The following is a 163,858-nucleotide window of genomic DNA, read 5'->3' as shown; positions in this document are numbered from 1 at the left end:
AAGACGCTCGACTGGGATAACCCAGCCGAGCGCCTACGTGATCTACTGACCGCCTGAATCTGGATCGGTGTTGCGACGATCACTAGAACCCAAGCTCCCGGGGGCCCTTCCACGCGAGCGATCGGACGGCCCCGATCAGACCTCCCTGATCAGACCGCCGCGATCAGACCTCCCCGATCAGACCGCCGCGATCCGGCGCAGCGTATCCGCGATGGTGTCGCGGGACGGCAGCCACACCCGCTCCAGCGAGGGTGCGTACGGAGCCGGAACCGGGGGCGGTGCCACGCGGGTGACCGGCGCGTCCAGGTGCCAGAACCCCTCATCGACGGCCAGGGCGGACAGTTCGGCCCCCACCCCGAAGTCCCGTACCGCCTCATGCGCGATGACCAGCCGGTTCGTCTTCGCGAGGGAGGCGAGGACGGTCGCGCGGTCCAGCGGGGCGACCGTACGCAGATCGATCACCTCGACGTCCGTGCCCTCGACGGCCAGCAACTCCGCGGCGGCCAGGCAGTCCTGGACCATACGTGACCACGAGACGAGCGTGATGTCGTCGCCCTCACGGACCACCTTGGCCTTGCCGAGCGGGACGAGGTGATCGGCCGGGGGTCGGGGGCCCTTGAAGCCGTACTGGAGCCGGTTCTCCACGAAGACCACCGGATTGGGGTCCTGAATCGCGGCGCGCAGCAGACCGTAGGTGTCCGCCGGGTTCGACGGCATCACCACCGTCAGTCCTGGCACATGCGCGAGCAGCGCCTCCAGGCTCTGCGAGTGCTGGCTGCCAGAGGACCGTCCGGCGCCGAACTGGGTGCGCACCACGAGCGGCATGGACGCCCGGCCACCGGTCATGAAGCGCAGCTTGGCCGCCTGATTGAGCAGCATGTCGAGGCAGACGCCGATGAAGTCCATGTACATGATCTCCACGACCGGCTTCATCCCGGCCATGGCGGCGCCGACCGCGGTTCCCACGACGGCGCTCTCACTGATCGGGGTGTCACGGATCCGGCCGGGGAACGCCTGCGCCAGGCCCCGGGTGAGCCCGAACACATTGCCGCCTTCGGCGACATCGATCCCCGCCACGAACACATCCGGATCGGCCGCGAGTTCGTGTTCCAGCGCGAGCCGGACCGCGTCCATGGTGCGGAAGACCTCTCCGCCGGCCGGGAGCGGGGCGGGCTCCGGCACGTCGGGGCGCGGGGCCAGGACATAGTCGTACAGGGTCTCGGGCGCCGGCTCGGGCAGACTCCGCGCCCATGCGACCGCCGCCTCGATCTCCTTGTCGATCTCCTCGTCGATCGCGTCGGCCGCTGCGGCCCCGACACCGGCCGTCTCCAGGTGCCGGCGGGCCACCAGCAGCGGGTCGCGCTCCCTGGCGGCGGCGACCTCCTCCGGGGTGCGGTAGCGCTGCGGATCACCCTCGTAGTGTCCGTGCCAGCGGTAGGTCTCGGCCTCCACCAGGACCGGGCCGGCCCCCTGCCGCAGCCGTCCCACCACCTCGGTCATCGTCCGCGCCACCGCGACGACGTCGTTGCCGTCGACGTGTTCGTACGTGATGCCGTACCCGGCGGCGCGGGCCGAGAGCGGGGCGCGGTGCTGCTCGGCGGCCGGCGAGAACTCGGAGTAGTGGTTGTTCTCGCAGAGGAAGACGACGGGCAGGTCCCATACCGCCGCCAGGTTCACGGCCTCGTGGAACATGCCCTGTGCGACCGCGCCGTCGCCGAAGAACGCCACCACCACATCGCCGGCGCCCCGGAGCTTGGCCGCGGTGGCGACCCCGCCGGCGATGGGCAGTCCGGCGCCGACGATGCCGTTGGCACCGAAGATGCCGATCCCGGGATCAGCGATGTGCATCGAACCGCCACGGCCGTGACAGGTCCCCGCGTCCTTGCCCATCAGCTCCGCCATCATCGACGCGGAGTCCAGCCCCTTGGCCAGGACATGGCCATGGCCACGATGAGTCGAGGTGATGCCGTCCCGCTCACCGAGAGGCCAGCAGGCGCCGACGGCACTGGCCTCCTGGCCGATCGACAGATGCAGAAAGCCGGGGATCTCCGTCGCCTTGTAGAGGTCGGACGCTCGCTCCTCGAAGCGCCGGATGCGGCGCATCCTGCGGTACATCTCCAGAAGCTGCCCGGCGTCCACGGAACCGGTGCCGGTCGGGTGCGGTGCTTGAGTCGTCATACGCGTCCTCGCAAGGCCGGCGCGGGACGGCGCGCCCGCGCACCGTCCGGCTCATCTTTTAATGTACCGTTTGGTCTAGCGAACTGAAGCCAACAGAATCGACCGAGGTCCCGGAACCGCTTCCCCCCAGATGCGCCCCAGGCCGTCCGGAGCGGGTCCGGAGTGACACCACCGATCCGGCGGTGTCACCACCGACGTGTCGACCCATCAGGCGGGGAGAGAACCGATGCCACGACCACCGGGCCACGGACCAGACTTCGAGGTCAGGCGCCAGAAGATCATCGACACGGCCGCATCCCTCTTCGCCCGCCAGGGCTACGCGGCGACCTCCATCAACGACCTGGGCCGCGCGGTCGGACTCGCCAAGGGAGCGCTGTACTACTACATCGGCTCCAAGGAGAACCTGCTCATCGAGATCCAGTCCCGCGTGATGGAGCCGCTGCTGGCCCGCGCACGGCAGATCGCGGCGCTCGACGAGGACCCGCTGCTGCGGCTGCGCCTGCTGTCCGAGTCGCTGCTGACGATCATCTTCCGCCGGCTCGACCACATCTGGGTCTACGAGCACGACTACCGCAGCCTCACCGGCGACTACCTCAAGACCCTGCTCGGCGAACGCTCCGAATTCGAGCGGCTCGTCCGAGGTCTGCTCGCCGACGCCGTCGAACAGGGCAGCTTCCGCGCCGTCGAACCGCGCCTGGCCACCTTGCAGTTCCTCAATCTCCACAACCACACCTATCAGTGGGTGAAGCCGGACGGACCGTGGGACGCCGTGTTCCTGTCCCGCGAGTACTGCGACACCCTGTTCCGGGGATTCGCCGCGCCCGGCGCCGTACTGCCGGACATCGAGGAGCAGGCCGCCGCCTTCAAGCGCGCCCGGCCCGATCTGCCGCTCGACCCCGAGGCCGACTGGCAGCCCGCCGCCGTCGCGAGCTGACCGGGGCCCGCGGCGCGCCGCGGGCCCCCTGTGCGTCACGGCTGCTTCACCAGTGCCCTGGCGATGACATCGCGCTGGATCTCATTCGTCCCCTCGCCGATTTCGAGGATCTTCGCGTCGGCGTAGAAGCGGGAGATCTCCGACTCCCGTACGTAGCCGTACCCGCCGTGGATCTGCACCGCCTGGGACGCCGCACGGTTGGCCACCTCGGAGGCGTACAGCTTGGCCATGGCGGCGGCCGTGCCGTACGAGCGGCCCTGGTCGGCGAGCCAGGCGGCCCGGTACACCATGCAGCGCGCCGCCTCGACCTCGGTGCCGATGTCGGCGACCTTGTGCGCGACCGCCTGGAAGGCGGACAGCGGCCGGCCGAACTGGTGCCGCTCCGTGGCATGTTTCACGGCGAGCGCCAGCGCCGCCTGGGCCAGGGACAGACCGAGGGCCGCGACGCTGATGCGCCCCTTGTCCAGGACGGACAGGAACTGACGCAGCCCGCCGCCCTCCTCGCCGATCAGATGGTCCTCGGGGATCCAGCAGTCGGAGAAGACGAGTTCCCGGGTGTCCATGGCGTGCCAGCCGAGTTTCTTGATCTTGTGGCCGTAGGTGTAGCCCGGGGTGCCGGTCGGGACGTAGAAGGTCGCGTACCGCTTGCGCGCTTCGCCGTCACGGCCGGTCACCGCCAGCAGCGTGACGCCCTGGCTGATGTCGGTGCCGGCGTTGGTGATGAACATCTTGGTGCCGTTGATCAGCCAACCGCCGTCCGCCCGGCGGGCGGTGGTCGCGATACCGGCCGCGTCGGACCCGGCGTCCGGTTCGGTCAGCCCGAACGCCCCGATGGCCTCGCCCGTGGCCAGAGGCGTCAGCCAGCGCCGCTTCTGCTCCTCGGTGCCGTAGGCCAGCAGCGGCAGCGAGCCGATCGTGGAGTGGGCGTTCCAGGACGAGGCGACCGACTGGTCCGCGGTGCCCAACTCCTCCATCACCGCGACATAAGTGACGGTGTCCGATCCCGCGCCGCCGTACTCCTCCGGCACGAGCATCCCCATCAGACCGAGTTCACCGAGCCGCGTGAAGACCTTGGTCGGAAACGTCTCCTGCTCGGACCAGCGCGCCGCATGCGGAGTGATCTCCTTCGCCGCGAAGTCACGGACCATCGCCTGCAACGCCCGAGTCTCCTCCGGCAGATCGAAATTCATGTCACAGATCCTTCGGGGTCAGCAGAACCTTGAGGTGCGATGCGCGGTCGGCGGCCAGGGCCTCGAAGACCCCGGCACCGTCCGAGAGGGAGAAGCGCCCGGTGATCAGGGAGGAGGCGTCCAGGCGCCCGGCGCTCATCAGGCCGATCACGCGAGGAATGTCGTGGTGGTAGCCGAGCGTGCCGAGCACGGCCCGCTCGTAGAAGACGAGTTGACCCATGTCGAACGCGACGGTTCCGTGGCCGACGCCCGCGAGGACGACCCGACCACCGCGGCGCACGGTGGCCACGGCCTGCGCGGCGAGCCGGGGCACACCGGTGGCGTCGATCACGACGTCCGGGCCGACGCGCCCGGTCCGTACGAACACCTCACGCCGTACGTCGCTCTCGCCGGGGTCGAACGCCTCGGTGACTCCGAAGTCCCGGAGCATCGCGCGGCGTTCGGCCAGCGGTTCACTGACGTAGAGCCCGGCCGCTCCGGCCAGGCGGGCCGCGAGGACGACGGCGACACCGATGGGGCCGCCCCCGACCACCAGGACGTTGTCTCCCGGCCGGACCTCCGCGCGGGACACGGCATGCAGACCGACGGCCAGCGGTTCGGCCAGGGCCGCCATCTCGTCGCCGACGTGGTCGGGAAGGCGTACCAGCCCGGCCAGCGGAACGGTGACCCGCTCGGCGAAGGCGCCGGGCGACGCCAGGCCCACGGAACCGCCCCGGGGACACAGGTGATACTCGCCGCGAACGCACCAGTAGCACACGCCGCAGCGCCAGCACGGGTCCGCGGCCACCCGGTCGCCGACCGCGATGCCGGGCACCTCCGCGCCCAGGGCGACCACGGTGCCGCTCAGTTCATGGCCGAGCGCGAGCGGGGGAGCGGCGCCGGTGAGCGGGTGCGGTCCCTCGCGGATCATGTGCGGGCCTTCGAGGAACTCGTGCAGGTCGGTGCCGCACACCCCGCACCACGACACCTCGACCACCGCCTCGTGCGGCCGTGGCCCGGCAGGCTCGGGCACCTCCTCCCACCGCAGATCACGAGCCGCGTACCAGCGCAGCGCCTTCATCCTCCGCCCCTTTCGTGTCGTGCCGGTGCCACCTCATGACGTCGGACTCCCGCCGGGCGCCGGGTCGTCCCGCGCGGCACCGAACCGGGCGCGGCCGGGGCCGTGCTCGACGAAGGAGCGCATCCCCGCGGCGGCGTCCGGGGTGCCGAAGACACCGGCGAACAGCGCCCGCTCCAGGGCGAGTCCGGCGGGGACACCGACATCGCCGCCGTGGTCCACCGCCTCCTTGATGGCCTCCAGGGCCACCGCGGGCCCGGCCGCGAGACGCCGGGCGTAGGCGAGCGCGACCTCGTACACGGAGTGCTCGGACTCCTTCGGTACGATCTCGTCCACCAGGCCGAGCCGCAGTGCCTCGTCGGCACCCACCCGGCGTCCGGTCATCAGCAGATTCTTCGCGCGCGAAGGCCCGATCAGCCGGGTGAGCCGCTGGGTGCCGCCCGAACCCGGCATGATGCCGAGCCGTACCTCCGGCTGGCCGAGGACAGCGTCGTCCGCGGCCACCCGGTAGTCGGCGCACAGCGCCAACTCCATGCCTCCGCCCAGCGCGTACCCGGTGACCGCCGCGACGACCGGCATCGGCAGCCGCGCCACCTCGTCGAACGTCCGCTGCAACGCGCGATTCCAGACCCTCGCCTCCTCGGGCCCCATCGCGGCCAGCGCCTTGATGTCCGCCCCCGCGGCGAAGAGCCGCTCGCCGCCGTGGAGCACCACGGCCCGCACCTCGCGGGCGTCGGCCAGCTCCCGCGCGCAGGCGGACAGCTCGTCCCGCTGCGTCGAGTCGAAGGCGTTCATCGGCGGATGGTCGAGGCGGACCGTGACGACGGGTCCGTCGGTGTCGAGGCGAATGCGTGACACAGAGGCTCTCCTCGTCCGTGGAATTGATTCACGTGTGCACGGATGGTTGTCGACGGGTGCGTGCCGTCGTAAAGTGCGGCACACGTTTTATAGACCAATGGGTACACTAAATATCTGAGGCGGGCAACCAGCCCGGTCGGTATTCGGCTTGGTCCTGCTTCCAGGGAGAACGGAAAACCAGCACGGCACCCCACCGCACCCGCACCGCATCGCACCCGCATCCGTATCCGCACCGTGACCGCGAGAGCCGCGGCAGGCAGCGTTCGTCGTCGAACACGACCTAGCGAGAGAGTCCTGTGCACAACTTCGCGAGCATCCTCGATTACCACCTGACCCAGCGGCCCGAAGCCGTGGCCGTCGCGCAGGAAGGACGAAGGCTGACGGTCCGCGCCCTGCACGACCGGGTGAACCGGCTGGCCGCCGGCCTGTCCGCGCTGGGCGTCCGGCGCGGCGACGTCGTCGGTCTGCTGCTCCACAACCGGCCCGAGTTCCTGGAGCTGGTCTACGCGACCAACCGCCTGGGCGCGGTCTTCCTGCCGCTCAACTACCGGCTCTCGGAGGAGGAGTGGCAGTACGTCCTCGGCCACGCGCAGGCGAAGGCCGTGGTCACAGAGCCGGAGTTCGCCCCCGCCGTCGAGCGCGCCACGGGCTGCCTCACCGACCTGGAGCACCGCCTCCAGGTCGGCGACGACACCCCGGCGGAGCCGTGGATCGGTTACGAAGACTTGCTCACCCGCCACCAGGGCGCCCGCGTGGAGCCCGTGGACGTCGGGCCGGACGACCTCCAGCGCCTGATGTACACCTCCGGCACCACCTCACGCCCCAAAGGCGTGTGCATCACCTACGGAAACGTCCAGGCCAAGAACATCGCGGACATCGTCCACTTCGGTCTCACCGCGGCCGACACCACCCTGGTCTGCGGCCCGCTCTACCACGTCGGAGGATTGGACATGCCCGCCCTCGCGACCCTCTACGCGGGCGGTGGCGTCGTCCTCCAGCGGAAGTTCGACGCTCCGGGCGCGCTCCGCGCGATCCAGGAACACCGCGTCACCAACGTGTGGCTGGCGCCCGCGATGGTCAGCGCGGTCCTGGAGGTCCCCGGCCGCGAGGCGTACGACACCACCTCCGTCCGCTTCGTCGTCGGCGGTGGCGAGAAGACCCCCGAGCCCGTGCTCCGGCGCGTCATGACCGCGTTCCCGAACGCCTGGTTCGCCGACGCGTACGGCCTGACCGAGACCGTCTCGGGGGACACCTTCCTCGACCGTGACCACGCGCTGTCCAAACTGGGCTCCGTGGGGCGTCCCGTACCGCACACCCGGGTCAGGATCGTCGACGACACGGGGAAGGAGGTCCCGGCCGGTGAGATCGGTGAGGTCGCGCTGCGCGGTCCGAAGGTGTTCGCGGGGTACTGGCGCGACGAGCAGGCCACCGCCGCCGCCATCCGGGACGGCTGGTTCCACACCGGCGACATCGGCCATCTCGACGAGGACGGCTTTCTCTACATCGACGACCGGAAGAAGGACATGATCGTCTCGGGCGGCGAGAACATCGCCACACCCGAGGTGGAACGGGTCCTGTACGAACACCCCGCCGTCCGCGAGGCGGCCGTGGTCGGCCTGCGCCATCCGCGGTGGGGTGAGGTCCCGCGCGCCTTCGTGGTGTTCCGGCCGGGAGCCGGCGCGGGGACCGATGAGCTACGGGAGTTCTGCCGGGCGCGCCTGGCACGGTTCAAAGTGCCGGCCCGCTTCGACATCGTCACCGAACTGCCCCGTACGCCCTCCGGAAAGGTCCTCAAGCGGGACCTGCGCGACCGCCCGGCGGAGGACTGAACCATGACGGACGCACAGGGCGACCCGCGCCTCGACAACGGAAACGACCTGCGCCCCGACGGCGGAGGCGACCTGCGGCTCGACGGTAGAACGGCATGGGTGACCGGGGCCGGAAAGGGTATCGGTCGGGCCATCGCGGTGGCCCTGTCCCGGGCCGGAGCGGCCGTGGCGGTGACCGCCCGTACCGTGCCGGACCTCGAACGGCTGGAGTCCGACATCGCCCGGCACGGCGGCAAGATCCTCGTGCTGCCCGGATCCGTCACCGACTCCGCTGCGGTACGGGCCATGGTCGAGCGGATCACCGGGTGGACGGGCACGCTGGACGTGGCGGTCAACTGCGCCGGCACCAGCCCGCACTTCACCCGCAGCGAGCGGGTCACCGACGACGACTGGCAGCAGGTCCTCGACGTCAATCTGCGCGGAACCTTCTTCTGCTGTCGCGAGGCCGGCAAGGTGATGCTGGAGCAGCGCTCCGGATCGATCGTCAACATCTCGTCGGTGCACGCACGCACCGGCTTCGAGCGGATCGCCGCGTATGCCGCGAGCAAGGGGGGAGTCGAGGCACTGACCAGGGCACTCGCCGTCGAATGGGCAGACCGCCAGGTCCGGGTCAACACCCTCGCGCCGGGCTACTTCCATACCGACCTCAGCTCCGGGCTCCTGGCCAGCCGCTGGGGTGAGCGGATCGTCGGCGGCACCCCGATGGGCCGCGTGGGAGACCCGGAGGAACTGGGAGGTGCCGCGGTGTTCCTCGCCTCCGACGCATCCCGCTTCGTCACCGGGACGACGCTGACGGTGGACGGCGGGTGGACCGCCTGGTGACGACCGGCGAAGAAGGCGGGTGGCCGGGTCCGGGGCGAACTCCGGGGCGCGCGTTGGGGGTTGCTTTCGGCGCGTTCCGCGGGTTGTGGCACCGGCAAGACCCCCGCCGACACATGTAGGCGGGGGCGCGCCGCCATCCGCTCGGAAGCCGGTGACGCGGACGGGGTCTCATCCTTTCGGCTGATGCCGTCATCCTCCTCGAATGTCGCCGTTCGGTCGATGCCCGGCGTCGAACGGATGCCGGAGCATCCTGGCCAGCAGATGTCGGAAGGAGACATCATGGCCGCTTCGCCGCCCCCTCTCAGAATCACCGGAACCGACGATCCGAATGTGCTGAAAGAAGCCGCGCAAGAGGATTTCTCGCAGCATGTCGCACCGCATACCTGGCGCAGTTCCCGGCTTTCGCTCAGCATGGCCTGGATGGCCCTGTTCAGCTCGATGTTCTGGTTCGTGCTGGCAGGCAGCCTCACCCTGGCCGTCGGAACCGTGAACACGCTGATCGCGCTCGTCCTCTCCGTCGTCGTCTTCGGCGGGATCAACTACCTGATCACCCGGCAGGCCGCGGCGAGCGGGCTGACCGTGGTCGCGTACTCCCGGGTCGTGTTCGGGAACGTCGGATCGAGAATCGCCGCCGCCGTCTACGCGGCCACCGCGATCTATTTCACGGTTTTCGAGGGATCCGTCATCGCGATCGGATTCCGTGAGTACTTCCAGGCTCTTCCGCTCAATTTCTGGTACGCGGTGGTGATCCTGTACAGCGTTCCGCTCATCTTCGGCGGGGTACAGCGCTGGCTGGACCGTTTCAACGGTGTACTGCTGCCCTTCTATCTCGTCGGGATCGTCGCGGCGATCGTCTGGACGATCACCGAGTACGGATTCCACACCGACTGGCTCACCTACGCACCCGCCCATCCCGCGGCGATCTCGGGCCCCGGCTGGTGGTACGCCTTCACGGCCTTCATGGGCATCTGGGTGATCATGCTCTACACGTGGGACTACGCCCGGCTGTCCCGGCCGAAGGACGTCAAGTTCCACGGCACGGTCACCTTCGGCCCGGTGTTCTACTTCGCCACCGTCTTCCTCAACGGTGTGATCGGGATCTTCCTCGCCCACACCATCCCGACCCCGGGCGGCCTGAGCGAGGCGAGCGTCGTGACCGGCCTTGTCTCCCTGATGGGGATCGCGGGACTCGTCCTGGTGTGGATCAGCCAGACCCGGATCAACACCGTGAACTTCTATGTCGCATCGGCCACGGTCCAGTCCCTGGCCAACCGGGTCCTGCGCAGGCACGTTCCGCGCATGCTCACCACCGCCCTCGTGGGAGTCGTCGTCTATCTGTGCATGCTCGCGGACGTCTTCTCCTTCCTCAACGACGCGCTCAGATACCAGGGCGTCGTCGTGGTGAGCTGGGTCTGCGTCCTGCTCGTACACGGCTTCTCGCCCACGCGCCGCGCGTTGGGCCGGGCGGGCCAGGAGTTCCGGGTCGGACGCATCCCCAGGTTCAACGGGCCCGGGACGCTGGTGTGGGTCGTGTCCTCCGCCACCGGGCTGCTGATCCTGGTCGAGGGGGGCGCCTTCGGCACTACCTGGGCGGCTCCCATCACGGCGGTGACCGCCGCCGTTCTGTACCAGGTCGCGCTCCTCGTCAGCCGTGACCGCCCGCACTGGTACGCCCTGCGCCGTCCGCACGACCCCCGGGACGAAGTCACCGATGTCTGGGAGGACCGGGTCGAGTGCGCGGGCTGCGGGCGGTCCTATCTGGCCCTGGAGATGGACCGGGATCCGGGCCGCGGGCATGAACCCGTGTGCACCGCCTGCGCCGAGTCCCGCCCCGGTCACTACCGGGCGGCCCTCGACGAGGCACGGCACACCGCCCCCGCGTCACCACCCCCGCCACCCCCTGGCCGTACCGGGCCCACGGTCCTGATCGCCTCCACCGAGGAGAACCCGCAATGAGTTACCGCATATCCGTCGACACCGGTGGGACCTTCACCGACGTCGTCATCGTCGACGACGACGGAGCCCTGCACGTCGGCAAGGCGCTGACCACCTACACCCGGGCGTTCGACGGCATCCGGCAGGCCCTGGAACAGGTGGCCGCCACCCTGGGCACCGATGTGGCCGGGCTGCTGCGGCGGACGTCGCACTTCGGCTACGGCACCACCCGCTCGACCAACGCCATCGTCGAGGCGAAGACCGCGCGGACGGCCTTCCTCACCACGGACGGCTTCCCCGACACGCTGCTGCTGCGCGAGGGCGGCAAGCTCGGCGGCCCGTTCTCGCCCCGGCCCTTCTCGCCGCCCTACGTACCCCGCCATCTCACCTTCGAGATCGAGGAGCGGATCGACAGCGACGGAGCGATCTGGCGCCCGCTGGCCGAGCGCAGCGTGGCCGACGCCGCCGAGCGGTGCCGGGAGCACGGCGTCGAGGCGGTCGGGGTGTGCCTGCTGTGGTCCACCGTCAACCCGGCGCACGAACTGCGGGTCGGGGAACTGCTGGCCGAACGGCTTCCCGGGGTCCCGGTGACGCTCTCGCATCAGCTCAACCCCGTCCTGCGCGAGTACCGCAGGGCGTCGTCCACAGTGATCGACGCCTCGCTCAAGCCACTCATGCAGGACTTCCTCGGCACGCTCTCCGACGATCTGCGCGGTGCGGGCTTCGCGGGCAAGCTGCTCATCTCCACCAGCTTCGGCGGGTCCTGGCCGGTGGACCGGATGATCGAGCGCCCGATCTACAGCGTCGGTTCGGGGCCTTCCATGGCGCCGGTCGCCGCGCTGGAGGCCGGGCGGTCCACTCTGGAGTCCACCACGCCCGACCTGCTCGTATGCGACACCGGAGGCACGACCTTCGACGTCGGCCTGATCAGCTCGGGCGCCGTCCACTACAGCGCCGACACCTGGCTCGGCGAGAAGTGGACCGGGCACATCACCGGTACCAAGGCCGTGGACGTACGCAGCATCGGCGCGGGCGGTGGCTCCGTGATCTCGGTCGACGACGCCGGTCTGGTGCGTGTGGGCCCGGAGAGCGCGGGCGCCGACCCCGGCCCCGCCTGCTACGGCCGTGGCGGCACCCTGCCCACCGTCACCGACGCCGCCGTGGTCCTCGGCTATCTCGATCCGTCCTGGTTCCTCGGCGGACGGCTGCGGCTGGACGTGGACGCGGCCCACACCGCGCTGCGGCCGGTGGCGCGGCGTCTCGGAGTCTCCGTCGAGGAGGCGGCGCGCGGCGCCCTGGTGATCACGACGCAGAACATCGTCTCGGCCATCCGCGAGATGACGATCTCCCAGGGCATCGACCCCCGCGATCTGACCGTGGTGGCCGGCGGGGGCGCGAGCGGGCTGAACATCGTGCAGATCGCCCGCGAACTCGGCTGCGGGAAGGTCATCCTGCCGCGCACGGCCGGCGCGCTGTCGGCCGCGGGGGCGCTGTACGCCGACGTCATCTCCGACTTCACCGTGAGCCGCTTCACCGAGACCCGCGACTTCGACTACGCGCGGGTCGGCGAGGCCCTCGCCGAGGCGGAGCGCCAGGCCGACGAGTTCATCGAGGGGATACGGTCGCTGGGCCCCGTCGCCGTCCGCAAGGACGCCTCCGTCGACGCCCGTTACCCGGGGCAGGTGTGGGAGTTGGAGACCGCCCTCCCGGCCACCAGGGTCCGGGGCGAGGAGGACGTCGCCGCGCTCACCGAGTCGTTCCACGCCCTGCACCGCAGGGTCTTCGCGGTCGACGACCCCGGACAGTACGCCGAGTGCCTGACCTGGAAGCTGACGGTCACCGCCGAGTTGGACAAGCCTCGGGCGAAGACCCCGGGTGTCGCGTCGGGACCGGCCGAGCCGGTACGCCACCGCACGGTCAGTTTCGCCCGGAGCGACGAGGAACGCACCCCCGTCCACCTGGGCGAAAACCTCCTCGTAGGGGCCAGGGTCAGCGGCCCGGCCATCGTGCTTGAAGCCACCACGACGCTCGTCGTCGACCCGGGCGCCGAAGTCCGGGTCGCGCCGAGCGGTGACTACGTCATCACCACCGGCGCCCACCCCCTGCCCGAGGGCGGGGCGGGCGCCGCCCGCACCGAGGAGGTCGCAGCGGTATGAAGACGGATCCGATTCTCATGGCGGTGCTCGCCAACCGTATGGACAGCATCGTGCGCGAGATGGAGAACACCCTGCTGCGCACCGGCCGCAGTGGCGTGCTGAACATGGCCAGGGACTTCTCCTGCGCGGTGGTGACCGGCGAGAACGAGCTGCTGTCCTCGGCGGAGGGGCTGCCCTGTCACATCTTCGGCGCCCACCTGCTGGCGAACGCCATGACCGACCACCATGACGACATCACGGAAGGCGATGCCTTCCTCCACAACGACCCGTACCTCGGCAATTCGCACCCCGCCGACCACACGATCCTCGTGCCGGTCTTCCACGAGGGCGTGCACATGTTCACCACGGTCGCCAAGGCCCACCAGGCCGACATCGGCAACGCGGAACCGACCACCTATGTGCCGTTCGCCCAGGACGTGTACGCGGAGGGGGCGCTGATCTTCCCCTGCGTACGCATCCAGCGGGACCGCCGTGACATCGACGACCTGATCCGCATGTGCCGCGCCCGGATCCGCGTACCCGACCAGTGGTACGGCGACTATCTGGCGATGGTCGGCGCCGCGCGGATCGGCGAGGCGCGGCTGAAGGAACTCTGTGCGCGCTACGGCAACGACACCGTGCGGGACTTCATCCGCGACTGGCTGGACTACTCCGAGACGAAGATGGCGCAGGCCGTCTCCCGGCTGCCGGCCGGGACCGTCACCGGGCACGGGACCCACGATCCGGTCGGCGATGTCGTACCCGAGGGGATCCCCATCAACGTCACCGTGCACGTCGATCCCGCCGAGGGGAGGATCGGGCTCGACCTCACGGACAACATCGACTGCATCCCGGCGGGGTTGAACGAGTCGGAGGCGTGCACGGTCAGCAATGTGATGACCGGGGTCTTCAACTCCCTGGAGCCCGGCATCCCGGCGAACTCCGGTTCCTTCCGGCGGATCGACCTCGCGCTGCGGGACGGCTGTATCGTCGGCCGTCCGACGTTCCCGCACTCCACGTCGGTGGCCACCACCAATGTCGGCGACCGTCTGACCGTCACCACGCAGAAAGCCATCGCGGACGCCTGGGCCGGATTCGGCGCCGCCGAGGGCGCCACCGGGCTCGGCCCCGGCTTCGCCGTCGTGTCGGGCACCGACCGGCGACGCGGCGGCGAGCCCTTCGTCAACCAGTACTTCCTGGGCTCCCAAGGCGGTCCCGCGCATCCGGAGGTGGACGGCTGGGTGACGTACGGCCTCGCTGTGGCGGCGGGGCTGATGTTCCGGGACAGCGTCGAGATCTCGGAGCTGAAGTACCCGGTGCGGGTCGGTGAACTCCGGATCCGGCAGGACTCGGAGGGCGCCGGGCGCCGCAGAGGAGCCCCTGGGGCGACGGTCCGGTTCGGCCCGAAGTGGGATGCCATGACAGCGTCGTACGTGACCGACTGTGTCACCTTCCCGCCCCGAGGCACCCAGGGCGGCGGCGACGCCGCCCGGAACATCCCCTTCCACCGCGACCTCGACGGCAAGGAGAGCGAGATCGCGCCGCTGGGTGCGCTGGTGCTTCAGCCGGGCGAGGAGATCGGCCAGCACCACACCGGGGGCGGGGGCTACGGGGATCCGCTGGAGCGGGAACCGGAGCGGGTGCGGGACGACGTGCTCGCGGGCTTCGTCTCGTTCGCGCGGGCCCGTGAGGTCTACGGCGTGGAGTTCACACACGACGTACTGGCCGACACGCTCACCGTGGATCTGACGGGGACCGAACGGCGCCGCTCGGCGCTCCGTCCGGTTGTCTGAGCGGGTCGCCCGAGCAGGTCGCCGAGGACGGGCCCCGGTGCGGCGCCGCACGTGCCACCGCACACGCCGCCGCACCGGGAGCCCTCTCGTACGTGTGTGTTACAACAGAGGTCAGCGGCTGTTTTCACTCGGGATTTCACTCCGGATCGAAGTGATGGGTTGCGTCAGTGATCAGTGAACGATCATCGAACGGTCACCGACCGAGGGTCGGCGAACCGCACGGCACACTGGGGCTGCTCGCGTTCCGGTACTCCCCGGTCCCCAGCGTCGTGGTCCGCCCTGAGCGGGACGGGCACGCCAGGATCGTCGCGGCGAGCGAGACATTCGAGACCCTGGTCCGCGCCGAACCGGACAGCCTGACCGGCCGGCGCCCGGGTGAACTGCCCCTCACCCTCGACGGCGGCGGCGATCTCGAACGCGCGCTGACGACCTGCGGCGACGACGCCGACAGGGCCCGCGTGATCACCGCCGACCGGCAGACCATGCGGCTGCGCACCCGAGCGCTGCCCGCCACGGACGGCGACGACGGCGCCGAGTACGTGATCGCGCAGCTGGAGCGCCTGAGCGACCGGGACTGGCGCGAACAGGAGCTGCGCAGCGCGGTCCGCCAGCTCCAGGACCTTGTCGACAACTCGACGGCGCTGATGTACGTCAAGGCGCTCGACGGGCAGTATCTGATGGTCAACCGCTACTTCACCCGGCACTTCGGGATCTCCGGCGAGGCCGCGGTGGGCCGCACCGACCACGATCTGTTCCCTGCGCACATAGCCGAGATCTACCGGGCGCACGACCGCCAGGTCATCTCCACCTGCCGCTCCATCGAGGTCGAGGAGCCGTTCGGCGACATCGGCCCGCCCGGACCCGGCAGTGCCGCGGCGGACGGGAGCTGGCTGTCCATCAAGTTCCCGCTCCTCGACGAACTCGGGCGACCGTACGCACTCGGCGCCATCTCCACCGACATCACCGACCGCAAGCGGGCGGAGGCATCGGCCCGCCAGGCCCGCGACGAGGCGGAGCGCGCCAACCGGGCCAAGAGCGAGTTCCTGTCCCGGATGAGCCACGAGCTGCGCACTCCGCTGAACGCCATCATCGGCTTCGGCCAACTCCTCCGCTTGGACGAACTGGCCCCGGACGCGACCGAGAGCGTCGAGCACATCCTCGACGCCGGGCAACACCTTCTGGCCCTGGTCAACGATGTCCTCGACCTGACCTGGATCGAGGCGGGAGCCCCCGGTCTGTCCACCGTCGAAGTGCACGCCTGCGCGCCGCTCCAGGAGGCGCTTGAGTTGATGCGCCCGCTCGCGCGGGAGCGCGGCGTCGAACTCGCCAGCGATCTGCACAAGGCCCTGCACCGATATGTCATGGCCGACCCGCACCGGCTGAAGCAGGTCTTCCTCAACCTGATCGCCAACGCGATCAAGTACAACCGGCCCGACGGAGTGGTCCGCGTCTGGTGCCGGATCCACGGCGACAGGCTCCGCTTCCTGTTCACCGACACCGGCTCGGGGATCGTGGAGAGCGATGTGGCCCGGCTGTTCACCCCGTTCGTACGGCTGTCCCAGCAGCTTTCGGAGACCGAAGGCACCGGGCTCGGCCTCGCCCTGTCCCGCAGGCTGATCGAGGAGATGGGGGGCGGGATCGGCATCCAGCACACCGCCCCGGGCGAGGGGTCGACGTTCTTCGTTGAACTGCCCCTGGTGGACCGGCCGGGACACGAACCCGACCTCCCGGCCCCGGCGACCGGCGTCCTGCCCCGTAGCACCCGCCGGGAACCCGGCGCCAAGGCCGCGAAGGTGCTCTACATCGAGGACACCCACGCGAATCTGCGGCTGGTGGAGAACATCGTCGCCCGCATGGGCGACCTGGAACTCATCACCTCGACGCAGGGCACCCTGGGTCTTGAGCTGGCCGTCCGGCACCGCCCCGCGCTCGTCCTGCTCGACCTGCACCTCGCCGACATCTCCGGCGAAGAGGTTCTGCGACGCCTCACGGCCGACGAGCGGACCCGAGACATCCCGGTCATCGTCGTCTCCGCCGACGCCACGCCCGCGCGGATCATCGAACTGGAAAGGGCCGGCATCGTCGACTACCTCACCAAACCCCTGGACGTGCACCGGTTCGCCCGAGCGGTCCGCACCGCGCTGGAGCCCCGGCCATGAGCGGCGTGCGCGTGGTCGTCGCGGACGACCATCCGGTGTACCGGGACGGTCTCGTCCGAGCTTGGGAGGACCACCCCGGCATCGAGGTGGTCGCGGCCGTCGGCGACGGGCGTGCGGCGCTCGCCGCCATCCACCGCGAGGCACCCGACGTCGCCGTCATCGACCTGCGGCTCCCCGAGATCGACGGCCTCCAGGTCCTGGAGACCCTCCAGCAGGAGGACCTGCCGACCCGGGCGGTCGTGCTGACCGCCTACGTCGACAGCGCCTCCGTCTACCGTGCCATCGCGGGCGGGGCCAGGGCCTATCTGGAGAAGGCGGCGTCCTCGGAGACGATCAGCGAAGCCGTCCTGCTGGTCGCCGGAGGCGGAACCCTGATCTCGCCGCTGGTGCAGGACGGGCTGGCCAACGAGATCCGCAACCGCCGCCTCGCGGTACCCCGGCCCACCCTGACCTTGCGCGAGACCGACATCCTCAAACTCGCCGCCGACGGCTGCCCGGCCCAGGAGATCGCCGACCGCCTCCACATCAGCATCGCCACGGTCAAGACCCACCTCCAGCACGTCTACGAGAAGCTGGAGGTCTCCGACCGAGCGGCGGCAGTGGCCCAGGCCATCAGACGCGGGCTCCTTCAATGAGGGTTGCTTGAGCTGCTGTGGGGTGACCCGCCTGCGACGGGGGCGCGATATCGCCGTAGTGGTGGGCGAGTTGATGCGGTCCACGGGCGCGACGCCCTGACCTGTCCACATGTGCTGGCCCCATGTGCCTGTCTGGGTGAAGAGGTCGATGAAACGTGTTCACCAGCTGATCCCGGCCGCCACCGGCAGGTGGTCGCTGCCGGTGGCCGGCAGCACCCAGGAGCTGTGCGGCTCCACGCCACGGACCAGGATCTGGTCGATCCGCGCCACCGGGAACTTCGCCGGCCAGCTGAAGCCGAAGCCGTCCCCGGCCGCGTCCTGGGCCGAGCGCAGGTGCGAGGTGATGCCGGCGAACGCGCGGTCGTCCGTGGTGCCGTTCAGGTCGCCGAGCAGCACCACCCGCTCGTTGTGCTCGGCGGCGATGGCCTTGGCGAGCGCCTGCGCTCCGCGGTCCCGGCTGCCCGTCCAAAAGCCGTTCCTGGGAAACACCCGCACGGACCCCAGGTGGGCCACATACACCGCCAGCGGACCCTGGTCCGTGGCCACCGTGGTGCGCAGCGCCCGGTTGTAGGCCATCGTGACGTCGACCGGCTTGGTCTCCGCCAGCGGCCCGTAGTCCATCCCGATGTCGACCGGCCGGGTGTCCGACAGCGGCAGCTTGCTCCACAACCCGACCGTGCCCTGCACCGAGTGGTACGGATACGCCTTCGCCAACTCCTCCTCGTACGTGCCCCTGGCCTGCTGGGTCAGCTCCTCCAGTGCCAGCACGTCCGCCCCGGAGCCGGCCAGGTCGCGGGCGGTGCCGACCGGGTCGGAGTTGTCCGCGCTCACGTTGTGGCTGGCGACGGTGAGATCGCCGCCCTGCTGGGACTTGTCGCTGAGCAGCCCGCCGAAGAGACTCAGCCACACCACGACCGGCAGCAGCAGCGCGACCACCGCCGACGCGGAGCGGCGCCAGAGCGCCCCGGCCAGCAGCAACGGGATGAACACGCCGAACCACGGCAGGAAGGTCTCCACCAGGCTCCCGAGCCCCCCGATCCGGTTCGGGATCCTCGCGTGCAGCAGCATGAGCAGGCCGAGCAGCAACGCCGACGCCGCGAGCACCAAGCCGCGCTTCCAGGACTCCGGCCGGGAACCGAGGCGAGTCAACCGGCGGATGCGCGTGCGCCAGATCCCGGCGCCGGTATCCCGGCGGCCGGCTCCGCCCTGTCCGACCTCCGCCGTGTCCACCCACGCGATCGTCTGTCCTCGCTCACCGCCGGTCACCGCCGCGTCCTCGGGACCGCCGTCGCATCGGAGTGCCCGATGTCGATCGCGTCCGGCGAAGTGGGGCCGGCGACAAGGAGTCGTCGAATCAGGCGGGTCGTTGTGCGTGCTGATGGTGGGGTGCGAGTGCGAGTCATACCGCAAGTCAAGGCAGTGCGGTGTTGCCGGCACGTATGTGGTTTTCGATACGCCGCCAATATGCGTCGGCTCGTAGCATCAAAGCCATGCGCGTGTTGATCGTTGAGGACGAGCCCTATATGGCCGAAGCCATCCGCGATGGCCTACGCCTGGAAGCGATCGCGGCCGACATCGCAGGTGATGGCGACACCGCTCTGGAACTGCTGAGCATCAACGCCTACGACATCGCCGTCCTCGACCGTGACATCCCCGGGCCTTCCGGTGACGAGATCGCCCAACGCATCGTCGCCTCCGGCAGCGGCATGCCGATCCTCATGCTCACCGCGGCCGACCGTCTCGACGACAAGACCTCCGGGTTCGGACTCGGCGCCGACGACTACCTCACGAAACCTTTCGAACTCCGAGAACTCGCGCTCAGACTCAGAGCACTTGACCGCAGACGTGCCCAACACAGGCCCCCCGTACGAGAGATCGCAGGTCTGCGGCTGGACCCGTTCCGCAGAGAGGTGTACAGGGACGGCCGCTATGTCGCGCTGACCAGGAAGCAGTTCGCCGTGCTCGAAGTCCTTGTCGCTGCCGAAGGCGGTGTCGTCAGCGCCGAAGAACTCCTGCAACGGGCGTGGGACGAGAACGCCGACCCGTTCACCAATGCCGTACGCATCACCGTCTCGGCACTGCGCAAGCGTCTCGGCGAACCCTGGATCATCGCCACGGTGCCAGGCGTCGGCTACCGCATCGACACGCGACCGGAGGTCGAACACAAGGGAGAAGAGCGTGGATAGAGAGCATGGGTTGAGCGTTCGCCTCAAACTCACCCTCAGCTACGCCGGATTCCTCATGCTCGCCGGTGTTCTGCTGCTCGCGGCGGTGTGGGTGTTCCTCCTGCGGTACGTCCCCGAGCGTGCGCTCATCGTCCCCGGCTCCACCGGCAACCCCACCCATGGTGTTTTTCCCGTCCGGTCGAACCTCCTGCACGTTTTCGCTCCGAGGGCAGCCGCGGTGTTGGCGTTCCTTCTGGTGCTCGGCCTCGTGGGAGGGTGGATCCTCGCCGGCCGGATGCTCGCCCCGCTGACCCGCATCACGGCCGCCACCCGCCTGGCCTCGACCGGATCACTCTCCCACCGCATCCGGCTACCGGGCCGCAAAGATGAGTTCCGCGAACTCGCCGACGTCTTCGACACCATGCTTGCCCGGCTCGAAGCGCACGTCGCCGAACAGCGGAGATTCGCAGCCAACGCCTCTCACGAGCTGCGCACCCCGCTGGCCATCTCGAAGACACTTCTCGACGTGGCCCGCACCGACCCGAACCACGACACCGGCGCAATCCTCGACCGGCTCCACGCCGTCAACACCCGAGCGATCGACCTCACCGAGGCACTGCTCCTACTCAGCCGCGCCGACCAGCGGTCCTTCACCCGAGAACATGTCGACCTGTCCCTCATCGCGGAAGAAGCCACCGAAACACTCCTCCCCCTCGCGGAAGAGCACGGCGTCACCATCGAGACCAGCGGCGACATCGCCTCCACGCTCGGATCGCCTGCGCTCCTGCTGCAACTGACGACGAACCTCGTGCACAACGCGATCGTCCACAACCTGCCCGAACAGGGCACCGTGTGGGTCCAGACCAGCGTCCGCCCCAAGACTGTGCTGCTCACCGTCGAAAACACCGGCGAGCAGGTCACCCCGGAGCTGGCCTCGACACTCACCGAACCGTTCAAGCGAGGCACCGAACGCCTACACACCGACCACGCAGGCGTCGGCCTCGGCCTGGCCATCGTCAAAACCATCACCCACGCACACGACGGCACCCTCACCCTCACCCCGCGCTCTACGGGAGGGATGCGCCTCACTGTGGAACTGCCCGCGATAGCGGTCTGCGGGAGAAACTCCCCCGACTGGCTGAGGTGTTGGAGGCCGTCGGGAGTATGTCATCTCGCTGCTGACGCGCCGGAGGCGTTACGTGGTGGAGTTCGTGGGCAGTACTCGGGCCAGCCAGTCGGTGCGGGTTCTGCGGGCCGTGGCCGAGATGTGTGCCTGCGGGTACAGGGCGTCGAATCCGTGGAAGCCGCCTGCCCAGACGTGGAGTTCGGCCTGGCCGCCGGCCGCCCAGATGCGGGTGGCGTAGTCGGCGTCCTCGTCGCGGAAGACTTCGGCGGAGCCGGTGTCGATGTAGGTGGTCGGCAGGCCCGAGAGGTCGTCGGCGAGGGCGGGTGAGACGTATGCGGGTACCTCGTCGTCGGTGAGGTCGCCGAGGACGCAGCGCCATCCGAACTCGTTCATCTCGCGGGTCCAGACCCCGGGCCCGTTCGCGTACTGGCGGCTGGAAGTGGTGGTGTTGCGGTGGTCGAGCATGGGGCAGATCAGGATCTGCGCGGCGATCGCCGGGGTGCCGAGGTCGCGGGCCATCAGCGTGACGCCGGCGGCGAGGCCGCCGCCCGCGCTGGCGCCCGCGACGACGATCCGGGCGGGATCGATGCCCAGTTCGGCGGCGTGGTCGGCGATCCAGAGCAGTCCCTGGTAGCAGTCCTCGACCAGGGTCGTACCGGTGGCCTCGGGCGCGAGCCTGTAGTCGACGGAGACCACGACGGCACCGAACCTGTCGAGCCACTCCAGCGGGATGTCGATCTGTGAGAAGCGGTCGCCCATGACCATCCCGCCGCCGTGCATCCAGTAGACGCAGGGTGCGGCGGCGGTGGTGCGATCGGTGTTCGCGGGGCTGAAGACCGACAAGGGGATCGGGGTGCCGTCCGGACTCGGGACGGTGACCTCGCGTCGGTCGATCGCGCGACCTTCGAGGAGGGGTTCGACGGGCATTGACGAGAAGGGGCGTACCTGTGCCAGTACTTCCGGGCTGAGCTGGGACATCAGCGGCATGTCGGCGAGCAGCTCGCGCAGTTCGGGGTCGAGGGCGGGGCGTGTTGTGGTCATGGGCGTTGCCTTTCGTGGGTGGCGATGGCGATGGCGATGGCGATGGCGGTGGCGGCGGTGGTGGGGGCGGACGGTCGGGGGCGGAGGGTGCCGCCTCGGCAGGCGCCGAGGCGGCGGGGGCTGGGGCGTGGGGTGTTCGGCGGGTCAGAAGGCGGCCTTGCCCCGGACCGGGACGTAGTCGGTGTACTCGGAGTCCTTGGCGAGCAGCGGGTCGATCCGCGCCACGATGGCCTGGGCGGTCTCGCCGGCGAAGACGCGGTGGTGGTCCTCCTCGCTGGTCCAGCCTTCGGTGACGTGGACGACGTCGGGGTCGGACGCGGAGCGGGAGACGAGGTAGACGAGGCAGTGTTCGCTCGCGCCGGGGCTGCCCTCGTTCAGTCCGGTCAGCAGCAGGTCGACGAGCTGGTCACCCATTCCGGGCTTGGCGGTCAGGGAGGCGTTGAAGCCGTACGCGGCGATCACGGTTACCTTCTTCTTCGGTGGTGGAGTGCGGTGATTCCATTCAACCGACGTGACCTGCGGAAACGTAGACCGATGCTCGCTCGTACTTGCACGATCCTCGCGGACCTGGGAACCATGGCGCGGAATGGTGCTGCAATGGACACATGCACCCACACATGCACCTCGAAGAACTCCGCACCCTGCTGGCCCGCCACGCGCGGCCCGACTGGACCACCGCCGTCGACGGCGTCCTCATCTCGAAGGTCGACCGCCCTGACCCACCGGCGCCCTCGATGTCCGGCACGGTCCTGGCGGTCATCGCCCAGGGCGCCAAACGCCTCGCCCTGGGCGACAGGGTGTACGAGTACGGGCCTGGGCAGTACCTGGTCGCATCCGTCGACCTGCCCGTCACCGGGCAGTTCACCCAGGCCGAACCCAAGCAGCCGGCGCTGGGGTTCGGCCTCATCCTGGAACCGTCCGCCATTGCCGAGCTGCTGCTTGATGCCGGGCCCGGAGACACCCCCCGCAGCAGCGGGGGCGCGCCGTCCGGGATCGCCGTCAGTGACGCTCCGGCCGCGCTGCTGGACGCGGTGGTCCGGATGCTGCGCCTGCTGGACGAGCCCCGCGACCGGGCCGTGCTCGCCCCGCTGGTCAAGCGCGAGATCCTGTGGCGTCTGATCACCGGCGAGCAGGGTGCGACGGTTCGCCAACTCGGCCTGGCCGACAGCAGCCTCAGCCACATCTCGCGGGCCGTGCGCTGGATCCGCGAGCACTACGCGCAGCCCTTCCGGGTCGAGGACGTGGCACGGCAGTCCGGCATGGGCGTCTCCGCCTTCTACCGCAACTTCCAGGCGGTGACCGCGATGAGCCCCATCCAGTTCCAGAAGCAGATCCGGCTCCAGGAGGCCCGGCTGCTGCTCGCCACCCACCCGGGAGACGTCACCGGAGTCGGCCACCGCGTCGGCTACGACAACCCGTCACAGTTCAGCCGGGAATACCGCCGCCAGTTCGGCGCACCGCCGAGCCAGGACGCCGTCCGTCTGCGTCAGACCGTGCGTGCACCGGCAGGTGTCCTGTCCTGAGCCTCCCGGGTCGCGCAGGAGGATCGTGCAAGGAGTAGCGAGAATAGGTCTACTGTTTCCGCAGGTCAGAGCGATTCAATGGGATCACTGGTTCTCCCGTGGAACAGGAAAATGCCTGTTCATCCGCACGGATCCCACCACATCGCAAGGAGCACACCATGAAGACGGTTCTGATCACCGGTACCTCATCCGGGTACGGGCGGGCGACCGCCCTCCACTTCCACTCGCAGGGGTGGAACGTCATCGCCACGATGCGGACGCCGCGTCCGGGCGTCCTTCCTGAGTCGGACCGGCTCCGCGTCGTCGCGCTCGACGTGACCAGGCCCGAGAGCATCACCGCCGCGTTCGAGGCAGCGGGACCCGTCGACGCCCTGGTCAACAACGCGGGCGTTCCCTCGATCGGCGTGTTCGAAGGCACCCCCATGGCCCGAGTACGGGAGGTTTTCGAGACCAACACGTTCGGCGTGATGGCGATGACGCAGGCGGCGCTGCCCCAGTTCCGCGAGCGTGGCTCCGGCGTGGTGGTCAACGTGACCTCCAGCGTGGTGCTGGGACACATGCCGCTCTCGGCCGTCTACAAGGCGAGCAAGATGGCCATCGAGGGGTTCACCGCATCCCTCGCGCTTGAGCTCGCGCCGTTCGGTGTGCGGGCGAAGACGGTCGAGCCGGGCGCCTGCCTGACGACGAACTTCGCAGCCAGGGCAACGAACGGTGGGTCCCTCGACACACTGGTCCCTGCGCCCTATGCGGCGTTCGCCAAGAAGGCCATGGACGACTTCACGGGCCAGGACGTGTTCACCCAGGAGAGCGACGTCGCCGAGACGGTATGGCGAGCCGTGCACGACACGACCGGCCAACTGCGCTTCCCGGCCGGTCCCGACGCGGTCTGGCTCGCCCAGGCGAAGTGATCGACCGGCGGGCACGAGGACGCCGCACCCCAAACTCTGGCCGGCGTCCGCCAGAGCCCCGTTTCGTCGACTCGTCCCTCGAAGGGCTCCCCGCGCAGTACCTCACTGAGCCCGCGGTCGGTCGAGGCCCACCTCGGGGTCTCAAAGCTCGGCGTGGTCGACGCGTACGGTGATTCCGGAAGGGTGGGTCGCATGCCCGTAGTGGATGGTCTGCTGGGCCGTCGTCATGGCGGTTGCGTGGGGTAGGTCCTCGCCGGTGCCGAGGTTGCGGGTGTAGAACGGGTGGGCCCCGCCGGCGATCTGTAGGCGCAGGCGATGGGCTTGTGCCAGACGGTGGGCGACGGGTCCGAGGTCCAAGGTGATGTGCAGCGGCGTGCTCGGATCGGTCAGCTGGTCAGTGCTGAGACGTTGCAGGGTCTGAGCGATGGCCAGGGAGCGGCCGTCGGGGTGAACGTCGGTGATGCGGGCGTAGAAGTCTGTATGGGGGGTTGATGAGGTGACCCAGAGATCCGCAGTGACCTGACCGACGAGGGTCAGCGGCTTTTCGAACTCATCGCTGGTGTAGGTCAGTACGTCCTCACGTGCCTCCCACTCCCGGTTGTCGGTCTCGGTCAGAGCATCGACAGGGGCGAAGCTGGCCAGGGCGACGGCCGGCGTCGGGTCCGCGGGGTCGTAGGTGTACCGGTCGGTGAATCGCTCCGGTGAGTCCGTCGGCCCGGTGTGCTGCAGCGTGCCGCCGGGAGCCAGATACCAGCGTTGGATCGTGGTGCCAGGAGCGGGCCACGTGCGCAGTTCTCGCCAGCCGGCGTCGGGGTTGATGTGAACGGAAACCGGAGCCGGAGCTGGGCCCACGTGATCGCTGGCGGGGCGCAGGTGGCGCTCGAACCACGAGAGCGTTTCGAGGTTGCTGCGGATCGGGCCGATGTGGTGGCTCCACGGTCCGGCCACGATCCGGTCGCACTGGCGGCGCGCGTGCAACCGTAGAAAGTCCGCCCACAAGTAGGGGCGGTGGTAGTCGTGCCAGCCGTCCATCAGCAGGGTGGGCGGGAGGCTGTCCTCGGAAAGCAGGTGGCTGAAGTCGAGCGGTGCCCAGTGAGGGTCGTCTCCACCGAAGCGCAACCGCTCCTGGTAGAAGGGGAGTTTCTGAGCGCAGTAAGCCTCGTCGGCGGCCGACAACGGCAGGGTGAGGAACGCCGAGTCGCTTGGCGCGGGGCTGTCACGAGGTGGGGTGGTGTCGGGCCCGGCTTGCGCTGCCGCCCAGGGGAGCGCCAGGTCGAGGCCGAAGGAGCCACCCGGATACCAGGCGGAGACCCGGTCCGTGCTGTAGGCACTCACGGCCAACGCACGTAGCCCCGCAGGTCGAGTCGCAGCCGTGGCGTAGGCGGTGAAACCCATGTAGCTGGTACCGAAGAGTCCGAGGTTGCCGTCGTACCAAGGCTGGTACGCGAGCCATGCCGCAGCCGCGCGCCCGTCGGACTTCTCATGGAAGTAGGAGGAGGTGCCGCGCGTGTCCTGAAGAACGCAGTGGTATCCGTGTGAAGCGAAGTAGACGCCCTGGGTGCTGAACCCGCCTCGGCCGTAGGCGGTGCGCATCAGCAACACCGGCCCCTGCCGGCTGTCGGCCGGATGGAACACATCTGCGCCGAGCGGGCCGCCGTCACCGGAGGGGATCTCGGTGCTCTCATGCGTGACCCCGTGCGGGCCGAGGGTGCCACAGGCCGTGGCAGCGGCGCCCGATTCCTCGGTACTGACAGCCTTGAGGCTGATGGACATGCGATCTCCGCCTGTGAAGGGATCGATTCTGATGCCAACCCCGACCGGTGCTGCGGTGCTGCGGTGTGAACAGTGGGTAGCCCCCTGCCTGTTCGCGGCCCGTCGTAATCGCTCGCTGCCCGCCGTCGCCGACAGGTCCCCGGTCGTACATGGACCACCGTAACATCGAGGGGCGCTATAAGCGTACAGTTGAACGCCAACAGGGATCAGGTGCTCAGGTAGCGAGGATGAGTGAATGCGGACGACATCGCTGATGGTGCGGGTCTGACCGAGGAAGCCGCTGACGCGGCGGCCTGCGGATTCGCCGGAAAAGCCTGTATCCACCCGCACCAGGTGCCACTTGTGCGCACGGCTTTCCGTCCCGAAGCTGCCCAGTGCGCATGGGCGAGCGCCGTGCTGGAAGCGGCTGAACGTGAAGGCACGGGAGGCGCATTCGCCTTCCGTGGACAGATGGTGGACGAACCCGTGCTGCGGCGCGCCCGCGCCATCCTCTCCCGCGCCGGCGCACACGCAAACCGACCCGGCTAATACCCTGGCCGCGAACAATGGCCCGGTTGGGGAAGGCACGCGCCGGAGATGGGCCGGGTATCGAGAGCAGAGGGGCTGGACCACATGGGCGAGCAGCATTCGACAGCGAAACGCGAGCGCAATCCCATGCGCGCCCTGACGCGGGTGCTCGCTGTCCTTGCCGAGATGGACGAGCCCTCCGTCGGTATGCGCGAACTGGCTCGACGGCTCGATACACCGCCCAGCTCCCTGCAGCGGACTCTCGACTCCGCCTTCGAGACCAGCCTGGTCGCCCTCGCAGCCCCCGGCCAGTGGGAACTGGGCTGGGAATTCCACCGACTTGCCGCGCTGGCCCAGCGCAAGCAGCCCTTTCGTGCCGCCACCGACATCCTCGAAGAGCTGCGCGACGCCACGGGTGAGACCGCGCTGCTCACGGTCTACGATCCCTACCGCAAGACCCGGATGTTCGTCGCCGCCGCCGAGTCCCACCACGCCGTACGGTTCGTTCCGAACCTCTTCTCGTGGATGCCCGCCCACGCAGGCGCCAGCGCCCTGGCGATTCTCGCCTTCCGCCCGGAAGACGAGCGCCGGGCCCTGTATGCGGAGGGTCTCGCGGCGCTGACGACGACGACCGCCACCAGCGCTGAGGATCTGGAAAGTCGTCTGGCCAAGATCCGACACGATGGCTATGCGTTCAGCTACGACGAGGTCAACCTCGCAGCTGCCGCAGCGGCTGCGCCGGTACTTCTCAGCGATGTCACCAGCAGCGTTGCCGTTATCGCTCCTCGACAGCGCCTCGATGAGGTGCCTCATGTGGAACTGGCCGGCTTGACAGTCCGAGCCGCCCGCCGCCTCGCCCAGCGCCTGGGTGACCCCAGTGCTGCTCTTGCGGCCAGCGCCAAGACCTGACCTCCGGCGGTACCTCATGGTCGCAGGGCGCTGAAGTGGGGCCTCGCTGCCAGGGCAACCCTTTGTGCCCTTGACCGACGTGGAGTGCGCGGCCGTGCGCAGAGGACTGGTCAATCACATTCGGAGTGCGTACGCTTATGGAGTCAATCTGAACGCTTATAGGTGAATCTCTGGAAGCGCCGCGAGAGGACCGACATGCCCGGACCGTTGGCGGGGCTGCGCGTACTCGACATCACCTCGGTGATCATGGGCCCCTATGCCACCTCGCTCCTCGGAGACCTCGGCGCTGATGTGATCAAACTGGAGACAGCGGAAGGCGACGTCGGGCGCAAACTCGGCCCGTCCCGCCACGTCGGCATGAGCGCCCTCGCGCTCGCCTTGCACCGCAACAAGTCCAGCGTCACCTTCGACCCCAAGACCCCCGTAGGCCGCGAGCGATTGGGTGACCTCATTCGTGAGTGCGATGCGGTGGTGACCAACCTGCGCCCGGCATCGAGGGAACGGCTGGGCTTGACCTACGAACAGGTGCGTAAGCTCAACGATTCGGTCGTCCTGTGCACGGCCCAGGCGTTCGGCTCGAACTCCGCGCTGCGAGACGCACCCGCCTACGACGACATCGTCCAGGCAGCCTCAGGGCTCTGCGACATCTACCGGCGCGCCGACGGAGAACCACGTTTCGCGCCCTACGTGGTGGCGGACAAGGTCTGCGGGCTCACGATGGTCTACTCCCTCCTGGCCGCATTGCTGCACAGGGAGAAAACCGGCGAGGGCCAGTGGGTTGATGTCCCGATGGTCGACACGATGCTCTCGTTCAATCTCGTCGAACACCTGGCGGGGCACACCTTCGTGCCGCCGGAATCGCCCCTGGGCTGGAGCCGCACACTGGTGCGGGAGCGCCGACCGCACCGTGCACAGGACGGTTGGATCTGCGTCATGCCGTACTCCGACCGTAACTGGCGGGACTTCTTCGTCCTCGTGGGACGGGAAGAACTGATCCGGGACGAGCGGTTCGCGACGAACAGCGCACGGCACAACCACGCGGGCGAACTCCAGCAACTTCTGGCGCACTTCGTCTCCTCCCGCACCGTCGCGGAGTGGAAGGAGATGTGCGGGCGGCACGAGATCCCAGTGCAGGAGGTACTGGACCTGGACGAACTCGACACCTCCGCATATCTCGCCGAACGCGGATTCCTCCAGCGACAAATCCACCCGTCCGAAGGCGAGTACCAGAGTGTCCGGTTTCCAGTGGACTTCTCATTGACCCCTGCGGCAGAGCCACGACCGGCGCCCCGTCTGGGTGAACACGACACCAAGACCTGGACAGGAGAAGCACAATGACCGCGGTCGTCCGTCGGTTCGCCTCCATGGAACCGTACTCCCCGCCCCACCACTCCCGAACGACCAACCGGCGGATCTTCGGCCCGGACGACGGTGCCGGCGATCTCGTCCTGGTGCGCGGCACGCTTGAACCCGGCGGACGCGCAGACCCGCACTACCACAAACACTGCGATCAACTGCTCTTCGTCATCGCCGGAAGCTGTCGAGTGCGCGTCGGGGAGACCGACGAAGTGCTGGGCGCGAACGACACCGCTTTCTTGCCGAGGGAAGTCCCGCATGTCGTAGATGTGCTCGGAGAGGCGACGCTCGAACTCCTGATCACCTACCTGCCGGCACTCCGGCCTGGCGACACCCATCCAGTGGACCAGCCGATGTGACGAGGAATAGCCAAGACCTGTGGACCAGGGTGCTTGTCACGAGTGCCACGCACTCTGAGGTTTCGGTCTTGTGGGGGGGCGTCATCCGTTGACGTTGGAAGGCGCGGCCTTCGGGGGATGACGCCCCGCCCGACTCACCAGGTCTTGCCGGCCTGCTCCCGGACCGTGCGGTTGAGCCGGTTGAAGAAGTTGGTCATCGAGATCTCCAGGATGATCGCGCCCAGTTGCTCCTCGCTGAAGTGGTCGGCGGCGGTGTCCCAGATCTCGTCGGTCACGCCCGGTGCGCCGTCCTGGAGCCGGGTGGCGGCCTCAGTCAGGGCGAGGGCCGCCCGCTCTTCCTCGGTGTAGAAGGGCGTCTCGCGCCACGCGACCACGTGGTGCAAGCGCTCGTCCGTCTCACCGTCCTTCCGCGCCGACTCGATCGAGGCGAAAACGCATGGGCTGCAGCCGTTGATCTGGCTGGTACGCAGATGGACCAGCGACAGCAGGCGCTTGTCGACGCCCCCCGCGTGAACCGCCTTGTAGAGATGCTGAATCGCTGTGATCACGTCGGGATTGGCCGGGCTTGTCATACGTGCTTCCACCGGTGTTGCTCCTTCATCGGTTACCTGAGCCCCTCCGGGCACGTCATCACCCATGACGGAGCAGAGCCGAGGAAGGTAACAACATGTCCGACACCATCCCGGCGGACCCGGTCGCCGAGGCGTTCGAGGCCCAGCGGGACCGACTGCGCGCGGTCGCCCACCGCATGCTCGGATCGCACGCCGACGCCGAGGACGTGGTCCAGGAGGCATGGCTGCGTCTCTCCCGCCAGGACGCGGCGACCATCCACAAGCTTGCCGGCTGGCTGACCACGGTGGTCGGCCGGATCAGCCTCGATGTCCTGCGATCGCGCCAGACCCGCCCCGAGGCGTCCTACGACGACCGCCTGTCCGAACTCGTGGTGACGCTCGACGACGGTCCTGCTCCCGAGGACGACGCGGTGCTCGCCGACTCGGTAGGGCTCGCGCTGCTCGTCGTCCTGGAGTCGCTCGGGCCGAGCGAGCGGCTGGCGTTCGTGCTGCACGACCTGTTCGCGGTGCCGTTCGACGAGATCGGCCAGATCCTCGGCAGGTCCACCGCCGCCACTAAAATGCTCGCCAGCCGTGCCCGCAGGAAGGTACGGGCGACTGAGCGGCCGACCGGCACCGGACGGGACCAGCGAGAGGTGGTCCAGGCTTTCCTGGCGGCGGCTCGCCGCGGCGACTTCGAGGAGTTGCTGCGGGTACTCGACCCCGAGGTGAAACTGACCGTCGACACCCCGTCCGGCGTCGTCGTCACCCTCGGCGCCACCAAGGTCGCAGCCGGCGCACAACTGTCCGCCGGCGCAGCCGCCGTGGGTCGGGCGGCGCTCGTCAACGGCCTCCCAGGGATCATTTCCTGGCGCGAGGACGGCACCCCGCTCTCGCTCCTCACGTTCACCGTCACCGACGGCCGGATCACCGACATCACGGCCGTAATCGACCCGACCAAGCTCGCGCTGATGGCCCTGCCGGATCATCGATGAGCGAGGAACCCTCGCTGAGCATGGGAGTACTTTCCAGACCGGCGTTCGAAGCACCGGCATCCGGCGCGGGGGACAGGGGGACAGGCACCGGGTACCCCGCTACGACGTCGGCAAGACCGTGCGCCGGGAGAGGACGCTCATCGCACCGCAACGGTTGAAGTCTTAGCAGAGCAAGCCCAGCTTGTTCTTCAACCTTTGGCGGGGCCTCAGTGACACCGGTAGATTCTTCGCGGTGACTGTGATGGAGACGCAGGGCCTCGTGTCGATGACCGACGAGGCGCAGTTGCGCTGGATGGCGACGGGGGACACGACTCGACAGTCGGCCGTGATCCTGCTCCATGGGGGGCCGGGGCTGCCGGACTATCTGGGCGATGTCGCCCCCATGGTCGCGGACCTCGCGCCTGTGTACCGGTACGACCAGCGTGGCACGGGCCAGTCCCCGTGGCGGGGCTCCCATTCCCTCGCCCGGCATGTCGATGATCTCGCTGAGCTGCTCGACGCATGGGACGTGCCCAGAGCCGTGTTGATCGGGCACTCCTACGGCACCGATCTGGCGAGCCGTTTCTGCCTGAGACACCCGGACCGGGTTGCCGCAATGCTGCTGATGTGCGGCCCATTCGTCGGTGATTGGCGTACCGGGTACGGGGCGGAGCGCGGTCGGCGCATGTCTGCGGTACAGGAGGAGCGGCTCCGTGAATTGGAGGAGTTGCCGCATCGCACGGAGGAGCAGGAAGTCGAGCTGCTCACGCTGGCCTGGTTCACCGACCACGCCGACCACGAATGCGGGTGGCTCTGGGCAGCCCAGGGTGCCCGGCGGCGCCGCCCGGTCAACTGGTCCATGAACGCCGAACTCGGCAGGGAAGGACGCGCAGACCCGCTCGATGAGCACCTTGCCGAGCTGCGCGCGTGCCTGCCCGCGCGAGCGGAACTCCTCGCCGGGGTCGACGATCCACGTCCTGTGGCGGCGCTTGATTCACTCGCACTCCGGCTCGCTCTTCCCCTGACCAGGATCGAGCGGGCAGGGCACGAGCCCTGGTTGGAGCAGCCCGACGTTGTGCGTACACACCTTCGGCGCTTCGTGCAAGACGCCGTGGGCACGTAGGGCTTTGACGGGTTCGCCGATCGGTCTCAGCCTCGGCGCTGACGCTCTTGCCTGAGCACCGCCGTCGACACGGTGCGTTGCATGACGGCCTCAATCAGGGCCGGATCGTCACCGGCCAGTCCGAGGATCACCCCTGAAGCGTCACGCGCGGTGATGACAAGGTGAGAGTTCATCAGACCATGACACAGCCTGTCGACGTCATTGGTGCAGCCCTCCCAACCCACCCACTCATAAAGACTCAGCTCAGCATCTCCTCAGCGTCGAAGACCCCTTCTCTGGCTCTGGCTATAGACACACCAAACCTCCGTACGACTGTGCCAGCCCCCGGCTCCGTGTGCCCGACAACTCGGGCCAGGGGCCGGGGGCTCCGCTCTGTCTTCACCTGCGTTGCTATGCCGCCGGGCCTTCGGGCCTCTGGTCTTCGGGTCCATGCGATGCACCTTGCGTCACTGCTTCGTCATCAACTCGTCCGGTGAACTCACCTTCTTGTAGAACGCCATGGCCAGATCGTCTGGTTTGACGGTGACAACCGCCTGAGGGCGCGGCGCGCGTGAGGTGAGCCGGATCCCGGGCCAGACCTGGAGGATCGTCGCGAGGATGATCGTCAGCTCGGCCCAGGCGAAGTTCTCGCCGATGCACTTGCGCCTTCCGTCCCCGAATGCCAGGAAGGAACCGCGTGTGGCCGCGGCGCGTTCGGGCGTCCACCGGTCCGGGTCGAACGACTTCGGATCGGGGAACACCTGGGGATCGTGCTGGTGGAGGTAGGGGCTCCAGACAACGTCGGCACCGGCGGGGATGACGTGCCCGCCGAGGTCGACGTCCCGGGTCGCGGTCCGGGTGACCATCCAGGCAGGCCCGTACTTACGGATGGTTTCCTGCAGTACCTGGCGGATGTACGGCAGTTGGTCGAGGTCTTCGTAGCGCAGCGGCCGATCGCCGCACACGGAGTCGAGTTCCTGGCGCAGGCGCGCGGCGATGTCGGGATGCTGGGTGATTTCGTACAGCGCCCAGGCCAGCGTGGTGCCCGTGGTCTCGATCGCGCCGGTCAGCAGGGTGATGACTTCGTCCTGGAGTTGCTGACGCTCCAGGGGCTCCTCGGCGGTGAGCAGGGTGTCGAACAGCCCGGCCGTTTCCTCTTGCCGGGCGGCGGCGGCGTGCGGGCACGGCGCGTCCCCGGCCGGCGCTGAGGCGCCTTCGGGTTGCGGGCCACTCGACGTGCCGCCGCGGTGGTCGATGGCCTGATCGATGAGCGTGCGTAGCTGCGAGACCCGCTGCGCGTGGGCGCGGTTGGCGGGCAGCGGAAGTCGGGTCACCCAGCCGGGGAGGATCGTCTGCCGGATGGTTCCCTTCATGATTTGGGGCAGCAGCGAGCTGAACTCGCGCTCCAGGTGTCCGGGGAGGTCCGACCCGAACAGCGCGGTGAGGAACGCGGCGAGGGTGACGTTGTTCATGTCCGCGTACACGTCGCGGCGCTCAGCCTCGACCCATGCACTGACCATGTCCCGGACCTGGTCGATCATGAGGTCGCCGCGAGCGGCGATGTGGGCCTTGTTGAACATGGGCTGCATCAGGCGCCGGTGCCGGAGGTGCGTGTCCCCGTCGGCCACGGTGGCGAGGCCGTCGCCGAAGAAGACCCGGAGCGCGTCAATGATCTTGCCGCCTTTGGCGAAGGACGCGGCATCTGTCACCAGGACCCTGCGGGTAAGGACCGGGTCGGTGACGACGTAGGCGGGGGTGGGGCCGATGCGTATGCGTACGACGTTGCCGTGCTCGCGTAGGGACGTGATGAACGGCAGTGGGTCCCGGGCGAGCCGGTGCCCGTGCCCGATCAACGGTAGACGTCCGGGGGCGTTCGGTGTGGGGGTTGGCGTCGTCGGGGCACTCATGGTGCGCATCACTCCTTGTGGGGCGTCAGCATGGCGCCCGATGCATGCCCACCCGGCGGTCACGGAATGCCGCGCGGGAGTGATCAGTCCGTCACAGGAGCGGCGATGGCCAACTCCTGTGGAACGGCGGAGTGTTCATAACCCGGGTGGTGGCGGAGTTTTCACCCGCGACGACTCGATCACGGCGCACCCGGCGACGAACCTGCAGCGGCGGCCGGACGTCGCGTTCAAGGCGATGAGCGACGACGAACTGCATAGGGTTCGGTCATGACCAGGGCAAAGGGGCAGTGGCCAAAGCGAGACCCGGACCAGGGTGTCGAGGACGCGACGCTGCTCATTCCGGAATGGCTCGGTGAGCAGGGAGTGGGAGCCATGATCCGGGTCGACGCGGAGCGACTGCGGGAGGGTCGGCCGGCGTGGACCCTTGCCGCCGGTGGTGGACCGCTGTCCGAAGGGATAAGAGCGGACGGAGTCTCAGTCGCCGAGTGCATGGGTAGGGCACTGCTCAAGCTGCGCGGGGCGCGTGATCAGCAGCGCGGGACGAGTGCGGCCGACGGCGTAGCACCACGAGCGCAGGATGTCGGGCATCCCGAAGTACGTGACCATGGGGTGGACCGCCAGTACCCCGCCGAGAGTGGCGATCGCGCACAGTGAGAGCCGTACCGCCTGAGCGGCCCGGTGGCTCTGCTCGATGGTTGACCGGCAGTTGATGCGCGACACTCTGTATGACGTGACAGCACCGGCGTTGCTCCTGTGAAGACTTACCCTGGCCGCGTGATCAATGGTGCACACGTCATCATCTACAGCCGTGATGCGGAAGCGGACCGGGCCTTCTTCAGGGATGTGCTGAGGTATCCGCATGCGGACGCGGGAGGCGGCTGGCTGATCTTCAAGCTTCCGCCGACCGAGGTCGCCGTTCATCCCACGGATGGCCCGGAGACGCAGGAGCTCTATCTGATGTGCGACGACGTCGACGCGACCGTGACGGACCTGACCGCGAAGGGCGTCGAGTTCACGCAGCCGGTGACCGATGCGCGCTGGGGACGGCTGACCCGGTTCCGTTTGCCGGGTGGCGGCGAAGTGGGCCTGTACGAGCCCCGCCATGAGCGGGCCACCGACCTGTGAACCGTTCTGGGCCGGAAGACGTACCGCTCCCGCTCCGGGCTGCCGGGGCCGGAGGCCAGGGCTGCCCGGAACCAGGCGTGCTGGTCGGAGCCGTGGTTCGGGACGATGTCGGGGATGACGCGGGGCTGTGCCGGTGTGCCTCAGCGATGAGCTGTTCGGCCTCGGACACGGTGCCGAACAGCTCATCGATCGCGCGGTGGTCGGCTACGTCGGCACCGTGATCGACGCGAGGGTGTCGGGCGGCATGCCTGGCGCGGTGAGCGGGACGGTCATCTCGCGGAACGCTTCCCGGACGGTCGGGGCGACGGCCGGCCGCCGGGCCTGTGCTGGCGGCAGCCCGCCAGCGTGTTGGCGCCGGGCCCGGCCAGCGGTGTCAGGCCGTAGAGGACGCGTGGTGAGCCGTCGAGCGTGAGTGTCACCCGGCCCTGGGCCGATGGCAGCTGTCGGCTGCGGCCGACGGCGTCCAGCTCGCGTACGGCGCTGCCGGCGGTGATCGTGAGGAGAGTCTTCGTCGGCCAGGGGTCGACCCAGACCTCGGGGGCGGGGAAGTGCCAGTCGGTGCGCGGCCCTGAGGTGTTCAGCACGTAGCCGTCGGCCCGGTTCCACAGGACGACCGCCGGGCCGTCGGGTGTGTCGAACCACAGGCCGAAGGTCTGCGGGTCGGGGAAGGTCAGTCGGCCCCGGAAGGTGGCCTGGTCGAGCACGCGGGCCGCGGTCGCGTACGCCAGGAGCGACGGCTTCGGGCTGAGGTCGCGGTTCATCAGTCCGTAGTGGTACTCGACGTTGTCCGGATCGGCGACCTGCGGCATGCCCAGCACACTGTCGTGGAACTGGTACCAGCACACACAGGTGATGCCTTCGGCTTTTGCCAGTGCCAGGCTGAGCAGGACGTTCTCGGCGGCGTGCCGGTAGGTGTCGTGCCACCAGCTGTTCGGTTTGGTCGGCGCGTACGCCTCGGTCAGCCAGATCTCCTTCTCGCCGTGCCGCGCCATCAGCGCCTTGAGCTGCTTCAGTCCGCCGTAGAAGTTCCAGTACGTGCCTTCGGCGCCGGTACTCCAGTCGTCGCCCGGCGGTATGTAGTCCGGGGTGAAGTTGCCGCGGCCGGGGTGATAGGCGAACGCGTCGATGAGGTCCCAGCCGCCGGCGGCGATGAAGTTCTCCACCCAGGGCCTGTCCATCCCGGCGAGTCCGTTGTTCATCAGCTTGACGGCGGCGCCGGTCGCGGCCCGCCGGTCGAAGACCGGGCGCAGTGCCTTGTCCAGGTAGGTCTGGGCGGCCACTCCGGTGTTGAACGGCCGGTTCAGTTCGTTGCCGACCTCGAAGTAGCCGGCTCCGGCCCCTTGCGCCACGGCCAGTTTGTCGGCCGCCCAGGCCGCGGCCTCGGTGTCGGTCGCGTCGAGCGACGGTTGCAGCTCGATGTTGTGGCGGATGCCGCGTGCGTCGAACGCCGAGGGCGGCAGGCCAGGGCCGCCGTCGTAGGCGATGCGGACGAGCGAGATGCCGACCCGCTGCCAGAGGTCGAGTACGGCGTCATCGCTCGGCCGCCGCAGCCACGGGTAGTTGGCGATCCCGAACATGCTGTCCGTACCGGCCTGGTAGGTGAACGGCGGCAGGGTCGCGAGGTTGGTCCGGGCGAAGGCATTGTCGCCCGCGGACCGTACGACGACCTCGGCGAGCGCGATGCCGGCGGCCGGCGCGGGCACGGTGAAGGTGTGCTGCCAGGTGCCCGCCGCGGGGATGCTGCCGGACACGGTGGTGGCGGCCAGCTGCGCGCCGTCGAAGTCGCGTACCGACAGCTCCAGTTCGGCCGTGCGTGCGGCGCCGCCGTTCGCGACCAGGGCGGTGAGCCGCATCGGTTCGCCGGGGACCTGGTAGACGTTGAAGTCGCGGTCGGTGGTCAGTTCGAGGCCGAGTTCGCGGCCACGGCCGATGGTGGCGGTGGCCGACGGCCTGGTCTCGGAGAAGAAGAAGTCGGCCCGGCTGGTCCACCCGCCGGCCGGGTCGGCCGTTCCCGGCGCGTGGATCCAGGTCGCGTTCGTCCATGCCTGGCGTGAGCGGTCCAGCAGGAACAGTCCGTGCAGGCTGCCCCAGGTCGAAGTGTGTGCGGCGCCGGCGGTTTCCTCGTAGGGGATGCCGCCGCCGGTGTCACGGACCCATTCGGTGATCGCGATGTAGTCGTCGGGCGCGGTCGGCGCCTGGATCGCCCGGCTGAACAGGAAGCCGTCCGGCACCAGGGTGTCCGCGCCGGTGATCCGCCACTCCAGCCGGGCATGCCCGGTCGTGACACTGAACCAGCCGGTGACGGTGGTCGGCCCGGCGGCCGTGGCGAAGGTGTAGTCCATCCGGATCGCCGGTGTTCCGTCCGGCAGGGTGGCCTGTGCGGGGGTGGCGCCGGTCGACAGATGGATGCCGGTGAGCCGGTCCTTGATCTGGAACTTCGACCCGGCGCTGCGCGTGACACCGGCCGCGTCGCGGATGGCGAGCCGGCCGCCGATGCTCGCCAGCAGGCTGATCCCGCCGGCGGTCAGGGTGACATCGCCGTCCGCGGCGTGCGCCGTCACGGCGGTGGGCTCGGCGATCAGTACGACGCCGGCCGCGAGGGCCGCGCCGAGAAGACCGCGACGGCTGAGGCGGGCGCCTTCGGCAGGTGGAGTGGTCATCGTCTGCTCCTGTCTGGCCACGCACGGTGTGATAATGCCTATCTTCAATGTCGTGGCACGGACGGTCTCAACCAGACAGACCGTTGGTCAAGGGGTATTGCGCTTTTGTTTCGAGCGGTTTAACGTCACCGACGTCCGCTGAAGTTACGCATTATCACCGGAGGATCGATGCCAACGAAGCCGCGCCGCGTCACCCAGCGCGAGATCGCCGAGATCGCGGGGGTCAGCCAGACCACCGTCTCGGTGGTGCTGAACGACCGTGACGGCACGAACGTGCGCATCCCGGAAGAGACCCGGGCGCGGGTCAAGCTGGCGCTTGAGCAGGCCACCTACGTCGCCGATCCGGCTGCCCGTCGGCTGGCCGGTATGGACAACCAGATCATCGGCGTCTTCACCTACGAGGAAGCCCTGTCGCCGGAGAGCCTGGACTTCTACGGCCCACTGCTGAACGGGATCGAACGTGCGGCCGAGGAGATCGGCTGGGACCTGCTGCTCTTCACGTCCTCGCCGGTCGAGAACGGTGCCCGCAGTCTGTTCCATCGCAAGACCCGGCTGCGGCTCACCGACGGCTGCGTCCTGCTCGGCCAGCAGATGGTCGGGTCCGAGTTGGAACGGCTGGTCGCCGAGCAGTTCCCGTTCGTCGCGGTCGGCCGCAGGGACGAGACGGCCGCGGCCGTGCCGTACGTCGGCATCGACTACGTCACTCCGGCGGACGCCGTGATCGACCTGGCCGCGGACCGTGGACACCGCCAGGCCCTGTATGTGCACCGAGGCCGCGACACCGCCACCGCACGGGACCGGCGCGGCGCGGTCGAAGCCGCATCCGCGGCGGGCCGCATGGCGTTCATGCTGGTGGGTGAGGAGCGCGTCGCCGAACTGCCCCGACTGGCTCGGGCCACGGAGGCCACGCTGATCATCGCCGAGGACGCCTTCCTCACAGAGGACGTCGTCCTCTCGCTCGTCGGTGCCGGGGTGGACGTGCCCGGCGAGATCTCGGTCGCCGCGTTCGGCGAGGTCCGCGGTCATCGCACCGACGGACGGGCATTGACGGGCTTTCGCGTGCCGCGCAAACAGGTCGCCGCCGAAGCACTCGGTCTGCTGCAGCAGTTGGTGACCACCGACCCGCAGGAGTGGGCCGAGTTGGACACCCAGCGGCTCCTGGTGGCCGAGGTCGAAGCGGGCGACACCATTGCCGTCCGGCCGGCAGGGCTGTCGTGAAGAAGATCGCCACAGAGGTGGCGATCATAGGCGGCGGTCTCGGATCGGTGGCAGCCGCTCTCGCGCTGCTCCAGCGCGGACACCGGGTGGTGATGACCGAGGAGTACCCGTGGCTGGGCGGTCAGCTGACGTCGCAGGCAGTGCCGCCGGACGAGCACATCTGGGTCGAGCAGTTCGGCGTGACCGCCCGCTACCGGACGCTGCGGGAGAACATCCGCCGCTACTACCGGGACCACTATCCGCTGTCGGCGCAGGCTCGCGCGGACCGTGAACTCAACCCGGGGCGTGGCCGGGTGAGCCGGCTGTGCCACGAGCCGCGGGTGGCGCTCGCGGTGATCGACGCGCTCCTCGCGCCGTACCGGTCGAGTGGCCGGCTGACCGTCCTGCAGCCCGCGGTCCCGGTCGGGGCCGAGGTCGTGGACGGAGTGGTCCGCACGGTCACGGTCGCGGATCCGGGGACCGGGGCACAGAGCGTGATCACGGCGGAGTTCGTGCTGGACGGCACCGAGACCGGTGACCTGCTGCCGCTGACGGGCACCGAGTACGTCGTCGGCGCGGAGGCGCGGTCCGACACCGGTGAGCCGAGCGCTCCCGACGTCGCCGACCCGGCCAACGTGCAGTCGATCGCGTGGTGTTTCGTCTTCGACCACGCCGCCGGGGACCATACGATCGCCCGGCCCGACGACTACGACGACTGGCGCTCGTTCGAACTGCCCTACTGGGGCGCGCCGATGCTGTCGTTCACCGCGCCCAACCCGCGCACCCTGGTGCCGGAGCAGCGCACGATGGTGGTGAATCCGCAGCAGGACGTCTCCGGCGATCCGCGGTTCGACGCCGGCGATCAGGACCTGTGGCAGTTCCGGCGGATCGCGGCTCGGCAGACCTTCACCGACGGTCTGTACGACAGCGACATCGTGCTCGCCAACTGGCCCCAGCTGGACTACGTCGGCGGTTCGATCATCGACACCGACGAACGATCGCGGCACCTGGCCGCGGCGAAGGCGCAGTCCCGGGCCTACGTCTACTGGCTCCAGACCGAGGCGCCCCGGCCCGACGGGGGCCGTGGGTGGCCGGGACTGCGGCTGCGCGGGGACCTGGTGGGAACGAGCGACGGCTTCGCGCAGGCGCCGTACATCCGGGAGTCCCGCCGGATCAGGGCGCTGACCACCGTCCGCGAACAGGACATCTCGATCGCGTCCCGAGGGTCCGGCGGCCCGGCCCGGTTCGACGCGTCCGTCGGCGTGGGGATGTACCGGATCGATCTGCACCCCTCGACCGGCGGCGACAACTACATCGACATCGAGTCGGCGCCGTTCGAGATCCCGCTGGGCGTCCTGGTCCCGGTCCGGACCCAGAACCTGATCCCCGCCGCCAAGAACATCGGCACCACCCACATCACCAACGGCGCCTACCGCCTCCACCCGGTCGAATGGAACATCGGCGAGTCCGCGGGCGAACTCGCCGCGTTCTGCCTCGACCACGGAATGAGCCCGCAGCAGGTCGCTGCCGAACCCGAACTCGTAGAACAGCTCCAACGCCGCCTGGTCGAGGCCGGCGTCGAACTCCACTGGCCCGAGGTCGTCGGCTACTGAGCCGGACCGGCCACCCCGCACGTCGAAGGGAACCCACCCATGATCAGAACCAGAGCCAGCAAGGTGCCGAGCGCTGTCGCCCTGACGACGGTCCTCGCACTGAGCGCGGCCTGCGCCGGGCCGGCGGCCGACACATCGGACCGGCCGACAGAGCTGCGGATGACGGTTTGGACCGCGGACGAAGCCCAGCTGAAGCTGCTCGACAGCATGGCCGACGCCTACCGGGCCGACCATCCCGACATCGCGAAGATCACCTTCGAGAGCCTGCCGTTCGCCGACTACAACACGACGCTCACCACACAGATCGCCGGCGGCAACGCCCCGGATCTCGCCTGGATGGGCGACCTGTCACGGGATCTCATCGCCTCCGACGCACTCGTCGGGCTGACCGACAAGCTCAAGGACACCCCGGGCTGGAAGTACGACGACCTCCTCGACAGCGCGACGGCGGAGTTCAGCCACGACGGCACGATGTACGCCTACCCGTTCTCCAACTCGCCGTACGCCCTCTACGTGAACACCGACCTGCTCGCCAAAGCCGGACAGAAGATCGATCCGGCCACACTGACCTGGGACCAGGTCGCGACCGCCGGAGCGGCCGTCCACGCCAAGACCGGCAAGGCCGGCTTCGTCGTCCGCGACTTCGACTACAAGGCGTGGAACACGCTGGCCACCGTGTGGACCGGCTGGGGCGCCTCGGCGTGGAGTCCGGACGGCAAGACCTGCACCTTCGACAGCCCCGAAATGCAGCAGGCATTCACCTTCCTGCACGACGCGGCCTTCAAGACCAAGGCGATGCCCGGACCGGGCACCACCGCCGACTTCTTCGCCGGTGACGCCGCCTTCACCGTCGCCCAGGTCTCCCGCGCCTCGCTGCTGACCGGCTCGTTCGACTTCGGGCTCCACCCGCTGCCCGCGGGCCCCCGCGGGGAGTACTCCGTCCTCGGTCAGGCAGGGATGGGTGTACTGGCCTCCAGCAAGCATCCGGACCAGGCGGTGGACTTCCTCGCGTACCTGACGAATCCGGAGAACGCCGCCAAACTGGCCCAGTACTTCCCGCCGCCCCGGAAGTCGCTGCTGACCGGTGACAAGCTCGCCGCGAACAACAAGGTCCTCAGCGCCGCCCAGTTGAACGACGCGGTGGTCGACCAGCTCCCGGACGCCGTCACGCTGCCCAACCACACCAGCCCGGCGGAGATAGCCCAGAAGGGCAAGACGGCGCTCGACGCGATGTGGCGCCCGAACGCCGACATCCCGGCCGTACTGCGCTCGGTCTGCACCGCGATCAAGCCGATTCTGGCCAAATGACCAGGGCACGGTTGGCTGAACGGGCCACCCCGCGGACCGCCGGGCAGGCGCCCGCGCCACCCGCCGCCAAGGCCGCACGCGCATCCCGGCCGGCCTTCTGGACGACCCGCCGGCGGGACGTGCTGACCGGCTACCTGTTCATCCTGCCGCAGCTCGCCGGGGTGGCGGTGTTCGTTCTGCTGCCGGTCGGCATGGCGGTCTGGTACAGCCTGAACGACCGGAACCTCTTCACCGGCGAGCAGACCTTCGTCGGCGGCGAGAACTACGCGGCCCTGGCCAACGATCCGCAGTTGCCCAAGGTGCTGCTGGCAACAGCGCTCTTCTGCGGCGGGGTGGTGATCGTCAACATCACGCTCGGGCTGCTGATCGCCATCCTGCTGAACCGGAAGTTCCGCGGTGTCACGGTGTTCCGGATGCTGTTCTTCTCCCCGGTGGTGGTCTCCGTGGTCGCCTGGACCCTGGTCTGGGGCTTCCTGCTCCAGGACAACGGCGGCATCAACGGCCTCCTTGCCACCGTCGGGATCGACGGGCCGAACTGGCTTCAGGAGGGCGACACCGCGATGCTGTCGGTGATCCTCACCCAGGTGGTGCGCAGCGTCGGGGTCAACATGGTGCTGTTCCTGGCCGCCCTGCAAGGCGTCCCGCGGGAGCTGTACGAGGCCGCCCGCATCGACGGCGCGAACAGCCGCACGGTCTTCGCCCGGATCACCTTGCCGATGATCTCGCCGACGGTGCTGCTGACCGTCATCGTCACGATCGTCGGGGCGTTGCAGTCCTTCGCCCAGATCGCGGTCCTGACCGGTGGCGGGCCGGAGCTGTCCACCACGGTCCTCGTGTACTACGTGTTCCAGCAGACCTTCGAGTTCAACGACATCGGCTACGGCTCGACGCTGGCCCTCATGCTGCTGTCCTTCGTCATGCTGCTCACCGTGCTGCAATGGCAACTGCGTCGTAAGTGGGTGTTCTATGAGGACTGACAGAGTCCGGTCGGTACTGCTGGTGATCGCTCTGGGCGTGCTGGCGATCCCGTTCGTGGTGCCGACGGTGTGGATGGTTGCCGCGTCGGTCAAACCACTGGCGGAGATCTTCGAGGCTCCGCCGTCGCTGTGGACCGACTCGCCGACACTGTCCGCGTACGCCGAGGCGTTCAGCTTCCAGCCCTTCGCCCGGCAGTACCTGAACAGCCTCTACATCGCCGTACTGGTCACACTGATCACCCTGTCGGTGTCCAGTCTGGCCGGGTACGCCTTCGCCCGGATCCGGTTTCCCGGCGCGAACGCGCTGTTCCTGGTGGTGCTGACCGGGATGCTGGTGCCGAGTGAAGTGACGATCGTGCCGCTGTTCCAACTGTTCAAAACGGCCGGCCTCATCAACACGCACTGGCCGCTGATCCTGGTGACCGCACTGGCCGCACCGTGTGTGCTGGCCACGTTCATCATGCGGCAGTTCTTCATCGCCCTCCCCGTCGAACTGGAGGAGGCCGCCCGCATCGACGGCCTCGGCCGCCCCGCGATCTGGTGGCGAATCTGCCTGCCCCTGGCCAAACCGGCCCTCTCGGCGGTGGCAATCCTGACGTTCCTGGCCTCCTGGAACCTCTATCTGGAGCCCACGGTGTACCTCACCTCACCAGAACTGTTCACCCTGCCACAGGCCCTGACCCGCTTCGCCGACGCCTACGGCGGCCAGATGTGGAACACCCAACTCGCCGCCGCCACCATGACCGTCCTACCGATGCTGATCGTCTTCGTCCTGGCCCAACGCCATTTCGTCGAGGGACTGTCCCACTCCGGCCTCAAATGAACACCGGCTCGCCGACCGCCGACAGCCACCCTCCGGCGGGGAAAGCGGGTGCCCCATGGCGGCTCGGGTGAACCCGGAGCCGTCACGGGGCGGGTCGTGCGGGTCGTCACCGGATCGGTGCGGTCCCCGGCCTGCGCGACGGGGGGCGGCCGGAGAGCGGTGCTCAGTTGAGGACCAATCTGGAGGTTGAACGTCCCGTTCCCCGGGGTCCACGTCCGCGCGTGATCGCTGGGGTGATGGCGGCTTCGGCGGGCTGCACTGGTTCTTAGGAGCGACCGCCCTGTGGCCATCCCTGTGCGTCGAACACGGCGAGGGGGTCCAGGTAGTCGCGCCAGTGCGTCACCCTGCGGTCCTTGATGGTCACGACGGAGACGAAGCGGTTGTCATAGGGCCGCCCCGTCCGGGCCGACGTGCCGTGGACTTCGTACTCCAGGACGACCACCGAGGTCTCGGGGTCCCGGTGCACGCGGAGGTTGTCCGTGCTGTGCAGCTTCACGTAGTCGCCGTAGTCGCTGTACACGCCGACGATCCCCTGCCGTCCCTCGACCCGCCGGGGATACCCCGGCACGGTGATCACGTACTCGAAGACCACGTCCTCGGCCAGCAGGTCGTAGTAGTCCTCGCCGTCGACCAGGCCGTCCAACCCCTCCTTGATGATGCGGAAGAACGGGCTGTTCGCCCCGACCAGGGGAGTGTCGTCGCTGACGGTCCTGGTCACTTCGCCTCCGAGGTCCAGGCGTGGGCGTTGCGCTCGGCGAACTCGCGAAAGGTGGTGGCCGGTCGGCCGGTGACCTTCTCGATGTCGCCGGTGGGTGTGGAGCCGTTGCCGGTGATGATGGCGCCGGTGAGCCAGCGCAGCATCACCGCGTAGTCGGCGGGGACGCCCGCGGCGAGTGCGCCGCTGATCCACGTCTCCTGGTCGATGTCGTTGTACAAGACGGGACGGCCGCTCACGGAGGCGATGATGTCCGCGACCTCGCGGAAGGTGAGGGCCTGCGGGCCGGTGAGCGCATAGGTGGCGCCGGCGTGGGATTCGGGGTCCAGCAGCGTCTCGGCCGCGACCGCCGCGATATCGGCCGCGTCGACGAATGCCTCCCTGCCGCCGCTGCTCGGGTTCGTGATCACTCCGTCGATGACCGGGATGTGGCCGTCGGCGAAGTTCTGCATCACCCACGCGGGGCGCTGGATCGAGTGCGTGATGCCATGCCGGGAGGCGAGATCGGCCTCGACAGCCGCGATGTCGACCTCCGTCGGCGCCTGGTCGGTGTTGTAGACGCTCAGGTAGGTGACATGGCGCACGCCGGCCGCCTCGGCGAGGAAATCGGACACGAACCGGGCGTCGAATGCCTGGAACCAGAGGAGTTCCGGGCACGCCACGCCCATGCGGGTCCCGCCGACAACCCGCGGGCCACGGTGTTCCTGTGCGGCGCCTACCGGTTCTCCGGCGACGTCGGCAGCGGACTGCTCGACGCACTGCCCCAGGTCATGACCCTCTCGGCGGCCGACGACGACCCCCTACGGGAGGTGATCACCCTGCTGTCGCGCGAGTTGGTCCGTGCCGAGCCCGCCCAGCAGATTGTGCTGGACCGCCTCCTGGACCTGCTCCTCGTGCTGGCCATCCGTAGCGATTTCCGCCGCAGCGCGACCGCGCCACGCTGGTACCGGGCATCCGCGGACCCGCGTCTCGGCGCCGCGCTGCAAGCCATGCACGAGAACGCGGCCCACCCGTGGACGGTCCCCGAACTCGCCGAGATCAGCGGTCTGTCCCGGGCCGCCTTCGCGCGGGTGTTCCGGGAGGTACTCGGGCAGGCTCCCATGCAGTACCTGACCGCATGGCGAATGACGCTCTCCCGCGACCGCCTCCGCGCCGACGATCTCAGCCTGGCCCAGATCGCCGACACCGTCGGCTACGGCTCGCCCTTCGCATTCGCCGCGGCTTTCCGCCGGCACCACGGAATTCCCCCCGGAACCTGGCGGCAGAGGGAACGGGCGACCGCAGACACGTCACCGCTCACCAACACACACCCCGGCTCGTGAGCAGTGCCATGCCCTGGTCCGGGCGTCCCGTCTCGCACAAGCGTGACGTTCGGAGCGGTGTGGGTGTGGCTCGTAGTCGCGGGCCGAACGACGGTGGTGCATCAGCCGGCCGAGGGTCCGCTCGACGACCCGGCGCCGGGGAATGACTTTGAATCCTTCGACGCCAGGGGCGCGTTGGACGACCTCGACCTCGGCGTCCATTCTCGCGGCGCGAAGTCATGGGGCAGGTAGCGCCAGGGGATACCGGTGCGGTCGACGTAGGGGACGGTGTCCATGATGCCGCGCAGGTCGTGCTCGGGCGGGCGGTCGATATCCAGACACTTGCCTCTCCGCTCGGCCCGCCAGGTGGTGAGGGTGCACTGGTGTTGCTGTGCCCTGGCACCGGCCGCTGAGGGTGGGTACTGGAGGTCAGGTCCCAAACCGTTGCTTGTCCGGCACGGTCCGTCGTGATGGCGAGGGTCCGCCCGTCAGGCGAGCAATAGTCAATACCTGCGGATCACGGCTGTCCGTTGAGGCCGAGCTTTCTCTTGCCGTAAGGGGAGAAGATCGACGCCCAACCGGTCCAGCCGGCGTGGACCTGGGCGATCTGGGAGGGCAGGGGCATCACGGGGAGCAGGTTTCTGCCCTTGGCCCAGTTGGTGAGCAGACCCTCGGTAGTGTCCACGGCGGACACGACCATGGTGACTTTCGCGTTGCCGTCGATCCAGGTGTCCCACAGTGCCCACCCCTCGGGTCGTGCTTCCACCCCCAGTCGAGCACAGGCGTGTGGGTAGGTCTCGTCGATGCCGATGGGCATAGCGTCGGGGCGGATGATGGCCACGGCCGCGAGAGGGACTTGTGGACGCTCTGCCTCGTCTTCCAGACACCCGTCGAGGGGGAAGTGGTAGTGCAGCAGCGCCCGTCCCAGTGCATTGACACTGCGTTGGAGCGGCCCTTCACCTCCGGTGCTGTCGGCGTACCACTGCTCACCGGCGGCTGCGGAGGTGACTGCTTTGGCGAGCCTTTCGACCTCCCGCAGATAGTCGAGTTCGGAGAGCTCTGGCCTGGTCATGGGGGCAGTGTCGCATCGCATCGCCGGATCTGTGCACGCGTTTTTCGCGCGGTCAGGCGTGGTTGTCTCCGCGGGTGAGGGTGGTTCGGACCCGTCTGGTGCGGCCAGTCTTGGCCAGGACGGCGAGGGCGTCGGTGGTGTCCAGGCTCCCGACGATCTTCCGTTGCTGCCTGTCCGATGAGTCGGTCAGCGAACCGGGAAGCCACGGCTGCGCCAAGGCGACCGCCCTGAACAGCGACAACTCGTAGAGCCGCTGGACCAGGAAGGGGTGCGATTCGAGAACCCTGGCCATGGCCTGTGCCCAGGTGACGTATTCCGGGCTTCTGAGCAGATCGGTAGCCCGACTGCGAGGTGGCGGACAACCGCGGACTGGGCCATTGCCGGGTCCGGGTCCGGGTCCGTGAGAGCCTCGGTCATCAGGCCGCGTTCTCCCTGATTCCGCGCCTGCCCGAGTGCTTGCAGGTATGCGGCGAACCGGACGTGCTCCAGCGGCTCGTCCCGGTCCGGATTGGTCGTGGCGCGGGTATCGGTCTATCGCTACGAGGAAATCGGCGGGAGCCTGCACCGGGAGGTGGAGGGCTGGTTCGACCGTGAGTAGGTCGGTGATTCTTTCCCGGAGGCGGGTCGCGAGGTCGGAATCCGGCGTTGGCTGCCCGGACTGCGGGATGAACGAGGACCGGGCCGCCCGCCGATCGGCGGGCGGGTCCAGGGTCGGCTCGGTGAACTCCTCGCGGGTGTCGATCGGTTCGCCGGCGAGAACGGCTACTCCCGCGCCGAAGCGGTGCGGGCCCTGGTGGCGATCGGCCTGCGCAAACCCGAGGACCATCCGCGCCCGATCTGAAGCGCGCACGCTGCCAGTGCCGCCAGAGCCAGCCACCGCCACCGCCGCACGGCAGCCTCCCATCCGGGACCGGCCGGGTCGGCGTAGAAGGTCGCGGTGTCGGGCAGCGAGACGAGGACGACGACGAGGATGATCAACCCCGGTGCGGCGAGTACGCTGCCCGTCACGCCCGCCGAGAGCCTCAACCCGAGGAGAATGAAGGCGTAGCACACGAGAGTCAGTGTGCCGCCCTCTGCCGCGAGGTCCATGAGGGGCAGGACGTCGGCGCCGCCGGGTACGGCATGGGCCAAGGCGGTGGCGCAGACGCCCCAGACGGGCAGCAGGACCGCGAGTCCGGCGGCTGCGCGGGCCAGGTGTCGCATCCATCGCGGCACCGGGTTCACCTCGGTGCTGTGGGCTGCGGGATCGTCGAGGAGGAATGCCAGACCGGCGACGCCGAGCACGGTCGCGATACGCATCAACGCGATGCCGGCTCCTGCCTCCAGCCGCACGGAAAAGGCAGCCGGAGCACCCGCGATGACCAGGGCCGCGGCGCCGGCGACATAGAGAGGACCGGTTCGGGCAGCCCGGAACTCATGAGGCAGAACGGCTCGCAGGAGTCTGATCTGATTCAGCACGCCGCTTCGTCCTCTGTACCCGCGGCCGGCGCCCGCACGCCCAACAGCTCGGCTGCCCGGTCGAGAGTGGTGGTGGGGCTGGTGAGTTCGGCCCACGACTCCTTGACCTTGGGGCCGACTTCGGTCGCAGGCCGGTCCAGGAGGGAGAGTGCCGTCTCCACACTGCGGCGTTCGATACGCAGCCCGGCCGGCGCGTCGAGCGGACGGAAGCTGATTCCCGTACCGCCGAAGGTCGAGGACAACTGCTCACGCAAAGCATCCTCTGTCTCCGCAGTGGCCTGGGCCGCGAGCCAGGTCACCACGAGGGCGCGCGCGTCGCAGAGACGGGTCATGGCGGGAGTCGTCCCGGACGGTTCGACGGTGACACGGTGGGCAAAGGAGGCCGCGAAGCCGATCGTTGCCGAGCTGTCGCTCTGACTTCCCCCGCCCCAGCGGGTTCCCACGGTCACCGCATCGGGGGTTCCGGCCTTCCGGTCGTCCTCGGCCCAGCGATCAACCGGTGGCGGGCCGAGGACTCCGCTGCCTCCATTGATCTGGTACACGCGCTGCCGTACGAAGAAGGGGCCGGAGCGGCCCCCGTCCGGAACCCAACGGAGGATGCCGTCCGTGACCTCGCCCCACTGCCGGTGGCGGTCCTTGAACCCGCGAAAGGCGCAGTAAGTGACGGGGTCTTCGGTCACGCACTCCTGCCTCGGGGCGGGGGCTGTTGTCGCCTCCGCGCGTGCCGTGACCACGGAATCCGGCATCGGGCGCAGTTGCGCTGCGGCGGTCACCGCCACCGCTGCCGACATCAGCACCGCGATGCCTTTCGCCGTCCGGCCTCGCTGGCCGTTGCGGATGAGTACCAAAGCCGCGATCAGCACGGCCAGGAAGAGGAGATACAGGGCGTGGAGCCCTGCCGGCCGGTTCATCAGGTCGGTGGGCAGCGGCGGGACGGACTCGTCCTCGGCGGCCATGAGTGTGAGCCAGCGCCAGGACGAGGTCCCCGCCAGCGCGCCGGTGACAGTAACCACACCGAGCACGGCCAGTGTGAGAGGCCCGGCCGCCGTCGAGCGGGACAGCGAACCCACGAGTACCGCGAGGGTACCGGCGAGCAGTACGACGGCGGGGCCTGTCAGCAGCTCGGTGAGCACGGGAGATCCGACGGCCGCGGGGCGGGTGGCCAGATAGGTGATGCGGGCGAGGACCAGAATCGTGGAGAGCCCCACGACGACCAGTACGGACAGCAGATGGGCTGCGGCCCGCCGCCAGGGTTCGAGCACGGTGGTCTCGTACAGGTCGGTCATCGCGTCCCGGGCCGGCCGCAGGACGGCCAGATGCACCGCGAGGAATGTCCCGGCGGCCAGGAACAGCAGGGTGACCTGGGTGAAGCGGGATTCGTCATGGAGCACGGGATACCGGTCGCCGTCACTCCACCAGGCGGAGTACAGCCACTGTGTGAAGTAGGCCGCCAGAGCGACCAGCAGAGCCGGATGCTTCAGCAGCCGACGGCTCTCCGCCCTGGCGAGCGCGAGCAGGGCCCGCCCGGACGGCGGGGCCGGCGCCGCGCCGCTGTCATCGACGGGCGGCATGGCCCTTGGAACAGTGGGAGTCCTTGTCATGCGACCGCCACCTCCTCGCCGGGCACGGCACCGTTCAGCAGGAGGTATCCGTCCTCCAGGGTCGGGGCCACCAGCCGCGCCCCCTCGGGAGGGCTGCCGATGTTGCGGTACTCGCCCTGGGCCGTGCGCCAGCCGGCGAGTGCGGCAGCGTCCCGCTCGCTGCTGAGCCAGACCCTGTCCTGCGCCATCTGGCTCAGCCCTTCGGGAGTGCCGTCGTAGCGGATACGGCCGTGGTCCATCACGAGGACGCGGTGGCACAGGGCCGCGACGTCCTCGGTCTGGTGGGTGGACAGCAGAACGGTCCGGCCCACGCCCAGGTCGGCGACCAGTTCCCGGAACCTGAGCCTCTGCTCGGGGTCGAGACCAACCGTCGGCTCGTCCAGGATCAGGAATGCCGGGTCGCCCACCAGGGCGGCGGCCAGGGCGACCCGCTGGCGCATGCCGCCCGAGAGCGCCTTCATCTTCTTGTTCCGCTGGTCCGTCAGACCGACGGCCTCCAGAACACGCCGCGCTTCGGCATGGCGTCGCTCCCGATCGGTCAGCTCCTTGAGGATGGCGACGTAGTCGACGAACTCGAAGGCCGTGAAACCAGGATGGAACCCCGGGGCCTGCGGCTGGAATCCCAGGTGGCGCCGGATCTCCCGCCGCTGTCGCGCGTGACGCGGATCCAGGCCGAGCACCCGAAGGTCACCTGTCTCGGGCAGATGCGCTGTGGCCAGTGCACGGAGCAAGGTGGTCTTCCCCGCACCGTTAGGGCCCAGAAGCCCTGTGACACCTTCATGGAGCGTGAGCGACACGTCGTTCACGGCGATCGTCCTCCGGTAGCGCACGGAGACACCCGTCGCGGTCACCGTGGTAGTGCCTGAAGTCATGAGAAGTAGACCTTCCTCTCGATGTCGAACGCGGAGCGGAACACAACGAGCAGAAGCAGAAGTGCCGTGAACGTCGAGGCCGTCGCCAACTGCCCGCCCACGGAAGCAAGCCATGAGGAATGCCGGGTGAGGAGGACCAGCACTGCCCAACCCCCGCCCACGACCGCGCATACGGCCGCCGGGGTCAGCCGTGTCGACAGCAGCAGGCTGAGGGCCGTGAGAGCACAGGACGGCAACAACCATCCGAAGATCTCCCACCCGAACCCTGGCAGAGTCAGGGCTGCCGCCGACGACAGCGCCACGCAGGTGCCCAACACCACGGCCGTCCGCAGGAGAACGAGACGGAACGTGCCCAGCGGCGCCACCAGCGCCACATCCCGGACCGGATCCCATCGGTGGTCGAAGCTCGCCGCCACTCCGGCGACCGGCAGCAGCGGCACCAGCGCGATGTACACATCCGCCGCACCGTCAGGCTGGAACAGCCGGGCAGCCAACGCGGCGAACACCAGGAGCAGCCCGGACGCACCCAGCCACGACGCCCGCAGCGCAGGCACCGCGGTCACCAACCGCGCCACATGGTCAGGAACCCGCAGGCGCAGCAACCATCGTTCGGTCATGGACGGCGGGGCGATGTCGATGGCCTCCGAAAGCCGGTCCCAGACCCTGTCCACCGCAGCGGGCACTCCACCGTGCGCCAGACGCTCACGACAGAGCTGACATCTGTCGAGATGAGGCTCGACCAGTTCCCGCTCAGGCGGTGCCAGGCCGCCGAGCACGTAGAGGCGGAGCAGGTGTTCCGCCGGATGCGCACCGACCTCGTTCGTCATGGCTCCTGTCTCCTTGCCCTCTCGACATCCCTGCGAAGCCGCTGCCGTGCCCGCATGGCCCTGGTCTTCACCGTCCCCGGAGGGATCCGTAACCGCTCCGCCGCCTCTCCTGTCGACAAGCCGTCCAGGACCGTTGCCTGCAGCACGTCCCGGAGATCCGGCGGCAGCCCGGCCAACGCCCCCTGCATGTCGCCGAACTCGACCCCCGTCAAGACCTGCTCCTCGGCCGATGGCTCCAGCCGGATACGCAACCGGTGCAGCGCCAGCTGTATACGGCTGCGCGCGCTGTCCTTGCGGGCGATGTCCACCAGCCGCCGGGAGGCTATGCGCCACAACCAGCCGGCCACGTCGTCGACCTCGGGCTGCCGCCCTTCCGCGCAGTTGCGCCAGACGGACAGGAAGGCTTCCTGCACTACGTCATCGAGCTGCGCGGGGTCAGCACACCGGTACCTCATGCGTGCCACCAGCCATGGCGCGTATCGGCGGTACAGCACCTCGAAGGCACGCCGGTCCCCCTCGGCGATGGCGGCCATGAGGTCCGACGCCGAGGGATCCTCCTCGCCCAACAACTCCGTCACATCCCCTTCGTCGGATGCACCCCGCCCAACGGTTCGCATTCGGCGGCCAAGATTTCCCCAAACCCACGAATAGCCCACAAATGATCTAGGCATGACAATGCGGAGAGGAGGGTTCCCTCTCCGCATTGTCATGTCGCAGTGGGCTCAGCCCGGCGGGACTAACAAGCCACGACGCCGTCGAACTTACGGGGCGTGATCGGCACCTTGTGCGTGAAGACGTAGTTGGGCCGCAGCGAGGTGCACTCGCTGTCTGCTCCCCAGGCCCAGATGACCTTCACGCGGTAGGTGCTGCTGCACCAGTTGTACACGTAGGCGGTCTGCGTGATGGTGCCCTTGTTGACGAACGCTTCGATACAGGTGGGCAGGGCGAGCGGCTTGACGTCCGACGGCGCGGGGGCCGCGGCGTGCGCGGTGGCGCCGCTGAGAGCGATCAGGCCCAGGGAGGCTACTCCCAGGGCGAGTCCTCTTTTCGCTGTACGAGTCTTGCTCATCTGCTGGTTCTCCTTGTCGCAGTCGATGCGAATCGATGTGCCATCGCGCAGAGAGTGACCTGAGCATGCCAAGGGAACGGCGAACACCCGCAGGACCCGTGATGCCCGTGTGTCCCGCCCGTCACTGCCCTGTGCGCCGCAACCGTAGGCCGGTACCAGCAGAGCACCACAAGCAACTCCCGAACCTCCCGTACGGGCCATGGCTGAAAGTAGACGCAAAGTGGAGGCGGCGCGGGGAGCGTCAGCTTCGAGAGGGAACCGGGAAGTGGAGAGGTGGAGTTCAAGATTCCGGAAAGGATCGATAAAAACTCCTGCTCGACTACCGCAAGCAACTCACGGACCTCCCGCACGGACCACGTCGAAAAGCGGACACGAAGTGGAGGCGACGCGTAGCGCGTCAGCGTCCAAATGGCACCGGAAAGTGAGGGATGGAGTTCAAGACTCCGGAAAGATCGACAACGTCTCCTTTCCGACTTCGCGAACAAGGCGCGACCCAGCGGCAATCGAGGTGAGCCCGTCGATGAACCGCCGTACGACGAATGCCGTCACGTCCGCTCCCTCGCCCGGCTGATTCGGGGTGCCGAGGGCTTCGGCGCTCCGGTCGGGGAAGCGGGGCTGTGTCTACGCACTGGACCGGCAGGGCCGCCACCGCCGACAGTACGGGCCGCCCATCTACGTCCGCCGCGAGATCGTGCACAACAAACACGTCGTGCGGACCCTTCAGAACAAGGGCGCCGTCTTCGTCGAACGCACGGACGAGGTACCCCAGGGAGCCATCGTTGTGCTGTCCGCCCACGGCGTCGCCCCATCCGTCCACGCCGAAGCCGCCGCGCGCAGCCTCGCGACCATCGACGCGACCTGCCCGCTGGTCACCAAGGTCCACAGGGAAGCCGTCCGGTACGCACGGGAGGACTACGACATCCTCCTGATCGGCCACGAAGGACACGAAGAGGTCATCGGCACCAGCGGCGAAGCCCCCGACCACATCACCCTGGTCGACGGCCCCCACAACGTCGCAAACCTCTCGGTACGCGACGAATCCAAAGTCGTCTGGCTCTCCCAGACCACCCTCTCCGTCGACGAGACCATGGAAACCGTCGACGCGCTCAAGACACGCTTCCCGAACCTGACCTCCCCGCCCAGCGACGACATCTGCTACGCCACGCAGAACCGCCAGACCGCGGTGAAGAAGCTCGCCGAGGACGCCGAACTCGTCATCGTCGTCGGCTCCAGGAACTCCTCCAACTCCGTCCGCATGGTCGAGGTCGCTCTCGACGCCGGCGCGCCCGCCGCCCATCTGGTCGACTTCGCCGACGAGATCGACGAAGCCTGGCTGGAGGGCGTCACCACTGTGGGTCTCACCTCCGGCGCCTCCGCCCCCGACGTCCTGGTCGACGGCGTACTGCAATGGCTCGCCGAGCGCGGCTACGACGATGTCGAGACGGTGACGACCGGCGACGAGACCATCACCTTCGCCCTCCCACACGAGTTGCGCCGCAATCTGCGATGACACCACAACCACCTCGGGAGAATGGACTTCGCCGCAGCAAGCGCCGCGGTGTTGGTGCGAGGCTTCTTCACGTCCCCCCGTTCGGGATGCTTCAGCACCGCGACTGCGGGCGCACCGGGCGTGGGCGTAACCAGCCCAGGTCCGCGCGTCCTACGCTCGCCGTGCGCCACACCGGCGGGCGGCTCGGTAAAGGCATCGCACACCAGGGGTCGCGGCTGAAGCAGGACGTGGACTCGCTCGTCGACGCGCAAAGCCGTGTCCGACATGCGTAAGCCGGCCCTGCAACAACCCGACTGGGACGACCCGTTACAGGTGCGGCGCATCCGGGAAGCACTGGCCGCACGCCTGCCGCTGGTCAAGGCGGAGGACGTACGCGTGCTGCGGACGCGGCTGGTCCAGGTGGCCCGGCGCGAAGCCCTGGTGGTGCAGGCCGGGGACTGCGCCGAGAACCCGGGGGAGTGCGACGCCGCATACGTGTCGCGCAAATCCGCGCTGCTCGACCTGCTCGCCACGACGCTGAAGACGGCCACCCACAAGCCGGTCGTACGGGTCGGACGCATCGCGGGCCAGTTCGCCAAGCCGCGGTCCAGGTCTTTCGAACGGATCGGGGATCTGGAACTGCCGGTCTACCGGGGCCACATGGTCAACGGCCCGGAACACGACCCGGAAAGCCGTCGGCACGATCCGCGGCGCCTGCTGACCTCGTACATGACGGCCTGCGACGTCATGGAGCACCTGGGCTGGCGCGGGCCCGCGGCCCTGGGGCACCAGCCCCTGATCGAGCCCCGGCTGTGGACGAGCCATGAGGCCCTCGTCCTTGACTACGAAGTGCCCATGATCCGTGAGCTGGGTGACGGGCGCCGCTGGCTCGGCTCCACGCACTGGCCGTGGATCGGCGAGCGGACCCGCCAGCTGGACGGCGCTCACCTGGACCTTGTCGCCGGCATCGTCAACCCGGTCGCCGTGAAGGTGGGTCCGACCACCACCCTGGAGGAGATCACCGGCCTGTGCGAACGGCTCGATCCGCTGCGGGAACCGGGTCGGCTCACTCTCATCGCGCGGATGGGAGCCGAGACGGTCGCCGACCGGCTGCCCGCGCTCGTGGAGGCGGTGCGGGTGGCCGGCCATCCGGTGATCTGGCTCAGCGACCCCATGCACGGCAACACAGTGGTGGGCCCGGACGGATACAAGACCCGCCTGTTGGGGACCATGGCGCGGGAGATCCGGGGATTTCTCCGGGCTGTGACCGACGTCGGCGGCACGGGGGGCGGACTGCACCTGGAGACCACCCCCGACGACGTCCTCGAATGTGCCGTGGACGTCTCCGTGTACGAGGAGAAGACTGTCCGCCGTACCAGCCTGTGCGACCCCCGGCTCAATCCGGAACAGGCTGTTTCCCTGGTCTCCGTCTGGCTCGACGGGGACGTCCGACCCACCGCGCCGGGAGACGGGTCACGGATGGATCGGGAAGCGCAGACGATCCCGGGCGGACGACCGCTGCCTCCCGGACCGGAGTACCAGGAGTTCGAGCCCCGGAACCACTTCGCGTTACGACTCAACCAGACCTGATAGTCACCCGTGTTCGGGCGAAGTGGACGTTCCATTTGGTGCATTGACATGCGTCTGGCCGTGTTGGTGATGGAGGTGAGTCACTGAGAGCACGCAAGTAGGGGGTTTGCTGCTGGTGAGGCCGGCTGACGAGCTAGCCTCCGAGGGTGGGGATGACGATGCGCTTGGCGGCTCGGGTGAGCGGTCTGAGGAAAGGGAAGTCCAAGGTCGTCCTGGTGTTGTCCGGGGACAGCCGGGCCCCGTTCGAGGGGGAGCGAATCCGGCGAACGGTGCGTCGAGCTGTGCGCATCGCACAAGCCCTGGATTCGAGCCTGCCGGACGTCTGGATCTATGGGGCTGACTGCCACCGCCTCCCCGCGATCCAGCGTGGCTCCCCCGAGACGTGGATCGCGGACTGGGCGGTCTTGGCGAAGAGACCCGTATTCGACGAATCTCCCGGGAACGACAATCCGCTGGCCTGTTCGGTGCGGGAGTACGGGTTGTTCAAAGGCGGCAGTGTCGCCGGTGCGATGGAGGTGTTGCAGAAGGAGTATGGGACCTCCCGCAGACCAGTCCTTGTGCTCTTCCACGTGGAGTCGATGGAGGTTGAGGACAGGCGCGTCGCCAGACAGTTGGAGAAGGCGTCGGGGAAACCGCTGTTCTGGCAGTTCCTCGCCCAGCTGGACGAGATGTCCTTTTCGGTGCTGGACCGCTTGGACGACGTGCGCCGGGAACGCCCGAGGATCACGAACGCGCACTACAACAACTCGTGGAACATGGACATATCAGTCGGACTGGACGTGTTCCAGCAGTACGCGATGATCAAGCCCTACGCGCGCTGGGTGAGAGAGTCTCATCGGCAGGCGCCGGGGTGAGCAGTGCTCTCCACCATGACCCTGCGGTAGCAGATCAGGGTTACGGCGATGCCGACGAAGGCGAGGAAGTGCTCGGCCCTGCGCGATTCCTGGATGCATGAGCCCATCCTGCGCGCGGCCCGGTGTACCGACAGTGCGTCACGCAGTGCGATTTCTCATCGCAGCCGTACATCCGTGGAGATGCCCTACGTGCTCACCGCGACGGGCATCATGCGGCGACCCTCAACATCTGGAGGGACAACCGCACGCAACTGGCCGAACCGGCTCTCCGAGAGCATCCCGACGCGGTCGAGTACAAAGGGGTCTGATTCGGCTGAACCACGTGGCCCTGAGAACCGTTTGGTATACGTATCCGCCCGTTCCGGAGGAGGCCCCACGTGCCGAAGTACACCGACGCCACTTACGCAGCCGCGCTGGAAGCCCGGGAACCAGGCGGCCTAGGCGGAAAAGATGACAGGCAGCCGATGATGGTGGACGGAGTTCGGGAAGAGGTTCCCATTGGCAGGCTCCTGAACACGTTGCGGAGCAAGAAGGGGCGCACCACCGCACCTGAGCCGGTACTGGTTGCCGCGCTGGAACGCCACGGCGAGCACATCCACCAGGACAGGAATGGAACATGGCGGCTGGAGCCCACCGGAAAGAAGCTGAAATGGCGTGATGCCGACTACGCCGCCGCGCTGAACATGCGGGAACCGGGCGACCTCCCCGGAAGGGACTACAAGGAGCCGATGGTGATGGACGGGGTACAGGTCGCGGTCCCCATCGGTGATTTCTTGGGTACCTTGCGGAACAAGGGGCGCAGCACGGCACCTGAGCCGGTACTGGTTGCCGCGCTGGAACGCCACGGCGAGCACTTCTACCTCGACAAGAGCGGAAGGTCGCGGCTGGAGCCCACCGGCACCAAGGTGAATTGGCGTGACGCCGACTATGCCGCCGCACTGAACACGCGGGAACGGGGCGACCTGCCCGGACAGAAACACCCGGTGCCGATGGTGGTGGACGGGATATCCGTCAAGGTCCCTGTCGGTGAATTCATCCATACCATGCAGCAGCGGGGGCGCAAGACCGAACTCGAAACGGAACTGATTGCCGCGCTGGCAAGGCACGATCTGTTCGTGGAGAAGCACGGTGACATGTCGAAGGTGTCCGGTCTGCGGGAGCCGCAGGCATCGTCAGCGCCCGGCTACGGCTACGGAGATTCCGCGGCGCAGAGTAGTTACCGGCAGGACGCGCCCCTTGCCGGGGGCCACGACGCCTATGCCGGACCCTCGTCCTCGTATGCGGGCCAACTCGGATCCCCCGCACCGGTGTTCGCCCACCTCAACACGGACGAACTGATGCACGGCATGGACCTCGACGCGGTCATGAACCCCGAGTTCGCCACCCACTCCGACCCCAGCGCGGCGTACGGGGCATCCGGCTCCGGGGCCAACCCGTACGCGACCTACGCCCAGGAAGATGCGTATCCCGACGCAACAGCGAACGCCCAGCCCCCCGGCGTGGATGAAGTGTCCCAGGGCATACACCAGTTGACGGTCGCAGCCCCCGCGAACCCCCAGGGCGGGGCGTACGGGAACGTGGCGTATTCAGGGTGGGACACCTCCGCCTACGCCTCGACCATGCAGAACCCGGCCGCGCAGTACACGCAGCCGGACACCACCTCGTCCCAGCAGCCCGCCAACCGGGACGCCCGGACACGCGAGTACGGCGGCCAAGCGATCCCACAGACGACAACACACCGCACACATCGCTCCCGCCGCCGAGGCTGAGCACCGGCACGCCGCCACGCCATGTCCGGCGACCGCCGCGGCCCGCGGGATCCAGGGTCGACGCTACGAGTGTCCGCAGATTCCGTTGACGTACCGTCCTGACCGCCGCGCTTGCGGGACAAGCCGCCCCGTTCCATCGTTGGCCCTCGGAGTCTGACCCGGATCACCTGTGGGAAGACTCTCTCCTGCTCCCACCACCCACCATCACGTCGCAGCACGGGAGTTCGTAGAGTCGCCGCATGAATGGTGATGAAGGTGGCCCTGACATTCCTGACCACGACCTACCCATGCTCACCGCTGCGCAGGCGGCACACCTGCGGGCACTTGTCGCCCCCTACTACACCCAGGACGATGGCAACCTCTCCCTCAGCAACCTGGCGGACCGTTGCCGTCACCTGTCGGCGGATCGCTGGCCCGATGCGGTCGCGTCGCACTTTGCCAGTCTTCGGTCTGTCGGCCGAGCAGGCGAGGGCGCCGGGGAACTCCTGGACGGTGTGCACGCGCGGCTGCTGCCCTCCGAGGCCATGACGCCAGAACTCGTCGGCGCCATGCGCTATGCGCGCGAGGTGGCCGAGGGGCTCGTCTTCGCCTATGCCCTCGACGGGCCCACCGCCGTGCGGATCGTCACCGACGCCGACGTGGCGCGTGCCGGGGCGGAGAAGCTGGGTGAGGCGGCGTACACGAACCTGATGCTGGTGCCGGTCCAGCACGAGGACGTCCGCATCGAAGGACGGGCCACGCTCCACTCCGTCTACGGGGACTCGCCGTTCATCGCGAGCAATGCGCTGTTCCTGTCGGAGCTGGCCCGGCGGGTCACCGGCGTGCCGCTCCCCGACGCCGGGGCTCTGGTCGTCGTGCCGACCCGGCACCTGCTGGCCTTCCACCCCATCGCGGACGGGTCGGTGGTCGATGCCGTCAATGATCTCGCCGCGTACGCGCTTGGTGCCTATGAGGACGGTCCGGGCGCGCTGTCCCCGCGGGTCTACTGGTGGCACCAGGGCGGCCTGACGTCATTGAGCCGGTTCGATCCGAGCACACGCACCTTCTCGATACAGCCACCTTCGGAACTGCTCGGCCTGATGAAGGGCCTGGTCCGCCTCGCCGGTGCCGGCCGGATCACCAGCCGTGCCGCAGGCAAGACCGCGGACGTCAGCGACCTCACGCGTACGACAGCCGAGTCGATATCCCACCTCGCGAAGGATCCGGCAGGGCTGGGGGCTGCGTTCACCTCGGCTGTGGAACTGGCGCACACCCATTGCGTCGATGACCCCCATGTGGCGCGGGTCGATGCCTGGGACGCGTGGGCCACGGCCGTGCAGCTCGGCTCCGCGCTGTTCACCGGCGCAGAACCGCAGGAATACCACCTGGGTGAGAGCTTCGTGCAGCAGCTTCCCGCTGTCGCGGCCAACCCGCCGGCGGATGCACGGGCTTGGCTCGACGCGTTCTATCTCGCTGTCGTGTGCCGCCAGCAGGTCCGGCTCGACCAGCTGTGCCAGGTGCCGCTGGAGGTACTGCGTCAGGACGACTCCGTCGACACCTATGTTCTGCATTGGATCGACACGCTGCAGACACATTGGCTCCAGCGCCCTGGCATCGTCGAGAAGCTGATCACCACGATGGAGACGTCCGATCGCGGTGCCGTGAACCAGGCACCGAGGGACTTCGTCGACCTCATCGACTACCAACCGATCGCACTCTTCCACCGCGTGGTCACCCGCGACCACGATGCCTTCAGCGTGGCCCTCGACGAGGCACTGGGCCATCACGCCAGGTTCTGGGGCGACTCGACAGCACCGCGCGCCCGGGTGGCGCTGGGAGTGCTGGCGATGGCGAGCCTGGCCTTCGACTACGGGTTCCCCTTCAGCGTGGAGCAGCCCTACCTCCCCCGGTATCTGCTCAACCGCCAACGCATCGAGGTGATCCCCGGCTGACCGGGGGTGGTTGCCGACCGCTCCGTTCCCCGCCGGTCACATACTCACGAGGCCCGGGGCACCTGGCCCGAGTGAACGCGATCGCAGCCCACGACCGCGGCGACGTCGAGAACCAAGACCACACCGCGGGAGCGGCAGCCGAGTGCTGGCGCGACCGGTGGCTCCCGGTGGCTCACGGGGCTTCGATCGCGTGGGGGCGCGGCGGTCAGGAACGCTTTCGGGTCTTCGTAGACCTGGAGGCGGGAGTCGGAGACCAGTGCGCGCAGTTCGCGTGTGCCGAGGTAGGTCCCGGCGTAGCGGTTGGAGAACTCGGCGGCTGCGGCGCGGTACGCCTCCGAGGGGTGGTGCTGACGCCACCCCAGGTCCCGGTCCCAGACCTCTCCTGCCCCAGAGCTGTCACCGGGAAGGATCTGGCCCTGAGGGAGCCCGGGGGCGATCGCGGGACGGATCGGCGTACGCGCCGACGGACAGGGAGTCATGATGACCGGTCAGACACGACGGAGGGTTTTGCAGGGGGCGGCGCTCGCGGCGGCGGGCAGCGTGGTCGGCGGCTTCTCGGGCGGGCACCACGCCGTCGCCGCGCACGCCGCGACGCCCCGTGACCTGGACGGCCGCCATCTGCGAATCGGCACAGGACTTCACCGGGCAAGCGCCGGCCCGCGTCCACTTGCCCGGACGCGTCCCGCTGGGCTTCCACGGCAGTTGGGTCGCGGACGCGTAGGTCGTGACCGCGAAGTCTTGGCCGGCGTTCGCCCGGAGCGCGAGCCTTGTGATCGCACGCACCGGACGCCGCGAGGCGTGTGCGCCCGCCAGTTCACCGTACGCCCCCCGACACGCGCTTCCCGTGCCGTTGCAGCGGGAAGGAGCCACCCGGCACGGCGGCCCACCACACCGCCCCGTGATCGGCGGGAGTGTGCCGTCGGCCAGGACGAGGAGTCCGGGTGCGCAGATGCTCGGCATGGTCATGAGAGAGAGGGAGGTGCCGCTCGTGGGCGGAGAGCCAGGTACGCAAGACGGGTCGGAGGAGGGGTTCGGGTTCCGCAGGATCGACCGTGGCGGGACGGCGTCGGAGTGTCCTGTCGCTCGGGGTGGTGACGGGGTGTGGGAGGTGCGCGGATACGACGAGGCGCGTGCCGTGCTGCGCAGTACGTCGACCGTGCAGGCCGGGCTCGGGATCGAGACGGTGTCGAAGCTGCCGAAGCACATCCGGCGGCCCGTGCTCTACCGGGACGGTCCCGAGCACCGTGAACACCGCCGCCAGACCGCGCGGTTCTTCACCCCGCGCCGCGTCGACGAGCACTACCGCGATGTCATGGTCCGCGTCGCGCAGGCTCAGATCGACCGGCTCCGGGCCGACGGCCGGGCCCGGCTGTCCGACCTCAGCTTCGATCTCGCGATCGAGGTGGCCTGCGCGGTCATCGGCCTGACGGACAGCAGGCCCGGCATCAAGGAACGGCTGGAGCGCTTCTTCCCGGAGCGGTTCGGCACGCCGGGGCTGACGAGTCTGCACGGCATCTACTGGACACTGCGGCAGAACACCGACTGGTTAGGATTTTACGTCGGCGATGTGCGCCCCGCCGTCCGGGCCCGCCGCCGCACCCGGCGGGACGATCTCATCTCCCACCTCATCGACGACGGCTGTTCGGCCACGGAGATCCTCGGAGAGTGCCTCACTTTCGCGGCGGCGGGCATGGTCACCACCCGTGAATTCATCAGCGCGGCGGCCTGGCATCTGTTCTCCGACGCCGATCTGCTGGCGCACTACCGGGCGGCGGACGAGCCGGGCAGGCTCGCGGTCCTCGGCGAGATCCTGCGGCTCGAACCGGTCGTGGGCCGCCTCAGCCGCCGTACCACCGAACCGCTCGACCTGCCCGGCGCCGACGGAGGCAATCTCACCGTCCCGGTCGGCGACCGGATCGACATCCTGGTCGACCACACCAACGTCGACGAACGCACCGTCGGGGCACGGCCGAGCTGTCTGCGCCCGGGGCGCACCATGAAGGACGCCGGGACGCCAGGGCTGTCCTTCGGCGACGGCCCCCACAAGTGCCCGGGGCTCCACGTCGCGCTCCTGGAGACGGACGTCTTCCTCAGTCTGCTGTTCGCCCTGCCAGGAGTGCGGATGGCGAGCCCGCCGACGATCGGCTTCATCGAGCACATCGAGAGTTACCAACTGCGGCACTGCGTGGTGGAGGTGGACACCGGGGGCGGCGGCTGAGCGCAACTCCTTCTACCCCTCGGTTGCCGGAAGGTGCGGCCAGACCAGACCAGTCCGCCGCGCAGTGAGAGGCCATGGCCGGCCGTGAAGCTCACCACTACCCCCGTTCCTCACGGCGGCGCACGTCCGCCTTGGCGGGGAGGGTGTTGCGGTGCGCCCCGGTCGGCCAGGCAGGCGGCGTGCGGCGGACGGCGACGGTGGAAGTGAACCGGTCGAGGGGTTCGCCGGCACGACCGGGCACCCGGCCACCGGCAGTCGATCCACGGTTGGCCCGCGCGTGGCCTCGATCGTCATCGGCACATTTGGATATCCGTCCGTGCGGAAGAGGGCCTCTGGCAACTCCGAACCACGGGGAACGGGCCCATGATGCCGCTCGACCGCCCGCGGCACGGCCCGGCTCGTCCGTCTCCCTCACCCGCCCCTTCGCCTACGTAGCCGTGGTCGGCGGCATCGTCCTGGTCTCCGCGTCCTTTCTGTTCATGGCCCGCGCGATCATCAGCACCGGCGTGCAAGTCCTCGTCGGAATGGTCCTGGTGCTCGTGGCCGTCATCGGAATACACGACGCAGCCCGCAAAGCGCATCCACAGCCCGCCCCGACCTCTCCCTCCATCAACCCGGGCCCGCTGTGCCGGTCCTGCGGCGACAACAGCGAAGAGGTCAGCCGAGTCGGGTGATTACGTAACGTGAAATGGTGCTTACCGCTCAAACCACCTGAAGGGGTGAGGTCGCAGGTCGAGCGTGGCGCTTCGAGCCGAGGCGCGCGCAACCGGTGGTGCGAGCGGAAACTGCGCCAACTCATAACGAAGCAGGGGATGTTCCAGACGTCGAATCCGGTGCCGCTGTCGGCCGAGCCTGGCAAGGGTCAGCCCCGGCTCGACATGAGGGTTTAGGACGAGGGTCGGGTGCGACATCGATGGTGTCGCTCAAGGCACGCCCAACGGCGTGTGGCTGGCGACACCCGGTCTCGTGACCGGCGGTGACGGCCTCGCGTACCGCGTCTCCCACGGCCTCGACGTACTCGCGTGGGCCGACATCGTCTTCGGCGTGTGTCTGCGCGTCGGCAGGTGTGAACATGCGTACGGAGGGTCCGGCATGCCTTGTGGTGGGCGTTCCGGACACGGGGGTTCCCGGGAACCGGAAGTGAGCGCGGTGCCCGGGCCGGGCCGGCCGCGGAGTGGCGCACCTGGGACTCAAGACTTCTGGCTCTGCAGGGTCAGCGCGATGTCGATGAGCATGTCTTCCTGCCCGCCCACGAGCTTGCGGCGGCCCGCCTCGACGAGGATGTCCCGGGTGTCGAGTCCGTAGCGGCGTGCCGCGTTCTCGGCATGCCTGAGGAAACTGCCGTAGACGCCGGCGTAGCCGATCGTGAGGGTTTCCCGGTCGACGCGGACCGGGCGGTCCTGGAGGGGGCGTACGAGGTCGTCGGCCGCGTCCTCCAGCGGGAACAGGTCGCAGCCGGTCTTCCATCCCTTGAGGTTGGCCACGGCCACGAACGGTTCGATGGGGGTGTTGCCGGCCGCCGCTCCCTGCCCGGCCAGCGAGGCGTCGACCCGGTACACGCCCTCTTCCACGGCGGCGACGGAGTTGGCGACGCCGAGCGAGAGGTTCTCGTGGGCATGGATACCGATCTGGGTCTCGGCGTCGAGCACGTCACGGTAGGCGCGGACTCGTTCCCGGACGTCGTCCGAGGTGAGCCGGCCGGCCGAGTCGGTGACGTAGACGCAGCGCGCCCCGTAGGACTCCATCAGTCGGGCCTGGACGGCGAGTTCCACCGGGGGCAGCATGTGGCTCATCATCAGGAAGCCCGAGACGTCCATGCCGAGTTCGCGCGCCTCGGCGATGTGCTGGGCGGCCACGTCCGCCTCCGTGCAGTGGGTGGCGATCCGCACCGAGCGTACTCCGAGCTCGTAGGCGCGGCGCAGTTCCGCCACAGTCCCCACACCGGGCAGCAGCAGTGTGGTGATCACCGCTCGTGAGGCGTTGGCGACGGCGGCTTCGATCCACTGCCAGTCGGTGTGGCTGCCCGGACCGTAGTTGAGGCTCGCGCCGGCCAGTCCGTCGCCGTGGGCGATTTCGATCGCGGCGACACCGGCCCTGTCGAGCGCGGCGACGATCCTGCCGACCAGCTCAGGATCGATCCGGTGCCGGATGGCGTGCATACCGTCCCGGAGCGTCACGTCCTGCACGTAGATCTCGGTCATCGGGCCACCGCCTCGGAACGTTCGGCGATCCGTTCGGCGACGCGCATGGCGGCCGATGTCATGATGTCGAGATTGCCCGCGTAGGCCGGCAGGTAGTGGGCGGCGCCCTCGACCTCAAGGAACACCGACACCTTGGTGTCGACCGGCCCGGATCCCGCAGGCATGAGGGTGCTCACCTCGTCCGGGTCGATCTCGGTGAACTGCACCTTCTGCACCAGGCGGTAGCCGGGCACATACGTGGCCACCTCCGTCACCATCCGCTCGACGGAGTGGCGGATCTCGTCGTGATCCGCGTTCCCCACGAGGCAGAAGACGGTGTCGCGCATGATGAGCGGTGGTTCGGCCGGGTTGAGGACGATGATCGCCTTGCCCTTGCGGGCTCCGCCCACCGTCTGCACGGCGCGCGCCGTGGTCTCGGTGAACTCGTCGATGTTCGCCCGGGTGCCAGGTCCCGCGGACCGCGAGGCGACGGAGGCGACGATCTCCGCGTACGGCACCTCGGTCACCCGGGACACGGCGGCGACGATCGGGATCGTGGCCTGTCCGCCACAGGTCACCATGTTGATGTTCGGTGCGTCGAGGTGCTCGTCGAGGTTGACCGGCGGGATCACGAAGGGGCCGAGCGCCGCAGGGGTGAGGTCGACCAGTCGCCGCCCGTGTCCTTCCAGCAGCCGGGCGTTGGCCACGTGAGCGGCGGCGCTGGTGGCGTCGAGCACGATCCGTACATTCTCGAACTCCGGCATGCCCAGCAAGCCCCTGACTCCGTCGGAGGTGGTGGCCACGCCCATGCGGGCGGCGCGGGCGAGTCCGTCCGAGGCCGGGACGATACCCGCCATGGCGAGTACCTCCAGTCGTGCCGAGGCACGTTTGATCTTGATCATCAGATCGGTTCCGATGTTTCCCGATCCGACGATCGCCACGCCCGTGGGCTGCGTCATCACTCTCCCTTTCCTGAGAAGCGCGCGGTGATGGTGCCGAGGGGTTCGATCCGCACCTCGAAGACGTCGCCGGGCCGCACGGGGACCATCGGCCCCAGCGCCCCCGACAGGACGAGGTCGCCCGCGCGCAACGGCGTGCCGAAGTCGATCGCGGTGGCCGCCAGCCAGCGCAGGGCGTTGAGCGGGTCGCCGAGGCATGCTCGACCGGTCCCACTGGAGACCACCTCGCCGTCGCGGCGCATCGTCATGACGGCGTCGGCGGGCTCGAACGCCTCAAGCGGCAGACCCTGTTCACCCATGACGAAGACTCCGGAGGAGGCGTTGTCGGCGACCGTGTCGGTGATGCAGATCTTCCAGTCGGTGATCCGGCTGTCCACGATCTCCACGGCCGGGTACGCCAGTTCTACCGCTTGGCGCAGGCCGGCGAGGTCGGCCTCGGCCGTCAGGTCGCGGCCCAGCAGGAAGGCCACCTCGGCCTCCGCCTGCGGCTGGAGCAGTCGTGCCATCGGGACCTCTTCGTGGTCCGCGTAGCGCATGTCTGCGAACAGGACACCGAAGTCCGGTCGGTCGACGCCCACTTGGGACTGCACCGCTTCGGAGGTCAGGCCGATCTTCCGGCCGATGAGCCGGGCACCCGCGGCCAGTCGGCGTTCGGTCACCGCCTGCTGGACCCGATAGGCGAGAGCGATGTCGGTACGGCCGATGAGGTCCGTGAGCGGTTCGCATGACCGTCCGGTCGCACTGGCCCGTTCCAGGCGCGCAATCGCCGCCTGCACGTCTGCTGTGGTCGACGTCATGGGCATCCTCCGGCAGAGTCGGGCCTCGTCCGCCTCTGTTGCTCCGGCCCGGGAAAGGGCAGGAGCCACACGGGCGAGCGGACGGGCCGTCGTGGGATCGCGGCCACTTTTCCTGGCCGGTCACGCGTTCATCGTGCCGAGCCCGCCGCCCCTGCGGACGTCAGATTTCCACTGAGCGGGACAGCGTTGACCAGCCTCCGCCTGACGCCGGGGCGGTTCGTCGTCGACAGACACCGTCAGATCTCGGCGGCGATCCACTTCACCCGGAACTCCAGCTCATCGACGCGGATCCGGTCGCACGGGCCGCACGCAGAGAGCCCCGCCACCACCGTGTCGAAGAGCGGTACGGGTGCGGCGACGCAGGACACTCCGGCCGCGGACTCGCCGGTCTCGGTCGCACAGCCGATGCTGCGGATCCTCGTCGGGCTGTCCCTCAGCGCTGATACCGCGGTCCGTTCGCCTGCGCGGTCCGAGGCGGCATTCGTTGACTTAGCGGCTGAGCAGGTGACCGGCGGTGTCCGACCCGCGGTGTCAGACCGGCGGTTCGCGGTACGGACCGGCGAGATGTCCGCCGTCCACGGTGAACTGAGCACCGGTGCAGTCCGGCGAGACGAAACTCGTGGTCATGCTCGGCGGCTCGACCGAGCCGCCGCTGGCATCAAGCCCGTACTCGGCTGTGGTGTCCGCAGGACAGCGTCACGGCCTGTCCACCCTGATCCGTCGGACAGGCCCTGAGCGCCGCCGGGGCGTTGCGCCCGGCCTTGTGCCGCATGTTCCGGCGCTTCGGCGATCCAGTCGCCGACCACCAGCCGTCGGTGACTTGGCCGACCGTGCCATCATACGGAATTACCGCTGCCGACTCGGTTTCCTCCCGCCTTAGAGTCCTCGCACGGCGGTGCCACCCACGCTGCCGATGCCGCACGAGGCAGGTAGCCAGGTCCCGGTCGTCGGTCTCGGGACCACCACCCTTCTTGCGCGACCGTTACGCCCTTGACGTGGGCGACCGGACGCTCAGATCTCGTTCCGGCAGGCACAAAGTGGCGGCGTCGCACCTCAGCGCCGCTTTGGGCAGGTGAGCCGACATCCCCAATCCACGCAGCGGCTGCGCGCGGCGCTCAGGCGACGCGACCCGCCCATTCCCGTCGGAGGGCTCCCATGACGGAATCACCCCACACAGCACCGAGGGCAACTTCCACCGCGGACCGGGGCTGGACCCCCCGGCTCGTCTGGTCGACGATCTTCATGGCCCTGGTCCTGGAGGCGCTGGGTCTCGGCGCGACCATGGTCTCCATCGGACTCCCGAGCATCCTCAAGGAGTTCCCGACGACCCAAGGCGGCTGGCTGACCACGGCCTACTTCCTGGCGGGGGCCGTCTCCGCCCCGCTGCTCGGGAAAGCCGCCGACCTGTACGGCAAGAGACGGATCCTGCTGCTCACCATGCTGGTCTCGGGTGTCGGGGCCATGCTGTGCGCACTGGCGCCGAGCTTCGGGGTCCTGCTGGTGGGGCGGGCGTTGCAAGGACCCATCCTGGCAACGCTCTCGCTGGTCCCCTCCCTCATTCGGGACACCTACCCGCCGAAGCGCGCCGTCGTCGCCTCCGCTGTCACGATCACCGGGTTGGGCTTCTTCTCGGTTTTCACACCTCTGCTCGTCGGCAAGCTCATCGAGACCACGGGCTTTCGGGGGATGTTCTGGTTCGACGCTGTCTGGACATTCGCACTGTGCGTGGCGATCTGGCTGGTCGCCCCCGAGTCGCCCTTGCGGCGCAGCACCCACTTGGACATCCTCGGCGGCACCCTGCTCAGCGCCGGTGTTCTCGCGGTGCTGCTCTACGTGAGCATGGGCCACGCATGGGGCTGGACGTCAACAGCCGGCCTGCTCCTGGTACTGGGCGGCGCCATATTGCTGGTGCTCTTCTACCACCGTGCGCACCGCACGGAGGAGCCGATCGTGAATCTCGCCCTGTTCCGCCGCAGGCCGCTGCTGTTCGTCGCGATCGGTGGCGCGACCGGCTACGGCATCTCGATCACGATCAGCCAGGTCGTCCCGATGCTCGCGATGACCCCGCGGGCGGCCGGGGAGACCTACGGGCTCGGCTACAGCACGTACCGGTACGCCACCCTCGGAACTCCGCAGGCCATCGCGACCGTCGCGGCCGGTATGGTTGTCGGTCTCCTGGTCGCCCGTGGCAGGCACCCGCGGTTGTTCCTGACCATCGGCCTGCTCGCGTGGCCGGTCGCCACCATGCTGCTCGCCTACCGCAACGACAGCTTCCTCGAACTCGCGGTCGCCGCCTTGGTGGTCGGCGTCGCCGGCGGGTTGGTCACCGCGTCGGTTCCGAATCTGGTGATGCGGGCGACGCCGGCCGACGATCAGGGCTCGACCGCCGGTACCGTCCAGCTCTGCCAGACCGGGTTCTCGGCCGTCACGCCCGTCGTGATGTTCGCGGTGCTCGCCCCGCACGCCAAGGTCTTTCCGGGCGGAGGCGTGGTGTACGGGGAGACGGGCTTCCGCACCTGGCTGTTGGTCACGGCCGTGCTGGCGATCGTCATCGCCGCGATCGGGGCGACGCTGCTGCGTGAGCGTCCCGACCAGGACGTGCAGGAGTTCGCTCTCGACGCGGCGTCTCCGCTCTCCGAGCGCGCCGGAAAAGCCGCCCCTTCCGTGGGGCCTTTGGAGTCCCCGAACGGATGAGCGCCAACCATCGGTATGGGCTCCCCGCCCAGGCAGGGGGGCAAAACCTGCACACTTCACCGTTCCTTGGAGGTCGGCCCGTGGCCGAGACAGTGATCACAGACATCCTCGTCGTCGGTGCCGGACCCGTCGGACTCTACGGCGCCTATTGCGCTGGTTTCCGGGGGCTCCGGACCGTCGTGGTCGACGAGTTGCCGCAGTGCGGTGGCCAGATCACCGCGCTCTATCCGGAGAAGGAGATCCGTGACATCGCGGCCGTCCCCGGAGCCCGTGGTCGCGACGTCGTCGCCGATCTCAAGGAGCAGGCCGACGCGTTCAGCCCGACCTACCTGCTCGGCCGTCAGGCGACCGGTCTCACCCACTCACCTGACGGGCGCCCGCAGGTGACCCTCTCCGACGGTGGCGTCGTCGACGCCGGCGCGGTTGTGCTGACCGCCGGGATGGGCACGTTCACCCCGCGGGCGCTACCGGCCGGAGAGGAGTTCCTCGGCCGTGGGCTGAGCTACTTCGTCCCCGACCCGACGGTGTACGCGGACCGCGACGTCCTGGTTGTCGGTGGCGGGGACAGCGCGGTCGACTGGTCGCTCGCTCTGTGCCCGATCGCCCGCTCGGTCACGCTCGTGCACCGTCGCAGCGCGTTCCGGGCGCATGCGGCGAGTGTGCGGGAGGTGCGCGGATGCGGCGCCGAGATCGTGACCGGTGCCCAGGTGGAGGCGCTGTACGGCGACGACCGGGTACGCGAGGCACACCTTCGGATCGACGGCGAGGAGGAGGTCCGAGTGCTGAAGGTCGACGCGGTTGTGGCCGCGCTCGGCTTCCTCAGCAACCTCGGGCCGCTCGCCGAGTGGGGGCTGCGGCTGGAGCGGCGGACGATCGTCGTCGACACCCGGATGCGCACCACGGTCAACCGCGTGTACGCCGCTGGCGACGTCACCGCATACCCCGGCAAGGTCCGTCTGATGTCCGTTGGCTTCGGAGAGGTCGCTACCGCCGTCAACAACGCCGCGGTCGCCCTGGATCCCACACTCTCCCTGTTCCCCGGCCACTCAAGCGAGTCCGCCTGAACGCCCGGGTCTTCCCGGAAGCTCAGCGGGAAGGCCCGGCCCGGCGAGCGATGCCGGAACGGGAAGCACTCCGGAGCTCACTCGCCCACAGCCACCCAGCAGTTGTGTCAGGCACGACTCTTGACAGCCCACAGAGCGAGTGTGAGCCTGCTTACATCGTACTGATTTCCAGGAGATTTCAGACTCGGCGCCCCGATGGGAGCAGGTTTCCTGGCAAAACAGCAACGAGGGATAGGGAATAGTGTCCTGATCTGGAGGGCGGCAGCCGTGTTGATTGACTCGGTAAACGTTGCATCGGTCAAGCCGGCGACTCCGGTGGACGAAGCTCCGCACGAAGGTGTCCTCGGGCCCGCTGAAGACACGCAGCCCCGGGTGGTGCGAGCGAGCTCACCTCGGCGGACGCACACCGAAGCCGTGGGAAATGACCGCGGCGGCCCGGAGCGCACCGTTCTCGGCCGGATCGCGGCCGTCCTGGAGGCGTTCGACGAGAGTCACGAGGTACTGAAACTCAGCGAGCTGCACCAACGCACCCACCTGCCCAAGTCGACCCTGCACCGGCTGGCGGAGCAGCTCTGCAAGGTCGGCTGGATCGAGCGCCATCTCGACGGCTATCGCGTAGGAATGCGGCTGTTCGAGCTCGGTAACCTCGCGGTCGAGGGAAAGGCGCTACAGGAGGCGGCGTTCGCACACCTGCAGGCGCTCGCGGCGAAGACCGGGATGGCCGCACAGCTCGCCATCCTCGACCAGGCCGAGATCGTGTACCTCGAACGCATCGGCGGAGCGTCGATCCGGCTACCGACCCGGCGCGGCGGTCGCCAGCCCGCCTACTGCACCGCGCTGGGCAAGGCGATGATCGCGTTCGACGAAGAGGCGGTCCGGTCCGTGCTCGCCGCGGGAATGCCGAAGAAGACGGCGAACACCATCACCGATCCCGCCGCTCTGCGCAGAGAACTCAGCAAGGTCCGCCGGGACGGCGTCGCATTCGACCGGGGCGAGGCATACAAGGAGTTCGTCTGCGTCGCCACGCCGATCCGCCGATCAGGACGCACGATCGGAGCTGTCTCGGTCACCGGGCCGGCCGGCCAGATGCGGTGGGGCATGGCGAGTGAAGCCGTGCGCAACACCGCGACCGCGATCTGGAATGCCAACCTCGTCCTCAAGTTCGGGGCCTTGGGCGCCACCCGTTCATAGGCGCATCCCACCGAGCGGAATCTCGCCACGACACGGCCGCCACGAACCGGGAGTGTCAACTCCGTAGGAAGGGCACGCTCAGTCCGGACAGGAGACGGTCGCTGATGACAGAACTGACGCATGACGGCACCAGCAGGACGCTGGAGACTCCGCGGGGAACCCTGCATTACCACGAGGCCGGTGACGGGCCGCCGCTGCTCCTGCTCCACGGTTCCGGTCCGGGAGTCAGCGGTTGGGCGAACTTCGGAAACAATCTGCCCGTGTTCGCCCAGCACTTCAGGACGTTGGTCCTCGATCTTCCGGGCTTCGGCAAAAGCTATTCGTCTGACAGTGACCCCATGTCCGCCGCGTTGCCCGCGGTCCTCGACTTCCTCGACGGCCTGCGGGTCGGCCAACTCCCGGTCCTGGGAAATTCGATGGGCGGGGCCATCGCCGCCCGCCTGGCGGCCGGCTATCCCGACCGAGTGAGCAGGCTCATCACGATCGGGGGCATCGGGCTGCCGCTCTTCAGCCCGTCACCACCGGAGGGAATCAAGCTGCTCGTACAGTTCGTCGAAGACCCCACCCGTGAGCGGCTCGTAGCCTGGATGGAATCCATGGTCTACGACACCAATATCCTGACTGACGAATTCGTCGATATGCGTTGGCAGACGGCGAAGAGGCCGGAAGCGCTCGCCGACGTCAGGAAGCTGTTCAATCTCCGGTCGCTGGCCGCCATGGGAAAGCCGGCCGCCAGGGCAGCCGAGGCGATCGGGATGCTGACACAGATCCAGACGCCGACGCTGGTCACCTTCGGGCGCGACGACCGGGTGACGCCACTCGACAGTTCGCTCGTCGCGATGCGCTACATCAAACGGTGTGAGCTGCACGTCTTCTACGACTGCGGGCACTGGGCGATGATCGAGCGCAAGGACGAGTTCGAGAACGTCGCCCTCTCCTACCTCCTTCGCGACACCAAGCCTGTGGTCGGCCTTTAGCCCCGCCCCACTGAGGACTCCCAGCCGCTCCAGGAGCCAAAGTAGACTGTTTTCTCCTCAAACCCCGTCCTGAGAGAAGGGATACGACCGATCTGATGATCATCGCCAAGGGCGGGCAGCGGGAATCGGTGGCGCCGGAGACCCTCGCGCCACAGGTCGCGAGGAAGCTTGAGAACGAGATCATCCAGCAGGGCTGGCCGGTCGGGCAGCTCCTCGGCTCGGAGACCGAACTGCGGGAGAGGTTCGGGGTCTCGCGCTCGGTGCTGCGCGAGGCGATCCGGCTGCTGGAACACCAACTGGTCGCACAGATGCGGCACGGTCCGGGCGGCGGGCTCGTGGTGTGCGCGCCGGACTCGTCTCCGGCGACCCGTGCGCTGGTCATCTACCTGGAGTACGTCGGAACCAGCGTCGGGGACCTCCACCACGCCCGCCTCCTGCTCGAACCGCTCGCGGCCCGGCTGGCCACGCAGTCGGTGACCGAAGAGGAGATCGCCCGGCTGCGCGCGACCGCCGGTCCCTGTCAGCCCGTCGACGCCGATTTCCACGTGCTGGTAGGGCAACTGTCGGGCAACAAGGTGCTACAGCTGTTCACCGAGGTGCTGGCTCGGCTGAGCGGCCAGTATGTTCTGACGTACCAAGACGCGCCGTCGACTGGGGTCGCGGCACCGTGGGTGCACGCGCCGGCCCGGCACGTCGAGGTGGTCGACGCGATGCTCGCCGGCGACGACGCCTCCGCGCAGGTCCGCATGGTCGCGCACCTCACGGAGATCGAGGACTGGCTGCTCACCCACAGCCGTAGCTGGTCATCGGAGCGCATGCTGACTCGCCCCGTCGATCCGCAGCCGGGCCGCGACCCCGCACGCAAGGGAGCAGAGCTTCTCGCGGGCCGCATCCACGACGACATCGTCGGCGAGGGCCACCGGGTCGGCGAAGTCTTCGGATCGGAGTCCGTCCTCCTGGCCCGTTACCAGGTCGGCCGCGCCATGCTCCGAGAGGCCGTGCGGATCCTGGAGCACCACAGCGTCGCGCAGATGCGCCGGGGCCACGGCGGCGGACTGGTCGTCCTGGCGCCCGACCCCACAGCGAGCATCCACACGATCGGTCTTTACCTCAACTACCAGGGCCTGCGCCCCGAGCATCTACTCGTCGTCCGTGAAGCCCTTGAGCTGGGATGCGTCCAGGCCGCCACCGCAGCAGCACGCGGTCCCGCAGCCGCCGCCCGGCTCCGTGCCATGCTCGCGCGCGAAGACATCGGCGAAGGATTCCACTCCCAGCTCGCGGAGATCGCCGGCAACACCGTACTGACCCTGTTCCTGAGCATCGTCACCAGGCTTTGGGCCAGTCAGGGCTTCGGCGAGAGGTCACCGGAAACAACCGGCGATGGTGATGTCCACAAGGCGATCCTTGAGGCCGTCTTGGCCGGAGACGAAGGTCTCGCGCAGCACCGCATGCGTCGCCACCTGCGGACTTTTACCTCTCGGTGGCACTGAGCCCTGTCCGGCTGATCGTGGTCACCGGCCTGGCCCCGTCGATGCGGGGCCGGGCCGGTAGCCACGATCAGCCAAGGTCATGAGGCTCCCGGCCGGCGAGGTGGCGGCCGGCGCGATACCCCATCGTCACGCTGGAACCGATGCACGCGCCCCCGCCGGGATACGTCGCGCCCAGGACCGCGGCGGACGTATTACCCACCGCGTAGAGTCCGTCGATCACCGGGACACGGTTGCCCAGGACACGCGCATCGGCGTCGATCCGGCAGCCGCCATTGGTGCCGAGCGTCCCCGGCCACTGCTGGATCGCCCCGTACGGCGGCCCGACGATGGGCTTGATGGTCACGGTGTCGGGCCCGGTGAGGACGTGGGTCTGGAGCGGATCGGCCCAGTCCGGGTCCTCGCCCTTTTCGGCGTACTCGTTGTAGCGGTCCACCGTTTCCCGTAGCGCGGAAGGTTCGATGCCGAGTTTCTCGGCCAGCTCGCCGATGGAGTCGGCCACCGCCAGCCAGTCCGGCGCCGGCTGGCCTTCCGGACCGGTCAGGCTCATCTCGATTCCGGGTTTGGCACCCATGATTCCCTCGGCGAGGTGCTGGGCGCCGAAAATCACCCAGGCCGGAGGCTTGTTCGCGAATCCGGGGAGCCGCTGGTCGTAGAAGCCGAAAGGGTGTGAGAAGTCGTTGTAGGTAAAGCCGCCGTGCATGAAACGGCGGCCGGATTTGTTGACGATGATCGAGCCGGCACCCAGCCCCATGATCATCTGCGGCAACGGATTCCCGTCCCTGCCCTTCTCCCACGGGTCGTACACGACTCCATAGGAGAAGAAGGTGGTCATCGAGCCCAGCTTGGCTCCGGCCTCCATCGCCATCAGGTGACCGTCGCCGGTATTCGACCATGGGGTCATGGGCTTGACCTCATACCCGATGAAGGTTCTGACCATCTCCGGGTTCCACTCGAAACCGCCGCAGGCCAGGACGACCCCCCTGCGTGCGCCGATCCGGCGTCGACCGCCGTCGCTGTCGCCGACGACTACGCCCACCACCGCCGAGTCGTCGTTGGTGACCAGTTGGAGCGCCGGGGTTCGTGTCCGCACCTGGACACCTCGGTCCACCAGCGCCTTCAGCAGTGGGGCGATCAGACCACCGCCCTTGGCCCGCCAGCCCTCGCGCTGCCGCCTGGCCAGTTCCTCCGGGCCGACCTCGCCGCGGTGCATCTCCGGGAAACTGACCTCGGCAGGCGGCACCCAGGGACCCCGGTTGATCAGCTTCGCCAACTCGCCCAGCTCGGCGCCGGCCGGATAGGGCTTGACCGATACCGACCGCGGAAAGTGCCGCACACCGGGAATCCGATCCCCGATCACGGAGTAATAGTCGTCCAGCGTCAGGTGCGGCTCGCATTCGTACCCGGTGTGGGTCTCCAGGTAGTCCAGCGCCACCGGGGCGGTGTCGACGTAAACCTCGACCAGCGACGGATCGGCCTCCCGTCCGTCGGAGAGGCGATGGATGTACGCGATCGCGTCCTCGCGGGAGTCCTTGTCCGCGATGTGGCGGTTGTTCGGGATCCACATGTCCCCGCCGGAGACCGCGGTGGTACCGCCGATGTATTCGTCCTTCTCGACGACCACGACGCTCGCGCCGCCGTCCCGCGCGAGCAACGCCGAGGTGAGCGCTCCGCCCCCGCTCCCCACCACAACGACGTCGAAGATCTCGTCCCATTGCTGATCTTGACTTCCAGGCACAGCGAACTCCCCAATGCGGTAGGCAAAGGTCGATGAAAGGCAGGTCATGGCGGGGAGGTCTCCGGACGAGGTGCGGCGTCGCACTTCGTCCGGAGATCCCAGGAAGCGATCGTCGAGAAGTGATTCCGGATCAGCCGTTCCAGATGAACCGGTCCGCGACCCGGTGGTGGTTGTAGATCGTCATCTCCTGGTCCTCGCTGAGCCGGTGCCCGTCGAAGCTCGGAGAGTGCATGCCGACCGTGACCTCCTTGGCGTTGGACAGATCCTGGTTGAAGACCTCACCAAGGTCGGCGTCGCGCCAGTTCTCGAAGTACTCCGGCTGGAACTGCCGTTTCTTGTCGTAGTCGGCCATCGGGATCAGGTCGAGGCTGCCGATCTCGAAGAGACAACTGTCCGGGTCGAAGCCGTTGGGTCGGGCCCGGTACATGAACATCGAGCCCTGGTTGGGCAGCAGGATGGTGTTCGGGAAGACGTTCCAGGCGGTGCCGGCCTCGGCCCACTGCTGGGGGGTGATCTCCTTCCAGTCGTAGCCCTCCGCGAGCGACAGGTTTTTGTAGAGCTCAAGGAAGTACTGACCGGCGCTCACGTCCTTCGGAACGTCCGCGGTCTTGAGCGCCTCGGCCGCACGCCAGCTCCGCTCGTTCTCCAGGCCACGCATGTCGTCGGCGATGTACTGCACGCTCAGGGCCACCGCGAGGCGCTCGTCGGTGACGTTGTCGGTGCCCCGCTGGGCCGGGTCCTTACCGGCGTCGTCGGTGATGGTTTGCTTCTTGCGTCCCACAGACGCGTAGTACGCGTGCCGCTCGTAGGCCGTCGTCGGCGCCCACACCCGACTTTCCAGCTCCTGCATCGAGGCGATGTTCGTGTTCGACTTGTCGAACCGGTGCAGTTGCGGGTGTGTCCCGAGGACGTGGTACGCCTCCAGGAATCCGTCGAGCGCGGTCTTCCAGTTGCAGGGCAGGATCACGCCCTTCAGCCACCGATACCGCATGTTCTCCATCTGGAACGGCTCGAAGATCCTCGGAATCGGGTCGAGGTACTCCAGCAGTGGCGCGGCGTCGGGATCCATATTGATGAAGACGAATCCGCCCCATGTCTCCGCCCGCACCCCGACCAGGCCCAGGTCGTCGTCCGACCTCGGCACGAACTCCTCGCGGTCGAGCACCAGCCGGATCGAGCCGTCGAGGTTCCACCGCCAGCCGTGGAACGGGCAGATGAGCGAGCCCACCCGGCCCCGGCCACGGGCCAGTCGTGTGCCACGGTGCCGGCAGGCGTTGTGGTACGCGCGGACCGACGCCCGGGACTCCCGCACGATCAGGATCGAGTGCGAGCCGATCTCGTACTCGACGAAGTTGCCGACACCCGGAAGCTCCTCCAGACGGCAGGCCATGAGCCAGGTCCGCCTGAACATCTTGTCGAGTTCGAGCCGTAGGAACTCGGGGTCGAGATAGCGCGCCTTTGGTACGAACGCGCGGTCGAGCCTGTACTTCTCGGGGACCAGATCAGCGGGGACATCCCCCTGGAACCAGGGCGTCTTGCCACGTAGCCTGGGTTCAAGCACCACAGACACCGAAAATCACTCCTCCACCATTCGTTCTTCTGCGAACGTGCTTCAGCCCGCGTCCGGGCCGGCTATCTCGGCCCCGTCCAGGCGCCGCACCACGTGGATACAATTGCCGGGGCACTCGTCGGCGGCGTCGATCACGTCGAGGCGCAACCGGTTCGAGACGTCGGCCTGGGCCCCCTCCGCCATCAGCAAGTCCCCCTCGTTTCCTTCCTTCACATAGGCCAACCCGTCGCGGCCGAATTCGAAGACGTCAGGCGCTACCTGCACACACAAGCCGTCACCGGTGCAGAGTTTCTGATCGATCCACACCCGCACTTCTTCCTCGTCACTCATCGACCTTGCCTCTCGCCATTCGGGATTGCGCGGCGGTCAGTGTCAGCTAAGACTTTCCCTGGGCGGTCTGGGCCGTCCACCGGGTATTCCACTAAACGGAATCAGCCGTCCTCGGCCATGGTCACGGCGGCGAGGTGCATTTCCCGCTGAGTGTGGGCCGTTCAGCCCCGGCTCGCGTTCGACGCCGCGTGGAGATACGCGAACGGCGACGTGCCTTCCCCTGAGTACTCCATGATCTCGACGAAGTGGCCCAGCTCAGCCGTGAGGTCCACGTAGCCGAAGCGAATGGGGCCACTGCGCCCGTACTGTGCCCAGGACTTGCCGGCACCGGTGACAAGCGCCGATGCCTCGTCGAAGTCCTCGACGCGGAACGCCACGTGATGCAGCGTCGCCGGCATTTCGGGCCGGACGCCGCGATGGTAGAGAGCGACCGCTCCCTCGACCGGGCGGATGATTTCGATGTTGGTCGCTCCCGCGTTGACCAGGGCCACGTCGATGACCCATTCGTCGGCCGGGACACCGTCCACCACCACGAAATCGGAGGACCCCGGTTCGTCGCCGGCCGGGGGGCGCCCGCCGCCCAGTGACGACTTGTAGTGCCTGACGCACTCCACCGTCCCCAGGCTCGACTCCAGGTACGACGTCGCGGCGTCGATGTCGTCAGTCACGTACCCGAGCTGAATGAAATTGCGGAAGAGGTCGCTGAATGATCGCATCTCGTGATCCTTTTCCCGGCGGCGGCGCCGCGCGTCATTTGCTGTTCGTCACCACGACGGATCGCAACAACTCTCCCGTCCGGCGTCAGCGGGTTCCACCGGCCGTCCCGCCAGGCGGAATACAGGGAGGAATTCGGGGGAAGCTGTGCCAGGATGCCGAGGTGACCACATCGAAAAGTGTCGCCTTGGACAAAGACGTGATCGAGCATCGGCTCATCACGATGCGAAAATCGATCGGGCAACTGGAATCGGCCGGGCGGCTCAGCGTCGCTCGCCTGGACGAGAACCCGGCGACCGGGGCAGCGGTCGAACGGTTGCTGGCGATCCTTGACGAACTGGCGTTCGCGATCAACCGGCACGTCGCGTCGGTGATTCTGGGGCAGGTGCCGCAGACCTCCGCAGCTTCGTTCGGCGCGGCCCGAGAAGCGGGACTGCTCGACGAGCGGCTCGCGACCGCGCTTGTGCCGGAGGAAGGTCCGCACAATGTTCTCGTGCAACTTCACCTGGACAGCGAGCCGGAGGCGATCGAGGCCATCATGTCCGACGCGATTTCCGGGTACCGCGAGTATGCGCGGCAGGTCACCGAGTGGGCGGGCTCGCGTTCCTGACCGCTGACGAGGCGTCGGCACATGGCGGTGCGGGCGAAGTCGCGCGTACCGCTCGACGCCTCGCCCGCGCGACCCGCACCGCGGATCTCCGACACGCCCTGGAGACGCAGCAGGAAGGGTTTCCTCTCACGGCCGACCGGTGAGGAAACCCTTCCTTTCTCGCGTCCGGATCAGGCCGGCGGAGGGGTGAACTTGTGTCCCCAGAAAGCACCTTCGGTGATCTCGTAGGTCGGCTGCTCGCCTTCGACACGGAGGCCGTCGAAGCCGAACTCGATCGCGTACCGCTCCGGCGAGTACACATAGAACGAGACCATGTGGTCGTTCGTGTGCTTGCCGAGAGTGTTCATCAGCGGGATGCCGAGCTTCTCGGCCCGGTCCAGCGCGAGCCCGACGTCATCCAGGCTGGCCCCCTCAAGCATGAGGTGGATCAGCCGACCCGGTCCGGGTGCCGACGTCACACCGATGGTGTGGTGTCGGTCGTTGGAGCTGAGGAACCACACCGTGCGATCACGGCCACCCATGGTGTTGCGCTCGTAGAAGCCGAGCACATCGGTGTAGAACTCCTTCAGCGCCCGGCCGTTCTCGCCGGTGACGATGACGTGGCCCATGCCCATGTCGCCGGTCACGAACGCGCTCACGGTGGGTAGCCGGACCGGGACGTGGTCCAGGATCGGGCCGTAGAAGAGCTCGATCGGGTTGCCACCAGGATCGTCGAAGCGGACGAAGCCGGTGACCCGCCGCTGGTCGCTCTCCGCGTCCGTCCCCTCGACCACCTTGATGCCGGTGCTCGCCACCTCGCTCGCGATCCGGCGCATGTCGCGCTCGTTGAGGACCTCCAGACCCAGTGCGGTCATCTTGCTCTCGGAGCCCCTGGAGACGACCAGCCTGGCCGGATAGTCGTCCATCCGGTACCGCAGCGACTCATCTTCCTCATCGGCCACCGGCATCAGGCCGAGGAAGTCACCCGCGAAGGTCTTCCAAGCTTCGAGGTCGGTCGAGTCCAGCCGCACATAGCCGAGCGAATGAATGGGCATTCATGAACTCCTTTCAGTACCAAGGAACTGATCAACGCGATCTGGCCGTGATCTCATCGGCGGGCCCAGTGCGAGTCGTCATGCCACGTGGTTTCGACCAGCGACATGGGCTCGTCCCAGCATTCCGTGTACGTCGCGCCTCGGAGACCCGCGGTGAGGACATAGGGCGTGCCCGCCTCAACGGTGAAGAATCCGCCGGCACTCACGCCATCGGTCCGTTTGCCGTCCTCGGTCTCGACCGTGAGCTCCCCGTCTATGACGATGATGAGCTGCGGCAGATTGTGGTGTCGTTTGGGCAGGGTGAAGCCGGGTCGAATACGCCGTCCCCGCCATTTGAAGGCGGGTTCGATCCGCGCCGAAGCCCACATCGCCCCGTCGAAGGTCCTGGCGATGTCGACCGGCGCGGCTTCGAACTTGCCGCCGTCGTTCCAGTAGAAGCTCGGATCAGCCTGGTCGAAGTGGAGTGTCTCCCACCCGTCGTCATCGGCGAGATCGGTGAAGAATATAGGCACGAGCACAGGATTCGCCGTCTGCTCGACCAGAGGCAACACGCGATCCCGCTGGGCGGAACGGCGCCGGATTGAACGAGAGCGTTCCATTCACCGGGATGGTGCGGCGACAGATCCCAGAGGGCTCACCATATCCTCCGTGCATGTCGATTTCCCTGGATAGCCTGGTAGACGCCGACGGGTGGATCCCGATGCCGTTGGACCAGCAGAACAACCCGTCTTACCTGTGGGAGGACGGCCGGCCACTTGCCGACGCACCGGTGGACTTTGCGGCGACGTTCGGCGAGTCGATGTGGGTCACCACCAAACCGATCGATCTTCCCGTTTTCAACCGCAATCCCCTGCGGGTCGTGCCGGGTTTCATGGTTCCGCGGCACAGTCACAACATCGACGAGACCGTGCTCATTCTCAAAGGCGAATACCTCATAGAATTCGGCGGCCCGGAGAAGCCGGAGAGCGTGCGCGTCGGGGCCGGCAGCTTCTTCACCAGCCGGGCAGGCACGCCTTACACGATGACGGCCGGCCCTGAGGGCGTCACCTACATCGAGACGTGGGGTGTGCCGGTCAGCAAGCTCAAGACCTTCTGGTGCGACTACGGCTGGGTCCACCGCTGATGCCCCGACATGGCGGTGGGTGAGAACTCGGTTCCACCGTCCATTCCAAGGGCAGACACCGGGCGAAGTACACCTTTGCCCGGGCCACCCTGCCCCCTCCTGGGCCGCCGTGGCGCCCTCTTTCGCCTTGCGATTCACGGCGCCCGACCCCGCTCACTGATCCAGCCCAATCCAAACGAAAGACCTTAGTCGTAGACGGTGGTCTCGCCGAAGACCGCCGCGTGCTCCAGCACATCCTCCAAGGGGTCGTCGATCTGGCCGATCGAGACCAGGGCGACACCGTTGTGCGAGTCCTTGTGGGTTTCGTCGGCGGCGGCGGTGGAGGCAGGAAGTACGGCCGCCAGCCCCGCCGCGCCAAGAAGTGTCAGGGTGATTTTGGCCTTCATGTCGTTTCGCCCATCTGCTCATCGCTACCGCCGTCGTATACCTGTCGGCCGGTGCAACTATCCGATCGGCTCCCAGGTCACGGGTGCACACCACATCCGTGTACGTTCACCCGTGCGGCCTTCGTGCCGTGAGCCTCGCCGACCGTAACGACCTCGCCGTGCCCTTGGCCGCTGTCGCTTTTCAGTAAACAGTTGGCCAGAGCGAAGGCATCCTCGGTTTTGGGGTGGGTCGTGCCCAGCCGGGTGTTTAGGATCAGCGCGCCCCTGCGCGCGAGGTTCGCCGCGGTCGGGTCGTTCAACGCGTGCACGGCTCGGGCCTTGAGCAGCAGGGCGTACCCGACGTACAGGTGGTCCGGCGCGTAACTGGCCTCGCGGATCCGTAGCGCCCGGGAAATCAGTGGCACGGCAACGGCGTGGTCGTCCATGTCGAGGTGGATACTCGCCAGCGCAATCAAGTCGAAGCTCACGTAAGGGTCGTCCGGTCCGTACGCCGCCTCGTCGATCCGCAGCGCCCGCTCGGCCAAGGGCACCGCCGCCTCATGATCACCGAGAAGGTGTCGGATGCGCGCCAGGGTGGCCAAGTCCGTCGCGATGGCGGGACTGTCCGCCGACAGACAGGACTCGTGCAGGCTCAGAGCACGTTCCGCCATCGGACGCGCTCGCTCCGGCGCGCCGCGGTCCCGGTGGATCTGCGCCAAAGTGATCAGGTCGAAGCCGATTTCCGCGTCTCTCTGTTCGAGCGATTCGTCGATCGCGAGGGCACGCTCACACAGGGGCAGTGCCACCTGGTGGTCCCCGATCGAAAGGAGGAACACCGACGCCAGCCTCAGCAGCGTCGCCGTCTCCGCAGCACACTCGGTCGGCGGCTCGTCCTTGGCCACCACGAGTGCGTGCGGGAGCAGTGCCTGCCATCGCGATCGCGCATCCGGGTCACCGTGGATGTCGTGTGGCACTGCCGCGAGCAGCGCCCGGCACAGTCGCCCCCGAGCGTCGGTGCGCACGTCGTCCGGCATCGCGGCGCGGATGGCGGCCTGCACCAGTCGGTGCAGCACCAGGGAGGAGGCACCGCGCCTCGCGAGTCCCAGGCCGGCCAGAGCACCGACCGTCGTGTCCCACGCCACCGGGTCGGCCGCCGCCGCAATCAGTGTTTCCGTGCTGCCGCTGAACAGGTCCAGTGGGATCGGCTCCGGTGCCAGCAGGGCACACAGCTCCAGCAGCCGCATCGCTTGCGGCTGTCTGATCTCCAGCTTTCGCACGCTGAGCTGCCACAGGGTCGCGACCACTACCGTCGGCCGGTCCGCCAACTCGCCCAGCGCGATCATGTCCTCCAGCCGCGACGTCAGCAGAGTCAGGTACTCCTCAGGCGCGGTCTGGTTGTAGTCCATGTACCCGGCCGCCTGTTCCAGCGCCAGCGGCAGGTCCCCCAGGTGCTCAGTGATCCGGTCCGCCACCACCGTGGTCATGCCGCACACCCGCCGGGCTAGCAGCTCCACCGCCTCCGGCCTGGTGAACACGTCCAGGTCGATGACGCCGGCTCTGCTCGACCAGCCGCGCAACCTGGTCGTGACGATGACGTGACCGTTGCTCCCCAGGTCACCCGACGGCAGGGCGTGCATGAGCGTGCCCGGTCTCTCCCCGTTGTCGAAGATGATCAGCCAGGGCCCGTGGTCCACCAAAGTGCCGTACACCCGTGGGATGACCTGTTCGGAACTCACGTCCGCCAGTCCCAGTTCCCTGGCCAGCGACGCGAACTGTGACGCCACCAGATCGGGATCCTCGGCGTCCACGAACGCCACGAACCGGTAGGCCGACCGGTAGAGGTAGGCGTACTCGACGGCGAGCTGTGTCTTGCCGACACCACCCAGCCCGTGCACGACCTGCATCGCGCCATCGTCACCCGAGGTGAGGCGCTGCCGTAACTCCCGCAATGTGGCGTCGCGGCCGGTGAAGTGGGTGTTGCGCGGCGGCAGCCGATAGGTCGCCGGACGGGGCCGCGAGCCCGATGAACGCGCCGCCGGTACGCGGACCTCCTTGACAGCGGTCTCGAACAGGTCGGTGAGCGTGGCATGGTCACTCCGCAGCCGCGCGAGTTCCTCCTCGGAGGAGAGGTTGATCCGACCGGCGTGCGCGGCGCTGACGCAGGCGGTCACGTAGGCCGCGACCCGCTCCCACGGGGGCGGCTTGGTGAACTTGCCTGCCAGCAGATCCGACAGCGACGACCGAGTGAGGACCTTGTTCCCGTCGTGGGCCAGCAGTTGCGCCTGGGTGGGTGACCCCGAGGACGTACGCAACCGCTGCAACCGGTTGACGAACCAGCTTTGGGGTGAGGTCGGTCCCCTCATATGCGCCGCTTTCCCTCGTCTCGCTCTCCGGAGTCGTCCGGACTTCGAAGCCCAGAAATGTATCTCATCCAGCGGGGGAGCCCAGCGGATCCGGACTCCTCCGAGACCGCCGTACCAAAGCGGCGCCACCCCTCAACGTAGACGGCGGCACAGGTGCCGCAGCAGCCGTCCGTGGTTCGTCGGCTCCGGCTGCTGGTTCCGCACAACCGGGCGGCGCCACGGGCGGCGTGCCAAGAATCTGAACTCCGAGGGGATCAATCATGGAACTCAAGGGAAACGTCATTCGAATCGCCGGCGCAGGCGCGGCGATCGCATTCAGCTCGACGCTGCTGGTAGGCACCGCAACCTCGGCGCAGGCGGCGCCGGTGTACTACCAGGTGATCAACGGCAACAGCAGCAACTCCTGCCTCCAGGTGAACATCTCGGGAGGCAAGGGCAACCTCGTCCTCGGCAACTGTGACCGCAGCGCGAAGCAGGTGTGGACGATCATCGGCGGCATTTTCAGGAACCCGACTTCAGGCCACTGCCTCGACGGAAACGGCGCGGACGTCTACACGTTCCCGTGCAACGGCGGCGGGTTTCAGAAGTGGACGACCACGTCCGGCAGCCCGAAGTCCATCAAGCACAACCAGAGCGGCAAGTACTTGGACGCGAACGGAAAGGTCGGGGCCGAGGTCGTCTTCAAACCCACCATCGCGACGGCGTCCCGCTGGGTGATCGACCAGGTGTGAACCGGCTGACCCCGTGAGCGCGGCGGGCCGTCCCCACGGGCGGCCCGCCGTCCCGGAAGGCACCGGTGTCTTTGCCGCTTGTCGGTAACCACGTGTGCCAGGCACAACCCCAGGGCGTCGGCGTAGTCGCTTGACGCGAGGATCGTGATGGTCCTTCAGTTCGACTGGTTCCGGCGGGATGCGGACTTCGCGCGGCCGTGGGTGCGCAGAACAGCCGCACCGCTCCGCCGAGCAGGGTGCGTTGGAGCGCAGCCACAGCGACACGTCGACCGCAAGGACCAGTTGACCGTCGGGAAAGCACGGCAAGGGTCTCCAGGTCCTGACGCGGTGAGGGTGTCATGCTGCCGGTGCTCGGGTTCCGGCGCTCGGGAGGGCAACGACCGTCTCCGCCCATCACGGCCGTCCTTTTCGATGGGTGGATTCCCGGTCCTGCTCCGGGAGAGCACGGGCGGAGTTCGCGTACCGGATCGCGGTCTTCTCACTGAGGCCGAAGACCTCGGCGAGGTGGAGCGGGCCGGGGCCGTGAGCGAGGGCTTCTTCCCTCTGGCGGTCCACGCGGAGTCGTTCCAGGGTGGTGGCGGTCTGGCGGTCTGGCGGTGCAGTGCCGGTCCGGCGACCGGGCGGTCGTCGTCCTTGGCGAACACCGTGACCGCCACGAGCCGGTCACCAGGTCGGAGGCGACCTCCTCGGTGGCGACCTTCTCGCGGAAGTCTGGAACCCGGCCGGGAGCGATCACGTGCTACAGGGTGAGGGTGTCTGCGTCAGGGGGAGTTCACGCGGACGCCGCCCGAGGTACGTACGTCACCGACCGCCGGTCCGGGCCGGAGACAGGAGAGAGACACCATGCCCGGTACGCTCCCGAACGCCGGCCGTGCTCCGGCCGGTCCGGATCGGCGCCGGCTGCTCCTCGGGCTTGTCCCGGCCGCCGTCGCACTGGCCGGCTGCGGCAGTTCGGGTGACGGCGGACGGAGCGACCGGCCGCCCCTCGCGCTGGTCTACGGCGGCCCCCAGGGCTGCCCCGACTGCCCATCGGCGATCGCCGCCCTGCTGCGCCGGGCGCCACAGTCCTTCCGGGTCAGATACGTGGGCCCCGGCACCGGGGTCCCCCTGACCGCCGACGCGCTGGCCGGGGCACGGTTGTACGTCCAGCCCGGCGGCGGCTCCGACCTCGACGGAGCCTGGCGGGACCTGCGCGGTTCGGCGAAGGTGCTGCGCGACTGGGTCCGGGAGGGCGGCAGCTACCTGGGCCTGTGCTTCGGCGCCTACCTCGCCGGACGCGACCCCGGTTTCGGCCTGCTGCCCGGCGACACCGATGGATACATCGACCTCCCGGACACCACGGTCCACGACCAGCGGGACACCGTGGTGCCGGTGAACTGGCGTGGCAGACGGCGGCACATGTACTTCCAGGACGGGCCGGCCTTCCTCCTCGACAAGGGCGCCGACGTCGACGTCCTCGCGACCTACGCCAACGGGGCCGCCGCCGTTGTCGTCGCCCCGTACGGCAAGGGCCGGGTCGGGGTCAGCGGCCCCCACCCGGAAGCCGACCGCTCCTGGTACGAGGACGCGGGGCTGAAGAATCCCGACGGCATCCGTTTCGACCTGGCCGACGAACTGATCGACAGGACCATCGGACCACGCTGAGACCCCGCATGACCCGGCAGCGGCGGCACGGCGCAACAGGACGCAGCGCTGAAACAGCCGGCCACGGGCGGCACACGGGCTCATCGGGACGGTGGTGAGCAGTCGCTACGTCAGGGCGCGCACACCACCCCCGAGCACTGCGCCGCCTCGGCGTTCCCGCTCGCTCGGATGCCGCCCGCGTCCGTGTTGCCCTGGTCGGCGTAGATGCCCCAGGCGCGGTTGTCACTGGCGGAGTTGGACTGGAGGGTGTGGGCCGACTTGGAGACGTGGATGCCGTCGGAGGAGTTGGTGTTCGCGGTGTTGTGCAGGAGGCGGTTTCCGGCGCCGGGTGACGCGTCGCCGACGACGTGGATGCCCCGCGAGTCGTTGCGGTTGGCCTGGTTGAGTTCGACGGTGTTGTTGAGGGACTGCTCCAGGCTGATGCCGTCGCCCGTGGTGTCGTTGGCGATGTTGGAACGGATCAGGTTGTTGTCGGAGTAGATCAGCTCGATGCCGCCGGGGTTCGCGCTGACGTCGTTGCCGGTGAGGGTGGAGCCGTGGGCGGAGCGCAGGGCGATGCCGCTGTCGCCGCCGTGAGTGAGAGTGTTGGACAGCAGCCGGTTGCCGGTGGAGTCGGAGACGGACAGACCGGCGTCCGAGTTCTGGGTCGAGGTGTTGCCCTGCACGAGATTGTCGTTCGAGCCGAGTTGCAGCACGATCGCGCCGTCGCTGCTGCCAGTGACGGTATTGGTGAGCAGGGTGTTGTCGCTGGAACCGGTGAGGATCAGACCGCCGTCACCGCTGTCGTTGATCTCATTGCCCTCCAGGTGGTTGCCGGTCGAGTCCTCGAACAGGATGCCCTCACCCTGGTTCGAGGTGACCGTGTTGTCGGTGACGCTGTTGCCGCTGGAGCCGCCCGTGAAGGCGATGCCTCTCCGGGACTGCCACTCCACGGCGTTGGCCCGGATCCGGTTGTTCGTGTCGGCGTTGTTGAGTTCGATGCCCGCCAGTTCGTTGTACTGGAGGGTGAGGCGCTCCACGACGCTGCCCGAGGTGCCCGGGTTCAGCAGGACGCCGTGGTCGAACTCCTGCACCCGGGCAGGGGTGCCGGCGCTGTTGGTGAGGGTCGTGTTGTCGAAGCCGTTGTTGCGGATCCCGACGCCCAGTCCGACGCCGTCGACGGTGTGCCCGTTGAGGTCGACGGTGATGCCCTCACTGCCGATGACCAGGCCGTCTCCGGGGCAGTTGAGCAGGTCGGCGTCGAGGATGACGCCGGCCGTGATGGTCTGACCGCAGGAGAGCCGCTGAGCGGCGTGGGCTGTCGGCGCGGAGGTCAGGGTGCCGAACAGTACGGTGGTGCCCACCGCGACCAGCCACCCCGAGCACAGCGTCCTGGAAAGGCGCATCATGCCGGACTCCTTCTGTCATGGCATCGCGCACCGGTCGCGCGGGCGAGGTGCGAGCCCGTCCGGGGCGCGACAAGGCGGACCGCCCGCCTCCCGCTCAGAGTCAAGCGAAAGTATGTCGACTGCCATGGATCGGCAAAGAATGACTCAAGACGGGTGAAGGATGACGTCAAACGCCCCTCCGGGGCGGGGGCCTGGCTACGGCGAGTTGCTCGGGTCGTCACCGTCGACAGCATCCTGATCCAAAGCACCCCCTACGCCGGGCGGCGGCGACAGGTGAGCAGCCAGGGGGATGCTGCGTCCGACAAGTACCACCCTCGAACGCGCCCCGGCTCGTAGGGCCGCCGTGCCCGTGGCACCCCGGCGGCAGGGTGACGCGGGGCCCACCCGGCGCTCGAAGAACTCGTCCGGGAAGTCCCCTGCCTCGGCCTGGACGTCGTCCTCGGGCAGGACGAACACGTTGCGGGTCCGGAAGCTGTGGCCCAGTTCCGGCGACGGCGCGGGGGCTGTGGTGGCGGCTATTGGGGAGGCGGCGGAACGGCGTCCGCGAGGATCGCGCGGCGGGTGCTGAGGGCGGCGGCCAGAAGGCTTTCGTCCAGTCTCATCTCGGCGTCGCGGGTGGAGTCGTTGACGGGGATGCGGGTACGCCTGTCGATCAGCGCCGTCACGGCCGGCAGCGCGGGGCGCGCGTGACCGCCCATCCGGGCGAGACCCGCCAGGTAGTACTCGCCGACCGCGTAGTCGGCCAGGTGGGGTGTCATGAGGGCGAGCAGCCGGGACAGTGCGGAAGGACCGGCGTGCCGCAGCCACAGCGGGGCGCACTCCGCCTGTGAGCGGCCGGGCCGGCGGAAGGTCAGGTTGTACAGCTGGGCCGCCTGTCGGAAGGTCAGCGGGCCGGCGTCCAGCAAGGCATCGAAGATCTCGGAGGCGTGAGCGAGGCGGGCGATGCCCACAGGCTTGGCGGCGAGGAGCGCGGAGGCGGATGCGCTGTCGTACGCCGTCACGGTGGTCGGGATCCGGCGGGCCCTCGGGGACGGTGTGAAGGGGACTTCGGCGAGGAGAACTCCGTGCGTCCGCATCGCCGCCTCGGAGATCGAGGCTGTCGTCAGGGCCGCACCAAGAGCCGGGGTGACCCTCTGGCCGCAGTGCTGGACGAGCAGCGGCAACAGCCTGACCGGGGCCGCCCGCCAGTCGTGGCACGCCTCGCGGGCCAGGTCGGCGCCGATGTCCCGGGTGGCGGGGTCCGCGAGGAGGCGGGCCACGAAGGCATACGTGTCGTGCTCGCGCCTCAGTCCGTACAGGGCCTGGCCCCAGATGCGCCCGATGCCCTCCAGGTGGTGCGCGGCCTCCCGGACGTCGTCGAGGAGTGCGGCGTCCAGGGAACGCCATCGCGTGGGTGGCGCTGCCCGCAGCGTCTCCAGGTGGGCGAGGAAGCGGACTGACGCGAGGTCATCATTCGTCAGGTGGGCGGCGGTCGGGCCAAGCGCCTTGGCCAGGATGGTGCGCACGACAGGATCGGCGAGTTCGCCGAGGGCCGCGAGAACCTGGCCGGGCTGCCCGCAGTAGCCGAGTAGGCACGCGGCTCGGCGCCGTACCTCCTCGTCGGGGTCACTGAGCCGGGCCACTGCGGCGTTGACGGCCTCTGGCCATGGCCGTTCGCGGGCCAGGCTATGGAGGAGGTCCAACGCCTCTCGGCGTACGAAGGGGGTGTCGGCGTCGGCGAGCCGGAGTAGCCGGGTGGCGACGGGGCCGGTGCGGTCGGCGCGTATCGCCTCGAAGAGCGCGATACGGGAAGGGTGCGCGGGTGTCGTGGCGGTGCCGTCGGCCACGTCATCGTCCGGCCACGTCATCGGGCGGGGCGGAGGCCGCCCTTCCGTACCGGAGCTTCGATCATGCGGCCGATCATCCCACACGACACAACGGCTCGGGCAGGGCGTTGCGGCCTGAGCACAGTACGTGGCGAAACTCGCCAACTGAAGTGAGTCACACCCGGACCGCGTCGGTCCGGGGCTCGCCCGCGTATCCGCAGAAGCCCTTCATCGGGCCGTGGCAGTTGAACCCCAGCGGCGTGGGGATGCCGTTGCCGTCGGGGGAGAGGGTGAAGCCGAGCCCGGCGTAGAAGTCCATCAGCTCCGGTTCGTGCGTGACGTACAGGACGGCGCTTGTGCGTCATGCTCCCTCTTAACGGCACGGCCGTGCGGCCGTGCCGTTTCAGGAGCTGGTTGTAGTAGGCCGCCGACGGCAGTGGCCGGGCGTCGGGCGGGAGGTGGGCCGGCTTCCGGTCGGGCAGGGAGGTGACCGTGTCGCCGGGCTCATCCTGCGGCTGGACGGGTCGGGTGGGAGTGGGCTTCACGGGCTCGGTGACGCTCTCGTCTTCGGCGGCCTCGCGGGCCCCAAGCGCGACCGGGTCCGCGGTCAGGGCGCCGGCCCGGTGGGCCCCGGCGAGTCCGGCGACGACGTGCTCGTGTTCCATGTGGCGGCTCATCAGCAGCACCTCGATCCCTGGCTTCCGGACCGCCTCGGCCTCCGCCGGGCGCATCGCCCCCTGCTTCCGGGCGGCACACGTCCAGGGCCCACACCAGCCCCTTCGTCCCTGAGGCAGGGACGCGAGCGCATCCGTGCACGAACAACGCTCGCGTCGTCCGTGCACGGATTTCTTGGTGTGGGCCCGTGCCTTCAGCGGGTTCCCGAACGGGCCGGACAGGAAGACCCCGTGCGCCCCGTGTGTCCTACTTGTTGTCGACCTCGTACTGGCCGACCTCAAGGAAGTAGCGCAGTGCTTCCGGCCTGTTGTCGTCCAGGGCCGCGTTCGCCGCCGCACGCAGGGCGTCGCTGATGCCGGGGTCGGCGAGGAGCCTGGCGATGGCGACGCGGTCGTCCTCGGCCTGGGCGAGGCGGTATCCGGTTTCGAGCCAGGCGCGCATCTCGTCGGCGGTGCCGTTGTCGAGAAGCTGGTTGGCCTCGCGGGTCACGCGCTTTCCGCTGTCGGGGTCGGCCAGGATGCGGAGGATCGCGATGCGCAGGTCGTCCGGATCCGTGTCGTCGTAGGGGGAGTTCGCGGCCGACGCCGCGGTAGCCGTCGACGCGGGCGCGGCGGCGGCGAGGGACGGGGTGGAGAGCAGCAGGGCCGGGGCGAGGGCGCCGGCGGCCACGGCGAGAGTCGCGCGGGTCAGTCTCAACGAATCAACCACCTTGGTGTCGGAGCGCTGCGGAGTGCAGCGGGGACACCGTCCCAGGGGCAGGCAGGCCGAGGTACTGCCTGGATCCCGCAGTCTTCAGATGTTCATGACTGCCGATGTGGTGGTTGGACGACGGCTGGGCCATCAAGCCGGTTCACCGCCGTGTGTCCCGAGTGGGGGAGGGCCGCCGCGTTCCTCGTGCGGAGGGTCATGCGCCACAGACGTGAGAGTTGACTCTCACACATTATGAGAGGAAGCTCTCACGTCATGGACTCCATTAATCGCCTGGGTGATATCGAGATCACCGACCCGCAGGCCATGCGGGCGTTGGCGCATCCGGTTCGGCTGGCGATCCTTGACCGTCTCCGGCGGCACGGGCCGGCGACCGCGACGCAACTCGCGCCCGACGTGGGAGCGACGCCGTCGGTGACCAGTTGGCATCTGCGTCACTTGGCCAGCTTCGGACTGGTCCGGGACAGCGAACCCGGCCCGGACCGACGCCAACGACGGTGGGAGGCAGTGGCACGCGGCTTCCGATTCGAGGCACCGCAGGACCCGGCCGACGAGGAAGGCCAGTCGGCCGCACGGGTGCTGTCGCAGCAGATGTTCCTGCGTTACGCGGCTCTCCCGAGCCAATGGGTTGCCGAGGTCGAGCCCGAACTCGATCCGGTGTGGCGCAGAGTGGCCGGGCTGGCTCACACCCGCCTGGTCGTTTCCGCTGAGGAACTCGCCGCCATCGAGGAGGGGATCGAGCGCGTCCTCGCGCCGTACGTGACCCGTGACCCGGCCGAGCGGCCCGCCGACGGCCGTGGTGTCACGCTGATGCGCTACGCCCTCCCGGAAGGTGCCGAGGAGCAGACCGGGCAGACGCCGTGACCGGCCCGGATCAGACCGCTGCACGGTCGCTGTGGCGAGATCGGCGGTTCCGTCGCTTCTGGGCCGGCCAGTCGGTCTCCCAGTTCGGCGACCGGATCACCGAACTGGCGCTGCCCCTGATCGCCATCAGCGCCCTGAACGCCTCGGCCAACCAGGTCGCGTGGCTGACCGCGCTGATCTGGACCCCGAACCTGCTCGCGATCTTTCTCGGGGCATGGGTTGACCACCGGCCCCACAAGCGCCGTCTGATGATTCTTGCCGACCTCGTGCGCGCCGCCGTGCTGCTCAGTGTTCCGGTGGCCTATCTGGCAGGGGCGGTGACGCTCGGGCAGTTGTATGCGGTGGCGTTACTGATGGGCGCTGCCGGAGTGCTGTTCAACACCGCCTATCCGCCGTTCTTCGTGCGCCTCGTGCCGCGCGCGTCCTACGTCGACGCGAACAGCAAGCTCAGCGCCAGCCGGTCGGCATCGCACGTCGCCGGCCCGGCCATCGGCGGCATCCTTGTCCAGGCGCTGACCGCACCCGTCACCGTCCTCCTGGATGCCCTGACCTTCCTGATGTCAGCGGTCCTGATCGGTCGGGTCCGGGTCGACGAACCGCCTCCCGCCTCCGGCGACGCGGCGGCGTCCTCGCTGCTGCAACGTGCCCGGGAGGGCCTGTCGTTCGTCGTCCGTCACCCGGTGCTGCGCGCGGGCCTCGGATGCGCGGCGACCGTCAACTTCTTCACGTTCGTCGCGGGCAGCGGGCTGATCGTGCTGTTCGCCAGCCGCAGCCTCGGACTGTCGGCGGCTGCGATCGGCATCGCGTTCGGGATCGGCGCGACCGGTTCCCTCCTCGGCGCGGTCTTGGCGCCCAGGATCTCGCGACGGTTCGGCGTGGGCCGCAGCATCGTCGTGGGTGCGGTGCTGTTCCCGGCGCCGATCGCCCTTGCCGCTGTCGCGGACGGCCCGCTCTGGCTCCGTGCCGGAGCCCTGTCCGCAGCCGAGTTCCTTTCCGGCTTCGGCGTCATGCTGTTCGACGTCAACCTCAACTCTCTCCAGGCCGCTGTGATCCCCGACGGCATGCGCAGCCGCGTGGCCGGTGCGTACAGCACGATCAATTACGGCATACGCCCCGTCGGCGCCGTCGTCGGAGGGCTGCTCGCCACCCTCATAGGTCTGAGGGCAACCCTCCTCATCGCCGCTGTCGGCGGGGCCTTGTCGCTGCTGTGGCTGCTGCCTTCACCGATACCCCGCATCCGCTCTCTGGCTCCGCACGGCACCGTGGGTACGACTGCTGACGCGGGCGACGACGACAAGCGGCCGGTATCACGTTGATCTGCCGTCGGCCGGCGGGCCTTGTGGTCTCGCCGCCATGCTGCGGATGGTTCGGCCCCGGAGACATGACCGAGGTGAGACGGCGCGGAGCGGAGCGCGGAGCGCGGGGACGGGCGACGGCCGGGTGCACGGCGGCGGTTCGGCGCCGGGGGAGTGGCGGGCCTTCGCGTCCTTGGATGCCGTCCGGCGACCTGCTGAGTGCGGCAAGCGCGACCTCAAGGCCCTTGCCTCCAGGTCGGGGAGGTCCGCATCGTGAGTGGCGACCGTCTCGGGACGCGGTTGTGCACCAGATCTCGGCGGCGTAGGTCCTCAGTACGCTCCGAACGACCAGAAGACGCCGACCTCGTCGTCGGTCACCGCGATCAGGCCCAAGTCCTCGATCAAGTCGAGGCCCTTGAGGTATTCGCAGGTGAGGAAGCGATGGGATGCGGTGCCCTGGAGGCCGGCTGCGAGGAAGTCCGGGGCCGGGTCGGAGGCAGCGGCCGTCGCGTTGGTCCAGTAGCGGGCGGTGGGACTGTACCGGTCGAGCATGGTTCTGGCGTCCGCCAGTACGGCGTCCCGGTCAGGGCGGGAGCGGACGGGGGCGGGCTCCGAGTGCCATTCCTCGGCCATGATGGCGAGCGCGGTGACCGCTGCCTTCGCCTCCAAGGGGTACAGGCGGTCGGGAAACTCTGCTGCGTCCGGGGGATCGAAGGGGTACGCGGGCACTGTGTCGCGGGCGTCGTTGGTGCGGTCCGGGTCCAGTCGGAGCCAGCCCCGGGGGTCGGGGACCGACCGGTGCAGCACGGCGTGGACGTCGTGCGCCCAGTCCTCGTACCGCCGCGGGCCAGTGGCCGCGAAGGTGTACGTGTCGTTGAGCAGCCGCAGGGTCGCCGCGTTCCAAGAACAGCGACGGGAGCGGAACTCCATCAACAGACTGCCGACTTGGCGGGCAAAGGTGCCCTTGGGTTCGAGGTGGATGCGCCGGAGCTGGTCGAGGGTCCAGTGGACGAGCCCGCCCCCTTCTTCCGTCGCCAGGCAGGCCAGAACCTGAGGGAGCGGGAGGTCCGTTCCGTCCCAGAGCGCCTCCAGGTGCGCATCGAGCAGGTCCAGGGCGATCTGGTCGGTGGTCAGGGACACCTCGCCACTGTAAAGCGTGTTGCAACAAGGCCGTGAACAGGGCATCTCTGTTGTATGGCAGGGGTGTTGAGGGCCGATCGGGTGTGGCCCGCTGCTGCCGCATCACTCCGTTCCCACCTGCGCGGTTACTTCCGCGACCTGCTGGCCGCTGTTTCTCACATGCGCGAGGGCTGTGCACGGCAACGGCCCGCGCCGTTCCGGCGGCGGCGCCTACCCCGGCAGATGCCGCCAGGCTGACGCGCACCCCGTTGAAGTCGCTGCTCAAGAAGGCAGGTCGGCGACGTGAGGTCGACTCCGCCGCCGAGTCCCTCCGGGAGGCTCTCCGAGGCGAACAGATGCACAGCCGCCCCTGGTTGAGGAAGCGATGGGACGTCCCTGGACTTGGCACCCTGACAGGGGTACGAATGCGCGCAGAGATGGGAGACGACGGCACAGGCTACGCCGATGCGGCCTCGTCGAAAGCGTATGCCGGGGTCCGCTCCAGGTGACCCGCGCCTCGGGGCAAGAGTCACCTGGAGCACGAGCCCATTACGACCGCAGACGTGCTATAGGGGAACGGCACACCGCTGCCCAGCGCAACCTCCTTCAACCGAATGCTCCGCTGTCGGCGGGGTGGAGCGGATCGGGTCCGGGGCCGGAGACCTGGGAGCATCCGGGACGCGTGGCCCGGCGCCGGGCCGGTGGCCGCCTAGCATGGGGTGATGGACGAGATCGGTGGTGCCGAGGTCGTTGCGTTCGCGGACGGTGAGGCGTTCGACGGCTGGTTGGCGGCTCACCACGCGCGGCAGGAAGGCGTGTGGGTCAAGGTCGCCAAGAAGGGCTCAGGGATCGCGTCCGTGACAGCCGACGAACTGGTCGACGTGGGGCTGTGCTGGGGCTGGATCTCGGGGCAGCGCCGGTCGCTCGACGTTTCGTACTACCTGCAGAAGTATGTGCCGCGGCGCTCCAGGAGCCTGTGGTCGCAAGTCAATGTCGACAAGGTCGCCGCGCTGGCGGCGGCGGGCCGGATGCGTGAGCCGGGCTTGGCGGAGGTACGCAGGGCGCAGGCGGACGGGCGTTGGGCCGCCGCATACGCGCCGCAGTCGACGGCTGCGGTGCCCGACGAGCTGGCGGCGGCGCTGGCGGCGGATTCCCGGGCGGCGAAGGCTTTCGCGGCACTCGACAGGACCGCGAAGTACCTGGTGCTTCTGCCCTTGCTCCAGGCCCGGGCTCCCGAGGGCCGCCAAGCCGCGGTGGAGCGCGCGGTGCGGGCGTTGGCCGCCGACGGGTAGGTGCGTTGTCACAGGCTCGGGCCGCTCGGGCGGTTACGTCGCCTGGCGGCAGGCCACTCGAAGGAGGAAGGACCCCCTGGCCACGGGCACAGGGCACCGGGACTCAGCAGGGCTCCGGGGAACTCACGGGATGTCGCACATCTGCCGGTCGGGCCGCTGCCCCTCGGTGGACGGGCGTGGGCTTCCCACGAGGCCGCCGGTCCCGGTGGCCGGAACGGGGTGAGGAGATCGGTGGTGTCGTCGTCCTGGGGTGGCTGCCCCCGCTGGGGGAGAGTCGTTGGCAGCGGGCCGTTTGAACAACGCTGAACTGGAGTTCGTCCAACGGTTGGGCCGCGCGGTGCTGGACGCCGTCCGGCCGGGGACGCGAGCACGGCAGGCGAACCGGGCGCCTGCCTGAGGCGTTGGCTGCCTTCCACCGTTTGAGCCGCCTTCGCCCGGCGATCCATGGGTTCCACGACCCCGTACTGAGTCAGCCCGAGCAGTTCCTGCGGATGTTGTTTCGCGGTGGTTTCGGGGGTTCGTCGAGCCTTTGGTTTCGTTGAGCAGTGTCGTCGTGGGTTGAGGTCGGTGGGCGCGTGGTGGTGTCCGTCCGGCTCGTGGGGTAACGCTACGAGGCAACGCGGTGCGGGCGGCATCGCCGTAGTTCTGGGGCTGGTTGGCCGGTTACGAGTTCGTCTGCGATGAGTCGTCCGGCGGTGGGTGCCAGCGTGACGGCCGAGTGCGTGACGGCGATGTAGAGGGATCGATCTTGTGTCGCGTAGCCGATGATCGGTCCATGAGCGGGCATCGGTCGTCTGCCGGTGCGGTAGCCCAGGAGGCGGCAGCTGTCGCTTCCGCGGAAGTGGGTCTGCAAGCGGCGGAGAGCGGCTTGCGCGGCTTGTTCCAGCGATGTCGCCGATTGGTCTTCAACGTGCGGGAATGTCAGGAGGAGGTCGCCGTCGCGTACCTCTCGCACTTCGAAATCCGGGCCGGCCACGATGGTCTTGACCAGGCCGGGAGGTGCTGTGAGCCGCGCCCGGCAGGCCGGGGACGCCGCAACGGGCAGACTGACCGGCAACGGCTCGCACAGCTTGGGGATACCGGTTCCGGCGGCGAGTACGACTGTTGCGGCGGCGTGGAATCCGGTGGAGGACAGCACCCCCTCGACGCGTTCGCCCGCCATCTTCAGGGACGTCACGACCGAGTTGTGGATCACCGTTGCTCCATGGGCGCGAGCGGCATCCACGAGGGCGTTGGTCATTGCTGTCGGATCGATGCCTCCATCGCTTGGGGTGTGGATGGCCTGCTCGGGAGGGCATCGCAGGTTGGGCTCCAGCGTCGCGATGTCACTTCCTCCGACCCTGAACCGGCCGGGTCCCAGCCGGGAGTTCTGTTTGGTCTGGGCGTTGGTCCAGGTCAGAGAGCCTGTCCAGCGGACGGCGACATGAGGCAGCTCGGTCTCCAGCCGCCGGTAGTCCGCCAGTACCGATCCGCGCAGGTCCTGCGCTCCGCCGGGCCAGTCTCCTCCACAGCCGCCGATCCAGGCGAAGGAGGCGCCTGTCACCCCTGTGGCCGGTGACGGTCCCTGGTCCAGCAGGGTCACAGGGATGCCCTGGCGTGCCACGTGGTAGGCCACCGAGGCGCCCATGATTCCCGCACCGACGACGACAACGGCTGACATGAACTTCTCCTCTTCGGTACGCGGGTGACCATTCAGGCTGGGTCTGCGGCGGTGAATACACAGTCGGGTTGCTGCTGGTCAGGTCGGCGGGCGTCTGGGAACTCGCCGGGGGCACCAGCCGGGCGGGACAGTGCGGCACGACCTGCGGTTCGGGTGACGCCGCCATCTACACCGATGTGACGGCACACCGGAGAGTTCCACGCGGTACCGCCCTGATGCGCGTACGGGTACGGGTACGGGTACGGGTACGGATTGGGGAGGCATATTCTGCCGCTACGTCCCGTCCCGTCCCGTTCCCGGTCATGGGCCGTGTCCCCGTCGCCGTGGAGCACTCCTAGAGGAACGGCGTCCCGGCGTCGAGTCCCGACAGCACTCTGCCGTACAGCTCCAGGTTGGCGGCGGGGTTGACGAACGAGTGCAGGTTCAGGGCGTTGAGGTCCCGCACGATCCGCTGGACCGGCACCTCCCGGTGCAGGGACGAGGCGCCCGAAGCGGACCCGATCAGGTCGCCGGCCTCCTTGCACAACCGCGCCAGGTAGCCGCACTGCGCCCTGATCCGGGTCCGCTCCCCGGTCGTGTACGGCTCTCCGTCGGCCGCCTTGGATTCGATCAGGCCCACGAAGTCGGCGGTGAGCAGTTCTGCGGAGGAGACCTTCATCGCGGCCTCGGCGAACTGGAGGTGTGTCACCGGGGCCTCGTGCTGGCGTTCGTAGAGGGTGTACGTGATGCCCCGCTGGTGGATGCGTTCCCCGAACTCCGTCAGGGCCGCCCGTGCCAGACCGAGGGCGTTCGCGGCCGTCCAGGCACAGAACAGCAGCAGCACCGGCATCCCGTAGAAGGGGTCGGCGCTGCTGCGCTGCGAGGGGAACGCGCCCGCCAGTAGCGGCCCTACCGGCAGGACGCGGTGGGCGGGCACGTGAACATCCTGGGCGACTACGGTGTTGCTCCCGCTCCCGGCGAGACCGGAGACGTTCCAGTCGTCCAGCACCTGGAGGTCGGTCATGGGGATCGCCAGCCACAGCATTTCCGGCGGGCCTTGCCCGGTGTCGGCCAGCGCGGTCAGCAGATGCCAGTCGGCGTCCTGACAGCCGGTCGCGAAGGGAGAGTTGCCGTTCACCACATAGCCGCCATCCGCCGGAACGGCTTTCGAACTCGGGATGAGAGTGCCACCGACCCGTACATCGGGACTGGTGAAGATCTCGTCCTGAGCCTCGTCGGGGAACAGCGCCGCGATGAACGCGCACCCGGCCTGGATCAACGCCATGAACCCGGCCGACCCGCACGCGGCGGAGACCTCGCTCAGCGCGTCGACCTGAGTCCGCAAGGAGGTCTGGTAACCCCCGTAGTGGCGGGGGACGTTCATGCGGTGGATCCCGGCGTCCGTGAGTGCCTTGACGACCTCGGCCGTGACCCGCCGTTGCTGCTCCGCGCGCGCGGCGTGCGAGCGGATGAGCGGCTGGAGCTCGCGTACGCGTTGGACGAGCTCGGTGTCCGGACGGGGTGCTGACGAACCGGCCAAGGGGGCGACCTCCGGTCTCGCGTCACGGGAGAACCCTCACCGTGACGCCGATCCCAGCGACTGTCAATGCCCCGTCAGGGCACCGTAGTTGATCCGTCCTCCATCAGAAACTGCTCGACCGCTGATCCGGTCTGTGACGGAGCACAGGGGTTGTCGAAGCAGGCCGCCGACAGGCAGTGCCTTGGCCCACCCGGCCTTCGGTGTCGCTGCCCGGACCGTACGGTCGCTGTGCGGATCTGTCACCGGCGGAGACGGTAGGAGGGAACAGTTTTTCAAGCGGCCTTGGACAGGGTGGACCTGTCCGTCAGGGGTGCGGGCCGGGTGTGTGTCGCGGGTCCGGTCGGGGTTTGTCGTCCGTCGTGGCGCGGCCACAGGAGGAGGGCGCCGGTGGTGCCCGCCGCGGCGAGGGCCGCGAGGACGGACCAGGTGACGGTGAGACCGACGTTCGTGCCGAGCCATCCCGCGATGGGGTAGGTGATCAGCCAGGCCAGGTGTGACAGGGAGAACTGGGCTGCGAAGGCCCCGGGGATCTCGTGGGGTTCGACGGAGGCGCGCAGGATGGTGCCGGTCGGTGTGATGATCAGCGCCATGCCGATGCCGATCACGGCCCAGACGATCGCCGTACCGGTCCATGTGGTCAGGTCGGCCGCGCTGAGGGCCACCGCGGCGATCGTGCCGCCGGTGAGGACTGCGGCGCCGGTCGTCATGACGGTGCGGGCGGCGATCCGGCCGAGTACGCGGGGCAGCGCGAGGGCGGCCAGGAGGGTTCCGCCGCCGGAGGCGGCGAGCATCCATCCGACGTCCGACTGCGAGCCGCCGAGGTCGTCACGGACGTAGTTGACGGTGTTGACGACGACGATCGATCCCGCCGCCGCGACCACGAGGTTGAGTGCCATGAGGCCGCGCAGTCGCGGTGTCCTGAGGAATGTCCTGATCCCGGCCGTCGCCTTGTCCCGTGCCCGGGTGTGGGCACTGGGACGGGTGTTGGGGATGCGCGTGGGCAGGATGAGCAGGGCGGAGAGGAGGAATCCGGCGGAGGTGCCCAGGAACAGCCGGTCGAAGCTCATGAATGCCAGGGCGACCGCTGCCAGTACGGGGCTGAGCAGGGTCTCCATGGTGGAGGCGGCCTGAGAGGCGGACAGGGCGCGCGTGTAGTCGGACTCGTCGGTGACGATGTCGGGGATGACGGCCTGGAACGTCGGGGTGAACGCCGCGGACGCGGCTTGGAGCAGGCCGATCAGGACGTATATGTGCCAGACCTCGGTGACGAGCGGCAGGGCCAGGACCACCGCGGCGCGCACTACGTCGAGGAGGACCAGGAGGGTTCTTCTGGGGAAGCGGCCGACGTATGCGGCGGCCAGGGGAGCGATGACCACGTACATGACCATTTTGACGGTCAGGGCGGTGCCGAGGACGGTGCCGGCGCGCGGCCCTGCGAGGTCGTAGGCGAGCAGTCCGAGGGCCACTGTCGTCAGCCCCGTACCGAACAGGGCGATGATCTGGGCGCTGAACAGGTAGCGGTAGTCGCGGAGGGCGAACAGGCGCATGGCGTGTTCCTTCCGTGTTCGTGCGGCGGGGCACGGCCCCGGGTCGGAGGCCGTGCCCCGCGGCTGGGGGCCGGTGTGTCTCTACGCATCGGTGCCACTGTCCGGTGTGAGCCCGGCGAGCAGGTTGAAGGAGCCGGTGAGGACGTTGAGTGCGACGACGCCCACGACGTCGGCTATCGCGCGGTCGCTGTGGCCGTGCTCGCGCAGCGCGTTGACCTGTTCGTCGCTGATCGACGTCGGCTCGCGGTAGATCTGGAGGGCGAGGGCGATGATCGCCGCGATCGCGGGATCGGCCGAGGTGCCCGCGTGGGCCCGCTCGATCTCTTCCTCGTCCACTCCCATGGCGCGGGCGGCGCTGACGTGGGCGTCGAGACAGAGCCCGCAGCCCTGCAGGACCTGGATGGCGATCGAGATCCGTTCGCTGGTTCTACGGTTGAGTTTGGCTCGGCCCATGGCCCGGCTGAGCTGTAGGTAGCCGCTCAGAACGGCGGGCGAGTGGGCCATCGTGGAGACCATGTCGCCGATCTGGCCGTGGCGGGACACCAGTTCGGCGAGGAGGTCGCGCGAGGCGCCGGCCGCTGAGTCGGGTGTGAGTCGGGTCAGGCGGGGCATGACGGTCCTTCCGGCGTGGAGTTCTTCAGCCGCGGGGCGCTCGACTGGCCCGCGCCCCGCGGCCGTGCCGCTCAGTGCTGTGCGTGCTGTGCGTGGTGGCCGTGGTGATGGCCCGTGTTGTGCTCGGGCGCGGCCTGGGACGCCGCGTCCGGGCGGCGGGTGGCGGAGGTGGCCCGTACCGTGAACTCGGCCGTCCGGACGGCGTCGTCGTGCTGGAAGTCCAGGTAGAGGCGGTAGGTACCGCCCGACGGCGCGGTGGCCATGAACGTGATCTCAGGCCCCGGTTCGGTGGTGCCGTCACCGGGCGCGCTCTCCGGGTGGACGTGGAGGTAGCCCAGGTCACCGACCCGCAGCGCCACCAGGTGCCCGTAGGCGCCCAGGTAGGGCTGCAGGTCGGTGACGGGCCGTCCGTTGCGGCTGACGGTGAGCGTCAGGTCACTCGCCTCGCCGGGCGCGAGTTCTCCGTCGAGGGTGACGGTGTATGCGCCGACGTGAGCGGTGCGGGTGTCATTGGAAAGAGGCTGGGGGTCGTACTGCCCGGCGACTGAGGCGTCGATACCCAGTGTCAGGGTCCCGTCGTGGCCGGCCGGGTGGATGTCCGCGAAGAACCTCCAGTCACCCGGTTCCAGGGCCAGTTCGACGCTCCAGGTGCCCTTGCGGTCCCTCACCGGGTGTACGTGCTGGAACCCGGTCGTGTCGCGCCGGACGGCGATGAGATGCAGTTCCTTCTCGTGCTCGGGCGTGTACTCGGTCACGGGCTGTCCGTCGGGACCGGTCACCCGGAAGGTGACCGTCTGCGTCCCGGTGGAAAGGATCGTCGAGTCGAATTCGAGGGTGTAGCCGCTCTCGGAGACCGACAGCCCGCCCGGACGGGCTCCGCCATGACCGCCATGGCTCACGTGGTCGGCGTGGCTGGAATTGATCTTCATCGTGCTCTCCACCCGTGTGATGCGCCTTCCGGCGTTGTCCGTGTTCGAGGAACAGCATACCCCTGGGGGGTATTCCCGCAAGGGGTTTCTCCAGCGGACGGCAGGTCGTCATGTCGTCATGCCGTCGTGTGACTTCCCCCTTGAAGGCGACCGGCTCCGCGTCAGGCGTGCTCACGTACGCGAGGCGCTCCCCAGTAGATGGGCGGGAGCGGCCGGACCCTGAACGGCGGACGAGGGCGGGCCACCGTCGACGACCAGGGCCCGGACGCCCCGGATTCCGCGCTCGGCGGCGCGTACGCCGGCGCCGAACAGGTCCCCGTCCAGCACCCGGCACGCCTCGGCGGGATCGAGGCCCGCTTCGGCGTCGAGCGCCATGACCACATCGGGGGCGGCGATGTCGAGGCCGTCGGTGTGGCACCCGCGCAGCAGGGCCTCAAGGGTCTGGTCGGCCGGACCGTGCGGTGCGGCCAGGTGGACTGGGCGGTGGGCGTCGTGGGAGTTGACCGGCCGGGCCCCGAAAAGGTCCAGCCGCAGACCCTCCGCCGCGCCGAGTTCCTGGATATGCCGCACACGGACGGCAGCCCGCTCCGGACTTGTGCCATCGTCCGGGGCATCGTTCGAGGCCAGGGGTGCAGTCGAGCGTCACAGTCGGGCCAACCTGAGCACACTTGTTAGCAAGTGCGCATGCCTGGGGCTATCCAGGGATGGCGCCGGGGTCGACGCCGGTCAGGTCACAGCTCGCGTCCCACAACTGCGCCGCGACGGAGGTGTCGGCAAGGTGGTTCCATATCGGTTCATGTCGGGGCTCGCCGCGCAGGCCGAAGACGCGCGGTCCCCACAGCTGGCCTCCATGCACGGCCGGGTCGAGCACCGCCCGGACCGCGGGCCATGCGCCGGCATGCTTGCCCTGGACGAGGAGTGCCGCAGGCGCCGCGCTCAGCCGTGCGCTGATGGTTCTCACATGAACCGGCGGCCGTGACGGCGTGAGGGAGTCCAGCGCGCCGCCGGGATGGACCACCGCGCTCGTCACCGTGCTGTCGACAGCGCGCAGGCGGCGGTCGAGTTCGAGACCAAAATACATCTGCGCCAACTTGGAACGTCCGTAGGTGCGCTTGGGCTGGAAGTCATTCCAGGACTGCAGGTCGTCCAGGTCGAGCCGCTCCGACTTCGCTGCGAAGCTGCCCATGGTCACCACGCGAGCCGCCGGCGCGGCCGACAGCAGCGGCATCAGCCAATGGGTCAACGCGAAGTGCCCGAGGTGGTTCGTGCCGAACATGAGCTCGTGACCGTCCCCGGTCTCCCTGCGCGGCGGGTCGTCAAGCGCGAGGCCGGCGTTGTGGACCACCGCGTCGAGGCGTTCAACCTCCAGTGATTTCACCGCCGTTTGCAGCGAACCGAGGTCGGCGAGGTCCAGCCGTACGGACCGCACCCGCGCACCAGCAACGCGCGCACGGATCGAGGCCATGGCGACCTCGGCCTTCGCAGGATTCCGGCTGCCAAGTACGACGGTCGCTCCGGCTTGCGACAACTGCTCCGCGACGAAGTAGCCGATGCCGGCGTTGCCGCCAGTGACCAGGAAGATGCTGCCGTCGGCACGTGGCAACCGTTGGACATTCCAGGGCGGGGTGGAGGATGCGGACGACATGGCGATGGGACTCCCTTGCTGTTGAAGGCGGCTGCGGCTGCTCTGCTGCAACTCGACACCCACGGTTTCAGCGGCCACCGACACATCGCCTATGGATCAATGTCAGTCCCGCCAGACGGCCGATATCCCACCGACACAGTGCTGGCCCATCACGCACCGTGCCGGTGAACGTCATGTTGGCCAACCGGAGCACTCAAAGGCCAACCGGGACGCTCAGTCACCAGAGGTCAAACGGCAAGCTTCAGAAGCTGTGTCTGAGCGCTACATGACATATCGGGGCTTCATTACAGGTCAGGGCCCAACCACCTCGTGCCCAGTGCGTTCGTTGACCAGGGTTCGGGGACGTTGTCCACGCCGCCGGTGGCCCTGCACCCGTGCTGCGAACCGCAGTGCCACCTTTCGCCATACCCGGGCGGCGGCCGGGTCCTCCCGCATCGCGATGCGGTACAACTCCGCCGGATCCACTTCGTAGCGCTCCAGTCGCGCGGCGGGCCACTGTGCAATGCGTTCCGGGCCGACCTCGGGGTGAAACTGCACCCCCCACGCCGCTTGCCCGACCCGGAATGCCTGATACGGACAGCGCTCGCTGCTGGCCAGCCACTGGGCACCTTCGGGCAGCCGTACGATCACGTCCACGTGGTTCTCAATCGCTGTCGGCCGCTCGGGTAGCCCTGTGAACAGCGGGTCCTCCGCCGCGTCTGGCAGCAGCGTCAGTGTTGTGCTCCCGAACTCGGGTCCGCCGTGCTCCGCTTCCACCTTTCCACCTGCCACCTGCGCGAGCATCTGTCCCCCGAGGCAGATCCCGAACACCGGCACATCCTGATCCAACGCCTGGCGCATCAAACCCCGAGCCGCTACCAGCCACGGCGCCCGGTTGTCGTCGTCCGGCAGGTACGCCCCGCCCAGAACGATCAGCGCGTCATGCGTCAGCCGCTTCGGCAACGCATCGCCCATGTCGCCCCGGACCACCTCCACCCCCACCCCGCCCTCGGCCAGCCAGTCAACCCACCGCCCAGGCCCTCCGTGCCCGCTGTTCTGCACCACCAACGCCGTAGCCGCACTCTCCATGGCTCGATCCCGTCCTTCGCCCGCATTGTCCGGCCCGGCTGCCAGTCAGACCGTTGTCAGCCCAGATGCGCCAGTGCCGCCTTTTAGTGAGTCTTTCCAACCTCCCACGTAGCCGCCGCGCAGGGGCCGAATCCACGTGGGAGGCGCGCGACGGCGGGGTCGGCCAGGGTGAACGCGACCGAGGTACACGGTGCGCCGCATCCGAAGCGCCGCACGTTGTCCCGTTGCGGCATCGTCAATCGGTCCGGGTGCGGAGGCTCCGCACCAGGGTGGGGATCATCACCGTCGCAGGGACGAGGTGTAGCCCGAGGAGGGCGGAGGTGGTGGCGGTGTTTGCCCCGGAGAGGAGAGGCGGGACCAAAGAGATCGCGGTCAGCGACACTGCCGTCCACACGAATAGCGTGGCGGGGCGAGCGCTCCAACGAAGAAGAGCGACGGCAATGCCGATGCCCACGACCGAGAAGAAACCGGTCACCACGGCGAACCCGGACAAGGGGATCGTCTCGCCACCATCGGGGATCTCGAAGTCGACGCCAACGGTCCGGGCAAGCGCAGCGGCGAGGGTGGTGGCCACCATCGCTGCGAGCGTAGCGATGAAGCCGGTGCCGGCGAGCCTGCGGAGTGGGTGGGTGCGGCTGGTCCGGCCCGATGCCGGGCCTGCGACGACCCCGGTGTCATTCATGCTGTTCACGTCGTTCCTCCATCATTCGGTAACCGGCGTACGGGTGTGCTGACTGGCATGTGGCGGTCCTGGCCCTGGGGGTGACGATGCGCACCCTCGCCGTGCGGCGGCCGGGGTTCCGCAGGGCGCGGACGCCGGTGCCGCGGAGCCAGAACCCGGCACCGCGTCCGAGAACCGGCCCGGACTCGCCGTCGCGCAGCTCCAGCTGCACCCGCCCACGGGTGACGACGGCGAACGCGTCGCGCCATTCCGCCGCGACCACCGCGACACGCGCGCCACCGCGCAGCGCGAGCGTCCACACCGGGACTACTCCGTGCCGTCCGCCAGCAGGCGCTCCGGCAGCCCGAGCCGCGGGAACTGGTCGTCGTGGAAGATGACGATCTCGGTGATCGCCCCGCCGGTGACGCGCAGGACGTCGATCGTCAGCGGCAGGTACGCGCCCTCCCGCTTCCGCCAGACGTAGAAGGCGATGGCGGGCTGCCGGTTCACGGAGGTGAGGACGGCGCGCAGGCCCTTCATGCCCTCGAAGCCGCTCTCGACCCAGTCGGTCACCACCGCGTCGCGGCCGACGTACAGGCCCGGCGTGGGCGGCATCGAGCAGCGGACGTCGTCCCGCAGCATTGCGGCGAGCCGGTCGACGTCGGTGGCCACGCTGGCGTCGGTGAAGCGGCGCACCAACTCGCGTGTCCCGGCGTCCTGTTCGCCGCCGGTCCAGTCCTGCCGCTCGGCGGGCAGGTGCTCCCGCATGCCGGCGCGGGCCCGCTGCAGCGCGCTGTTCACGGAGTTGACGGAGTCCCCGAGGAGCTCCGCGACGTCCTTCGCCGGCCAGCCGAGCACGTCCCGCAGGATCAGCACGGCCCGCGGGCGCGGCGCGAGGTGCTGGACTGCGACCAGGTACGCCAGCTCGATCGTCTCCCGCGCGACGGCGACGGTCTCCGGCTCGTCCGCGTCGCCCGCGGGCAGCTCGTCGAGCAGCCGGTCCGGGTAGGGCTGGAGCCACAGCACCTCGCCGCCGGTCGCGGGCTCCGGGCGGCACTTGGCGAGCAGGTCCAGGCAGGCGTTGGTGGCGATCCGGTACAGCCAGGCCCGGAACGTCGACCGCCCCTCGAAGGTCTCCCGTCGCCGCCAGGCACGGAGGAACGTTTCCTGCACGGTGTCCTCGGCGTCCTCGAACGACCCGAGCATCCGGTAGCAGTGCACGTGCAGCTCCCGCCGGTGCCGCTCCGCCAGCGCCGAGAACGCCGGCTCGTCGACCTCGCTCAGCCTGCTCACGCCCAGTACCTCCAGCCGCGTGTCCGCACTCATCACGTCATCCTTTCGCCTTGTCGTGTCCCGTCGTAGGTGTGACGGGTGCGGGCGCGAAAACTCATCACCAGGGTCGGTCGGCGTGGCTGAGCGTTTCTCATCCTTGGCATCCTTGGCATCCTTGGCAGGCCGGGTTTTCGACGTGGTGGAGAACGAGGATGGCCTCCACCATTGCGCTCGTCCGGGCGGGGACGCAGTGCAGCTTGGTCAGGATTTCCAGGTCTTGAGGGCGGCGACGGCGCGTTCGCCGCGGCAGCGGATCCGGGCGTGGGCCTTGTTCACGGCCTTCTGCCGACGCGACAGCTCCGAGGTTCGCGCAGCAGCCAGGTCGTGTGCCGAGCCGGGAAGTACCGCCGACGCTCAGACGAGGCGTCCGGCCGCATCCGCGATTACCTGCACATTCATCCTGTGCCGTCGGTGCTCTCCGGAGCAGTACGGCTTCTGATCGTGCACGCGGTCGATCGGGATCAGCGTGCCGTCGAGGATGACGAGGTAGACCAGAAGCTGCACTCTGGTCGTTGCCTGGGTGGGCCGGGCGAGCAGGGCCTGCCTGGGGTGTCGCAGCTATGGTGCACCGGACGGGTGCTTGCGGGAGGGAACCGGCGTGGGGGAGCTGCGGGGCGGCTACAGGGTGCATTTCGGGCTGGCGTTGGTGCTTTGCGGGATCGATTTGTCGTGTATGGCCTCGACTTGGCTGCCCGGCGCGTACACCGTGCCGGAGTGGCTCGTGTGGGGTTTGTTCGTCGCGCTGTTCCCGGTCTTCGCCGTCGCGCTTGTCCGTAGCCTTACCAGCGGAGCCGGGGGCCAGCTGATGGGCCCGGACAATGCCTATCGGTTCATCAGGTATGTCGTGCTGCTGCCGCCCGTCCTCAAGTTCGCCTACGCGTTCGTCATCTGCCTGGCCGCGCTTGGCTTTGCGACTGGTGCCGGCACGGCCGAGGATGTACAGGCTGACGCGTCGGGCTATTACTACACCTACTGGGACAGGACCGCGGACCCACAACACAGCGCCAGGGTGGAACTCACTGAGCCCGAGTACTACGAGGCGCTGAAGAGCCAGCTCCGGATCTTCAGCGCCGTACCGGCTGTGTTCTATGCGTTCAGCAGCTTCCTCGTCCTCGCCTGCGCGTCAGCGGCCGCCGGACGCGCCCGGACGGCTTCGGAGTGTTCGTCCGGGTCTGCGGAGCAGCGGAGGTGGTCCTGAAGGCCGGACAGGCTCTCGCGAGTTCGCTGAATGCCTTGACGGTAATGGCACCCGGCAGGGCTTTGACGTAGTCGCTCGATGCCCGTTTGTGATCACGCGGGCCGAGGAGTGCGAGCGGGGCGCTGCGGCGGAGGGCGGCGGCGATGTTGGAGACGCCGGTTGGTTTCAGGGCGCCGATGGTCAGGTTGTGCAAGGTCGCCATTGCTCGCGGTGCGTTGCTGGTCCTCAGCTGGGAGGCGTGCCGTGTTCTGCGAACGTGGTGTCGGACATGGTGCAGGGCCTCGATGTTTCAGTGGTGGCGGATTCGGATGGGCGAGCCGGGCCGTGCCGGCCTGGTCGGCGGTGAGGTTGGTGAGGGCGTCGATGGCCTTGATGGCGTCTTGCCGTTGGTGCGGCCCGCTAGATCTGGATGGCCTGGCGGACACCGGGAACAGCCACCGGGGAACAGCAGGTTGTTCGCGGTGGCGACCTTGATCCGGCGGATCTCAGAGCGTCCGTGTCCGGTGTCCTTGGTGCGGTCCTGGATCGGGATGTCCTTCCACGGATGGGACTTGAGCTGCTTGCGGAGACTCTTCTGGTGCCTTTGACGACCACGATGCAGTGGGCCTGCCAGGCGAGGAGGTACTCGGGGTGTTCGCGCTGGGTGTGCATCGCGTCGCTGGTCACGACTGTCCCGGCGAGATCGATGACGGCGTCCAGCAGGGGCTGGAAGCGAGACAGCGGCTGGGTCAGTGCCGCCACCGATCGCGATTCCGCTGCGTTTGCGTCGCCTCCATCCGCCGGTGGTGGCAGGCTCGGGGCCGACACGACCTTCCGGCCGCCACCCGTCTGCTGATCACTGCGGACGGGGGCGGGTCCAACGGCTATCGCGCTCGCGCCTGGAAGACCGAACTCGCAGCCCTGGCCGCCGAGACGGGCTTGGACATCACATTACGTATCCGATGGGACCCCGGCTTGCTCCGGTGATCGTTGTGAGCGCGGAGGGGCGGAACTTCCTGTGTGGAGGGTTCAGTTGAGGTAGTCGGCGGTGAGGGTGGCGAATTCGTCGGGGGTGGCCAACTGGATGCCGAGGGTTTCGGCTTTGGCGCGTTTGGATCCGGCGTTGTCTCCGGCGACGACCAGGCTGGTTTTCTTGGAGACGCTGGAGGAGGAGCGACCGCCGGCGCGTTCGATGAGTTCGTTCGTCTGGTTGCGGCTGAGCTTTGCCAGGGCGCCGGTCATCGCGCCAGTGACGACCACCGTCATCCCGGCCAGCGGCCCGCCCGCCGTATCCTTGTTCTCCGTGCCGCCGTCGGTGTGGCTGTCCGCTGTGGGGGCCGTGGGGGCGGGTGGAGTGGCGCCGGGTTCGGTCATGTTGACCCCGGCCGCGGTGAGTTTGTCGATGAGCGGGGCGAGTTCGGCGAGTTCCGCGACGATGGACGGGGCTTTCTCCGTGCCGATGCCGTCGACCTGCTGCATCGTTTCGGTGTCGGCGGCGCGGATGTGGTCCATGGTGGCGAAGTACCGGGCGATACGGCGGGACATGGAGCGGCCGGTGCCGCGGACACCGAGCGCGCACAGCACCCGCGACAACGGCTGCGCCCTGGCCCGGCTGATGGCGGCGAGGAGGTTGTCGGTGCTGGTCTCACCCATCCGCTGAAGACTCAGGAGCTGGTCGCGGGTGAGGGTGAACAGGTCGGCGAGATCGGTGACCAGGCCCGCTTCGACGAGCTGGACGACACGGGTGTGGCCGAGGCCCTCGATGTCGAGCTGGTCGCGGCCGGCGGCGTAGGAGAGGGCGGCGACCAGGTGGCAGTTGCGGCCGTTCTCGCAGCGCCAGCGCTGTTCGCCGGTGTCGATCCCGGCGCCGCACTGCGGGCACACCTCGGGGAAGGCGATGGGCTGTTCGCCGCCGGTGCGCAGGTGGGCGACGGCGGCTTCGATGCGGGGGATGACATCCCCGGCGCGGTGCACCATGACGTGGTCGCCCAGTCGCAGGCCGCGGCGGGTGATGTCGGCCGGGTTGTGGAGGGTGGCGTAGGTGATGGTGGAACCGTCGATCTCGACGGGTTCCAGAACGGCGCGCGGGGCGATGATGCCGGTGCGGCCCACATTCCACTCCACCCCCAGCAGGCGGGTGATCTTCTCCACGGCGGGGAGTTTGTAGGCGATCGCCCAGCGCGGGGCGCGCGTGCCCGATCCGGCGGCCCGCTGATCGGCGGCCATATCGGCCTTGATCACGATCCCGTCGATACCGAACGGCAACTCCCCGCGCAGCGCGGCGATCTCCAGCACCCGGACCAGGACCTCCTCGCCCGTGCCGGCAGTCGTGCCGGGTACGGCGGTGGCGGCAGTGGTGTTCACACCGAACTGCACGGCCCGGTCCATCAGCTCGCTGTGCGCGAGCGCGCCGAGCTGCTCCGCGAGTTCGGCGCCGGTGTCGGCGAGGGGCAGCAGGCCGTAGCCGAAGAACGTCATCGGCACCGTGTAGACACGGTCCCTGGCCCGCAGGGTGCCGGCCGCGGCATTGCGCGGGTTCGCGAACGGCTGCCCGCCGTGCGCGGTGCGCACCGTGTTGGCGTGTTCGAACTGGGCGGTGGTCATGAGGACTTCGCCGCGCACCTCCACAGTGACTGGTTCGGCCAGCTCGTCCGGAAGTCCCTCGATGGTGCCGATCGCGTGCGAGACGTCCTCCCCGGCCGTCCCGTCGCCGCGTGTGACCAGCTGCTGCAGACGGCCCCCGGTGTACCGGGCGGCTATCGCGAGCCCGTCCAGTTTCGCCTCGACACTGAACCGCTGCGCCTCGTGGCCGATCCGGCGGGCCAGCGACGCCGTCCAGGCGGTGAACTCCTCGGGCGAGAACACGTTGTCCAGACTCAGCATCGCCACCGTGTGCGGGACATCGCCCCCAACCGCTCCGCCGGCCACCTTCCCGGTCGGCGAACCGGGCAGCACCTGCCCGGGATGCCCGGCCTCCCACACCGCGATACCGCGCACCAGCCGGTCATACGCGTCGTCGTCCAATACCGAGGTGCCGCCCGCGTAGTAGGCCGCCGACGCCTTCACCGCGTCCTCGACCGCCTGCGCGTAGGAGGCGGCATCCACGATCACTGCAACTGGTGTTGTCATAGCCGTCATCCTGCCTGCCACCACTGACAACGCCACGGCACCGGAGCACCGCTTCGCGGAACGTTCCGGCCGCGGCCACCGCGGCGGGCTCCTCACACCCGGCCCGGAGCCGGCGTCCCCCACGCCCTTGAAGGCCCCGGCTGGTCAGCTACGCGCTGAAGGCCCTGACCGGTCAGCCGGCCGACGACCCGGACATGTGCCGGACGTCTGCCCGGCACACAACAGCGCTGGCGGTCCGATCGCAGCACGCGCGGCGAGCAGGCTCCATCGTCACTTCACGCCCAAAACCCAAAACCGTCATCGTCGGCGTCAATTGGATCTGGGCTGTGCTTCCGCCCCTGTTCGCACGCACCTCCAGCCCTCTGCTGACCTGTCCCGGGGGCATGACCCTGTCCCCGGAGGAAGGTGTGGGGGCGGGCCCATAGTCCCTCTATGTGTTCAAGCCGAACTTTGCCCGCGCCGGCCTCGTCGAAGACGGCGTCCTCAGCCGCGTGGAGGCCGGGTCACTCGGGCGGGCGGGATCGACGCCTGGTGGTTGTGGAGGACGGCGTCCTCAGCCGTTTGGTGGCCGGGCCGCTCGGGCGAAGGCGGTCATCCGCCGGGTGTATCCGTCCGGGTCGCCGAAGTGCACCGCGAGGTGCTCGGCTCCGGCGTCCCGGAAGGCGTCGGCGGTGCGGGCGACCTCGCCGACAGCGCGGTCCGGGCCGTGCCAGTCGATCCGGGTGCCGGGGGACACGGTCCGGTCGCCCGTACGGGCCCGCAGGTACGCCAGCCGTTCGCGGAACGCCGTCGGGTCCAGTCCCACGCCCTGCCAGACGTCCGCGTACCGGGCCGCCCGGCGCAGGGCGGCGTCGGTGACACCGCCGGTCATCACCGGCACCACACCCTCGGGACGTGGCTCGAAGACGCCCGTTCCGAAGCCGTACCAGCGGCCCTCGAAGGGTCCGCGGCCGAACCGGAACAGGTGCCGGAGCAGTGCGATCGCTTCGTCCGTGCGGGCCGCCCGGCTCCTGAAGTCGGCGCCGACGGCGGTGAACTCGCGTTCGTCCCAGCCGATCCCTACCCCCAGGGTGATCCGTCCGCCGGACAACTCGTGGAGGGTGGCGACCTGTTTGGCCACCACGAAGGGACCGCGCATGGGCAGGACGAGTACGGAGGTGCCGAACCGGATCCGGCTGGTCGCTGCCGCCAGCCAGCCCATGGTCACCAGCGGTTCGAGGACTCCTCCGTATACCGGGCCGTACTCGCCGGGCGGCAGGATGTGGTCGGGGAGCCATGCCGTGTCGTAGCCGAGGGCCTCGGCCTGCCGCGCCAGGTCGGCGAGTCGGCGCGGCTCGGCGCCCGTGGTCTCGTTGGGGAGGACGACCTGCAACTTCACTCCCGCTCACCGTCCTTCCCGCCCGGAAGCGAAAGGGTGCGGAGAAAGCCGAGAACCGGTTTCAGCCACTCCTCCGGCCGCTCGACCATGACCACGTGATCGCTGTCGATCTCCGCGTACCGCGCGCCCCGGATCCCGGCCGCCAGGGCGCGGGAGCCGGCGGGCAGGACCATGCTGTCGGCGGTCGTCGCGACGACCAGCGTCGGGACGGCGACCTCGGCCAGATCACCGGTGGTGTCGAGGGTGGGGATCAGGTCAATGTGGGGGTGGAGTGCGGGAGGCCCCTGGGCCCGCCAGCCGGGGAGGAGACCGAGCAGGTGGTCGTCGGGGCGGGCGAACCCGGCGGTCAGCACGAGCGCGGCGACCCGTTCGGGATGGCGTACGGCAGCGCGCACCGCCACCAGCGTGCCGAGCGAGAAGCCGAGCACCGCGAACCGCCCGACACCACGCCGCACGGCGGAGCCGACGACCGAGTCCGTGAGCTCGTCGAGGTCCAGTGGGGCGTCGGCGACCGGGGTCCGGCCCGAGCCGGGGTAGTCGGGGGCGACGACGGTGTGGGCGGCGGCGAGAGCGGGCAGGACCGGCGCGAAGTTGCCTTCGATGCTTCCGGTGGCGCCGTGGGCGAGCAGAAGCCCTGGACCGGTTCCGGTGACGGTGGTGGCGAGGTCGGGGAATGAATCACGCATGCCCCGTACGTTGACCCATCACACCGGTGTGAAGGTCAAGCCCCAGGTGTGGTGAGGAGAGTCAGTGCTGATAGGCGAGCTGTCACAACGGACCGGAGTAGCGGCCCGGATGCTGCGGTACTACGACGAGCAGGGCCTGTTGCGCCCCGACCGCGACAGCAGCGGATACCGCGTGTACACACCCGACGCCCCGCACGTCGTCGCACGCATCCGGGGCATGCTCGCGGCCGGGCTCAACACCGACGCCATCCGCCAGATGCTGCCCTGCGCCACCGGCGCCGGACCGGGAATCGAGCCGTGCCCGGAGGTGCTGCGCACGATGACCACGCACCTGGAACGGATGGACGCGGACATCGCCGATCTGCACCGCCGCCGAGCCGCGCTGGCCGCATACCGTGACGCGACCCAGGCACGACAGGAGCAGACGCGCGGACACTGAAGAGCATGGGCCGCCCTCCACCGCTCCCGCCGGACACACAGCCGCCGCGGACAGTTCTTCAAGACCACGAGATGTCCGTCCTCAGATCCTCAGGATCCAGTGTCTCGTGTGTCCAAGGTCAGAGGCCAAGGCCCGAGTTGCATTCAACAGCGCCCCCACCTCATCGACGGATGCCTCTCCCAAGTGGCTCTCTCGCTCGACACGACAACTCAACGGAAAGGTCAGTGACAAAGCTCTATTAGGGGCTGAGAGAACAGCTTTTAGGGGTGGGTCCCCTCTGGTGAGCGGTGGGTTTCGTGGCTTCACTCAATGGTGATCCGGTAGCCGGACGATTCGGCGACGGGTACCCGCAGAACGTGCGTCTGCCCGCGACGAAAGGACACCGAACGTCATGACGGCACCGTCCACCCCGACCAGCGCCTGGGTCCGGCGCTTCCACCCGGAGCCGGAAGCTGCGACGCGGGTGATCTGCTTTCCGCACGCAGGTGGTTCGGCCACGTTCTACTTCCCGGTCGCCCGAGCCCTGTCGCCCGCCGTGGACGTACTCGCCATCCAGTACCCCGGCCGCCAGGACCGGCGAGTCGAACCCTGCATCGACGACATGGACACCCTTGCCGACCTCATCAGCGAGGAACTGAGGCCCTGGCTCGACCGACCCTTCACGCTGTTCGGCCACAGCATGGGCGCCACGCTGGCCTTCGAGGTCGCCCTCCGGTTGGAGCGGAGCGGAAACACCGCGCTGGGGCTGTTCGCGTCCGGCCGGCGCGCGCCCTCGCGTCACCGCGACGAACAGGTCCACCTCGCGTCCGACGACCGGCTGATCAGCGAGATCAAGCGGCTGGAGGGTACCGAGTCCCGGGTCTTCGAGGACGAGGAGATCGTGCGGATGATCCTGCCCGCCGTACGCAGCGACTACCGGGCTGCGGAGAGCTACCGCTACCGGCCAGGACCCGCGTTGAGCTGCCCCGTCACCGTTCTCACCGGCGACCGCGACCCGCACGTCACCCTGGACGAGGCCGAGGCGTGGCGGGAGCACACCACCGGCCCCTTCCGTCTTAGGGTCTTCCCGGGTGGGCATTTCTTCCTCAACTCCCATGCCCAGGCCGTGATGCGGGAGATCACCGGCCTGATCGACGGCTCGGCCGAGTAGGGGCCCGGATGCCCGAAGAGACCGAGAGCCCCGGCTTGGGGGACACACGGCACGCTCACGGCCGGGGCGCTGCCCTGCACGCGCTGCGGGAGACCGTACGGGGGCGGTCCGTCGAACGGGCGACCGCCACCCAGCACGCCAAAGGAAAACTGACGGCCCGTGAGCGCATCGAACTTCCGCTGCCCAAACACGGCAACCCGCCGATGTGACCGGGACCTGGGCGGACGCCGACGAGGAGAGACGAGGGGAGGGGCCGGGGCGCACGGGCGCTCCAGCCCCTCCGGTCGTCGGCAGCCTCCAGCCCCGCCGGTCGGCAGGAGGCTGCCGGACAGCGCCTCAGGCGGCTCCCCGGGCAACTGAGGGCTCCTGCTCGCCCCCCTCGCCGCGAGGCTCGGCGTCGGGCACCCGCTTCGGCATGAACAGCAGGGCCAGCACCGCGGCGACCACGGCGATACCGCCGCACACCGCGAGCAGGGACTGCATCGCCTGCACAAAGGCGTCCTGCACGGTGCGCACGACGGCGGGGCTGCCCAACTGCTTCCCCACCGCCACACCGGCGCCGACGCTGCGCCGCGCGGCCTCCTGGGCCTCTTGGGGTACGTCGGTCAGCTTCAGATGCGACCGGTAGGTCGCGTTGGCGATTGTGCCGAGCACGGCTACACCGACCGCCCCGCCCACCTGACGCAGCGCCGAGACGACGGCGGAGCCGACGCCGGAGCGTTCCTTGGACAGGGAGTTGATCGCTGCCGCCATGGTCCGGGTCATGGCGAGGCCGAGGCCCAGCCCGGTGATCACGAGCCAGACGGCGACGTACCCGTAGTCGGAGGAGAGGGATGTCCTGGTGCCCATGAACAGGCCGATCGCGACCAGGACGAAGCCGGCCGTGGGTACCGCGCGGGGGGCGGCCTCGGGGGAGCTGCGGATGACGGCGGCGCTGACCAGTACCCCGCCGATCAGCGGCAGCAGGCGCAGGCCCGTGCCGAGCGCGTCCGTCCCGTCGACCGCCTGGAAGTACTGGGGCAGGGCGAAGATGAGCCCGAACATCGCGAAGCTGACGACGGTGCCGAGGATCGAACCCCACACGAAGCCGGCGTTGCGGAACAGGGACAGGTCAAGCAGGGGATCCCGGGAGACCGAGACCCGGATCTCCCACAGCACGAAGACGACCAGCAGCACCAGGCCGCCGATCAGTGGCAGCAGGGCCTGGGGGTCGCTCCAGCCTTTCTCGCCGGCCTCGATCGCACCGTAGACGAGGGCGACCAGACCGACACTGGAGAGCAGTACGCCCAGGAAGTCGATGACGCCGTGTTGCGAGCCCCGTGAGGACGGCACCAGGCGGGCCACGGCGAGCAGGCCCAGGGCGACGAGCGGCACGTTGATGAGGAAGACGGAGCCCCACCAGAAGTGGTTGAGCAGGGCACCGCCGATGATCGGACCGAGCGGGAGGCCGAGTGACTGGGTGACGGCGATGACACCGATGGCCTTCGCCCGTTGGTGCTCGCCCTCGAAGATGTCCAGGAGTACGGAGGTGCACAACGGCACCAGGAAGGCCGCGCTGATGCCGAGCACCGTCCGAGCCGCGATGAGCATGCCCGCGGAACCGGAGTAGGCGCACCACAGCGAGGCCAGGCCGAACAGGAGCAGCGACGCCATCAGCATGGTCTTGCGGCCGAGCCGGTCTCCGAGCAGACCTGCGGGCAGCAGCAGGGCGGCCATGGCCAGAGTGAACGCGTCGACGAACCACTGCAGGTCGCTGGTCGACGCGTCGAGTTCCGTACTGACCGTCGGCAGTGCGACGTTGAGGATCGTGGCATCCACACTGACGGTCAGGAGACTTAAGCCGATCGCCGCCAGGGCCCACCAGCGACGGGAATCCTCGTTACTCACCGTGTCCTTCTCTCCGTCGGTTGTCGTCTGCGGTCGGGGCACCCGGCGCGGGACCGGCGTCGGGTGGCGTCTCATCAGGGGTGAAGGTGTCGCGCACGGCGTCCCAGCGCTTGAGCAGCGGTTCCGCTTCGACGTTGAGCCACTCGAAGACCCGGTGCGCCTCGCGCAGACGCTCCGCCCGGCGCGCGCCCTGCGGGAACAGGCCCAGCCCCTCGTCCGTGATGTCGGAGAAGGAGGCGATGCTCTCCAGCCGTCGGCGGAGCATGGCGGCCCAGGCGTCCGGGGCGACGCGGTAGTACGTGGAACGGTCGCCGCTGCGCGTGACCGCCTGGATCATCCGAGCCTCGGTCAGCAGGCGCAGTGCGCTGGTGAGGGACGCCCGGCTCGCGTGCACGGCGGCCGCTATCTGGGCGGGGTTCTGCTCCGGCGGATCGCTGACCATCAGCCAGGCCAGCGTCCGCCCCATGATCGGGGGCCAACCGGACTGCTGCATGAACCAGGTGCCGACCTGCTCGACCCATTCCTGGACTCTCGCCGCGTCGTTGTCCTGTTCCCGGACTCTCGCCGCGTCGGTGTCCTCATCGCCGCCGTCGGACGACATCATGATGCACCACCTCCTACAGCCAATGCTGATGACTGTAAATTTCAGTCATGACTGTAATCAGTGAAACGGGAGGAGTGCAAGGACGCGCGCCGTGCTCACCCCGCTGTCCGCAGCCCCTTCCGGTTCTTGCGGCCGAGCCAGCCGCTGCTCACGAGCTGCTCCAGGAGCGGCGACGGAGCGAAGTCCGGCTCGCCGAACTCGGCGTACAGCTCCCGCTGGATGGCCAGCGAGACGTCCAGTCCGATGGCGTCGAGCAGGGCGAACGGACCCATCGGGTGACCGAAGCCCCGCTCGACAGCGGTGTCGATCCCCTCGGCGCTCGTGCCGTGCCGGTCCAGCAGGGTCAGCGCCCGGCCGAGGTAGGGAAACAGCAGGTAGTTGACGATGAATCCAACCCGGTCCCGACAGTGCACCGTCGTCTTGCCCAGCCGCGCGCAGACCGCCTGCGCGGTGGCGACCGCCTCGTCGGTGGTGTCGTCGGTGCGCACGAGTTCGACCAGCCGCATCACCGGCGCCGGGTTGAAGAAGTGCATCCCGACCACCCCCGCGGCATGTCCGGCCGGCTCGGAGCACGCGGTCACCGAGAGGCTGGAGGTCGTTGTCGCGAGCAGCACGCCGGGCTTGCACTCCGCGCCCAGCCGGGCGAAGAGCGCCCGCTTGACGTCGAGGTCCTCCACCACCGCCTCGATCACCAGGTCGCAGTCGCTCACCGCGCGGAGGTCGTCGCTGCCGCCGAGCAGGTCCAGCGCCGCGGCCTTCGTCGCGGGAGCGACCCGGCCCCGCAGGACACCGCGGGACAGCGACTCCTCGATCTTCGCCAGGGCCTGGGACACCTTCTCCTCGCTCCGCGCCACCAGGACCGTCGGGAAGCCCGCGACCGACGTGATCTCCGCGATGCCCCGGGCCATCGTCCCCGACCCGACGACGGCGATCCGGTCCACACCGGCCGCCTTGCCCGGTACGGCGACGGACTCCCGCGCGTCCACGGGCCGCCCGGAGCCGTCGTACACGTAGAAGCCGTGGCCGCTCTTGCGGCCGAGGCGCCCCTGCTCGACCAGCTCGCCCAGCAGTCCGGTGGGCCGGAAGGAGGCGTCGCCGGTGCGCCGGTGCAGGTCCGTGAGCGTGGCCACGGCCGAGTCGAGCCCGATGCGGTCGAGCAGCTCCAGCGGTCCGAACGGCAGGCCGCAGCCCAGGCGCATGGCGGTGTCGATGCCGTCCCTGCTCGCGCCGCCCCGTTCGTACAGGGACGTCGCGCGGTTGAGGTAGGCGTACACCAGGGCGGTGGCGTCGGTGGCACAGCGGCTGTCCACCGTGACCGGCGTCAGACCGAGGTCGCCCACCAGCGTGTCCACGGAGGCCGCGGTGTCCTGCGAGGTCATCGTCGTGCGTACCGCCTCGACCGGTCCGCCGGGACCAGGCGGGGCGAGGAAGCGCAGGCCCATGGTGTTCCCGGGGCGGCCGGAGAGGGCGGCGAGCCGGGTCAGCGGCACGGACGCCGTCGTACTGACCACGACCGTCTCGGCGGGGCAGACGGTACGGAGGCGGCGCAGCACCTCGGTCTTGACGGCCTCGTCCTCGCCGACGGCCTCGACGACCAGGTCGGCGCGGCTCAACAGACCGATGTCGCCGGTGAGGGTCACGCCGTCGGTGCCGGCAGTTTGCAGCTGACCGTTCAGCCGTGCCAGGACGGAGGGGTCGATGTCCACACCGATCACCTCGCGGGGCGCGTCCCGCAACAGTGTGAGCAGCGCGGATCCGATCGTCCCCAGACCGATGACCCCTATCACGGGCGTCTGTTGTGTCATGACTGCGGTGACTCCCCTCGCGGCCGAGGGGTGGCCGCCGTTTCGCGGAAGCGGTTGATGGCGTCGACGTGCCGCGCGCGCTTCTCATGGTCGCGGACGCCGAGACCTTCCTGGGGGGCCAGGCACAGGACGCCGACCTTGCCCTGATGGAGGTTGCGGTGCACGTCGTATACGGCCTGTCCGGTGTCCTCCAGGGAGTACACCCTGGAGAGGGTGGGGTGGATCTTGCCCTTCGCGATCAGCCGGTTGGCCTCCCACGCCTCGCGGTAGTTGGCGAAGTGTGAGCCGATGATCCGCTTCAGTGACATCCACAGGTAGCGGTTGTCGTACTCGTGGCTGTAGCCCGAGGTCGAGGCACAGGTGACGATCGTGCCGCCCTTGCGGGTGACGTACACGCTCGCGCCGAAGGTCTCGCGGCCCGGGTGCTCGAAGACGATGTCGACGTCCTCGCCGCCGGTGAGTTCGCGGATGCGCTTGCCGAACCGCTTCCACTCGCGCGGGTCCTGATGGTGCTCGTCCTTCCAGAACTTGTAGCCCTCGGCGTTGCGGTCGATGACGGCTTCGGCGCCCATGGAGCGGCAGATGTCGGCCTTCTGCTCGCTGCTGACGACGCAGACGGGGTTGGCACCACCGGCCAGCGCGAACTGGGTGGCGTAGGAGCCGAGTCCGCCGCTCGCGCCCCAGATGAGGACGTTGTCGCCCTGCTTCATGCCGGCGCCGTTGCGGGAGACGAGCTGGCGGTAGGCGGTGGCGTTGACCAGGCCCGGGGAGGCGGCCTCCTCCCACGACAGGTGGCCGGGCTTGGGCATGAGCTGGTTGGACTTGACCAGGGCGATCTCGGCGAGGCCGCCGAAGTTGGTCTCGAAGCCCCAGATCCGCTGCTCGGGGTCGAGCATGGTGTCGTTGTGCCCGTCGGAACTCTCCAGCTCGACCGAGAGGCAGTGCGCGACGACTTCGTCGCCGGGCTGCCAGGCGTTGACCCCGGGCCCGGTGCGCAGGACCACGCCCGCCAGATCGGACCCGATGACGTGATACGGCAGGTCGTGGCGGGCGGCCGGCTCGGACGTCGCGCCGTATCGCTCCAAGAAGTGGAAGGTGGGCAGCGGTTCGAAGATCGCGCTCCACACGCTGTTGTAGTTGACCGAGGAGGCCATCACGGCCACCAGGGCCTCACCCGGGCCGAGTTCGGGCACCGGTACCTCGTCGAGGTGCAGCGACTTGCGGGGGTCCTTGTCGGCCGGAGCCATTCCTTCGAAGAGACCGACCTCGTCCTTCCTGACGGTGACGGCGCGATAGGAGTCCGGTATTCGCAGTCCGGTGATGTCCGCGCTCGTCGCGCGGTCGGCCAGAATGGCGCTGATGATTTCTTCCACGCGTTTCCCCACAGTTGCCGAAGAGTTGCACGGATGAGTAATCCCGCCCTCCCCGCGGACGGGTCGGCCTCGGCGTGAGTGCGGGTCCGCGCCACGCTAGTGAGCGCGAACGGATCGGGACAACCCCTATGCCCAAGGGGTGAATTGACCTAGGGGAAGGGCCTGGCGGGGCAGGCGGACCAGGGGTACGCCGAAGAGCCCCCGGCACTAGGAAGCGCGCCCGTGGTGACGGGAAGTCGAAGACGCCCGGGGCGGGGTGTGCGGAGGGGGCGATAGGGGTGGCTAAGGGGGTGCCGAGGGGTGCGCTCGACGTAATCCTCGGCATCGGTCAGTTGTGGCCGAGATTTGAAGAGCGTAACGGCCGGAAAACATGAGCCCGGTGCGCTACGGCGCGTCGCCCTGACGTCCGCCGACGGGGCGGACCATCCCCTGTACGAGCCAGAACGGTGTAAGGGCGCGGCTGGACAGAGGGGCCTCGCGTCGGGTCCTTGAAGGCGCTACGCTGGGGCTGACAGCGAGTGTCAGGGTTGCGACACGGGGGCGATGATGCACTCTTGGCTCGATCAGTGTCTGTGGGGACATCGAGATAGATGCCTGGGGTATGTGGATTTTCCCCGCCCGAATAGCTGATGTCCCGTCAAAAACATGTGCGGCGCGCCGAGCGCACCGACATGTTGCTGTTCTCTTCTCGTGATGTGGGTTTTCTTGACCCATCATTGAGAATGCAGCCCTGCCCTTGAGCGCGTAAACGTTATGTGAACTCACGGGGTGTCCAAAAAGGATGATACTGGTCAATCGTGAAGTGGAACTTGGGCTGCTGACCTCCGGACTCGCGGAATGCGCGGCTGGACGGGCCAAGATGATCGTCGTGGAAGGCGGCGTGGGCTGCGGCAAGAGCGAGTTGCTGGACACATTCACGGAATTCGCCGCCGAACAGGGAGCGGCGGTCCTCAGAGGCATGGGCATACGCTCAGCCTCCGACCAACCTCTCGCGCTGCTGCGCCAGTTGCTGGGCCAGGTCCCGGGATGGGTGCCCTCCGAACCGGGCGTCGCGGAGCAGGAGTTCGGTGATGCCCTCCACCGACTGGCAGGCCGGGGCCCCGTAGTCGTCTGCGTGGACGACGCGCAGTACGGCGACAGCCGGTCGCTCCACTACTTATTACAGGCGGCGGGCTTCACTCGATCCGCGCGGATCCTGCTCGTGTTCGGGGACAGCCTGCATCTCCCGCACCGGGATCCGATGATCAAGACGGAGCTGCTGCGGCAGTCCAACTCGCTGCGGATCCGGCTGGGTCCGCTGAGCAAGCACGGCACGGCCGCGATGCTCGCCGCGCAGGGGGGCGACGCCGCGGACCGTCCCCTCGTGGACCGGCTGCACTTCGTCACCGCCGGAAACCCGCTGCTCCTGCGCGCGTTGTTGGAGGAGTGCCGCCCGAGCACCGCCGGGTCCGGGGTCGCGGACGAGATCGAACCCATGGAGGGCGGGCTCTACGGTCAGGCGGTCCTCGCCAGCCTGTACCGCAGTGGCCCGGCCGCCCTGGAGCTGGGGCACGCGCTCGCTGTCCTGGACGAGCCGAGGGCCACCGAGATCCTGCCCCGGCTGGTCGACCAGCCCTCGGCGCTGATCGACCAGAACCTGCAGGCTCTTACCGCGGCCGGAGTGATCGCCGGCACCGCGTTCCGCCACCAGGCCGCCGTCGCGACCGTCCTGGCGGACCTGCCGCCCGGCCGCGGTACCACCCTGCACCGCGGGGTGGCCGTGGCCCTGCACTCCGCCGGATATCCGGCATCGGTGATCGCGCGGCACCTGCTCAAGGCGCGCAGCGCCGTCGAACCCTGGGAACTCATCGCGCTGCGCAACGCGGCGGAGGAAGCACTCGCCGAGGACGACGCCGTACTGGCCATCGACTGTCTCGAACTGGCCTACGGTGCCTGCCCGGACCCGGTCCAGCGGATCGAGATCAAGATGCGGCTGGCGCTGATCACCTGGCGCACCAACCCCGCGGCCGCGGAGTACCGCCATCTCCCCGAACTCCTCAGTGCCATGCGGCAGGGCGAGTTGTCGCCGACGAGCCTCGGCATGCTCGGCAAGTTGCTGTCCGCGCACGGCCGCATAGAAGAGGCGATGGAAGTCCTTCGACTGGGCGACGACGCGTTGTTCGAAGCCCACCGACCCGTCCCCGGCATCCACCCCACCATCGCCTCGATGTGGGTGCGCCACGGATTCCACGGCGTGGACTTCCCCGACAGCGGCCACCGCGGCGACGCGGCGGAAGGGCCGGCCGTCCCCGGCTCTCCGGTCAACGGTTCCGTCCCCGGCATACCGCTGCTGAGGAAGTCCGCGGAGGACGTGCTCATCGACGCACAGGACTGGAGCGGTTCCGCGGAGAACTTCCTGGAGATGTGCTCCCTCACCGACTCGATGGTGGCCCCGGTGTGCAGCGCGCTCAAGGCGCTGCTCTACTCGGACCAGGTCGAGGCGGCGGCGCAGTGGTGCGCGAAGATGCTGGACGAGGCCACCCGCCGCAACATCCCGGGCTGGCAGGGCCTGTTGGCCACCGTCCAGGGGATGATCGCCCTGCGGCAGGGCAGGTTGGAGGAGGCCGTCGCCAGCGCGTCCCTGGCGCTGGAAGTGGTGCCCGAGCGCAACGGCAGCGTGCTGGTCTGCGGCACCTCCTCCATCCTCGCCATGGCGTACACCGAGATGGGGCGTTACGACGCCGCGGTGCGCCTGCTCGACCAGCCGGTGTCCCAGGACTGGTTCGGCAGCGTGTACTGGCTCGGCTATCTGCGGGCGCGCGGGCACTTCCATCTGGCGACCAACCGCTCGCATGCCGCTCTGTCGGACTTCCTGAGAATCGGGAAAATGGCCGGCAGTTGGGGGATCGACCACCCCATGCTGGTCTCGTGGCGCACCGACGCGGCCCAGGCGTGGCTGCAGCTCGGGGAGCCGTCCCAGGCCCAGCAGTTGCTCGACGCGGAAGTCAGCCAGGACTTCCCCGGGTACGGCCGACTTCGGGGGATCATCCTGCGACTGCAGGCCGCGATTGCGCCTCTGGCGGACCGCGTCCAACTGCTCACCCGAGCCGTCGAGGAGTTCGACGCCGGCAATGACCGGCTGGAACTGGCCAAGGCGCTGGCCGACCTCAGTGAGGCCCACCAGGCGCTGGGCAACCAGACCCGCGCGGATCTGGTCAGGCGCAAGGGCCGGCACCTCGCCGGCGAATGCGGTGCGGAGCCGCTGTACCAGCGCATGGCAGCCGGCGGACGGAACCGGACGGTCGCCGCGAATTCGGATTCCGGCCATGCGCGACCCGAACCGAAACCCGGAGTGGAACTCACCGAAGCGGAGTACCGGGTGGCCTCGCTGGCTTCCTACGGTCACACCAATCGCGAGATATCCCAGCAACTGTATATAACCGTCAGCACCGTCGAGCAGCATCTCACGCGCATATACCAGAAACTACGGATAACGCGACGCCAGGAGATACCGGTCGATCTGTGATGTGCGGGGGAGTATGGATCGCGGAGGGGGTGGCCGCGATCCATACCCCCCTTCGAGGGGTACCCCCTACAAAGACGCCTTGACTCCGAGTTGCGCGAGCATCGTGACGTTGTCGCTGATCGTCCAGTGCTCGACGATCCGCCCGTCCCGTACCCGGCTCATGTTGAGCATCGTCATCTCGAAGGGCCGGCCGGTCGGCGGGACCCCCATGAACTCGATGGTGTGCGTGCCCCGCGCGACGCAGCGCGTGGCCACCAACTCCCCGGTCTGCACGATGTCCTGCACGGTCGCGGTCATGTCCGGGAAGAACGCCTGGGTGAACTGCCACACGCCCAGCCACCCCTCGCGGTCGCGGGGGGTGCCCGGAGGGTGTTCGGCGTCGCCCGCCGTACCGGGCAGATGAATGACGGCGTCCGGGGCGATGAGCTCCCGCAACTTTTCCAGGTCGCCGGAATTGAACGCCTCGTAAAGGCCGGCGATTGTGTCCGAGGGCTGTTGAGCCATCGCGAATCCGTCCCGTCTGAAGAAGAACCGAGAAGAGCTGACCAGAGGCGACAACAGCCGGGAAGTGCGCAGAGCTTGCCGACTGGAAGGCCGAGAAGAGGTCGGCGGAAGTATCGCCCCGTTCACCGCAACGTACTCGCGGTCCCGCGCGACAGGCAACCCCACGACAACTCGCCCGCCCCGACCTCCGGATAGGGGAAATAGGGGCCTCCGGTAGGGGATGACGGGTCCCGGTGGGCCCCGCGTAACGTGCCGAGCGGAAACGGCAAGGCTTCTTCTCACCCCGACGCGAGGTACGGCTTTCCGTGGATTTCGACCTCACCGAAAAACAGCGGCAACGCTACGACGACGTTCTGTCCGAAGTCCGGGAGCGGCTCGGCGAGCCCTCCTCCGGCGAGCCGTTCACGCCTGCCCGATGGCAGGACGCGGCACGGATCGGCCTGACCGGCCTGTGCCTGCCGACCGAGTTCGGGGGCGGCGGTCTCGGCGCGCTGGACACCGCGCTGTGCCTTGAGGCGTTCGGCCGGGGCTGCCCCGACACCGGGCTGGTGTTCGCCGTCTCCGCCCATCTGCTGGCCTGCGCCGTCCCGATCCGCGACTTCGCCGACGTCTCGGTGCGCGGGGAGCTGCTGTCCGGGCTGGCGTCCGGAGAGCTCGTCGCCGCCAACGCCATGACGGAGGACGACGCCGGCTCCGACCTGAGCCGGCTCGCCGTCACCGCCGAGCGGAAGGACGACGGGTACCGGCTGAACGGGGACAAGTCCTTCGCCAGCAACGCCCCCGCCGCCGATGTGCTCGTCACCTACGGCACGAGCGACCGCGGGGCGGGCTTCCTCGGGGTCACCGCCTTCGTGGTGCGCGCCGACCTGCCCGGTGTCCAAGTCGGCGAACTCTTCCGGAAGATGGGGCTGAGCGGCTGCCCCGCGGGGCGGGTCGCGTTCCGCGACTGCGAGGTCCCCGCCTCCCACCGCCTCGGTGCCGAGGGCCAGGGGAGCATCATCTTCCAGCACTCCATGGGCTGGGAGCGCGCCTGTCTGTTCGCCGGCTACCTCGGTCTGATGGAGCGCCAGCTGGAGCAGTGCGTGCAACACGCCAGCGGACGCCGCCAGTTCGGCCGCGGTATCGGCGAGTTTCAGGCCGTGTCGCACCGCATCGTCGGCATGAAGCAGCGCCTGGAAGCCGCCCGACTGCTGCTGTACCGCGGCTGTTGGCTCATGGACCACGGGCGCGAGCACACGATGGCGATCGCCCTGTCCAAGACGGCCGTTTCGGAGGCCGCGGTGGCCAACAGCCTCGACGCCGTCCAGATTTTCGGCGGCTCGGGCTACCTGAGCTCCGCGGGGATCGAACAGCAGCTCCGTGACACGGTACCCGGCACGATCTTCTCCGGGACCACGGACATCCAGCGCGAGATCGTCGCGAGGGAGATCGGCCTGTGAACCTCCACCAGCTCGTCGTCGACACCGCCGCGAAGGAACCCGACCGGCTGGCCGTGGCCGGAGCAACCACTCAACTGACCTACCGGGAACTCGACGTCACTGCCGACGCCCTCGCCCACCGGCTGCGCGCCATGGGCGTCGGACCCGGTGACCGGGTCGTTCTGTGGGCGGACAAGTCGCCGGCCGTCGTGGCCGCGATGCAGGCGGTGCTCCGCCTCGGCGCCGCCTACGTGCCCGCCGACGGCACCCTGCCCACGGCCCGGGTCGCCGCCATGGCCGGCGACTGCTCGGCCGCCGCGCTCCTCGCCCCGGCCGACCGCCTGGAGCGGGCCGCCGCCGCGCTCGGCCCGCGGTGCCCGACCGCCGACCTCGCCCAGGAGCCCGATCCGGCCGCCGAGCCCCTCAGTGTCCTGGTGGCGCCCGACGACCTGGCGTACATCCTCTACACCTCGGGCTCGACCGGCGCCCCGAAGGGGGTGTGCATCAGCCACCGCAACGCGCGCGCCTTCATCGACTGGGCGGTCGAGGAGATCGCCCCCGGACCGCAGGATCGCTTCTCCAACCATGCCCCCTTCACCTTCGACCTGTCCGTCCTGGACCTCTACGCCGCGTTCGCGACCGGCGCCTCGGTGCACCTGATCCCGTCCGAACTCGCCTACGCGCCCGAACAGTTGGTGGAGTTCCTGCATGACCGGCAGATCACCGTCTGGTACTCGGTGCCGTCCGCCCTCACGCTGATGATGCGGGACGGGGGGCTGCTGGACCGCCCCGCCCCCGATGCGCTGCGGACCGTACTCTTCGCCGGAGAGCCCTTCCCGCTCCCGGGTGTCCGCGCCCTCGCGGGATGGACCGACGCACGGCTGCTCAACCTCTACGGACCCACCGAGACCAACGTCTGCACCCGCCACGAGGTCCGCCCCGGCGACCTCGACCTCGACCGGCCGCTGCCCATCGGGACCGCGGTCAGCGGCGACCGGGCCTGGGCCGAAGGCCCGGACGGACAGCGCGTCGCACCCGGCGAGGAAGGCGAACTGCTCGTCGACGGTCCGACGGTGATGCTCGGCTACTGGGGCCGGGAACCGCACACCGGCCCCTACCGCACCGGCGATCTGGTCCGCCCCCTGCCCGACGGATCGTTCGCCTACCTCGGCCGACGCGACCACATGGTCAAGGTGCGCGGCCACCGCGTCGAACTCGGCGAGGTCGAGTCCGTGCTCGCGCTGCACCCGGACGTCGCCGAGGCGGCGGCCGTGGTCGTGGGCAGCGGCATGGACGGCCGACTGGTGGCCTTCGTGGTGCCCGAGCCGGACCGCCGTCCCGGAGTGCTCTCGCTCGGACGGCACGCGGCACAGCGGCTGCCGCGCTACATGGTCGCCGACGAGGTGCGGGTGCTGCCCGAGCTGCCCCGCACTCCGAACGGGAAGGTCGACCGCCTGGTGCTGCGGGCCGCGGCCGAGACCGCGTCCTGCGGTGGTGCCCCGCAATGAGAGAACTCCGCCTCCGGGCAGCCCGGCAAAGTCAGCGAGAAGGGTGACGCCATGTCCCAGTCAGTGTCCGAGGAAGAGACGTCGAAACGGCTCACCGAGTTCATCCGCGAGCGGTTCCTCGACGGGGACCCGCAGGGCGAACTCGACGCCGGATCCCCCCTGTTGGAATGGGGGGTCCTCAACTCCCTGCGGGTGGCGCGCCTGATCGCGTTCATCCGCAGCGACCTCGGCGTCCCGGTGTCCGCGATGGAGATCAACCCGGACAACCTCCGCGACGTACGCAGCATCACCGCGATGGTGACCCGTCTGGCCCGCGCCGGTGCCTGACGCGGCCCCGACGGGCCTCCCGCCCGCCGAGCCGCCCCACTGAGCCGCCCAGCCCCACCGAGCCGAAAGGCGTGTCGAGACCATGGTCGCCAGTCCGGACGTGACCTTCCTTCCCGCACAGCCCATCGCCGTCGTCGGCGTGGGGTGCCGCCTCCCGGGCGGTGTACGCGACCTCGGCTCGCTCGGCAGGATGCTCAGGTCCGGCGGCACCGTCCTCGAAGAGGTGCCCGAGGACCGCTGGGGGCGCAACCTGCACGCCGCCGCCGCGGAGGGCGCCCCCGGCACCATCACCAACCATGTCGGCGCGTTCCTGGAGGACGTCGACCGGTTCGACGCTCCCTACTTCGGCATCGCGCCCCGCGAGGCCGCCGCCATCGACCCCCAGCAGCGTCTGCTGATGGAGGTCGCCTGCGAGGCGATGGTCGACTCCGGCCGAGCCCGCCCCGACTGGCGCGGCACCCGCACCGGCGTCTTCGTCGGTCTCCTCGCCAACGACTACCACCTCATGCACGCCAGGTCGCTCGGTCCGCAGGGCGCCGGCCCGCACTACATCACCGGCATGGAGTTCAGCTTCGCCGCGGGCCGGCTGGCGTACACCTTCGACCTGCGCGGCCCCGCAGTCGGCCTCAACTCGGCCTGCTCCTCCTCCCTGTACGCCGTCCACCAGGCATGCCAGAGCCTGCGCGTCGGCGACATCGACACCGCCATCGCCGGCGGCGTCAGCCTGCTGCTCAGCCCTGAGATCAGCGTGTTCATGAGCCGGATCGGGGCGATCTCCCCGTCCGGGCGCTGCCGCCCCTTCGACGCGGAGGCCGACGGCATCGTCCGCGGCGAGGGCTGCGGCGTCGTGGTCCTCAAGCGGCTGGCGGACGCGCTCGCCGACGGCGACCGCGTCCACGCGGTCATCCGCGGTTCCGCCGTCAACAACGACGGCAGCAGCGTCGGCCTGACCGCCCCGAACGCCTCCGCCCAGGCCGCCGTGGTGCGGTCGGCGCTGGCCGCGGCGGGCGTGGGCACCGACGGCGTCGACTACGTCGAGGCGCACGGCACCGGCACCCCCCTCGGAGACATGATCGAACTCGGCACCCTGTCCGAGGTGTACGGAGCGGGACGCAACGACGCGGTCCCGCTGGTGGTCGGCTCGCACAAGGCGGTCTTCGGGCACACCGACGCCGCGGCCGGAATCACCGGCCTCATCAAGTCGATCTGGGTTCTCGGAGCCCGACACGTTCCGGCCCAGCCGGGCATCGACGAGCTCACCCCGGCCGTCGACTGGGAGGCGGGCGGCATCACCGTCTCGCTCGGCGGCACGGAGCTGGCCGCCCCCGGTCAGGAGAGCGCCCCCTCGCGCCCGCTGCGTGCCGGTGTCAGCGCCTTCGGCCTCAGCGGCACCAACGTCCACCTCATCGCGGAGGCCCCGCCACACCAGGAGGCGCCGGCCGACGCGCCGACCGACGGCCCCACCGAGCGGCCCCACGTCCTGCTCGTCTCCGCGTCCCGGCCCGAAGGGCTGGTCGAACAGGTCGCCCTGATGCGGGAACGGCTCTCCCGCGACGACGTACCGCTCGCCGACCTCGTCGCGTCCGCGGCGACCCGGCGCACCCACGAGGACCACCGGTACGCCGCCGTCGGAACCGATCGCGAGGCGCTGGTCGAAGCCCTGGAAGCGGTCACCGGCCCCGCGGACCTCGAAGATCTGCCCGACGGCGCCTGCGCGGACCGACTGGATCCCGACGGCGAACCCGCCCCTGTCTTCGTCTACTCCGGACAGGGCAGCCAGTGGGCCGGCATGGCCGCCGACCTGTACGGCACCGACCCCGACATCACCGACACCCTCGACGAGTGCGACGCCCTGATCCGCACCGAAGCCTCCTGGTCGCTCCTCGACGAACTGCGGCGCACCGAGGACAGCGGACTCGACCGCACCGACCTCGCCCAGCCGGCCATCTTCGCCGTCCAGGTGGCGCTGACCCGCTGGCTCACCCGGCGCGGCATCACCCCGACAGCCGTCATCGGCCACAGCGTCGGCGAGATCGCCGCCGCCCACACCGCGGGCGTTCTCCAACTGCCCGACGCCGTACGGCTGATCGTCCGGCGCGGCCGGATCCTTCAGGACACCGCGGGAACCGGGCGCATGCTCGCGGTGCAGGGCGAGGCCGACGCCGTCGCGGACCTCTTGGACGACAGCGGGCTCCCGGCCGTCGTCGCCGCGGTGAACGGCCCCGGGTCCGTCGTCGTCGCCGGGCCCGACGACGCCGTCACCGAAGCGCAGCGGCTGCTCGAAGGACACGGTCTGCGCTGCCGCCGCACCCGCGTCGACTACCCGTTCCACAGCCCCCTCGTGGCCTCGTGCGGCCCCCGCCTGCGCGCCGAAATCACCGACCTCACCCCGGGGCGGCCGACGCTGCGCCTGCTCTCCAGCGTCGACCCCGACACCGACGCCGGCCCGCTCGACGCCGCCTACTGGGCCCGCAACATCACCGAACCCGTACGGCTGTGGCCCGCCGTCGACCGGCTGCTCGCCGAGGACGAGGCCCGCACGCTTGTCGAGATCGGCCCGCACCCGGTCCTCAACCGACCGCTCACGGACGCCGCCCGCCGGCGCGGTCTGCACCGTCCCGTGCTGGGCACCCTGCGCCGCGACGAGCCGGGCGCGGTGGCGCTCCACCGGACCCTGGCCCGCCTCCATGTCACCGGCACCGGCGTGGACTGGACGGCGGTCACCGGCAGGCCGCACCGCTTCCGGGACCTGCCGCTGCCGTCCTGGGGCGGCGACCGGTACTGGCTGCCAGGCGTGGAGCGGGGACACCACGAGCCGCCGAAGGGCCCCGACGCAGGCCCGACGGTCACGGAACAGGCCACCGCGGAACCGACCCACCGGACGCAGGTATCGGTCGCGACGACCGCACCGGTCGAAGCTCCCGCGTCTGCGACGCGCTCCTCCGCGCAGACGGTGCACCGGATCGACGCCGTCGTCCGTGACCTGCTCGGGCTCGGCCCCGACCAGCCGCTGCCCCGTCGGCGCGGCCTGTTCGAGCAGGGGCTCGACTCCCTGACCGCGGTCACCCTCGGCAAGCGGCTCGAAGAGACCTTCGCGGTACGGCTCTCGTCCACCGTCGTCTTCGAACACCCCTCCATCCAGGGGCTGGCCGCCCACCTCGCGGAGCTGACGGCGGCCGACCCCGCGCCGCACCGGCTGTCCAAGGAGACACCCGCACCGGCGGCAGCGGGCGCGGACGACGACGCCGTCGCCGTGATCGGCATGTCCTGCCGCTTGCCCGGAGCGTCCTCGCCCGAGGAGTTCTGGTCACTGCTGACCGAGGGCCGGGACGCCGTGGCGGCCCCGCCGCCCGGGCGGCGCGACGATCCGATCTGGGACGAGGCCGGACCCGAAGTTCCCACCGACGGCGGTTACTTGGCCGACGTCTCCGGATTCGACGCCGGGTTCTTCCACATCTCACCCCGCGAAGCGGCCTCGCTCGACCCGCAGCAGCGGCTCGCCCTTGAGGTGGCCTGGGAAGCACTGGAGGACTCCGGCTATCCCGCCACCACCCTGATGGACCGACAGGCAGGCGTGTACGTCGGTCTCAACACGGCCGACTACCACGAACTGCTCACCCGCGACATGGGCAACATCGACCTGTACTACGGCACCGGCAACACCTTCGCCGCCTCCGCCGGCCGGCTCTCCTACTTCCTCGGGCTGCACGGACCCAGCCTCGCCGTGGACACCGCCTGCTCCGCGTCTCTGACCGCCGTACACCTCGCCTGCCAGGGACTGCGCGCCGGGGACTGCGAGATCGCCCTCGTCGGCGGCGCCAACGTCATCGTTACCCCGACGGTGTCCGTGGCGATGTCCGCGGGCGGTGCCCTCGCCCCCGACGGCCGCTGCAAGACCTTCGACGAGGCCGCCGACGGCTACGGTCGTGGTGAGGGCGCCGTTGTGCTCATCCTCAAACCGCTCTCCGCGGCACGCCGCGACGGCGACCGGGTCTACGCCCTGCTGCGCGGCAGCGCCGTCAACCAGGACGGGGACAGCGGCGGCTTCACCGTACCCAGCGCGGCGGCGCAGTCCGCGCTGATCAGCCAGGCCCTGGACCGGGCCGGCTGGGAGCCCCACGAGGTCGACTACGTGGAGGCCCACGGCACCGGCACACCGCTGGGCGACCCCATCGAGATCCGCGCCATGGCCGACGCCCTCGGCCCGGGGCGGGACGCGGACAACCCGCTGCTGGTCGGCTCGGCCAAGGCGAACATCGGGCACCTGGAGGCCGCGGCCGGCATCACCGGACTGCTCAAGGTCGTCCTGTCCGTGCACCACGGTGAGCTGCCGCCGCACCTCGTCGACCGCCCCTCCAGCCGTATCGACTGGGACTCCCTGCCCGTCTCGCTCGTCACCAGCCGCTCCCCGTGGCCCGAACGCGACCGGCCGCGCCGCGCCGGAGTCTCCTCCTTCGGCTTCAGCGGCAGCAACGCCCACGTCCTGGTCGAACAGGCCGCACCCCGCGCCGAGGAGCCGCCCGCCACCGAACCCGCCGCTCCACGGCTCGCGTTGCTGCCGTGGGTGGTCTCCGGCCGCGGCCCGGCCGCGCTGCGTGGACAGGCCGCCCGGCTGGCCGAGTTCCTCGCCGGCCGCCCGGAACTCGATCCGGCGGACGTCACGTACTCGCTGGCCGCCACCCGCACCCCGCTGGAGCACCGCGCCGTCGTCCTCGGCGCGCCCGACGACAGGGACGCCGTCCGCGTCGCCCTCACCGCGCTCGCCGACGGCCGGCCGGTCGACTCGGTGATCAGCGCCAGCGCCTCGACGGAGGGCCTCACCGCCTTCCTGTTCAGCGGACAGGGCAGCCAACGGGCCGGTATGGGACGGAAGTTGTACGATCGCTTCCCGGTGTTCGCCGCCGCCCTCGGCGACGCGCTGGCGGAGCTGGACCGGGAGCGGGACGGCAGTCTGCGCGACGTCCTGTTCGCGGAGCCGGGCACCGACGCGGCCCGGCTGCTGGACCGGACGGAGTACACCCAGAGCGCGCTGTTCGCGGTGGAGAGCGCCCTGTTCCGGCTCGTCCGCAGCTGGGGTGTCGAGCCCGACTACCTGATGGGCCACTCGATCGGCGAACTCACCGCCGCCCACGCCGCCGGAGTCCTCTCGCTGCCCGACGCCGCCCGCCTGGTGACCGCGCGCGGCCGGCTGATGCAGGCCCTGCCCGAGGGCGGTGCGATGATCGCCGTCGCCGCCCCGGAGGCCGAGGTCGCCGAGGCCCTCGCCGCCTCCCGCCACCGCGACCGGCTCGACGTCGCCGCCGTCAACGGCCCCGCCTCCACCGTGCTGTCCGGCGACGAGGAAGCCGCCGCCGAAGTGGCCGCCGTACTCGCCGCACGCGGACACAAGACCAAACGCCTACGCGTCAGCCACGCCTTCCACTCTCCGCACATGGACGCGATGCTCGACGACTTCCGCACGGTCGCCGAGAGCATCACCTACCACGCACCGCACCTGCCCGTGATCTCCAACCTCACCGGCCACCCCGCCGAACCGGACGACCTGTGCTCCCCGGACTACTGGGTACGGCACGTGCGAGGCGCCGTTCGCTTCGCCGACGGCGTACGCGAACTGGCCCGCCTCGGTGTGACCGTGTTCCTGGAACTGGGCCCGGACGGTGTCCTGGCTGCCCTGAGCGAGGAGTCCCTTGACCAGCACCCGGACGCGGTCGCCGTCCCACTGCTGCGCAAGGACCGCTCCGAGGACGAGACCGTCATCACCGCTGTGGCCACCGCCTACGCCCACGGCGTCGACGTGAACTGGCAGACGCTGCTGCCCCGCGGCCGACGCGTCCCCCTGCCCACCTACGCCTTCCAGCGCCGCCGGCACTGGCTCGCCCGCCCGAAGACCCCGGCGGCCGTCCGCCCCCAGCCCGACCGGGCGGAGGCCCGCTTCTGGGCCGCGATCGACCAGGGCGACCGCATCGAACTCGCCCGCACCCTCGGCCTGTCCGACGACGGCCCGTCCCCGCTGGACGACCTGCTCCCGGCGCTGTCCGCCTGGCGCCGGGGCAACCGCGAGCGGTCCGTCCTGGACTCCTGGCGCTACCGCGTCGTGTGGCGGCCCGCCCCCGACACCGACCCGGCCCCCCTCACCGGCACCTGGCTCGTCCTCACCTCCCGGAACGACACCGACCACCCGTGGACCACGGCCACCGTGGAAGCCCTCACCGGCCGCGGCGCCGACGTCGTCCACCTCCCCGTCGACACGGCACGGGCCGACCGCACCGCACTCGCCGAAGCGCTCACGCAGGCAACCGGAAACCGGCCCCGGCAGGGCGGAGTCCTCTCCCTGCTCGCCCTCGACGAGACCCCGCACCCACAGCACCCCGACCTCACCACCGGCGTCATCGCCACCCTGACCCTCGCCCAGGCCATCGGCGACGCAGGCCACGACCTGCCCCTGTGGTGCGCCACCCGAGGCGCCGTCACGGTCGCCGACACCGATCCCGTACGACGTCCCGAACAGGCCCAGATCTGGGGCCTGGGCCGCGTCGTCGGCCTCGAACACCCGCAGCACTGGGGCGGCCTCGTCGACCTCCCCGACCAGCCCGACCCGCACGCCGTACGGCACCTGTGCACCGCCCTCGCCGCCCGTCACCCCGAGGACCAGCTCGCGATCCGCGCCACCGGCACCCTCGTACGACGCCTGGTCCGCGCCCCCCTCGCCGATGCTCCCGCACCGCGCCCGTGGAAGCCGCGCGGCACCGTCCTCGTCATCGGCGGCACCGGCGCCCTCGGCGGCCACCTCGCCCACCGGCTCGCCGACCATGGCGCCGAACACCTCGTCCTCACCGGGCGACGCGGCACGGCCGCCCCCGGCGCCGGCGAACTGCGCGCCGAACTCGAAGCCAAGGGCGTCCGCGTCACCATCGCCGCCTGCGACGCCACCGACCGGGCCGCCCTCGGGGACCTGGTCCACCGGCTGCGCGCGGACGGCCCGCCCGTCCGCGCTGTCCTGCACACCGCCGTGGTCGCCGACGTCGGGCCGCTCACCGAGACCACCGTCGACCGCTACGCGCAGGCCGTCCGCGCCAAGGTCGTCGGTGGACGCAACCTCGACGAACTCTTCGACACCGACGAACTCGACGCGTTCGTCCTGTTCTCCTCCATCGCCGGCGTCTGGGGCAGCGGCACCGAAGGCCCGTACGCCGCCGCCAACGCCTACCTCGACGCACTCGCCGAGCGCCGCCGAGCCGCCGGCCTGCCCGCCACCTCCGTCGCCTGGGGCATCTGGGACGCCTTCAACGACCGCGACGAGGACACCACCATGCGCGATCTGCTCACCCAGCGCTCGATCCGCCAGGGCCTGCCCCGACTCGACCCGGACCTCGCCTTCCAGGCGCTGCGCCAGGCACTCGACCACGACGAGACGACCGTCGTCGTCAGCGACGTCACCTGGGAACGCTTCGCGGCCCTGTTCACCATGGCCCGCCCGCGCCCCCTGCTCGACGAGATACCCGAGGCACGTCTCGCCACCGCCGACGACGGCCCCGAGACCGCGGTCGCCGACACGGATGCCGGCTCCGAGTTGGCCCGCCGCCTCACTGGCCTCCCGGAACCCGGCCAGGACCGCGTCCTCCTCGACCTGGTATGCGCACAGGCGGCCTCCGTACTCGGCCACGGCAGCTCCGAGGACCTCGACACCGAACGCCCCTTCCGAGACCTCGGCTTCGACTCGCTCACCGCCGTCGAACTGCGCCGCCGCCTCAACCACGTCACCGGCTTGCGCCTGCCGGCCTCCCTCGTCTTCGACCACCCCAGCCCGGCCGCCCTCGCCCGCCATCTGCGGACCGATCTCACGGCCGGACAGCCACACCGGGACGAGCGACCGCCGCTGCCCGCGGCAGTCACGCGCGACCACGACGACGACCCCATCGCCATCGTCGGCATGGCCTGCCGCCTGCCCGGCGCCATCCGCTCCCCGCAGGACCTGTGGCAGACCGTCGCCGACGGCCGCGACATCGTCGCCGGACTGCCCACCGATCGCGGCTGGGACCTCGAACGGCTTTACGACGCCGACATGGACGCCCCCGGCAAGAGCTACGTACGGCACGGCGCCTTCCTTGAGAACGCCGGCGACTTCGACGCCGACTTCTTCGGCATCGCACCGCGCGAAGCCCTCGCCATGGACCCCCAGCAGCGCCTGCTCCTGGAGACCTCCTGGGAGGCCATGGAACGTGCCGGAGTGATCCCGGCCTCGCTGCGCGGCACGCAGGTCGGCGTCTTCGTCGGCGCGGGCGCCGATGGATACGCCACCGCCGAGAACCGCGTTCCGGAAGAGGCCGAGGGCTTCGCCGTCACCGGCAGCGCCGGAAGCGTCATGTCCGGCCGTATCGCCTACACCTTCGGCCTCGAAGGTCCCGCGGTGACCGTCGACACGGCCTGCTCATCCTCCCTGGTGGCCCTCCACCTCGCCGGGCAGGCCCTGCGCAGCGGCGAGTGCTCCATGACCCTCGCCTGCGGCGTCTCCCTGCTCGCCAGCCCCAAGGGCCTCATCGAGTTCAGCCGCCTGCGTGCCCTGGCGCCCGACGGTCGCTCGAAGGCGTTTTCGGCGGCGGCCGACGGCACCGGCTGGGGTGAGGGTGTCGGCGTGCTGCTGCTGGAGCGGCTGTCGGACGCCCGGCGCAACGGGCACGAGGTCCTGGCCGTCGTCCGTGGCAGTGCCGTGAACCAGGACGGCGCGAGCAACGGCCTCACCGCGCCGAACGGTCCGTCCCAACAGCGCGTCATCCGCGCCGCGTTGGCCAACGCGGGCCTGTCCCTGAGCGACGTCGACGCCGTCGAGGCGCATGGCACGGGTACATCCCTGGGTGACCCGATCGAGGCCCAGGCGCTGCTCGCCACCTACGGCCAGGGGCGGCCCGAGGGAAGGCCGTTGCTGCTCGGCTCCATCAAGTCGAACGTCGCCCACCCCCAGGCCGCGGCGGGTGTCACCGGTGTCATCAAGATGGTGATGGCTCTGCGGAACGGCGTGCTGCCCAAGACGCTGCACGCGGACGAGCCGTCGCCGCACGTCGACTGGTCTGCGGGCGCCGTGGAACTGCTGACCGAGGCCCGTGAGTGGCCCGAGGTCGGGCGGCCCTGGCGGGCGGGTGTGTCGTCGTTCGGAATGAGCGGTACGAACGCGCACGTGATCGTGGAGCAGGCGCCCGAGCCCGAGCCGGTCGCCGAGTCCCCGGCTCGCCCCGATGTGCCGCTGGTGCCGTGGGTGGTGTCGGCGCGGACCGGCGAAGGGCTGGCAGGACAGGCGAACCGGCTGGCCGAACACGTGGGAAACGGACCCGAGTTGGACCCGGTCGACGTCGGCTTCTCGTTGGCGGCGTCGCGTTCGGTGTTGGAGAGGCGTGCGGTGGTGTTGGGCCGGAGCCGGGAAGGGCTCGTGGCTGGTCTGGAGTCGCTCGGGTCAGGTTCGCCCGCGGCGGGTGTGATCTCGGGGGTTGGGGATGTGCGCGGCCGGGTGGTGTTCGTCTTCCCCGGTCAGGGTTCGCAGTGGGCGGGCATGGCGGTGGAGCTGCTGGATTCCTCGCTGGTGTTCGGTGAGGTGTTTGCCGAGTGCGATCGGGTGTTGGGTGGTTTGACGGGTTGGTCGGCGGTGGACGTGGTGCGCGGGGCGGCGGGTGCGCCCTCGCTGGAGCGCATCGAGGTGCTGCAGCCGGTGTTGTTCGCGGTGCAGGTGTCGTTGGCGGTGTTGTGGCGGTCGATGGGGGTGGAACCGGCCGCCGTGGTCGGTCATTCACAGGGTGAGATCGCGGCGGCCCACGTGGCGGGTGGCTTGTCGCTGGAGGACGCGGCGCGGCTGGTGGTGTGGCGCAGCGCTCTGTTCGCTGAGGCGTTGGTGGGACACGGGGCGGTTGCCTCGGTCGCGTTGGGTGCCGATGAAGTCCAGGCGCGGTTGGCCGGTTGGGACGGCCGGCTGAGTCTGGCGGGACGCAATGGCCCGGCCGCGGTGACGGTGGCGGGGGAGGTGGCCGCGCTGGAGGAATTCGTGGCCGCCTGTCATGAGGACCAGGTGCGGGCACGCATCATCGGCTCGACGGTGGCCTCGCACTGCGCGCAGGTGGACCCCTTGCGCGAACGCATCCTGGAGTTGTTCGCGGACATCATCCCGCGCGCCTCGCGGGTGCCGATGTATTCGACGGTCACCGGGCAGGAGATCGACACCACCCGGCTGGACGCGGAGTACTGGTTCGAAAATGCGCGCCGGCCGGTCAACTACGAAGGCGCCGTACGGGCGTTGCTCGCGGACGGCTTCCGATTCTTCGTGGAGAACAGTGCGCATCCGGTGCTCACGGTCGGCACACAGGCGACGTGTGAGGACGCGGGCGTCGAGGTCGTGGCGGTCGGCTCGCTGCGCCGGGACGAGGGCGGCATGGACCGCTTCCTTACGTCGGTGGCGGAGGCGTTCACACGGGGCCTGGCGGTCGACTGGGCGGGTCTGCTGGCGGGCGGCCGACGGGTCGAACTGCCGACGTATGCCTTCCAGCGACGGCGCTTCTGGCTGGAGGACGCGTCGGCCGCCGGGGGCGATCCGGACGCGCTCGGGCTCGCGGCGGCCGAGCATCCGCTGCTGGGCGCCGCGGTGCGGCTGGCCGACGACGAGGGTGTGGTGCTGACCGGGCGGGTGTCGCTGCGTACGCATCCGTGGCTCGCGGATCACGCGGTGGCCGGCACGGTTCTGCTGCCGGGCACGGCGTTCGTCGAACTGGCGATTCGGGCCGGTGACGAGGTGGGCTGCGGACGTCTCGACGAACTCACCCTGGAATCAACCCTGGTGGTGCCCACGGAGGGTGCGGTCCCGCTTCAGGTGCGGGTCGGGGCCGAGGACGACTCCGGGCTGCGGCCGGTGAGCGTGCACTCCTGCACGGAGGACGGTCAGGACTGGATCCGCCATGCCCACGGTGTCCTCACCGGCGACGACACGACCGAGGCGTTCGACCTCGCGGCGTGGCCCCCGGCCGACGCCGAGCCCGTCCCGTTGGAGGGCTTCTACGACGGCCTGACCGACTCCGGTTACGGCTACGGGCCGGCGTTCCAGGGACTGCGCGCTGCCTGGCGGCGCGGCGAGGAACTCTTCGCCGAGGTGAGCCTCCCCGAGGACGAGGCGGACGGTGCGCCCGGCTTCGGCCTCCATCCGGCCCTGCTGGACGCGGCGTTGCACGTCGGGCTGGCGGACGCAGAACAGGGCGGCCGGGTGCGGTTGCCGTTCGTGTGGAGCGGGGTGTCGCTGTTCGCGCAGGGTGCGTCCAGTGTGCGCGTACGGCTGGTGCCCGCGGGCGAGGACTCGGTGTCCGTACAGCTTGCCGACGTCGAGGGGCGGCCGGTCGCCTCCGCCGACGCCCTCGTCACCCGCCTGGTGGCCCCCGGCCAGTTCAGGCACACGTCAGGCGGGGACCAGGACTCGCTCTTCAGGATCGACTGGACACCGGTACCGGCGGGCGACGAGGTGGCCCCGGACCAGTGGGTGGTGCTGGACGAGGGCGGCGCCGGACTCGACGCCGAGAGCCTCCCCGCATTCGTGGTCCTGCCCTGCGGACCGGGCACCGCCGAGGCCGTCTTTGAAGCGGGCGGCGAACTCACGCACGCGGCACGTGAAGCCACCGCCAAAATGCTGACCGTTCTTCAGAAGTGGCTGTCCGACGAGCGGTTCTCCGACTCACGCCTGGTCGTCGTGACACAGGGAGCACTCGGCACGGCCCCCAACGATGCCGTACCGGACCTGGCGCATGCCCCGGTGTGGGGTCTGGTGCGGTCGGCACAGACGGAGAATCCGGGCCGGTTCGTGCTCGTGGACCTCGAACCCGGTACTGATGTGGACGCCGCGCTGGCGGACGTGCTGCCCGGGGCGCTGGGCTCCGGTGAGCCGCAGATGGTGGTGCGTGTGGGGCAGGTGCTGGCGGCACGCCTGACGCGGTCGACGACCGGTGCCGCGCTGGTGCCGCCGGTCGGCACACCCTGGCGGCTGGACGTGACGACCCCGGGCACAGTGGAGAACCTGGCGCTGGTGCCCTGCACACCGGAGCCGTTGGGCCCGCTCGATGTGCGGATCGCCGTACGCGCAGCCGGGCTGAACTTCCGTGACGTCCTGATCGCCCTCGGCATGTACCCGGACCCCGGCGCGATGGGCGGCGAGGCGGCCGGCGTGGTGACGGAGGTCGGCTCCGAGGTCACCGGCCTGGGACCGGGGGACCGTGTGATGGGCATCGTCCCGCTGTCCTTCGGGCCGGACGCGGTCACCGACTCGCGGACGACGGTGCGCATCCCCGAGGGCTGGACCTTCGAGCAGGCCGCGTCGGTCCCGGTCGTCTTCGTCACCGCCTACTACGGGTTGGTCGACCTGGCCGGAGTCCGGGCGGGCGAGTCGGTGCTGGTGCACGCGGCGGCGGGCGGAGTCGGGATGGCCGCGGTACAGCTCGCCCGGCATCTGGGCGCGGAGGTCTTCGGTACGGCGAGTCCCGCGAAGTGGGACACGCTGCGGGCCGGCGGTCTGGACGCCGAACACATCGCCTCGTCCCGGTCGCTCGACTTCGAGGAGGCGTTCCGCACGGCCACGGACGGCCGGGGCGTGGACGTGGTGCTGGACAGCCTGGCCGGTGAGTTCGTCGACGCGTCGCTGCGCCTGCTGCCGCGTGGCGGACGGTTCATCGAGATGGGCAAGGCCGACATCCGGGACGCGGAGCAGGTGGCCGCCGAGCACGCCGGCATCGCCTACCGCTTCTACGAAATGATGGAAGCGGGCCCGGAACGCATCCAGGAGATCCTTCGCAAGGTCGTGGCCCTGTTCGAGCGGGGGGTGCTGACGCATCTGCCGGTGACGACGTGGGACGTGCGGCGGGCCGCGGACGCGTTCCGCTTCGTCAGCCAGGCGCGGCACGTGGGTAAGAACGTGCTGACGATGCCGCAGGTGTGGAACCCGGACGGCACCGTGCTGATCACGGGTGGCACGGGCACGCTGGGCGCGTTGGTGGCCCGGCACGTGGTGGCCGAACACGGCGTACGACACCTGCTGTTGACCAGTCGGAGGGGCGTGGAGGCCCCCGGAGCACAGAAGTTGCTGGCCGAACTGGAGGCGGCCGGTGCGGATGTGGCCGTCGTGGCGTGCGATGTGGCCGACCGGGATGCGGTGGCCGAACTGGTCGCAAAGGTGCCGTCCGACCACCCGCTGACCGCGGTCGTCCACACCGCGGGCGTCCTGGCGGACGGCACGATCCCCGCACTGAACCTGGAGCGCATCGACACGGTGATGCGGCCGAAGGTCGATGCCGTGGTCAACCTGCACGAGGCGACCAGCGACCTGGACCTCGCCGGATTCATCCTGTTCTCCTCGGCCTCCGGCGCTCTCGGCAGTCCGGGCCAGGGCAACTACGCGGCAGCCAACGCCTTCCTGGACGCCTTCGCCCACCACCGCAGGGCCCAGGGCCTGCCCGCCCTCTCGCTCGCCTGGGGCCTGTGGGCCGAAGCCAGCGGTATGACCGGCGAGTTCAAGGGCGACGACGTCGCACGGATCTCCCGCTCCGGGCTCGCACCGATCACCAACGCACAGGGTATGACGCTGCTCGACGCCTCCCTCACCGTGGACGAGGCACTTCTCGTTCCCGTCCGGCTCGACCCCGCCGGACTGCGCGGACAGGCCGGCGCGGGCGCCGTGCCCTCCCTGCTGCGGGGCCTCGTCCGGGCAGCCGGCCGCCGCGTCGCCAACAGCAACACCGCCCGCTCCTCCGGCACGGAGGCATCGGCCCTGCTGCAACGCCTCGTTCAGCTCTCGTACGAGGACCGGACCCGCGCTCTGCTGGACCTCGTACGCACCCACGCGGCGACCACGCTGGGTCACGCACGGCCCGACGCCGTGGAAGCCGAACGGGGCTTCCTCGACCTGGGCTTCGACTCCCTGACCGCCGTGGAGCTGCGCAACCGGCTCAACACGGCGGCCGGTCTACGCCTCCCCGCGACCCTCATCTTCGACTATCCGACCCCCTCCGCCCTCGCCCACCACCTGCACACGGAACTCGTGCCCGACGAGGCGGAGGGAGCGAGTGACATCGCTCGCTCCGACGCGGACAGCACGACGCGCGACAAAGGCCCAGGCGCGGCGGAGTTGACCCGCGCGGTCGACGACATGGACATCGCCGACCTGATCCGCCTGGCGCACGGCGAACTCGACACCACCGAACAGCAACAGGCCGATGCACCCCAACAGCTCGAAGCACCCGGGCACGACGACGGGCCGGGACAATCCGAAGGGCAGAGCTCGTGACTGACGCGTCGACCGACAAGGTTGTTGGAGCGCTCCGGGCGTCGTTGAAGGAGACCGAGCGCCTCCGGCTGCAGAACCAGAAGCTGGAGGCCGCGGCCCGGGAGCCCATCGCCATCGTCGGCATGGCCTGTCGCTACGCGGGCGGTGTCCGTTCCCCGGAGGACCTGTGGCGACTCGTCGACGAGGGACGGGACGCGGTCTCCGGCGTCCCCGAGGACCGCGGCTGGGACATCGACACCCTCTACGACCCCGACCCGGACGCAGCCGGCAAGACCTACGTCCGCGAGGGCGGATTCCTGCGCGACGCCGGGGACTTCGACGCGGACTTCTTCGCCGTCCCCCCACGCGAGGCACTCGCCATGGATCCCCAGCAGCGGCTCCTGCTGGAGACCTCCTGGGAAGCGATCGAGCGGGCCGGCATCACCCCGAGGTCACTACGCGGCAAACGCGTCGGCGTCTACTACGGCACCGGCTGGTCGGACTACGTGACCCGACTGCACAAGCCCCCCGAGGAAGTCGAGGGGTACTTCGTCACCGGCAGCACCCACAGCGTCATCGCCGGCCGCATCTCGTACGTCTTCGGGCTGGAGGGCCCGGCCGTCACCGTGGACACGGCGTGCTCGTCGTCCCTTGTCTCCCTCCACCTGGCCGGCCAGGCGCTGCGCGCGGACGAATGCTCGCTCGCCCTCGCGGGCGGCGTGACCGTGATGGCCAGCCCCAAGGTGTTCACCGAGTTCAGCCGCCTGCGCGGACTTGCCAAGGACGGCCGCTGCAAAGCCTTTTCGGCATCCGCCGACGGCTTCGGCCCGGCCGAAGGCGTCGGCGTCCTCCTCCTTGAGCGGCTGTCGGACGCGCGTCGCAACGGTCACGAGGTGCTGGCGGTACTGCGAGGCAGCGCCGTCAATCAGGACGGCGCCAGCAGTGGACTCACCGCCCCGAACGGCCCTTCCCAACAGCGTGTGATCCGGGCCGCGTTGGCCAACGCAAGGCTGAACCCGACAGACGTCGACGTCGTGGAGGCCCATGGCACCGGAACACCCCTCGGGGATCCGATCGAGGCGCAGGCGTTGCTGGCCACCTATGGTCAAGGGCGGCCTGAGGGGCGTCCGTTGTGGCTCGGCTCGGTCAAGTCGAACATTGCGCACACGCAGGCGGCGGCGGGTGTCGCGGGTGTGATCAAGATGGTGCAGGCGATGCGGCACGGGGTGCTGCCGAAGACGTTGCATGTCGATGAGCCGTCGCCGCATGTGGACTGGTCAGCGGGTGGGGTGGAGTTGCTGGCTGACGCACAGGGGTGGCCGGAGGTGGACCGTCCGTGGCGGGCGGGTGTCTCGTCGTTCGGGATCAGCGGCACCAACGCGCACGTGATCCTGGAGCAGGCGCCTGAGCCCGAGGTGGTCGCCGAGTCCAGTGTCCGTGTTGATGTCCCGGTGGTGCCGTGGGTGGTGTCTGCTCGGAGTGCTGAGGGGCTGGTTGCTCAGGCGGAGCGGTTGGCTGAATTCGTCGGGCGCCGACCGGAGTTGGATCCGGTTGACGTGGGGTTCTCGTTGGCGACTTCGCGGGCGGTGTTGGAGCACCGGGCGGTGGTGCTGGGCCGGGACCGGGATGGGTTGCTCGACGGGTTGCGGGCGTTGCAGGTGCGGGGTGTGGCGGGCGAGGGCGTTCGGTTGGCGTTCGGGTTCTCGGGGCAGGGGGCGCAGCGGGTCGGGATGGGTGCCCAACTGGCTGCCGTGTACCCGGTGTTCGCGGAGGCGTTGGATGAGGTTGCGGGTGCGCTCGGGCTGGACCCTGTCGTGTTCGCGGATGCGGATCGGTTGGGGCAGACGGAGTCGACGCAGGCTGCGCTGTTCGCGTTCGAGGTGGCGGTGGTGCGGCTGTTGGAGAGTTTTGGTGTGCGGCCGGATGTGTTGATCGGGCATTCGATCGGGGAGTTGGCTGCTGCTTATGTGGCGGGGGTGTTCTCGTTGGAGGATGCGGTCCGGTTGGTGAGTGCGCGGGGTCGGTTGATGCAGGCGTTGCCGGCTGGTGGCGTCATGGTAGCGGTGCAGGCGGGCGAGGCTGAAGTCGCTGCGGTGGTGGGCGATGTGGCCGATCGGGTTTCTTTGGCGGCGGTCAATGGTCCGTCGTCGGTGGTGGTGTCCGGTGAGGCGGAGGCCGTTGAGCAGGTGGTCGTGGCGCTGGGGGAGGTCAAGTCGCGGCGGTTGCGGGTGAGTCATGCGTTCCATTCGCCTTTGATGGAGCCGATGCTGGAGGACTTCCGGCGGGTGGCGGAACAGGTCACTTTCCATGAGCCGCAGCTGCCGGTGGTCTCGAACGTCTCCGGCCGTCTCGCCGAGCGGGGTGAGCTGACCACGCCCGAGTACTGGGTGCGTCACGTCCGCGAGGCGGTCCGTTTCGGCGACGGTGTCACCGCGTTGGCTGCTGAGGGTGTCGGCGTACTGGTGGAGGTCGGACCGGACAGCGTCCTGACCGCCCTCGCCCAGGAGACCCTCGACGGCCAGGACGGCCTGTACGCGGTCCCGCTGCTGCGCAAGGGTCGCCCTGAACCGGAATCCCTCCTCACCGGCCTCGCGCAGGCATTCGCACATGGCGCCGGGGTGGACTGGCGGGCCCTGCTCCCCGGTGGCCGTCGCGTGGAGTTGCCCACGTATGCCTTCCAGCACCGGCGCTACTGGCTGGAGGAGCACAGCTCCTGGGTGGGCGATGCCGACGCGCTCGGTCTGGCGTCCACCGAGCATCCGTTGCTGGGTGCGGCGGTGCGGCTGGCCGACGGGCAGGGTGTGGTGCTGACGGGGCGAGTGTCCGTACGTACGCATCCGTGGTTGGCGGATCACGCGGTGGCCGGGACTGTGCTTCTTCCCGGCACCGGGTTCGTGGAGCTGGCGATCCGGGCCGGGGACGAGGCGGGCTGCGGTCGGTTGGAGGAACTCACCCTCGAAGCACCGCTTGTGATACCCGACGGCGCGGGTGTGTCGGTGCAGGTCCGGGTCGGGCCCGAAGAGGACCCCGGACAGCGGCAGTTGACGGTGCACTCGCTCGCGGCCGAGGGCGAGGAGTGGGTGCGGCACGCCAGTGGCGTCCTCAGCGCCGAGACGGCGGGGGAGACGTTCGACCTGACGGCCTGGCCCCCGGTGAACGCCCAACCCGTCGACCTCGACGGCTTCTACGACGCACTCGCCTCCTCGGGCTACATGTACGGCCCCGCCTTCCAGGGCCTGCGGGCTGCCTGGCGGCGCGGCGACGAGATCTTCGCCGAGGTGAGCTTGCCCGAGGAGCAGGCCGAGGGCGCGTCCACCTTCGGTATCCATCCGGCCCTGCTGGACGCCGCCCTGCACGCGACGGTGGCGACCGACGGCGAGGACGGCGGTCAGGTTCGGCTGCCGTTCGCCTGGACCGGGGTCTCGTTGTTCGCCGCGGGAGCGACCACCGTTCGCGTACGGCTGGCGTACATCGGTGCCGACACCGCCGCTCTGCAACTGGCGGACCTGGAGGGCCGTCCGGTCGCGTCCGTCGACGCCCTGGTCTCCCGCCCGGTGTCGAAGGAGCAGTTGAGGCAGTCGGGTGCCGGCGAGCAGGACGCGCTGTACGCCGTGGACTGGGTGCCCGCCGAGACCTCGGCCGAGATGATCACGCCCGAGTTCGACGTGCTGGTGTGCGCGCCGGCAACGGAGGTCGCGGACGAAGACGTCGCGGAGGTGGTGCGGGAGGCCACGGCCGACGTACTGCTTGCCCTCCAGGGGGCGTTGGCCCATGAGTCGCCGGAGCCCTCGCGACTGGTCGTGGTCACCAGGGGCGCGGTGAGCACCGGGGCGGACGACGACGTACGCGATCCGGCACACGCCCCGGTGTGGGGGCTGGTGCGGTCCGCACAGGCGGAGCACCCCGGCCGGTTCGTCCTGGTGGACGTCGACGTCGACGAGGGCGAAGGCGACGGATGGGACGCACTCCTGCCCGCCGCGCTGGCGGTCGGCGAACCCCAGGTCGCGGTGCGCGGTGGCGCCCTGCTCGTACCGCGGCTGGTCCGTACGTCATCCGTCGTCGCCGATGCCGGCCCGGAGGACCGGGGCTGGGACTCCGAAGGCACGATTCTGATCACCGGCGGGACGGGCTCGCTGGGTCGGGTGCTCGTGCGGCACCTGGTCGCCGAGCGTGGGATGCGGCATCTGGTGCTGGCCGGGCGGCAGGGTTCGGCGGCGCCGGGCATCGCCGAACTGGTGGCGGAACTGGCGGAGTTGGGCGCGTCGGTGTCGGCCGTGGCCTGCGACGTGACCGACCGGGCTTCCCTGGATGCGGTGTTGGCCGGGATTCCGGCGGAGCATCCGCTGACGGCTGTCGTCCACATGGCGGGTGTCCTGGACGACGGGACGATCACGGCGTTGACCCCGGAACGGCTGGTCGCCGTACTGCGGCCGAAGGTGAACGCGGCCGTCAACCTGCACCGTGCGACACGGGAGTTGGACCTCCAGGGCTTCGTCCTCTTCTCGTCCGTGGCGGGCGTCTTCGGCGGGCCGGGGCAGGGCAACTACGCCGCCGCCAACGCGTTCCTCGACGTGCTCGCCCAGCACCGGCGGGCGGCCGGTCTGCCCGCCGTGTCCCTGGCCTGGGGCCTGTGGGAGCAGGACGGCGGGATGACCGGGCGCTTGGCGGAGGGCAGCCGGGCGCGCATCGCGCGGTCCGGCCTCGCACCCCTCTCCTCGGAACAGGGCATGGCGCTGTTCGACGCGGCGCTCGGCCGGAACAGGGCACTGCTGGCACCGGTCCGGCTGGACCTGGCCGCGCTGCGGGCGCAGGCGGCCTCGGGCACCCTGCCGACCCTGCTGCGCGGCCTGATCCGCGTACCCACACGGCGCACCGCCACCACCGCGGAGGCCGGCGGGCAGACCGCCGCTCTGCTCCAGCGACTGGCCGGCCTCACCGAACCCGAGCAGGAACGCGCACTCCTGGACCTCGTGCGCACTCACGCCGCCGGAGCGCTCGGCCACCCGAAGCCGGAAGCGGTCGGACCGCAGCGCGGGTTCCTCGACATGGGCTTCGACTCCCTGATGGCGGTGGAACTCCGCAACCGACTCAACACCGCCGTCGGCCTTCGCCTGCCCTCGACCCTGATCTTCGACCACCCGACCCCGCTCGCCCTCGCCCGCGATCTGCGCTCCCAACTGATCGGATCCAGCCGCGAGGCGGAGGCAACGCTCGCCTCCATGACAAAGGCGACGGCCGCCACGGCGGACGAACCACTGGCGATCATCGGCATGGCCTGCCGCCTGCCTGGGGGCATCGACTCGCCCGAGGCGCTGTGGCGGCTGGTCGACGAGGGCCGCGATGTCGTCGCGGGCTTCCCGCCGGACCGCGGCTGGAAGATCGGGGAGCTGTACGACCCCGATCCCGACGTGCCCGGCAAGAGTTACGCGCGGGAGGGCGCGTTCGTCTACGACGTCGCCGACTTCGACGCCGAACTGTTCGGCATCTCGCCCCGCGAGGCGCTGGCCATGGACCCGCAGCAGCGGCTGCTGCTGGAGGCGTCCTGGGAGGCATTCGAGCGAGCCGGCCTCGATGTGGGCGGGCTGCGCGGCAGCCAGGTCGGCGTGTTCGCCGGCGCGATGCCCCCGGACTACGTCTCGCGGCTCAACAAGGTGCCCGAAGGCGTCGAGGGCTACACCATGACCGGCAGCACCTCCAGCGTCATCTCCGGCCGGGTCTCGTACGCGTTCGGCCTTGAGGGACCTGCGGTGACGGTGGACACGGCGTGCTCGTCGTCGCTGGTCGCGATGCACCTGGCCGGCCAGGCGCTGCGCGGCGGCGAATGCTCACTCGCCCTCGCGGGCGGCGTCACGGTCATGTCCACTCCGCAGGAGTTCATCGAACTGAGCCGCCAGCGTGGACTGGCCCGCGACGGACGCTGCAAGTCCTTCTCCTCCTCCGCCGACGGCGTGGGCTGGGGCGAAGGCGTCGCCGTCCTCGTCCTGGAGCGGCTGTCGGACGCCCGGCGGAACGGGCATGAAGTGTTGGCGGTCATCCGGGGCAGTGCGGTGAATCAAGACGGGGCGAGCAGCGGGCTGACGGCTCCGAACGGGCCGTCCCAGCAGCGGGTGATCCGGGCCGCGTTGGCGAACGCTCGCCTGTCCACGTCGGACGTCGATGTCGTCGAGGCTCATGGGACGGGTACGTCTCTCGGGGATCCGATCGAGGCGCAGGCGTTGCTGGCCACCTATGGCCAAGGGCGGCCTGAGGGGCGTCCGTTGTGGCTCGGCTCGGTCAAGTCGAACATTGCGCACACTCAGGCGGCGGCGGGTGTCGCGGGTGTGATCAAGATGGTGCAGGCGATGCGGCACGGGGTGCTGCCGAAGACGTTGCATGTCGATGAGCCGTCGCCGCATGTGGACTGGTCGGCGGGCGGGGTGGAACTGCTGACCAAGGCGGGGGAGTGGCCGGAGGCCGATCGGCCATGGCGGGCGGGTGTCTCGTCGTTCGGGATCAGCGGCACCAACGCGCACGTGATCGTGGAGCAGGTATCCGAGTCCTCCGTCGAGGCGGTCCCTGAGCGGGTTCCGGTTCCGGTGGTGCCGTGGGTGGTGTCGGCTCGGACGGCTGAGGGGCTGATCGGGCAGGCGGAACGACTGGGCGAATTCATACAGATCCGACCGGAGTTGGATCCGGTTGACGTGGGGTTCTCGCTGGCAACTTCGCGGGCGGTGTTGGAGCACCGGGCGGTGGTGCTGGGCCGGGACCGGGATGGGTTGCTCGACGGGTTGCGGGCGTTGCAGGTGCGGGGTGTGGCGGGTGAGGGCGTTCGGTTGGCGTTCGGGTTCTCGGGGCAGGGGGCGCAGCGGGTTGGGATGGGTGCCCAACTGGCGTCTGTTTACCCGGTGTTCGCGGGGGCGTTGGATGAGGTTGCGGGTGCGCTCGGGCTGGACCCTGTCGTGTTCACGGATGCGGATCGGTTGGGGCAGACGGAGTCGACGCAGGCTGCGCTGTTCGCGTTTGAGGTGGCGGTGGTGCGGCTGTTGGAGAGTTTTGGTGTGCGGCCGGATGTGTTGATCGGGCATTCGATCGGGGAGTTGGCTGCTGCTTATGTGGCGGGGGTGTTTTCGCTTGAGGATGCGGTCCGGTTGGTGAGTGCGCGGGGTCGGTTGATGCAGGCGTTGTCGGCTGGTGGCGTCATGGTCGCGGTGCAGGCGGGCGAGGCGGAAGTCGCCTCGGCGGTAGCGGAGTTGGCGGGTCGTGTTTCTTTGGCGGCTGTCAATGGTCCGTCGTCGGTGGTGGTGTCCGGTGAGGCGGAGGCCGTTGAGCAGGTGGTCGTGGCGCTTGGGGAGGTGAAGTCGCGGCGGTTGCGGGTGAGCCACGCTTTCCACTCGCCTTTGATGGAGCCGATGCTGGAGGACTTCCGGCGGGTGGCGGAACAGGTCACCTTCCATGAGCCGCAGCTGCCGGTGGTCTCGAATGTGTCCGGCCGTCTCGCCGAGCCGGGTGAACTGACCACGCCCGAGTACTGGGTCCAGCACGTGCGGGCCGCGGTTCGTTTCGGTGATGGCGTCACCGCGCTGGCTGCTGAGGGTGTCGGTGTGCTGGTCGAGGTCGGACCGGACAGCGTCCTCACTGCGCTGGCGCAGGAGTCCCTCGACGGCCAGGACAGCCTCCGTGCGGTCCCGCTACTGCGCAAGGACCGTCCCGAACCGGATTCCCTGCTCACAGGGCTCGCGCAGGCGTTTGTGTACGGCGTTCCGGTGGACTGGTCGGCTCTACTCCCCGGTGGCCGACGCGTGGAGTTGCCCACGTACGCCTTCCAACGCCGCCGTTACTGGCTGGAGGACGCGGACATCGCCGGTGGTGACCCGGCAGCACTGGGGCTGACCGGTGTGGACCATCCGCTCCTCGGTGCGGCCGTTCCCCTCGCCGGGGACCAGGGTTCGCTCCTGACCGGGCACCTGTCGGTACGTACGCATCCGTGGTTGGCGGATCACGCGGTGGCCGGGACCGTGCTGCTGCCGGGCACGGGGTTCGTGGAGTTGGCGATCCGCGCCGGGGACGAGGTGGGCTGCGGACGTCTGGAGGAACTCACCCTCGAAGCACCGCTTGTGATACCCGACGACGCGGGTGTGTCGGTGCAGGTCCGGGTCGGGCCCGAAGAGGCTTCAGGGCGGCGGGAGGTGACGGTGCACTCGCTTGCCGCCGAGGGCGAGGAGTGGGTGCGGCACGCCAGCGGCGTCCTCATCGCCGAGACGACTGAGGAGACGTTCGAGCTGAGAGCCTGGCCCCCGGCCGGCGCCGAACCCGTCGAGATGGACGGCTTCTACGAGCGTATGAGTGCATCCGGCTATGGATACGGCCCCGTGTTCCAGGGGCTGCAGGGGGCCTGGCGGCGCGGCGACGAGGTCTTCGCCGAAGTGGCCCTGCCCGAGCAGCAGGACGTGACCGGGTTCGGCGTTCACCCCGCCCTGCTCGACGCCGCCCTGCATGCCGTGCTGGCCACCGACCACGGTCGCGCGGACGTGCGGCTGCCGTTCTCCTGGAGCGGCGTGTCGCTGTTCGCGGCGGGCGCGTCGCACGTGCGCGTGCGGCTGGCCCCCGCGGGCCCCGACGCGCTGTCCGTGCAGGTCGCGGACGCCAAGGGGCAGCCGGTGGTGTCCGTGGACGCCCTGGTCTCCCGGGCGGTTCAGACGGATCAGCTTCAGCGCGCACGGGACAAGGACCAAGGCGCGCTGTTCGCGTTGGACTGGACGCCCGCTCCCGTCGTCGACGCCCCGCCCGCCCGGTGGACGCTGCTCGGCGCCGATGGACCTCAAGTGGGGGAGGAGCGCGCCGAGTTCGTCGTACTGCCATGGACGCCGTCGGAGGACGACGACCTGACTGCGGCGGTTCGTGAGGTCACTGGGCAGGTGTTGGACGCGATACACCAGTGGCTCTCGGACGAGGACGAAGCCTCGGCCGCGTCCCGGCTGGTCGTCATCACACACGGGGCGGTGAGCGCCGGCGCCGACGACCCCGTGCCCGACCTCGCGCACGCGGCCGTATGGGGGCTGGTGCGCTCGGCGCAGTCGGAACACCCGGGCCGGTTCGTGCTGGTCGACATCGACGAACGGGACGACTGGCACGGCGTGTTGAACTCGACGCTCCGCCAGGACGAGCCGCAGATGCTTGTGCGCGGCGGGACTGTACTGACCCCCCGTCTGGTCGGCATCGCACCCGAACCAGGCCGGACCACCCCTTCGGATGAGTGGGGTTGGGATCCCGACGGAACCGTGGTGATCACCGGCGGAACGGGGGCCCTCGGCCGGCTGCTCGCCCGGCGTCTGGTGCGGGACCGCGGCATGCGACACCTGGTGCTCGCCAGCAGGAGCGGTCCCGGGGCCCAAGGTGCGGAAGGGCTGCGCGAGGAACTGGAGAGCGAAGGGGCGACTGTCTCGATCGTCGCCTGCGATGTGACCGACCCGGACGCCGTCGCCGAACTGATCGCGAAGGTCCCGGAGGAACATCCGCTGACGGCCGTCGTGCACACGGCGGGTGTCTTGGACGACGGAGTGATCGAGACGCTCACGCGTGACAGGCTCGACGCCGTACTGCGGGCGAAGACCGACGCCACGGTGCACCTGCACCGAGCCATACGTGATCTCCCGCTCGTCGACCTCGTCCTGTTCTCGTCCGTCGCCGGCATCCTGGGTGCCCCAGGACAGGCCAACTACGCGGCCGCGAACACCTTCCTCGACGCGCTCGCCCAGCACCGCAGGGCGCAGGGTCTGCCCGCGGTGTCCCTGGCCTGGGGGCTGTGGGCGCAGGACGGCGGCATGGCGGGAGAACTGGCCGACGAGAACCTGGAGCGCGTCGCCCGCACCGGCCTGGATCCCCTCACCCCCGAGCAAGGTCTCGACCTCTTCGAAACAGCCGTCCGTACGAGTCGTGCCACGGGTCGGGCGCTCGCCATCCCGCTGCGCGTGAACACCGGCGTGCTGCGGTCGCGCGTGGACTCTGCGTCGCTTCCGGCCCTGCTGCGGGGCCTGGTGCGCGGCCCGGCAAGGCGCACGGCGGTCTCCACCGGCGCCAACGGAGCGGGACCGTCCCTCGCGCATCGGCTCGAAGGCATGCCGGAGAGTGAGCAGGACCGTGTCGTACTGGAGCTCGTACGCGAACACGTGGCCTCGGTGCTGGGGCACTCCACGGCGATCGGCATCAACCCGGACCAGGCGTTCCAGGACCTCGGCTTCGACTCGCTGACCGCGGTGGAACTGCGCAACCGGCTCGGCGCGGCCACAGGTCTGCGCCTGCCCGCGACCGCGGTGTTCGATCACCCGTCACCGTTCGCGCTGAGCCGGTACGTGCGGGCGCGGGTCGCACCCGCATCCGTCGATCCCACGACCCGACTCCTCACCGACCTCGACCGGTTCGAGACCGACCTGCTCGGGACGACCCCGGACGACGACGACTCCGTACGGATCACCAACCGCCTGCGGGCGGTGCTCTCGAAGTGGACCGAGCAGCGCCGGCAGGCGAACGCGACCGACCAGGACCAGGCGGACCGGAGCGCGGTGGGCGACCACCTCGCGACGGCGACCGCCGAAGAGATCTTCGACTTCATCGACCGCGGGCTCGGCCGCAAGAAGGGCGACAGCTAGAGATGGCGAGTGACGAGAAGCTTGTCGAGTACCTCAAGTGGGTCACGGCCGATCTCCACGAGACCCGCGAACGGCTCCAGGAACTTGAGTCCGGCAGCCGGGAACCCATCGCGATCATCGGCATGAGCTGCCGCTACCCCGGTGACGTGCGGTCCCCCGAAGACCTGTGGGAGCTCGTCCGCAGCGGGACCGACGCGGTGTCGGGCTTCCCCGGCAACCGCGGCTGGGACGTGGAAGGGCTCTACGACCCGGATCCGGACCGGCGCGGAAAGCTCTACGCACGCGAGGGCGGCTTTCTGCACGACGCGGACCAGTTCGACGCCGGCTTCTTCGGCATCAGCCCGCGCGAGGCGACCGCGATCGACCCGCAGCAGCGGCTGCTTCTGGAGACCTCCTGGGAAGCCTTCGAACGAGCCGGGATTGCCCCCGACTCCCTGCGGGGCACCCGGACCGGCGTCTTCACGGGAGTCATGTACGACGACTACGGCGTGCGCATGCGCCCCATGCCCGAGGCATTCGAGGGCCTGCTCGGCAGCGGCAGCGCGGGCAGCGTCGCCTCCGGCCGGGTCGCCTACACCTTTGGACTTGAGGGTCCCGCGGTGACGGTGGACACGGCATGTTCGTCGTCGCTGGTGGCGATGCACCTCGCCGGCCAGGCACTGCGGGGCGGCGAGTGCTCGCTGGCGCTCGCGGGCGGAGTCGCGCTGATGGCCACCCCCACGATCTTCATCGAGTTCAGCCGCCAGCGCGGGCTCGCCCGCGACGGTCGCTGCAAGTCCTTCTCGGACGCGGCCGACGGCACCGGCTGGGGCGAGGGCGTTGGCGTCCTCCTGCTGGAGCGCCTGTCGGACGCCCGCCGCAACGGGCACCAGGTCCTCGCGGTACTGAGGGGCAGCGCCGTGAACCAGGACGGTGCGAGCAACGGCCTGACAGCACCCAACGGCCCGTCCCAGCAACGCGTCATCGAGACGGCCCTGGCCAACGCGCAGCTGTCGACGAGTGACATCGACGCCGTGGAGGCACACGGCACGGGTACGTCTCTCGGGGATCCGATCGAGGCGCAGGCGTTGCTGGCCACCTATGGTCAAGGGCGGCCTGAGGGGCGTCCGTTGTGGCTCGGTTCGGTCAAGTCGAACATCGCTCACACACAGGCCGCGGCTGGTGTCGCCGGTGTGATCAAGATGGTGATGGCACTGCGACACGGAGTGCTGCCCAAGACCCTCCATGTGGACGCGCCGTCGGCGCACGTGGAGTGGTCGGCGGGTTCGGTGGAACTGCTGACCGAAGCCCGGGAGTGGCCGCGGACCGAGGGACGTCCGCGCCGCGCGGGTGTGTCGTCGTTCGGGATCAGCGGCACCAACGCGCACGTGATCGTGGAACAGGCGTCAGAGACACCTGCTGAGGCGGCCGTGCGGGTGCCGGTTCCGGTGGTGCCGTGGGTGGTGTCGGCTCGGACGACTGAGGGGCTGGTCGGTCAGGCGGAACGGTTGGCTGAATTCGTTGAAGAGCGGCCCGAGTTGGACCCGATCGACGTCGGGTTCTCGTTGACTGCCTCGCGGGCGGTGCTGGAGCACCGGACGGTGGTGCTGGGGCAGGACCGGGACGGGCTGCTCGACGTGTTGCGAAGCCTGGCCGAGGGCCCGCCGAGTGCGGGTGTGGTGTCCGGGTTTGCTCGGGGGCCGGCGCGGGTGGCGTTCGGGTTCTCGGGGCAGGGGGCGCAGCGGGTTGGGATGGGCGCCCAACTGGCTTCCGCGTACCCGGTGTTCGCGGAGGCCCTGGATCAGGTTGCGGGTGCGCTCGGGCTGGACCCTGTCGTGTTCGCGGATGCGGATCGGTTGGGACAGACGGAGTCGACGCAGGCTGCGCTGTTCGCGTTCGAGGTGGCCGTGGTGCGGCTGCTGGAGAGTTTTGGTGTGCGGCCGGATGTGTTGATCGGGCATTCGATCGGGGAGTTGGCTGCTGCTCATGTGGCGGGGGTGTTCTCGTTGGAGGATGCGGCCCGGTTGGTGAGCGCGCGGGGTCGGTTGATGCAGGCGTTGCCGGCTGGTGGCGTCATGGTCGCGGTGCAGGCGGGCGAGGCTGAAGTCGCTTCGGCGGTAGCGGAGTTGGCGGGTCGTGTTTCTTTGGCGGCGGTCAATGGTCCGTCGTCGGTGGTGGTGTCCGGTGAGGCGGATGCCGTTGAGCAGGTGGTCGCGGCGCTTGGGGAGGTGAAGTCGCGGCGGTTGCGGGTGAGTCATGCGTTCCATTCGCCTTTGATGGAGCCGATGTTGGAGGACTTCCGGCGGGTGGCTGAGCAGGTCACTTTCCATGAGCCGCAGCTGCCGGTGGTCTCGAATGTGTCCGGCCGTCTCGCCGAGCCGGGTGAGCTGACGAGTCCCGAATACTGGGTGCGTCATGTTCGTGAGGCGGTCCGTTTCGGTGACGGTGTTGCCGCTCTGGCTGCCGAGGGTGTCGGTGTGCTGGTGGAGGTCGGCCCGGACAGTGTCCTGACCGCGATGGCGCAGGAGTCCCTCGACGGCCAGGACGGCTTACGGGCGGTCCCGCTGTTGCGCAAGGACCGTCCCGAGCCGGAGACGCTGGTGGCCGGGGTGGCGCAGGCATTCGCACACGGTGTCCAGGTCGACTGGCCTGCCCTGCTTCCCGGTGGCCGTCGTGTCGAGTTGCCCACCTACGCCTTCCAACGACAGCGCTACTGGATGGAGGAACCGTCACTTTCCGCCGGTGAACCGGCGGCGTTCGGGCTGGGTGCAGCGGATCATCCGTTGCTGAGCGCCGCCGTGGGGTTGGCGGACGGCCAGGGCGTGGTTCTCACCGGCCGTATGTCGACGCGTACGCATCCGTGGTTGGCGGATCACGCGGTGTCCGGGAGGGTGCTGCTGCCGGGCACGGGCTTCGTGGAGCTGGCGATCCGGGCCGGGGACGAGGTGGGCTGCGGACGGCTGGAGGAGCTCACCCTCGAAGCACCCCTGTTGATGGCAGAGGACGACTCGCTCGCCGTACAGGTCCGGGTCGGGGCGCCCGACGAGGCCGGTCGGCGCCCGGTCGGCGTGTACTCCCGGAGCGGGAACGCGGTCGACGAGCAGGAGTGGGCGCGGCATGCCAGTGGTGTGCTCACCGCCGATACGTCGAGGGAGGCGTTCGACACGGCGGAGGGGGCTTTCGACCCGACTGCCTGGCCCCCGGCCGACACCGAACCCATCGACCTGCGCGGCTTCTACGACGGGTTGGCCGCGACCGGATACGAGTACGGCCCCGCCTTCCAGGGCCTGCGCGCGGCCTGGCGGCGCGGCGACGAGATCTTCGCCGAAGTGAGCCTGCCCAAGGGGCCCGAGCAGCTCGACCAGGCGGACGAGGAGGAGCGAGCGAGCGGGTTCGAGATGCATCCTGCGCTGCTGGACGCCGTTCTGCACGCGCTGATCGCCGCCGAGCCGCAGGGCGACGTACGACTGCCCTTCTCCTGGAACGGAGTCTCGCTGCACGCCGCCGGTGCCACGACGGTGCGGGCCCGCATCGTGCTCTCCGGCACGGATGCCGTGTCCCTCCAGGTGGCGGACGCGACAGGCCGGCCTGTGATGTCGGTCGACGCGCTGGTGTCCCGCCCCGTCTCGGCCGAGCAACTGCGGCAGCCGACCGGCGGTGACGAGAGCGGCCTGTTCGACGTCGAGTGGGTCACCGTGCCCGTACCCGGGACGCCGGATTCCGAGCGAACGTGGGCGGTGCTCGGGCCGGACGGTCTCGGGCCGGACGCGGACACCTACCCGGAGTTCGTCGTGTTCCCCTGCACCGCACCCGGCACATCCGCCACCGACGACCTGGCCGGCGCCGCGCGTGCGGCCACGGTTGAGGTACTGGAGCTCTTGCAGCGCTGGCTGTCCGACGAGCGGTTCGCGGAATCGCAGTTGGTGGTGCTGACCGCCGGTGCCGTAGCTACGTCGAGTGACGCGTCGGTGGCGGACCTGGTGCATGCGCCGGTCTGGGGGCTGGTGCGGTCCGCGCAGGCGGAGCATCCCGGCCGGTTCGTCCTGGTCGACGTCGATGGGGACTTGAGCGTTCGTGACGGCTGGGAGGCGGTCCTCTCCGCCACCCTGGCGTCGGGCGAAGCCCAGGTGGCGGTGCGCGACGGTCGGATACTGACTCCCCGGTTGGCCAGGACCCCCGTCACCGAGAAGCGGCCCACGAGCCGGTGGGATTCCGAGGGCACGGTCTTGATCACGGGCGGTACGGGCTCGTTGGGGCGGGTGGTGGCCCGGCATCTGGTGGTCGGCCACGGGGTGCGGCATCTGGTGCTGGCCGGTCGTCGAGGTGTGGAGGCCCCGGGGGCCCAGGAGTTGGTGGCGGAGCTGTCGGGCCTGGGCGCGTCGGTGTCGGTGGTGGCCTGTGACGTGGCGCGGCGCGACGCGGTCGAGGGGCTGCTGTCCCAGATCTCGGCGGAGCATCCGCTGCGGGCGGTGGTGCACACGGCGGGCGTGCTGGACGACGGTACGGTGACCGAGCTGACCGCCGAGCGGCTGGCGGCGGTACTGCGGCCGAAGGTCGACGCCGCGGCCAACCTCCACCTCGCGACACGGGAGTTGGACCTCGACGCCTTCGTCCTGTTCTCCTCCGCCGCCGGTGTGTTCGGCAATCCCGGTCAGGGCAACTACGCGGCAGCCAACACCTTCCTGGACGCGCTCGCCCAGCACCGCAGGGCGCAGGGTCTGCCCGCCGTGTCCCTGGCCTGGGGCCTGTGGGACGAGGACAGCGGCATGGCCGGTGGCCTCCAGGACGGCGATCGGGCACGTCTCACCCGTTCCGGCGCGCAGGCACTGTCGAACGAGCAGGGGCTGGCCCTGTTCGACGCCGCCACCGGCGCCGGGGAGCGGGCCCTGCTGGTGCCGATCCGTCTGGAGACGGGCGTGCTGCGGTCCCAGGCCGGCTCGGGGACGCTGTCGCCGCTGCTGCGCGGCCTGGTGAGGGCCCCGGGGCGTCGGACAGCAGCCGCCCGGTCCCAAGCGGGCGGGCAGGCAGCGGACTTCGGCCGACGACTGACCGGACTCTCCGAACCGGAACAAGAGGGCCTGCTGCTGGATGTCGTGGGCACCCACGTGGCGGCCGTCCTCGGTCACGCCTCCTCCGGGGGCATCGACGCGGAGCAGGCGTTCCGGAGCTTGGGCTTCGACTCCCTGATGGCGATCGAGCTGCGCAACCGGCTCAACGACGCCACCGGGCTGCGGCTGCCCGCCTCCCTGGTCTTCGATCACCCCAACCCCGAAGTGCTGGCACGCTACCTCCGTACCGAACTCGCGGGCACGCGGCACGTGGCGGACAGCACCCGCACGGTCGACACACGCGCGAGCGCCGGGACCGCCGACGAGCCGCTGGCGATCATCGGCATGGCCTGCCGCTATCCGGGCGGTGTGCAGACTCCGGAGGACCTCTGGCAGATGGTGCTGGAGGGACGCGACGCGACCAGCCCTCTCCCCGATGACCGGGGCTGGGACCCGACGGCGATCTACGACCCGGACCCCGACGCCGTCGGCAAGAACTACGCGACCGCGGGCGGCTTCCTCCAAGATGCCGCGGGCTTCGACGCGGACCTGTTCGGGATCTCGCCGCGCGAGGCCCTGACCATGGATCCGCAGCAGCGCCTGCTCCTGGAGACGTCCTGGGAGGCGTTCGAGCGGGCCGGCATCGCACCCGAGTCGCTGCGGGGCAGCCAGGTCGGCGTGTTCGCGGGCGCGATGGGCTCGGACTACATGGCCACGCTCAAGGTGCCGGACGAGTTGGAGGGCTACTCGGCCACCGGCAGCGCGGGCAGCGTGATCTCGGGCCGGATCGCCTACACCTTCGGACTTGAAGGTCCCGCGGTGACGGTGGACACGGCCTGCTCGTCTTCCCTGGTGGCCATGCACCTGGCGGGCCAGGCCCTGCGCAGCGGCGAGTGCTCGATGGCACTCGCGGGCGGTGTCCAGGTCATCGCGACACCCAAGGGCTTCATCGAGTTCAGCCGACAGCGTGCCCTGGCACCCGACGGCCGGTCGAAGGCGTTCTCGGCGGCTGCGGACGGTACGGGCTGGGGTGAGGGCGTGGGCGTGCTGTTGCTGGAGCGGCTGTCGGACGCCCGGCGCAACGGGCACCAGGTCCTGGCCGTCGTACGCGGCTCCGCGGTCAACCAGGACGGCGCGAGCAACGGCCTCACCGCGCCGAACGGTCCGTCCCAACAGCGCGTCATCCGCGCCGCGCTGGCCAACGCGGGCCTGACGCCCGGCGACGTCGACGCCGTCGAGGCACACGGCACCGGCACCCCGCTCGGCGACCCGATCGAGGCCCAGGCGCTGCAAGCCACTTACGGCCACAACCGCACCACCCACGAACCGCTGTGGCTGGGCTCCATCAAGTCCAACATCGCGCACACGCAGGCGGCGGCGGGTGTCGCCGGTGTGATCAAGATCGTGATGGCCCTGGAACACGGGGTGTTGCCGAAGACGTTGCACGTGGATGAGCCGTCGGCGCACGTGGACTGGTCGGCGGGCTCGGTGGAACTGCTGACCGAAGCCCGGGAGTGGCCGCGGACCGAGGGGCGTCCGCGACGGGCGGGTGTGTCGTCGTTCGGGATCAGCGGCACCAACGCGCACGTGATCGTGGAGCAGGCGGCCGAGCCCGTTGAGGTGGTGGGTGAGCGGGCTCCGGCTGCGGTGGTGCCGTGGGTGGTGTCCGCGCGGACCGCCGAAGGGCTGGTTGCCCAGGTGGAAAGGCTTGCCCAATTCGCGGATGAGCGGCCCGAGTTGGACTCGATGAACGCGGGATTCTCACTGGCCGGGTCGCGGTCGGTGTTGGAGCACCGGGCGGTTGTGCTGGGGCAGGACCGGGACGACTTGGTGGCGGGATTGCGCTCGTTGGCTTCCGGTGCGCAAGCGGCGGGTGTGGTGTCGGGTGTGGGTGATGTGCGGGGTCGGGTGGTGTTTGTGTTCCCGGGTCAGGGGTCTCAGTGGGCAGGTATGGCGGTGGAACTGCTGGAGTCGTCGGTGGTGTTCGGTGAGGCGTTTGCCGAGTGCGATCGGGTGTTGGGGGCTTCGACGGGCTGGTCGGTTGCGGATGTGGTGCGCGGGGCGGTGGGTGCGCCGTCGCTTGAGCGCATCGAGGTGTTGCAGCCGGTGTTGTTCGCGGTGCAGGTGTCGTTGGCGGCGTTGTGGCGGTCGATGGGTGTGGAACCGGCCGCGGTTGTAGGACATTCGCAGGGTGAGGTTGCGGCGGCACATGTGGCCGGTGGTCTGACGCTGGAGGACGCGGCGCGGCTGGTGGTGTGGCGCAGTGGGCTGTTCGCCGAGGCGTTGGTGGGACACGGGGCGGTTGCCTCGGTCGCGTTGGACGCGGAGGCGGTTGAGGGGCGGTTGGCCGGCCTGGACGGCCGGCTGAGTCTGGCCGGGCGTAACGGTCCGGGCGCGGTGACGGTGGCGGGGGAGGTGGCCGCGCTGGAGGAGTTCGTGGCCGCCTGTCATGAGGACCAGGTGCGGGCGCGGATCCTCGGCTCGACGGTGGCGTCCCATTCGGCCCAGGTGGATCCTTTGCGCGAGCGCATCCTGGAGTTGTTCGCGGACATCATCCCGCGCGCCTCGCGGGTGCCGATGTATTCGACGGTGACCGGGGAGGTCATCGACACGGCTGAGCTGGATGCGGAGTACTGGTTCGAGAATGCGCGTCGGCCGGTCAACTATGAGGGCGCCGTACGGGCGTTGCTCGCGGACGGCTTCCGATTCTTCGTGGAGAACAGTGCGCATCCGGTGCTCACGGTCGGCACAGAGGCGACGTGTGAGGACGCGGGCGTGGAGGCTGTGGCGGTCGGCTCGCTGCGCCGGGGCGAGGGCGGCATGGACCGTTTCCTTACGTCGGTGGCGGAGGCGTTCACGCGGGGCCTGGCGGTCGACTGGGCAGGTCTGCTGGCGGGCGGCCGACGGGTCGAGCTGCCGACGTATGCCTTCCAGCGACGGCGCTTCTGGCTGGAGGAGGCCGCGGTGCTGGCCGGTGACCCGGATGCGCTGGGGCTTGTCTCGGCGGGACATCCGTTGCTGGGCGCGGCCATGCATCTGGCGGACGACGAGGGTGTGGTGCTGACGGGACGGGTGTCGCTGCGTACGCATCCGTGGCTCGCGGATCACGCGGTGGCCGGCACGGTTCTGCTGCCGGGCACGGCGTTCGTCGAACTGGCGATCCGGGCCGGCGACGAGGTGGGCTGCGGACGTCTCGACGAACTCACCCTGGAATCACCGCTCGTCGTGCCCGAGCACGGGGCGATCTCGATCCAGGTCCGGGTCGGTCCCGCCATGGACACCGGGCAACGTCCCGTGACGGTCCACTCCCGTACGGCTGACGACCAGGACTGGGTCCGTCATGCCGGAGGGCAACTCGACGCCGAGGACACGGCGGAGGCGTTCGACCTGGCGGTGTGGCCGCCCGTTGAGGCGGAACCGGTCTCGGTGGAGGGCTTCTACGAGGGCCTTGCGGCTTCCGGGTACGGGTACGGGCCGGTGTTCCAGGGGCTGCGGGCTGTCTGGCGGCGCGGGGACGAGTTGTTTGCCGAGGTTGCCCTGCCTGAGGAGGAGGCGGAGAACGCGACGGGGTTCGGTGTGCACCCGGCGCTGCTGGACGCGGCCCTGCACGCGGGGCTGGTGGGGCAGGAGCCGGGTGGGCAGGTGCGGTTGCCGTTCGTGTGGAGCGGGGTGGGTCTGTTCGCGCAGGGGGCGTCCCGGGTGCGGGTGCGGCTGGCACCCGCCGGGGCGGACGCGGTGTCGGTGCAGGTGGCCGACGTCGAGGGCCGACCGGTGGTCGTCGCCGACGCCCTCGTCACCCGGCCGATCGCCACCGACCAGCTTCGGCAGGCCGGTGACCCGGACCGTGGAGCCCTGTTCGGCCTCGACTGGCTCCCCACCGCCGAGACGCGGGCGTCGGCCGACGCACAGTGGGCGGTACTGGGGGGCGAGGAACTCGCGGGTGCCGAGACGTATCCCGAGTACGTCGTGCTGCCCTGCGCCCCGGTGAGGTGCGGGGATCTCGCGGACGTGGTCCACGACGTCACCGGCGAGGTGCTCGCCGCGATCCAGACATGGCTGTCGGACACCGCCGCCGCGGAGTCCCGGCTCGTCGTCGTCACCCGCGGTGCCGTCGGGGTGGGCACCGACGATGTGTCGGATCTGTCCCACGCCGCGGCCTGGGGCCTGGTCAGGTCGGCGCAGACGGAGAACCCCGACCGGTTCGTCCTGGTGGACGTCGACGACGCGACCGACTGGGAACCGGTGCTGGGCTCCGTACTGGCCGTGGGCGAAGGCCAGTTGGCGGTGCGCGGCGACACCGTACTGACACCGCGGCTGACTCGCACCGAATCCGCGCACCACGAAACCGGCGAAGCTGCCTGGGACCCCGACGGCACCGTCCTCATCACCGGCGGGACCGGCCTGCTCGGCCGTGTCCTCGCCCGCCACCTGGTCGCGGAACGCGGAGTACGGCACCTGCTGCTCACCAGCCGACGCGGCACCGAGGCGCCAGGGGCCGACGAACTGCGCGCCGAACTGACGGACGCAGGCGCGGACGTGACCGTCGCCGCCTGCGACATGGCCGACCGCGACGCGGTCGACGCGCTCCTGACAGCGATCCCCGCCGAGCACCCGCTGACGGCGGTGGTCCACTCGGCCGGCGTGCTGGACGACGGAACGGTCACCGCACTGACCCCCGAGCGGCTGACCGCGGTAATGCGGCCCAAGGCGGACGCCGCGGTCACCCTCCACCAGGCGACCCAGGACCTGAACCTCGATCTGCGAGCCTTCGTCCTGTTCTCGTCGGCCGCCGGTGTCTTCGGCAACCCGGGGCAGGGCAACTACGCGGCAGCCAACACCTTCCTGGACGCGCTCGCCCAGCATCGTAGGGCGCAGGGTCTGCCCGCCGTGTCCCTGGCCTGGGGCCTGTGGGACGAGGACAGCGACATGAGCGAGCACCTGGCGGACGCCGACCGCGCACGATTCGCCCGTACGGGCGCGTCGGCCCTGACGAACGAGCAGGGGCTGGCCCTGTTCGACGCCGCCACCGCCACAGCCGCCGGGGAGCGGGCCCTGCTGGTGCCGATCCGCGTGGACATGGCCGTGCTCCGCGCCCAGGCGGGCTCGGGGTCCCTTCCGCCGCTGCTGCGCGGACTCGTACGCCTCCCCTCCCGGCGCGCCGCAGCCGCCGCGGCGGTCGGCGTACCGGCATCGGCCCTGTCCCAGCGCCTGGCCACCCTCGCCGAACCGGAGCAGGAACGCGTCCTGCTGGACCTCGTCCGCGATGCCGCCATGGCGGTGCTTGGGCACGCGAGGAAGGACGCCGTGGATCCACGGCGGGGCTTCCTGGAGCAGGGCTTCGACTCGCTGACCGCGGTCCAGCTCCGCAACCGACTCAGCACCGCCACCGGACTGCGACTGCCCTCGACGCTGGTCTTCGACCACCCGACCCCCCTCGCCCTCGCCCGCCAACTGCGGACAGAGGTGGTCGGCGGCAGGCACACGGCGGGGGAGACCCGCGGGACCACGGCCGTCGCGGCCGACGAGCCGCTGGCGATCATCGGCATGGCCTGCCGGTTCCCCGGCGGTGTCGAGTCCCCCGAAGACCTGTGGCGATTGGTCAGCGAAGGCCGCGACGCGGTCTCGGCCCTGCCCGGTGACCGCGGCTGGGACCTCGCGGCGCTGTACGACCCGGACCCGGCCGTGCCGGGCAAGAGCTACGTGCGCGAGGGCGCCTTCCTGTACGACGCGGCCGAGTTCGACGCGGAGCTGTTCGGGATCTCGCCGCGTGAGGCGCTGGCGATGGACCCGCAGCAGCGGCTGCTGCTGGAGGCGACCTGGGAGGTGTTCGAGAGGGCCGGTCTCCCGGCCGAGTCGCTGCGAGGCGGCCAGGTCGGCGTGTTCGCGGGCGCCATGGGATCGGACTACCTGCCCAGCCCGGACCAGATGCCACCAGGCGTCGAGGGCTACGCCATGACCGGCAGCACGGGCAGTGTCGTCTCCGGCCGGATCTCCTACGCCTTCGGTCTCGAAGGCCCCGCCGTCACCGTGGACACGGCATGCTCGTCCTCCCTGGTGGCACTGCACCTGGCCGGCCAGGCCCTGCGCGGCGGCGAGTGCTCGCTCGCGCTGGCCGGCGGGGTGACCGTGATGGCCGGATCCCACGAACTCACCGAGTTCAGCCGCCAGCGCGCACTGTCCCCCGACGGCCGGTGCAAGGCGTTCTCCGCCGCGGCGGACGGCTTCGGCTTCGCGGAAGGCGTCGGCCTCGTGCTGCTGGAACGGCTGTCGGACGCCCGGCGCAACGGGCATGAGGTCCTGGCTGTCGTACGCGGCTCGGCGGTCAACCAGGACGGCGCGAGCAGCGGTCTGACGGCGCCGAACGGTCCCTCTCAGCAGCGGGTGATCCGGGCCGCGTTGGCGAACGCCCGCCTGTCGCCCGGCGACGTCGACGCGGTCGAGGCACACGGCACCGGTACGACACTCGGCGACCCGATCGAGGCCCAGGCACTGATCGCCGCCTACGGGCAGGGCCGGCCCGAGGACCGGCCGCTGTGGCTGGGCTCGGTGAAGTCCAACATCGCGCACACCCAGGCCGCGGCCGGCGCCGCAGGGCTGATCAAGACTGTCATGGCGCTGCGACACGGGGTGTTGCCCAAGACGCTCCACGTCGATGAGCCGTCCCCGCACATCGACTGGTCCTCCGGCGCGGTGGAGTTGCTGACCGAGGCGCGTGAGTGGTCGTCGGTAGGTGGTCGTCCGCGGCGCGCGGGTGTCTCGTCGTTCGGGATCAGCGGGACGAACGCGCACGTGATCGTGGAGGAGTCGCCTGAGCCTGCCGTTGTGTCCGAGGCCGCTGAGCGGCGGGTACCGGGACCGGTGGTGCCGTGGTTGGTGTCCGCGCGGAGTGTCGCGGGCTTGGCAGGTCAGGCGGGGCGGTTGGCTGAATTCGTTAATGTCCGGCCGGAGTTGGATCCGGTGGATGTGGGGTTGTCGTTGGTGGGTTCGCGGTCGGTGTTGGAGCACCGGGCGGTTGTGCTGGGCCGGGATCGGGAGGGGCTCCTTGCCGGTGTGGGGTCGTTGGCGTCGGGTGTGTCGGTGTCGGGTGTGGTGCGTGGGGTGGGTCGGTCGGGTGTGCGGTCGGTGTTGGTGTTTCCGGGTCAGGGGTCGCAGTGGGTGG

The 163,858-nt window shown here is 69.5% G+C and carries 114 protein-coding genes and 7 pseudogenes; 58 read left to right on the top strand and 63 right to left on the bottom strand.

What is annotated here, in order from left to right; translation table 11 throughout:
- Window positions 1–177: 177 nt before the first annotated feature.
- Window positions 178–2,178 carry a pyruvate dehydrogenase complex E1 component subunit beta gene (locus ACFVT5_RS37590; protein ID WP_389897682.1) on the bottom strand — a complete coding sequence of 667 codons (2,001 nt, stop codon included), beginning with the start codon at window positions 2,176–2,178 and terminating at the stop codon, window positions 178–180.
- A 226-nt stretch (window positions 2,179–2,404) separates the two neighbouring features.
- Between ACFVT5_RS37590 and ACFVT5_RS37585 the strand changes: the two genes are divergently transcribed.
- The gene (locus tag ACFVT5_RS37585; RefSeq protein ID WP_389897681.1) at window positions 2,405–3,112 is read left to right on the top strand and encodes a TetR/AcrR family transcriptional regulator; all 708 of its coding nucleotides are present in this window, start codon (window positions 2,405–2,407) and stop codon (window positions 3,110–3,112) included.
- A gap of 35 nt (window positions 3,113–3,147) precedes the next feature.
- Here the strand turns inward: ACFVT5_RS37585 and ACFVT5_RS37580 are convergent, their stop codons facing one another.
- The 3 genes from ACFVT5_RS37580 to ACFVT5_RS37570 are packed head-to-tail and all read right to left on the bottom strand — an operon-like array spanning window position 3,148 to window position 6,154.
- Window positions 3,148–4,302, bottom strand: coding sequence for an acyl-CoA dehydrogenase family protein (locus ACFVT5_RS37580; RefSeq protein WP_389897678.1), 1,155 nt, complete (start codon window positions 4,300–4,302; stop codon window positions 3,148–3,150).
- A 1-nt stretch (window position 4,303) separates the two neighbouring features.
- Window positions 4,304–5,362, bottom strand: a complete 1,059-nt coding sequence (locus ACFVT5_RS37575) for an alcohol dehydrogenase catalytic domain-containing protein (protein WP_389897675.1) — start codon at window positions 5,360–5,362, stop codon at window positions 4,304–4,306.
- Window positions 5,363–5,395: 33 nt separating this feature from the next.
- Window positions 5,396–6,154, bottom strand: a complete 759-nt coding sequence (locus ACFVT5_RS37570; RefSeq protein ID WP_389897712.1) for an enoyl-CoA hydratase/isomerase family protein — start codon at window positions 6,152–6,154, stop codon at window positions 5,396–5,398.
- Window positions 6,155–6,513: 359 nt separating this feature from the next.
- Between ACFVT5_RS37570 and ACFVT5_RS37565 the strand changes: the two genes are divergently transcribed.
- From ACFVT5_RS37565 to ACFVT5_RS37535, 7 genes are all read left to right on the top strand, one after another.
- Window positions 6,514–8,046 (top strand): long-chain fatty acid--CoA ligase, encoded by a 1,533-nt coding sequence (locus tag ACFVT5_RS37565; protein WP_389897672.1) that lies wholly within the window; start codon window positions 6,514–6,516, stop codon window positions 8,044–8,046.
- 3 nt (window positions 8,047–8,049) lie between these two features.
- Window positions 8,050–8,868, top strand: coding sequence for an SDR family NAD(P)-dependent oxidoreductase (locus tag ACFVT5_RS37560; protein WP_389897670.1), 819 nt, complete (start codon window positions 8,050–8,052; stop codon window positions 8,866–8,868).
- Window positions 8,869–9,288: 420 nt separating this feature from the next.
- The gene (locus tag ACFVT5_RS37555; RefSeq protein WP_389897668.1) at window positions 9,289–10,824 is read left to right on the top strand and encodes a purine-cytosine permease family protein; all 1,536 of its coding nucleotides are present in this window, start codon (window positions 9,289–9,291) and stop codon (window positions 10,822–10,824) included.
- Window positions 10,821–12,959, top strand: coding sequence for a hydantoinase/oxoprolinase family protein (locus ACFVT5_RS37550; RefSeq protein WP_389897666.1), 2,139 nt, complete (start codon window positions 10,821–10,823; stop codon window positions 12,957–12,959). The genes ACFVT5_RS37555 and ACFVT5_RS37550 overlap by 4 nt, the downstream gene beginning before the upstream one ends.
- Window positions 12,956–14,731 (top strand): hydantoinase B/oxoprolinase family protein, encoded by a 1,776-nt coding sequence (locus ACFVT5_RS37545; protein ID WP_389897664.1) that lies wholly within the window; start codon window positions 12,956–12,958, stop codon window positions 14,729–14,731. Before ACFVT5_RS37550 ends, ACFVT5_RS37545 begins: the two co-directional genes overlap by 4 nt.
- A 167-nt stretch (window positions 14,732–14,898) precedes the next feature.
- The gene (locus tag ACFVT5_RS37540) at window positions 14,899–16,890 is read left to right on the top strand and encodes an ATP-binding protein (RefSeq protein WP_389897662.1); all 1,992 of its coding nucleotides are present in this window, start codon (window positions 14,899–14,901) and stop codon (window positions 16,888–16,890) included.
- Window positions 16,887–17,525, top strand: coding sequence for a response regulator (locus tag ACFVT5_RS37535; protein ID WP_389897659.1), 639 nt, complete (start codon window positions 16,887–16,889; stop codon window positions 17,523–17,525). The genes ACFVT5_RS37540 and ACFVT5_RS37535 overlap by 4 nt, the downstream gene beginning before the upstream one ends.
- Window positions 17,526–17,684: 159 nt before the next feature.
- Here ACFVT5_RS37535 and ACFVT5_RS37530 read toward each other — a convergent pair whose 3' ends face one another.
- Complete coding sequence (locus ACFVT5_RS37530; RefSeq protein ID WP_389897710.1) at window positions 17,685–18,674, bottom strand: endonuclease/exonuclease/phosphatase family protein; 990 nt, start codon at window positions 18,672–18,674, stop codon at window positions 17,685–17,687.
- Window positions 18,675–19,015: 341 nt separating this feature from the next.
- Between ACFVT5_RS37530 and ACFVT5_RS37525 the strand changes: the two genes are divergently transcribed.
- Together ACFVT5_RS37525 and ACFVT5_RS37520 are read left to right on the top strand one after the other, a co-directional pair.
- Complete coding sequence (locus ACFVT5_RS37525; RefSeq protein WP_389897657.1) at window positions 19,016–19,711, top strand: response regulator transcription factor; 696 nt, start codon at window positions 19,016–19,018, stop codon at window positions 19,709–19,711.
- Window positions 19,704–20,792 (top strand): annotated as a pseudogene (locus tag ACFVT5_RS37520) (sensor histidine kinase); the annotation flags it as partial. The gene ACFVT5_RS37525 and the pseudogene ACFVT5_RS37520, both read left to right, overlap by 8 nt.
- Before the next feature lie 93 nt (window positions 20,793–20,885).
- Here ACFVT5_RS37520 and ACFVT5_RS37515 read toward each other — a convergent pair.
- Window positions 20,886–21,857 (bottom strand): alpha/beta hydrolase, encoded by a 972-nt coding sequence (locus ACFVT5_RS37515; protein ID WP_389897654.1) that lies wholly within the window; start codon window positions 21,855–21,857, stop codon window positions 20,886–20,888.
- Window positions 21,858–22,001: 144 nt separating this feature from the next.
- Window positions 22,002–22,319 carry a putative quinol monooxygenase gene (locus tag ACFVT5_RS37510; protein ID WP_389897652.1) on the bottom strand — a complete coding sequence of 106 codons (318 nt, stop codon included), beginning with the start codon at window positions 22,317–22,319 and terminating at the stop codon, window positions 22,002–22,004.
- Window positions 22,320–22,474: 155 nt separating this feature from the next.
- Between ACFVT5_RS37510 and ACFVT5_RS37505 the strand changes: the two genes are divergently transcribed.
- Together ACFVT5_RS37505 and ACFVT5_RS37500 are read left to right on the top strand one after the other, a co-directional pair.
- Window positions 22,475–23,380 carry an AraC family transcriptional regulator N-terminal domain-containing protein gene (locus ACFVT5_RS37505; RefSeq protein WP_389897707.1) on the top strand — a complete coding sequence of 302 codons (906 nt, stop codon included), beginning with the start codon at window positions 22,475–22,477 and terminating at the stop codon, window positions 23,378–23,380.
- Window positions 23,381–23,538: 158 nt separating this feature from the next.
- Window positions 23,539–24,288, top strand: coding sequence for an SDR family oxidoreductase (locus ACFVT5_RS37500; RefSeq protein WP_389897650.1), 750 nt, complete (start codon window positions 23,539–23,541; stop codon window positions 24,286–24,288).
- Between the two features lie 141 nt (window positions 24,289–24,429).
- Here ACFVT5_RS37500 and ACFVT5_RS37495 read toward each other — a convergent pair whose 3' ends face one another.
- Window positions 24,430–26,061, bottom strand: coding sequence for a CocE/NonD family hydrolase (locus ACFVT5_RS37495; RefSeq protein ID WP_389897648.1), 1,632 nt, complete (start codon window positions 26,059–26,061; stop codon window positions 24,430–24,432).
- Window positions 26,062–26,292: 231 nt separating this feature from the next.
- Between ACFVT5_RS37495 and ACFVT5_RS37490 the strand changes: the two genes are divergently transcribed.
- The 4 genes from ACFVT5_RS37490 to ACFVT5_RS37475 all read left to right on the top strand — a co-directional run bounded on the left by ACFVT5_RS37490 (window position 26,293) and on the right by ACFVT5_RS37475 (window position 29,192).
- The gene (locus tag ACFVT5_RS37490) at window positions 26,293–26,589 is read left to right on the top strand and encodes an HpcH/HpaI aldolase/citrate lyase family protein (protein WP_389897645.1); all 297 of its coding nucleotides are present in this window, start codon (window positions 26,293–26,295) and stop codon (window positions 26,587–26,589) included.
- Window positions 26,590–26,673: 84 nt separating this feature from the next.
- Window positions 26,674–27,477: an IclR family transcriptional regulator gene (locus ACFVT5_RS37485; RefSeq protein ID WP_389897642.1), complete on the top strand. Its 804-nt coding sequence runs from the start codon at window positions 26,674–26,676 to the stop codon at window positions 27,475–27,477.
- A gap of 195 nt (window positions 27,478–27,672) precedes the next feature.
- A complete protein-coding gene (locus ACFVT5_RS37480; RefSeq protein WP_389897639.1) occupies window positions 27,673–28,815 on the top strand; it encodes a CaiB/BaiF CoA transferase family protein in 1,143 nt (380 codons plus the stop codon).
- The gene (locus ACFVT5_RS37475) at window positions 28,812–29,192 is read left to right on the top strand and encodes a cupin domain-containing protein (RefSeq protein ID WP_389897637.1); all 381 of its coding nucleotides are present in this window, start codon (window positions 28,812–28,814) and stop codon (window positions 29,190–29,192) included. The genes ACFVT5_RS37480 and ACFVT5_RS37475 overlap by 4 nt, the downstream gene beginning before the upstream one ends.
- A 134-nt stretch (window positions 29,193–29,326) precedes the next feature.
- Here ACFVT5_RS37475 and ACFVT5_RS37470 read toward each other — a convergent pair whose 3' ends face one another.
- Window positions 29,327–29,776 (bottom strand): carboxymuconolactone decarboxylase family protein, encoded by a 450-nt coding sequence (locus ACFVT5_RS37470; RefSeq protein ID WP_389897636.1) that lies wholly within the window; start codon window positions 29,774–29,776, stop codon window positions 29,327–29,329.
- Between the two features lie 83 nt (window positions 29,777–29,859).
- Between ACFVT5_RS37470 and ACFVT5_RS37465 the strand changes: the two genes are divergently transcribed.
- Both ACFVT5_RS37465 and ACFVT5_RS37460 read left to right on the top strand, forming a co-directional pair.
- On the top strand, window positions 29,860–30,738 hold the full coding sequence (locus ACFVT5_RS37465; protein ID WP_389897634.1) for a sigma-70 family RNA polymerase sigma factor: 879 nt from the start codon (window positions 29,860–29,862) through the stop codon (window positions 30,736–30,738).
- A 241-nt stretch (window positions 30,739–30,979) separates the two neighbouring features.
- The gene (locus ACFVT5_RS37460) at window positions 30,980–31,840 is read left to right on the top strand and encodes an alpha/beta fold hydrolase (protein ID WP_389897705.1); all 861 of its coding nucleotides are present in this window, start codon (window positions 30,980–30,982) and stop codon (window positions 31,838–31,840) included.
- A gap of 26 nt (window positions 31,841–31,866) precedes the next feature.
- On the opposite strand, the gene ACFVT5_RS37455 is transcribed toward ACFVT5_RS37460, so the two are convergent.
- From ACFVT5_RS37455 to ACFVT5_RS37445, 3 genes are all read right to left on the bottom strand, one after another.
- Window positions 31,867–32,013 carry a hypothetical protein gene (locus ACFVT5_RS37455; protein WP_389897632.1) on the bottom strand — a complete coding sequence of 49 codons (147 nt, stop codon included), beginning with the start codon at window positions 32,011–32,013 and terminating at the stop codon, window positions 31,867–31,869.
- A 273-nt stretch (window positions 32,014–32,286) separates the two neighbouring features.
- Window positions 32,287–33,726: a cytochrome P450 gene (locus ACFVT5_RS37450; RefSeq protein ID WP_389897630.1), complete on the bottom strand. Its 1,440-nt coding sequence runs from the start codon at window positions 33,724–33,726 to the stop codon at window positions 32,287–32,289.
- 474 nt (window positions 33,727–34,200) lie between these two features.
- Window positions 34,201–34,446 (bottom strand): hypothetical protein, encoded by a 246-nt coding sequence (locus ACFVT5_RS37445; protein WP_389897628.1) that lies wholly within the window; start codon window positions 34,444–34,446, stop codon window positions 34,201–34,203.
- Between the two features lie 54 nt (window positions 34,447–34,500).
- On the opposite strand from ACFVT5_RS37445, the gene ACFVT5_RS37440 reads away from it, so the two are divergent.
- Window positions 34,501–34,851, top strand: a complete 351-nt coding sequence (locus ACFVT5_RS37440; RefSeq protein WP_389897626.1) for a VOC family protein — start codon at window positions 34,501–34,503, stop codon at window positions 34,849–34,851.
- A gap of 8 nt (window positions 34,852–34,859) precedes the next feature.
- Here the strand turns inward: ACFVT5_RS37440 and ACFVT5_RS37435 are convergent.
- Together ACFVT5_RS37435 and ACFVT5_RS37430 are read right to left on the bottom strand one after the other, a co-directional pair.
- Window positions 34,860–35,083 (bottom strand): annotated as a pseudogene (locus ACFVT5_RS37435) (alpha-amylase family glycosyl hydrolase); the annotation flags it as partial.
- Window positions 35,084–35,120: 37 nt separating this feature from the next.
- Complete coding sequence (locus tag ACFVT5_RS37430; protein WP_389897624.1) at window positions 35,121–37,511, bottom strand: hypothetical protein; 2,391 nt, start codon at window positions 37,509–37,511, stop codon at window positions 35,121–35,123.
- 168 nt (window positions 37,512–37,679) lie between these two features.
- Between ACFVT5_RS37430 and ACFVT5_RS37425 the strand changes: the two genes are divergently transcribed.
- The 5 genes from ACFVT5_RS37425 to ACFVT5_RS37405 are packed head-to-tail and all read left to right on the top strand — an operon-like array spanning window position 37,680 to window position 43,429.
- Entirely contained in the window at window positions 37,680–38,729 is a 1,050-nt protein-coding gene (locus ACFVT5_RS37425) for a LacI family DNA-binding transcriptional regulator (RefSeq protein WP_389897622.1), read from the top strand.
- Window positions 38,730–38,734: 5 nt separating this feature from the next.
- Window positions 38,735–40,321 carry an FAD-dependent oxidoreductase gene (locus ACFVT5_RS37420; RefSeq protein ID WP_389897703.1) on the top strand — a complete coding sequence of 529 codons (1,587 nt, stop codon included), beginning with the start codon at window positions 38,735–38,737 and terminating at the stop codon, window positions 40,319–40,321.
- 39 nt (window positions 40,322–40,360) lie between these two features.
- Window positions 40,361–41,629: an extracellular solute-binding protein gene (locus tag ACFVT5_RS37415; RefSeq protein WP_389897620.1), complete on the top strand. Its 1,269-nt coding sequence runs from the start codon at window positions 40,361–40,363 to the stop codon at window positions 41,627–41,629.
- Window positions 41,626–42,606, top strand: a complete 981-nt coding sequence (locus tag ACFVT5_RS37410) for a carbohydrate ABC transporter permease (RefSeq protein ID WP_389897619.1) — start codon at window positions 41,626–41,628, stop codon at window positions 42,604–42,606. Before ACFVT5_RS37415 ends, ACFVT5_RS37410 begins: the two co-directional genes overlap by 4 nt.
- Window positions 42,596–43,429, top strand: coding sequence for a carbohydrate ABC transporter permease (locus tag ACFVT5_RS37405; protein WP_389897617.1), 834 nt, complete (start codon window positions 42,596–42,598; stop codon window positions 43,427–43,429). Before ACFVT5_RS37410 ends, ACFVT5_RS37405 begins: the two co-directional genes overlap by 11 nt.
- Before the next feature lie 265 nt (window positions 43,430–43,694).
- Here ACFVT5_RS37405 and ACFVT5_RS37400 read toward each other — a convergent pair whose 3' ends face one another.
- Window positions 43,695–44,147 (bottom strand): nuclear transport factor 2 family protein, encoded by a 453-nt coding sequence (locus ACFVT5_RS37400; RefSeq protein ID WP_389897615.1) that lies wholly within the window; start codon window positions 44,145–44,147, stop codon window positions 43,695–43,697.
- On the bottom strand, window positions 44,144–44,758 hold the full coding sequence (locus ACFVT5_RS37395; protein ID WP_389897613.1) for a hypothetical protein: 615 nt from the start codon (window positions 44,756–44,758) through the stop codon (window positions 44,144–44,146). The genes ACFVT5_RS37400 and ACFVT5_RS37395 overlap by 4 nt, the downstream gene beginning before the upstream one ends.
- On the opposite strand from ACFVT5_RS37395, the gene ACFVT5_RS37390 reads away from it, so the two are divergent.
- Entirely contained in the window at window positions 44,720–45,466 is a 747-nt protein-coding gene (locus tag ACFVT5_RS37390) for a helix-turn-helix domain-containing protein (protein ID WP_389897611.1), read from the top strand. The genes ACFVT5_RS37395 and ACFVT5_RS37390 overlap by 39 nt on opposite strands.
- Window positions 45,467–45,687: 221 nt before the next feature.
- Here the strand turns inward: ACFVT5_RS37390 and ACFVT5_RS37385 are convergent.
- The 9 genes and pseudogenes from ACFVT5_RS37385 to ACFVT5_RS37345 all read right to left on the bottom strand — a co-directional run.
- Window positions 45,688–45,819, bottom strand: a pseudogene (locus tag ACFVT5_RS37385) (IS5/IS1182 family transposase); the annotation flags it as partial.
- 143 nt (window positions 45,820–45,962) lie between these two features.
- Entirely contained in the window at window positions 45,963–46,517 is a 555-nt protein-coding gene (locus ACFVT5_RS37380; protein WP_389897609.1) for a hypothetical protein, read from the bottom strand.
- Window positions 46,518–46,569: 52 nt separating this feature from the next.
- Window positions 46,570–46,809 carry a hypothetical protein gene (locus tag ACFVT5_RS37375; protein ID WP_389897607.1) on the bottom strand — a complete coding sequence of 80 codons (240 nt, stop codon included), beginning with the start codon at window positions 46,807–46,809 and terminating at the stop codon, window positions 46,570–46,572.
- Window positions 46,810–47,279: 470 nt separating this feature from the next.
- The gene (locus ACFVT5_RS37370; RefSeq protein ID WP_389897605.1) at window positions 47,280–47,975 is read right to left on the bottom strand and encodes a hypothetical protein; all 696 of its coding nucleotides are present in this window, start codon (window positions 47,973–47,975) and stop codon (window positions 47,280–47,282) included.
- Window positions 47,969–49,576, bottom strand: a complete 1,608-nt coding sequence (locus ACFVT5_RS37365; protein ID WP_389897603.1) for an ABC transporter permease — start codon at window positions 49,574–49,576, stop codon at window positions 47,969–47,971. Before ACFVT5_RS37365 ends, ACFVT5_RS37370 begins: the two co-directional genes overlap by 7 nt.
- Window positions 49,573–50,448 carry an ATP-binding cassette domain-containing protein gene (locus ACFVT5_RS37360; protein ID WP_389897601.1) on the bottom strand — a complete coding sequence of 292 codons (876 nt, stop codon included), beginning with the start codon at window positions 50,446–50,448 and terminating at the stop codon, window positions 49,573–49,575. The genes ACFVT5_RS37365 and ACFVT5_RS37360 overlap by 4 nt, the downstream gene beginning before the upstream one ends.
- Window positions 50,445–51,275: an anti-sigma factor family protein gene (locus tag ACFVT5_RS37355; protein ID WP_389897599.1), complete on the bottom strand. Its 831-nt coding sequence runs from the start codon at window positions 51,273–51,275 to the stop codon at window positions 50,445–50,447. Before ACFVT5_RS37355 ends, ACFVT5_RS37360 begins: the two co-directional genes overlap by 4 nt.
- Window positions 51,272–51,808 (bottom strand): RNA polymerase sigma factor, encoded by a 537-nt coding sequence (locus ACFVT5_RS37350; protein WP_389897702.1) that lies wholly within the window; start codon window positions 51,806–51,808, stop codon window positions 51,272–51,274. The genes ACFVT5_RS37355 and ACFVT5_RS37350 overlap by 4 nt, the downstream gene beginning before the upstream one ends.
- 203 nt (window positions 51,809–52,011) lie before the next feature.
- Window positions 52,012–52,344, bottom strand: coding sequence for a hypothetical protein (locus ACFVT5_RS37345; protein ID WP_389897597.1), 333 nt, complete (start codon window positions 52,342–52,344; stop codon window positions 52,012–52,014).
- Between the two features lie 628 nt (window positions 52,345–52,972).
- On the opposite strand from ACFVT5_RS37345, the gene ACFVT5_RS37340 reads away from it, so the two are divergent.
- The 5 genes from ACFVT5_RS37340 to ACFVT5_RS37320 all read left to right on the top strand — a co-directional run bounded on the left by ACFVT5_RS37340 (window position 52,973) and on the right by ACFVT5_RS37320 (window position 59,977).
- Complete coding sequence (locus tag ACFVT5_RS37340; RefSeq protein WP_389897699.1) at window positions 52,973–53,854, top strand: 4-hydroxy-3-methylbut-2-enyl diphosphate reductase; 882 nt, start codon at window positions 52,973–52,975, stop codon at window positions 53,852–53,854.
- A gap of 264 nt (window positions 53,855–54,118) precedes the next feature.
- Window positions 54,119–55,423 carry a 3-deoxy-7-phosphoheptulonate synthase gene (locus tag ACFVT5_RS37335; protein WP_389897697.1) on the top strand — a complete coding sequence of 435 codons (1,305 nt, stop codon included), beginning with the start codon at window positions 54,119–54,121 and terminating at the stop codon, window positions 55,421–55,423.
- Window positions 55,424–55,575: 152 nt separating this feature from the next.
- Window positions 55,576–56,277, top strand: a complete 702-nt coding sequence (locus tag ACFVT5_RS37330) for a VWA domain-containing protein (RefSeq protein WP_389897695.1) — start codon at window positions 55,576–55,578, stop codon at window positions 56,275–56,277.
- Between the two features lie 518 nt (window positions 56,278–56,795).
- Window positions 56,796–58,046, top strand: coding sequence for a hypothetical protein (locus ACFVT5_RS37325; RefSeq protein ID WP_389897595.1), 1,251 nt, complete (start codon window positions 56,796–56,798; stop codon window positions 58,044–58,046).
- 287 nt (window positions 58,047–58,333) lie between these two features.
- Window positions 58,334–59,977: an immunity 49 family protein gene (locus ACFVT5_RS37320; protein ID WP_389897594.1), complete on the top strand. Its 1,644-nt coding sequence runs from the start codon at window positions 58,334–58,336 to the stop codon at window positions 59,975–59,977.
- A 44-nt stretch (window positions 59,978–60,021) separates the two neighbouring features.
- Here ACFVT5_RS37320 and ACFVT5_RS37315 read toward each other — a convergent pair whose 3' ends face one another.
- Window positions 60,022–60,456: a hypothetical protein gene (locus ACFVT5_RS37315; protein WP_389897592.1), complete on the bottom strand. Its 435-nt coding sequence runs from the start codon at window positions 60,454–60,456 to the stop codon at window positions 60,022–60,024.
- A 146-nt stretch (window positions 60,457–60,602) separates the two neighbouring features.
- Between ACFVT5_RS37315 and ACFVT5_RS37310 the strand changes: the two are divergent.
- From ACFVT5_RS37310 to ACFVT5_RS37300, 3 genes and pseudogenes are all read left to right on the top strand, one after another.
- Window positions 60,603–60,698 (top strand): annotated as a pseudogene (locus tag ACFVT5_RS37310) (carotenoid oxygenase family protein); the annotation flags it as partial.
- Between the two features lie 387 nt (window positions 60,699–61,085).
- A complete protein-coding gene (locus ACFVT5_RS37305; RefSeq protein ID WP_389897590.1) occupies window positions 61,086–62,195 on the top strand; it encodes a cytochrome P450 in 1,110 nt (369 codons plus the stop codon).
- A 74-nt stretch (window positions 62,196–62,269) separates the two neighbouring features.
- Complete coding sequence (locus tag ACFVT5_RS37300; protein WP_389897588.1) at window positions 62,270–62,869, top strand: DUF6234 family protein; 600 nt, start codon at window positions 62,270–62,272, stop codon at window positions 62,867–62,869.
- A 516-nt stretch (window positions 62,870–63,385) separates the two neighbouring features.
- On the opposite strand, the gene dmpG is transcribed toward ACFVT5_RS37300, so the two are convergent.
- The 4 genes from dmpG to ACFVT5_RS37280 all read right to left on the bottom strand — a co-directional run bounded on the left by dmpG (window position 63,386) and on the right by ACFVT5_RS37280 (window position 66,697).
- Complete coding sequence (dmpG, locus tag ACFVT5_RS37295; protein WP_389897586.1) at window positions 63,386–64,396, bottom strand: 4-hydroxy-2-oxovalerate aldolase; 1,011 nt, start codon at window positions 64,394–64,396, stop codon at window positions 63,386–63,388.
- Window positions 64,393–65,334 (bottom strand): acetaldehyde dehydrogenase (acetylating), encoded by a 942-nt coding sequence (locus ACFVT5_RS37290; RefSeq protein ID WP_389897584.1) that lies wholly within the window; start codon window positions 65,332–65,334, stop codon window positions 64,393–64,395. The genes dmpG and ACFVT5_RS37290 overlap by 4 nt, the downstream gene beginning before the upstream one ends.
- A complete protein-coding gene (locus tag ACFVT5_RS37285; RefSeq protein ID WP_389897582.1) occupies window positions 65,334–66,137 on the bottom strand; it encodes a 2-keto-4-pentenoate hydratase in 804 nt (267 codons plus the stop codon). The genes ACFVT5_RS37290 and ACFVT5_RS37285 overlap by 1 nt, the downstream gene beginning before the upstream one ends.
- Window positions 66,138–66,367: 230 nt before the next feature.
- Window positions 66,368–66,697, bottom strand: a complete 330-nt coding sequence (locus ACFVT5_RS37280) for an IclR family transcriptional regulator C-terminal domain-containing protein (RefSeq protein WP_389897693.1) — start codon at window positions 66,695–66,697, stop codon at window positions 66,368–66,370.
- Between the two features lie 589 nt (window positions 66,698–67,286).
- Here ACFVT5_RS37280 and ACFVT5_RS37275 point away from each other — a divergent pair.
- From ACFVT5_RS37275 to ACFVT5_RS37255, 5 genes are all read left to right on the top strand, one after another.
- Window positions 67,287–68,825, top strand: coding sequence for an MFS transporter (locus ACFVT5_RS37275; protein ID WP_389897580.1), 1,539 nt, complete (start codon window positions 67,287–67,289; stop codon window positions 68,823–68,825).
- 80 nt (window positions 68,826–68,905) lie between these two features.
- Window positions 68,906–69,889 (top strand): NAD(P)/FAD-dependent oxidoreductase, encoded by a 984-nt coding sequence (locus tag ACFVT5_RS37270; RefSeq protein WP_389897579.1) that lies wholly within the window; start codon window positions 68,906–68,908, stop codon window positions 69,887–69,889.
- 414 nt (window positions 69,890–70,303) lie between these two features.
- Window positions 70,304–71,080 (top strand): IclR family transcriptional regulator, encoded by a 777-nt coding sequence (locus ACFVT5_RS37265; protein WP_389897577.1) that lies wholly within the window; start codon window positions 70,304–70,306, stop codon window positions 71,078–71,080.
- 104 nt (window positions 71,081–71,184) lie between these two features.
- A complete protein-coding gene (locus ACFVT5_RS37260; RefSeq protein ID WP_389897575.1) occupies window positions 71,185–72,057 on the top strand; it encodes an alpha/beta fold hydrolase in 873 nt (290 codons plus the stop codon).
- A 95-nt stretch (window positions 72,058–72,152) separates the two neighbouring features.
- The gene (locus ACFVT5_RS37255) at window positions 72,153–73,547 is read left to right on the top strand and encodes a FadR/GntR family transcriptional regulator (RefSeq protein WP_389897573.1); all 1,395 of its coding nucleotides are present in this window, start codon (window positions 72,153–72,155) and stop codon (window positions 73,545–73,547) included.
- Between the two features lie 67 nt (window positions 73,548–73,614).
- On the opposite strand, the gene ACFVT5_RS37250 is transcribed toward ACFVT5_RS37255, so the two are convergent.
- The 4 genes from ACFVT5_RS37250 to ACFVT5_RS37235 all read right to left on the bottom strand — a co-directional run bounded on the left by ACFVT5_RS37250 (window position 73,615) and on the right by ACFVT5_RS37235 (window position 77,898).
- A complete protein-coding gene (locus ACFVT5_RS37250) occupies window positions 73,615–75,282 on the bottom strand; it encodes an FAD-dependent oxidoreductase (RefSeq protein WP_389897571.1) in 1,668 nt (555 codons plus the stop codon).
- 130 nt (window positions 75,283–75,412) lie between these two features.
- A complete protein-coding gene (locus tag ACFVT5_RS37245; RefSeq protein ID WP_389897569.1) occupies window positions 75,413–76,852 on the bottom strand; it encodes an SRPBCC family protein in 1,440 nt (479 codons plus the stop codon).
- Window positions 76,853–76,894: 42 nt separating this feature from the next.
- Entirely contained in the window at window positions 76,895–77,182 is a 288-nt protein-coding gene (locus tag ACFVT5_RS37240) for a ferredoxin (RefSeq protein WP_389897567.1), read from the bottom strand.
- A gap of 161 nt (window positions 77,183–77,343) precedes the next feature.
- Window positions 77,344–77,898: a VOC family protein gene (locus ACFVT5_RS37235; RefSeq protein ID WP_389897565.1), complete on the bottom strand. Its 555-nt coding sequence runs from the start codon at window positions 77,896–77,898 to the stop codon at window positions 77,344–77,346.
- Here ACFVT5_RS37235 and ACFVT5_RS37230 point away from each other — a divergent pair.
- Window positions 77,889–78,506: a HepT-like ribonuclease domain-containing protein gene (locus ACFVT5_RS37230; RefSeq protein ID WP_389897562.1), complete on the top strand. Its 618-nt coding sequence runs from the start codon at window positions 77,889–77,891 to the stop codon at window positions 78,504–78,506. The two genes, ACFVT5_RS37235 and ACFVT5_RS37230, sit on opposite strands and share 10 nt — an antisense overlap.
- 170 nt (window positions 78,507–78,676) lie before the next feature.
- On the opposite strand, the gene ACFVT5_RS37225 is transcribed toward ACFVT5_RS37230, so the two are convergent.
- Window positions 78,677–79,540 (bottom strand): VOC family protein, encoded by an 864-nt coding sequence (locus ACFVT5_RS37225; RefSeq protein ID WP_389897558.1) that lies wholly within the window; start codon window positions 79,538–79,540, stop codon window positions 78,677–78,679.
- 53 nt (window positions 79,541–79,593) lie between these two features.
- Window positions 79,594–80,139, bottom strand: coding sequence for a cupin domain-containing protein (locus ACFVT5_RS37220; protein WP_389897556.1), 546 nt, complete (start codon window positions 80,137–80,139; stop codon window positions 79,594–79,596).
- Between the two features lie 53 nt (window positions 80,140–80,192).
- Between ACFVT5_RS37220 and ACFVT5_RS37215 the strand changes: the two genes are divergently transcribed.
- Complete coding sequence (locus ACFVT5_RS37215) at window positions 80,193–80,663, top strand: hypothetical protein (RefSeq protein WP_389897554.1); 471 nt, start codon at window positions 80,193–80,195, stop codon at window positions 80,661–80,663.
- 185 nt (window positions 80,664–80,848) lie between these two features.
- Here the strand turns inward: ACFVT5_RS37215 and ACFVT5_RS37210 are convergent, their stop codons facing one another.
- Together ACFVT5_RS37210 and fxsT are read right to left on the bottom strand one after the other, a co-directional pair.
- Window positions 80,849–81,049, bottom strand: a complete 201-nt coding sequence (locus tag ACFVT5_RS37210; protein WP_389897551.1) for a hypothetical protein — start codon at window positions 81,047–81,049, stop codon at window positions 80,849–80,851.
- A 77-nt stretch (window positions 81,050–81,126) separates the two neighbouring features.
- A complete protein-coding gene (gene fxsT, locus ACFVT5_RS37205) occupies window positions 81,127–83,391 on the bottom strand; it encodes an FxSxx-COOH system tetratricopeptide repeat protein (RefSeq protein WP_389897549.1) in 2,265 nt (754 codons plus the stop codon).
- Between the two features lie 260 nt (window positions 83,392–83,651).
- On the opposite strand from fxsT, the gene ACFVT5_RS37200 reads away from it, so the two are divergent.
- Together ACFVT5_RS37200 and ACFVT5_RS37195 are read left to right on the top strand one after the other, a co-directional pair.
- Window positions 83,652–84,122, top strand: a complete 471-nt coding sequence (locus ACFVT5_RS37200; RefSeq protein WP_389897547.1) for a ricin-type beta-trefoil lectin domain protein — start codon at window positions 83,652–83,654, stop codon at window positions 84,120–84,122.
- Between the two features lie 843 nt (window positions 84,123–84,965).
- Window positions 84,966–85,766, top strand: a complete 801-nt coding sequence (locus tag ACFVT5_RS37195) for a BPL-N domain-containing protein (protein ID WP_389897545.1) — start codon at window positions 84,966–84,968, stop codon at window positions 85,764–85,766.
- Window positions 85,767–85,876: 110 nt separating this feature from the next.
- Here ACFVT5_RS37195 and ACFVT5_RS37190 read toward each other — a convergent pair whose 3' ends face one another.
- The 4 genes from ACFVT5_RS37190 to ACFVT5_RS37175 all read right to left on the bottom strand — a co-directional run bounded on the left by ACFVT5_RS37190 (window position 85,877) and on the right by ACFVT5_RS37175 (window position 90,330).
- Window positions 85,877–87,154, bottom strand: coding sequence for a nitrous oxide reductase family maturation protein NosD (locus ACFVT5_RS37190; RefSeq protein WP_389897543.1), 1,278 nt, complete (start codon window positions 87,152–87,154; stop codon window positions 85,877–85,879).
- A 515-nt stretch (window positions 87,155–87,669) separates the two neighbouring features.
- Entirely contained in the window at window positions 87,670–89,001 is a 1,332-nt protein-coding gene (locus ACFVT5_RS37185) for a HEAT repeat domain-containing protein (protein WP_389897541.1), read from the bottom strand.
- A 133-nt stretch (window positions 89,002–89,134) separates the two neighbouring features.
- Window positions 89,135–89,278 (bottom strand): hypothetical protein, encoded by a 144-nt coding sequence (locus ACFVT5_RS37180; RefSeq protein WP_389897539.1) that lies wholly within the window; start codon window positions 89,276–89,278, stop codon window positions 89,135–89,137.
- A gap of 602 nt (window positions 89,279–89,880) precedes the next feature.
- A complete protein-coding gene (locus tag ACFVT5_RS37175; protein ID WP_389897537.1) occupies window positions 89,881–90,330 on the bottom strand; it encodes an ALF repeat-containing protein in 450 nt (149 codons plus the stop codon).
- A 267-nt stretch (window positions 90,331–90,597) separates the two neighbouring features.
- Here ACFVT5_RS37175 and ACFVT5_RS37170 point away from each other — a divergent pair, with 267 nt between their 5' ends.
- Both ACFVT5_RS37170 and ACFVT5_RS37165 read left to right on the top strand, forming a co-directional pair.
- The gene (locus ACFVT5_RS37170; RefSeq protein ID WP_389897534.1) at window positions 90,598–91,206 is read left to right on the top strand and encodes an ArsR/SmtB family transcription factor; all 609 of its coding nucleotides are present in this window, start codon (window positions 90,598–90,600) and stop codon (window positions 91,204–91,206) included.
- On the top strand, window positions 91,203–92,522 hold the full coding sequence (locus tag ACFVT5_RS37165; RefSeq protein WP_389897532.1) for an MFS transporter: 1,320 nt from the start codon (window positions 91,203–91,205) through the stop codon (window positions 92,520–92,522). The genes ACFVT5_RS37170 and ACFVT5_RS37165 overlap by 4 nt, the downstream gene beginning before the upstream one ends.
- 309 nt (window positions 92,523–92,831) lie before the next feature.
- Here ACFVT5_RS37165 and ACFVT5_RS37160 read toward each other — a convergent pair whose 3' ends face one another.
- Entirely contained in the window at window positions 92,832–93,431 is a 600-nt protein-coding gene (locus ACFVT5_RS37160) for a hypothetical protein (protein ID WP_389897690.1), read from the bottom strand.
- A gap of 911 nt (window positions 93,432–94,342) precedes the next feature.
- Between ACFVT5_RS37160 and ACFVT5_RS37155 the strand changes: the two genes are divergently transcribed.
- Window positions 94,343–94,912, top strand: coding sequence for a YdeI family protein (locus tag ACFVT5_RS37155; RefSeq protein WP_389897530.1), 570 nt, complete (start codon window positions 94,343–94,345; stop codon window positions 94,910–94,912).
- A gap of 607 nt (window positions 94,913–95,519) precedes the next feature.
- On the opposite strand, the gene ACFVT5_RS37150 is transcribed toward ACFVT5_RS37155, so the two are convergent.
- The gene (locus tag ACFVT5_RS37150) at window positions 95,520–96,572 is read right to left on the bottom strand and encodes an NAD(P)/FAD-dependent oxidoreductase (protein WP_389897528.1); all 1,053 of its coding nucleotides are present in this window, start codon (window positions 96,570–96,572) and stop codon (window positions 95,520–95,522) included.
- A 68-nt stretch (window positions 96,573–96,640) separates the two neighbouring features.
- Here ACFVT5_RS37150 and ACFVT5_RS37145 point away from each other — a divergent pair, with 68 nt between their 5' ends.
- Complete coding sequence (locus tag ACFVT5_RS37145; protein WP_389897526.1) at window positions 96,641–96,910, top strand: hypothetical protein; 270 nt, start codon at window positions 96,641–96,643, stop codon at window positions 96,908–96,910.
- On the opposite strand, the gene ACFVT5_RS37140 is transcribed toward ACFVT5_RS37145, so the two are convergent.
- The 11 genes and pseudogenes from ACFVT5_RS37140 to ACFVT5_RS37090 form a co-directional block, all read right to left on the bottom strand.
- On the bottom strand, window positions 96,907–98,091 hold the full coding sequence (locus ACFVT5_RS37140; RefSeq protein WP_389897524.1) for an acyl-CoA dehydrogenase family protein: 1,185 nt from the start codon (window positions 98,089–98,091) through the stop codon (window positions 96,907–96,909). The genes ACFVT5_RS37145 and ACFVT5_RS37140 overlap by 4 nt on opposite strands.
- A 272-nt stretch (window positions 98,092–98,363) precedes the next feature.
- A complete protein-coding gene (locus ACFVT5_RS37135; protein WP_389897522.1) occupies window positions 98,364–99,638 on the bottom strand; it encodes an MFS transporter in 1,275 nt (424 codons plus the stop codon).
- A gap of 81 nt (window positions 99,639–99,719) precedes the next feature.
- On the bottom strand, window positions 99,720–100,250 hold the full coding sequence (locus tag ACFVT5_RS37130) for a carboxymuconolactone decarboxylase family protein (RefSeq protein WP_389897519.1): 531 nt from the start codon (window positions 100,248–100,250) through the stop codon (window positions 99,720–99,722).
- Window positions 100,251–100,321: 71 nt separating this feature from the next.
- Entirely contained in the window at window positions 100,322–101,179 is an 858-nt protein-coding gene (locus ACFVT5_RS37125) for a hypothetical protein (RefSeq protein WP_389897516.1), read from the bottom strand.
- A 171-nt stretch (window positions 101,180–101,350) separates the two neighbouring features.
- Window positions 101,351–101,806 carry a DsbA family protein gene (locus ACFVT5_RS37120; protein WP_389897687.1) on the bottom strand — a complete coding sequence of 152 codons (456 nt, stop codon included), beginning with the start codon at window positions 101,804–101,806 and terminating at the stop codon, window positions 101,351–101,353.
- 67 nt (window positions 101,807–101,873) lie between these two features.
- Entirely contained in the window at window positions 101,874–102,824 is a 951-nt protein-coding gene (locus ACFVT5_RS37115) for an SDR family NAD(P)-dependent oxidoreductase (RefSeq protein ID WP_389897685.1), read from the bottom strand.
- A 291-nt stretch (window positions 102,825–103,115) separates the two neighbouring features.
- Entirely contained in the window at window positions 103,116–103,892 is a 777-nt protein-coding gene (locus ACFVT5_RS37110) for a type 1 glutamine amidotransferase (RefSeq protein WP_389897513.1), read from the bottom strand.
- 235 nt (window positions 103,893–104,127) lie between these two features.
- Window positions 104,128–104,574: a DUF6069 family protein gene (locus ACFVT5_RS37105; protein WP_389897683.1), complete on the bottom strand. Its 447-nt coding sequence runs from the start codon at window positions 104,572–104,574 to the stop codon at window positions 104,128–104,130.
- Window positions 104,567–104,875 (bottom strand): hypothetical protein, encoded by a 309-nt coding sequence (locus tag ACFVT5_RS37100; RefSeq protein WP_389897511.1) that lies wholly within the window; start codon window positions 104,873–104,875, stop codon window positions 104,567–104,569. The genes ACFVT5_RS37105 and ACFVT5_RS37100 overlap by 8 nt, the downstream gene beginning before the upstream one ends.
- Before the next feature lie 5 nt (window positions 104,876–104,880).
- The gene (locus ACFVT5_RS37095; RefSeq protein WP_389897509.1) at window positions 104,881–105,879 is read right to left on the bottom strand and encodes an RNA polymerase subunit sigma-70; all 999 of its coding nucleotides are present in this window, start codon (window positions 105,877–105,879) and stop codon (window positions 104,881–104,883) included.
- Window positions 105,880–105,976: 97 nt separating this feature from the next.
- Window positions 105,977–106,401, bottom strand: a pseudogene (locus tag ACFVT5_RS37090) (transposase family protein); the annotation flags it as partial.
- 82 nt (window positions 106,402–106,483) lie between these two features.
- On the opposite strand from ACFVT5_RS37090, the gene ACFVT5_RS37085 reads away from it, so the two are divergent.
- Both ACFVT5_RS37085 and ACFVT5_RS37080 read left to right on the top strand, forming a co-directional pair.
- Entirely contained in the window at window positions 106,484–107,083 is a 600-nt protein-coding gene (locus tag ACFVT5_RS37085; RefSeq protein ID WP_389897506.1) for a hypothetical protein, read from the top strand.
- Window positions 107,084–107,798: 715 nt separating this feature from the next.
- Window positions 107,799–108,016: pseudogene (locus ACFVT5_RS37080) on the top strand (ISAzo13 family transposase); the annotation flags it as partial.
- A gap of 75 nt (window positions 108,017–108,091) precedes the next feature.
- Here the strand turns inward: ACFVT5_RS37080 and ligA are convergent.
- From ligA to ACFVT5_RS37065, 3 genes are all read right to left on the bottom strand, one after another.
- Entirely contained in the window at window positions 108,092–110,191 is a 2,100-nt protein-coding gene (ligA, locus tag ACFVT5_RS37075; protein WP_389897504.1) for an NAD-dependent DNA ligase LigA, read from the bottom strand.
- Window positions 110,192–110,744: 553 nt separating this feature from the next.
- On the bottom strand, window positions 110,745–111,569 hold the full coding sequence (locus tag ACFVT5_RS37070) for a TIGR03619 family F420-dependent LLM class oxidoreductase (RefSeq protein WP_389897502.1): 825 nt from the start codon (window positions 111,567–111,569) through the stop codon (window positions 110,745–110,747).
- Window positions 111,566–112,255: an alpha/beta fold hydrolase gene (locus tag ACFVT5_RS37065; protein ID WP_389897499.1), complete on the bottom strand. Its 690-nt coding sequence runs from the start codon at window positions 112,253–112,255 to the stop codon at window positions 111,566–111,568. The genes ACFVT5_RS37070 and ACFVT5_RS37065 overlap by 4 nt, the downstream gene beginning before the upstream one ends.
- 64 nt (window positions 112,256–112,319) lie before the next feature.
- Between ACFVT5_RS37065 and ACFVT5_RS37060 the strand changes: the two genes are divergently transcribed.
- The 3 genes and pseudogenes from ACFVT5_RS37060 to ACFVT5_RS37050 all read left to right on the top strand — a co-directional run.
- Window positions 112,320–112,694: a MerR family transcriptional regulator gene (locus ACFVT5_RS37060; protein WP_389897497.1), complete on the top strand. Its 375-nt coding sequence runs from the start codon at window positions 112,320–112,322 to the stop codon at window positions 112,692–112,694.
- Between the two features lie 391 nt (window positions 112,695–113,085).
- The gene (locus tag ACFVT5_RS37055; protein ID WP_389897495.1) at window positions 113,086–113,844 is read left to right on the top strand and encodes a thioesterase II family protein; all 759 of its coding nucleotides are present in this window, start codon (window positions 113,086–113,088) and stop codon (window positions 113,842–113,844) included.
- An 8-nt stretch (window positions 113,845–113,852) separates the two neighbouring features.
- Window positions 113,853–114,026, top strand: a pseudogene (locus ACFVT5_RS37050) (methylmalonyl-CoA carboxyltransferase); the annotation flags it as partial.
- 154 nt (window positions 114,027–114,180) lie between these two features.
- On the opposite strand, the gene ACFVT5_RS37045 reads toward ACFVT5_RS37050, so the two are convergent.
- The 4 genes from ACFVT5_RS37045 to ccrA form a co-directional block, all read right to left on the bottom strand.
- Window positions 114,181–115,731, bottom strand: a complete 1,551-nt coding sequence (locus tag ACFVT5_RS37045; protein ID WP_389897493.1) for a DHA2 family efflux MFS transporter permease subunit — start codon at window positions 115,729–115,731, stop codon at window positions 114,181–114,183.
- Window positions 115,724–116,335 (bottom strand): GbsR/MarR family transcriptional regulator, encoded by a 612-nt coding sequence (locus tag ACFVT5_RS37040; RefSeq protein ID WP_389897491.1) that lies wholly within the window; start codon window positions 116,333–116,335, stop codon window positions 115,724–115,726. The genes ACFVT5_RS37045 and ACFVT5_RS37040 overlap by 8 nt, the downstream gene beginning before the upstream one ends.
- Window positions 116,336–116,430: 95 nt before the next feature.
- A complete protein-coding gene (locus tag ACFVT5_RS37035; protein ID WP_389897489.1) occupies window positions 116,431–118,140 on the bottom strand; it encodes a 3-hydroxyacyl-CoA dehydrogenase family protein in 1,710 nt (569 codons plus the stop codon).
- Window positions 118,137–119,513, bottom strand: a complete 1,377-nt coding sequence (ccrA, locus tag ACFVT5_RS37030; protein ID WP_389897486.1) for a crotonyl-CoA carboxylase/reductase — start codon at window positions 119,511–119,513, stop codon at window positions 118,137–118,139. Before ccrA ends, ACFVT5_RS37035 begins: the two co-directional genes overlap by 4 nt.
- Window positions 119,514–120,294: 781 nt before the next feature.
- Between ccrA and ACFVT5_RS37025 the strand changes: the two genes are divergently transcribed.
- Window positions 120,295–123,018: an AAA family ATPase gene (locus tag ACFVT5_RS37025; RefSeq protein ID WP_389897484.1), complete on the top strand. Its 2,724-nt coding sequence runs from the start codon at window positions 120,295–120,297 to the stop codon at window positions 123,016–123,018.
- A gap of 66 nt (window positions 123,019–123,084) precedes the next feature.
- Here the strand turns inward: ACFVT5_RS37025 and ACFVT5_RS37020 are convergent, their stop codons facing one another.
- A complete protein-coding gene (locus ACFVT5_RS37020) occupies window positions 123,085–123,522 on the bottom strand; it encodes an ester cyclase (protein WP_389897481.1) in 438 nt (145 codons plus the stop codon).
- Window positions 123,523–123,827: 305 nt separating this feature from the next.
- Between ACFVT5_RS37020 and ACFVT5_RS37015 the strand changes: the two genes are divergently transcribed.
- The 6 genes from ACFVT5_RS37015 to ACFVT5_RS36990 all read left to right on the top strand — a co-directional run.
- Window positions 123,828–124,961: an acyl-CoA dehydrogenase family protein gene (locus ACFVT5_RS37015; protein WP_389897479.1), complete on the top strand. Its 1,134-nt coding sequence runs from the start codon at window positions 123,828–123,830 to the stop codon at window positions 124,959–124,961.
- A complete protein-coding gene (locus tag ACFVT5_RS37010; protein ID WP_389897476.1) occupies window positions 124,958–126,448 on the top strand; it encodes an amino acid adenylation domain-containing protein in 1,491 nt (496 codons plus the stop codon). The genes ACFVT5_RS37015 and ACFVT5_RS37010 overlap by 4 nt, the downstream gene beginning before the upstream one ends.
- Before the next feature lie 51 nt (window positions 126,449–126,499).
- Window positions 126,500–126,775 (top strand): phosphopantetheine-binding protein, encoded by a 276-nt coding sequence (locus ACFVT5_RS37005; RefSeq protein ID WP_389897474.1) that lies wholly within the window; start codon window positions 126,500–126,502, stop codon window positions 126,773–126,775.
- An 82-nt stretch (window positions 126,776–126,857) separates the two neighbouring features.
- Window positions 126,858–141,068 carry a type I polyketide synthase gene (locus ACFVT5_RS37000; RefSeq protein ID WP_389897472.1) on the top strand — a complete coding sequence of 4,737 codons (14,211 nt, stop codon included), beginning with the start codon at window positions 126,858–126,860 and terminating at the stop codon, window positions 141,066–141,068.
- On the top strand, window positions 141,065–151,672 hold the full coding sequence (locus tag ACFVT5_RS36995) for an SDR family NAD(P)-dependent oxidoreductase (RefSeq protein WP_389897469.1): 10,608 nt from the start codon (window positions 141,065–141,067) through the stop codon (window positions 151,670–151,672). Before ACFVT5_RS37000 ends, ACFVT5_RS36995 begins: the two co-directional genes overlap by 4 nt.
- Before the next feature lie 2 nt (window positions 151,673–151,674).
- The coding region (locus ACFVT5_RS36990; protein ID WP_389897466.1) for an SDR family NAD(P)-dependent oxidoreductase at window positions 151,675–163,858 on the top strand (12,184 nt) is incomplete at its 3' end.

It is taken from the genome of Streptomyces sp. NPDC058001 (genome assembly GCF_042886315.1).
Taxonomy (GTDB): domain Bacteria; phylum Actinomycetota; class Actinomycetes; order Streptomycetales; family Streptomycetaceae; genus Streptomyces.
Note: the sequence above shows the minus strand (reverse complement) of the source record. Positions and strands in the feature narration are given on the sequence as shown.

Bases quoted from the DNA above. Each gene is read 5' to 3' on its own strand.
- ACFVT5_RS37590 (WP_389897682.1), bottom strand. From the start codon at position 2,178: ATGACGACTCAAGCACCGCACCCGACCGGCACCGGTTCCGTGGACGCC.
- ACFVT5_RS37585 (WP_389897681.1), top strand. From the start codon at position 2,405: ATGCCACGACCACCGGGCCACGGACCAGACTTCGAGGTCAGGCGCCAG.
- ACFVT5_RS37580 (WP_389897678.1), bottom strand. From the start codon at position 4,302: ATGAATTTCGATCTGCCGGAGGAGACTCGGGCGTTGCAGGCGATGGTC.
- ACFVT5_RS37575 (WP_389897675.1), bottom strand. From the start codon at position 5,362: ATGAAGGCGCTGCGCTGGTACGCGGCTCGTGATCTGCGGTGGGAGGAG.
- ACFVT5_RS37570 (WP_389897712.1), bottom strand. From the start codon at position 6,154: ATGAACGCCTTCGACTCGACGCAGCGGGACGAGCTGTCCGCCTGCGCG.
- ACFVT5_RS37560 (WP_389897670.1), top strand. From the start codon at position 8,050: ATGACGGACGCACAGGGCGACCCGCGCCTCGACAACGGAAACGACCTG.
- ACFVT5_RS37555 (WP_389897668.1), top strand. From the start codon at position 9,289: ATGGCCCTGTTCAGCTCGATGTTCTGGTTCGTGCTGGCAGGCAGCCTC.
- ACFVT5_RS37550 (WP_389897666.1), top strand. From the start codon at position 10,821: ATGAGTTACCGCATATCCGTCGACACCGGTGGGACCTTCACCGACGTC.
- ACFVT5_RS37545 (WP_389897664.1), top strand. From the start codon at position 12,956: ATGAAGACGGATCCGATTCTCATGGCGGTGCTCGCCAACCGTATGGAC.
- ACFVT5_RS37535 (WP_389897659.1), top strand. From the start codon at position 16,887: ATGAGCGGCGTGCGCGTGGTCGTCGCGGACGACCATCCGGTGTACCGG.
- ACFVT5_RS37525 (WP_389897657.1), top strand. From the start codon at position 19,016: ATGCGCGTGTTGATCGTTGAGGACGAGCCCTATATGGCCGAAGCCATC.
- ACFVT5_RS37515 (WP_389897654.1), bottom strand. From the start codon at position 21,857: ATGACCACAACACGCCCCGCCCTCGACCCCGAACTGCGCGAGCTGCTC.
- ACFVT5_RS37505 (WP_389897707.1), top strand. From the start codon at position 22,475: ATGCACCTCGAAGAACTCCGCACCCTGCTGGCCCGCCACGCGCGGCCC.
- ACFVT5_RS37500 (WP_389897650.1), top strand. From the start codon at position 23,539: ATGAAGACGGTTCTGATCACCGGTACCTCATCCGGGTACGGGCGGGCG.
- ACFVT5_RS37495 (WP_389897648.1), bottom strand. From the start codon at position 26,061: ATGTCCATCAGCCTCAAGGCTGTCAGTACCGAGGAATCGGGCGCCGCT.
- ACFVT5_RS37485 (WP_389897642.1), top strand. From the start codon at position 26,674: ATGGGCGAGCAGCATTCGACAGCGAAACGCGAGCGCAATCCCATGCGC.
- ACFVT5_RS37480 (WP_389897639.1), top strand. From the start codon at position 27,673: ATGCCCGGACCGTTGGCGGGGCTGCGCGTACTCGACATCACCTCGGTG.
- ACFVT5_RS37475 (WP_389897637.1), top strand. From the start codon at position 28,812: ATGACCGCGGTCGTCCGTCGGTTCGCCTCCATGGAACCGTACTCCCCG.
- ACFVT5_RS37465 (WP_389897634.1), top strand. From the start codon at position 29,860: ATGTCCGACACCATCCCGGCGGACCCGGTCGCCGAGGCGTTCGAGGCC.
- ACFVT5_RS37460 (WP_389897705.1), top strand. From the start codon at position 30,980: ATGGAGACGCAGGGCCTCGTGTCGATGACCGACGAGGCGCAGTTGCGC.
- ACFVT5_RS37455 (WP_389897632.1), bottom strand. From the start codon at position 32,013: ATGAACTCTCACCTTGTCATCACCGCGCGTGACGCTTCAGGGGTGATC.
- ACFVT5_RS37450 (WP_389897630.1), bottom strand. From the start codon at position 33,726: ATGAGTGCCCCGACGACGCCAACCCCCACACCGAACGCCCCCGGACGT.
- ACFVT5_RS37430 (WP_389897624.1), bottom strand. From the start codon at position 37,511: ATGACCACTCCACCTGCCGAAGGCGCCCGCCTCAGCCGTCGCGGTCTT.
- ACFVT5_RS37425 (WP_389897622.1), top strand. From the start codon at position 37,680: ATGCCAACGAAGCCGCGCCGCGTCACCCAGCGCGAGATCGCCGAGATC.
- ACFVT5_RS37415 (WP_389897620.1), top strand. From the start codon at position 40,361: ATGATCAGAACCAGAGCCAGCAAGGTGCCGAGCGCTGTCGCCCTGACG.
- ACFVT5_RS37410 (WP_389897619.1), top strand. From the start codon at position 41,626: ATGACCAGGGCACGGTTGGCTGAACGGGCCACCCCGCGGACCGCCGGG.
- ACFVT5_RS37405 (WP_389897617.1), top strand. From the start codon at position 42,596: ATGAGGACTGACAGAGTCCGGTCGGTACTGCTGGTGATCGCTCTGGGC.
- ACFVT5_RS37390 (WP_389897611.1), top strand. From the start codon at position 44,720: ATGGCGCACGCCGGCCGCCTCGGCGAGGAAATCGGACACGAACCGGGC.
- ACFVT5_RS37380 (WP_389897609.1), bottom strand. From the start codon at position 46,517: ATGACCAGGCCAGAGCTCTCCGAACTCGACTATCTGCGGGAGGTCGAA.
- ACFVT5_RS37375 (WP_389897607.1), bottom strand. From the start codon at position 46,809: ATGGCCAGGGTTCTCGAATCGCACCCCTTCCTGGTCCAGCGGCTCTAC.
- ACFVT5_RS37365 (WP_389897603.1), bottom strand. From the start codon at position 49,576: ATGACAAGGACTCCCACTGTTCCAAGGGCCATGCCGCCCGTCGATGAC.
- ACFVT5_RS37360 (WP_389897601.1), bottom strand. From the start codon at position 50,448: ATGACTTCAGGCACTACCACGGTGACCGCGACGGGTGTCTCCGTGCGC.
- ACFVT5_RS37355 (WP_389897599.1), bottom strand. From the start codon at position 51,275: ATGACGAACGAGGTCGGTGCGCATCCGGCGGAACACCTGCTCCGCCTC.
- ACFVT5_RS37350 (WP_389897702.1), bottom strand. From the start codon at position 51,808: ATGGCCGCCATCGCCGAGGGGGACCGGCGTGCCTTCGAGGTGCTGTAC.
- ACFVT5_RS37345 (WP_389897597.1), bottom strand. From the start codon at position 52,344: ATGAGCAAGACTCGTACAGCGAAAAGAGGACTCGCCCTGGGAGTAGCC.
- ACFVT5_RS37335 (WP_389897697.1), top strand. From the start codon at position 54,119: ATGCGTAAGCCGGCCCTGCAACAACCCGACTGGGACGACCCGTTACAG.
- ACFVT5_RS37330 (WP_389897695.1), top strand. From the start codon at position 55,576: ATGACGATGCGCTTGGCGGCTCGGGTGAGCGGTCTGAGGAAAGGGAAG.
- ACFVT5_RS37320 (WP_389897594.1), top strand. From the start codon at position 58,334: ATGCTCACCGCTGCGCAGGCGGCACACCTGCGGGCACTTGTCGCCCCC.
- ACFVT5_RS37315 (WP_389897592.1), bottom strand. From the start codon at position 60,456: ATGACTCCCTGTCCGTCGGCGCGTACGCCGATCCGTCCCGCGATCGCC.
- ACFVT5_RS37300 (WP_389897588.1), top strand. From the start codon at position 62,270: ATGGCCGGCCGTGAAGCTCACCACTACCCCCGTTCCTCACGGCGGCGC.
- dmpG (WP_389897586.1), bottom strand. From the start codon at position 64,396: ATGACCGAGATCTACGTGCAGGACGTGACGCTCCGGGACGGTATGCAC.
- ACFVT5_RS37290 (WP_389897584.1), bottom strand. From the start codon at position 65,334: ATGACGCAGCCCACGGGCGTGGCGATCGTCGGATCGGGAAACATCGGA.
- ACFVT5_RS37285 (WP_389897582.1), bottom strand. From the start codon at position 66,137: ATGCCCATGACGTCGACCACAGCAGACGTGCAGGCGGCGATTGCGCGC.
- ACFVT5_RS37275 (WP_389897580.1), top strand. From the start codon at position 67,287: ATGACGGAATCACCCCACACAGCACCGAGGGCAACTTCCACCGCGGAC.
- ACFVT5_RS37260 (WP_389897575.1), top strand. From the start codon at position 71,185: ATGACAGAACTGACGCATGACGGCACCAGCAGGACGCTGGAGACTCCG.
- ACFVT5_RS37255 (WP_389897573.1), top strand. From the start codon at position 72,153: ATGATCATCGCCAAGGGCGGGCAGCGGGAATCGGTGGCGCCGGAGACC.
- ACFVT5_RS37240 (WP_389897567.1), bottom strand. From the start codon at position 77,182: ATGAGTGACGAGGAAGAAGTGCGGGTGTGGATCGATCAGAAACTCTGC.
- ACFVT5_RS37230 (WP_389897562.1), top strand. From the start codon at position 77,889: ATGATCGCATCTCGTGATCCTTTTCCCGGCGGCGGCGCCGCGCGTCAT.
- ACFVT5_RS37235 (WP_389897565.1), bottom strand. From the start codon at position 77,898: ATGCGATCATTCAGCGACCTCTTCCGCAATTTCATTCAGCTCGGGTAC.
- ACFVT5_RS37225 (WP_389897558.1), bottom strand. From the start codon at position 79,540: ATGCCCATTCATTCGCTCGGCTATGTGCGGCTGGACTCGACCGACCTC.
- ACFVT5_RS37220 (WP_389897556.1), bottom strand. From the start codon at position 80,139: ATGGAACGCTCTCGTTCAATCCGGCGCCGTTCCGCCCAGCGGGATCGC.
- ACFVT5_RS37215 (WP_389897554.1), top strand. From the start codon at position 80,193: ATGTCGATTTCCCTGGATAGCCTGGTAGACGCCGACGGGTGGATCCCG.
- ACFVT5_RS37210 (WP_389897551.1), bottom strand. From the start codon at position 81,049: ATGAAGGCCAAAATCACCCTGACACTTCTTGGCGCGGCGGGGCTGGCG.
- fxsT (WP_389897549.1), bottom strand. From the start codon at position 83,391: ATGAGGGGACCGACCTCACCCCAAAGCTGGTTCGTCAACCGGTTGCAG.
- ACFVT5_RS37200 (WP_389897547.1), top strand. From the start codon at position 83,652: ATGGAACTCAAGGGAAACGTCATTCGAATCGCCGGCGCAGGCGCGGCG.
- ACFVT5_RS37195 (WP_389897545.1), top strand. From the start codon at position 84,966: ATGCCCGGTACGCTCCCGAACGCCGGCCGTGCTCCGGCCGGTCCGGAT.
- ACFVT5_RS37190 (WP_389897543.1), bottom strand. From the start codon at position 87,154: ATGATGCGCCTTTCCAGGACGCTGTGCTCGGGGTGGCTGGTCGCGGTG.
- ACFVT5_RS37185 (WP_389897541.1), bottom strand. From the start codon at position 89,001: ATGACGTGGCCGGACGATGACGTGGCCGACGGCACCGCCACGACACCC.
- ACFVT5_RS37180 (WP_389897539.1), bottom strand. From the start codon at position 89,278: ATGGACTTCTACGCCGGGCTCGGCTTCACCCTCTCCCCCGACGGCAAC.
- ACFVT5_RS37170 (WP_389897534.1), top strand. From the start codon at position 90,598: ATGGACTCCATTAATCGCCTGGGTGATATCGAGATCACCGACCCGCAG.
- ACFVT5_RS37160 (WP_389897690.1), bottom strand. From the start codon at position 93,431: ATGGAGTTCCGCTCCCGTCGCTGTTCTTGGAACGCGGCGACCCTGCGG.
- ACFVT5_RS37155 (WP_389897530.1), top strand. From the start codon at position 94,343: ATGGACGAGATCGGTGGTGCCGAGGTCGTTGCGTTCGCGGACGGTGAG.
- ACFVT5_RS37150 (WP_389897528.1), bottom strand. From the start codon at position 96,572: ATGTCAGCCGTTGTCGTCGTCGGTGCGGGAATCATGGGCGCCTCGGTG.
- ACFVT5_RS37135 (WP_389897522.1), bottom strand. From the start codon at position 99,638: ATGCGCCTGTTCGCCCTCCGCGACTACCGCTACCTGTTCAGCGCCCAG.
- ACFVT5_RS37130 (WP_389897519.1), bottom strand. From the start codon at position 100,250: ATGCCCCGCCTGACCCGACTCACACCCGACTCAGCGGCCGGCGCCTCG.
- ACFVT5_RS37125 (WP_389897516.1), bottom strand. From the start codon at position 101,179: ATGAAGATCAATTCCAGCCACGCCGACCACGTGAGCCATGGCGGTCAT.
- ACFVT5_RS37115 (WP_389897685.1), bottom strand. From the start codon at position 102,824: ATGTCGTCCGCATCCTCCACCCCGCCCTGGAATGTCCAACGGTTGCCA.
- ACFVT5_RS37110 (WP_389897513.1), bottom strand. From the start codon at position 103,892: ATGGAGAGTGCGGCTACGGCGTTGGTGGTGCAGAACAGCGGGCACGGA.
- ACFVT5_RS37105 (WP_389897683.1), bottom strand. From the start codon at position 104,574: ATGAATGACACCGGGGTCGTCGCAGGCCCGGCATCGGGCCGGACCAGC.
- ACFVT5_RS37095 (WP_389897509.1), bottom strand. From the start codon at position 105,879: ATGAGTGCGGACACGCGGCTGGAGGTACTGGGCGTGAGCAGGCTGAGC.
- ligA (WP_389897504.1), bottom strand. From the start codon at position 110,191: ATGACAACACCAGTTGCAGTGATCGTGGATGCCGCCTCCTACGCGCAG.
- ACFVT5_RS37065 (WP_389897499.1), bottom strand. From the start codon at position 112,255: ATGCGTGATTCATTCCCCGACCTCGCCACCACCGTCACCGGAACCGGT.
- ACFVT5_RS37055 (WP_389897495.1), top strand. From the start codon at position 113,086: ATGACGGCACCGTCCACCCCGACCAGCGCCTGGGTCCGGCGCTTCCAC.
- ACFVT5_RS37040 (WP_389897491.1), bottom strand. From the start codon at position 116,335: ATGATGTCGTCCGACGGCGGCGATGAGGACACCGACGCGGCGAGAGTC.
- ACFVT5_RS37035 (WP_389897489.1), bottom strand. From the start codon at position 118,140: ATGACACAACAGACGCCCGTGATAGGGGTCATCGGTCTGGGGACGATC.
- ACFVT5_RS37025 (WP_389897484.1), top strand. From the start codon at position 120,295: ATGATACTGGTCAATCGTGAAGTGGAACTTGGGCTGCTGACCTCCGGA.
- ACFVT5_RS37020 (WP_389897481.1), bottom strand. From the start codon at position 123,522: ATGGCTCAACAGCCCTCGGACACAATCGCCGGCCTTTACGAGGCGTTC.
- ACFVT5_RS37005 (WP_389897474.1), top strand. From the start codon at position 126,500: ATGTCCCAGTCAGTGTCCGAGGAAGAGACGTCGAAACGGCTCACCGAG.
- ACFVT5_RS37000 (WP_389897472.1), top strand. From the start codon at position 126,858: ATGGTCGCCAGTCCGGACGTGACCTTCCTTCCCGCACAGCCCATCGCC.